General features: G+C 33.3%; 161 protein-coding genes, 7 pseudogenes and 1 other annotated feature (1 of these 169 cut by a window edge). Of the genes and pseudogenes, 124 read left to right on the top strand and 44 right to left on the bottom strand.

What is annotated here, in order from left to right; genetic code table 11:
- Positions 1-323 precede the first annotated feature (323 nt).
- Positions 324-475 (top strand) — a sequence feature (ribosomal protein L10 leader region).
- A gap of 38 nt (positions 476-513) precedes the next feature.
- The 10 genes from rplJ to tuf all read left to right on the top strand — a co-directional run bounded on the left by rplJ (position 514) and on the right by tuf (position 14,848).
- Positions 514-1,014, top strand: a complete 501-nt coding sequence (gene rplJ, locus SBL15_RS03290) for a 50S ribosomal protein L10 (RefSeq protein ID WP_011276721.1) — start codon at positions 514-516, stop codon at positions 1,012-1,014.
- Positions 1,015-1,054: 40 nt separating this feature from the next.
- Positions 1,055-1,423 (top strand): 50S ribosomal protein L7/L12, encoded by a 369-nt coding sequence (gene rplL, locus SBL15_RS03285; protein ID WP_011276720.1) that lies wholly within the window; start codon positions 1,055-1,057, stop codon positions 1,421-1,423.
- Between the two features lie 172 nt (positions 1,424-1,595).
- Positions 1,596-2,204: a class I SAM-dependent methyltransferase gene (locus SBL15_RS03280; RefSeq protein ID WP_107612224.1), complete on the top strand. Its 609-nt coding sequence runs from the start codon at positions 1,596-1,598 to the stop codon at positions 2,202-2,204.
- Positions 2,205-2,410: 206 nt separating this feature from the next.
- On the top strand, positions 2,411-5,962 hold the full coding sequence (gene rpoB / locus SBL15_RS03275) for a DNA-directed RNA polymerase subunit beta (RefSeq protein ID WP_037552082.1): 3,552 nt from the start codon (positions 2,411-2,413) through the stop codon (positions 5,960-5,962).
- A 198-nt stretch (positions 5,963-6,160) separates the two neighbouring features.
- Positions 6,161-9,754, top strand: coding sequence for a DNA-directed RNA polymerase subunit beta' (gene rpoC, locus SBL15_RS03270; RefSeq protein WP_160380553.1), 3,594 nt, complete (start codon positions 6,161-6,163; stop codon positions 9,752-9,754).
- A 197-nt stretch (positions 9,755-9,951) separates the two neighbouring features.
- Positions 9,952-10,212: a ribosomal L7Ae/L30e/S12e/Gadd45 family protein gene (locus SBL15_RS03265; protein WP_011276716.1), complete on the top strand. Its 261-nt coding sequence runs from the start codon at positions 9,952-9,954 to the stop codon at positions 10,210-10,212.
- 89 nt (positions 10,213-10,301) lie between these two features.
- The gene (gene rpsL / locus SBL15_RS03260; RefSeq protein ID WP_016931318.1) at positions 10,302-10,715 is read left to right on the top strand and encodes a 30S ribosomal protein S12; all 414 of its coding nucleotides are present in this window, start codon (positions 10,302-10,304) and stop codon (positions 10,713-10,715) included.
- A gap of 70 nt (positions 10,716-10,785) precedes the next feature.
- Entirely contained in the window at positions 10,786-11,256 is a 471-nt protein-coding gene (rpsG, locus tag SBL15_RS03255) for a 30S ribosomal protein S7 (RefSeq protein WP_001137495.1), read from the top strand.
- Positions 11,257-11,377: 121 nt separating this feature from the next.
- Positions 11,378-13,459 (top strand): elongation factor G, encoded by a 2,082-nt coding sequence (gene fusA, locus SBL15_RS03250; RefSeq protein WP_053017877.1) that lies wholly within the window; start codon positions 11,378-11,380, stop codon positions 13,457-13,459.
- 204 nt (positions 13,460-13,663) lie between these two features.
- Positions 13,664-14,848, top strand: coding sequence for an elongation factor Tu (gene tuf / locus SBL15_RS03245; protein WP_011276713.1), 1,185 nt, complete (start codon positions 13,664-13,666; stop codon positions 14,846-14,848).
- Positions 14,849-15,053: 205 nt separating this feature from the next.
- On the opposite strand, the gene SBL15_RS03240 is transcribed toward tuf, so the two are convergent.
- Positions 15,054-16,220, bottom strand: a complete 1,167-nt coding sequence (locus SBL15_RS03240; protein WP_107612221.1) for a M20 family metallopeptidase — start codon at positions 16,218-16,220, stop codon at positions 15,054-15,056.
- Positions 16,221-16,455: 235 nt separating this feature from the next.
- On the opposite strand from SBL15_RS03240, the gene SBL15_RS03235 reads away from it, so the two are divergent.
- The 4 genes from SBL15_RS03235 (at position 16,456) to SBL15_RS03220 (ending at position 20,100) form a co-directional block, all read left to right on the top strand.
- Positions 16,456-17,646 (top strand): glycine C-acetyltransferase, encoded by a 1,191-nt coding sequence (locus SBL15_RS03235; protein ID WP_107612220.1) that lies wholly within the window; start codon positions 16,456-16,458, stop codon positions 17,644-17,646.
- A 212-nt stretch (positions 17,647-17,858) separates the two neighbouring features.
- Positions 17,859-18,365 carry a GNAT family N-acetyltransferase gene (locus SBL15_RS03230; RefSeq protein ID WP_107612219.1) on the top strand — a complete coding sequence of 169 codons (507 nt, stop codon included), beginning with the start codon at positions 17,859-17,861 and terminating at the stop codon, positions 18,363-18,365.
- A gap of 11 nt (positions 18,366-18,376) precedes the next feature.
- The gene (locus SBL15_RS03225) at positions 18,377-18,796 is read left to right on the top strand and encodes an NUDIX hydrolase (RefSeq protein ID WP_053017867.1); all 420 of its coding nucleotides are present in this window, start codon (positions 18,377-18,379) and stop codon (positions 18,794-18,796) included.
- Positions 18,797-19,140: 344 nt separating this feature from the next.
- On the top strand, positions 19,141-20,100 hold the full coding sequence (locus SBL15_RS03220; RefSeq protein ID WP_033079550.1) for an ornithine cyclodeaminase family protein: 960 nt from the start codon (positions 19,141-19,143) through the stop codon (positions 20,098-20,100).
- A gap of 198 nt (positions 20,101-20,298) precedes the next feature.
- Here SBL15_RS03220 and SBL15_RS03215 read toward each other — a convergent pair whose 3' ends face one another.
- Positions 20,299-23,202 carry a 5'-nucleotidase C-terminal domain-containing protein gene (locus tag SBL15_RS03215; protein WP_119472296.1) on the bottom strand — a complete coding sequence of 968 codons (2,904 nt, stop codon included), beginning with the start codon at positions 23,200-23,202 and terminating at the stop codon, positions 20,299-20,301.
- A gap of 288 nt (positions 23,203-23,490) precedes the next feature.
- Between SBL15_RS03215 and SBL15_RS03210 the strand changes: the two genes are divergently transcribed.
- The 6 genes from SBL15_RS03210 (at position 23,491) to SBL15_RS03185 (ending at position 29,859) form a co-directional block, all read left to right on the top strand.
- Complete coding sequence (locus SBL15_RS03210; RefSeq protein ID WP_317955103.1) at positions 23,491-24,447, top strand: L-threonine 3-dehydrogenase; 957 nt, start codon at positions 23,491-23,493, stop codon at positions 24,445-24,447.
- Positions 24,448-24,690: 243 nt separating this feature from the next.
- Positions 24,691-25,767: a branched-chain amino acid aminotransferase gene (locus SBL15_RS03205; protein ID WP_107612217.1), complete on the top strand. Its 1,077-nt coding sequence runs from the start codon at positions 24,691-24,693 to the stop codon at positions 25,765-25,767.
- A 165-nt stretch (positions 25,768-25,932) separates the two neighbouring features.
- Positions 25,933-26,382, top strand: coding sequence for a GNAT family N-acetyltransferase (locus SBL15_RS03200; protein WP_059747568.1), 450 nt, complete (start codon positions 25,933-25,935; stop codon positions 26,380-26,382).
- A 610-nt stretch (positions 26,383-26,992) separates the two neighbouring features.
- Positions 26,993-28,216: a Fic family protein gene (locus SBL15_RS03195; protein WP_233641682.1), complete on the top strand. Its 1,224-nt coding sequence runs from the start codon at positions 26,993-26,995 to the stop codon at positions 28,214-28,216.
- A gap of 421 nt (positions 28,217-28,637) precedes the next feature.
- Positions 28,638-29,030 (top strand): GNAT family N-acetyltransferase, encoded by a 393-nt coding sequence (locus SBL15_RS03190; protein WP_317955101.1) that lies wholly within the window; start codon positions 28,638-28,640, stop codon positions 29,028-29,030.
- Positions 29,031-29,157: 127 nt separating this feature from the next.
- Positions 29,158-29,859 carry an HAD family hydrolase gene (locus SBL15_RS03185; RefSeq protein ID WP_107612214.1) on the top strand — a complete coding sequence of 234 codons (702 nt, stop codon included), beginning with the start codon at positions 29,158-29,160 and terminating at the stop codon, positions 29,857-29,859.
- Positions 29,860-29,916: 57 nt separating this feature from the next.
- On the opposite strand, the gene SBL15_RS03180 is transcribed toward SBL15_RS03185, so the two are convergent.
- Positions 29,917-30,579, bottom strand: coding sequence for a deoxynucleoside kinase (locus SBL15_RS03180; protein WP_011276690.1), 663 nt, complete (start codon positions 30,577-30,579; stop codon positions 29,917-29,919).
- On the bottom strand, positions 30,572-31,189 hold the full coding sequence (locus SBL15_RS03175; protein WP_053017854.1) for a deoxynucleoside kinase: 618 nt from the start codon (positions 31,187-31,189) through the stop codon (positions 30,572-30,574). The genes SBL15_RS03180 and SBL15_RS03175 overlap by 8 nt, the downstream gene beginning before the upstream one ends.
- Before the next feature lie 63 nt (positions 31,190-31,252).
- Between SBL15_RS03175 and tadA the strand changes: the two genes are divergently transcribed.
- From tadA to SBL15_RS03125, 10 genes and pseudogenes are all read left to right on the top strand, one after another.
- A complete protein-coding gene (gene tadA, locus SBL15_RS03170) occupies positions 31,253-31,726 on the top strand; it encodes a tRNA adenosine(34) deaminase TadA (protein ID WP_107612213.1) in 474 nt (157 codons plus the stop codon).
- Positions 31,727-31,862: 136 nt separating this feature from the next.
- Entirely contained in the window at positions 31,863-32,732 is an 870-nt protein-coding gene (locus tag SBL15_RS03165) for a Cof-type HAD-IIB family hydrolase (RefSeq protein ID WP_053018533.1), read from the top strand.
- Between the two features lie 22 nt (positions 32,733-32,754).
- Entirely contained in the window at positions 32,755-33,321 is a 567-nt protein-coding gene (locus tag SBL15_RS03160) for an NADPH-dependent FMN reductase (protein ID WP_053017847.1), read from the top strand.
- 361 nt (positions 33,322-33,682) lie between these two features.
- Positions 33,683-36,787 carry a fibrinogen-binding adhesin SdrG C-terminal domain-containing protein gene (locus tag SBL15_RS03155; RefSeq protein ID WP_317955099.1) on the top strand — a complete coding sequence of 1,035 codons (3,105 nt, stop codon included), beginning with the start codon at positions 33,683-33,685 and terminating at the stop codon, positions 36,785-36,787.
- 294 nt (positions 36,788-37,081) lie between these two features.
- A complete protein-coding gene (locus tag SBL15_RS03150) occupies positions 37,082-40,663 on the top strand; it encodes a Rib/alpha-like domain-containing protein (RefSeq protein ID WP_411861517.1) in 3,582 nt (1,193 codons plus the stop codon).
- Positions 40,620-44,297, top strand: coding sequence for a Rib/alpha-like domain-containing protein (locus tag SBL15_RS03145; RefSeq protein ID WP_317955117.1), 3,678 nt, complete (start codon positions 40,620-40,622; stop codon positions 44,295-44,297). Before SBL15_RS03150 ends, SBL15_RS03145 begins: the two co-directional genes overlap by 44 nt.
- 123 nt (positions 44,298-44,420) lie before the next feature.
- A complete protein-coding gene (locus SBL15_RS03140; protein WP_107634674.1) occupies positions 44,421-46,037 on the top strand; it encodes a poly(glycerol-phosphate) alpha-glucosyltransferase in 1,617 nt (538 codons plus the stop codon).
- A gap of 9 nt (positions 46,038-46,046) precedes the next feature.
- On the top strand, positions 46,047-47,432 hold the full coding sequence (locus SBL15_RS03135) for a UDP-N-acetylmuramoyl-tripeptide--D-alanyl-D-alanine ligase (RefSeq protein WP_317955095.1): 1,386 nt from the start codon (positions 46,047-46,049) through the stop codon (positions 47,430-47,432).
- A gap of 183 nt (positions 47,433-47,615) precedes the next feature.
- On the top strand, positions 47,616-48,107 hold the full coding sequence (locus SBL15_RS03130) for a hypothetical protein (protein WP_199186642.1): 492 nt from the start codon (positions 47,616-47,618) through the stop codon (positions 48,105-48,107).
- A gap of 180 nt (positions 48,108-48,287) precedes the next feature.
- Positions 48,288-49,589: pseudogene (locus tag SBL15_RS03125) on the top strand (MFS transporter).
- 81 nt (positions 49,590-49,670) lie between these two features.
- Here SBL15_RS03125 and folE2 read toward each other — a convergent pair.
- The 3 genes from folE2 to SBL15_RS03110 are packed head-to-tail and all read right to left on the bottom strand — an operon-like array spanning position 49,671 to position 51,604.
- Positions 49,671-50,549 carry a GTP cyclohydrolase FolE2 gene (gene folE2, locus SBL15_RS03120; RefSeq protein WP_053017977.1) on the bottom strand — a complete coding sequence of 293 codons (879 nt, stop codon included), beginning with the start codon at positions 50,547-50,549 and terminating at the stop codon, positions 49,671-49,673.
- 13 nt (positions 50,550-50,562) lie between these two features.
- Positions 50,563-51,228 carry a bacillithiol biosynthesis deacetylase BshB2 gene (bshB2, locus tag SBL15_RS03115; protein WP_053017978.1) on the bottom strand — a complete coding sequence of 222 codons (666 nt, stop codon included), beginning with the start codon at positions 51,226-51,228 and terminating at the stop codon, positions 50,563-50,565.
- Between the two features lie 13 nt (positions 51,229-51,241).
- Complete coding sequence (locus SBL15_RS03110) at positions 51,242-51,604, bottom strand: YojF family protein (RefSeq protein ID WP_161772886.1); 363 nt, start codon at positions 51,602-51,604, stop codon at positions 51,242-51,244.
- 269 nt (positions 51,605-51,873) lie between these two features.
- Here SBL15_RS03110 and hxlA point away from each other — a divergent pair, with 269 nt between their 5' ends.
- The 9 genes and pseudogenes from hxlA to SBL15_RS03065 all read left to right on the top strand — a co-directional run bounded on the left by hxlA (position 51,874) and on the right by SBL15_RS03065 (position 57,967).
- On the top strand, positions 51,874-52,506 hold the full coding sequence (hxlA, locus tag SBL15_RS03105) for a 3-hexulose-6-phosphate synthase (protein ID WP_107611804.1): 633 nt from the start codon (positions 51,874-51,876) through the stop codon (positions 52,504-52,506).
- A 2-nt stretch (positions 52,507-52,508) separates the two neighbouring features.
- Positions 52,509-53,057, top strand: coding sequence for a 6-phospho-3-hexuloisomerase (gene hxlB / locus SBL15_RS03100; RefSeq protein ID WP_053017979.1), 549 nt, complete (start codon positions 52,509-52,511; stop codon positions 53,055-53,057).
- 183 nt (positions 53,058-53,240) lie between these two features.
- Positions 53,241-53,492 carry a hypothetical protein gene (locus tag SBL15_RS03095; protein ID WP_233641642.1) on the top strand — a complete coding sequence of 84 codons (252 nt, stop codon included), beginning with the start codon at positions 53,241-53,243 and terminating at the stop codon, positions 53,490-53,492.
- A 12-nt stretch (positions 53,493-53,504) separates the two neighbouring features.
- Positions 53,505-54,203 (top strand): annotated as a pseudogene (locus SBL15_RS03090) (AMP-binding protein); the annotation flags it as partial.
- Positions 54,198-54,626 (top strand): AMP-binding enzyme, encoded by a 429-nt coding sequence (locus SBL15_RS12970; protein ID WP_326008447.1) that lies wholly within the window; start codon positions 54,198-54,200, stop codon positions 54,624-54,626. The pseudogene SBL15_RS03090 and the gene SBL15_RS12970, both read left to right, overlap by 6 nt.
- On the top strand, positions 54,623-55,768 hold the full coding sequence (locus tag SBL15_RS03080; RefSeq protein ID WP_107611803.1) for an acetyl-CoA C-acyltransferase: 1,146 nt from the start codon (positions 54,623-54,625) through the stop codon (positions 55,766-55,768). The genes SBL15_RS12970 and SBL15_RS03080 overlap by 4 nt, the downstream gene beginning before the upstream one ends.
- Positions 55,737-56,117 (top strand): protein VraC, encoded by a 381-nt coding sequence (locus SBL15_RS03075; protein WP_317955091.1) that lies wholly within the window; start codon positions 55,737-55,739, stop codon positions 56,115-56,117. Before SBL15_RS03080 ends, SBL15_RS03075 begins: the two co-directional genes overlap by 32 nt.
- Positions 56,107-56,367, top strand: coding sequence for a hypothetical protein (locus SBL15_RS03070; RefSeq protein ID WP_107611802.1), 261 nt, complete (start codon positions 56,107-56,109; stop codon positions 56,365-56,367). The genes SBL15_RS03075 and SBL15_RS03070 overlap by 11 nt, the downstream gene beginning before the upstream one ends.
- A gap of 193 nt (positions 56,368-56,560) precedes the next feature.
- Positions 56,561-57,967 carry an MFS transporter gene (locus SBL15_RS03065; RefSeq protein WP_053017124.1) on the top strand — a complete coding sequence of 469 codons (1,407 nt, stop codon included), beginning with the start codon at positions 56,561-56,563 and terminating at the stop codon, positions 57,965-57,967.
- 339 nt (positions 57,968-58,306) lie between these two features.
- Here SBL15_RS03065 and vraX read toward each other — a convergent pair whose 3' ends face one another.
- A complete protein-coding gene (gene vraX / locus SBL15_RS03060; protein ID WP_011276668.1) occupies positions 58,307-58,477 on the bottom strand; it encodes a C1q-binding complement inhibitor VraX in 171 nt (56 codons plus the stop codon).
- A 250-nt stretch (positions 58,478-58,727) separates the two neighbouring features.
- The gene (thiD, locus tag SBL15_RS03055) at positions 58,728-59,558 is read right to left on the bottom strand and encodes a bifunctional hydroxymethylpyrimidine kinase/phosphomethylpyrimidine kinase (protein WP_037537375.1); all 831 of its coding nucleotides are present in this window, start codon (positions 59,556-59,558) and stop codon (positions 58,728-58,730) included.
- A gap of 139 nt (positions 59,559-59,697) precedes the next feature.
- Here thiD and SBL15_RS03050 point away from each other — a divergent pair, with 139 nt between their 5' ends.
- From SBL15_RS03050 to SBL15_RS03035, 4 genes are all read left to right on the top strand, one after another.
- Positions 59,698-60,357, top strand: a complete 660-nt coding sequence (locus SBL15_RS03050) for a uracil-DNA glycosylase (protein WP_070839491.1) — start codon at positions 59,698-59,700, stop codon at positions 60,355-60,357.
- The gene (locus SBL15_RS03045; protein WP_107611801.1) at positions 60,358-60,741 is read left to right on the top strand and encodes a DUF5327 family protein; all 384 of its coding nucleotides are present in this window, start codon (positions 60,358-60,360) and stop codon (positions 60,739-60,741) included.
- A gap of 27 nt (positions 60,742-60,768) precedes the next feature.
- A complete protein-coding gene (locus tag SBL15_RS03040; RefSeq protein ID WP_160380486.1) occupies positions 60,769-61,137 on the top strand; it encodes a DUF423 domain-containing protein in 369 nt (122 codons plus the stop codon).
- 126 nt (positions 61,138-61,263) lie between these two features.
- Positions 61,264-62,742, top strand: coding sequence for an APC family permease (locus SBL15_RS03035; protein WP_053018559.1), 1,479 nt, complete (start codon positions 61,264-61,266; stop codon positions 62,740-62,742).
- A 70-nt stretch (positions 62,743-62,812) separates the two neighbouring features.
- On the opposite strand, the gene SBL15_RS03030 is transcribed toward SBL15_RS03035, so the two are convergent.
- From SBL15_RS03030 to hemQ, 3 genes are all read right to left on the bottom strand, one after another.
- Positions 62,813-63,265 (bottom strand): threonine/serine exporter family protein, encoded by a 453-nt coding sequence (locus SBL15_RS03030; protein ID WP_011276662.1) that lies wholly within the window; start codon positions 63,263-63,265, stop codon positions 62,813-62,815.
- Positions 63,266-63,277: 12 nt separating this feature from the next.
- On the bottom strand, positions 63,278-64,045 hold the full coding sequence (locus SBL15_RS03025; protein WP_053017129.1) for a threonine/serine exporter family protein: 768 nt from the start codon (positions 64,043-64,045) through the stop codon (positions 63,278-63,280).
- Between the two features lie 739 nt (positions 64,046-64,784).
- Positions 64,785-65,534 carry a hydrogen peroxide-dependent heme synthase gene (gene hemQ / locus SBL15_RS03020; protein WP_011276660.1) on the bottom strand — a complete coding sequence of 250 codons (750 nt, stop codon included), beginning with the start codon at positions 65,532-65,534 and terminating at the stop codon, positions 64,785-64,787.
- A 173-nt stretch (positions 65,535-65,707) separates the two neighbouring features.
- Between hemQ and pta the strand changes: the two genes are divergently transcribed.
- From pta to SBL15_RS02990, 6 genes are all read left to right on the top strand, one after another.
- Positions 65,708-66,697, top strand: coding sequence for a phosphate acetyltransferase (gene pta / locus SBL15_RS03015; RefSeq protein ID WP_048668186.1), 990 nt, complete (start codon positions 65,708-65,710; stop codon positions 66,695-66,697).
- On the top strand, positions 66,697-67,539 hold the full coding sequence (locus tag SBL15_RS03010) for a biotin/lipoate A/B protein ligase family protein (protein ID WP_016930863.1): 843 nt from the start codon (positions 66,697-66,699) through the stop codon (positions 67,537-67,539). The genes pta and SBL15_RS03010 overlap by 1 nt, the downstream gene beginning before the upstream one ends.
- Positions 67,540-68,408: 869 nt before the next feature.
- Positions 68,409-69,332, top strand: coding sequence for a mevalonate kinase (mvk, locus tag SBL15_RS03005; RefSeq protein ID WP_037537381.1), 924 nt, complete (start codon positions 68,409-68,411; stop codon positions 69,330-69,332).
- A gap of 4 nt (positions 69,333-69,336) precedes the next feature.
- The gene (mvaD, locus tag SBL15_RS03000) at positions 69,337-70,320 is read left to right on the top strand and encodes a diphosphomevalonate decarboxylase (RefSeq protein ID WP_317955087.1); all 984 of its coding nucleotides are present in this window, start codon (positions 69,337-69,339) and stop codon (positions 70,318-70,320) included.
- 12 nt (positions 70,321-70,332) lie between these two features.
- Positions 70,333-71,409 (top strand): phosphomevalonate kinase, encoded by a 1,077-nt coding sequence (locus tag SBL15_RS02995; RefSeq protein ID WP_053017131.1) that lies wholly within the window; start codon positions 70,333-70,335, stop codon positions 71,407-71,409.
- 207 nt (positions 71,410-71,616) lie between these two features.
- Complete coding sequence (locus SBL15_RS02990) at positions 71,617-71,958, top strand: DUF1450 domain-containing protein (RefSeq protein ID WP_317955085.1); 342 nt, start codon at positions 71,617-71,619, stop codon at positions 71,956-71,958.
- 130 nt (positions 71,959-72,088) lie between these two features.
- Here the strand turns inward: SBL15_RS02990 and SBL15_RS02985 are convergent, their stop codons facing one another.
- The 3 genes from SBL15_RS02985 to hypR all read right to left on the bottom strand — a co-directional run bounded on the left by SBL15_RS02985 (position 72,089) and on the right by hypR (position 74,274).
- Positions 72,089-72,292: a cold-shock protein gene (locus SBL15_RS02985; protein ID WP_049426256.1), complete on the bottom strand. Its 204-nt coding sequence runs from the start codon at positions 72,290-72,292 to the stop codon at positions 72,089-72,091.
- A gap of 232 nt (positions 72,293-72,524) precedes the next feature.
- The gene (gene merA, locus SBL15_RS02980; protein ID WP_107611798.1) at positions 72,525-73,847 is read right to left on the bottom strand and encodes a hypothiocyanous acid reductase MerA; all 1,323 of its coding nucleotides are present in this window, start codon (positions 73,845-73,847) and stop codon (positions 72,525-72,527) included.
- A complete protein-coding gene (gene hypR, locus SBL15_RS02975; protein WP_107611797.1) occupies positions 73,834-74,274 on the bottom strand; it encodes a redox-sensitive transcriptional regulator HypR in 441 nt (146 codons plus the stop codon). Before hypR ends, merA begins: the two co-directional genes overlap by 14 nt.
- 129 nt (positions 74,275-74,403) lie before the next feature.
- Here hypR and SBL15_RS02970 point away from each other — a divergent pair, with 129 nt between their 5' ends.
- The 5 genes from SBL15_RS02970 to SBL15_RS02950 all read left to right on the top strand — a co-directional run bounded on the left by SBL15_RS02970 (position 74,404) and on the right by SBL15_RS02950 (position 78,625).
- Entirely contained in the window at positions 74,404-75,339 is a 936-nt protein-coding gene (locus SBL15_RS02970) for an aldo/keto reductase (protein ID WP_107611796.1), read from the top strand.
- Between the two features lie 244 nt (positions 75,340-75,583).
- Positions 75,584-76,120, top strand: a complete 537-nt coding sequence (locus tag SBL15_RS02965; RefSeq protein ID WP_053017135.1) for a flavodoxin family protein — start codon at positions 75,584-75,586, stop codon at positions 76,118-76,120.
- 115 nt (positions 76,121-76,235) lie between these two features.
- Positions 76,236-76,712, top strand: coding sequence for a GNAT family N-acetyltransferase (locus SBL15_RS02960; RefSeq protein ID WP_053017136.1), 477 nt, complete (start codon positions 76,236-76,238; stop codon positions 76,710-76,712).
- A gap of 19 nt (positions 76,713-76,731) precedes the next feature.
- Positions 76,732-78,048 (top strand): HD domain-containing protein, encoded by a 1,317-nt coding sequence (locus tag SBL15_RS02955; RefSeq protein WP_317955083.1) that lies wholly within the window; start codon positions 76,732-76,734, stop codon positions 78,046-78,048.
- 40 nt (positions 78,049-78,088) lie between these two features.
- On the top strand, positions 78,089-78,625 hold the full coding sequence (locus SBL15_RS02950; RefSeq protein WP_162838998.1) for a YwhD family protein: 537 nt from the start codon (positions 78,089-78,091) through the stop codon (positions 78,623-78,625).
- Positions 78,626-78,754: 129 nt separating this feature from the next.
- Here SBL15_RS02950 and larC read toward each other — a convergent pair whose 3' ends face one another.
- The 4 genes from larC to larA are packed head-to-tail and all read right to left on the bottom strand — an operon-like array spanning position 78,755 to position 82,845.
- Positions 78,755-79,945, bottom strand: a complete 1,191-nt coding sequence (larC, locus tag SBL15_RS02945; RefSeq protein ID WP_107611795.1) for a nickel pincer cofactor biosynthesis protein LarC — start codon at positions 79,943-79,945, stop codon at positions 78,755-78,757.
- Positions 79,946-79,960: 15 nt separating this feature from the next.
- Positions 79,961-80,719: a nickel pincer cofactor biosynthesis protein LarB gene (gene larB / locus SBL15_RS02940; protein WP_053017138.1), complete on the bottom strand. Its 759-nt coding sequence runs from the start codon at positions 80,717-80,719 to the stop codon at positions 79,961-79,963.
- A 12-nt stretch (positions 80,720-80,731) separates the two neighbouring features.
- Entirely contained in the window at positions 80,732-81,559 is an 828-nt protein-coding gene (gene larE, locus SBL15_RS02935; protein WP_053017238.1) for an ATP-dependent sacrificial sulfur transferase LarE, read from the bottom strand.
- Positions 81,560-81,576: 17 nt separating this feature from the next.
- Entirely contained in the window at positions 81,577-82,845 is a 1,269-nt protein-coding gene (gene larA / locus SBL15_RS02930; RefSeq protein ID WP_317955080.1) for a nickel-dependent lactate racemase, read from the bottom strand.
- A gap of 296 nt (positions 82,846-83,141) precedes the next feature.
- On the opposite strand from larA, the gene adhP reads away from it, so the two are divergent.
- The 3 genes from adhP (at position 83,142) to isaB (ending at position 85,578) form a co-directional block, all read left to right on the top strand.
- Entirely contained in the window at positions 83,142-84,152 is a 1,011-nt protein-coding gene (adhP, locus tag SBL15_RS02925; protein ID WP_107611793.1) for an alcohol dehydrogenase AdhP, read from the top strand.
- A 104-nt stretch (positions 84,153-84,256) separates the two neighbouring features.
- Complete coding sequence (locus SBL15_RS02920) at positions 84,257-84,778, top strand: VOC family protein (RefSeq protein ID WP_053041195.1); 522 nt, start codon at positions 84,257-84,259, stop codon at positions 84,776-84,778.
- 257 nt (positions 84,779-85,035) lie between these two features.
- Complete coding sequence (isaB, locus tag SBL15_RS02915; protein WP_107611792.1) at positions 85,036-85,578, top strand: immunodominant staphylococcal antigen IsaB family protein; 543 nt, start codon at positions 85,036-85,038, stop codon at positions 85,576-85,578.
- Between the two features lie 205 nt (positions 85,579-85,783).
- Here the strand turns inward: isaB and SBL15_RS02910 are convergent, their stop codons facing one another.
- Entirely contained in the window at positions 85,784-86,455 is a 672-nt protein-coding gene (locus SBL15_RS02910) for a type 1 glutamine amidotransferase (RefSeq protein WP_107611791.1), read from the bottom strand.
- Positions 86,456-86,622: 167 nt separating this feature from the next.
- On the opposite strand from SBL15_RS02910, the pseudogene SBL15_RS02905 reads away from it, so the two are divergent.
- Positions 86,623-87,289 (top strand): annotated as a pseudogene (locus SBL15_RS02905) (DUF5079 family protein).
- A gap of 608 nt (positions 87,290-87,897) precedes the next feature.
- Here the strand turns inward: SBL15_RS02905 and SBL15_RS02900 are convergent.
- Positions 87,898-87,999: a type I toxin-antitoxin system Fst family toxin gene (locus tag SBL15_RS02900; protein ID WP_107611789.1), complete on the bottom strand. Its 102-nt coding sequence runs from the start codon at positions 87,997-87,999 to the stop codon at positions 87,898-87,900.
- A gap of 361 nt (positions 88,000-88,360) precedes the next feature.
- Between SBL15_RS02900 and SBL15_RS02895 the strand changes: the two genes are divergently transcribed.
- The 12 genes and pseudogenes from SBL15_RS02895 to SBL15_RS02840 all read left to right on the top strand — a co-directional run bounded on the left by SBL15_RS02895 (position 88,361) and on the right by SBL15_RS02840 (position 99,172).
- Positions 88,361-88,777 (top strand): DUF1934 domain-containing protein, encoded by a 417-nt coding sequence (locus tag SBL15_RS02895; protein ID WP_016930880.1) that lies wholly within the window; start codon positions 88,361-88,363, stop codon positions 88,775-88,777.
- Positions 88,774-90,435: an arginine--tRNA ligase gene (gene argS / locus SBL15_RS02890; protein WP_317955077.1), complete on the top strand. Its 1,662-nt coding sequence runs from the start codon at positions 88,774-88,776 to the stop codon at positions 90,433-90,435. Before SBL15_RS02895 ends, argS begins: the two co-directional genes overlap by 4 nt.
- Positions 90,436-90,528: 93 nt before the next feature.
- Positions 90,529-91,176 (top strand): endonuclease III domain-containing protein, encoded by a 648-nt coding sequence (locus SBL15_RS02885; RefSeq protein ID WP_107611787.1) that lies wholly within the window; start codon positions 90,529-90,531, stop codon positions 91,174-91,176.
- 88 nt (positions 91,177-91,264) lie between these two features.
- Positions 91,265-92,012 (top strand): annotated as a pseudogene (locus SBL15_RS02880) (MerR family transcriptional regulator).
- A 65-nt stretch (positions 92,013-92,077) separates the two neighbouring features.
- Entirely contained in the window at positions 92,078-92,575 is a 498-nt protein-coding gene (locus SBL15_RS02875; protein WP_317955075.1) for a DUF805 domain-containing protein, read from the top strand.
- 228 nt (positions 92,576-92,803) lie between these two features.
- Positions 92,804-93,670 carry an ABC transporter substrate-binding protein gene (locus tag SBL15_RS02870; RefSeq protein ID WP_182477439.1) on the top strand — a complete coding sequence of 289 codons (867 nt, stop codon included), beginning with the start codon at positions 92,804-92,806 and terminating at the stop codon, positions 93,668-93,670.
- 303 nt (positions 93,671-93,973) lie between these two features.
- Entirely contained in the window at positions 93,974-94,927 is a 954-nt protein-coding gene (locus SBL15_RS02865) for a FecCD family ABC transporter permease (protein WP_107611783.1), read from the top strand.
- 98 nt (positions 94,928-95,025) lie between these two features.
- Positions 95,026-95,730 (top strand): HAD family hydrolase, encoded by a 705-nt coding sequence (locus SBL15_RS02860; RefSeq protein WP_053017166.1) that lies wholly within the window; start codon positions 95,026-95,028, stop codon positions 95,728-95,730.
- Position 95,731: 1 nt separating this feature from the next.
- Complete coding sequence (locus SBL15_RS02855; RefSeq protein ID WP_317955073.1) at positions 95,732-96,526, top strand: alpha/beta hydrolase; 795 nt, start codon at positions 95,732-95,734, stop codon at positions 96,524-96,526.
- Between the two features lie 153 nt (positions 96,527-96,679).
- Positions 96,680-97,186 (top strand): SA0570 family protein, encoded by a 507-nt coding sequence (locus tag SBL15_RS02850; RefSeq protein WP_107611782.1) that lies wholly within the window; start codon positions 96,680-96,682, stop codon positions 97,184-97,186.
- Between the two features lie 183 nt (positions 97,187-97,369).
- Complete coding sequence (locus SBL15_RS02845) at positions 97,370-98,086, top strand: hypothetical protein (protein WP_053017168.1); 717 nt, start codon at positions 97,370-97,372, stop codon at positions 98,084-98,086.
- 276 nt (positions 98,087-98,362) lie between these two features.
- Positions 98,363-99,172: an alpha/beta fold hydrolase gene (locus tag SBL15_RS02840; protein WP_053018601.1), complete on the top strand. Its 810-nt coding sequence runs from the start codon at positions 98,363-98,365 to the stop codon at positions 99,170-99,172.
- Between the two features lie 244 nt (positions 99,173-99,416).
- Here the strand turns inward: SBL15_RS02840 and sarA are convergent, their stop codons facing one another.
- From sarA to SBL15_RS02815, 5 genes are all read right to left on the bottom strand, one after another.
- On the bottom strand, positions 99,417-99,791 hold the full coding sequence (sarA, locus tag SBL15_RS02835) for a global transcriptional regulator SarA (RefSeq protein WP_053017170.1): 375 nt from the start codon (positions 99,789-99,791) through the stop codon (positions 99,417-99,419).
- A gap of 323 nt (positions 99,792-100,114) precedes the next feature.
- A complete protein-coding gene (locus SBL15_RS02830) occupies positions 100,115-101,050 on the bottom strand; it encodes an efflux RND transporter periplasmic adaptor subunit (RefSeq protein ID WP_241958627.1) in 936 nt (311 codons plus the stop codon).
- 140 nt (positions 101,051-101,190) lie between these two features.
- The gene (locus SBL15_RS02825; protein ID WP_107611933.1) at positions 101,191-102,117 is read right to left on the bottom strand and encodes a DMT family transporter; all 927 of its coding nucleotides are present in this window, start codon (positions 102,115-102,117) and stop codon (positions 101,191-101,193) included.
- Between the two features lie 311 nt (positions 102,118-102,428).
- Complete coding sequence (locus SBL15_RS02820; RefSeq protein WP_011276537.1) at positions 102,429-102,650, bottom strand: DUF2922 domain-containing protein; 222 nt, start codon at positions 102,648-102,650, stop codon at positions 102,429-102,431.
- 34 nt (positions 102,651-102,684) lie between these two features.
- On the bottom strand, positions 102,685-102,891 hold the full coding sequence (locus SBL15_RS02815; RefSeq protein ID WP_011276536.1) for a hypothetical protein: 207 nt from the start codon (positions 102,889-102,891) through the stop codon (positions 102,685-102,687).
- Positions 102,892-103,033: 142 nt separating this feature from the next.
- Between SBL15_RS02815 and SBL15_RS02810 the strand changes: the two genes are divergently transcribed.
- From SBL15_RS02810 to SBL15_RS02775, 8 genes are read left to right on the top strand one after another with little or no spacing between them, the layout of a single operon-like run.
- Entirely contained in the window at positions 103,034-103,591 is a 558-nt protein-coding gene (locus SBL15_RS02810; protein ID WP_317955071.1) for a tyrosine-type recombinase/integrase, read from the top strand.
- Positions 103,592-103,619: 28 nt separating this feature from the next.
- Complete coding sequence (locus tag SBL15_RS02805) at positions 103,620-106,022, top strand: DUF4040 family protein (RefSeq protein ID WP_107613336.1); 2,403 nt, start codon at positions 103,620-103,622, stop codon at positions 106,020-106,022.
- Entirely contained in the window at positions 106,009-106,434 is a 426-nt protein-coding gene (mnhB2, locus tag SBL15_RS02800; RefSeq protein WP_011276533.1) for a Na+/H+ antiporter Mnh2 subunit B, read from the top strand. The genes SBL15_RS02805 and mnhB2 overlap by 14 nt, the downstream gene beginning before the upstream one ends.
- Complete coding sequence (mnhC2, locus tag SBL15_RS02795; RefSeq protein WP_011276532.1) at positions 106,431-106,781, top strand: Na+/H+ antiporter Mnh2 subunit C; 351 nt, start codon at positions 106,431-106,433, stop codon at positions 106,779-106,781. Before mnhB2 ends, mnhC2 begins: the two co-directional genes overlap by 4 nt.
- On the top strand, positions 106,771-108,270 hold the full coding sequence (gene mnhD2 / locus SBL15_RS02790) for a Na+/H+ antiporter Mnh2 subunit D (RefSeq protein ID WP_107611936.1): 1,500 nt from the start codon (positions 106,771-106,773) through the stop codon (positions 108,268-108,270). Before mnhC2 ends, mnhD2 begins: the two co-directional genes overlap by 11 nt.
- Positions 108,267-108,749: a Na+/H+ antiporter Mnh2 subunit E gene (gene mnhE2 / locus SBL15_RS02785; protein ID WP_011276530.1), complete on the top strand. Its 483-nt coding sequence runs from the start codon at positions 108,267-108,269 to the stop codon at positions 108,747-108,749. Before mnhD2 ends, mnhE2 begins: the two co-directional genes overlap by 4 nt.
- Positions 108,746-109,048: a Na+/H+ antiporter Mnh2 subunit F gene (gene mnhF2, locus SBL15_RS02780; protein WP_011276529.1), complete on the top strand. Its 303-nt coding sequence runs from the start codon at positions 108,746-108,748 to the stop codon at positions 109,046-109,048. The genes mnhE2 and mnhF2 overlap by 4 nt, the downstream gene beginning before the upstream one ends.
- Positions 109,023-109,544 (top strand): Na+/H+ antiporter subunit G, encoded by a 522-nt coding sequence (locus tag SBL15_RS02775; protein WP_053017178.1) that lies wholly within the window; start codon positions 109,023-109,025, stop codon positions 109,542-109,544. Before mnhF2 ends, SBL15_RS02775 begins: the two co-directional genes overlap by 26 nt.
- A gap of 492 nt (positions 109,545-110,036) precedes the next feature.
- Here SBL15_RS02775 and SBL15_RS02770 read toward each other — a convergent pair whose 3' ends face one another.
- The 4 genes from SBL15_RS02770 to SBL15_RS02755 form a co-directional block, all read right to left on the bottom strand.
- Positions 110,037-110,642 carry an FMN-binding negative transcriptional regulator gene (locus tag SBL15_RS02770; RefSeq protein ID WP_107611938.1) on the bottom strand — a complete coding sequence of 202 codons (606 nt, stop codon included), beginning with the start codon at positions 110,640-110,642 and terminating at the stop codon, positions 110,037-110,039.
- A gap of 274 nt (positions 110,643-110,916) precedes the next feature.
- The gene (locus tag SBL15_RS02765) at positions 110,917-111,156 is read right to left on the bottom strand and encodes a DUF3923 family protein (RefSeq protein ID WP_053017181.1); all 240 of its coding nucleotides are present in this window, start codon (positions 111,154-111,156) and stop codon (positions 110,917-110,919) included.
- A gap of 98 nt (positions 111,157-111,254) precedes the next feature.
- Positions 111,255-112,496: an ArgE/DapE family deacylase gene (locus SBL15_RS02760; protein WP_107611939.1), complete on the bottom strand. Its 1,242-nt coding sequence runs from the start codon at positions 112,494-112,496 to the stop codon at positions 111,255-111,257.
- Between the two features lie 134 nt (positions 112,497-112,630).
- Positions 112,631-113,536, bottom strand: a complete 906-nt coding sequence (locus tag SBL15_RS02755; RefSeq protein WP_107611940.1) for a phosphatase PAP2 family protein — start codon at positions 113,534-113,536, stop codon at positions 112,631-112,633.
- Positions 113,537-113,951: 415 nt separating this feature from the next.
- On the opposite strand from SBL15_RS02755, the gene SBL15_RS02750 reads away from it, so the two are divergent.
- Positions 113,952-115,994 (top strand): cation:proton antiporter, encoded by a 2,043-nt coding sequence (locus tag SBL15_RS02750; protein ID WP_053018616.1) that lies wholly within the window; start codon positions 113,952-113,954, stop codon positions 115,992-115,994.
- 172 nt (positions 115,995-116,166) lie between these two features.
- Positions 116,167-116,814, top strand: a complete 648-nt coding sequence (locus SBL15_RS02745; protein ID WP_107613339.1) for a metal-dependent transcriptional regulator — start codon at positions 116,167-116,169, stop codon at positions 116,812-116,814.
- A gap of 77 nt (positions 116,815-116,891) precedes the next feature.
- On the opposite strand, the gene SBL15_RS02740 is transcribed toward SBL15_RS02745, so the two are convergent.
- Positions 116,892-117,635 (bottom strand): M50 family metallopeptidase, encoded by a 744-nt coding sequence (locus SBL15_RS02740; protein WP_107611942.1) that lies wholly within the window; start codon positions 117,633-117,635, stop codon positions 116,892-116,894.
- Between the two features lie 219 nt (positions 117,636-117,854).
- Between SBL15_RS02740 and tarA the strand changes: the two genes are divergently transcribed.
- Positions 117,855-118,616 (top strand): N-acetylglucosaminyldiphosphoundecaprenol N-acetyl-beta-D-mannosaminyltransferase TarA, encoded by a 762-nt coding sequence (gene tarA, locus SBL15_RS02735; RefSeq protein ID WP_107611943.1) that lies wholly within the window; start codon positions 117,855-117,857, stop codon positions 118,614-118,616.
- A gap of 442 nt (positions 118,617-119,058) precedes the next feature.
- Here the strand turns inward: tarA and SBL15_RS02730 are convergent, their stop codons facing one another.
- The 3 genes from SBL15_RS02730 to tagH all read right to left on the bottom strand — a co-directional run bounded on the left by SBL15_RS02730 (position 119,059) and on the right by tagH (position 121,906).
- Positions 119,059-120,084, bottom strand: a complete 1,026-nt coding sequence (locus SBL15_RS02730; RefSeq protein ID WP_107613331.1) for an NAD-dependent formate dehydrogenase — start codon at positions 120,082-120,084, stop codon at positions 119,059-119,061.
- Positions 120,085-120,338: 254 nt separating this feature from the next.
- Positions 120,339-120,701: a DUF2294 domain-containing protein gene (locus SBL15_RS02725; protein WP_233641300.1), complete on the bottom strand. Its 363-nt coding sequence runs from the start codon at positions 120,699-120,701 to the stop codon at positions 120,339-120,341.
- A 410-nt stretch (positions 120,702-121,111) separates the two neighbouring features.
- Entirely contained in the window at positions 121,112-121,906 is a 795-nt protein-coding gene (tagH, locus tag SBL15_RS02720) for a teichoic acids export ABC transporter ATP-binding subunit TagH (protein ID WP_053041177.1), read from the bottom strand.
- A gap of 326 nt (positions 121,907-122,232) precedes the next feature.
- Here tagH and SBL15_RS02715 point away from each other — a divergent pair, with 326 nt between their 5' ends.
- The 4 genes from SBL15_RS02715 to tagD all read left to right on the top strand — a co-directional run bounded on the left by SBL15_RS02715 (position 122,233) and on the right by tagD (position 125,801).
- On the top strand, positions 122,233-123,045 hold the full coding sequence (locus SBL15_RS02715) for an ABC transporter permease (protein WP_037548273.1): 813 nt from the start codon (positions 122,233-122,235) through the stop codon (positions 123,043-123,045).
- 109 nt (positions 123,046-123,154) lie between these two features.
- Positions 123,155-124,243: a teichoic acid glycerol-phosphate primase TarB gene (gene tarB, locus SBL15_RS02710; RefSeq protein ID WP_107613329.1), complete on the top strand. Its 1,089-nt coding sequence runs from the start codon at positions 123,155-123,157 to the stop codon at positions 124,241-124,243.
- Positions 124,240-125,304 carry a glycosyltransferase family 2 protein gene (locus SBL15_RS02705; protein ID WP_107611945.1) on the top strand — a complete coding sequence of 355 codons (1,065 nt, stop codon included), beginning with the start codon at positions 124,240-124,242 and terminating at the stop codon, positions 125,302-125,304. Before tarB ends, SBL15_RS02705 begins: the two co-directional genes overlap by 4 nt.
- A gap of 98 nt (positions 125,305-125,402) precedes the next feature.
- Positions 125,403-125,801 (top strand): glycerol-3-phosphate cytidylyltransferase, encoded by a 399-nt coding sequence (gene tagD, locus SBL15_RS02700; RefSeq protein ID WP_011276515.1) that lies wholly within the window; start codon positions 125,403-125,405, stop codon positions 125,799-125,801.
- Positions 125,802-125,988: 187 nt separating this feature from the next.
- On the opposite strand, the pseudogene pbp4 reads toward tagD, so the two are convergent.
- Positions 125,989-127,281, bottom strand: a pseudogene (gene pbp4, locus SBL15_RS02695) (penicillin-binding protein PBP4).
- 140 nt (positions 127,282-127,421) lie between these two features.
- On the opposite strand from pbp4, the gene SBL15_RS02690 reads away from it, so the two are divergent.
- The 14 genes from SBL15_RS02690 to SBL15_RS02625 all read left to right on the top strand — a co-directional run bounded on the left by SBL15_RS02690 (position 127,422) and on the right by SBL15_RS02625 (position 144,551).
- Positions 127,422-129,149 (top strand): ABC transporter ATP-binding protein, encoded by a 1,728-nt coding sequence (locus SBL15_RS02690; RefSeq protein WP_107613328.1) that lies wholly within the window; start codon positions 127,422-127,424, stop codon positions 129,147-129,149.
- A gap of 168 nt (positions 129,150-129,317) precedes the next feature.
- Entirely contained in the window at positions 129,318-130,817 is a 1,500-nt protein-coding gene (locus SBL15_RS02685) for a glycosyltransferase (protein ID WP_107614338.1), read from the top strand.
- Between the two features lie 19 nt (positions 130,818-130,836).
- On the top strand, positions 130,837-133,005 hold the full coding sequence (locus SBL15_RS02680) for a bifunctional glycosyltransferase family 2 protein/CDP-glycerol:glycerophosphate glycerophosphotransferase (RefSeq protein WP_317955068.1): 2,169 nt from the start codon (positions 130,837-130,839) through the stop codon (positions 133,003-133,005).
- A 220-nt stretch (positions 133,006-133,225) separates the two neighbouring features.
- The gene (locus SBL15_RS02675) at positions 133,226-134,458 is read left to right on the top strand and encodes a NupC/NupG family nucleoside CNT transporter (protein WP_011276509.1); all 1,233 of its coding nucleotides are present in this window, start codon (positions 133,226-133,228) and stop codon (positions 134,456-134,458) included.
- Positions 134,459-134,949: 491 nt separating this feature from the next.
- Positions 134,950-135,783 carry a YitT family protein gene (locus SBL15_RS02670; protein ID WP_053018750.1) on the top strand — a complete coding sequence of 278 codons (834 nt, stop codon included), beginning with the start codon at positions 134,950-134,952 and terminating at the stop codon, positions 135,781-135,783.
- A 207-nt stretch (positions 135,784-135,990) separates the two neighbouring features.
- Positions 135,991-136,788, top strand: coding sequence for an ABC transporter ATP-binding protein (locus SBL15_RS02665; RefSeq protein ID WP_053017195.1), 798 nt, complete (start codon positions 135,991-135,993; stop codon positions 136,786-136,788).
- 34 nt (positions 136,789-136,822) lie between these two features.
- A complete protein-coding gene (locus SBL15_RS02660) occupies positions 136,823-137,827 on the top strand; it encodes a FecCD family ABC transporter permease (protein ID WP_053041172.1) in 1,005 nt (334 codons plus the stop codon).
- Complete coding sequence (locus SBL15_RS02655) at positions 137,824-138,840, top strand: FecCD family ABC transporter permease (RefSeq protein ID WP_107611950.1); 1,017 nt, start codon at positions 137,824-137,826, stop codon at positions 138,838-138,840. Before SBL15_RS02660 ends, SBL15_RS02655 begins: the two co-directional genes overlap by 4 nt.
- A 275-nt stretch (positions 138,841-139,115) precedes the next feature.
- Complete coding sequence (gene dhaK, locus SBL15_RS02650) at positions 139,116-140,078, top strand: dihydroxyacetone kinase subunit DhaK (RefSeq protein WP_107611951.1); 963 nt, start codon at positions 139,116-139,118, stop codon at positions 140,076-140,078.
- A 33-nt stretch (positions 140,079-140,111) separates the two neighbouring features.
- Positions 140,112-140,693 (top strand): dihydroxyacetone kinase subunit DhaL, encoded by a 582-nt coding sequence (gene dhaL / locus SBL15_RS02645; protein ID WP_107611952.1) that lies wholly within the window; start codon positions 140,112-140,114, stop codon positions 140,691-140,693.
- On the top strand, positions 140,690-141,070 hold the full coding sequence (dhaM, locus tag SBL15_RS02640) for a dihydroxyacetone kinase phosphoryl donor subunit DhaM (protein ID WP_053018745.1): 381 nt from the start codon (positions 140,690-140,692) through the stop codon (positions 141,068-141,070). The genes dhaL and dhaM overlap by 4 nt, the downstream gene beginning before the upstream one ends.
- Before the next feature lie 144 nt (positions 141,071-141,214).
- Positions 141,215-141,715 (top strand): hypothetical protein, encoded by a 501-nt coding sequence (locus tag SBL15_RS02635; protein ID WP_053017201.1) that lies wholly within the window; start codon positions 141,215-141,217, stop codon positions 141,713-141,715.
- Between the two features lie 587 nt (positions 141,716-142,302).
- Positions 142,303-143,370: a hypothetical protein gene (locus SBL15_RS02630; RefSeq protein ID WP_107611953.1), complete on the top strand. Its 1,068-nt coding sequence runs from the start codon at positions 142,303-142,305 to the stop codon at positions 143,368-143,370.
- 134 nt (positions 143,371-143,504) lie between these two features.
- The gene (locus SBL15_RS02625) at positions 143,505-144,551 is read left to right on the top strand and encodes an alpha/beta hydrolase (RefSeq protein WP_107611954.1); all 1,047 of its coding nucleotides are present in this window, start codon (positions 143,505-143,507) and stop codon (positions 144,549-144,551) included.
- Between the two features lie 235 nt (positions 144,552-144,786).
- Here SBL15_RS02625 and SBL15_RS02620 read toward each other — a convergent pair whose 3' ends face one another.
- Entirely contained in the window at positions 144,787-145,293 is a 507-nt protein-coding gene (locus SBL15_RS02620; protein WP_011276497.1) for a GNAT family N-acetyltransferase, read from the bottom strand.
- Positions 145,294-145,403: 110 nt separating this feature from the next.
- Here SBL15_RS02620 and SBL15_RS02615 point away from each other — a divergent pair, with 110 nt between their 5' ends.
- The 7 genes and pseudogenes from SBL15_RS02615 (at position 145,404) to SBL15_RS02585 (ending at position 152,732) form a co-directional block, all read left to right on the top strand.
- A complete protein-coding gene (locus SBL15_RS02615) occupies positions 145,404-146,327 on the top strand; it encodes an NAD(P)H-binding protein (RefSeq protein ID WP_107613322.1) in 924 nt (307 codons plus the stop codon).
- Positions 146,328-146,341: 14 nt separating this feature from the next.
- Positions 146,342-147,016 (top strand): response regulator transcription factor GraR/ApsR, encoded by a 675-nt coding sequence (graR, locus tag SBL15_RS02610; protein WP_317955063.1) that lies wholly within the window; start codon positions 146,342-146,344, stop codon positions 147,014-147,016.
- Positions 147,009-148,043: a HAMP domain-containing histidine kinase gene (locus SBL15_RS02605; RefSeq protein WP_317955061.1), complete on the top strand. Its 1,035-nt coding sequence runs from the start codon at positions 147,009-147,011 to the stop codon at positions 148,041-148,043. The genes graR and SBL15_RS02605 overlap by 8 nt, the downstream gene beginning before the upstream one ends.
- A 137-nt stretch (positions 148,044-148,180) precedes the next feature.
- A pseudogene (locus SBL15_RS02600) lies at positions 148,181-148,941 on the top strand (ABC transporter ATP-binding protein).
- Positions 148,931-150,820, top strand: a complete 1,890-nt coding sequence (locus SBL15_RS02595; RefSeq protein WP_107611957.1) for an ABC transporter permease — start codon at positions 148,931-148,933, stop codon at positions 150,818-150,820. Before SBL15_RS02600 ends, SBL15_RS02595 begins: the two are co-directional and overlap by 11 nt.
- Before the next feature lie 275 nt (positions 150,821-151,095).
- Positions 151,096-151,713, top strand: coding sequence for a DUF47 domain-containing protein (locus SBL15_RS02590; protein WP_011276491.1), 618 nt, complete (start codon positions 151,096-151,098; stop codon positions 151,711-151,713).
- 14 nt (positions 151,714-151,727) lie between these two features.
- Positions 151,728-152,732: an inorganic phosphate transporter gene (locus tag SBL15_RS02585; RefSeq protein ID WP_053017208.1), complete on the top strand. Its 1,005-nt coding sequence runs from the start codon at positions 151,728-151,730 to the stop codon at positions 152,730-152,732.
- Between the two features lie 201 nt (positions 152,733-152,933).
- Here the strand turns inward: SBL15_RS02585 and SBL15_RS02580 are convergent, their stop codons facing one another.
- Positions 152,934-153,752, bottom strand: coding sequence for a LysM peptidoglycan-binding domain-containing protein (locus SBL15_RS02580; RefSeq protein WP_053041164.1), 819 nt, complete (start codon positions 153,750-153,752; stop codon positions 152,934-152,936).
- A gap of 529 nt (positions 153,753-154,281) precedes the next feature.
- Here SBL15_RS02580 and SBL15_RS02575 point away from each other — a divergent pair.
- The 5 genes from SBL15_RS02575 (at position 154,282) to SBL15_RS02555 (ending at position 159,247) form a co-directional block, all read left to right on the top strand.
- Positions 154,282-154,911 carry a Bax inhibitor-1 family protein gene (locus tag SBL15_RS02575; protein ID WP_411840601.1) on the top strand — a complete coding sequence of 210 codons (630 nt, stop codon included), beginning with the start codon at positions 154,282-154,284 and terminating at the stop codon, positions 154,909-154,911.
- 321 nt (positions 154,912-155,232) lie between these two features.
- The gene (locus tag SBL15_RS02570; RefSeq protein WP_107612015.1) at positions 155,233-157,380 is read left to right on the top strand and encodes a helix-turn-helix transcriptional regulator; all 2,148 of its coding nucleotides are present in this window, start codon (positions 155,233-155,235) and stop codon (positions 157,378-157,380) included.
- Between the two features lie 148 nt (positions 157,381-157,528).
- Complete coding sequence (locus SBL15_RS02565) at positions 157,529-157,888, top strand: transcriptional regulator, SarA/Rot family (RefSeq protein WP_053017212.1); 360 nt, start codon at positions 157,529-157,531, stop codon at positions 157,886-157,888.
- Positions 157,889-158,042: 154 nt separating this feature from the next.
- Positions 158,043-158,759, top strand: a complete 717-nt coding sequence (locus SBL15_RS02560; protein ID WP_011276485.1) for a YebC/PmpR family DNA-binding transcriptional regulator — start codon at positions 158,043-158,045, stop codon at positions 158,757-158,759.
- Positions 158,759-159,247 carry a cupin domain-containing protein gene (locus tag SBL15_RS02555; protein ID WP_107612016.1) on the top strand — a complete coding sequence of 163 codons (489 nt, stop codon included), beginning with the start codon at positions 158,759-158,761 and terminating at the stop codon, positions 159,245-159,247. Before SBL15_RS02560 ends, SBL15_RS02555 begins: the two co-directional genes overlap by 1 nt.
- 59 nt (positions 159,248-159,306) lie before the next feature.
- Here SBL15_RS02555 and SBL15_RS02550 read toward each other — a convergent pair whose 3' ends face one another.
- Positions 159,307-160,410, bottom strand: a complete 1,104-nt coding sequence (locus SBL15_RS02550; RefSeq protein ID WP_107612017.1) for a 5-methyltetrahydropteroyltriglutamate--homocysteine S-methyltransferase — start codon at positions 160,408-160,410, stop codon at positions 159,307-159,309.
- 221 nt (positions 160,411-160,631) lie between these two features.
- Here SBL15_RS02550 and SBL15_RS02545 point away from each other — a divergent pair, with 221 nt between their 5' ends.
- The 4 genes from SBL15_RS02545 (at position 160,632) to SBL15_RS02530 (ending at position 163,992) form a co-directional block, all read left to right on the top strand.
- Positions 160,632-161,243 (top strand): DUF402 domain-containing protein, encoded by a 612-nt coding sequence (locus SBL15_RS02545; RefSeq protein WP_016930913.1) that lies wholly within the window; start codon positions 160,632-160,634, stop codon positions 161,241-161,243.
- A 142-nt stretch (positions 161,244-161,385) separates the two neighbouring features.
- On the top strand, positions 161,386-162,240 hold the full coding sequence (locus SBL15_RS02540) for a LysR family transcriptional regulator (RefSeq protein ID WP_037536488.1): 855 nt from the start codon (positions 161,386-161,388) through the stop codon (positions 162,238-162,240).
- Positions 162,241-162,283: 43 nt separating this feature from the next.
- Positions 162,284-163,504, top strand: coding sequence for an MFS transporter (locus tag SBL15_RS02535; protein WP_053017216.1), 1,221 nt, complete (start codon positions 162,284-162,286; stop codon positions 163,502-163,504).
- Positions 163,504-163,992 carry a DUF456 domain-containing protein gene (locus SBL15_RS02530; protein WP_107612018.1) on the top strand — a complete coding sequence of 163 codons (489 nt, stop codon included), beginning with the start codon at positions 163,504-163,506 and terminating at the stop codon, positions 163,990-163,992. Before SBL15_RS02535 ends, SBL15_RS02530 begins: the two co-directional genes overlap by 1 nt.
- A 153-nt stretch (positions 163,993-164,145) precedes the next feature.
- Here the strand turns inward: SBL15_RS02530 and SBL15_RS02525 are convergent, their stop codons facing one another.
- Positions 164,146-164,835 (bottom strand): DUF1129 family protein, encoded by a 690-nt coding sequence (locus tag SBL15_RS02525; RefSeq protein WP_011276478.1) that lies wholly within the window; start codon positions 164,833-164,835, stop codon positions 164,146-164,148.
- A gap of 125 nt (positions 164,836-164,960) precedes the next feature.
- Between SBL15_RS02525 and SBL15_RS02520 the strand changes: the two genes are divergently transcribed.
- From SBL15_RS02520 to SBL15_RS02505, 4 genes are all read left to right on the top strand, one after another.
- Positions 164,961-165,410: a GNAT family N-acetyltransferase gene (locus SBL15_RS02520; protein WP_107613857.1), complete on the top strand. Its 450-nt coding sequence runs from the start codon at positions 164,961-164,963 to the stop codon at positions 165,408-165,410.
- Positions 165,411-165,475: 65 nt separating this feature from the next.
- Complete coding sequence (locus tag SBL15_RS02515; RefSeq protein WP_107612020.1) at positions 165,476-165,964, top strand: SA0632 family lipoprotein; 489 nt, start codon at positions 165,476-165,478, stop codon at positions 165,962-165,964.
- Positions 165,965-166,144: 180 nt separating this feature from the next.
- Positions 166,145-166,441, top strand: a complete 297-nt coding sequence (locus SBL15_RS02510) for a hypothetical protein (RefSeq protein ID WP_037536478.1) — start codon at positions 166,145-166,147, stop codon at positions 166,439-166,441.
- A gap of 101 nt (positions 166,442-166,542) precedes the next feature.
- On the top strand, positions 166,543-167,088 hold the full coding sequence (locus SBL15_RS02505; protein WP_317955057.1) for a GNAT family N-acetyltransferase: 546 nt from the start codon (positions 166,543-166,545) through the stop codon (positions 167,086-167,088).
- Positions 167,089-167,178: 90 nt separating this feature from the next.
- Here SBL15_RS02505 and SBL15_RS02500 read toward each other — a convergent pair whose 3' ends face one another.
- The 4 genes from SBL15_RS02500 to SBL15_RS02485 all read right to left on the bottom strand — a co-directional run bounded on the left by SBL15_RS02500 (position 167,179) and on the right by SBL15_RS02485 (position 169,973).
- A complete protein-coding gene (locus SBL15_RS02500) occupies positions 167,179-167,745 on the bottom strand; it encodes a TIGR00730 family Rossman fold protein (RefSeq protein ID WP_011276473.1) in 567 nt (188 codons plus the stop codon).
- 11 nt (positions 167,746-167,756) lie between these two features.
- On the bottom strand, positions 167,757-168,203 hold the full coding sequence (locus SBL15_RS02495; RefSeq protein WP_317955055.1) for a YaiI/YqxD family protein: 447 nt from the start codon (positions 168,201-168,203) through the stop codon (positions 167,757-167,759).
- 6 nt (positions 168,204-168,209) lie between these two features.
- Positions 168,210-168,884 (bottom strand): hypothetical protein, encoded by a 675-nt coding sequence (locus SBL15_RS02490; RefSeq protein ID WP_107612022.1) that lies wholly within the window; start codon positions 168,882-168,884, stop codon positions 168,210-168,212.
- 213 nt (positions 168,885-169,097) lie between these two features.
- Entirely contained in the window at positions 169,098-169,973 is an 876-nt protein-coding gene (locus SBL15_RS02485) for an undecaprenyl-diphosphate phosphatase (protein WP_037536471.1), read from the bottom strand.
- Between the two features lie 303 nt (positions 169,974-170,276).
- Between SBL15_RS02485 and SBL15_RS02480 the strand changes: the two are divergent.
- Positions 170,277-171,907: pseudogene (locus tag SBL15_RS02480) on the top strand (ABC transporter ATP-binding protein/permease).
- Positions 171,904-173,565, top strand: a complete 1,662-nt coding sequence (locus SBL15_RS02475; RefSeq protein ID WP_107612024.1) for an amino acid ABC transporter ATP-binding/permease protein — start codon at positions 171,904-171,906, stop codon at positions 173,563-173,565. The pseudogene SBL15_RS02480 and the gene SBL15_RS02475 overlap by 4 nt, the downstream one beginning before the upstream one ends.
- A gap of 148 nt (positions 173,566-173,713) precedes the next feature.
- On the opposite strand, the gene SBL15_RS02470 is transcribed toward SBL15_RS02475, so the two are convergent.
- Positions 173,714-174,151 carry a MarR family winged helix-turn-helix transcriptional regulator gene (locus SBL15_RS02470; protein WP_037536464.1) on the bottom strand — a complete coding sequence of 146 codons (438 nt, stop codon included), beginning with the start codon at positions 174,149-174,151 and terminating at the stop codon, positions 173,714-173,716.
- 223 nt (positions 174,152-174,374) lie between these two features.
- Between SBL15_RS02470 and SBL15_RS02465 the strand changes: the two genes are divergently transcribed.
- The 3 genes from SBL15_RS02465 to SBL15_RS02455 all read left to right on the top strand — a co-directional run.
- Complete coding sequence (locus SBL15_RS02465; RefSeq protein WP_107612025.1) at positions 174,375-175,304, top strand: CobW family GTP-binding protein; 930 nt, start codon at positions 174,375-174,377, stop codon at positions 175,302-175,304.
- 73 nt (positions 175,305-175,377) lie between these two features.
- Positions 175,378-175,674, top strand: a complete 297-nt coding sequence (locus tag SBL15_RS02460) for a hypothetical protein (RefSeq protein ID WP_037536459.1) — start codon at positions 175,378-175,380, stop codon at positions 175,672-175,674.
- Positions 175,675-175,848: 174 nt separating this feature from the next.
- Positions 175,849-177,185, top strand: partial view of a DASS family sodium-coupled anion symporter gene (locus tag SBL15_RS02455; protein WP_317955052.1) — the 5' portion only. 229 nt of this gene lie beyond the right edge of the window; only the first 1,337 of its 1,566 coding nucleotides appear in the window; its start codon is at positions 175,849-175,851; the stop codon falls past the right edge of the window.

Genomic DNA, 177,185 nt, shown 5'->3' with positions numbered 1-177,185 from the left:
ACAAAAAAAGAGATTAAACAACCTAAGGTTGCTTAATCTCAATATTTGGACTCATCAGTCCGATTTGACGTAGAGCCTTAATTATAGAACCTGTGACTTTTCGAATGTCACAGGTTATTTTTATGTATATACAGAAATAAATTTTGTGTGAACATGATGCAATCTATAAATGGAATTTATTTATTCCGAGCATATTGAAGTCTATGTCTTCATATATGATGGCGAAGAAACGAGTAGTCGATAGAGAAGTAATAACTTTATTTCATTTTATAGTAAAAAAATTGAAAAAGTGATTGACTTATTACAATAATGAGGTTATATTATTTATTGTGATTATTTTACCTAAGACAGTAGGAGTTATAGTATAACTTAAAAATTATCCTGCCGAGGCTAAAATTGACTTGAACGTGTGATCATAAAAATGATCTTTCAAGCGCTTTTTGCCGTGGGTAGAAAGTGCTTTTTTTATTGAGAAATTTAAAAAGCACCAAAAATAAAAATGGAGGTGTCTGAATGTCTGCTATTATCGAAGCTAAAAAACAACAAGTTGATGTTATTGCTGAACAACTTAAAAATTCAGTTTCAACTGTTATCGTTGACTACCGTGGCTTAACAGTTGCAGAAGTAACAGAACTACGTTCACAATTACGTGAAGCTGGTGTTGAGTATAAAGTTTACAAAAACACTATGGTTCGTCGTGCAGCTGAACAAGCAGGTATCGAAGGCTTAGATGAATTCTTAACAGGTCCTACAGCTGTTGCAACTTCAACTGAAGATGTAGTAGCACCAGCGAAAGTTATCGCAGGATTTGCTAAAGAACACGAAGCTTTAGAAATCAAAACAGGCGTTATGGAAGGTAGCGTTATTTCAGCAGAAGAAGTTAAAACTGTTGGTTCATTACCTTCACACGATGGTCTTGTTTCTATGCTTTTATCAGTATTACAAGCTCCAGTACGCAACTTCGCTTATGCGGTTAAAGCTGTTGGAGAACAAAAAGAAGAAAGCGCTGAATAATTGCGCATAAAAAAATTAAAATAATTGGAGGAAATATAAAATGGCTAATCAAGAACAAATCATTGAAGCAATTAAAGAAATGTCAGTATTAGAATTAAACGATTTAGTAAAAGCAATTGAAGAAGAATTTGGTGTAACAGCAGCAGCTCCTGTAGCAGCAGCTGGTGCAGCTGGTGGCGGAGACGCAGCAGCAGAAAAAACTGAATTTGACGTTGAGTTAACTTCAGCTGGATCTTCAAAAATCAAAGTTGTTAAAGCAGTTAAAGAAGCAACTGGCTTAGGCTTAAAAGATGCTAAAGAATTAGTAGATAACGCTCCTAAAGTAATCAAAGAAGGCGTTGCTAAAGAAGAAGCTGAAAAACTTAAAGAACAATTAGAAGAAGTTGGAGCTACTGTAGAATTAAAATAATTCTAGTATCTTAACTTAATATCGAAGGTTATGTGTTTTTAATGTATTAATAATACATTATCAGAACTAACCCGAATTCTTTGAGAAATTAAAACCCCGTTATCACGATAACGGGGTTTTTACTTCATTTTCTAGTAAAATAAAGATGAACAATGAAAAAAGAGGTGACGTTATGGGACACTATTATGATGAAAATCCAGATGTACAAAGTGATGAAAGAGTCATTCAATATCATTATCATTCCCATCAATTAAATTTAACTACAGATGCAGGTGTGTTCTCAAAAGCACAAGTAGATTTTGGATCAGACACGTTAGTACAAACATTTTTAAACGAGCATCCTCCTGGACCAAGTAAGACGATTGCTGATGTCGGATGCGGGTATGGTCCGATAGGATTAATGATTGCAAAAGTTTCGCCACATCATCAAATTACTATGGTTGATGTGAATCATCGTGCGTTAAATCTTGCTGAAAAGAATAAAAAAGCAAATCAAATTGATAACGTCATTATTAAAGAAAGTGATGGTTTATCACAACTAAAGGATAGTCATTTTGATTTTGTACTAACCAATCCTCCCATTAGAGCTGGCAAAGAAGTTGTTCATCGTATTTTTGAAGAAGCATATCAACAGTTAAATTCACAAGGTGAGTTGTACGTTGTGATTCAAAAGAAACAAGGTATGCCTTCTGCTAAAAAGAAAATGGAAGAAATTTTCAATAATGTCGAAGTTGTTAACAAGAATAAAGGATACTATATATTGAAAAGCCGAAAAGGTTGATTTAAAAGTTGTATTCTGATATAGTTATAAAATGTAAAAATTTATGTTCAATAAGTGTGTACTTTTACGCGAAAAGAGTACGATAAACAAGAATAAATGTAGAATCGAAAATGGTGTCATCAACTGTGTTGCCGTTTTCTTTTTGTCTTGTTATACGATTTTTACGCGTATTGGTTCATCACACAATATTTGAGGGGTGAATCTGTTTGGCAGGTCAAGTTGTCCAATATGGAAGACATCGTAAACGTAGAAATTATGCGAGAATTTCAGAAGTATTAGAATTACCAAACTTAATAGAAATTCAAACTAAATCTTACGACTGGTTCCTAAAAGAAGGTTTATTAGAAATGTTCCGTGATATTTCTCCAATTGAAGATTTCACAGGTAACCTTTCTTTAGAGTTTGTAGATTATCGATTAGGTGAACCAAAATATGATTTAGAAGAATCAAAAAACCGTGACGCTACTTATGCTGCACCTCTTCGTGTTAAAGTACGTCTAATAATCAAAGAAACTGGCGAAGTTAAAGAACAAGAAGTATTTATGGGTGACTTCCCATTAATGACAGATACAGGTACATTCGTAATCAATGGTGCAGAACGTGTAATCGTGTCTCAATTAGTACGTTCACCATCCGTTTATTTCAATGAAAAAATTGACAAAAACGGTCGTGAAAACTATGATGCGACAATTATCCCTAACCGTGGTGCATGGTTAGAATATGAAACAGATGCTAAAGATGTAGTTTATGTACGTATTGATAGAACACGTAAATTACCATTAACAGTATTATTACGTGCTTTAGGCTTCTCAAATGATCAAGAAATTATTGATTTATTAGGAGACAGTGAATATTTACGTAATACGCTTGAAAAAGATGGCACTGAAAATACTGAGCAAGCATTATTAGAAATATACGAACGTTTACGTCCTGGTGAGCCACCAACAGTTGAAAATGCGAAAAGTTTACTTTATTCACGCTTTTTCGACCCTAAACGTTATGATTTAGCAAGTGTTGGTCGTTACAAAGCTAATAAAAAATTACACTTAAAACACCGCTTATTTAACCAAAAATTAGCAGAACCAATCGTTAATAGTGAAACTGGTGAAATTGTTGCCGAAGAAGGTACAGTTTTAGACCGTCGTAAATTAGACGAAATTATGGAAGTTTTAGAAACAAATGCTAATAGTGAAGTGTTTGAATTAGAAGGTACAGTTATTGATGAACCTGTTGAGATTCAATCAATCAAAGTTTACGTACCAAATGATGAAGAAGGTCGTACGACTACTGTAATCGGTAATGCGTTACCAGATTCAGAAGTTAAATGTATTACACCAGCAGATATCATTGCTTCAATGAGTTATTTCTTTAACTTGTTAAATGGCATTGGTTACACAGACGATATTGACCACTTAGGAAACCGTCGTTTACGTTCAGTTGGTGAATTATTACAAAACCAATTCCGTATCGGTTTATCAAGAATGGAACGTGTTGTACGTGAAAGAATGTCAATTCAAGATACAGACTCTATCACACCACAACAATTAATTAATATCCGTCCAGTTATTGCGTCAATTAAAGAGTTCTTCGGTAGCTCTCAATTATCACAATTCATGGACCAAGCTAACCCATTAGCTGAGTTAACACATAAACGTCGTCTTTCTGCATTAGGACCTGGTGGTTTAACACGTGAACGTGCTCAAATGGAAGTACGTGACGTTCACTACTCTCACTATGGTCGTATGTGTCCAATCGAGACTCCAGAGGGACCAAACATTGGTTTGATTAACTCATTATCAAGTTATGCACGTGTGAATGAATTTGGTTTCATTGAAACACCATATCGTAAAGTAGACTTAGACACTAACTCTATTACAGATCAAATCGACTACTTAACAGCTGATGAAGAAGATAGCTATGTAGTTGCTCAAGCGAACTCTCGCTTAGATGAAAATGGTCGTTTCTTAGATGATGAAGTCGTATGTCGTTTCCGTGGTAATAACACAGTTATGGCTAAAGAGAAAATGGACTACATGGACGTATCTCCTAAACAAGTAGTTTCAGCTGCGACAGCATGTATTCCTTTCCTTGAAAATGATGACTCTAACCGTGCATTAATGGGTGCAAACATGCAACGTCAAGCAGTACCATTGATGAACACAGAAGCACCATTTGTTGGTACAGGTATGGAACATGTTGCTGCACGTGACTCAGGTGCTGCAATTACAGCTAAATATAGAGGTCGCGTTGAACATGTTGAATCTAAAGAAATCTTAGTTCGTCGTTTAGTAGAAGAAAACGGTACTGAACATGAAGGTGAATTAGATCGTTATCCATTAGCTAAATTCAAACGTTCAAACACTGGTACTTGTTACAACCAACGTCCAATTGTTTCAGTTGGCGATGTCGTTGAATATAATGAAATTTTAGCTGACGGACCATCAATGGAATTAGGTGAAATGGCATTAGGTCGTAACGTTGTCGTTGGTTTCATGACTTGGGACGGTTACAACTATGAGGATGCTGTTATTATGAGTGAACGTCTAGTTAAAGATGACGTTTATACTTCAATTCATATTGAAGAGTATGAATCAGAAGCTCGTGATACTAAACTAGGACCTGAAGAAATCACTCGTGATATTCCAAATGTTTCAGAAAATGCACTTAAAAACTTAGATGATCGTGGTATTGTCTACGTTGGTGCTGAAGTTAAAGACGGTGACATCTTAGTAGGTAAAGTAACGCCTAAAGGTGTGACTGAATTAACAGCTGAAGAAAGATTATTACACGCTATCTTCGGTGAAAAAGCACGTGAAGTACGTGATACATCATTACGTGTACCTCACGGAGCTGGTGGTATCGTTCTAGATGTTAAAGTATTTAACCGTGAAGAAGGCGATGATACTTTATCTCCAGGCGTTAACCAATTAGTACGTGTATACATCGTACAAAAACGTAAAATCCATGTTGGGGACAAAATGTGTGGTCGTCATGGTAACAAAGGGGTTATCTCTAAGATTGTACCTGAAGAAGATATGCCTTACTTACCAGATGGACGTCCAATTGACATCATGTTAAACCCACTTGGTGTACCATCTCGTATGAACATCGGACAAGTATTAGAATTACACTTAGGTATGGCTGCTAAAAACTTAGGCATCCATGTTGCATCTCCAGTATTCGATGGTGCGAACGATGATGATGTATGGTCAACAATCGAAGAAGCAGGTATGGCTCGTGACGGTAAAACAGTCTTATACGATGGTAGAACTGGTGAACCATTCGATAATCGTATTTCTGTTGGTGTTATGTACATGCTTAAACTTGCACACATGGTTGACGATAAATTACACGCTCGTTCAACTGGTCCATACTCACTAGTTACACAACAACCGCTTGGTGGTAAAGCACAATTCGGTGGACAACGTTTCGGTGAGATGGAGGTATGGGCACTAGAAGCATATGGTGCTGCTTACACATTACAAGAAATCTTAACTTATAAATCTGACGATACAGTAGGACGTGTTAAAACATACGAAGCTATCGTTAAAGGTGAAAACATCTCTAGACCAAGTGTTCCAGAATCATTCCGCGTATTGATGAAAGAATTACAAAGTTTAGGTTTAGATGTCAAAGTTATGGATGAACAAGATAATGAAATCGAAATGGCTGATGTTGATGATGAAGATGCAACTGAGCGCAAAGTAGATTTACAACAAAAAGATGTTCCTGAAACTCAAAAAGAAACTACTGACTAATTAGAATTTGAAGTTATAAAAAAGTAAGGGATTAGAAACTCAGTTCGATTTAAATTAAAAATAAGCTAATCGTGCTGATTTCTTCCCTATAATCATATGACTTGTTTTAGTTTCAATAGATGTAAATCAATCAAATAGCACAGCTAATCTAAATTGAAGGAGGTAGGCTCCTTGATTGATGTAAATAATTTCCATTATATGAAAATCGGTTTAGCCTCACCTGAAAAAATCCGTTCATGGTCATACGGTGAAGTAAAAAAACCAGAAACAATCAACTATCGTACATTGAAACCAGAAAAAGATGGTCTTTTCTGTGAAAGAATTTTTGGACCTACAAAAGACTGGGAATGTAGTTGTGGTAAGTACAAACGTGTACGCTACAAAGGCATGGTTTGTGACAGATGTGGTGTAGAAGTAACTAAATCTAAAGTACGTCGTGAAAGAATGGGACACATTGAATTAGCAGCTCCAGTTTCACATATTTGGTATTTTAAAGGTATTCCAAGTCGTATGGGTCTTTTATTAGACATGTCTCCTAGAGCATTAGAAGAAGTTATTTATTTCGCTTCATATGTTGTAGTAGATCCAGGTCCAACAGGCTTAGAGAAAAAATCATTATTATCTGAAGCTGAATTCAGAGAATATTACGATAAATACCCAGGTCAATTTGTAGCTAAAATGGGTGCTGAAGGTATTAAAGACCTATTAGAAGAAATTAACTTAGACGAAGAATTAAAATCATTGCGTGACGAATTAGAATCTGCAACTGGTCAAAGATTGACACGTGCGATTAAACGTTTAGAAGTTGTTGAATCATTCAGAAACTCTGGTAATAATCCAGCGTGGATGATTTTAGACGTACTTCCAATTATTCCACCTGAAATCCGTCCAATGGTTCAGTTAGATGGTGGACGTTTCGCAACAAGTGATTTAAATGATTTATACCGTCGTGTGATTAACCGTAATAATCGTTTAAAACGTTTATTAGACTTAGGTGCTCCTGGCATCATCGTTCAAAACGAAAAACGTATGTTGCAAGAAGCAGTTGATGCTTTAATCGATAACGGTCGTCGTGGTCGTCCAGTTACTGGTCCAGGTAACAGACCATTGAAATCACTTTCACATATGTTGAAAGGTAAACAAGGTCGTTTCCGTCAAAACTTACTTGGTAAACGTGTTGACTATTCAGGTCGTTCAGTTATCGCTGTTGGTCCAAGCTTAAAAATGTATCAATGTGGATTACCTAAAGAAATGGCGCTTGAATTGTTCAAGCCATTCGTAATGAAGGAATTAGTTCAACGTGAAATTGCTACTAACATCAAAAATGCTAAAAGTAAGATTGAGCGTATGGACGATGAAGTATGGGACGTATTGGAAGATGTAATCAGAGAACACCCTGTATTACTTAACCGTGCACCTACTCTTCACAGATTAGGTATCCAAGCATTCGAACCTACATTAGTTGAAGGTCGTGCTATCCGTCTACACCCACTTGTAACAACAGCTTACAACGCGGACTTTGACGGTGACCAAATGGCCGTTCACGTTCCTTTATCTAAAGAAGCACAAGCTGAAGCACGTATGTTAATGTTAGCTGCTCAAAACATCTTGAACCCTAAAGACGGTAAACCTGTCGTAACACCATCACAAGATATGGTATTAGGTAACTATTACCTAACATTAGAACGTAAAGATGCAGTGAACACTGGTACTATCTTTAATGATACAAACGAAGTGCTTAAAGCTTATGCAAATGGCTATGTTCATTTACACACTCGTATTGGTGTACATGCGAAATCATTTAACAACCCTACATTCACAGAAGCTCAAAACAACAAAATTTTAGCTACTTCAGTAGGTAAAGTGATTTTCAATGAAATCATTCCTGATTCATTCGCATTCATCAATGAACCTAGTCAAACAAATCTTGAAGGTAAAACACCTGACAAATACTTTATTGATTCAACTCAATTGGGTGAAGGTGGACTTAAAGCATACTTTGAAGAACAAGAACTTATTGAACCATTCAATAAAAAATTCTTAGGTAATATTATTGCCGAAGTCTTCAATAGATTCAGTATCACTGATACATCTATGATGCTTGACCGTATGAAAGATTTAGGTTTCAAATTCTCATCTAAAGCTGGTATCACTGTTGGTGTAGCAGATATTGTTGTACTTCCAGATAAACAAGACATTTTAGATGAGCACGAAAAATTAGTAGAACGTGTATCTAAACAATTTAATCGTGGTTTAATTACTGAAGATGAACGTTATAATGCCGTTGTTGAAATTTGGACAGATGCCAAAGATCAAATTCAAGGCGAATTAATGCAATCTCTTGAGAAAACAAACCCAATCTTCATGATGAGTGATTCTGGTGCACGTGGTAACGCATCTAACTTTACACAATTAGCTGGTATGCGTGGTTTAATGGCCGCACCATCAGGTAAAATTATTGAGTTACCAATCACATCTTCATTCCGTGAAGGTTTAACAGTGTTAGAATACTTCATCTCTACACACGGTGCGCGTAAAGGTCTTGCCGATACAGCCCTTAAAACAGCTGACTCTGGTTACCTTACTCGTCGTCTTGTTGACGTTGCTCAAGACGTTATTGTTCGTGAAGAAGACTGTGGCACAGACCGCGGCTTACTAGTTTCTGATATCAAAGAAGGTACAGAAATGATCGAACCATTCATCGAACGTATTGAAGGACGTTATTCTAAAGAAACAATTCGTCATCCTGAAACTGATGAAATCATCATCCGTCCAGACGAATTAATCACTGCTGAAATCGCTAAGAAAATCACTGATGCCGGTATTGAACAAATGTACATCCGCTCAGCATTTACATGTAACACACGTCACGGTGTTTGTGAAAAATGTTACGGTAAAAACCTTGCTACTGGTGAAAAAGTTGAAGTGGGTGAAGCAGTTGGTACAATCGCTGCTCAATCAATCGGTGAACCTGGTACCCAACTTACAATGCGTACATTCCATACAGGTGGTGTAGCAGGAAGCGATATCACTCAAGGTCTTCCACGTATCCAAGAGATCTTTGAAGCACGTAATCCAAAAGGTCAAGCTGTGATTACTGAAATCGAAGGTGTCGTTGAAGATATTAAATTAGCAAAAGATCGCCAACAAGAAATTGTTGTTAAAGGTGCTAATGAAACAAGATCTTACTTAGCTTCAGGTACTTCTAGATTAAAAGTAGAAGTCGGTCAATCAGTTGAACGTGGTGAAGTATTAACTGAAGGTTCAATCGAACCTAAGAACTTCCTAGCTGTTGCTGGTTTAAATGCGACTGAAAGCTACTTACTTAAAGAAGTTCAAAAAGTTTATCGTATGCAAGGTGTAGAAATTGACGATAAACACGTTGAAGTAATGGTAAGACAAATGTTACGTAAAGTTAGAATCATCGAAGCTGGTGATACTAAGTTATTACCTGGTTCATTGGTTGACATTCATAGCTTTACAGATGCAAACAGAGAAGCGTTTAAAGAACGTAAACGTCCAGCAACTGCTAAACCAGTATTGCTTGGTATTACAAAAGCTTCTCTTGAAACTGAAAGCTTCTTATCAGCAGCATCATTCCAAGAAACAACTCGTGTACTTACAGATGCAGCAATCAAAGGTAAACGCGACGACTTACTTGGACTTAAAGAAAACGTTATTATTGGTAAGTTAATTCCAGCTGGTACTGGTATGAGACGCTATAGTGACGTTAAATATGATAAAGCTGAAACACCAGTTACTGAAACTGAAGAAGCAGAAATCATTGAGTAATTAATGAAATAAAACTAAATTCATATTTATTTCAATATTGACGAGACGGGACTTATCAATCTTTTGAGACGATAGTCTCGTTCTCGTTCTTTATTTTTTATAATTAGTAAAAAGTCTGCAAAATATGTTGACTTAATGCTGATTTAAGTGTTATTATTGTAAAGGTTGATGCAAGCAGAACTTTGGAGGATATTTTAATGTCTAATGAAAAAGTTGCACGCTTTAACAAACAACACTATGTAGTTGGTCTTAAAGAAACGCTTAAAGCGTTAAATAGAGATCAAGTTGCATCTTTGATTATTGCTCAAGACGTTGAGGTACATTTGTTAGCTCGCGTATTTAGTTTAATCAATCATAAAAATATACCTATTACTTATTTTCAAAGCAAGCATGCTTTAGGTAGTTATGTAGGTATTAACGTTAATGCGACTATTGTTGCGTTATTGAATGAGAATTAGTAAGTATATTGCTTACTAAATTTTATTTAACCTAAAAATGAACCACCTGGATGTGTGGAATTAAAAAGTGAAGAGAGGAGGACATTTCAATGCCAACTATTAACCAATTAGTACGTAAACCTAGACAAAGCAAATCTAAAAAATCAGATTCACCAGCTTTAAACAGAGGTTTTAATAGTAAAAAGAAACAATTTACTAACTTAAATTCACCTCAAAAACGTGGTGTTTGTACTCGTGTAGGTACTATGACACCTAAAAAACCTAACTCAGCGTTACGTAAATATGCACGTGTGCGTTTATCAAATAATATTGAAATCAACGCATACATCCCTGGTATCGGCCATAACTTACAAGAACACAGTGTAGTACTTGTACGTGGTGGACGTGTAAAAGACTTACCTGGTGTGCGTTACCACATCGTACGTGGTGCACTTGATACTTCAGGTGTTGATGGACGTAGACAAGGCCGTTCATTATACGGAACTAAAAAACCTAAAAATTAAGTTTAAGATTGTGTAAATTTTAATTTCAATTTTTAATAATATACTATAATAGGAAGGGAGGATTTTAATTATGCCTCGTAAAGGATCAGTACCTAAAAGAGACGTATTACCAGATCCAATTCATAACTCTAAATTAGTTACAAAATTGATCAACAAAATCATGTTAGATGGTAAACGCGGAACAGCACAAAGAATTCTTTATTCAGCATTTGACCTTGTAGAACAACGCAGTGGTCGTGATGCTTTAGAAGTATTTGAAGAAGCAATTAACAACATTATGCCAGTATTAGAAGTAAAAGCTCGTCGTGTGGGTGGTTCAAACTACCAAGTACCAGTTGAGGTTCGCCCAGAACGTCGTACTACTCTAGGATTACGTTGGTTAGTTAACTACGCTCGTCTTCGTGGTGAAAAAACTATGGAAGATCGTTTAGCTAACGAAATCTTAGATGCTGCTAATAATACAGGTGGTGCCGTTAAGAAACGTGAGGACACTCACAAAATGGCTGAAGCGAACAAAGCATTCGCTCACTACCGCTGGTAAGATTAAAGCTTTAACCCTGAGTGTGTTCCGTCACATTGGTTTACCAAATAAGATGGCTCATGCTTAGGGCATCGCCATATTCAATAGTACTTATTCAGTAATTACTGGAAGGAGAAAAACAATGGCTAGAGACTTTTCTTTGAAAAACACTCGTAACATCGGTATCATGGCTCACATTGATGCTGGTAAAACAACTACGACTGAACGTATTCTTTACTATACAGGTCGTATCCACAAAATTGGTGAAACACACGAAGGTGCTTCACAAATGGACTGGATGGAACAAGAACAAGACCGTGGTATTACAATCACATCAGCTGCTACAACAGCTCAATGGGATGGCCACCGTGTAAACATTATCGATACTCCAGGACACGTAGACTTCACTGTTGAGGTTGAACGTTCTTTACGTGTACTTGATGGTGCGGTTACTGTACTTGATGCTCAATCAGGTGTAGAACCTCAAACTGAAACAGTTTGGCGTCAAGCTACAACTTATGGTGTACCTCGTATCGTATTCGTAAACAAAATGGATAAATTAGGCGCTAACTTCGACTATTCTGTAAGTACATTACATGATCGTTTAGATGCTAACGCTGCACCTATCCAATTACCAATTGGTGCCGAAGACGAATTTGAAGCTATCATCGACTTAGTAGAAATGAAATGCTTCAAATATACTAATGACTTAGGCACTGAAATTGACGAAATTGAAATTCCTGAAGATCACAAAGAAAGAGCAGAAGAAGCTCGTTCTAATTTAATCGAAGCAGTTGCAGAAACTAACGATGAATTAATGGAAAAATATCTTGGTGATGAAGAAATTTCAGTAGCAGAATTGAAAGATGCAATTCGTCAAGCAACTACTGACGTAGAATTCTACCCAGTACTTTGCGGTACAGCATTCAAAAACAAAGGTGTTCAATTAATGCTTAACGCAGTAATTGACTACTTACCATCACCTTTAGATGTTAAACCAATCGTAGGCCATCGTGCTGAAAATCCTGAAGAAGAAGTAATTGCTAAACCAGACGACTCAGCTGAATTCGCTGCATTAGCATTCAAAGTTATGACTGACCCTTATGTTGGTAAATTAACTTTCTTCCGTGTATATTCAGGTACTTTAACATCAGGTTCTTACATTAAGAACTCAACTAAAGACAAACGTGAACGTGTAGGTCGTTTATTACAAATGCACGCTAATTCACGTCAAGAAATCGACACTGTTTACTCAGGCGATATCGCTGCTGCAGTTGGTCTTAAAGATACAGGTACTGGTGACACATTATGTGGTGAAAAGAATGACATTATCTTAGAATCAATGGAATTCCCTGAACCAGTTATCCACTTATCAGTAGAACCAAAATCTAAAGCTGACCAAGATAAAATGACTCAAGCTTTAGTTAAATTACAAGAAGAAGACCCTACTTTCCATGCACACACTGATGAAGAAACTGGACAAGTTATCATTGGTGGTATGGGTGAGTTACACTTAGACATCTTAGTTGACCGTATGAAGAAAGAATTCAACGTTGAATGTAATGTAGGTGCGCCAATGGTTTCATATCGTGAAACATTCAAGCAATCTGCACAAGTTCAAGGTAAATTCTCTCGTCAATCTGGTGGTCGTGGTCAATACGGTGATGTTCACATTGAATTCACACCAAACGAAACTGGCGCAGGTTTCGAATTCGAAAACGCTATCGTTGGTGGTGTAGTTCCTCGTGAATACATTCCATCAGTTGAAGCTGGACTTAAAGATGCTATGGAAAACGGTGTATTAGCTGGTTATCCATTAATCGATGTTAAAGCAAAATTATTTGATGGTTCATACCATGATGTCGATTCATCTGAAATGGCCTTCAAAATTGCTGCATCATTAGCACTTAAAGAAGCTGCTAAAAAATGTGATCCAGTTATCTTAGAACCAATGATGAAAGTAACAATCGAAATGCCTGAAGAATACATGGGTGATATCATGGGTGACGTAACAGCTCGTCGTGGACGTGTTGATGGTATGGAACCTCGTGGTAATGCACAAGTTGTTAACGCTTATGTACCACTTTCAGAAATGTTCGGTTACGCAACTTCATTACGTTCTAACACTCAAGGTCGCGGTACTTACACTATGTACTTCGATCACTATGCAGAAGTTCCAAAATCAATTGCTGATGATATCATCAAAAAAAATAAAGGTGAATAATTAAACTTGTTTTAGCTAGAATTTCTAGGTAAAATACAGCGTAAGCTTATTAATTAAGCGAACATCTTTATGAATTGATTTTTTACTGAAAATGCATTATAAATGAATTATGAATTCTAACAATCATTATGTCTCATGATGGTGAGAAACTATCATGAGAGATAATATTGAAATAACTTTTACTAGAATAGGAGAGATTTAATAATGGCAAAAGAAAAATTTGATCGCTCAAAAGAACATGCCAATATTGGTACTATCGGTCACGTTGACCATGGTAAAACTACTTTAACAGCTGCTATCGCAACTGTATTAGCTAAAAATGGTGACACTGTAGCACAATCATATGACATGATTGACAACGCTCCAGAAGAAAAAGAACGTGGTATCACAATCAATACTGCACACATCGAGTATCAAACTGACAAACGTCACTATGCTCACGTTGACTGCCCAGGACACGCTGACTATGTTAAAAACATGATCACTGGTGCTGCTCAAATGGACGGCGGTATCTTAGTAGTATCTGCTGCTGACGGTCCAATGCCACAAACTCGTGAACACATTCTTTTATCACGTAACGTTGGTGTACCAGCATTAGTAGTATTCTTAAACAAAGTTGACATGGTTGACGATGAAGAATTATTAGAATTAGTTGAAATGGAAGTACGTGACTTATTATCTGAATACGACTTCCCAGGTGACGATGTACCTGTAATCGCTGGTTCAGCATTAAAAGCTTTAGAAGGCGATGCTCAATACGAAGAAAAAATCTTAGAATTAATGCAAGCAGTTGATGATTACATTCCAACTCCAGAACGTGATTCTGACAAACCATTCATGATGCCAGTTGAGGACGTATTCTCAATCACTGGTCGTGGTACTGTTGCTACAGGCCGTGTTGAACGTGGTCAAATCAAAGTTGGTGAAGAAGTTGAAATCATTGGTATCCATGACACTTCTAAAACAACTGTTACTGGTGTAGAAATGTTCCGTAAATTATTAGACTACGCTGAAGCTGGTGACAACATCGGTGCATTATTACGTGGTGTTGCTCGTGAAGACGTACAACGTGGTCAAGTATTAGCTGCTCCAGGTTCAATCACACCTCACACAAAATTTAAAGCAGACGTATACGTTTTATCTAAAGACGAAGGTGGACGTCACACTCCATTCTTCACAAACTATCGTCCACAATTCTATTTCCGTACTACTGACGTAACTGGTGTTGTTAACTTACCAGAAGGTACAGAAATGGTTATGCCTGGCGACAACGTTGAAATGACAGTAGAATTAATCGCTCCTATCGCGATTGAAGACGGTACTCGTTTCTCAATCCGTGAAGGTGGACGTACTGTAGGATCAGGCGTTGTAACTGAAATCATCGAATAATTTTAATTATTCCATATTTCTAAATGAGACTCCCTATTGGGAGTCTTTTTTATTTTTGTAAATGTCATATTTACATTTTAATCTCATTTCTAGTTTTCAGATTATGCTTTTTCAATCTCATCTTAATAATAATAGAAAATGCCTATGATCAACTCAATGTAAGAGTAATCATAGGCATACAGAATCTAAATAAATTTATTCAATTTTAAAATACTTGTTCAATTTCTAAAATTTTTAAAAACTCACTAGCCGCATACTTAAATGCAGACTCATCGATGTCAAAGTGAGGGTTATGATGTGGCGCTGTTATGCCTTTGTCTGGATTGCCACACCCAGTTAAGAAAAACGCACCTGGACGTACTTTTAAATAGTGAGAGAAATCCTCACCAATCATCATTAATTCAGATTCATTAAAACGCAAATGTAAGTCATTCGCCGCTTGTTTAACAACTTCATATGCATTTACATGGTTATGTACAGGTAAATAACCACGAATGTATTCCAAGTCATAAGTTATGTCGTTTGCTAACGCAAGTCCTTGTAATAACTTATCCATTTTATTGTGTATATGAGTTTGAAGTTCTGTGTCGAATGTTCGCACAGTTCCTTTACAAAAAGCACTATCAGGAATAACACTATCCGATGATCCCGCTTGAACCATACCGAAAGTGAGTACGGCTTCTTTTACAGGATCAATTGTTCTAGAGATGATCTTTTGTGCACTCAGGATAAACTCTGCCATAATGACAATAGGATCAATGGTTTCATGTGGCTTAGCACCATGTCCACCTTTGCCTTTAATTGTAACTGAGAATTCATCTGGTGACGCCATAATAGCACCAGGTCTTGAAAATATTGTACCAGTACGATAACCACTCCATAAATGTGTACCATAAATTTTGTCTACACCATTTAAGCAACCATCATCAATCATTTCTTGAGAACCACCAGGCATAATTTCCTCACCATATTGGAAGATAAAGACCACATTTCCTTTTAGTAAATGACGGTGTTCATGCACAATTTCAGCGACACCCAATAAGATTGCTGTATGTCCGTCATGACCACATGCATGCATTAAGCCATCATTTTTAGATTTATAGGGTACATCGTTAAGTTCTTGTACCGGCAAAGCATCAAAGTCAGCGCGAAAGGCCACAGTAGGGCCATTTTCTTTGCCTTTAAACGTTGCTTTAATACCATTACGCCCAATAGGTGATTCGATCTCGCAATCAAGATGACTAAGCTGATTTAGAATATAATTATGCGTCCAAGTTTCCTCGAAAGAAGGTTCAGGATATTGATGCATATATCGGCGCATCTGTATCATTCTATTTTCCTTATTACTGGCTAATTGAAACCAATCTAACACATTAACCACTTCTTCCTAATTATTATGAATTTTAGTATATCAAATTCTAATACAACTCAATAGTTTAATTATTTATTTTTTGAAAAATGAAGTAAAAATTACATGTTGTATGAACAGTTGTACATGAGGTGAAGAATATGCAATATATTGAATTTACTGGAATGATAGTGCTTTCATGTTGAAGGAAAATCAGTTATGATTATGTTGATATAAAAAATACAAAGGGGATATGAATATGGTTCAATCACTACACAATTTTTTAGAAGAAAATATTCAATATTTAAAAGATAATGGATTATATAACGAAATCGATTCTATCGAAGGTGCTAATGGTCCAGAAATCACAATCAATGGGAAACAATATATTAACTTATCATCAAACAACTACTTAGGACTAGCGACAAATGAAGATTTAAAATCTGCAGCTAAACATGCTATCGATTCACACGGTGTTGGTGCTGGTGCTGTACGTTCAATCAACGGTACATTAGATCTACACGATGAATTAGAAGAGACTTTAGCTAAATTCAAAGGTACTGAAGCAGCTATCGCTTATCAATCAGGTTTCAACTGTAACATGGCAGCTATTTCAGCAGTAATGAACAAAAACGATGCGATTCTTTCAGATGAATTAAACCATGCTTCAATTATTGATGGTTGTCGTCTATCTAAAGCTAAAATCATCCGTGTTAACCACTCTGATATGGATGACTTAAGAGCTAAAGCAAAAGAAGCTGTAGAATCTGGTCAATATAATAAAGTAATGTACATTACTGATGGTGTATTCAGTATGGATGGAGACGTTGCTAAATTACCAGAAATCGTTGAAATTGCTGAAGAATTCGGTTTAATTACTTATGTTGATGATGCACATGGTTCAGGCGTTATGGGTAAAGGTGCAGGTACGGTTAAACATTTTGGCCTACAAGATAAAATTGATTTCCAAATCGGTACACTTTCTAAAGCTATCGGTGTAGTTGGCGGTTATGTAGCAGGAACTAAAGAATTAATTGATTGGTTAAAAGCTCAATCACGTCCATTCTTATTCTCAACTTCTTTAGCACCTGGAGATACCAAAGCAATTACAGAAGCTGTGAAAAAATTAATGGCTTCTACTGAAATACACGATCAATTATGGGATAACGCCAAATATTTAAAAGATGGCTTAGAAAAACTTGGATTCAATACTGGTGAATCAGAAACACCAATTACACCAGTTATTATTGGTGATGAAAAAGAAACTCAAGAATTTAGTAAACGTCTTAAAGATGAAGGCGTATATGTAAAATCTATCGTATTCCCAACAGTACCTCGTGGTACAGGTCGTGTAAGAAACATGCCTACAGCAGCACATACAAAAGAAATGTTAGATAAAGCAATTGCTGCTTATGAAAAAGTCGGTAAAGAATTAGGTACTATTAAATAATTTAAAATAGAAGATAGAATTTTTAGACTGGGATGATATTCATTGTCCTAGTCTTTTTATTGTGACAAAAAGTTGATTTTGAAATTTATGCTTTGTTTTTATGTGAGGAACAGATTAGTATTTTGGTAAAATTGATTTATAACGAATAATTTTAAAATATGAAGTGACAAACTAAAACAATATTAGCTTATAGTGCAGAAGGAGGGATACTCGTGTTACGTTTAAGACAATTGAGTTATGCAGATAAAGATGCTTTAAAGAAGTACCTCCAAGAATGGTATGCGAATGATGAATCAATAGTGCCTTCAAACACTGACATGTCAAGGTATGAATCATTTGAGAGTATGGTAGACCATCTAAACAGTACTGAAGTTGATGATGACTGGGTACCGACAACAACATTATTTTGCTTCGAGGATGAGATGATTGTTGGTGCAGTCGATATCCGTCATTACTTGAATCAACGCTTAGTAAACATAGGTGGTCATGTAGGTTACGGAGTGTGTAAGTCACGTAGAGGACAAGGTATTGCTTCGTTGATGCTACAAGAGGCTAAAGCTTTTCTAAAAGAAATAGGCGTAGATAAAGTGTTAATGACTACAAATCCTAAAAACGTTGCCTCTCAAAAAGTGATCAAACATAGTGGTGGTTATGAAATTGAATCTTACGTTAAAAAGAATGGAAATTTGGTCAGTCGATTTGAAATTCCTAATGATTGAAGGTTAGATGAATGAAGGATTTAAAAGTAGTATATGCATTGATACAAAATGAAGAGGGGAACGTGTTATTAGTTCATAATACGGATGATGGCGGATGGTCATTACCAGGTGGCAAAGTTGAATACGGTGAAACTTTAGTTGAAGCGCTAAAGCGTGAAGTTAGAGAAGAAACAGGATTATTAGTTGAAGTTAATGACATAGTAAGTGTTAATGAGGGTAAATCGACACAGATGAATGTTCATACACTTTTTTTCATGTTCAAAGCACAGGTTCAGGATTATACAACAGACATACAAATGAAAGATGAAATTTCGACATTAGGTTGGTTCTCGATTCCAGAAGCTGATGAAAAGTTAATCTATTATCATCATAGTTTGAATGCGTTTTTAAATAATAAGGCTACTTATTATGATGAGGGTTTGGTGGATTGAAATGTGAAAAAAAGATGAGAAAAATTTAAAAGATTAATGAATAAAGCAAATTAGAGTGGCACAACGATTTCGTCGTGCCACTCTAGGCGTCAAAAGTTTATAAATAGTTTCATAATAAGCATGAAATCTCAAGGCTACACTTCTGTGCAAGCCTTTTATTTATAGTGATAAGATAGCACCAATAACATATAAGCACAATACTAAATTAATACTTTAATCAAATTAACTTAACATATACATATTTTTGAAATAATTGTATTGATAATGCCATTTAACAATGACAATTTGGTGTTTTGACGGGTAAAAGATAAATAGATATTAAATATAAAGTGGAGGTATCAGACATGTTAGTTTTGAATGAACAAGACCAGCAATCATTATTAGACATGAAAGAAGTCATTGATGAAGTTGCGAATTCATTAAAGGCATTTTCAGAAGGGAAGACAGACACACCGTTAAGGTATGTCTTACCGTTTAATGAAGGTAATAGATATTTAGTTATGCCAGCATTATCTGATGATCTTAAAGTGGTTGGTATTAAAACAGTTACATTTGCGCCAGATAATCCTAAAAAAGGCAAAAAGACAATTACAGGATCAGTGTTATTAAGTGATTATGAAACTGGGGAAACATTAGCTGTATTAGATGGCAGTTATTTAACTAAGATTCGTACAGGTGCTATCTCTGGAGTAGCAACTAAATACTTAGCACGTGAAGATGCTAAAACACTATGTGTTATTGGTTCTGGTGATCAAGCACAAGGGCTAATTGCTGCAGTAATGGCAGTTAGACATATCGATACAATTCACTTTTCAAGTCGTACTAAGGAAAATGCAGAACGTTTAGCTCAAGAAGTAGCTAATAATTATAATGTATCGACAAAAGTCTTTGAAGAAGCGGATGATGCGATGGAAGAGGCTGACGTTGTTGTAACTGCGACAAATTCTAATCATCCGGTATATTCACATTCATTACATCCCGGCGTTCATTTAAACGCAGTAGGCTCATTCAAACCAGATATGCAGGAATTACCGTCAGAGTCTATGTTAGTAGCTAATAAAATTGTTGTTGAGTCAGTAGAAGCTGCGATGGAAGAAACTGGCGATTTAAAGGTACCTCAAGAAGAAGGAATTATAACGAAAGATTCATTACATGGTGAACTAGGGGACATCGTAGCCGGTAAAGTTTCAGGGCGTGAAGATGATAAGGAGGTAACGCTATTTAAATCAGTAGGGTTAGCAATTGTAGATATCGTTGTTGCTAATTATTTCTATAAAAAAGCAGTAGCAAATAAAGAAGTATAATGCTGAAGTAGTTTTAATATTGTAAGGAAATTGCAAGTGTAAGTATGTAATTTTAAATTAATAGACTGCCGGGCCACTAAAAATTAAAGTATTCACATTAAATAACTTACTGTGAGTACCTACACTTTTTGAAAATTATGAAGAAACCGTGTAAATGACATATTGTTAATTGTCATCTACACGGTTTTAAATTTGTAATTATGCTGATTTTTTACGAGTTCGAATGTAAATTAATCCTGTTCCTGTTACTACTAATATAATAGCGATGCCATGTTCTAAACTATTATCTTTCATACCTGCATTTGGTAATGATGTGATTGCGTCATGTTGTTGTGTAAACATAAGATTTGAATTTTTAGAAGTATTACTATTAATAGTTATTAGTGTCTCATTATAAAAATTATCTTTAGGATTTACTTGAACTGGGAATTTAATGCCATCTTTACAATGTTGTGAATGACTTGCATTACCAGTCAATTGGTCTCGTGTTCCTTTGTTGTTATTAGAAATAATCACTAAGTTTGAAGTAGGGTGATATTTGATTGCATTTCCTTTTATGTTGTTAGTATGCATCTTGTCGGTAGTGCTTGGAATGACAAGATTATCATCAGTGCTATTATGAGTTTGATTATTGTTAGCTGGGATTTCAATTACGTTGTTATTATCTTTTTGATGGTCTTTATTAGGGAATTCAATGACATTATCTTTATTAGAAGAATCAGCTTGTTTATCCTCTATAGTATTGTCATCATTATCATTAATATGACCAGTATTGTCTTTGTTATCATTGTTTGAATCTGGTGTTTGTTGTTGGCCATCTTGTCCATTAGTTGAATGATTATTATCATTATCTTCTTTACCAGTATTTGGTTGTTCATTACTTTCCGGTAGACCATTAATGATACGTACAGGTTCTTCGGTATTGTATTGATTTAAATCTGTATTCTTAATATATTGAGCGACAACTGCATCTAAAGAAATGCCTTCCTCACGTTGTCCACCAAACATATCATAGCCATCTCCTTGATTAGCTGTGAAGTCATTGGTAGTTACATAGTAAGTACGGTTAGGATCTAAATCTTCATATTCTCCATTCTCTTTATTCAGTACCTTGATGGCATTAATGCGTTGGCCAGATGCTTTATTGATATCATAATACACTCTGAGTGAGTCAGATACTTGTAAGAATCCTCCATTTGCACCTAAGACTTTCTTACCGTCTTGAGTTTCAGTATCAGCACTTAAACTGTGTTCAAATGCCTTTTCAACATCTGAACCCTTCACTTGAATTTGAGAAATTAAATTACCGAATGGTAACACTGTTATGATGTCGTTTTCAGTAACCTCACCTTTTTCAATTGAAGCTCGAATACCACCACCGTTAGTGATTGCGAAATCAGGTTGATGTGAGAAGTTCTTAGAGGCATATGCTTCCATAGCATCTGTAATAAGGTTACCTAAGTTTGTTTCTTGTGTGCGCGCTTGAGCACGTTCACCATTTAACGTCACTGTATTATTAGGTATAACAACTGTTGACGTTTCTTTTAAGAAGTCGTCATTTGCCTTTTTAGTTTGTGCATCAATTTGTGAGTCAGGTGTGATATCTTTAGCGTCCGCTACATTGATTAATGATGCTTTGATATCAGACGCTTTTTGATTTTGAAAAGTAAAATCCACATGTCCTACATTTGCTAGTGCAGTACCAGTTTGAGCGAGTAGATTATTAGTCCCATAATGTTCACCGTTATCAATCACGGTATGTGAGTGACCATCTAATACGAAGATAGGTTTTTTAAATGAACCGTCTTTCGTAAGTTGATCAATTAAATAATCACCACGCCAAGTTTTTTGGGTCGATTTATCTACACCTAAGTGCGATAAGATAACGAATACATCGACATTGTTTTTAATTTCATTCATGGCTTGTTTGACACTAGTTAATGGATCTTTAAATTCAACACCTTCAACAGCAGTAGGCGACGTTTTAGTTTTTGTTTCAGGTGTCGTGACACCTACAATACCATAGCGGACATTGTTTTTAGTTACTGTAGTTGAAGGATCAAATACGCGTTTACCATTTTTGTAGATATTAGAAGAAACAATAGGGAAGTTTAATTGTTTCTGCAATTTAAGTAATTGGTCATAACCAAAGTCAAATTCATGGTTTCCGACAGTCATTGCATTATAGCCAACACTATTCATAGCTTTAGCCATTTCTTCTCCCTTTGAATTGTTAGAAACAGGTAAACCTTGAAAAGCATCTCCTGAATCCACCATTAAATCCGGATTATATTTGTCTTTAAGACCTTTTACTTTAGCCATACCGATGACTCTTCCATCATCCTCTACAAATCGGCCATGTATATCATTTGTATGTAAAATTGTATGTTTATTTGTGTTGTCAGAAGTTGTTGCCATTCTTTTGTTGACAGTCACATGTTGAGATTTCGATGCTGCTTGTTCTGATGTAGTATTGCTATTTTTAAACACTTGCTTTGAAGCAGGTGTAGATTGTTGTGATTCAGGAACATTACGCTTTTGCTGTTGTTGAGTTGATTCTTGAGGTGTTTGTTTAACTTTAGTGGAAGTAGATTCTTTTGTAGTTTCTACTTGCGTAGACTTGCTTTGATCCGACGTCGAAGGAGAAGGTTTCATCTCCGTATCATGGGATTGCGATGTATTATTTTCATTCGAAGTTGATTCAGACGATGCTTTTTCTTGTGAAGATGTATTATTTTCGTTTGTAGTAGGTTCAGGTTTAGCTTTTTCTTGTGAAAATGCAGAACCTTGAGATGAATTATTATGCTTCTCTGAAGTAGTGTTTTGTGTTGTAGACGTTTCAACATTAAGATGTGAAGTTGTTTCAGACGAAGGTGTGGCTTGGTCATTATGTGAAACGTTGTTTGACTCAAGGGATAAAGGTTTATTAGTAGATTCAATGTTAGCTGATGATGCTTCTTTTGAAGCCGATTGTGGTACTTCTGCGGTAGCTGTTGTGTTAGTAGCTTGTGTTGCCTGAGATTCAGCAGCATAAGAGGTACCAGTGGTGATACCAAATACGATAAAACATAAAACTAAAAGTGGAATAAGATATTGCTTCATATTTGCCTCCTTTATTAGATGAAATTTACATTCTCATATTAGCATAAGTCGCAAAGCCTTAAGCTTACTCATTAAATTATTTACAATAATTTTAAAAACAATTAATAAATATAACGTTATGAAGAGTATGTATCTCTGACTTTTCAAAAATAAAGTGAATTTAAAAGAGTGTACTTTGTGAGTATACAAGAAAGCGCTTTTATATTATAATAAGCATGTAAATAGGGAGTATGTACACCCTAAAAGGACAATCATTCGTGGTAAACACACAAAGGGAGTTTTTTATTTATGGAAAGAATCGTTATTACAGGAGCACTTGGTCAAATTGGTACTGAGTTGGTATTAAAATGTAGAGAAATTTACGGAAATGACAATGTATTAGCTACGGATATTAGAGAGCCGGAAGAAGATTCACCAGTTAACAATGGTCCGTTTGAAGTATTAGATGTTACAAATCGTGAAGCTATGATGGCAATCGTTGAGAACTTCAAAGCAGATACGTTAATGCATATGGCAGCATTATTATCAGCGACTGCTGAGAAAAATCCTTTATTAGCATGGGATTTAAATATGGGCGGTCTAATGAACGCATTAGAAACAGCTAGAACGTATGAATTACATTTCTTCACACCAAGTTCAATTGGTGCATTTGGTGATTCAACGCCTAAGAAAGATACACCACAAAATACAATTCAACAACCTACTACAATGTATGGTGTGAACAAAGTTGCTGGTGAGTTATTATGCCAATACTATTTCACAAAATTTGGTGTCGATACGCGTAGTGTGAGATTCCCAGGACTTATCTCTCATGTTAAAGAACCAGGTGGCGGTACTACTGATTATGCTGTTGAAATTTATTTTGAAGCGGTTAGAAAAGGTCCTTACACAAGCTACATTGCTAAAGACACATACATGGATATGATGTATATGGATGATGCAATTGATGCAATTATTAAATTAATGGAAGCAGATAGCGACAAACTTGTAACACGTAATGGCTATAACCTAAGTGCTATGAGTTTTGAACCTGAACAAATTAAAGCTGAAATCCAAAAACATTATCCTGACTTCGCATTGGATTATGAAGTAGATCCAGTACGTCAAGCAATTGCTGATAGCTGGCCAGATAATATTGATACAAGCTATTCTCGTAAAGAGTGGGGCTTTAACCCTAAATACGATTTAGCTGGTATGACTGAATTAATGTTAAAAGCGATTGAAGAAAAAGAACAAAATAAATAAAGTGTGACTGTCATACAAGTCATATAACACAGAACCTCAGACTAAATGTTTGAGGTTTTCTTTTTTATCTGAAATTAGTTAGTAATGGCCATTAAAAATTTACTAAAGTATGTTATTTTTAAAGAAAGGGTTTACAATTAGTATTTAGTTTGAATTTTTAGAAAATTCATTGAATCAACATTACGAGATTGCTATAATTTAATATACTATTACTAACTAAGAATTATTTAGGAGGCTTTCATCATGTCAGAAAAAGTTAAATTTGAACAACGCGACTCACTTAAAGAAAAACCAGAAGGTAATTTAGGATTCGGTCAATACTTTACAGATTATATGTTAAGTTTTGATTATGATGTAGATAAAGGTTGGCATGATTTAAAAATTGTTCCTTACGCACCATTTGAAGTTTCACCAGCTGCACAAGGTCTTCACTATGGACAAGCGGTATTTGAAGGTTTAAAAGCATACAAACATAAAGGTGAAGTTGTATTATTTAGACCAGACCAAAACTTCAAACGTATTAATGATTCATTAGCACGATTAGAAATGCCTAAAGTAGATGAAGAATTATTACTAGAAGGTTTAAAACAATTAGTAGACGTTGAACGTGATTGGGTACCTGAGGGAGAAGGACAATCATTATATATCCGTCCATTTGTATTTGCGACTGAAGGCATTTTAGGAGTAAGAGCATCTCATCAATACAAATTATTAATCATTTTATCTCCATCAGGCGCATATTATGGCGGAGACACATTAAAAACAACTAAAATTTACGTTGAAGATGAATATGTTCGTGCCGTACGTGGTGGTGTAGGATTCGCTAAAGTAGCAGGTAACTATGCAGCAAGTTTATTAGCACAAACAAATGCTAATAATTTAGGCTATGATCAAGTATTATGGTTAGACGGTGTAGAACAAAAATATGTTGAAGAAGTTGGTAGTATGAACATCTTCTTCGTTGAAAATGGTAAATTAGTTACACCTGCTTTAAATGGTAGTATCTTACCAGGTATTACACGTAAATCAATCATTGAATTAGCTAAAGAGTTAGGCTATGAGGTTGAAGAACGTAAAGTGTCAATCGAGGAATTATTCGAAGCTTACGATAAAGGTGAATTGACTGAAGTATTCGGTTCAGGTACAGCAGCAGTTATTTCTCCAGTCGGTACATTAAAGTATGAAGATAGAGAAATCGTTATTAACAATAACAAACCTGGCGAAATTACTAAAAAATTATATGACACATACAATGGCATCCAAAGTGGTAAATTAGAAGATACGCATGGTTGGAGAGTCGTAGTTCCAGAATATAAATAAGGTAAGTTTTAAGAACTGGAAATCTTGAGAAATCGAGGTTTCTAGTTTTTTATGTCTATGTCTGGATCTAGTTATATAAAATTGAAATTTTATTAGGATTAATAATTGACCTATTGAGATATAGTAATTAGAAATATATTCTATCTTAAAAAAGTGGGGATAATTATGTTTGAAAAATTGGACTCTATTGAAGATGCACCATTTGATTTACTGTTGTTGGCTGATCCTTCTATGAAATTAGTTTTAAAATACCTACAGAGTGGAAAGTGCTTTATTTATAAAGATGATTCAAAAATATTAGGTTGTTATGTATTGATAGAGATAAGTGTAGACAGGGTTGAACTAGTCAACATAGCTGTTCGTGAGAATAAACAAGGACTAGGAATTGGTAAAAAATTATTATTACATTTGTTTGATTATGCAAAACAAAAAGGATACAAAGAGATCATTGTGGGGACAGGCAATTCTAGTATTGATCAAATTGCTTTTTATCAAAAAGCAGGTTTCAGAATGATTGGAGTAGAAATTGGGTTCTTCGAAAGAAATTATAAGGATAAAATATATGAAAATGGAATTTTATGTAGAGATAAGATTTGGTTTTTGAAAAAAGTGTGAGCAAGTAGTATATGGATGTTATATAAAAATAATAAAGATTAAAAATAAGCATTGATATGCAAAGTTTTTTATTAACCAACTTAAATTGTATAGCACTTTTTACACTAAAAATTATTTATAAAACCATTTACAGTTTCATACTAAAAATTGATGTTATTAAGAAAAGAGCTTATTGTAAATATATGAGAATAATTGCGATTATATTAGTGATATGTCTATGGACTAGCTTATTTATTAATTTTGGTATGATTAATGTCTTTTTAAATATAGCCACTACATTTGTGGTACTTAAGTTACTTAATGATAGAAAGAAATAATTTATTTGGATTTATTTTAGTTTACACACCTGTTACTATGACAGGTGATTTTATATTAAAATGTGCACCCATTGGAAATATAGAAGGAATATTCAATGATGATTAGTATACTTATAAAAATGACTATTTAACATAATTAATTTTTAACTATGTTTCATCTTGAGTATAGTGATTTTTAAAGTTAAGAATATTGCTTTTAAAAGAAGAACGTATTATATATAATATAGTCATTCATAAATATCATATTTAAATATATGATAAGTAAGAAGGTGTATCTTGTGGAGTACAAATCATTGAAAAAGCTTTTTCATATGTATGGATGGGATAACATTGAAACAGAATATAATATGCGCTTAAATAGTTATTCAAGTTATGTTACCGATTTTATTATTCATCCAATTCAGGATGAAAAACAACAAAGAGACGTTGAGTATCCTTTATTTTTTATTCTTAACAGAACGTTGGGTATTAATCTTGAAAAAGTCTTAAAAAACTCAGATAAAATTAAGCAACTTTCTTCAGCATTGCCTGATATCGCAAATGAAGCATATATTAAACATTTATTAATTAATGAACTTCAAAGTACTAATGAAACAGAAAATATAAAAAGTACGAAAAAAGAAATAGCTGCGTCTTTAAACAAAACTAAAGGTGAGAATAAGCGTTTTGATGGTTTAGTAAACCAATATATTATGATTGAAAATGATGATGTTGAAATTAACTCAATTACAGATATACGTAATATCTTTGATTTAATTGTTGCTTCTGAAATTCTAGAAAAAGATTTACCAGATGGAAATTTGTTTAGAAAAAATTCTATTGGTGTATATGACAATGCTAAAAGTAAATGGATTCATAGAAATGAATTTAATGAACCAGAAATTTTTGAATATCTAACTATCTTTTTAAGTTTTATTAAACATTACAAAGCACCAGATATTTATAAAATTCTAGCTAGTCATTACATGTTTGAATATATTCATCCGTTTTATGATGGAAATGGAAGAGTAGGAAGATATATTTTAGCTAAATTACTTAATGATAACTTGGATTCATTTACAGCACTCACTTTTTCATACGTCGTAAATCATAATAAAAATAAATACTATAAGGCATTTCAAGAAGCATCTGATTACTTTAATAAAGGTGAAATAACAAATTTCATTGATGATATGATGCAATTACTTATTGAAGGACAAAATAATATAATAGAAACGTTTGAAAATAATACAGAAATCATTAAAAGACTTGCACAGGCACTTGATCAACAAGGATTGAATAAATATGATTCAGATGTTCTCTTTATATTACTTCAAGATAAAATTTTTGGAAGTAAATATTCTAGAATTACTATTAAAGGAGTTAAAGATATCGCAGGATATTCAAGAAATAAAGTTAATGAAGTAATAAAAAAATATGAAAGCAAATTAATTAAGTTAAAAAGTAATCCTGTTGTTTACGAGGTGAAGGATAGTTACGTACAAGAATTGCTTTCTATGCAAAACAATACAAATTGAAATATTTAAACATACAAATACGCAACATTAATGAGCAATTACGCAATAAACGCCAAATTTATCCTCAGGCGCTTACAATAAAAATGTAATTCAAATATTAATGAAGGAGTGGAATCAAATGACAGACGTATTCGGTTTCATAAAAAAAGCGATTGACTTTATTAGTAGTATTTTAGTACACGGTGAACCTAAATAATTAAATTTATAATGAAAAATCACCCCGGTGTTAGATTAAAAATCTAATTTTCGGGGTGAATTATTTATATCGGTTTTTAAATTACACAATCATAAATTTAGCTTAATTGAATCAACGTAGGCAAATGATAAAGAAATCGGTATTGAGACGCATTTATTTATAAGACTTAAAACCTATAAAAAAAGTGTATATTATATAGAAAAAGACCATTTAGGGGGGGATTAAATGGAATTTAAGCTAATTACTTATTTCGATGAAAGCTATATTAATTCAATTTATGAAGTATATCAATCAGTTGGGTGGTTAAAACATGACAAAGAGACTATATGTGAGATTTTCCGTAATAGTACACATGTAGTCTTTGCAATTTATGATAATAAAGTCATTGGTTTTGCTAGAGCATTATCAGATGGTGTATTCAATGCAGCTATTTATGACTTAGTTGTTAATAAAGATTTTCAAAATAATCAAATTGGTATGCATATGCTTAAACACATTCTTAAAGAAATAGGGTCACTTTCATGTATCCATTTAATCTCAACTATCGATAATTTAGAATTTTATCAAAAAGCAGGGTTTAAAAAAATTGAAAACTGGTATGGTTATATATCAAGATAAACGCCTAACAGATACATATACTGAATAATTGGTAGATGGAATATTAAATCATTCTATTGAGTCTAAAATAAAAATTTGTATTACAATAGAAGAGTTAATAATCATAATTCACAGGAGTGTTATGAAAATGGAATGGATATTATTTGATAAAGACGGGACTTTAATAGAATTTGATAAGAGTTGGGAGAAAATTGGTATAAGATTAGTGGATAGTCTTTTAGATGAATACCCAGTAGCTAATAAAGAAGTTGCACATCGACAATTAGGTGTTCTTGATAATGCAATCGTACCTGATTCTGTAATGGGTTCAGGGTCACTAGATGAAATGATTAAAGCTTTTAATAACGTTGTTGGTAAAGATGTCTCAACTTGGACACGTAATACGAGCCAGGAACTTGTTGATACACGTGTGCCAGAGAACAACTGGATTGATGGTGTGTATGATATGATTCAATCTTTAAAAAAAGAAGGCTATAAAATTGGAATTGTTACAAGTGATTCACGAAAAGGGGTATTGCAATTTCTTGAAGATACCAACTCTAAAGACGCTTTCGACTTAGTTATCTCTACAGAATCACATGCAGCGGAAAAGCCAAATCCAGCAGTATTAAATCCACTGTTTGATTCTTATGATGTCAAACCTGAAGATGTAGTTATAGTAGGAGATACTAATAACGACATGAAAACAAAGGTTAATGCTGAATTAGGTCTAGCAATTGGTGTGCTTACTGGTATAGCTAAAAAAGAAGAGTTAGTAGATGCTGATGTGATAATAGAGACAGCTGTGAGTGTGCCCGAAGTCTTAAAACAATATATTGAAAACAAATAAGATAAAAAATGTAGAAACGCTACACAAAGAGTTTGAAATGTGTAGCGTTTGTTTATGTTAACGATTATCTACCTTGCGATAAGTATTAATTACATGTGCAATTTTATCAATAATAGGGTCTAAAGAGTCAGGATTTTCGTGAATATCATATTCATTGATATTTACACGTACTACTGGACAAGCATTAAAGTTATTTATCCAGTCTTCATAACGTTTGAATAACTTTTGCCAATACTCAGGATCCGTATTAATTTCCATATCACGACCACGTGCTTTGATACGCTCAATTACTTCATTGTAGTCGCACTCAAGATAAATTAATACATCAGGTTTAGGGAAGTAAGGTGTCATTACCATTGCATTGAACAACTCAGAATATGTTTTAAAATCATCTTCATTCATAGTACCTTGTTCTTCGTGCATTTTCGCGAAAATATCAACATCTTCATAAATAGAGCGATCTTGAATGAATCCACCACCATATTCAAACATACGCTTTTGTTCTTTAAAACGTTCTGCTAAAAAGTAGATTTGTAAGTGGAAACTCCAACGTTCAAAGTCATCATAAAATTTATCTAGATAAGGATTATGATCTACATTTTCAAAAGAGGTTTTAAAATTTAATTTGTCAGCTAAAGCCTGTGTCAATGTTGATTTCCCAACACCAACGGTACCAGCAATGGTGATTATTGCGTTTTGAGGTACTTTATAATTATTCATGTTCAATTGCTCCTATCATAGGTCTTATTTTTTCTAAAATTGATTGATAATCTGAGTCATTTTTAACAAAATCAATTTCACTTGTATTAATTAAGACGACATTCGCGCCTTCACTTTTCATGGCATTATAAAATGTTAAATAATCTTCTTTGAGATTCAATAAATAGTCATCCTCAATATGATGTTCAAAACTACGATTACGTTGCGCTATTCTTTGTTTCAGAACATCCAAATCAGCATCTAAGAAAATAATCATGTTAGGCATTTCAAGATCTTCAGTTAAAATATCGAAAATGCGGTCAAATTTATCAAATTCATTATTACTCAACGTGTTACGAGCGAAAATTTTATTTTTATAAATATGATAATCGCTAACAACACCTTGAGTCATTTTAGCGATATCTTTTGCCTGTTTATATCGATTACAGAGGAAAAACATTTCTGTTTGAAAACTCCATTTAGAAATATCATCGTAGAAGTCAGATAAAAATGGATTTTCATCAATTATTTCTTTTTCTTCATAGTAATTTAATGTCTGGCTAAGCTTATGAGTTAGGGAAGATTTACCTACACCAATTGGGCCCTCAATTGCGATAAATGGTTTGTTCATAATCACATCTCCAAATGTTAAAATAGACAATGAGTATTGTATCATAAGTGAGGTATAACACACATGGCAAATGATGAATATTACATGAAATTAGCGATTGAAGAAGCTAAAAAAGCTCAAAAACTTGGAGAAGTTCCTATAGGCGCAATCATAGTTAAAAACAATGAAGTCATAGCAAGCGCACATAACTTAAGAGAAACTGCGCAGCTACCTACGGCTCACGCAGAACATATCGCTATTGAACGTGCTTCAAAAGTAGTTGGAAGTTGGCGTTTAGAAGAATGCAAATTATATGTGACACTTGAACCGTGCGTCATGTGTGCCGGTGCCATTGTGATGAGTAGAATTCCTAAAGTGGTATACGGCGCCACTGATCTTAAAGGTGGATGTAGTGGTAGCTTGATGAATCTATTAGAAGAATCTCGATTTAATCATAGAGCTGAAGTTGTTAAAGGCGTACTTGAGCAAGAATGTGGTGATTTATTACGAAACTTCTTCCGTGAGCTACGGTTAAAGAAGTCTAAAGCGAACATGTAAGCGTACAAATTGAGCTATATTTGTTAAAATAATACACGTGAATTAAGTGTTCAAGTTGAGATTTTAAATTTTAACTTTAAGATGGTTTTTTCAAGATAAATAGTAATTAATTAAGAGAATGAAACGAGGTAACTGTATGATTAAATTAATAGCAACAGATATGGATGGCACATTGTTAAATGCTGCACATGAAATTTCTCAAGAAAATGTTGATGCAATAAAATATGCACAATCACAAGGGATAACAGTTGCCATTGCGACAGGTCGTGCATTTTATGAAGCGAATACACCTGTAGCTGAGACAGATTTAAGCGTACCATATATTTGTTTAAATGGTGCAGAAGTACGTGATGAATCGTTTAATATTATGAATACGTCTAATTTGAATCATGAATTAGTGGAACGCATTAAATCAATACTAGATAAAGATGACGTATATTATCAAATTTATACTAATAGAGGGATTTATACAGAAGATCCAACCAAAGATTTAGATATCTACTTAGATATTGCTAAACAAGCAGGACAAGAAGCGGATGTTGAAAAGATCAAACAAGGCATTCAAAAGCGTATAGATAATGGCACATTAAAAGTTGTAAATAGTTATGAAGAAATTGAAGATATCCCGGGAGAATTAATCATGAAAGTCTTAGCTTTTAATCCGGATTTAGAGAAAATTAACGCCATTGGAGCAGAACTTTCAGCTATTCCAAGTTTAGCCATTTCATCATCTTCACGCGGAAATCTTGAAATTACACATTCTGACGCGCAAAAAGGAATCGCGTTAGAGTCTATTGCTAACCAATTAAACATTGATTTAAAAGATGTTATGGCATTAGGTGATAACTTGAATGACGTATCAATGCTAGAGCGTGTAGGTTATCCTGTTGCAGTAGAAAACGCTATGCCTGAAGTTAAAGCAGTTGCTAAATATGTAACGGACACAAATGAAAATAGTGGTGTTGGAAAAGCCATAATGAAGTTATTGAAAGAAGAAAATAATTAATATTAAGAGGTGTATAGTAGAAATGAAAGGACTTATAGTTGTTGGTAGTGCCAAAGTTGGCTCACATACAAATGCGTTAGCTAAATACTTAGTGGGACAGTTTGATACACATGATTTAGATGTTGATATTTATGATTTAGCAGAACGCCCATTAAATCAATTAGACTTTTCTGGGACAACGCCGTCTATCGATGAAATTAAAACCAATATTAAAGATTTTCAAGAAAAAGTAATGGCAGCAGACTTCTTAGTACTTGGAACTCCTAATTATCATGGTTCATATTCTGGCATCTTAAAAAATGCATTAGATCATATCAATATGGATTATGTCAAAATGAAACCAGTAGGATTAATCGGTAATAGCGGAGGCATCGTAAGTTCAGAACCATTATCACATTTACGTGTTATTGTTCGCAGTTTATTAGGTATCGCTGTTCCAACACAAATTGCTACACATGACTCAGACTACAGTAAACTTGACGATGGTACATTATATCTTGATGATGACCAATTTCAGTTGCGTGCAAAATTATTTGTAGACCAAATTGTATCATTTGTGAATAATAGTCCTTATGAACATTTAAAATAAATTTTAATTACCTAAAAAAACACATATATAATAGTAGAAACTAGTTTTTTAAGAACGATAATTATCGTTCTTTTTTTATTGTTTAAAAAAAGAATATTTTAGCAAACCATTTACAAAAAATATAGAAGTGTAGCATAACTACCTTATTATTCATGATTTAAGAATAAAAAATAATTAATCTTTAAATTAAATTATATTTACTTGTTTTTTTTAATGTAAAAATGTGGTATAGTTTTTCTGTATTTAATTGTTTTCAATAATTTGGAGATTAATCTTTTCGACATTTTATAATTTTTAAACAATTAAATTAAAATTTTAATGAATTTAGGTCGATTTATAATTCGTTTAAGGAGTGTTCTGTTTGAAAAATAAACAAAATAAGAGGTTAGATTTTCTACCGAATAAACAAAATAAATATTCGATTAGAAAATTTACAGTAGGGACAGCATCTATATTGGTTGGCGCAGCATTGATTTTTGGCAGTGCAAATGATGAAGCAAAAGCAGCTGAAAAAGATCAAGTTTCTACAACAACTAATAGTAATGAAGAACAAGATGTAAAAGCTAAAGGTAATGTACAAACATCAGAGAGCACTACACTATCACAGGTTAATCCAGAACAAGTTGATGTAACAAAACAAAATGTTGAAACAGATGTAGATAATAATGCATCTGAAAATGCATTTAACAACGAAATTTCAAATGAAACTAGTAAACAAGAAACTACAGAAAACTCATCAAATCAAGATGTAAGTTCTCAAGAAGGTACAAATGAAAATAATAGCATTGAAACTAGTAAAAATTCAAATTCTACAGAGACATTAAGTTCAGAAGAACCATCACAAAATAATTCTGCAGAAAAATCAATTAGTGAAAAAACAACAGAAAAAGCATCTACAGAGGAAAGTCAAAGTACCCTAAATGCTAAAAATGATGCAACTAATGCAGCTAAATCAGAACAACCAAGTACAAAAGAAACAACTAAGCAAGAACCAAAAACTTCAGAAGACTCAACTCATAACGAACTACAATCGAGCACAGAAAGCGATACTAAAGAAGCAAATAAAGACGTTAGTATAGAATCTAATCCTGAACAAAAAGACGCTAAAACACCAGAAGTTAATTCAAAAGAACAGACATCTGTTGAAAATAATAAGTCAAGTGATGTAACTAGCAATTCAAATAATTCAGTTAATACATCAAATTTAGATACATCATTTAAAAATGCTGAGACTCAATTAGATAACGCTAATGATAACACAGCTAAAGAAGAAGCATTAACTAACTTTGTAGCTGAAAATACTGGTAGCTCAGTAGAAGAAGCAAATGAAAGTGTTAAAAATCTTAATATTGACTATAACAATGTAAATAATAAAGCATTACTAAGTGCGTTAATTAATGCAGATTCAAACAAAAAAGATTCTGAAACAACTTATGCAACAACGAGTGATATAAATACAACGCGTTCAATACAACCCAAAAGTAGATTAGCTGTGAATAAATTAGCAGCTGCAAGTCAAGGTCAAAACGTAAATGACTTAATAACAGTTTCAAATCAATATATTGAAGAAGGTCAAAATAATGATGGTGTAATTCACGCACATGACGGTGAGCCAATTACATATCATTCAGATATTGCTGTCGATGACGCTGTAAATAGTGGGGATACAATGACGATTGATTATGATCCACATACAATCCCATCTGACCTAACTGATCAATATTTTGTGCCAGATATTGCAGATAGTAATGGAGATATAATAGCAACAGGTACGTATGATGATGCTACTAAACGTGCAACATACACATTTACAGATTTCGTTGATACGCATTCAAATGTTACTGGAACTTTATCATTATCATCATTTATTGATAAATCAAAAGTACCAGCAAGAGACACAAATATCGATATGACATTTAAAACTGCTAATACTGCTTATGATCAGAATTTCACTGTTGATTATCAGTATCCTAAAGTTGAAGGTGATTCTAATATTCAAAGTATATTTACTCATCTTGATTTAGATAATCAAACAGTCGAACAAACTGTGTATGTTAATCCATTAAGATATACAGCTAACAATACAGAAGTTACAATCAACGGTACTGGACCAAACGGTAGCACAATTATTGATGATAGTACTGACATTAAAATTTATAAAGTTGCAGATGATCAATATCTACCTGACAGCAATAGAATTTATGATTATTCTCAATATGAGGATGTTACTAATGATTATCCAATTACTGTTAATGGTGATAATACTGCCTCCATTAATTTTGGAGATATAAATACACCTTACATTATCAAAGTAGTTAGTAAATATCAGCCTGATTCAGAAGGTAACGTAAATATCCAACAATGGGCATCTATGGTTACAACTAATAAATATTATGGTACTGATGACACGGCTGAATATGGTAACAACATAACATTTGCTACTAGTAACGGTAACGGAAATGGTGACGATACTGACAGTGATGCAGACGCAGATAGCGACGCAGATGCCGACGCAGATGCCGATGCCGACAGCGATGCGGATAGTGACGCCGACGCAGATAGTGACGCGGATGCCGATGCCGACGCAGATAGCGACGCCGATGCGGACAGTGATGCAGATGCTGACAGTGATGCGGATGCGGATAGTGACGCGGATGCCGATGCCGACGCAGATAGCGACGCCGATGCGGACAGTGATGCAGATGCTGACAGTGATGCGGATGCGGATAGTGACGCGGATGCCGATAGCGACGCCGATGCTGACAGTGATGCGGATGCGGATAGCGACGCCGACGCAGATAGTGACGCGGATGCAGATAGTGACGCGGATGCAGATAGTGACGCCGACGCAGATAGTGACGCAGATGCCGACAGTGACGCAGATGCCGATAGCGATGCCGATGCTGACAGTGACGCAGATGCCGACAGCGATGCGGATGCCGACAGTGATGCAGATGCGGATAGCGATGCAGATGCCGACAGTGACGCAGATGCCGATAGTGACGCAGACGCAGATAGTGATGCGGATGCGGATAGTGACGCGGATGCCGATAGCGACGCAGACGCAGATAGTGACGCGGATGCCGATAGTGACGCAGACGCAGATAGTGATGCGGATGCCGACAGTGATGCCGATGCGGATAGTGACGCAGACGCAGATAGTGACGCAGATGCCGACAGCGATGCGGATGCAGATAGTGACGCGGATGCAGATAGTGACGCAGATGCCGACAGTGACGCGGATGCCGACAGCGATGCCGACGCAGATAGTGATGCGGATAGCGATGCGGATGCAGATAGTGACGCAGATGCCGACAGTGATGCAGATAGTGGAAAAGAAAATAATGAATTACCAGATACTGGTAGTGATGAACAAAAAAATGGAGTGATTTTTGGATCATTATTTGCTGCAATTGGAGCATTACTATTAGGTAAGAATCGTAGAAAAAATAATAATAAAAAATAATTAATTTTTAAGTAAAAAATGTGTCCGTAGCATACTTAATTTGAGTGTGCTACGGACATTTTATTTAAATAGAATTAGGGAACAATTTTTATTATGTTTAGTAAATTAGAATAACGAAAATTAAATATCATTGAATAAAACAAAATTATTATAAAATTATAAAAATAATTTAGCATGACTAAATTAATGTTTTTTTTAAAAACCGAAAATTTATATTGTAACTACATATAAAACATGATAAGTTTTTCATGAGTGTTGTGCTCAATTAATTTGAAAAATAGGGATGTGAGTTATTTGAAGAAAAAATCAAATAAAAGATTAGATTTCTTATCGAATAGATTAAATAAATACTCGATAAGAAAATTTACAGTGGGGACGGCATCGATTTTAGTCGGTGCAACATTAATTTTTGGTGCTGGTCACGATGTAGCTAAAGCTGCTGAAACTAATCAAACTGAAAGTGGAAAAAATCAAACTGATTCAGATGCACCTGAAGAAGATACGAGTAATCAAACAAACACATCTCAGAACGAAATTTCACAGGAAAATTCAACTCAAGAAACTAGTGTTAGTGCAGAAAAATCAACAGTAGATGAAAATTCTACTGAAAATGTAAGTGAAGAACAACCATCAACAGATGAGAAAGTAACTGAAGAAAGTACAACAGAACAACCATCAACAGAAGAGAAGGTAACTGAAGAAAGTACAACAGAACAACCATCAACAGAAGAGAAGGCAAGTAAGGAAAGCACAACAGAACAACCATCAACAGAAGAGAAGGCAAGTAAGGAAAGCACAACAGAACAACCATCAACAGAAGAGAAAGCAAGTAAGGAAAGCACAACAGAACAACCATCAACAGAAGAGAAAGCAAGTAAGGAAAGCACAACAGAACAATCTTCAACAGAAGAGAAAGCAAGTAAGGAAAGCACAACAGAACAATCTTCAACAGAAGAGAAAACAAGTGAAGAAAGTGCAACAGAGCGATCCACGGTAATAGATAAAGATTCAAGCCAATCTGTTCAAAATATTTCTCAAAATCTTGGTGTTTCAAATGAAGAAACAATAAGTGCACTTAACGATGCTGGAGTAAATACAAGCAATGCTAGTGAGGTTGACGCTATTGCAGCACTTATCCAAAAAGATTATCAAAATAATAAAAATGAAAATCCAGTAGCAACTTTTTCAAACACTTCAAGCCAAGCGACTACTACTAATAATACTAGAACTAGAACTTTAGCTCATAAAATTAGAATTGCGGCAGCTGCGGTAGCTGAAAATAATAGTAGAATTATAGATGCTGATGCGATTGCTAATGGTTACATTAAAGGTCAAACTGATGCTACTAATGCAGCTAATACTTTATCAGGACGTGCTTGGGTAGTTGATCAAGGTACACCTTCAACTATGTCAAATGGTTTAACTCCTGTTCCTGACGGTACAGCTGTTTACATGCAATGGATTGATACTGATGGTGTAGTATCTCCAATCTATAGAGCGCATACTAACAATTCTTTATCAACGTCAGATGGTTCACAAGTAGGACCTGGTGCTTATGCGTTTGACTTAAGACAAGCCTATACTGATGCAAACGGTAAAGAACATAAATATTCAGCGACTAGCGGTCAGTATTATAAATTATGGATTGAGGATTATCAAACTAAGAATGGTAATACTGTAACGATGTTACGTCAAGCAGGTGGATTCTTCCCTGGTTCTTATGTAAATTCAGTAACAAGTAATAATATTGGTCAATTTCCATTAATCGGTACAAACATGCAACGTACTGGTATTTACATGGTCGTTAAACCTACATCTGATTACATGACTACAAGTAAAGATCAATGGATTCATGATACTCAAGGACCGATTAGTAACGCAGCTGTAAACACAAAAGCCAAAAATACAGTTTCTGGACAAGTTTGGTTAGAAACTGGTACTGGTGTTGATTTAGCAAACTCTGCAACTGGTCCAAACTTATCTGGGAATGATAAAGTTGCTCCAGGCTATACAGTAGTTATGTCATCACTTACTAGCGAAGGTGTTCAAGCATATAAAGCTGCTGTAGATAGTTTACCTGAATCTGAAAGAGCTGATGCAGCTAGAGTTCTATTAAGTGACCATCCTGAATATATTTCTGCAACAGTATATGGTGAAACTGACTCAAATGGTAGATATACGTTGCGTTTTCCAGATGGAACTCTAAATGATGAATATATGTATGGTTATGTGGTTAATCCAAATGGAGAAGTTCAAAACGCATACTCTTCATTCACATCACCACAATTTAGATCTCCAATGGCTAACTCATCATTTGTTCCTCAATCTAGACCAGGACAAAACTTGATAGTTGACCCTATGTGGTACAATTTAAACTTTGCATTAGTGCCTCAAAATGATGTTAAAATTGACATAACTAATTACAACAATACTACTAAACCGGCTAAACCAGGTGATGTAGCTCAAATTGATTTAAGTGGTACTCAATTATCACCACTTCCTACTCATATCGAGTGGAGAGATAAAAACGGAAATGTTGTTTCTAAAACAGATGATATTACTTCATTTACTGATGGAGAGCAAAAGGGTCAATTTACTGTTCCAGCCTCAGCGCAAAGTGGCGATGTATACACTGTAGTTTTAGTTACAGGTGGTAAAGACGTTGGATCAGATTCATTTGTAGTTGCTACAGATAAAGCTGCTTATGTACCAACAGCTACAACTATAAACAAAGATTACGGACAATCAACTACTACAGATGAAATTACTAATGCTATTAAAATTACTGATAATAATGGTGACCAAGTATATCCATCTGATAAAACTTATCCATCATTTACAGTAACTGGAGATATTCCAGATGGAAAAACACCTGGTACATTTAACGTTCCAGTAACAGTGACATATCCAGATGGTACAACTGACACTGTTGATGTACCTGTAGTTGTAGGAGAACCAACTGACGCTACAACTTATGAGCCGACAACAGACGAAGTAACAAAAGATTATGGTACACCAACAACTGAGGGAGACGTAACGGGAGCAGTAACGATTCCAAATTATCCATCAGAAAAAGGAACACCAACAATCACAGTCGATGATCCAAGTACATTACCGGACGGTAATACGCCAGGCACAGTGAATGTTCCAGTAACAGTAACATATCCAGATGGCACACAAGATCATGTGACAGTACCAGTAACAACAAACGAACAAGCGGATAACAAAGCTTATGAACCAACAACAGACGAAGTAACAAAAGATTACGGTACACCAACAACTGAGGGAGACGTAACAGGAGCAGTAACGATTCCAAATTATCCATCAGAAAAAGGAACACCAACAATCACAGTCGATGATCCAAGTACATTACCAGACGGTAATACGCCAGGCACAGTAAATGTTCCAGTAACAGTAACATATCCAGATGGCACACAAGATCATGTGACAGTACCAGTAACAACAAACGAACAAGCGGATAACGAAGCTTATGAACCAACAACAGACGAAGTAACAAAAGATTACGGTACACCAACAACTGAGGGAGACGTAACAGGAGCAGTAACGATTCCAAATTATCCATCAGAAAAAGGAACACCAACAATCACAGTCGATGATCCAAGTACATTACTGGATGGTAATACCCCAGGAACAGTGAATGTCCCAGTAACAGTGACATATCCAGATGGCACACAAGATCATGTGACAGTATCAGTAACAACAAACGAACAAGCGGATAACGAAGCTTATGAACCAACAACAGACGAAGTAACAAAAGATTATGGTACACCAACAACTGAGGGAGACGTAACAGGAGCAGTAACGATTCCAAATTATCCATCAGAAAAAGGAACACCAACAATCACCAACAACTGAGGGAGACGTAACAGGAGCAGTAACGATTCCAAATTATCCATCAGAAAAAGGAACACCAACAATCACAGTTGATGATCCAAGTACATTACCGGACGGTAATACGCCAGGCACAGTGAATGTTCCAGTAACAGTGACATATCCAGATGGTACACAAGATCATGTGACAGTAACTGTTGTTACTAAAGACGATGAAACACCTGACGAAGTAATTTACGAACCAGTAAGTGAAGGTGTAAATCATGATTATGGAACACCAACAACATCAGATGAAGTGATTGGTTCAGTAACAATTCCTGGATATCCAACAACAGGAGAACAACCAGTTGTAACAGTTGATAATCCAAATAGCTTACCAAATGGAACTACACCAGGAACAGTAAATGTCCCAGTAACAATAACTTATCCAGATGGAAGTGTGGATCATATCACAGTACCTGTTACGACAGGAGAAAAACCAACACAAGATAAAGTGATTTATGAACCAACAAGTAATGGTGTAAACCACGATTATGGAACACCAACAACATCAGACGATGTAATTGGTTCAGTAACAATTCCTGGATACCCAACAACAGGGGAACAACCAGTAATCACAGTTAATAACCCAGGTAATTTACCAAATGGAACTACACCAGGAACAGTAAATGTTCCAGTAACAGTGACATATCCAGATGGAAGTGTAGATCATATTGATGTACCTGTGACAACAGGAGAAAAACCTGCTAATAACAATGTCACTTATGAACCAGTAACAACTGGAGTGAAACATGATTATGGAACACCAACAACATCAGATGATGTAATTGGTTCAGTAACAATTCCTAATTATCCAACAACAGGGGAACAACCGGTAATCACAGTTAATAATCCTGATAATTTACCAAATGGAACTACACCAGGAACAGTAAATGTTCCAGTAACAGTGACATATCCAGATGGCACAGTAGATCATATTGATGTACCTGTAACAACTGGTAAAAAACCAGCAGCTACTGCTACTAAATATGAACCAACAAGTGATGTTGTTCGTAAGCCATATGGAGTACCAACAACTGAAGGTGATGTAACTGGAGCGGTAACTGTTCCTAACTATCCAACGACAGGAGAACAGCCAGTAGTTACAGTGGATGATCCAGAAAGTTTACCAAATGGTGAAAATCCTGGCACATATTATGTTCCAGTAACAGTAACTTACCCAGATGGTTCACAAGATCATATCACAGTAGAAGTTGTCATTGACGAAGAACCAATTGATAGTGACGCAGACGCAGATAGCGATGCAGACGCAGATAGCGATGCAGACGCAGATAGCGATGCAGATGCCGATAGCGATGCAGACGCAGATAGCGATGCAGATGCAGATAGTGACGCAGATGCAGATAGTGATGCAGACGCGGATAGCGATGCCGATGCAGACAGTGATGCCGACGCAGATAGTGACGCAGACGCAGATAGCGATGCAGACGCAGATAGCGATGCAGACGCAGATAGCGATGCAGATGCAGATAGCGATGCAGACGCAGATAGCGATGCAGATGCAGATAGTGACGCAGATGCAGATAGTGATGCAGACGCGGATAGCGATGCCGATGCAGACAGTGATGCCGACGCAGATAGTGACGCGGATGCGGATAGTGACGCAGATGCAGATAGTGACGCAGATGCAGATAGTGACGCAGATGCGGATAGTGATGCAGACGCAGATAGTGACGCAGATGCGGATAGTGACGCCGACGCAGATAGTGACGCCGACGCAGATAGTGACGCCGACGCAGATAGTGACGCCGACGCAGATAGTGACGCGGATGCGGATAGTGACGCAGATGCAGACAGCGATGCAGACTCAGATAGTGATGCGGATGCCGATAGTGACGCCGACGCAGATAGTGATGCAGACGCTGACAGTGACGCAGATGCGGATAGCGATGCCGATGCGGACAGTGACGCGGATGCCGATAGTGATGCGGATGCAGATAGTGACGCAGACGCAGATAGTGACGCGGATGCAGATAGTGACGCCGACGCAGATAGTGACGCGGATGCAGATAGTGACGCCGACGCAGATAGCGATGCCGACGCAGATAGCGATGCAGATGCCGATAGCGATGCGGATGCCGATAGTGACGCAGATGCCGATAGTGATGCAGACAGTGATGCCGACGCAGATAGTGATGCGGATGCCGACAGTGACGCAGATGCCGATAGTGATGCAGACGCAGATAGTGACGCAGATGCCGATAGTGATGCAGACGCTGACAGTGACGCAGATGCGGATAGCGATGCCGATGCGGACAGTGACGCGGATGCCGATAGTGATGCGGATGCAGATAGTGACGCAGATGCAGACAGCGATGCCGACGCAGACAGTGATGCGGATGCCGATAGTGATGCGGATGCAGATAGTGACGCAGATGCAGACAGCGATGCCGACGCAGACAGTGATGCGGATGCCGATAGTGACGCAGATGCCGATAGTGACGCAGATGCCGATAGTGACGCAGATGCAGACAGCGATGCAGATGCAGATAGCGATGCGGATGCCGATAGCGATGCCGACGCAGATAGTGACGCAGATGCAAATAGCGATGCAGATGCCGATAGCGATGCCGACGCAGATAGTGACGCCGACGCAGATAGTGATGCAGACGCTGACAGTGACGCAGATGCAGACAGTGACGCAGATGCCGATAGCGATGCAGATGCCGACAGTGACGCAGATGCAGACAGCGATGCGGATGCCGACAGTGATGCAGATGCCGACAGTGATGCCGACGCAGACAGTGACGCGGATGCGGATAGCGACGCAGATGCCGACGCTGATGCAGATGCCGACAGTGACGCAGATGCAGATGCCGATAGTGACGCGGATGCAGATAGTGACGCAGATGCCGACAGTGACGCAGATGCCGATAGCGATGCAGATGCCGACAGTGACGCAGATGCCGACAGCGATGCGGATGCCGACAGTGATGCAGATGCCGACAGCGATGCGGATGCGGACAGTGACGCGGATGCGGATAGCGATGCGGATGCCGATAGTGACGCGGATGCGGATAGTGACGCGGATGCGGATAGTGACGCCGACGCAGATAGTGATGCGGATGCCGATAGTGATGCGGATGCTGATAGCGATGCGGATGCCGATAGCGATGCAGATGCGGATAGTGATGCCGACGCCGATAGTGACGCGGATGCCGACAGCGATGCAGATGCGGACAGTGACGCAGATGCAGATAGTGACGCGGATGCAGATAGTGACGCAGATGCGGATAGTGATGCAGATGCGGATAGCGATGCCGATGCGGATAGTGACGCGGATGCAGATAGTGACGCGGATGCCGATAGTGACGCAGATGCCGACAGCAATGCGGATGCCGATAGTGACGCAAATGCTGACAGTGACGCCGATGCAGATGCAGACAGTGATGCCGACGCTGACGCAGATGCGGATAGCGATTCAGACGGCGATAGAGATCATAATGACAAAACAGATAAACCAAATAATAAAGAGTTACCAGATACTGGTAATGATGCTCAAAATAATGGCACATTATTTGGTTCACTATTCGCTGCGCTTGGAGGATTATTCTTAGTTGGCAAACGTCGTAAAAACAAAAATAATGAAAAAAAATAATATTTAAACTTCATAATTTTGGGTAAAACTTAAAACCAGGCCTTACATGGCCTGGTTTTATTTTAAATACTATGATATAAATTAATGGAAATAGAATAAATATTTAAAAATAAGGAGGAAACAATGGAATTTGAACATAAATTAGAGAAATTAATATCCGAAGTAAATAATAAGACTGAAATTAATAATTATGTTTTTTTAAGTTTAGGTAAGTCAAGTGTTAAAGCACAGGTTAAGCTATTGAAAAAAACTAATTATCTTAAACAAGATATTTCAAAATTGGCACTTAAATTTAAAAAGAAATCAGGAGAATTTCCTGAGTGGATTAAATTAGATATTGTAACGTCGACTGAAAAAATATTATTTAAAGAATTAAAAAAAACACTGATCAATACAAGAAGAAATTATGTAGATTTTGGTATAGCATTTGATAGTCAATGGAATTTTGCAGTATTACCTGAAGAAATTAACGCGAATGCCTTTGTTCGACCAGATAATACTACTAAAGAGTTATTTCTTTCGGAAAAAAACATCAATAATTATTTACGCAAATATACTACAAATAAAAAGGCATTTTCTAGTGAATTCTATAATGAAAAAGAAGTTATTAAATTCTATACTCAAGGTTTCTTTATAGGTGATGAAGAAGTACATGAACTTTATAGCGAAGGCTATAAAAAAGGTTTAAGAAAAGTAAATGATTTAAATAATGAAATTGATCAATTAATTGAAAGTAGTACTAATTTCTTACAAAATATGTTGTTAGATAATGGTAAATATATTTATGGATATTTTCCTCATTTTGATAATGAAATTGGATTCTACAATATATTAAGACACTCTTCTTCTACATATGCCTTAATAGAGGGTCTGTCCTATTTAGGTAAAAGCTTACAACCTGTTGAAAAAGCAATTGATTATGTCATTTCAAATCAACTGTTTGAGGTTGGCGATAAAGCTTATATCTTTGATGATACAGAGGAAGCAAATGAAATTAAATTAGGACAAAATGCATCATTTATATTCGCAGTTTGTGAATATTTAAAGCATGAAGATAATCCTAAATTTCTTGAGTCAGCTCAGAAAGTAGCTAAAGGTATTCTTTCAATGATAGATGAAGATACATATGAGACAACTCACTTATTGAATTATCCTGATTTAAGCGTAAAAGAGAAGTTCAGAATTATTTATTACGATGGTGAAGCAGCGCTTGCTTTATTGAGATTGTATCAAAAGGATGAAAATGAACTATGGCTAAAAACTGTAGAAAATTTGATGGACCGTTTTATTGAGAAGAAATATTGGCAATATCATGATCATTGGTTAGGATATTGTACGAATGAATTAGTTCAAGTTAATCCACAAGACAAATATTTTGAATTTGGAATTAAAAATGTGAATAGTTACTTAGATTATATTAAAAATCGTGAAACAACATTTCCAACATTCTTAGAAATGTTAATGGCCACATATCGATTAGTTCAAAAAGCGAAAGATACTGGTCGGAAGGAATTAGTAAACAATTTGATAGACGAGCAATATTTGATAGATGTAATTAATATTAGAGCAGATTACCAAAGAGTTGGCTTCTTTTATCCTGAAACTGCTATGTATTTTAAAAACCCATCAAGAATACTAGGTAGTTTCTTTATTAAACATCACGGTTATCGTGTTCGAATTGACGATATCGAACATTATTTATCTGGATATGTACAATATCAAAAGGCATTTAAAGGTTAGGTAATTATTATGCTAACAATTAAAAAGATATTTAATATTATAGGTGGAGAATTAAAGGACGCACACAATAAGGAAGCAAATGAGATAAATGATTTTGAAACAATTTATAAATTTGTAAATAGTAAAAAAACTGCTTATTTTTCTCCTAACAAAGAAACATGGTCAAGAGAATTAGGAAGAAATAAAAATGCTTTAGACGGTAATGATTTGGTTAATAAAGAAAATGGAGAAATTGGACTAATTATAACTGAAAATTACATTTCTGATTTAAAATTTGAAATCCCTCAAATAATTGTAGAAGATTCTGTTCAGGCATTTAAACAATTAGCTATATATATAAGAAATCAATACAAAAACCCAGTTATTGCTATAACTGGATCAATGGGTAAAAGTTCAACTAGAATGTTAATTACAAGCTTGTTGGGTGATTATAATGTACTTGAAAATAGAGGGAATAATAATGTTAGAGCAGCTATTTACAATAATATGCTGAAATTAATAAAAAATCCTGACTTTGCTGTTATTGAAACATCCATGAATGCGATTAATTATCTTGAAAATACCTCTACTTTTTTAAAACCAGACATAGCAATTATTACAGGTATTGGTGAAGCGCATTTTTCTACATTTAAGTCAGTTAAAGATATAGCTAAGATCAAAACTAGAATTTTTGACGGTCTTTCTTCAACCACTGGAGTGGCAATTATTAATAAAGACACGTTATATGCAGATTATTTAATTGATAAAGCACATGAAAATGCAAGTAATGTGTTAACTTATAGTATTAATAAAGACGCAAAGGCGGATTTAACTGTTGATAACATTAAGTACAACAAAGGAAGTATTGAATTATCAATTACTAACCAAGATAATAAAAGTGAAATTTATCGACTCAATACTATTAGTGAAGGAATGGTTTCTAACACATTAGCAAGTATCTTAACGCTTAAAAGTTTAAATTTACCAATAAAACAAGAATTACTAAATGATTTCAAACCGTTTTCAAAAATATTAGCCTTAAAAGAAATACATGCGAAAACTCATAAATTAACATTACTTGATGATACACATAATGCTTCATTACCGGCGATGATTAATGCTATTAGAGCATTTAATAGTCAAACTAAGTTTTATTCAGGTCATAAAATAATAGCAATAGGAAAAATTAGTGATTTAGGTCGTAAGTCTAATGAAACTCATTTAAGATTAGTTGAAGAATTAGAAAATAGTAATGCTGATTATATTTTATGTAAGGATAATGAATTGAGACAAGTTGTAAATAAGGTGCGAAACAAGAATATAACTTGGTATCCCAACAAGGAATTGTTAATAAATGATTTAAAATATTTATGTAATGAAGATTCACTTACATTGTTAAAATCTTCTGTAACTTGAACAGATTTTCCAGAAATAGCTAAAAACTTACCTAATATTTTAAGGGATAATAACATAGAGTTTGATTTTGATGATCTATTTGAAAAATTAAGTGAAGTAGGAAAAAGCTATATTAAAATAAATAATAAAACTGGTGAAATAGTTGAAGAATATAATAGTGGGCTTTCTCAAACGATAGAAGGAATGGGACCATTAATTTATTATTTAAAATCTATCGATGAAAAATTAGAAAATAGAATTATTAATTTGAAAAGTTGGCCGACTAATAATGCCAAAAAAGGATATTTTGAAGGTTTAGAAATTAATACTTATACATTGCTTGAAAATATGACTGAATCGCCTTATCCATCTGAAATCTATGAGTTAGCTAATGAGTTATTTAAAAATCATGCAGATAGAAAACAATATATAAATAATTTAATAAAAGAGCTGAAATTATCCACTTCAATAGCTACAAACCTAACTGGTCGTTTTAGAAGTAAAGACAGACAAAGTTATACTGTAAAAGATTTGTTTGAAATATATAAACATTATAAATATGATTTATTTAAATTCAGTAATTCTTTTGTATTAGGTCTTAAATACAAAAGTGGCTTTATAAGAGGGAAAGAGGAAACAATAATATTCACTTCCTATAATGATTTAGAGTATTTAAAATCTACAATCGATTTTTAATAGTTTTTTAGCTTTAAATATATGACAAGACAATTTCTGATTTATTCTTATCAGAAATTGTTTTTTACTAAGAAGTTATTCAGTTTTACTATATTTATTCAAATCTCTATGATAACGTTTTCAAAAGTGTGATAAAATGTCATAGTAAAGTAAATTTTCTGACAAAGGGTGGGGGCTATGATGAAGAAATATAGATACTTTATTATCACGATGATCATTATAATGACGATGATTAACTACATAGACCGTGGCGCTATCTCATATGCACAAAAAGACATTATCAGTGAATATGGGTTTGATACGATCGCTTGGGGTAAAATTCTAGGCTACTTTGGATACGGATACATGCTAGGATCACTGGTTGGTGGTTTAACAGCTGATAAGAAGGGGCCAAAGTTTGTCTGGATAATTGCTGGAACTTCATGGTCTATCGCTGAAATGGCAATGGCATATGCTGGAGAGTTAGGTATGGCCATTTTTGGAGGTTCTGCGTTAGTAGGATTTGGATTACTTAGAGTATTATTTGGAGTTGCAGAGGGTCCTGTATTCTCAATTATTAGTAAGACTAATGCCAATTGGGCTGCACCTAAGGAACGTGGATTATTATCAGCACTTGGACTTATAGGTGTACCACTTGGTGCATTAATTACAGCTCCAATCGTATCTGGTTTCTTAACAATTGCAAGCTGGAGATTATTATTCATGATATTAGGTGCTCTCGGTTTAGTTTGGGTAATCATTTGGGCATTCGTGTTTACAGATTATCCAGAAGATAACAAGCGTGTTTCTAAAGATGAATTAAAAGAAATTCGTTCAACGGAAGGTAGTTTAAATGTTGAGAAAACGATTGAAACTGAAGATGTAAAAGATGAAAAATGGTACCATTTCTTTAAAAGTCCAACGTTAGTTGGTAACATGTTTGGGTATTTTGGTTTCCAATATGTTAATTTCTTAATATTAACTTGGACACCAAAGTATCTACAAGACGAGTATCATTTTGAAATTCACTCACTATGGTATTTAGGTATGGTTCCGTGAATTGGTGCATGTTTCACAATTTACTTTGGTGGACATATCTCTGACTGGCTACGTCATAAAACTGGGAATTTACGTATTGCACGTTCATACTTTGCAATTGCCGGAATGATTTGTGCGGCAATTTGTTTCTTAATTATTCCATTTACGCATAGTATCGTTGCAATCATGATTTTAATGATGATAGGGAATGCCTTCATATTCCTACCTAATGGTGTATATTGGTCAGTAATTATTGATACTGCACCTAATAAGACTGGTACATATGGTGGTATTACACACTTTTTCGTTAACTCAGCTACTGTTATTGCACCAACATTAACAGGGTACTTAGTAGCAAGTTATGGCTACTCTTCAATGTTTGTGTCAGCCGTGATCGCATCACTAATTAGTGTTGTAGCTATGTGTTTCGTTAAACCTGGTGAAAAGAAAATGGCTAAACATTAACACTAATATTTATAAATATTAAACAAGGCAGTTATCACATTTGAAACGTGTGACAACTGCCTTATTATTTATACGCAACGATTATTTTCTATATTTTAATTTCGCAAATGCATCATGTTGGTGAATAGATTCTTCGTTACGACATTCAATGTCAAAACCATCTATCCAATCAAATTCTACTAAGTCAGCAGCGATAAGACGAATTAAATCTTCGACGAATCGTGGATTTTCATAAGCGCGTTCTGTAACACGTTTTTCATCTGGACGTTTCAAAATTGGGTATAAGATTGAACTTGCGTTTGCTTCCATAGCATCTAGAATTTTATCTTTATAATCATCAACAACCTGGTTGTTTTTATCTAAATAAACTTTAACTGTAACTACACCACGTTGGTTGTGGGCTGAATATTCACTGATTTCTTTAGAACATGGGCATAGTGTTGTTACAGTTGCTTCAATTGTAATTTCTTTACGTGTAATTTGATCATGTTCGATGGCTAATCCGTAAGTGACATCGGCATTGCCTACTGCTTTAATGTTCGTTACTGGACTAAAGCGATCAAAGAACCATTTACCCGAAACATCAACACCTGCTGAGTTCTGTTTCATATTTGTCTGTAATGTACGTAATACTTGATATAGTGTATCGAAATTCAACTCTAAACCATTGCTGTAATGTTTTTCTACGCTTTCTAGAATACGGCTCATGTTAATGCCTTTTTCATCTTTATTTAAGCTCGTTGAAAAGCTAAATTGTCCCGCCGTTTGGAAACGATCAATATTAACGGGGTAAATTAAATTTTTAATACCGACTTCTTCGATTTCAAATAAGAAATTTTTATGTGTACTTTGTAAGTCAGTCATTTCATTTTTAGTTGTTGGTTTTGTACCTTCGATTGGGTCAACTGAGCCAAAGTGTTTCCAACGACCCTCACGTGTGGATAAATCAAATTCAGTCATTGTTTACCTCCCCTTAAGATTCAAAATGATATGTCCAATACGGTTCAACGTCTAAGAAACTTTGTGTTTCGCCACCGACTTCTGGACTCGCTAATTGTTTTAAAAATGGACCAGTTTGAGATGCATGTGCTTCGAAAGCTTTCAATTTAAGATCTCGATATGCACGAATGTCATTTAATATATCTGGTTCGCCTAGTATTTCTGGTGCATCATTACTAAACGCTACAAGTTGTAAACGTGGTCGTGCTTCTTCAGGCATACGTCCTACGGTTCTTACTACGGCTTCAGCTGTTGCTTCATGGTCGGGATGGACAGCAAATTTAGGATAGAATGAAATAATCACTGATGGATTTGTTTCTTCAATCAACTTTTTAACCATGTCATCCATTTGTTCATGAGGCTCAAATTCAACCGTTTTATCACGTAATCCCATTTTACGTAAATCGGTGATGCCAATAATCTTCATCGCTTCTTCTAATTCACGTTCACGTATATCAGGTAGTGATTCTCGAGTTGCAAAAGGAGGATTACCTAAATTACGTCCCATTTGTCCTAATGTTAGGCATGCATAAGTGACAGGAATGCCGTTATCAATATAACTTGCAATCGTTCCAGCTGATGAGAAGGTTTCATCATCAGGGTGTGGGAATATCATTAACACGTGTCTTTCATCTTTCATGAATAAACCTCCTCTATACTGTAAATGGCTTTTCACTAATCTCGATTGTGGCAGCCAATTGTCCTTCGTAGTTAAATCCTGCGATTAAAAATTCGTTGTTGTTATTGATTTCGTAATGCGTTAGTCCTTGAACATAGACCCAACCTCCGTCACGAAGTTTTAAACCAACTCTATAGGGGTCTTTCTCTCCACCTTTAAGTTGTGCATGTTCATATGTGACTTGTATATTTCTTAAAAATGTACCCGCATTAAAGACACGTTGATCGAAATGATTTGCATATGCACCATTAGTCGTTTCAACGTGTAGGTATACAGGTTTATTTTCGAATGATGTTAATAATTGTTGTACTTCTTCAGCGTTAATGAGTTCCAACACTTTCACTCCTTGCAACCATACAATATGTTTATCTATTTATTTTACTAAAAAGAAGAGACTAATTGTACATCTCTGCTCAATTTATTCAGAAAAAGTGGTAATTATACCTTTAAAGAGTTGATTTACTGTAAGTATTGTATGTGATAAGTGAGTAAATTGTTAGGTTTAGGAGTATCGTTTAAAAATTTATAAGACGGGTAGACTAATGAATGTGAAAGATAAAATAAGAACTGAAGATATATCACTTTAGTAATGAAAGGATGTTTGCATTGGAATTACAATTAGCAATCGATTTATTAAACAAAGAGGAAGCAGCAGAATTAGCTAAAAAAGTTGAGGAATATGTAGATATCGTAGAAATTGGTACGCCAATCGTAATCAACGAAGGTTTACCAGCAGTTCAACATTTAGATGAAAATATTAGCAACGCTAAAGTATTAGCTGACCTTAAAATTATGGACGCAGCAGATTATGAAGTAAGCCAAGCAATTAAATTTGGTTCAGATGTTGTAACAATCTTAGGTGTGGCTGAAGACGCTTCAATTAAAGCGGCAGTTGAAGAAGCGCACAAACATGATAAACAATTATTAGTTGATATGATTGCGGTACAAGATTTAGAAAAACGTGCAAAAGAATTAGATGAAATGGGTGCTGACTATATTGCAGTACACACTGGTTATGACTTACAAGCAGAAGGTCAATCTCCATTAGACAGTTTACGTACTGTTAAATCTGTCATTAAGAATTCTAAAGTTGCTGTAGCTGGTGGTATTAAACCAGATACAATTAAAGATATTGTTGCAGAACAACCTGACTTAGTTATAGTTGGTGGCGGTATTGCTAACGCTGATGATCCAGTCGAAGCTGCTAAACAATGTCGTGACGCGATTGAAGGTAAGTAATTATGTCTCAATTTACTAATTACAAATTAATTCTTGAAGAATTAGATCGAACGTTATCACATGTTGAAGATGAACAATATGACCGTTTTGCAAATGATGTGAATGGTGCGCAAAGAATCTTCACTGCAGGTAAAGGCCGTTCAGGATTTATGGCAAATAGTTTCGCAATGCGACTTAATCAACTTGGTAAAGAAGCATTTGTAGTAGGTGAATCAACGACACCTTCTATTAAAGAACATGATTTATTTGTTATTTTATCTGGTTCGGGTTCAACAGAACATTTACGCTTATTAGCTGAAAAAGCACAATCAATAGGTGCTAAAGTTGTATTATTAACAACAAGCCCTGATTCTCCAATTGGTGAGTTAGCTGAAACAGTAATTGAGTTACCAGCTGGCACAAAACACAATGTTGAAGGGTCTGAACAACCATTAGGAAGCTTATTTGAACAATCATCATTATTGTTCTTAGATAGCGTGGTTCTGGGCTTAATGGAAACATTTGATATAAGTGAAGAAGAAATGCAAAATAATCATGCAAATTTAGAATAAATAGCGTTTATTTAATCCAATCGATTCCCAAAAAAAGGCATCGGTTGGATTTTTTTATAGATTAATAAATGACATATCGCTTTTATGGAAATTTCTTAATGTAATAGTATGTGAGTTATATTAAAAATAATGTTAACATAATATAAATTGAAGTTAACATTTAAGAACGGAAGAGGTCATACAATGCTAGAAATCATAAAGCGACTTGAACATTACGCTAAGGTTCAGCCTCAATCCATAGCACTGCAAATCGATGATGAAATTGTAAATTATGAGAATTTATACCAAAAAATTTGTGATTGCACTTTGAATTTACCAAAATTTAAGCTTGGAAGTAGAGTGGCACTATTAAGTGACTCTCCAATAGTAAATATCACAAATTATTTTGTTGTTTTAATGATGGATGGAGTTCCATGCTTTTTAGATAACAAATAGTCACGTGACACTATAGATAAACTTATAGAGAATTATCATATTGAATATGTAACGACTGCTATCGGAAAGTTTAAACGTACAACATCATTTGGTACATACGAAAAATATATAATTGAGCAATTAAAAGTGGATGACTTGTTACATATTGGATTTACATCTGGCACTACTGGCTTACCTAAAGCTTATTACCGTAATGAACCTTCATGGATTGCATCTTATGTTGAAAATGAAAAACTTATATATAACTATGAAAAAGCTCTCGCTGCACCAGGTCCACTCGCACATTCGTTATCGTTATATACATGTATTTACGCATTATATTCAGGTAGAACTTTCATTGGACAACGACAATTTGATGCAAAATAATTCATTTCCATATTAAATGAACAACATTCTAATATCGCACTTTTTCTTGTACCAACCATGTTGCATCAATTACTGAATGTAGATACGACTATCACACACATTAAATCTATATTTTCTAGTGGTGCGAAACTGTCAGAATCATTGTTTAAAACTGTGTCCGAACAATTTAATAACGCAAATATAATTGAATTTTTTGGAACATCTGAAGCAAGTTTTATTACGTATAACTTCAATCAGACATCACCAACTAACTCTGTTGGTCAAGTATTTCCTAATGTTTCAATTAAACTTGAAGCGCAAGATAATCGGAAAATAGGTTTATTGAAGGTTCAAAGTAATATGATTTATTCAGGGTATGTCGATGTTGAAGTGGTGCAACCTCATAGCTGGATTGAAACCGGAGATTATGCATACATACAAAATAATCAACTTTATTTAGTAAGTCGTAAAAGTGATCGACTTATTATTGGGGGTAAAAATATATATCCAAATGTAATAGAACAGCAAGTGAAATCATTAGAGGGAATTGAAGAAGCGGTTGTCGTTGGTGAGCCACATAGACGTTTTGGAGAAATTGCAGTATTAATTTATGTAGGAAATCAAGAACTTGATTATACGACATTGAGACGATATTTACGACAAACGTTATCAAGATATGAAATTCCTTCAAAGCTCATAAGGGTAAAAGAATTGCCATTTACCAATAGTGGCAAAGTAGCACGTAACGCTGTTCAAACATTATATTTAGAGGGAGCGTTTAAAGTATGAAAGAAGCAGTTGTAATATGGGCTAAAAGAACACCGTTTGGTAAATATGGTGGTGCGTTAAGACATTTAGAACCTGAAGCGCTGTTGTTACCACTTTTTCAAAATTTGAAGCAAACATTTCCTGAAGTAATGGATCAAGTGGATGATGTTGTATTAGGTAATGTTGTAGGGAATGGTGGTAATGTTGCGAGAAAGTCGTTACTAGAAGCCGGTTTAAATCATCGAATTCCTGGCATAACATTAGACCGTCAATGTGGCTCGGGTTTAGAAAGTATCATTTATGCGTGTCGAATGGTGCAATGTGAGGCTGGGAAGGTGTTCATTGCTGGTGGCGTAGAGAGTACAAGTCGTGCACCATGGAAGATTAAGCGTCCTCAATCTGTCTATGAAATGCAATTACCACAATTTTTTGAGCGTGCATCATTTGCACCTGAAGGTCAAGATCCAAGCATGATAGAAGCAGCTGAGAATGTCGCGCAACATTATAATATATCTCGTAATGATCAAGACTTATTTGCAGCACGTAGTCATCGGTTAGTGGCAACGCATTTTAATAATGGTGATATTAACCGTGAGATTGTTCCTCTTACAATTAAAGGAGCGTTATTTGATAGGGATGAAAGTTTAAAACCAAATCTGACTGAGGCGCGTTTACATAGATTACGTCCAATATTACCAAATGGTACAGTTACAGTTGGTAATAGTTGCATGAAGAATGATGGCGCCGGAATAGCTTTAATTATGGAAAAGGAAATGGCTGTGGCAATGGGGATTAAATGGGGAATGTTATATAGAGATGCTGTTACAACAGGTGTGGATCCAACCTTATTAGGGATAGGTCCAGTACCCGCAGTTTCTCAATTATTGAAAAGGCAGAAATTAAATATTGAAGATATATCAGCCCTTGAACTGAACGAAGCATTTAGTTCTCAAGTGCTGGCATCTATAAATGAGTTGCATTTAGGTTTGGACAAGGTAAATCAATGGGGAGGTGCGATTGCTACTGGACATCCATATAGTGCTAGTGGCGCGGCATTAGTTGCTAGATTATTAAACTTACCTAATTGGCAATATGGAATTGCTACGATGGGTATAGGAGGAGGTATGGGAAATGCGGTACTCTTTGAAAAGTGGCGCCAATGAAACAAGAGAGTTTAAATTCCATTCCGAGGACGTCCGAATTTATTGTAGTGTAATAGGGAAGGAATATGACGGCACAGTACCACCGCTAATGTGTGCAAAGTTGTGGCCTAAATTTAAAATGTTTCAAATCTTTAAAGGTGAAGCAATACGATTAGTACGTACTAATGTTGAATTGTTTGAAAATTTAGAAAGCGACATACAATATTGTGCATATTTAACGCATAAAAAATCTGAAAAAGTAAAGCAATTTGACCGTATTATTTTTAAATTGGAAATTAATAAAAATAATAAAACATGTATGATTATCGAACAAACGTTTATTTCAGAGGATGGAATATATGGTTTTTAATAGGGAAATAGTAGAACAGTATTTAGCAATTGTAGATGACGAAAATCCGATTCATGAGTATATCGTTCCAGGACAATTAATCGTTGAAAAGGTATTTTCTATGATGGATGATCAATGGGCTAGCTATAAAATTAAGTATGTTCAAACCACTAATATCAATGAAACAATAGATTTTGAGGTGGTTGAAAACGAACGGATTATTGTTTCGAATGAAGCTAATGGGGTAAAACTAGTTATAATTAGAAATTGATAAAATTATTAATTTTTAATTATAGCCTTTTTTGTTTTTATTAAAATTATGTAAGCGCGTACAAAAGAAGGTTGTTAAATTCTGTAAAATGAATAATATTGTATTTTTGAAATTTATATAATTTTTAGTGATTTGACAACATTCATTAGGTCTGTATAATTATGTAACATAAATAGAAGGAGTGTTACAGGTCATGGATTTTAAAAAAGATAGAATTAACATGGTCGATGGGCAAACAGCGAAGAAAACTGTATTTGCCACGGGTATTGGTAACGCCATGGAATGGTTCGACTTTGGTGTCTATGCGTACACTACGGCATATATCGGAGCGAATTTCTTTTCGCCAGTACAAAACCCACAGATTCAACAAATATTTACATTTGCAGCATTAGCAATTGCCTTCCTATTACGACCAATAGGTGGGATAGTGTTTGGAATCATTGGTGATAAGTACGGTCGTAAGGTTGTATTGACGACGACTATTATTTTAATGGCTCTATCAACATTAACGATAGGTGTTTTACCAAACTACGATATGATAGGATTATGGGCACCAGCGCTCTTACTGCTCGCTAGAATATTACAAGGATTTTCTACTGGTGGTGAATATGCTGGAGCAATGACATATATTGCTGAAATTTCACCAGATAAGAAGCGTAATAGTTTAGGTAGTGGTCTTGAAATTGGAACTTTATCGGGTTATATCGCAGCTTCAATTATGATCGCATTATTAAGTTTCTTCTTAAGTGATGCACAAATGGAAGCGTGGGGTTGGAGAATTCCATTTATCTTAGGTTTATTCCTTGGTTTATTTGGACTTTATTTACGTCGTAAACTTGAAGAATCTCCAATCTATGAAAATGATGTAGAAACACCAGCACGTGATAACATAGGATTCTTCACAATTATCCGTTATTACTTTAAAGATATCTTAGTATGTTTCGTAGCAGTTGTATTTTTCAATGTAACAAACTATACAGTTACTGCTTATTTACCAACATACTTAGGACAAATTGTTAAAATTGATGAAACAACTACAAGTGTGTTAATTACATGTGTTATGGCAGTAATGATTCCGTTAGCATTATTCTTCGGTAAATTAGCTGATAAAATTGGTGAGAAGAAAGTATTCTTGATTGGTACTGGTGGTCTTACACTATTAAGTATTGTGGCATTTAGTTTACTCAATACAAAATCATTACCATTCATTATACTTGGTGTGTTTATTTTAGGTTTCTTCTTATCAACATACGAAGCAACAATGCCTGGTTCATTACCAACAATGTTCTTTACACATATTAGATATCGTACATTAGCAGTTACATTTAATATTTCAGTTTCACTATTTGGTGGTACCACACCGTTAGTTAACTCATGGTTAGTTGAATCAACTGGTAACATTTACGCACCAGCGTATTATTTAACTGCAATTAGTATTATCGGCTTTATTGTGATTGCGGTACTGCATGTAAGTACAGCAGGTAAATCACTTAAAGGTTCTTATCCTAATGTTGACAATAAAAAGGATTTAGAATTTTATGAATCAAATCCTAAAAAAGCATTATGGTGGATTAAAGTTAAGAAAAATAAAAACGCATAATAATTATCAATTAAACGCATTGATGCACGTTCGCTTCAATGCGTTTTTTTAATTCATTTAACTTTAAATAGAAGTACTATAAATAATTAGCGACGTAAAAATATAGCGTCAATGTTAGCAAAGCTTAAAGTTACTCTCTAAGCATACGAGGGGGGGACAATCCTCGTCTAACATCGACGCTATTTAAATAAGGTGAGTTTAGGAATGATTAATGACTTATAAAGTTACTTATAGTATTAGGGGGCATAAGAACTTTAAAATCAATTTTGGGAATAATTCATCTGTTTGAATTCTCAATTTGGAAAACACTTTTACTGTGCTTCTTGATGTCTAAATGACTTAATAACCTAGTTTCATGTTATCAAGGTCATTTTCTAGTAGAGAGAGCAATTTATAGATTTCATTCTTGTTAAACGTTTCATCAAATTTTACCGTAATTGTCTTGAAGGTTTTCGTAATGATTTCGTACATTGGGATACCATTCTCTATATTTTGCTTGTAGATAATCATGATGTGTAATTCCTCCTTTGTCTCTCTACACTTAATATAGTAAAGCAATTTTAAAATAAAAACATGAGCCCAAGGTACCAACTTTGGATACAACGTATAGCCTATCACTTTCTACGACTTAATACCTAGAATTTATAATAAGCCTAAATTAATGTGAATGAGTTAAATAAAATACCTCCTCAATGAATGGTCTTAATAAAGACTTTATTGAGGAGGTTAGTTTGAGTTTATAAAAATTAAGTGTTTACTATTAAACTTCTGTTACGTCTACATCGATGTGTTCAACACGATTATAGGCACCATGATCTACTGGACCTACGAAGTCGTTCATTTTCCAGCCATTTTTAATTGCTGAAGCAACAAATGCTTTGGCACTAATAACAGCTTCTTTAGGTGATTTACCATTAGCTAAGTATGCTGTTGTAGCGGCTGCGAATGTACAACCGGCACCGTGGTTGTAGCTTTGTTGGAACATATCTGTTGTTAATTGGTAGAACGTATTACCGTCATAGTATAAGTCGTAAGATTTATCTTGATCTAACGCTTTACCACCTTTAATAATGACGTGTTGAGCGCCTTGATTAAAGATGATGTCTGCTGCTTTCTTCATGTCTTCGATTGAAGTTAATTTACCTAAACCAGAAAGTTGGCCTGCTTCAAATAAGTTAGGTGTCACAACAGTTGCTTTTGGTAATAAATATTCAATCATTGCATCAGTATTTCCTGGGTTAAGTACTTCATCTTCGCCTTTACATACCATAACAGGATCTACTACGAAATATTGTGCGCCTGATTCTTCAAATGCTTCTCCAGCACGTTTAATGATTTCTTGAGTACCTAGCATGCCAGTTTTAACAGCATCTGGACCAATTGAAATAGCTGTTTCAAGTTGCTTTTCAAATAAATCCATAGGAAGTGGTGTCACATCATGAGACCAAGTTTCCTTATCCATTGTTACAACAGCTGTTAAAGCGACCATGCCGTATGTGTCTAATTCTTGGAATGTTTTAAGGTCAGCTTGCATACCAGCTCCCGCACTTGTATCTGAACCTGCAATTGTTAATACTTTTTTTAAAGCCATGTAAATTCACTCCCGACAATTTCTAATCTATGTCTTATAATATCACGTTTATCAGACTACGTGCTAGCTTGAAGTAATGGATAAAATCAATAACTGATTAGGTTAGCATTATGTTAAAATATGGCTTGAGGTGAAAACGATGGAATGGTCAGAAATATTTCATGATATTACGGAACGACACGATTTCAAAGAGATGCACGATTTTTTAGAAAAAGAATATACAACACAAACCATCTATCCAGATAGAGACAATATTTATCAAGCTTTTGATTTAACACCTTTTGAAGATGTGAAAGTGGTTATATTAGGTCAAGATCCTTATCATGGACCGAATCAAGCCCATGGTTTAGCGTTTTCTGTGCAACCTAATGCTAAATTTCCGCCTTCTTTGAGAAATATGTATCAGGAATTGGAAGATGATATTGGGTGTCATCGGACATCACCACATTTACAAGATTGGGCTCGTGAAGGTGTCTTGTTATTAAATACTGTTCTGACGGTTCGACAAGGACAAGCACACTCGCATAAGGATATTGGATGGGAAACATTTACAGATGAAGTGATCCAAGCTATTTCGAAACATCGTGATGATGTTGTATTCATATTATGGGGTAAGCCTGCACAACAGAAAATTAAATTAATTGATACGTCAAAACACTATATTATTAAATCGCCACATCCAAGCCCGTTATCGGCTTATCGTGGGTTCTTTGGTTCTAAACCATATTCTAAAACTAATGATTATTTAGTATCTAAAGGTAAATCACCTATCAATTGGTGCGAGAATGGGGAGGCTTAAATGAATAGAGCGCAAGTGATTCAACTAATTGAACATGAGTTAGTGCAAGCTGATGAGGCTACTAACGAGCAACAATTCGAGAAACATATGTATGCGATTCATACATTAACGTCAATATATGCTAACAACGAAAGTAAGCCAGCGTCATCAAAATCACAAGGTCAGGATTTTACAAAAACTGTGACTACGTCATTTTCAAAAGTAAATCAAAGTTCAAACACATCATCGTCACAAGGTAAATCCAAAGTGACTGCTGCAGAAATTGAGGCGATGGGTGGAAAAGTTCCAGATTCAATGAAATCGTCACAGAATAATAGCTTGCCATCTAATACAATGGTAACGGATGATGAAATTGGTAATGGAGAATCAATATTTGATTTTTAAACTGAATGAGGAGAATGAATGTATATGATGAAATTATTTATAATACTAGGTGCGCTATGTACAATGATGTCAGTTGGTACTGGGGCATTTGGTGCACATGGTCTTGAAGGTAAATTATCGGACAAATATATGTCAGTGTGGGAAAAAGCAGTGAATTATCAAATGTACCATGGATTAGGATTAATCATTATTGGTGTTATTAGTGGTACAACATCTATTAATGTGAATTGGGCAGGTTGGCTTCTCTTCCTTGGTGTGGTGTTCTTTAGTGGTTCGTTATATATATTAGCTTTAACACAAATCCGTATCTTAGGAGCGATTACACCAATTGGTGGTTTATTGTTTATCGCCGGTTGGTTAATGCTTATTATCTCTACATTTAAATTTGTAGGATAAAATTTAACATAATTTATCAAATTTATTAGTTTTATATAAAACTGCAAAGCACTTATATTGTGTCAATAGTATAGATTAAACAACTCACCTTTTGGGTATATAGCATACTTGAGGTGAGTTTATTTTATGAGTAAAAATAATCAAAATCAGGATATAGATAGAGGCGATTTGAAACAGAACCTCTCTGAAAAGTTTGTCTGGGCTATTGCTTATGGCTCATGTATAGGTTGGGGTGCTTTTATTTTACCTGGAGATTGGATTAAGCAATCTGGTCCAATTGCTGCATCTATAGGTATCGTAATTGGTGCATTATTAATGATACTCATTGCAGTAAGTTATGGGGCCTTGGTAGAAAAATTTCCAGTTTCAGGTGGCGCCTTTGCATTTAGTTACTTAAGTTTTGGTAGATACGTTAGTTTCTTCTCATCATGGTTTTTAACATTTGGGTATGTATGTGTTGTTGCACTTAATGCAACGGCATTTAGTTTATTAGTAAAATTCCTACTTCCTGATTTGTTGAATAATGGGAAGTTATACACGATTGCAGGATGGGACGTTTACATAACTGAAATCATTATTGCCACTGTGTTATTACTTGTCTTTATGCTAGTAGCAATCCGTGGTGCAAGTGTATCAGGTTCATTGCAATATTACTTTTGCGTAGCTATGGTTATTGTTGTGTTGCTTATGTTTTTCGGTTCATTCTTTGGAAATAATTTTGCATTTGAGAATTTACAACCATTAGCTAATCCTAAATCAGGTTGGTTCACATCTATAATTATGATTGTGGCAGTAGCGCCTTGGGCGTATGTTGGCTTTGACAACATTCCTCAAACTGCAGAAGAATTTAACTTTTCACCTAATAAGACATTTAAATTGATAGTTTATAGTTTGTTGGCAGCGTCACTGACATATGTCGTAATGATTTTATACACAGGTTGGTTAAGTACTAATAATGCAAGTTTAAATGGTAACTTATGGGTAACAGGTGCTGAAACACAGTCAGCATTTGGTTATATTGGTTTAGGTGTATTAGCCATAGCAATTATTATGGGTATATTTACAGGTTTAAATGGATTTTTAATGAGTGCAAGTCGATTGTTATTCTCGATGGGGCGTTCAGGCATCATGCCAACTGCTTTTAGTAAATTGCACTCTAAATATAAGACACCATATGTAGCGATTATCTTTTTAGTAGCTGTTACATTAATTGCACCTTGGTTAGGTCGTACTGCATTAACATGGATTGTTGATATGTCGTCAACTGGCGTATCAATTGCTTATTTTATTACATGTTTATCTGCAGCTAAGTTGTTCAGTTTTAATAAAGAAAGTAATACGTACGGACCTGTTTATAAGACATTTGCCATTTTTGGTTCGATTGTATCATTTATTTTCCTTCTCTTATTGTTAGTGCCTGGATCACCAGCATCGCTCTCAATGCCGTCATATATTGCTTTAGGTGGATGGTTAGTAATTGGACTGATTTTCTTCGTTATCCGTTATCCTAAATTGAAGCGAATGGATAATGATGAATTAAGTCGATTAATTTTAAATCGTTCTGAAAAAGAAGTTGAAGATATGGTAGATGATACTTATAAATAGTTCAACTTTAAAAAGCGCGGGCTCTAGGGAGCCACGCGCTTTTCTAATATCAACAATAGTATAAATGATGTTATATTCTTTTTCTTGTTCTTGCAAAACCAGATAATATAATTTTAGAAATTTGGTCTGCAAATAATAAGCCGAGCGCAATGGCGCCAGCAATGAGTGTTACTTCAAGCATTGTATTAATCGCTTTACTGAAGTCTAATAGTACTAAATTCTTAGTAGCATCAAACGCTAGACCACCAGGTACAAGAGGAATAATTCCAGGTACCATGAAGATAATTGCCGGTTCTCTCTTTGTACGAGCCATATAGTGACTAATTAAACCTAACGCTAAACTTCCGAAGAAACTTGAGTAGATCGTATGTGTGTTCAAACCTTGATAAAAAAGAATGTAAACCATCCAACCACATGCTCCTACAAATCCACAAGAGAGATAAAGTTTCCTAGGCGCATCGAAGATCACACAGAAAAAAAGTGAAGCGGTATAACTAAAAATTAAGTTTAATATCCAAAACATTCATTCCCACTCCTAAACTAAGATTAAAACTGAACCAACGCCAGCGCCAATACCAAAAGCAGTGACGAGTGCTTCTAAGGACTTCGTTGTAAACATAAGCATGTGTCCACCAAATAGATCTTGAATGGCATTTGTTATAAGTACTCCGGGAACAATAGGCATTACAGAGGCAATAATAATTGTTGCAAGATCACCTGTGGGTAATAAATAATGACCAAGTACTGAAATAATTCCTATAACGAGTGACCCTAAAAATTCTGGAATAAATTGCGCATGTAAACGTCTATCTAGTATTTCAACTACAAGATAACCTAAGCCGCCCGCTAACAATGCGGTGATAACATCGACAAGTTTACCATCCTGTAAATATAGGAAACTAATAGCAATAATGGCAGCAGCAATTCCCTTGAAAAGTAAACTACTATCACGTTTAGCAACATATATATTCTCAAGTTTTAATTTAGCTTCTTCTAGTGTAATTGCACCTTTTGTGATTAAGCGTGAGATTTCATTTGTTTGAGAAATTTTAATGAGATTCGTATCACGTGAATTAATTCTAAAAATTCGAGGATAAGATTCATTATGTAATGTAAATTGAATAACAGTATTGGTAACAAAGCTATTACTCTCAGAATAGCCTAATTTACGTGCAATACGTGTCATTGTATCTTCAACACGTGTACCTTCAGCACCGGACTCCAATAATATGCGTCCAGCCATCATGACAACGTCTTTAATTAATTTTTCATCTGCATTTTCGTGTATTTGTGTATTATCCATTTCATCACCATTCGTTAAGATGTACTCATAATTATAGTCAATGAGTCTAAGATATAAAAGTCTTTTAGGTTTATGATACAAAATTAAAGTAGCTAATTGAAGTAAGCACGCTTATATTAAAAGTTTCTAAGCTCTGATTCGCTCTTATAAAAAAGAGTCTCACATTGTGTATAACAAATGCCTAGAAAATCCGCGCTCCAAAATGAAGAAAATAAGACAATTAAATGTTAAAAAATTAAAAAGAGTGTACATTAATCATTATAGTATAATGTTGCAATACATTTAAAATAAAAAATATATACAAACTCATTCTATAATGTTTCAAAATATTACAATTTGGTTAAATAATAATTAGTTAGCAATTTATGAATAATATTGGGTAGCGACAATATTTTCATAGTTGTTAATGTTCAGAGTAGTAATTAAGTTCTCCCAAATCACATACTACACTATAATAGCCTGAGGCATAGTAAGTGCCTCAGGTTATCGTTGTTTTAAAACCTATTTAAATGTGGCGATTAATAGCTATTCCCTAAATATTCGTTTATTAAACTATTATCAAAATAAGATATTGTGGGCATTTATAAAGTTTGGCACGTCATCTTTGTTAGAGATACATTAGAGTTCCATTATCGATTTATTTTCTATAAATAAAAAGTTCCCTTCAAAGCCATGTTCAAGCAAGCTTAGAAGGGAACAAGTTATGAATTTTTCAAAATAGATTTATCTAATAACAAGTTTAGATAGCAAAAAAGTGTTCGAAATCATCTGTTTTTAAGATGTGACCAATATAGAAACCACCAAATTCTCCATATCTAGCAGTTGTCTCATCAAAACGCATTTCGTATACAATTTTTTTGAATTGTAATACATCATCAGAGAATAAAGTTACGCCCCATTCAAAGTCATCAAAACCAACTGACCCTGTGATGAATTGTTTGATCTTACCTGCATATTGTCGACCAATCATACCATGGTTATACATTAATTTCTTACGTTCTTCCATTGGTAACATATACCAGTTATAAGTCTCATTACGACGTTTATCCATTGGATAGAAACAAATATACTCTGTTCTAGGTAATTCAGGATATAATCTCGCTCTAACATGTGGATTTTGATATGGATCTTCATCAGACTTACCTGCTAAGTAATTACCTAATTCAATCACTGACACGTATGAGTATGTTTGAATAAAGAAATCAGCAATACGAAGTTTATTGAGTTCATTTTCAATTTCATTAAGTTCTTTCATTTCTGGACGTAAGTACCATAATAGAATGTCAGCTTTTTGACCTGTAATATTATATAGCGCATAGTCGCCAGCTTGTTGTTCTCTAGCACTAGCTTTATCGTTAATGAATGTCTTGAATTCATTGATCATAGCTTCACGTTCATCCTCAGGCACTAGTCTAAATGTTGCCCAATCTACAGCATAAAATAAATGAAGACTGTACCAACCATCTAAAGTTTCAGCTGCTTCACTCATGTGTATCGCTCCTTCAAAATTGATTATTATTATTTAATACAGACTAAATTTTATCATAAAGAGAATTAGTAAACATACTTAAATGATTACAAATTAGTGAAATGGAAATATCACTATAAATACAGTATAATTAGAGTGCAAAATATTATTATGAAATTATTTAGGAGGGCATTATGTCTAGTTTATTAGATGTATTACAAGAAAAACTTTCAGGAAAAAATGTCAAAATCGTATTACCTGAGGGTGAAGATGAGCGTGTGTTAACAGCTGCTACACAATTACAAGCAACTGACTATGTAACACCTGTAGTTTTAGGTGACTATGACAAAATCAACTTATTAGCTAAAGATAAAGGATTAGATGTTTCAGACATCGAAGTCATTAACCCATCTACAAGCGAATTAAAACCAGAATTAGTTAAATCATTCGTTGAACGCCGTAAAGGTAAAGCAACTGAAGAACAAGCTGATGAATTATTAAATAACGTTAACTATTTCGGTACAATGTTAGTTTACGCTGGTCATGCTGACGGGTTAGTAAGTGGTGCAGCACATTCAACTGGAGATACTGTTCGCCCTGCATTACAAATCATTAAAACGAAACCAGGCGTATCTAAAACTTCTGGTATCTTCTTTATGATTAAAGATGATCAACAATATGTATTCGGTGATTGTGCAATTAACCCAACATTAGAATCATCTGATTTAGCAGAAATCGCAGTTGAAAGTGCGAAATCAGCTAAAAGCTTCGGCATGGACCCACGTGTTGCTATGTTAAGCTTCTCAACTAAAGGTTCAGCTAAATCTGACGATGTTGATAAAGTAGCAAATGCAGTTAAATTAGCTCAAGAAAAAGTAGAATCTGAAGGCTTAACAGACGTTGTAATTGATGGTGAATTCCAATTTGATGCTGCTATTGTACCTTCAGTAGCTGAGAAAAAAGCGCCAGGCGCTAAAATTCAAGGTAATGCAAATGTCTTTGTATTCCCAAGTTTAGAAGCAGGTAATATTGGATACAAAATTGCTCAACGTTTAGGCGGTTTTGACGCAGTTGGTCCTGTATTACAAGGTTTAAACTCACCTGTTAACGACTTATCACGCGGTTGCTCAACTGAAGACGTTTATAAATTATCAATCATTACAGCTGCTCAAACATTACAATAATGGACTTAGCGAGTAAATACTTTAATGATATCGATTGGCGCTATGTAGACCATTCGTCTGGTTTAGCACCAATGCAATCATTTGCTTTTGACGATACGTTTTCAGAAAGCGTAGGAAAAGATTTATCATGCAATGTGGTCAGAACATGGATTCACCAACATACCGTTATTCTCGGTATTCATGATTCGCGTTTACCATTTCTTAAAGATGGTATTCGATATTTAACTGATGAAATAGGTTATAACGCAATTGTGAGGAATTCGGGTGGTCTTGGTGTCGTGTTAGATCAAGGAGTATTAAATATCTCACTTATTTTCAAAGGTCAAACGGAAACGACAATTGATGAAGCATTTACAGTAATGTATTTATTGATTTGCAAAATGTTTGAAAATGAAGATGTAGAGATTGATACACGAGAGATTGAGCACTCATATTGCCCAGGAAAATTTGATTTAAGCATTGATGGTAAAAAGTTTGCCGGCATTTCACAACGTCGTGTACGTGGTGGTATTGCAGTGCAAATATATCTTTGTGTTGAAGGATCAGGTTCAGAACGCGCGGAAATGATGCGTGTCTTCTATGAACATGCACTTAAAGGCGAAGTGACTAAATTTAAATATCCGGATATACAACCTGAATGTATGGCATCACTGGAAACGTTGTTTGGGCGAGAGATTAAAGTCCAAGATGTGATGTTCCAATTATTACACGCTATTAAAGATTTAGGTGGTAATCTGAATATGGATCCAATCACTGAAGATGAATGGACACGTTATGAAGGTTACTTCGACAAGATGATAGATCGTAATGAGAAGATGAATCGTTCAATAGAAGCTGATTAAGCGTGAAACAACTTTTAAAATTGAAAATTTGATACAGTTAAATAGGCTGGGACAAAATAAAATGTCTCAGCCTACTTTATCATGTTGTCAGTAGCTGACTGATTTGAAAATGCGCTTGCGTCAAGCGTTTTTTCAAACCTAGTCATCCTTGCCTCGTAATCGGTGCCCCCAACAAAGAGAATTTCCTAAAGAAATTCTACAAGCAAAGCAAGCTGGGGTTCGGGGCCCCAACAAAGAGAATTTCTCAAAGAAATTCTACAAGCAAAGCAAGTTGGGGTTCGGGGCCCCAACAAAGAGAATTTCCTAAAGAAATTCTACAAGCTAAGCAAGCTGGGGTTACAACGAAATAAATCCTGAGAAAATATTATTTCTGTTCTACTCCCTTTTCATTTGGAATAATGTAATTTTAGGTGGAATTATATATCAAATTTATTATAAATTGCTATATTCCTATTACTTTTTATAGTAATATAGTTTAGGTAGATTAATATAAAAACGATGTAGATTGTGTATCATTTTAATATATTGATGGTGGAGATTAATCAAGAACGAAGGCCATCTTAATTAAAAGACTAACATGACAGTATGTTAGAGATTTTAAATTTAGGGTATAAATATTTTTAAGTTTTAAAGTTAAATTAACTGAGTCTATCTTTTATTCAAGTCGAAAAAGGATACAAAAATGTGGATAGACTATGACATGCAATTATAAAGTTAATTTGCGTACACACTACGATAAAAGGTCAGTAATTTAAATACAAATTGACATAGGCATTTATAGAGTTGAAAGATTTAGGATATATGCATGATAAGTATGTCCACTGACCTCGAAAATAATTTTTCAGAAAGAATATTAAAGGTGAGATATCATGGTACAACGTGGCTATGGGGAGTCTAACGGCAAAATAATATTAATCGGGGAGCATGCGGTAACATTTGGTGAACCTGCAATTGCGATTCCGTTTACTTCAGGAAAAGTAAAAGTCTTAATCGAAAGTTTGGAAAAAGGTAATTACTCAGCGATACAAAGTGATGTCTATGATGGACCACTTTATGATGCGCCAGAACATTTGAAATCTTTAATTGGCCATTTCGTAGAGAATAAAAAGGTAGAAGAGCCATTATTAATAAAAATTCAAGCAAATTTACCACCATCTAGAGGTTTAGGATCAAGTGCAGCCGTTGCTGTCGCTTTCATAAGAGCAAGCTATGATTATTTAGGTTTACCACTAACTGATAAAGAATTATTAGAGAATGCAGACTGGGCAGAACGTATAGCTCACGGTAAACCAAGTGGTATAGATACTAAGACTATCGTTACGAATCAACCTGTTTGGTATCAAAAGGGCGAAGTTGAAATATTAAAGACCTTAGATTTAGATGGTTATATGGTAGTTATCGATACAGGTGTTAAAGGTTCTACTAAACAAGCAGTCGAAGATGTGCATCAATTATGTGATAATGATAAGAATTATATGCAAGTTGTTGAACATATTGGTTCTTTAGTTTATTCAGCAAGTGAAGCGATTGAGCATCATAGTTTTGATCAATTAGCTACAATCTTTAATCAATGTCAAGATGACTTGAGAACATTGACGGTGAGTCATGACAAAATAGAAATGTTTCTTCGCTTAGGAGAAGAGAATGGTTCAGTTGCTGGCAAACTAACAGGTGGCGGCCGTGGTGGTAGTATGCTTATCTTAGCTAAAGAATTGCAAACAGCTAAGAATATTGTCGCTGCAGTTGAAAAAGCTGGGGCACAACATACATGGATTGAGAAGTTAGGAGGATAAACCATTGAAAAAGAGTGGTAAAGCACGCGCACATACGAATATTGCACTGATTAAATATTGGGGTAAAGCCGATGAGGCATTAATCATACCAATGAATAATAGTTTGTCAGTTACACTTGACCGTTTTTACACTGAAACGCGTGTAACATTTGATGAAACATTAACAGAAGATCTGTTAATTCTTAACGGGGAAGCTGTAAACGCTAAGGAAAGCGCTAAGATTCAACGTTATATGGAAATGATTCGTAAAGAAGCTGGGATTTCAGAACATGCACTTATTGAAAGTGAGAATTTTGTTCCAACAGCTGCAGGATTAGCTTCGTCAGCAAGTGCATATGCTGCATTAGCCGGTGCGTGTAATGAAGCTCTACAATTAGGTTTATCTGATAAAGATCTTTCACGTTTAGCGCGTCGTGGGTCTGGTTCAGCATCTCGTAGTATTTATGGTGGGTTTGCTGAATGGGAAAAGGGACATGACGATGAATCTTCGTTTGCACACCGTGTTGAAGCGGATGGCTGGGAAAATGAACTGGCTATGGTTTTTGTTGTTATTAATAACAAATCTAAAAAGGTATCCAGTCGTTCAGGTATGTCACTTACACGTGATACGTCACGTTTTTATCAATATTGGTTAGATAACGTTGAACCAGATTTGAAAGATACTAAAGAAGCCATTGCTCAAAAAGATTTTAAGCGTATGGGTGAAGTTATTGAAGCTAATGGTTTACGCATGCATGCAACTAATTTGGGAGCACAACCTCCATTTACATATTTAGTACCAGAAAGTTATGATGCTATGCGCATCGTTCATGAATGTAGAGAAGCGGGTTTACCTTGCTACTTTACAATGGACGCGGGTCCTAACGTTAAAGTATTGATTGAAAAGAAAAATCAACAAGCTATCGTAGATAAATTCTTACAAGAATTTGATCAATCACAAATCATCACAAGTGACATTACCCAATCAGGAGTCGAAATAATTAAGTAAGGAAGAGATATAATGATTCAGGTGAAAGCACCAGGAAAGCTTTATGTAGCAGGTGAATATGCAGTGACTGAGCCAGGATATAAGTCTGTCTTAATTGCGGTCGATCGATTTGTTACAGCTTCAATTGAAGCTTCTAATGCAGTAACAGGTACGATTCATTCCAAGACATTACATTATGAACCTGTAACGTTTAATCGCAATGAAGATAAAATTGATATCTCCGATGCTAATGCTGCTAGTCAATTAAAGTATGTTGTAACTGCAATTGAAGTTTTCGAACAATATGCGAGAAGTTGCAACGTCAAATTGAAGCATTTTCATTTAGAAATCGATAGTAATTTAGATGATGCTTCAGGTAATAAATATGGGCTTGGTTCTAGTGCGGCAGTTTTAGTGTCAGTCGTCAAAGCATTAAATGAGTTTTACGATATGCAATTATCTAACCTATATATTTATAAACTTGCAGTCATTTCTAATATGCGATTACAAAGTTTAAGCTCATGTGGTGATATAGCTGTAAGTGTATACAGTGGCTGGCTAGCTTATAGTACTTTCGATCACGATTGGGTCAAACAACAGATGGAAGAAACATCAGTTAATGAAGTATTAGAAAAAAATTGGCCGGGTCTTCATATTGAACCTTTACAGGCCCCAGAGAATATGGAAGTCTTAATCGGTTGGACAGGTTCGCCTGCTTCATCACCTCATTTAGTCAGTGAAGTGAAACGCTTAAAATCAGATCCTTCTTTTTATGGAAGATTCCTTGATCAATCTCATACATGTGTTGAAAATCTTATCTATGCGTTTAAAACAAATAATATTAAAGGTGTTCAGAAAATGATTCGACAAAATCGTATGATTATTCAACAAATGGATAATGAAGCGACAGTCGACATTGAAACTGAAAATTTAAAAATGTTATGTGATATTGGAGAACGTTATGGTGCTGCTGCCAAGACATCAGGTGCTGGCGGTGGCGATTGCGGTATCGCCATTATTGATAATCGCATTGATAAAAATCGTATTTATAATGAATGGGCATCACACGGTATTAAACCGTTGAAATTTAAAATTTATCATGGACAATAATAATATAAACTAATAAGTGAGTAGGACTGAATTCAAATGTTGAATCAGCGTCTTGCTCTTTTTTATTATGGCTGAGAATGACTTTTAATGATAGGCTTGAATTTTCTTGTAAAAGGAGTAAAATAATTAGAGTTAAATTCATTGATTCGTATTAATATGCTTCAAAATTTAGGATAGAAACGACAATATAGAAAGGTAGGTGGCAAGGTGAAAAATAAATTTTTAATATGTGATGAATGTCAGGCGGTAAATATCAAAACTTTGAAAAGAAAATTAGAAAAATTAGATCCAGAAGCAGAAATTGAAATCGGCTGTCAATCTTATTGTGGCCCTGGACGTCGAAAAACGTTTGCCTTCGTCAATAATCGACCACTTACTGCGCTTACTGAAGACGAATTGTTAGAAAAAGTCACAGCTCAGCTAAAAAAACCAAGAGATCCGGAAGAAGAAGAACGATTAAGAAAGCGTAATGAGGAACGTAAACGCCGTAAAGAAGAACAAGACCGAAAGCTAAAAGAGAAATTAGCTAAACGTAAGGCGATAAAATAGAGGAATGAAGTTATATTATAAACTTAAGCTATGAGTGTATTCTAACCTGAATATTGTCGTAGCTTTTTTATTACAATAAAAAAAGCACTTAGAAGATATTTATCTTCTAAGCGCTTAATTAGGTCTAATCCTATGACATTACAACAACGTTAGTTGCTTGTTCGCCACGTTGACCTTCAGTAATATCGAAGTCAACTTTTTGACCTTCTTCTAAAGTTTTGTAACCTTCACCAGCGATACCGCTGAAGTGTACGAATACGTCACTTCCGTCTTCTCTTTCGATGAAACCAAAGCCTTTTTCTGCGTTAAACCATTTTACTGTACCGTTATTCATATAGAATACCTCCATGTGCTTTTGCACGAATATTTGTAACAAATTCATTTATAAAAAAGAGAGTATTCTAAACAAACACACTACATTTAAATTCACGAGCTTTTATTACGTTAGATTAACTATAACTGTTATTTATTAATAAGTAAAGCTTTTTATTTTTAAAAATATTGATAAGTTGAATTTATATCTCTTGAAGTACTAGTATGACAGTATTTTAATAAATTAAAAATTTTTAAATATTAAACAAATCATTAAAGGATTCTACTATAGTTGGGTGAGTATAAATAGTATCTCTTAGAACTTGGTAAGGTATATGTTGATCAATTGCTAACTTAATTAAATTAATAATTTCTTCTGATTCTTTGCCATAAAGTGTAGCACCTAAAATCAAATCAGTATCTTTATCGATAACAACTTTGAAAATGCCGCGAGCGTCATTATTAATCTTATGTCTCGGAATTTGAGCGACAAGTAATGTATTTTCAATATAATTATAGCCTTGAGATTGAGCTTCTTTAGCTGTTAAACCTACTCGAGAAAATGGTGGATCAATAAAGACAGTGTAAGGAATTGTACCGCGGTTAAGTGTAGTACGCGATTGGTCACCATATAGTGTAGATTTTAGAATTCTAAAGTCGTCCAGAGAGATATACGTGAATTGTAGTCCGCCTTTGACATCTCCAACAGCATAAATATGTTCGACTGAAGTTTGAAGATGCTCATTCACTTTGATTTCACCACGTTCACCAAGTTCAACATCAGTTTCTTCAAGCGCTAAATCAGTATTAGGTATACGACCTGTAGCTATCAATACAGCGTCAGCTGAGAAATTGCCTTTAGAAGTTACAATTGTCGTTTGGTTGTTGTTATTTTTAAATTCTAGCGTTTCTGCATTTGTGACAAAGGTAATCCCTTTGTCCTCTAAATCTTTAATTGCATGTGCAACCACGTCTTGATCTTCACGTGGCATGATATGTTCGCCGTGTTCTATAACTGTGACTTTTGAGCCAAAATTAGCAAACATTGAAGCAAATTCTAGGGCGATATAGCCACCACCGATGATGACTAAATGCTTAGGTTGATATGCAATATTCAATAAACCTTGTGAATCAAATAAATGTTTAGCACTTTCGATACCCGGGATAGATGGAATATTCGATTTTGCGCCTGTATTAATAACAATTCTATCCGCAGTTAAAGTATGTACAATAGCACCATCCTCGTCTAGTAGATTAACTTCAGTATTAGATTTGAATTGCGCTTTGTAATTGAATACTTCAATGTTTGTATCATTTGCTAAGTTATCATAGTTTTTCTTATTTAGTGCGCTGACTACGTCTTTTTTTCTTGAAAAGGCAGTACCAAAGTCTGTACCATCAATCCCATCATGTACGAGTACTTTAGACGGGATACAACCGTGGTTAATGCACGTGCCGCCATAGTTATCTGATGATTGTTCTACTAAAGCTACGTGTTGACCTTGTGATGCCGCGTACTTGGCAAGTGTTTTTCCTGCTTTACCGAAACCAATAACTAATAAATTAAAATGTGTCATTTGATGTGTCCTCCTGAAGTGTATCTTTAATTACGTCGTTAATTGTCAAGTTACGATAAAAATTGAGCGCTAGTGCAGTTTCTTGCTCTTTGTATTTATTCATAGTGGTTGCGATATTTCTAGAGATTATACAATGGCTTTCTTCGCTACCAGTAAAAATACGTTGTGTTGGTAATTTATCTAACACGAAAAGTTGATATAGTGTATCTAAGGTGATGGTTGGAGTGTGCGCATTAGCTCGATAGCCACCACCTTTTCCAAGAATTGAATCTATATATTGTTGATTATTAAGTGTAGTGGTAACGCGCCTTAGTTGCACAGGATTAAGACAGGTAAGTTCTGCTAAATCCTGGCTATTGAATTGTTCTTCGGAATGCTTAGTAAGAAAGCTTAGCACGTGTACTGCAATGTTGAATTCTAAATTCATAGTATACCGCCTTTAATGTAATTTGATTAGTTACATTAAAATACATTGCTCATCAAAAGTCAATATGAATGTCATAATAAGAAATGGGTAAACTATAAGTAGTTATATAGAATAAAGGAGCGATTATAGATGGCAGATTTAGTACAATTAGGTAAATCAGATGTTCACGTATTTCCAATTGCATTAGGTACAAACGCAGTAGGTGGTCACAATTTATACCCAAATTTAGATGAAGAACAGGGTAAAGATGTTGTACGTAAAGCAATTGACAACGGTATTACGTTACTAGATACAGCTTATATTTATGGACCTGAACGTTCTGAAGAATTAGTTGGCCAAGTAGTTCAAGAGTATCCTCGTGAACAAGTTCAAATTGCAACGAAAGGTTCACATGTTATTAAAGAAAATGATGAAATCGTACAAAATAATGATCCAGATTATTTAAAACAGCAAGTTGAGAATAGCTTGAAACGCCTTCAAGTAGATTATATTGATTTATACTACATTCATTTTCCAGATGAAAATACACCGAAAGATAAAGCAGTTGCTGCATTAAAAGAACTTAAAGATGAAGGCAAGATTAAAGCGATAGGCGTGTCTAACTTCTCATTAGAACAACTTAAGGAAGCGAATAAAGATGGTTATGTCGATGTAGTGCAATTAGAATACAACTTATTACATCGTGAAAATGAAGAAGTCATGAAATATGCAGCTGAAAATAATATTACATTTATACCATACTTCCCATTAGCATCAGGCATCTTAGCTGGTAAGTATGAGGAAAATCAAACGTTTGATGATCATCGTGCACCTCGCCGTGATTTCCAACCGGAAGTATTTAATGATAATGTTCGACGAGTGAAACAATTACAAGGCATTGCGGAAGCTCATAACACATCTATTGCTAATGTGGTTCTAGCATTCTACTTAACGCGTCCAGCGTTAGATGTGGTGATTCCTGGTGCGAAACGTGCTGAACAAGTTGTGCAAAATATTGAAGCGGCAAATATTCAATTAACAGATGATGAACTGAACAAAATTGATGAATTATTTCCGATTGAATAAAATAAATTAAGGTAAAATTAAATAAAGTAATTGATACTCTTACACCGTTTATATGTGTGTAAGAGTTTTTTATAACTGAAATAAATAGTAATGATTCTTTTTTATTTTTAAAAATACACATATATTACGTGAAATAAGGGTACTAGGCAAATATGTAAAATATTAAGTAAGTATGAAGTGTTTATGTTGTTAACAATGAATAAGGGAATAGTTTTTTAATATAAATAAAGAGAGAGTGATAAAAATGATAACAGTTTTATTTGGAGGAAGTCGTCCAGAGGGGAATACAGCACAACTTACTAAGTCAGCAGTTGAGGGATTAGATTATAAATGGATTGACTTAACCGATTATCAATTCAATCCCGTAAGAGACTTTCGTCACGAGAATAGAGATATTACAAGCTATAACGATGATTATAAACAGGTCATTGATCAAGTTTTAGAAAGTGATACGGTCATATTTGCATCACCGGTGTATTGGTATAGTGTTTCTGCATCTTTAAAGGCATTTATCGATCATTGGTCTGAAACTTTGATAGACGATAACTACAAGGACTTTAAAGAAAAAATGGCAAAGAAAGATTTTCGACTTATTTTAGTTGGTGGAGACTGCCCTAAAGTGAAAGCTAAGCCATGTATTACTCAAATGAAATATACATTAGATTTTATTGGTGCTGAACTTAATGGATATATAATTGGTACCGCTGAACGTCCAGGTGATATTTCGAAAGATACGTTTGCACTAGAAAGAGCTAAAGAATGGAATGGAACACTAGCGTAAGCCTAATTTAAAAGTATATTAAACTACGCTGATAAATATTCTATATTAAGCGATTGGATAAGTACTGTGATATAATTTCATTATTAATTCCATAGTAAAGTCAGGAGAATCAAGTATGTTTAAAGTCAGAGAAGCTACACCAAATGACGTTGTAGCGATTAGAGATGTTGCTACTAAGGCATGGTATAACACATATTTAAATATTTATGCAGCATCAACAATAAATGAGTTATTAGCTGCTTCTTATAATGAGCAACATTTAAAGAAACGTTTAGAAGAACAACTATTTTTAGTAGCCGAAGATAATGATGAAATTATTGGCTTTGCTAATTTCATTTATGGTAAAGAATTGTATTTGTCTGCGCATTATGTACATCCAGAATCTCAACATAAAGGTTATGGTTCTAGTCTACTTAAGAAAGGATTAGAACAATTTGACGGTAAATATGATGCAGTATTTTTAGAAGTTGATAATAAAAATAAAGATGCAATTCAATATTATCAAAATAATGATTTTGAAATCGTACGTTCTTATCAACCAGAAATGTATGGAGAACAAATGGATTTAGCTTTAATGAAGAGAAGTCTATAAACGCTATGACTATACTGTAATGAGAGGAAGGATTTATTTGACGCAAACACCCTATGTTGAACAGAAATTAGCTGAAGAGAAGGTATTCAAAGACCCTATTCATAAATATATTCACGTCAAAGATCAACTTATTTGGGATCTTATTAAGACAAAAGAGTTTCAACGTTTACGTCGTATTAAGCAACTAGGCACATTATATCTTTCTTTTCATACTGCAGAGCATAGTCGTTTTGGCCATTCTTTAGGTGTATATGAAATCGTGCGACGCATGATTGACGAATCATTTGTGGGACGAGACGCTTGGAACAATGAAGATAGACCATTGGCATTATGTGCAGCATTATTACATGATTTAGGTCATGGTCCATTTTCACATAGTTTTGAAAAGATATTCAATACAGACCATGAAGCCTTTACGCAAGCAATTATTACTGGACCTACTGAAGTTAATGAAGTTTTAAGTCGCGTATCGAGTACTTTTCCTAAAGAAGTTGCAGAAGTAATTAACAAAACGCATCAAAATAAACTTGTAATTTCTATGATTTCATCGCAAATTGATGCTGATCGAATGGACTATTTACAAAGAGATGCTTATTTTACGGGCGTCTCTTATGGCACATTTGATATGGAACGTATTTTACGTTTAATGAGACCATCTAAAGATGAAGTTCTTATTAAAGAGAGTGGAATGCATGCCGTTGAGAACTTTATAATGAGTCGCTATCAAATGTATTGGCAGATATACTTTCATCCGGTTAGTAGAGGCGGAGAAGTATTGTTAAATAATTGTTTGAAACGTGTTAAACAATTGTACAATGAGGGGTACCATTTTAAGATGTACCCAGAAGATTTTGTTCCTTTTTTTGAAGAGAAGGTTACAATTGAGCAATACGTTGATTTAGATGAAGTCGTAGTACTTTATTATTTGAAGAAATGGATACAAGAAGATGATGCAATTCTCAGTGATTTAGCACGTCGTTTTATAAATAGAGACTTATTTAAATATATCCCATTTGATGGTTCAATTATTACTATTACTGAACTACAAGAGTTGTACATAGAAGGTAATATTGATCCGAACTATTATTTTGTTAGTGAGGCTTTCTCTGATTTACCATATGATTATGATCGACCTGGTTCTAATAGACAACCAATACATTTATTAAGACGTAATGGTAGTATTAGAGAAATTAGTAGTCAATCACTCGTTATTTCAAGTATTACAGGTATTAATCGTGAAGATTATAAATTATACTATCCTAAAGAAATGATTCTTAATATTGAGAATCCACAAACTAAGGGTTCTATTATTAATCTGCTTAATGAATTGAATTAAGTCATTGAAACTTTATTATATAACGCATAATATAGAGATTATGAATTCAAGTTTTTCGGAGGTGTCATGTGTGTCTGAGAACAAAGGTTTTAAATTTAATATTATCAAGAATGACCCGCTTGACGGGCATAAAGGGACGAATATAGGCTCAATTAGTTTAGATAATATTGCACCAGTATTTATAGATGTTGCGAATAAAGAGGCGTTTATAGATATAGGTGGTATGCATGCACGTGCTCAAGTTGAAAAAGGTGTTAAATGGATAAATGACAAATCGGAAGTTGAAGGCGAAGAAGCTAAAGAATATTGGCTTTGCTGGGTGACTACTGAACGTAGTGAGAGTGGTCCATATTATGCTGGTGTTACTGCATGTTATTTATTAGTTAACAAAAGTATACGACGTGGTTATAAAAGTATGCCTGAACATGTTAATATGATGGATAAATCTATGAAACATAAAATTATCATTGACCACATTGGTGAGGAAAATAAAAAAGTTTTAGCAGACTTTTTAAAATCTCATAATGAAGAGATGTGGAATAATTCTAGTGAGGAATTATTCAAAGCTTTTGAATAATATAAACAGTATTAGGAGTAGGACACTACGCTTAAAATAGCCAGTAAGTGCATTTGTATAAATGTACTTACTGGCTGTTTAAATTAAGATCTTTTGTTTCAATTAAATCTGGTTATGAATACTCAGTAATTATTTTAAAGGTTCACCAATGTGATATTCACTATCTATCGTGCTCATTACGGTGTTATACACTTGTTGTAATGGTATGTTTTTGTGTTCACTGATTGATTTAATATCTTCAAACTCGGGTTTCATTTTTAAGATTTGCCCATTTTTTAATGCGAATTTGACTTTAATTTGACCATATGGTGTATCTACATCACGAAAGGCTCTTGTTAAAATATGTCTATTCACCGTGTAACTTCGAATGCCTAGGGATGATGTATGTGTTAATACTAAGTTCTCCATGGTTTCTTTATCGTTAACTTTACATAGAACTGTCAATTGAATCGCAGGGCGGTTCTTTTTCATTGTAATGGGTGTATAGTAAACATCCAATGCACCATGATTGAGAGACTTATCCATAAAGTGACCTAACATTTCAGGAGTCATATCATCAATTTGGCACTCCATTACCTGTACTTTGTCGTGAGAAGATTGTTGATTATCTTGAAATTGGATGAAACGTAAAACATTTGGGAAATCAAAGTCTTTATTACCAGCTCCATATCCAATTTCCTGCATAGTTGCAGATGGAAAAGGACCAAATTGTGTGACTAAACTTTTAGCAAATGCAGCTCCTGTAGGTGTAGTTAATTCGCTTTGTACATCAAATTCTGCTAACGGAATATTTTTTAAAATTTCAGCAGTAGCAGGTGCTGGTATTGGATAAATACCATGTGCAATATTAATTTTCCCATTACCTGTAGGGATTGGTGAACAATAAAGTGTATCGATACCAAGTTGTTCAAGTGCGATACAACCACCTATAATATCTATAATTGAATCCATTGCACCGACCTCGTGAAAATGAACATCTTCTATTGTCATACCATGGATTTTAGCTTCTGCATGAGCGATAGTATTAAAAATAGCTTTACTACGTTGTTTAACACGTTCGGATAATCGACTATCATCTATTAACTTAAAGATATCAGAAGCTTTACGATGATGGTGATGTTCATGAAAATCAATGTTCAATGTCATAGCGTTAATACCCTGTTTAACTTTCTTTTGAAAGTGAAGGGCAAAGTCATCAATAGGTAGTTGTTTTAATTCACTCTCGATTATTTTAGGATCGGCACCTAAGTCAACCAGTGCAGAAAGTAGCATGTCACCAGCAATGCCGGCATGACAATCTAAATATAAAGCATTACTCATAATTGTAGCTCCGTTCTATTGATTTTCTAGCATCTTAATAATCATTGCAGCGTTATAACCTGCGCCAAAACCATTATCTATATTAAGTACACTTGTTCCTGGTGCACATGAATTAATCATTGATAGTAGCGTTGTTATACCATTAAGATTGGCACCGTATCCAACACTAGTAGGTACAGCATAAACAGGGTGATCAACTAAACCACCGACCACACTAGCAAGTGCGCCTTCCATACCAGCAATTACAATCGATACTTTACCATTGCGAATATCCTGGATTTGTTCAAATAGACGATGGATACCAGAAACACCTACATCATAATGACGTTTAACTTGAATACCCATTACTTCAGCTGTGATTGCAGCTTCTTCAGCGATAGGTAAGTCGGATGTGCCGGCACAAAGTATTGAAATATAGTGATGTGATTTTTCAATTGATTCAAGAGAAGTGCAGACTATATTTGCTTCGGTATAGTAGTCTAGGTTTGGATGATGTTGTAATACATAAGATGCTTTTTCTGGATTAATACGTGTGACCAAAATCCTATTGTGATGATTAGACAAACTTGTAATAATTTGATTGATTTGTTCTTTTGTTTTACCTTGCCCAAATATTACTTCAGGAAATCCTTGGCGCTTTGCTCTATGTAAATCAATTTTAGCAAAGCCCAATTCGTCATAATGACTGAGTTGGGCTTTAGCTTCATCAATTGATATTTGATTTGATTTTACACCTTCGAGCAAGTCTTCAATAAAGTTAGAATCTTTACTCATGGGTATACGTCCTTACACTAATTTTGTCGCTTTTGTATCAATGACTTCGTTCATACTACCAGTTCTGTATCCTTCTAAATCAACAGTTACATAGTCGAAACCAAGTTCTTTTAAGCGTAATGTAATATTGTCTTTATTTTTAATTACAGTTGTTAAGTCATCTTCTGATACTTCAATACGTGCAATATTTTGATGGTAACGTACACGCACATTATTAACGCCTAAACTTAAAATATGTTTTTCAGCTTCATTTACTTTATTCACTTTTGTGAAACTTAATTCTTCACCGTAAGGAATACGTGAAGCCAGGCTACATAAAGCAGGTTTATTCCACACTGGTAAATCGTGTTGTTTACTCAATTCTCTAATTTCTGATTTATATAGTTGTGCTTCTTGTAGCACACTACGTACATCATATTCATCTCTTGCTTTTAAACCTGGGCGGAAATCTTCTAAATCATCCATAATCATTCCGTCTAAGACATAATTGAAACCTAAATCTTCTTTGATTTGAGTTAATTTGCTATACATTAAACGTTTGCTATAGTACCAACTTTCAGGTGTGTTTTTAACGATATTGGCATCTTCTAATTCCGCCATTTCAGTTTCCATTACTTCTATACCTAATTCATGACCTAAAGAAATAGCTTGATCAAATTCTTCGTTTCTGAAAAGTTCAGACTTAACAACCACAGGTTTAACATGATCTATGCCTAAAACGTCAATAGCTTTTTTAAGTACTAAACTACTATCTACACCACCTGAAAAAGCGATTACTACACTACCCATATCTTCTAATAATTGATTTAATTTGAGTTCTTTATTTTGTAATTCAGTCATATTTATCAATCCTTTCATTATGCTTCATCTTCTACGTAAGGAATAGTTAATGGACCTTGAGGCATAACACCAATACTTAATTTTCTGCCATATTGTTTTTCTAAATCAGCAATTGTTTGTTCGATGTCTGATGTTGGATTCAGCATAGAATCTTTAAGTTGTTGGTCTGTTAGCTCTGAATACACATATACATTTGCGAATGTTTGAATGCTTGCTTGTTTTTGAACTTGCCATTGATCTACTTCTGAAAAGTTAGGATCATGAATCAAGTCTAAAATGCCTTGTGGTGTGTCAGCCATTTTGAATATCTCGGCGAATTTACCGTGATCAGGGAAACCATCCGCGCACTCAGATACCATAATGATATTGCCGCCTTCTTTCACAACTTTACTAGCAGCACTCATACCTTTAACGGTTTGATATAAGTTTTGATCAAGAGGGTAGCCGGAATTTGAAGCTATAACGACATCGAAGCGGTCATCACATTTGAACATTGCGTGTTCTTTAACGTAAGCACAGCCTTCTTTATGCGCTTCAAATACATCACCACCAAATGCAGCTGTAATGTGTTTATCTTTATTTAATGCCACATTTAACATGAAGTCTGGTTTGCACATCGTATTGACTTCACGGGCCATATCTTGAACAGGATTATCTTCTAAATTGCCCCATGTTGATCGTGGATCGCCAATCATTTTGACATTGTGGAAGGTCTTAATGGTTTCAAGACCTGCTATACCAGGCATGATTCCTTTAGGTCCTCCAGAGAATCCGGCAAAGAAATGAGGTTCGATAAAGCCAGTCACAATTTTGAAATCAGATTCGACATAATCTTTATTTAAATAGGCATCACAACCATACTTACTATGTCCAACTTTGACTAAACTTTCTTTTTCATCGCAGTGGTTATGAACAATTTTTACGCTATCAACAATATCTTCACCTAACATTTGAATAAGCTCGTCACGTGTTTGATCACGATGCGTACCCGTACCGTTAATAATTACAAAATTCTCACGTGGAACATGGCTTAATTCTTCAATTAGTAATGGTACTAGAATATGATTAGGTGTTGGTCGAGTGATATCACTAATGACAATTGAAACAATATCATCTCTTTTAACCATTTCTTTGAGTGGTTTAGAGCCAGTTGGTTGTCGCAAAACATTTTGAATTGCTGAAGTATAATCATCTAATGCTTCGATTTTTTGAGGTTCTATTACTGTACTATCATCAGGAACATTGACTTCTACTTCAGACTTCCCGTATAGGACATGTGTTTTCACTGAAAATCCCTCCATAAGTCTTGATGCAATCGTTAATATAAAGTAATTATATAATTGTTATATGTAAAATTATAGCATATCTATATAGAGATTCTAAATGCAATACGTGGAGTTATAATGTGTTGAAAGTAAGTGATATCAGCAATTTGATAAATTTAAGGAATTGAAACTTAAAGATTTAAAAAATTAAAAAAATTATAGGATAAAGTATTTCCATTTTTGAAAGCGATTGCATATAATAAGTGTAGATTTACAGATTCATCATTAAATGTTAATTGAACAAGGAGTGATTTACCATGAAGGCAGCAGTAGTAACACATGATCACAAAGTGAGTGTAGAAGATAAAGAAGTACGTGACTTGAAACCCGGTGAAGCTTTAGTTCAAACGGAATATTGTGGTGTATGTCATACAGATTTACACGTTAAAAATGCAGACTTTGGTGATGTTACAGGTGTAACATTAGGCCATGAAGGTATTGGACGTGTCATTAAAGTTGGTGAGGGCGTTGAATCTCTTAAAGAAGGGGATCGCGTTTCGATTGCTTGGATGTTCGAAAGTTGTGGACATTGTGAATACTGTACGACAGGTCGTGAAACATTATGCCGTGATGTTAAGAACGCAGGGTATACAGTAGATGGTGCTATGGCTGAACAAGTTATTGTTACAGCTGATTATGCAGTAAAAGTGCCTGAGAACTTAGATCCTGCAGCAGCATCTTCAATTACATGTGCTGGTGTAACGACTTATAAAGCTGTAAAAGTAAGTAATATTAAACCAGGTCAATGGATTGGTGTATTTGGTATTGGCGGCTTAGGTAACTTAGCTTTGCAATACGCTAAAAATGTATTTAACGCTAAAGTTGTGGCATTCGACATTAGTGATGAAAAATTAGATTTCGCTAAAGAATTAGGTGCTGATGCCGTTGTTAATACTAAGAACCAAGATGCCATTGAAGAAGTAAATAAATTAACTGATGATAAAGGATTAGACGCAACAGTTATTACAGCTGTAGCAAAAACACCATTTAACCAAGCGGTTGATGTTGTGAAAGCAGGCGCACGAGTAGTAGCAGTAGGTTTACCTGTTGAAAAAATGGACTTAGAAATCCCTCGTTTAGTGTTAGATGGTATTGAGGTTGTAGGTTCATTAGTAGGTACGCGTCAAGACTTAAAAGAAGCGTTCCAATTTGCGGCTGAAGGAAAAGTAATTCCTAAAGTGCAAACACGTGAATTAGAAGAAATTAATGATATCTTTGAAGAAATGGAACAAGGTACAATTACTGGACGTATGGTAATTAAATTTTAATAAATACTATAAATAGTCGAGAGAGTGAGTTCAATTTGAATTCACTCTCATTTTATTTCCATTAATTTAGGGTAAATAAATATTGAAAAGAAAGGAAGATGTTTATGAGTCATATTAAAGGAATCAATCATATCGGTTTAACAGTACTAGATATTGAAGAAGCAACAACATTTTTAAAAGAAGCATTCGGCGCAAAAATTGCATACGATGCATTAACTTACGAAGATGAACCGAGAGAGGGCGCAGAAGTTGAACGTATGTTAGGTTTATCGAAAGGTGCTAGAATTGTACGTCAAAGAATGATTGTCATTGGAAATGGTCCAAATATTGAAATGTTCGAAGTAGAAAGTAATAATCAAAAAGATCCACTTAAGTTAGAGGATTTAGGATTTAATCATATCTCATTAATGGTGGATGGCATTGAAGATGTACTAGAAGATGCTAGACGTGCAGGTGCTGAACCTTTATCTGAAACACATGATAATTCAACTTATGAAGATTCAGAAGGTAGTAAAAGTGTTTACGTTAAAGCACCATTTAATGCCTTAATTGAACTACAAGCTATACCAAATGGTTATTATTATCCTGAAGATAGTGAAGCTAAAGTGTTTATACCAGGGGAGTAATATTGCCATTAGCAACTACTTAACTATTTGAAATTTTAAAAGCTACTCTATAAATACTATGGAATAGCTTTATTTTGTGTATGAAGATATTTAGTTTATTAGCGTTTACCCTAGATTGCAATAATAGTTATTAACAAACTGAAAAAATTTATAATTAATGTAAAATTGCATTTTAAGTAATATTGTTGTAATATTGTAATCGAATCGTAACATGTTAAATGTAAGGCGATTCGATTAAAGATGAGAGGAAGATTCATATGAATAGAACTGCCAAAGCAATTGTTAGTGCAACTTTAGCCATGGGAACAGTATTCGGAGTCGGAGCCTCAGTAGAACAACCACATCATAATCAAGCACATGCAGCTACTACACCATATTATACTTATAGTGGCTACGTTAATAACGATGGGTCATTTTTATTAAACAAGACATTTAAAAATGCTGTTAAGTATGGAAATGTTACTTTTAATGGAACGAAAATTGTGCCGCAATCAGGTACTAGCAGTAAATTGAATAATTTCAATAAGTACGATCAATCATTCTTCTCAGTGAAGTCCGGGAAAAAGACTGCAACATCTGTCCAAATTAAAGTGAATAACGTAACTATTAAACAAATAAAATCTGTATATGGTAAAGATTTAGTAGAGCAAGCAGATGTTCACGGTCATAAAAATCCTAATACTGATGTATACAAATTAGTTGGCGGTCAAAATGGTAATTATCATACGCCAGTAACATTTGTACAAAAGAACGGTAAAGTTCAATCAGTTAATATTGGATTTGAAGGCTCAGGGGCTTAGAATGTGTGTAAAATATAATGTCCATAAATAGTTGAAGTAACTACATTTTTCTATAATTTAGTTAACATGGAAACTAGCATAGATGCAGAAATTCCCTCACTATTGGTGTAGTGAGGGGATTTGTTAGTGTAGCTAAAGTCGCATATTTTTAATTATTAATATTTTATTTTTTGAAGTGATTGTGTGAAAAATACTTAAAATTAGTCTATCTACCAGTTATATGATCAAGTAATTTAAACATAACTTCTTTATTCTCTTTAGGAACTTCGCGTTCAATAATTTCTTGTGGAGTTTGGTTTAATACAGAATCAACCGCATAAGAAAAATCATTAGTTACAATTTCTTTAACTTCAAAAGGCCCTGGTTCGAAATGAAATTGCAAACCAATAACATTGTTATTTAACAAAAACCCTTGATTAGTTAAATATTCACTAGAGAAAAGTAATTCTGCATTTTTAGGTATTTGGAACATTTCTTCATGCCAATGCAATGCCATTAATTCTTTTGGTAAGTCTGGTATTGTATTTGTTTCAAGATATACTTTATCCCAACCTACTTCTTTTACTGGTGCCTTACTTACTGTATACCCAATTGCTTTCGTTATTTGTTGAGCACCAAAACAAGCGCCAAATATTGGCTTTTTCTCTTTTAACAATACTCTTATCAATTCTCTTTCTTTAAGAATCCAATCATCTAAATCATTCGGACTCATAGGACCGCCTAAAATGATAAGTAAATCTGTTTCTTCTGCTTTCGGTAGAACACCATTATAAAAATAAGGGTGATAAATATATAAATCATGCCCATTCTCTTTAGCCCAATCTCCAATAGCGCCTACACCTTCATTAGGTGTGTGTTGTAAAACGTTGATTCTCATTTCCTTAACTCCTTAAAATAATAACTAATTATACAGTAGGATATCTTTTATTACTATGGTTTAATTATTTATTGATGATGAGTATCGAAATAACAATTGAGCAAAATGGCAATGATACTTATTATAAGTATAGATATTTTGAAATTGATAAATGAAAGGTGAATATTATGGAGAAAAATCTACAAAAAAACCAATAGAATCAATTCAACATTCACATTTAATAGGATTGTCATTAGTGAATTTCATTATTTTCGCATTTTACTATTTTATATATACAGGTCCAGGTATAAAAGGGCACATGCCTCTATATATGAAAATATATTTAATAGGGCCATTATTATTATGGTTGCTTCTTTATTTACAAGAACGCGAGTATATTTTTAAAAATTATAATCGAAAAAATTATAAGTTTAGAGTTGCAATATATATGACTATCAATCTACTTTCAGGATACAATATTCCATTTTTAATTAGTTCTGCTTATGCTTTTTATTTTGCAGATTCTAGAGACGATACTTTTACATATTGGTTGTTAATTTGTGGGATCATAACGGTCTCTGCTATAGGACTCTTCTTCTTTTGTTTAGGCGAATTTCAGATGTTTGGTATCCAAAAGGGTAGTTTTATTAGAATGATTGGAATTTTAATTGTTTTATTATCATTTGGACTGTTGTTGTATGTATCATTAATTGTTCCTGTTGATTCTGAAGAAAATAGAACGATTTGGATGGGAATGATAATGTTATTTTGTAGCCATATGCTTATTGTACGAACATATTTTATTTAGGTCTTTTAGATTATGACATTAGAGAAGATGGGGTGAAATTACAATAGAATTAAGTATGCTCATATTATCCAATAGCGTCAAAATAACATTTGAAATTGATAAAGAAGAAAATGGGTTAGAAAGTTTAAATATGATAAGTGGATTTTTTAATTGTTAAATATAAATACCTAATTGGATCTATAGCATTTTCAAGAGTGCTAGTATGGAAAAATGAGTATCAGTATACAGTATTTATTTCTTTAAATGATTAATTGCAACATATCCCTGAATTAAACATAGAATATATTGATATGTTAGAAGTTGGATCTACTCTATTAAAAATATTTTAATATTTGAAATATTAATTTTGCTATAACACAATTAGAATTAGAAGAAAGAATGGATTTGGATGTTTTTGCATCAGTAAAATTAAGAAAAGAAATACACAATATTAAAATACGCAATCTTATCTAGTATCGAATATATCGCACATCTCAATTTCTACCGTTGTTTAATATGTTTCTTCTCATTAGTTGAGTCATTGTGTGAAATCATTTTGCATTTCTCCACTCACCAGTGTTATAATTTAGCTAACAAGAGCTTCGTGCATTATATGCACCAATCCCCTCACTATTGCGAGTAGTGAGGGGATTTTTTAGGTGGTGGCTAATATCGCCTATTTATTCTTATTGTTACGTGTACGTAGCCAATGCGTAAATAACGCAACAATACAACCACTGATGACTGTGGTCGTGATGTGAACAAGAGCTTCGACCATCTGATATGCACCTCCTCTCTGCGCCTAAATTGACGCCTGAGAGATAGGCGACCTATATATTATAGCATCTCCGAATATACGATGATCGCTAACTTCTGATAAGTCATTTTATGTGAATATTTATCAAAATAAAACCTATCTGTAATTTCTTTAATCCGTGTTTATTAAAATAGATGAAGATCGTTGAATATATCCTTGATTAATTACTACTAAGTCATAATTCATACTCAATTTATATTTTGCTTAAGGGGTATAATAATGTTTTCAAAAATGCTCTAAAACTGAGAAGTATCACCTACATGCACTATCTAATTTATGCTATAATGTGGTGTATTATTTAGAAGCTAAGGTGAGGCAAACGTTGAATAAGAATATAGACGTTCAAACGAAACAAGTTCTAAAACAAAATGGCGAAAAACAAAAATTTGAATTTACTGCTCAAGGTTCATGGCAAAAGAAAAACGCAGATTATATTCGATACCAAGAACAAATTGAAGATGCAGTCGTTAATGTAACAATTAAAATTGAGGAACGCGGTGTTAAATTAATACGCAAAGGCGACATTAATATGAATCTTCACTTTGTGGAAGGTCATGATACGACTACACTTTACGATATACCAGCTGGTCGTATTCCTTTAACTGTTAAAACACGTAGCATCCTGCATTTTGTGAATGAAAATGGTGGAAAATTAAAAATTCAATACGAGTTACATCAGAACGATGAAAAGATGGGCTCATATCAATATGAAATTAATTATAAGGAGATAAGCGAATGAATATTATTGAAAAAGTAAAATCAACTTTAATAGAAGAAATTAAAGCAAGTATTGAAAAAGCTAATCTGGCTGAAGATATTCCCGAAATTAAAGTAGAGATACCAAAAGATACTAAAAACGGGGATTATTCAACGAATATTGCAATGGTATTAACTAAAATTGCAAAACGTAACCCACGTGAAATTGCTCAAGCTATCGTTGATAACTTAGACACAAGTAAAGCGAACGTGAAGCAAGTAGATATCGCTGGCCCTGGTTTCATCAATTTCTACTTAGATAATCAGTATTTAACTGCAGTTATCCCTGAAGCTATCAATAAAGGTAACAAATTCGGTTATGCCGAAGAATCTAAAAATACGAATATTTTATTAGAATATGTATCAGCGAACCCAACTGGTGATTTGCACATTGGTCATGCTAGAAATGCTGCTGTAGGTGATTCATTAGCTAATATTTTAATTGCTGCAGGTTATAATGTAACACGTGAATATTATATTAATGACGCGGGTAATCAAATTACTAACTTAGCACGTTCTATTGAAACACGTTTCTTTGAAGCACTTGGTGATACAAGCCATGAAATGCCAGCAGATGGTTATAACGGTAAAGATATTATCGAAATTGGTAAAGATTTAGCTGATAAACACCCTGAAATGAAAGACTACTCTGATGAAGAACGTCTTAAAACATTCAGACAATTAGGTGTCGATTATGAAATGGATAAATTAAAAAAAGATTTAGCTGATTTCAACGTCCACTTTGATAACTGGTTCAGTGAAACATCATTATATGAAAATGGTGCCATTGATAACACATTAGCTAAAATGAATGAACTCGGCTATACGTATGAAGCGGATGGCGCGACATGGTTACGTACATCTGATTTTAAAGACGACAAGGACCGTGTATTAATTAAAAAAGATGGTAATTACACTTATTTCACACCAGACACTGCATACCACTACAATAAAATTAATCGTGGAAATGATATTTTAATCGATTTAATGGGTGCCGATCACCATGGTTACATTAACCGTTTGAAAGCTAGTCTTGAAACATTTGGTGTAGATAGCGATCGCCTTGAAATTCAAATTATGCAAATGGTGCGTTTAATGCAAGATGGCGTTGAAGTGAAAATGAGTAAACGTACAGGTAATGCGATTACTTTACGTGAAATTATGGATGAAGTAGGTATTGACGCTGCACGTTATTTCTTAACAATGCGTAGTCCTGACTCTCACTTTGACTTTGATTTAGAACTTGCGAAAGAAAAGTCACAAGACAATCCAATTTACTATGCTCAATACGCACATGCACGTATTTGCTCAATCTTAAAACAAGCGAAAGAACAAGGTGTTGAAGTTACTGCTGAAGCTGACTTTTCAACAATTACGAATGAAAAAGCAATCGACTTATTGAAGAAGGTTGCTGAATTTGAACCAACTATTGAAAGTGCAGCAGAAAGTCGCGCACCACATCGTTTAACAAACTATATTCAAGATTTAGCTTCTGCATTCCATAAATTCTATAATGCTGAAAAAGTATTAACAGATGATGCAGAAAAAACAAAAGCACATGTTGCTTTAGTAGATGCAGTTAGAATTACGTTACACAATGCTTTATCATTAGTAGGTGTATCAGCACCTGAAACAATGTAAATAATTATGAAATAACATAGATATCAATTATCATATTACCCTCATAAATTTCAATTTGTGAGGGTATTATTATGTAAAGATTGGAGTGAGAGTATGCCAACGCTTACGACAGAAGCACTTTACGAAACTTTATTAGAGCATATGGGACCGCAACATTGGTGGCCCGCTGAAAGTCCGGAAGAAATGATGCTCGGTGCTATATTAGTCCAAAATACGAATTGGAAAAATGCAGACATGGCTTTACTTCGGTTAAAAGAAGAAACAAACTTTGATCCTCAAAAAATTTTATCGTTACCATTAGCTGAACTACAGGAAATCATCCGTTCAAGTGGTTTTTATAAGAATAAGGGAAAGGCGATTCATGCATTATTTCAGTGGTTAAATCAATTTAATTTTGATTATGAAAATATTGCTCAACATTATGGAGATAATTTAAGAAGAGAATTACTAAAAATTCGAGGCATTGGTAGCGAAACAGCTGATGTTTTACTCGTCTATATCTTTGAAGGTATCGAGTTTATTCCTGATAGTTATACGAGACGTTTGTATAGTAAGTTAGGTTACGCCCATACAGAAAGTTACGATAAATTTAAAAAACAAATTTCATTGCCTCCTCATTTTACGAATCAAGATGCTAACGAGTTTCATGCCTTATTAGATAATTTTGGGAAAAACTATTTTAATGGAAAAGGGACTCAAAAATACACATTTTTAGAAGATTATTTTAATAGGAATGATTGACTTTAACGTTACGTCATAGCCCATACTCCTAAATAGATGAATGAGGTATTAATGATATTAAAAATAAAGTAAAGTGGAGAATAAAATAATGTTAAATCATGAATATTTTACACCTAATGAAGTGAGCAAAGTGACGTCGGTTAGTACAAGAACTCTACGTTATTATCATGAGATTGATTTACTTGTGCCTAGTTATATTGATGCTAACGGGTATCGCTATTACCATTCTCAAGATATAACAAAATTACAAACAATTTTATTTCTTAGACAACTCAATTTATCGCTTGAGAACATTCAAGACTATTTTCAGCAAAGTATTACTGATAAAAACGCAATATTAGAAGAAAATTATGCTCAAATTATTCATCAACGAAATCACCTGAATCAAATCATTGATTACCTCAATCATCATCTAATTAATCATAGAAATGAGGAGATTAATATGGACAAATTTAATCAATTTGATGTGAATGAACAATATGATAAAGAAGCGGCGCTAAAATATGGTGATACAGATTACTATCAGTCATATAAAGATAATAGAACTCAATTCAATGATTCAGAGAAGCAGGATAATGATGACCATACTAATCAACAATTTAATGAACCAATTCTTGGAAGAAGGCTATTCTGCCAATGAGGCACATGTGAATCAGCATATTGCAGACTTGAAAAATATACTTCGAACACAAGTGCCTAATGCGGATAATCAATTTTTAGAATATATGGCGCTTACTTATGAAAATGATGAACGTTTTGCTAAAAATATCAATAAAAATCGTAATGATCATTTAAATCAGTATATTGCAAGAGCGATTCGAGCTTATATTAAATAAAGTATTTTCTTCAATCTTTTATTGTGTAATGATTATAGTGAATCATATTTAAAGGACACGCTATAATGATTGAGTCGTATCAGCTATTCTGGAAAAATTATTTCAATGTACAAGGTCGAACTCGTAGACGACATTATTGGTATGCAACATTAGCTAATATCATCGTACTAGTATTATTAAGTTTACTTGCCGACTTACTTAAATGGGTGTTTGGCGGTGGAGATACGTTTTTTAACATTGTGTACGAAACGATTGATGTCATCATTGTAATAGGGACATTTACTATGTCAGTACGTCGATTTCATGATGTTGGGCGCACAATGTTAATTCCGTTAATTATGTTAATATCGATGCTGTTACGAGGATTAATTGTATTATTAGAAACAATATCTAACATGTATTTGAGTGATTTTTATTCTGACGTATCGTTAATGATTGCAACGGTAGTTGTGTTAGTTATTTCGATCGTATTATTAATTGTATCAATTTTCGCATTGATTTATTGTGTTACAGATAGTGAAAAAGGTACAAATGAATATGGACCTAATCCCAAAGCACAGTAAGTGTTAAGCAAAGCATTGAGTATTTCTAATTATAGAGATATTCAATGCTTTTTAATATTTAAAATTTTCCATGAAACAAATAATAATATAAAATTACACAATTAAATATAAAAAACTTAAATTAATATTTAATATTATTTGTTATGATATATGCATACATATACATAATATAGAAAGGAATGTGTGAACGTGTTAAATAAAAAGTTATGGATACTACTTAGTTTAGTCATGTTGATTCTTGTCGCTTGTGGACAAAACGACCAAGATAGACAAGAAGATAAACAAAGTAATCAATCTGATTCCAATTCGAAAGAGCATTCATACAAACGTATCGTGTCGCTTATGCCAAGTAATACGGAAATTCTTTATGAATTGGGTCTCGGAAAAGATGTTGTAGGTGTTTCTACAGTGGACGATTACCCTAAAGATGTTAAAAAAGGGAAAGAACAATTTGATACAATGAATTTAAATAAAGAAGCCTTATTAAAAGTCAAACCCGATTTAATTTTAGCGCATGAATCTCAAAAAGGAACGTCAAAGAAAGTGTTAGATAGTCTTGAAAAAAATGGCGTAAAAGTAGTTTATGTGAAAGATGCACAATCATTGGATCAAACGTATGAAACTTTTAAACAAATAGGTAAAGTAACAGGACGTGAACATGAAGCTAACGAACTTGTTGATGAGACGAAGCACAATGTTGAAAAAGTAATAAAGTCGGTGCCAAGACATCATAGGTCACAATCTGTTTTTATGGAAGTATCCTCTAAACCTGAAATATATACAGCGGGCAAACATACATTTTTTGATGACATGTTAGTACAATTAGATGCTAAAAATAGCTTTTCAAATATAGAAGGTTGGAAACCAGTGGATAAAGAAAGTATCATTAAAAAGAATCCAGATATCCTCATTTCTACAGAAGGTCTATCTAAATCAGATTACTATAAAGTGATTAAAAAACGTGATGGTTTCCGTCAAATTAAAGCTGTGAAAAATGGACGTATTGAAACAGTGGACGGTGACGAAATTTCACGTCCAGGCCCTCGTATTGATGAAGGTTTAAAACAATTAAGAGACGCTATTTATAAAAGATAATTCATATGAATTAAATAGTTATTGTAAAAGTGAGATTAGTACAATTTTATATTGAAAGGTTACATTACAAATCCCCTGTAGCTGACTGAACTGAGAAGGGCTTTAAATCAAGTTTTTCTCAGTTCTAATTATTTTTGTGACTATGCAACTACGGGACCTAGCAAAAAGAATCTTATATAGAAATGCTATAACTAATGCAAGCTGAGTCTACGAATTTAAAAGAATGCTGGCCCCAGTCCCATTCTTTTATATCATCAGTTATAATAGAAGAAATAATAGAAAGATTATTGATGAGTTGATAAAATGACAAGAAATATATATTTAACATTTCTAAGTTGGTGCATATGTTTAATCGGTGCTATAGGACTTTATTTACTATGGCACATGGGGAGTTTAACGGATTCATTTAATCAAATGATATTGCTCAAAGTTCGGTTGCCAAGAATTATTGAGGCCTTATTAACAGGAGCAATATTAACACTAGCAGGTCAGATGTTTCAGACTGTTTTAAATAATCCTCTGGCCGATAGTTTTACATTAGGACTGGCAAGTGGTGCTACATTCGGTTCTGGATTGGCGATATTTCTAGGATTATCTTTTGTTTGGGTGCCCATCTTTTCAATTAGCGCTAGTTTAATCGCATTATTGATCGTCTTAATGATTGCTGCAAAAATCTCACGTGGTTATCCACTTAAAATTCTTATTATTACTGGTTTGATGATAGGTGCACTCTTTAATGCATTATTGTATATTCTAGTTTTAATTAAACCTAATAAGATGAACCAAATAGCTAACTACTTTTTCGGAGGATTTGCAGCGGCGGAAACGCGAGAGGTCATATACATCGGTCTAATAGCTATACCTATTATATTGATTTTATTTAGCATGGTGCCAGCGATTAAGTTATTACAATTAGGTGAATTGAAGAGCCAGTCATTAGGTTTAAACGTCCAACAAGTCATGTTTTTGATACTAACACTAGCATCTATAATAACAGCAGTCGCGATAGCATATACAGGTATTATTGGTTTCATCGGCATGATAGTGCCTCAACTGATAAGACGCTATTATTGGAGATTTACGCTAGGCATTCAAATGATATTAAATATTTTAATCGGTGCTACAATGATGTTGATTGCAGATTGGATTGGTAGTGTGTTAATTCATCCTGTGCAAATACCAGCTAGTATTATTTTGGCTTTAATAGGTATTCCAACATTATTTTACATTTTGCTTAAGCAATCTAAAGATGTTTAAACATACATTTAACTGTATCACATGGATGTTACGCTATTATTTTATGGAAAACTTTTTGATAAAATGAGAATAATTATAGAGTTAAGAGGGAATTGACAATGGACTTAAGTCATATAAAAGCAATCGTGTTTGATTTAGAAGGTACATTATTAGATAGAACAAAATCTCGAGATAAATTCATTGAGGAACAATATGAACGATTTCATGATTACTTCGTACATGTTCAATTAGCAGATTTCAAACAAAAATTTATAGAATTAGATGACGATGAGGATAATGATAAACCTGATTTATATAAAGCAATTATTAAGCAGTTCCATATTGATCGTTTAACATGGAAAGATTTATTTAATGATTTTGAAATGCATTTCTATCGTTACGTATTCCCTTATTATGACACGCTATATACTTTGGAGAAATTATCGCAAAATGATTATGTTTTAGGTGTTATCGCAAATGGTAAATCTAAAATTAAACAATTTCGTTTACATTCATTAGGATTAGGGCATGTAATCAATTATTTATCAACTTCTGAAACTGTAGGATTCCGTAAGCCTCATCCTAAAATATTTGAAGATATGATTAATCAATTAAATGTTCAACCAGAAGAGATAATGTATGTGGGCGATGACGCTTTAAATGATGTAGCACCAGCTCGCGCAATGGGCATGGTAAGTGTGTGGTTTAAACATGATGACGCTGAATTAGAACCTTTAGAAGAAGAGGTTGACTTTATTATTACTACAAGTGAAGAGTTATTATCAATATTACCGATTCATATAAAACAAGGAGGAGATTCATAAGATGGATTTATTTACTAGAAAAGGTGGTTTTTCCTTACATTACAATACGATGGGTGAGGGATATCCTGTTGTCTTAGTACATACAGCATATGAAAATGCTTCTATATTTCAAAATTTAGCAAAAGAATTGGCAAAATCTTTTCAAGTAGTTTTACTAGATTTGAGAGGACATGGCTATTCAGATAAACCGAGACAAATTGATTTCAAAGAATTTGCCGATGATATCATACAATTACTAGATTATTTGTATATTGATGAATCAGCATTAATAGGTCATGAAATGGGCGCAGCCATAATTGCGGATTTGGCAGAACGTTATCCTAATTATGTGTCATCCCTTATAATGGTAACACCAACATCTATTGAGGGTGAATTACCTGAAGAACGTTTATTCAGAAAATATTCACATAAAATTAGAAACTGGGATGACGAAAAACAAAATAAGTTTTTAGAAAAGCATCGTTATCATAAGCCGAGAAAAGTTAATAAGTTTTTAAAACATGTTGAGGATACGAATGCAATTTCTACAAAAGAGGAGACACAAGCGATTGAAGATGTGTTCAAAGAAACTGCGATTTCAAGCGTATTTGAACATGTAACGAAACCGACGTTAATTATTGCGGGAGAACATGGTGAGCGTATTACAACACTTGAATCTAAAGAAGTAGCCGATTTAGTTAAAGAGTCACAATTTGATGTGTATGCTCAATCAAGTTTATATCCTTTTGAGGAAGAGAAAGATAAGTTTATTGAGGATGTAACACCATTTATTAAGAAATATATGCCTGAACACTAATTGTTGATAGGACAAATTCAGTCGCCACTCTAATTTGTTACATAAAACAACTTAATTTGTAATATTTTTGTAATAATAATGTTATTTTAGTAATAAACGGGGTATACTATGAATAAGCACAAGCCGAGAAACGAGATAAAGGAGAGAGTGCTTATGAAAAAATTAGTAGCGGCATTTTTAGTCTCTGGACTAGTAATGACAGGAGTAGGCGTTAATCATGCTGAAGCAGCTAGCGGTAACACAATTCAAACAGTTCAACAATTAACTCAAGGTGATAAATCACTAGAAAATATTACACTTGGCGAATCAATCAAAAATGTTTCAAACAAATATGGTACACCGATTTATTCTAAAAATCCAAGCAACAATGAAAGTTATTATGAGTATCGCACAAATAAAGGTCTATTAGTTGTAACCGCAGTAGGTAAAAAGAACCAAGGTTATGTTACTAGAGTTTCTATGACTTATAATGAAGCTAATGGCCCAACTTATAATCAAGTTAAGAAAAGTTTAGGCCAAAATACAGTGGCACGAGTTCAATATAATAAAGTAAGCGGCAATTTTGGATATATTCAAAAAGGTAAAACAAGCTATCAATTTGGCTCAAATTCACCTCAAGATAAAAACTTAAAATTATATCGTATTGATCTTGCTAAATAATAAAAATAACAAATTTTATGATTCCATCACTAGGAGCATGACGTTAAATTCTAACTTTTGAATAACGTCATGCTTTTATTTTTCGTCATTAAACAGAAAATAATGTCAATGTATGATAAAATTTTAAATTGAACAATTAACAAATCGTATAGATGTTATTAAACCATAGCAAAGGAGTAACTCATGAGAACCAACGATAAAGTGTTACTTGAAAATATTAACGATTACTTTAGCCACAAAGGGATGGCACCTAATTTAATCGATGATATAAAAGAAAATTTGCGCAATGATTTGAAAAAGTCTGAATCAAAAGATGAAGATTATTTAGATTATCGTGGCAAATCTCCAGCACAAATCATTTTGATTATTCAACGAAATTTATTCGGTTTACAAACGAATCCTGTTATTTTCTTTATTATGAATTTTATCTTAATATCATATCTTTATGATAAGCAATATGTGCCATTTCAAGCGGCTACAGCAATTTCTATATTCTATTGTATAATCATTTTTCCATTAACGATTTTTATTAATATTCGTATTGATAAGAAGAAATTTCTATATAGCAATCGTTTTGAAATGATACTAGGGTATATCGTTGCGATAATTGCACTAATTTTAATCATTATGCGTGCTTTTAATCTAAATTGGGGAATCATTCCCATCACTATTTATAGTCATCAAGTCGTCTTTTTTATAGGTATTATACTAAGCTTAATTGGTGTCTTTTTTAAAAAAATAGAGTACACAGCAATTGGTTTATTATTCTGTCAAAAGACGATAGATGCAGTAGTGACAAAACCTGAAATTGCACAAATCATTTCTCTTATTATATGGATCATGATAGTGGCATTGATCGTTTTTTATACAATTAAATTATCGTCAAGAACGAGGGTGTAACGTTTAATTAACATAAGCTTGAAATAAATATTATTTGAGTTTACATTTCCAGTTCAAAATAGATAAGTAAATTAACTTGAGAGTAGAGCCTGGGACATCAGCAATGTCTCAGGCGTTATTATATTGGCAGTCATTGACTGAGTTAAAAAGCACTTGTTACAAGTGCTTTTTTAATTTAAAAAATATTTATATAATAATAATTTTAATAAAGTTAAGAACATTCATAGCGTAACTTTTAATGAAGTGGGTATAGTAACAATTAAGGGAGGTGCCAATATGAAAAAAATCGAAACGTTAAACCAAACAAAATTAGCTTATCAAGATGAAGGACATGGCAGCCCCGTTATCTTAATTCATGGCTTAGATGGTAATTCGGCAGCGTTTGATTTATTAAACAAACAACTCCAACAAAACTATAGAGTGATTGCGTATGATGTTCGAGGACATGGTAAATCGTCACGTCCTGATTCATACAACTTAGAAGATCATGTGAAAGATTTATATGTACTTATCGATAAATTAAACTTAAAGAAAGTGCATCTATTAGGTCATGATATGGGAGGGATAATTGCTAGAGAATTTACCGAAAAACATGAAGACCATGTATTATCTTTAACAATTATCTCTTCAAAAGCTGAGGATATCGTTCACGGTTTTACGAAATTAATGATTGAGCACCAAGACGAAATTGCAGGGTTTAATAAATCGGAAGCATTACTTTTACTATTCCCGTATATCTATAAAGAACAAGAATCAGCAATGAAATGGATTCAACGGCAACGCTTATACAGTAAACAAAATTCCGAGGATAGTGCTATAGCAAGCAGAGCACTTTTAGATACGGCTTATGCGAATAAAGGGTACACGCATTATGTTAAAGTTCCTACATTAATTATAAACGGACGCTATGATCCAATTATAAATGATAAGAATCATTATAAAATAGAAGAGCGATATCAAAATGTTGAGAAGGTTTTATTTGAAGAATCTGGACATGCACCCTATGTTGAAGAAGAAGATAAGTTTCTAGTCTTATATTTAAGTTTTTTAGAAAATGTTGAACAGATAACAGAAGTGAATCATTAAATGATATCAGTAATTTTTATAAGTGGATGTCTGTTTGATGAATCATGAAATAAAGCTTCTACATTAATATATTAGATAAAAACATTTTAATTTAAAATACATTTGTAATACGTCATATGATATACAAAAAAGCCAGTAAGTGAAATTTACGAATTTCACTTACTGGCTTTTTTATTTAAAAATAATATCTCAGGGTTATAAATTCATATCGAAAACGAATAAAATTAGAAAAGCCACAAAGAAATTATAATTCAGTTTCTTTGTTAGCTTCTTCAATACGTGTATTTACTTTATTTAATAATGAATCGATTTTTTTACGTTGTGTACTATTTACGAGAATTAATACAGTTCTTTCATCGTGTTCATTACGTTTTTTATCAAAATAATCTTCTTGAGATAAATTTTTCACTGCTTTAACTACTTGTGGTTGTTTGTAGTTTAAGTGATTAATGATATCTTTTAAATAATATTCCTCTTCTTTACTTTGACTAATATATGTTAAAACTGCGAATTCTTCAAAGCTAATTGAAAATTCTTTTTTGATGATGTTTTTTAATTTATCTGCATATGTGATCATTGCTAATAATTCGAAACAATCATTGATTTTTGAAATTGCCATTTTGAAACCTCCCCAACTAATTGTGCGCTTTTTCTATTTTGCCCGTTAAATTATATATAACGTCTTATAATAGTTAAAAATACTTAAATAATTTAGATTAAAAGAATTTTATTAAATTAATTTAATGCTATATTATTTAGTTAATTATAACTAAATGAAATTAAGAAGTAAACAAAAAAGTACTTAATAAAACAATATTTTGATTATTATATTCTTTGTTTGAATTTCAAAGCAATTTATAAAAATCAATTAATTAAGAACAATTATTATTTCGCTCTATATAATAAATTTTATTATGAATATACAATTGCAAAAATTCACTGCTATTTTTGTAGTAGTGATGATGAAGGATGCACAATCACTTTATCTCCAATATTTAATCCATTGGATACCATAATATACCCATTTTTTTGACTTTTAGTATATTCTATTCTTCTTTTAATAATTTTGTTATTTTGTGTAATTAAAACATAATAATTTTCATAAATTGAACTTATAGGTAGTTCTATTTTAGAAGTTCCAACATCGATATCAAAGTGGCGTCCAAGAGGATATTGATCTTGAGTCGAAATATCTACTTGATAAATTGATTCACCTTTTTCTACTTTATAAGGGATTTGAATGATAGAAAGAATTTTACCAGTAAATAATTTGGAGTGATTTCTTGTAACGTTTACATCTTGATTCGCTTTAATATGTTCCAATTGAGATTCAGTTATATTAGCACGAATAATATGTTTTTCGCTATTAATTTGCATTATTTTTGTATTTAATTTAGAAGGATGTGCTTCTAGGATAGTTACTTTTCCAGAAATAGGGGAATTAATGCGTGTTTGAAGTCTACTTTGGAGTTCTAATATTTGGCTGTTTAGCGTTAACTGTTGACTAATTGATTGTTTCGGTGAATGGTTGATAAGTGAGGATAGGGCCTTCTTTTTAGCTACAATAAGCTTTTCAAGGGGCGGATTGTAATACTCTAATAAAGGTGTATCAGATTGGATGATTTCATCATTTTTGACAAGTAAGGACGAAACATTTCCTAAAGATGGATTGAAATATAAAGTGAAACTTTCTTGAGGTTGTTGTTCGCCAATGAATGAGAGAGAGTATTGAGGTTTTGCTGTAATGGTTTCTATTTTAGATGTGTCAGGTTCTGTTGGAATTTTTGCATAAATATAACATACAAAGGATATGACGAGGAGGGTAAGCGTGGTAATTAAAATTCTTAACGGGGTAAAAAATGTCTTCAATAAGATCACCTCTATAAAATTTTTATACAACTATTATACAATGGCGATATAACGAATATGTGTAATATCGTATAAATAAAAAAATGTCTTCTCAATTACTAAGAAAAGAAGACATTTTAAATAAAGATATTAATATAGTGTTGTAAAAACTAAAAGAGGCGTAACAGAATAATCCCTATAGCAATGGCAATTAGCCCACTAAACTTGCGAAGTGTTATTGGATTCTTGCGAACGCCTAAACCAAAATGATCAATGATAACGCCCATTAACATTTGACCTAACATTGCGACGATAGTTGTCAGTGCTGCACCTAAAAACGGCATCAGAATTATATTTGATGTGACAAATACAACGCCTAGAACACCACCAATAAAATGTATTGGCTTGATTTTACCGATATCAGGGTGTGTGATTTTAATTTTAAGACTTCTGTTAAATATTAACGTTAAAATAAATAATGCTAATGTACCAACAGTGAAAGATACGAGTGCGGCAAATAGCGAATTATGCATTTGCTGAGCTAGACCACTGTTAATTGTTGTTTGTAATGGTGGCGCAAACCCAAATATAAAGCCGATGATAAGCCAAACATAAAACATATGATTTGTTTTTTCTTGGAGTTTATTTTTAGGTATATAGTTCATTAATAAGATACCGAAGAATAGGATTATGATGCCTACTGCTTTTAGGAAAGTAAACGAATGATTGCTTGCGCCAAGTAGTCCGAAAGTATCTATGAAGACCCCCATGATGATTTGACCAGCTACTGTCATGACAACAGTTAACGCTGCGCCTAAACGAGGCAGTAATAATAAGTTTCCTGTTAAGAAACAAACACCTAGTAGACCACCAACCCACCAATGATAGTCAATTGTATGTCCACTATAAAATGAACCATCAAATAATTTAGGATTAAAAATCATATTTAAAATAAATAAAAATAGTGTACCTACGAAAAATGAAATGGTAGATGCATAAAAAGATGATTCAGTATATCGTCCAAGGCGAGAATTGATTGAGGTTTGGATTGGGACCATCATACCAGCCACAATACCGATTATAAATAAAAATGCCACGATAGACCCCCTATATTTTCTTTCATAACTAAAACATCATTATTATACGCATTTTAGTTTCCGATTTCAAAATACGAATATCAACGCGCTTTACTAATAGTGGGCTCAGAATATAAATTATTGAAGTATTAGTTATAAAAAAGAAGCTAGGACAGAATTCTTTTCGAATTCTTCATCCTAGCTTCGCAAGGTTGACTAGAAGTGAGAGAAGCTTGATTTAAACGTCTTATCAGTTTAGTCATCTATTACGAATATATGCAGTAGTCATGAAACATTTTTTTGTCTCACACTTAATGAAACATCAGAATGTGTTATTTAGTTTCAAATAGAGTAGTACTCGTAACGTCTATTAATTTAGCAGAAGTGGCTTTAATAGGTGTGCCAGCTGTAGGTTGTAGAATATTAAGTTTAATAATATTATCCATCGCAGCTTTAGCATCAGCCTCAGATACAGCAACGTTAACTTGTGGGAATTGCAATTTAGCAGTTTTATTTAAATTTGTTTTAAAAGCAAGTTCTAAAGTCTTTGACATGTGGAATACCTCCTTTCTTAATTTTTAAGTTAAATTAGGCTAAAACTTGTGTTTTAACCACCTCAACTTTATCGAATGTTTCATTAATCAGATGTGCAATGATATTGACGAATGATCTGATTTCTGAATCTGTAGCTTTAGTGTTTAAGTTAGTAAAACGACGTTTTGTTTCTTTCGCTTTACCACTTGCGTCGTGAGTGATATGCGTACAAACAACAGATAATTGTGAAATTTCATTCATATGTTTGTCACCTCCTTTCACTCTATATATCGAAATCCATTCAAAAAAGGGACACATTTATTTAAAGAAATTTGAGCAAAAACATTTAATGTTACTAAAATATGGTTTATCATTAAATAAGAAACTTTTATGAGGTGGATAGATGAATCAAGTTGAACCGATCAGAAATAAAGATGATATAAAAAAGATGTATGATGTATTAAAAAAGAAATCTGATAGAGATTATCTTTTATTTAAATTAGCTATACATACGGGTATACGTTTAACAGATTTATTAAATCTAAAAGTGAAAGACGTCAAAATGATTGATCAAGATGAAATAAAATCATCTTGGATTGAGTCATGTGCGCCTGCAATCAAAATCTTGTTACCAAACGATTTACGTGAAGAGGTTAGAAGATTTATTGAATATAATAAGCTTATGGAAGATCATTTATTATTCCAATCGATAAGAGCACATAAAGAGTTATCTAGACAACAAGCTTACCGAATCATTCATCATGCCGCTGAAGAGTTAGGTTTGTGTCATATTGGATTGACCACTTTGCGAAAAACATTTGCTTATCATGCTTATCAATCGGGTATTTCTATTGCAATCATACAAAAATATTTAGGTCATCAGACAACTCAAGAAACGGTGAAATTTATCGGGTTGTCTGCCGATGATGAACTTCATACAATTATCGCTTTAAATTTATAATTGATTTTTACTGAAAAGGAGGCTTTTGATGAGCTTAGTATATTTATTAGGTGGACTAATAGTTATTATGCTAATCGTCTTAATGACGCTGTTTATTAAGTCATTGAGACGGTTCGCTGGATATATTGCTTTGTTAGCACCTATTTTAGCTTCGGGATATTTCTTAGCCCAAATTCCTAATGTTCTACATGGAAAATTTGTAGAATTTAAAATTCCATGGATGCCCGCTATTGATGTTAATCTGGATTTTCGATTAGATGGTCTAGGATTAATGTTTGGATTAATTATCTCCATTATAGGGGTGGCAGTATTCTTCTATGCTACTCAGTATTTATCTGTTAATAGAGATAACTTACCGCGTTTCTTCTTATATTTATTGTTATTCATGTTTAGTATGTTGGGTATTGTAGTCTCAAATAACACTATCTTAATGTATGTTTTCTGGGAATTAACAAGTGTATCGTCATTCTTATTAATTTCATACTGGTATAGCAATGCCGAAAGTCAATTAGGCGCCATTCAGTCATTTATTATCACTGTTTTAGGTGGTTTAGCCTTATTAACAGGATTCATTATGTTGTATATCATTACTGGTACAAATACGATTTCAGAATTACTTACTCAAAGTCATAGCATTAGTGAACATGCTCTATTTATACCAATGATGATAATGTTGTTAATAGGTGCATTTACGAAATCAGCTCAATTTCCATTCCATATTTGGCTACCTAAAGCCATGGCTGCACCAACCCCTGTAAGTGCCTATTTACACTCAGCTACTATGGTTAAAGCTGGTATCTTTTTACTATTTAAATTCACGCCTATCTTAGGTTTAAGTGATAGTTATATTTATATTGTTACTTTTGTAGGTTTGATTACAATGATATTTGGCTCTGTAACGGCCTTAAGACAATATGATTTAAAAGGTATATTAGCGTATTCAACAATTAGCCAATTAGGAATGATAATGTCGATGGTTGGTCTAGGTGGAGGTATTGCGCAACATTCATCAGGTCCAATGGCAGAGACGTATACATTAATTTTATTCGCCGGTTTATTCCATTTAATGAATCACGCAATATTTAAATGTGCTTTATTTATGGGTGTCGGAATCATTGATCATGAAGCTGGTACGAGAGATATTCGCCGATTAAGTGGAATGCGTAAATTCTTCCCGAAAATGAATTTAGTTATGACACTTGCTGCGTTATCAATGGCAGGTGTGCCGTTGTTAAATGGTTTCTTAAGTAAAGAGATGTTCTTCGATTCTTTAGTTAGCGCAATCGAACTTCAACAATTTGGTTTAACGTTAACGATTATTGTTGTAGCTATTGGTGTTATAGCAAGTATCTTTACTTTTGTGTATGCAGTTTACATGCTTAAAGAAACTTATTGGGGAGAATTTGACGAAAAGAAAGTGCCAAAGAAACATATTCATGAACCTTGGTTGTTCAGTTTACCTGCAATAATCTTAATGGTTATGATACCAATCATTTTCTTTATTCCCAACATTTTCACTGAGCATTTAGTATTGCCGGCACTACGAAATGTTACCAATTTGGGTAGTAGCGTAGATGCAATAGCACCGCATGTTTCTCAATGGCATGGTGTTAATTTGCCACTCATTTTTAGTGTGATTGTTATTATAGTTGGTCTCATTTTAGCGTTAAAAGTAAACTGGAAAGCTATTACGCATCAAGTCATTAAATATGCTTCTATTACAAATTCTTATCGCAATGTGTATCGAGGATTTGAACGTTATTCAGGTCAAATGATTCGAGGTTTAATGAATAATAGATTAAACCATTATAATATTATAACGGTTCTTATTTTCTCTATATTAATTGCATATGGCATATTCCAAGTAGGTTTGCCAAAGTTACATCAAATAGAAGTTTCAGAATTTGGTCCATTGGAAGTTATTTTAGGCATTATGATTAGTGTTGTCGGTATAGCGTTAGTGTTTATTCGACAACGTTTAACAATGGTCATTTTAAATGGCATTATTGGTTACAGTGTTGCATTATTCTTCTTATTAATGAGAGCACCAGATTTAGCGTTAACTCAATTAGTAGTAGAAACAATTACGACCATTCTCTTTATTGTAAGTTTCTCTAGATTGCCAAATATCGCTCGTACAACAGCGAACATGAAAAAAGAAACAATCAAAATTATCGTATCATTTATTATGGCTGGAGCCGTAGTAACGCTCATATTTATTGCGCAACAAGGTGATGGTCTAGAGTCAATTTCTAAATATTATACGAATGCCTATGAATTGACTGGTGGTAAAAATATTGTAAATGCTATTTTAGGAGATTTCAGAGCCTTAGATACAATGTTTGAAGGTATCGTCTTAATTATTGCCGGTTTAGGTATTTATACATTATTACATTACAAAGATAGGAGGGGCCAAGATGAAAGAAAATGATGTTGTGTTAAGAACCGTTACTAAAATCGTCGTATTTATTTTATTAACATTCGGCTTTTATGTCTTCTTTGCGGGACATAATAATCCTGGTGGCGGTTTTATAGGTGGTCTTATCTTTAGTTCGGCCTTTATCCTAATGTTCCTAGCTTTTGATGTACATGAAGTATTAGAAAGTTTACCTATTGATTTTAAAAAGTTAATGATTGTTGGTGCCATAATCTCAGCACTTACTGCAATCGTTCCAGTTTTCTTTGGTAAATCGTTCCTATACCAAAGTGAAGCATACATTCATTTTCCATTATTAGGTGAATTACATGTAACGACAATTACATTGTTTGAATTAGGTATACTGTTAACAGTTGTCGGCGTCATCGTAACAATTATGTTGGCCTTGAGTGGTGGTAAATCATGAATTTAATATTATTACTTGTGATAGGATTTTTAGTATTTATAGGAACGTACATGATACTATCACTCAACTTAATTCGAATTGTTATAGGTATTTCGATTTATACGCATGCGGGAAATTTAATTATTATGAGTATGGGTCATTATAGTAATAAAATGACGGAACCTTTAATCCACGGCTCTAATACTAATTATGTGGATCCATTATTGCAGGCTATTGTTTTAACTGCGATCGTTATCGGTTTTGCAATGACTGCCTTCTTACTAGTATTAGTTTATCGAACATACCGTGTTACTAAAGAAGCAAATATTGATGTATTAAGAGGAGAGGAGGATGAAAATGAACAGTAATTTATTAGTCCTTCCAATCCTATTACCATTGTTATGTGCATTAGTCCTTGTTTTTACTAAAGAAAAGAACAGGCTATCTAAAATTTTGTACATAGGAACAATGTCTGTTAATACAATTATTTCATTATGTTTATTGATATACGTCTTACAACATAAACCTATCACGCTTGATTTTGGTGGTTGGGCAGCACCTTATGGTATCCAATTCTTAGGTGATTCACTGAGTTTAGTTATGGTTACAGTGGCGTCATTTGTTGTGACACTCATTATGTCATACGGATTTGGTCGTGGGGAAGATGGTGTTAATCGATACTACTTGCCTACTTTCATCTTATTCTTAACAACAGGCGTTATTGGCTCTTTCTTAACATCTGATTTATTTAACCTGTATGTTATGTTTGAAATCATGTTACTAGCTTCATTTGTATTAGTAACGTTAGGACAATCTGTCGAACAATTAAGAGCAGCCATTATTTATGTCGTACTGAATATCGTAGGATCATGGTTATTCTTGCTAGGTATTGGTTTATTATACAAGACGGTTGGAACATTAAACTTCTCACAAGTTGCTTTACGCTTAGATCAAATCCATGATAATAAAGCGATTATTATTATTTCAATTGTATTTATAGTGGCCTTTGGTTCGAAAGCTGCCTTAGTACTATTTATGTGGTTGCCTAAAGCTTATGCAGTGCTTAACACTGAACTTGCCGCTTTATTTGCAGCGTTAATGACGAAGGTAGGTGCATATGCACTCATTCGTTTCTTTACACTTCTATTTGATCAACATACGGGTGTGACACATCCATTGTTAGTATTTATGTCATGTATCACAATGCTTATAGGCGCTTTCGGTGTTATTGCATATCGTGATATTAAGAAAGTGGCTTCATATCAAGTTATATTATCGATAGGTTTTGTCATTTTAGGTCTAGGTTCCAATACCTTTGCAGGTGTACATGGTGCAATCTTCTATCTAGCGAATGACATTATTGTGAAGACAATGTTGTTCTTTATTATAGGTAGTTTAGTTTATATGTCTGGTTACCGCGAATATAAATATTTATGTGGATTAGCTAAGAAAGAACCATTCTTTGGTGTTGCATTTGTTGTTATGATATTTGCGATTGGAGGCGTACCGCCATTTAGTGGTTTCCCAGGAAAAGTACTCATCTTCCAAGGTGCGATTGAAAATGGTAACTACATTGGCTTAGCATTAATGATTATCACAAGTCTATTAGCAATGTATAGTCTGTTTAGAATTTTATTTATTATGTACTTTGGAGACAATGATGGTGAACAGGTTGATTTTAATCCGCTACCTAAGCACCGTAAAACGATTCTGGGTATTTTAGTTGCAGTCGTACTTGCAATGGGTATTGCAGCGCCAGTTGTGATGAATGCTACTGAAAATGCAACAAAATTGAATATGGATGATAATTATTTCCATAGCATTGTCAATTCACATTTGAAGGAGGGGAATAAATGAGACAAGTTGTATTGAACATATTAATCGCATTTTTATGGGTACTGTTTCAAGATGAAGACTCATTTCAATTCTCTACCTTCGTATCTGGCTTCATCATTGGTTTGATAGTAATTTATATATTACATCGTTTCTTTGGGCAAGCTTTTTATCCTAAGAAGATATGGATTGCTATTAAGTTCTTAGGCGTGTATTTATACCAATTAATTACTTCTAGTATTAGTATTATTAATTACATTCTATTTAAAACGAGACATATGAACCCAGGGTTATTAACATATGAAACGAATTTAAAAAATGATTGGGCAATTACGTTTTTAACTATTCTAATCATTATTACGCCTGGTTCAACAGTTATTCGTATTTCGAAGACTACCAATAAATTCTTTATACACAGTATAGATGTTTCAGAAAAAGAAAAAGAAAGTCTGCTTAAAAGCATAAAACAATATGAAAACTTGATTACGGAGGTGTCACAATGATTGAAACGCTCACGAATTTTTTTATTACAAGTGCATTAGTATTATTTGGCATAGCGTTCATAATTGGATTATTCCGTTTAATCAAAGGACCTACTACAGCTGATAGGGTTGTGGCATTCGATGCTTCCAGTGCTGTCATCATGTGCATTATAGGTATAGTTAGTGTTATTTATAATACTGTTTCATTCCTTGATTCCATAATGCTTGTTGCAATTATTTCATTTGTAAGTTCTGTATCTATTTCTAGATTTATAGGGGGAGGTCGAGTATTCAATGGCACAAATAAACGAAATCATTGATTTGATTGCCGCTTTCCTCATATTTCTAGGCAGTATTATTGCCGTCATTAGTGCAATTGGAATTGTAAAATTTCAAGATGTCTTTTTACGAAGTCATGCATCTACCAAGAGTTCTACGCTATCTGTCTTACTAACATTAGTGGGTGTATTAATTTACTTTACGAATGAACAAAGCTTCTTTAGTGTTAGATTATTATTATCAATTGTTTTTATTAATTTAACATCACCGGTAGGTATGCATTTAGTTGCCAGAGCAGCCTATCGTACAGGTGCATACATGTATCGTAAAGATGATGCACCAAGTCGATCTTCCATTTTATTAAGTTCTAAAGAATACAATTCTACAGAAGAACTTAAAAATCGAGCTCGAATTCGAGAAGAGCGTCGTGAAAAAATTTATTACGATGTTCAGAAGCAGCGACAGAAAGAAAAAGAAAAACAGCAAGAAGAAAATATCGAAAGTTTATCAGAAGCTAGAAGAGAAACTAAAGATTGATTAAATCAATGAGATTGAACATGAATGAGTAATAGTTAAGACTACTACTTTGAAATGCTCAATCTCATTTTTTTAAATTTATATAAGAAACTAGTGTCATTAACACGGTCAATATACTTAAATAAATGTAAAGAAGTAGGAAAGGTATGGGTGACGTCGCGATTATAAAATAAATAACCAATAAAAAGATTGGCGTTACTAAACTAAGTAATAAAAATAACAAGTCCATATAAGACCAGTGTTTAGTTGTAAAAAGATAAAAGATTTCTAAAAGCCATATAATCGGAAATAAAACTGGGTACGCAATTATAGATGGGACAAACACAACCATTTGTGCCAATGCATTCTCGCCTTCAAGTTCAGACAATGGTGGCAGAAATAATGTCCAAAAGAACAAGGTTGCAATCATTAGTAAAAAAGAGCATATAAGAAGAACTAATTTAAATTTATTCATAATAAATGACCTCTATATAATATGACATGGATTTGATTCTAATTCGTATCTATTTCTTTAGATAAACTTTTATGCATCGTGTTACTACTATCTGAAAGGTGTCTTGTAATATTCTCCCTGTCTTTTTGGGGGCGATTTTGACTCAATTTGTATGAAGCTTCAATTTTGTTAACCTTAACTTTAAAACCAACAATGCCGTGAATTTGTTGCTTAGTTTGGGCAGAAATATTATTCCATGTTGCGCCATTATCACGATGTTGTTCATATTTATACAGCAACTTGGATAAATCAGTGATAAGCGTTTCTTCATCTAATAACTCACCACAGCCATAAGCATGTACACTTTGATAATCCCATGTTGGTACATCCTCTGTTTCATACCAAGTAGATGAAATATAGGCGTGCGGACCGTGAAATATCATAAGTATATCTTCATTATTTTTAATCGATATCCATTGCTTATTTTTCTTAGAAAAGTGCCCAGACACATATAAATGATTATCGTGTTCCTCGACGATAACAGGTAAATGCGTGGCTATAGGTACAGAATTGTCAGTAGTGATAATGGTAATGAAATTATGTTCTATCATAAAGTGCTTAATTTGTTTGAAGTCCTTCATTTCATAATATTTAGGAACATACATTCTTTACACCCCTTATTTAAGATAATAAGTATATTAAAAGTAGACAGTTGTATTTTTATATTATTTGTTGAATCATACCCTATTTCTAATGATTTAAGTAAATTCATGAGAAAAAATTAGTGAAACAATTAAAGAGATAGAAGGGGAAATGTAAAAAGAAGAGGGTTCAGAACAAGGTTGATTAAATAAAAAGAGGAGGGAGTTGGACAGAATGTTTAGATTCATTGCCTTACTCCCTCACATCTACTTAATTTGCGTTAACTTAATAAATAAACTAAATTGTTGCTTGTTTACGTTTTGAATAAATGAGATTAACAATTAGCCATACGATTTGTATCAAGAATGGAATTAGATATGCTAATCCCAATACAGCAATATTAATCCATTTGACTTCGGTAGTTTGTATGACACCTGCTGCATCTACAGATCGTTGCCAAAGTAAAAATGCAAATCCAAAAAAACTTAAAACTTCAAACACACTTATTATCCACCAAAAAATCCATGAAATTTTCATGATATCCTCCTATGAATGTAAGACTCAACTAAAGGATAACATACACGTTTAAACATAAAGTTTTCTCAGTATAAATATTAGTTTAAAATGATCGCTAGTTACTTATATTCCTTTAAATAAGTTATAAGCAATTCCTTATAGTAATCGATAAAACGAAGATATTTCTCTTTTTCGACATATTCATTTATTTGATGAGGTACTGTTCCTGGTCCAAACATTAGGAAAGAAAAGTGTTCATCTTTATCGCGCAATAAATTGGAAGCATCTGTTACACCAACGGTTGGTGATGCGACAATATCCTCTCCAAATATTTGTTTAGCTACGCGTTGCCCAATCTTAATTAATGGATTATCTCCAGTTGTTAATACTGGATCTAAATCTAAGTATAAATCTTCTTCTAACTGTCCGCCTTGCTTATTAACTTCTTCCAAATACGTTTTGAATAGTGATTTAACTTTTTCGTTATCATATTCTGGAATCGTTCTAATATTAAATTCAGCAGTTGCAGTATCAGGAACTGAATTGACTTGGTTCCCACCATGTAAAATAGTATTGCTAATGACAAGTCCAGAAATCACACGTTCAACTTCTTCTTCATCTAGATTGTTTTCTTGTTGTAACTGTGATTGAATGCGTTTGATAAGATGTGAGAAATCTAGCTTTTCGCTTTTTAATTCTTTCGAAATACGTTCATATTCTGTATCGATATCTTGTATAAATTGAATTAATGGTTTAATTGCATTAAATCCTACGACAGGTACAGAGCTGTGTGCGGCTTTTCCTTTAGAAGTGATTTTATAATCCATTGATCCTTTATGAGCATAAACAATATTTGTTTCAGATGGTTCGGCAATTATCAAAGCATCAACATTATTCATATAACCTTTCTTATACAATTGTGCGGAACCAAGTTGTTCCTTTTCTTCGCCGGCAGTTGCCATAAATTTTATCGTACCATGAGGTAGTGCATCGTTCTCTTTCAACTCAATCATCGTAATAGCTAAAGCCATAAGTCCAGATTTCATGTCTGAGGTACCACGACCGAATAATCGATTATCTTTTTCAGTCATTTGAAATGGTGGATAGTCCCAATCGTTTTGATCACCTTCCGATACAACATCCATGTGACCTGAAATTGCTACAACTGGACTACCACTGCCGATTGTAGCAATTAAGTTAGCACGTTTACCTTCAATAACATCAATTTCTGCGTTAATATGATGCGCTTCAAATAAGTTCTTCAAATAAGTTGCAACTTCAATTTCATTATCATTCACCGAATTAATTTCTACGATATCTGACAATAATTTGAGTTTTTCCTTTTCTGAAAATGTATTCATAACTTTAACTCCTTAAAATAGAATTATTATACAGTTAAAATTTTAGTAAAGATTAAAAATACGTCAACTGTAGTTATTTCTAATTTAGAACGTAGCAATTAAATCGATGATGATACGTCCGTCATCATGCCACATTATTGCTGATTAGTATTTGAAGTCATCTTGTGTATAAGAAAGTCTGACATCACCATAAGACCAAACATAATGATTAAACTCATGGTTACATCGCTAGTAAAATGCGCACCGATTCGAATTCGGCTTAATGCCATTAATACACTATAAAATAGACCAATTGCGAACATAATTTTTCGTGAGCGAAGCTTATGGAAATAGAAAGCTAAAAACATGAGAAAGGCACCATTACCCGTATGTCCTGATGGGAATGAACTATGCCCTGTATTGCCATTAATGGTAAGCCAATTGGTAAAATGTGCCCCTTTGTCGCTAAGTTCATATGGTCTAACACGTCCCCATAATTCTTTCATATTGTCAACAAGTTCTAAGCCGATAAATAGTACGATAAAGCTGATAAGTGACACTTTAAATAATCTAGTTAATTCAGCAGTATTTGTGTTTTTTAACCAAAAATAATAACAAACAAATGCGATTATTAATAAAAAGATTAGTGATATAAACATACTCCAACCTAAGGGTAAAGCGGTACCTGCATTTCCTTCATTATTTGCCATACCCATAGGCTTATGGTGCTTTATATTATTTGATGTTGATAATATGTATTGAACAGTTTCTGATACTAGTGCGTTCGTTTTAATTAATGTGAATACAGCGGTCATAACTAAGATGATTATCTTAGCAAATCGATGATTAAACGTTGTGAATACATAATAATTTAATATAATAACAGAAATAATGAGTACTAACGTAGGCGGGAATAACCCATAATTTTGAAAGAGTGTGCCAAATAAATCATTTTGATTCATCAATGCATTTGATATCGCTTGATCTGAGACTGTTGCAATCAACATAATTAAGAGTAAAATGCCTAATACTGTCACAGTAAGTCTTTTTGAAATAATCATGTATAATCCTCCTAAAATGTTTTCAATTAAAGCACCCGATTGTTTAAAACGGAATGATTTCATTTTGAACATTTCTAACTAAAGCATAGTAATGAATGTTTAATTCAATGTTAGGGGATAGTAAAAATTTTATTAAAATCTAAATGGAAGTCTTATTTGCTATAAAGGTGATTGTTATAAGTGATCAAACAAATGAATGGTTAGAAGTAGATTGGAATGCTATCAATTTAATAAAAATGGATTAGAAATGAATGCAAGTTAGTTAATTCATTGTAACTTTAATGGTAAAATTATAATTAACCGATTGTGAGTTTAAGATGTATTTATCAGGATATAAATAGACATAAAACTTATTTTTATATTAGGCAAGTCTTATTTCTCCAATTAAATATGAAGTATAAAATGGGGTGGAAGTTTGGAAATATTTGAAACGATTCTCATATTTCTAGCCGTAGTTATTGTAAGCTCCTTTGTTCATACTTTTTTACCCAAAGTGCCTCTGGCATTCATTCAAATTGCTTTAGGAATGCTCCTCTTTTTAACGCCAGTACCTGTAGAATTTAACTTCGATTCAGAACTCTTTATGGTAGCAACGATTGCACCGTTACTTTTTGTGGAAGGTGTTAACGTTTCGAGAGCTCATTTACGTCGTTATATTAAACCAGTGATGTTAATGGCTTTAGGACTCGTTATTACAACTGTTATTGGTGTGGGTCTATTTATTCATTGGATTTGGCCGACACTTCCTATTGGTGCAGCTTTTGCCGTAGCCGCAATATTATGTCCAACTGATGCTGTGGCAGTGCAAGCTATTACAAAAGGTAAGGTTTTACCTAAAGGTGCTATGACTATCCTTGAAGGTGAATCGTTACTTAATGATGCAGCAGGTATCATCTCATTCAAAATAGCGGTAGGTGTTTTAATTACTGGTTCATTCTCATTATTTGAAGCGGTGCAACAATTTCTAATCGCGTCAATCGGTGGTGCGATTATTGGTTTACTTATTGGTATTGCGCTTGTTAGATTCCGTTTAACACTTACAAGACGTGGCATAGAAAACATTAATATGTTTACCTTTTTACAACTATTAACGCCATTTGTTACTTATCTTGTTGCTGAAATGTTTCATGCGTCAGGTATTATTGCTGCCGTTGTAGCAGGTTTAGTACATGGTTTTGAACGTGATCGTATCGCCCAAACTCGTACTCGACTTCAAATGAGTTACAATCACACTTGGAACATTCTAGGATATGCATTGAATGGTTTTGTTTTTTCAATATTAGGATTTTTAGTTCCAGAAGTAATTGGAAATATTGTAAAAACTGAACCACACAATTTATTGTTCTTAGTTGTGATAACAGCACTCGTTGCGTTAGCGGTATACTTATTTAGATTTATATGGGTGTATGTGCTCTATCCTCTATTCTATTTATCTGTCAGTCCTTTCCAAAAATTAATGAATGAAGAAGGAGAAGACAAGAAGAAAGAGAAACCACCTAAACGAAGCATGTATGCGCTTATCATGACACTATGTGGCGTGCACGGAACTATTTCGTTAGCAATCGCATTAACATTACCATACTTTTTAGCAGATCATCATGCGTTTACATATCGTAATGATTTACTATTTATTTCATCAGGTATGGTTATTATAAGTCTTGTGATTGCACAAATTGTATTGCCGTTTGTAACATCTAGTGCACCTAAGGCTAAGATTGGAAGTATGAATTTTAAAGAAGCTAGAATATATATTCTTGAACATGTCATAGATTACTTGAATCATCATTCATCATTTGAAACAAGTTATCGTTATGGTAATGTCATTAAAGAATATCACGATAAATTAACGTTCTTGAAATCTGTTGAAAAGGATGATGAGAACTCAAAAGAACTCGAAAGATTACAGAGTTTAGCTTTTAAGGTTGAAACGAAAACACTAGAACGACTTGCCGATGATGGTGAAATAACTGCGAGTGTATTAGAAAACTACATGCGTTATGCAGAACGTACACAAGTGTATCGTCAAGCGTCATTGATACGTCGTATGATTGTTGGTGCGAGAGCTGTACTATTAAAACGTCGTATACGTACACGTACCAATGCGGCATCATCATTAAGTGTTACTGATAACTTAATGGAACTTTCTAAAATCAATAAGATTGTTCATTATAATGTTGTGAGTCGTCTTGTAGATGAAGCGAATGAAGATAACAAATTAGAAGTTGGTATGATTTGTGACGGTTATCTTATGAGAATAGATAACTTATCGCCATCTAATTTCTTTAATACGCGTGCCGAAGATTCAATTACGAAGATAAAATTAAATGCTTTAAGAGAACAACGTCGTGTTTTATCTAGTTTAACTGACGATGGAGAGATTACTGAAAGTACGGCATTGAAATTAAGAGAAGCGATAAACTATGATGAAATGGTTATCGTTGATAGCTTAACTGACTAACTTAATAAATATGATTGAAGATATAATAGAGTGTGGTCGGGATAATGAATTCAAATAGAATTCTATCCTAGCCTCACTTTTTTTATTAAGGTACAGTTTGTTTAAATAAGGTGAATAACATTCGTTATCAATTCATGATACAATAAAGTGAATGTATGGGTGAGGTGAAATGATGTTAACTGAAGAAAAAGAGGATTATCTAAAAGCAATATTAGCCAATGATGGAGATACATCCTTTGTCTCAAATAAAAAGTTATCTCAGTACTTAAATATAAAACCTCCTTCAGTTAGTGAAATGGTTGGACGCTTGGAAAAAGCTGGTTATGTTGAAACGAAACACTATAAAGGTGTGAAACTCTCAGATGAGGGCTTGAAACATACGTTGGATATCATTAAGCGTCACCGCCTGTTGGAGTTATTTTTAATAGAAGTTTTACAATATAATTGGGAAGAAGTCCATCAAGAAGCAGAAATCTTAGAACATCGCATTTCAGATTTATTTGTAGAACGCTTGGATAAGATACTTGATTATCCTGAAACATGTCCACACGGAGGTATTATCCCCAGAAATCAGCATTTTGAAGAAAAATTCACGGTATCTTTATTAGAATTTGAACCTGGTGATAAAGTGACGATTAAGCGAGTACGTGATAAGACAGAATTACTTGTTTATCTCTCAAGCAAAGACATATCGATTGGGAATGCAGTTGAAATAATGACGAAGGATGATACTAATAAAGTCATTATCGTTAAACGTAACGATGTTATTACGATTTTAAGTTATGATAACGCGATGAATATCTTCGCGGAACGTGCATAAATAGAAATAAAAAATCTCCAATAAGGACAATGTGATGTTAAATCCTTATTGGAAATTATTTTATGGAAAGTCATCGATTAAAGTATGAATTGAAACATGAGATAAATCGCGAATAGATTAATCGCAATCCAAATTGTGCTATATATGATAGTTGGAATGTGTGTGATTTCTGATAAAGTACTTCCATCCCAACTAGGTCTTGGTCTTTGAAAAGTAAGCTTGAATATCGTCCAACTTGATTGGAGTACTTCGCCAAGTAATACGCCTAAGATAAGATGGTAAAGTAAAACAACTAAGTAATAGAACATCATTTGATTATCATGTTGTACTAAAAAATATAACAATGCAATAAGTATGATAAGCACCACAATAGGTGACAGTTTACGCGAAGTAAGTACTAAATAATAGATAAAAATAAAAATATAGGACACGAGAAAGAGACTTGGATGACCATAATGTGCAACACTGATACCAATTAGTAGCATGATAGGTGGCATAACATAACCACCTAAAGTAGTAATGAATTGCCCAATCAGACCTTTAGATTGAGTGATAGCATAACCTTGTTGCATCGTTTGAAGTCGTTCCGAAGGCCGTGTGACGATGACTAAATCTTTTGCGCGACCACCACTAAGTTTATTAAACAATACATGACCGAATTCATGTGTGAGAACTGGGATATAATTGAGATAGACATCTAAATATTGATTTATTTGACGATGTCTATTTTGGTGAATCATAATATAAATAATCGCAATAATAATGATTAAGTATATATTTAACGTAATGATTGTTGTAAAGAAATTTTCTAAATAGACCATAGTTGACCTCGCCTGGATAAGGATTATAGTATCTATTATAAGTCAAAAGAGGTGCGTTGGCGTTTGGACTTTAGCCTTATTTTCTAGAAACTTGAAATGTAACGTAAAGATGAGTTAGCTTTTTCTAAAATTTGTAAAAAGAAATTAGTATGTATTTTTGTTATATTTTCATATAATAGATGCATATGAAATTGTATGGACAGTAAGGAGAATGCTTAAATGCATAATCAAAAAGAAACAACAAACAAAGTAGATATTTTAGGTGTTCAATTTGACAATGTAACTATGATTGAGATGATTGAGTACGTTAAGTCATTTTTCGCTCAAGATGCTAAAGACAATTTATTTATCGTGACTGCTAATCCTGAAATTGTTGATTATGCAACGGAACACGTGAGTTATAAACAGCTGATTAATAGTGCGGATTATGTCGTTCCAGATGGTACAGGTGTCATTAAAGCTTCTAATCGTTTGAAAACACCATTAAAGAGACGTGTGCCTGGAATTGAATTGATGGATCATTGTTTGAAAATCGCACATACGAATTACCAAAAGGTTTATTTACTTGGAGCAAAAAGTGAAGTTATAGAACTGGCATGTGATAATTTACGTCATAAATATCCTCAAGCTGAATTTGATTATCACCATGGCTATATTAACTTAAATGATGAAACAGTTATCAAACGTATCCAGCGTTTTAATCCTGATTATATTTTTGTGGGAATGGGTTTTCCTAAACAAGAAGAATGGATTCAAAAGTATCGTCACATATTCAATCAAACAGTATTGATGGGCGTTGGAGGATCATTTGAAATATTTAGTGGTACTAAAAAGCGTGCACCAAAATTATTTATCAAACTCAATATCGAATGGGTTTATCGTTTGTTAATAGATTGGAAGCGTATTGGACGTTTAAGTAGTATACCTAAATTTATGTTTAAAGTATTTAAAGTAGAAAGAAAAATGAAAAAGAAAAAATAGGAGAAGATGGTCAGGGGTTACCATCTTCTCCTATTTTGTTTAAGGGGGAGAACAATTCATCATCACATTTGAACAGGGATAATATGTGATGATGACTATTTTTGTGATTGCAAATCATGTTATGATTTTTGATCTTTACCGAGCTTCGATTTGAACAGGGATAAATCGAAGTATATATTTTTTCATTTAAGATATGCGTGTTTTCAAACTTATTAAGTCTATTCTGACACCTAACAAGCTATAACACTTAGATAAATTTTATATTTAAATTTTTAGGGTTGTTTTCTACTATAAATGAGATTAAGCAAATATAGGCATACATGAATTCAGGGATAGTCTTGTAATACTATATAACTTGCTCTAATAAGAAATCTTTACGAATAATCAAGGTCTATTTTAAGCGTTGTGCTTATGATTAAACTTTTAACGTGTATAAATGCTATTATTTAGCAGTGTAACTTGAACTAGAGATTTTACCACTAGAAACAATAACATCTTTATCTTGGAAAGGTTCGTTATTAAAGAAGCGGTTTAAAATATCTTTTGTACCATCTTCAATACGTTTTTGAGATTCTAAAGTCATACCAGAATAATGAATGGTCATAGCGTTTCTTGGCATAGTTCTCCAAGGGTGATTTTCTGGGGCAGGTTGTGGGTACCATACATCACCAGCGTATCCCTGGATGTGACCACTGTTAACAGCTTGTACTAAAGCTTCAGTGTTAACAATTTTACCACGTGCTGTATTTACTAAATAGCTTCCTTCTTTCATTTTACTTAAAACGTCTTCATCAAATAAGTTATCTGTTGAAGGTGTAAGTGGTGCATGAATTGTAATGGCATCACTAGTTTTAATTAATGTGTCGAAGTCAACAAATTTAGAATTTTCATTGTCTTTTTGATTGATTGGATCATAATGTTGAATTGTAACGTTAAATGGTTTTAAGCGTTCGGCTACTAATTGACCGATACGACCAAAGCCGAAAATACCAATTGTTTTATTTTGTAATTCACGTGCTTGGTTACCTACTTTAGATAAGTCCCATTCGCCTTCGACAGATTGACGATGACCTTCCATGAAGTTACGTAACACAATTAATAGATCCATAACTGCATGTTCAGCAACACTTACTGTATTACTACCTGTTACTTCAACAACACCAACATCATGTTGACTTGCTGCTTCAAGATCTACGTGGTCAGAACCAACACCAGCAGTAATCGCTAATTTTAAGTTTGGTGCTTTTTCAATACGTTCTTTACTCATATAAGCAGGATAGAACGGTGCACTTATAATAATATCCATATCACTTAAGTGTTTGTCTAAATCTTCTTCACCATCTTTTAAAATAACTAATTCATGTTCAGTGTCTTTTAAGAATTCTCTTAAACCAATTGCTTTTTCAGTGTTAAGTAATTGATTATCTAAACCTTTATCTGTTTCTGGGAATAATGCTACTATTTTCATAAATATACACTCCTAAATTTAGAATTTTTCTAGTTTTTCTAGTAATTCTGTGTTGAGAGCACTTATAACGTTAAAAAAACTCGATACTTGATTTGCGTAACCACCTCCTTTAAGTGAATAAAAATTCAATAGAGAGGGTTAGCAAACAGCACCGAGTACCTTACACCAATCCCATAAAATAATGATGTGTAATGTTGCATCATCTTTTAATGTTCAATGTTATTAAATTATGTATCATATATAAAATTGAAGTATTAATCTTCAATTGATTGATCAAAAACAAAAATTGAAATTACTTCATCGTTTTCTAAGTCAAGGTCAGTAAATAATTTCACAAATTTAGCGCCAACAAGCTCTTCCATTTCTGTGGGAGGTTGACGTTTATATAAATCTTTTATTTCTTCTGTACGTCCTTGTTTAAGCATACTCTCGAAATTTTTGTTTTGCAAATAAAAATTCTCAACTTTGCTTAAACTACCGGTCATATGACATATAGCCCAATTATCCTTAAAGAAAACTTTAATATTTTCTGGACCTTTACCAATATATGATTTTCTATAAGCACGCACCAAATTCGCAAATTGTTGTGTCTTATTATTTGAGGCTATAATCGTCACCTTCTTTAACTATAGCAATAAAATTTACTGTCTATATTTATAGTATAACGGATAGTTTTATTTTTAAAGTATTTAACTCACAAGATTAATGATATTTTTTAAAAAATTGAGTATTTATTCATTCTTATGTGATTTGAAAATTGATTAGATTAAATTTAACGAGTTACATAAATCAAATTGATTATAAATTGGTAGAAAGCGATTGGAACAAAATTCTTCTGAATGCGTTGTCCCCAGTTTATTTAACTTGAAGAATTTCTTAGTGAAATACTGCTCCGCCCAAAAAGAAGACTAGAACTGAGAAAAGCTTGATTTAAAGCATATTCTCAGTTCTAGTCAGCGACTGTGCATTTGCAATGTAGCCTTTTAATATAAAGTTTTTCCAAATGCTTTGTGTATCATCTTATATTTTATTTCACAATAAAACGTTTTTCGTCTAATTGTTTTCTAAAAGCTTTTTGATCAGCTTTTGATTTTTTCTTGAAGTCCTTTAAGAATTGCTCATATTTAGGAAGAACCTCTTCTAAATCTCCGTATTCTTTGAGCTTTCCGCCTTCAATCCAAGCAATCTTAGTACAAAATTCACGGACTTGGCGAATATTATGACTTACGAAGAAAATCGTTTTATTCGCTTCTTTGAATTCATAAATTTTATCTAAACATTTTTGAGTGAACGTTTGGTCACCAACTGATAAAGCTTCATCGATAACTAGAATATCAGGATTAATTGTAACGTTAATCGAGAATCCTAATTTAGCACGCATACCACTTGAATAATTTTTAACAGGTTGATGGATAAATTCGCCGAGTTCACTAAATTCTATAACTTGAGGCATAAGTTGCTTGATTTCTTTTCTTTTGAATCCCATGCATAACATTTTAAATTCGATATTTTCTACACCAGTTAAACGACCATTCAGACCTGCATTGATTGCGATGACACTGACTTCACCATTACGTTCAATATTTCCAGAAGTAGGGGAAATAGAACCGCCAATCATATTACTTAATGTAGATTTACCTGAGCCGTTAATGCCGACTAAACCTATGACATCACCTTCGTGAGCTGTTATAGAGACATCATCTAAAGCGAAAAATGTATTATTTTTATTTTTAGGGATTAAGGCATCTTTAATGCGTTCTTTATTATTACGATAAATGCGATATTCTTTTGTCACATTATTTATATTTACAGATACGCTCATGATATTTCCTTCCTTATAAATACTTATATAGATTATAATACATCATACAATAGTTGTTAAATTTATTAACCTAGTGTAAAGTGTATAAGAGATTTTGAATAACTTTTTGTAAACAATAAGTAGATTTTACTTTTTTTGGAAAATTAAGTCCATAGTTATGGTTCTTATTTTCTAGTAATCTTCTCTACAATATAAAATAATACTATATGTACGTAATAATTATATTAAACTTTTCAGAAATTGTTATATATAATGTAGTTATCCTAATTTTAAATAAAAAATGTAAACACATTGTGGATATTTAATTGAAAGCGTGGTTAATTTCAATGTCGGCAGTAGGATCTGTTTTTAAAGAACATATCAAGAATTTTTACTTAGTACAAAGACTTGCACAATTCCAAATTAAAATAACGAATACGAATAACTATCTTGGTGTAGCTTGGGAGTTACTGAATCCAGCATTACAAATCATGGTTTACTGGTTTGTATTTGGTATGGGGATTAGAAGTAACCAACCTATTCATGGCATACCTTTTATTTATTGGCTACTTGTAGGGATTAGTATGTGGTTCTTCGTAAACCAAGGTATTCTTGAAGGTACTAAATCAGTATCTATGAAGTTTAATCAAGTGGCGAAGATGAATTTCCCACTTTCTATCATACCTACTTACACTGTAACCAGTCGTTTTTATGGTCATATAGGTTTATTGTTAATTATTATAGGAATTTGTATCGTTAATGGTATTTTCCCTTCAATTCATATTGTACAATTATTAATTTATGTACCAATGACATTTTTCTTTACAGCATCTGTTGCATTATTTACGTCGACACTCGGCATTATTGTGCGGGATACACAAATGATCATGCAGGCTTTGCTAAGAATTTTATTCTATATGTCTCCAATTCTATGGGTACCTAAAGATTCAGGTATTGGTGGAACAATTGGTGAAATTATTAAATTTAATCCAGTTTATTTCTTGGCTGAATCATATCGTGCAGCAATTTTATTCCACGAATGGTACTTTATAGAACATTGGAAATTATTAATTTATAACGTGATAGTTATTTTAATTTTCTTTGTGCTAGGTTCAATTTTACATCGAAGATATCGCGATCATTTCGCAGATTTCTTATAATTTAAAGTCCTTGATAAATGTTGATGCGTTTATCAAGGATTTTGTGTATACAGCATAATGACAATTTTTGATTTATAATTTTTATAATGAAAATATGAGGGGTAAATGTATGCGACTAATTATTAAAAAAGTATATATGTTGATGATTACATTATTGAATTTTATTTACAAAGGGAGACAAGTTGATAAAAAGCAAATTACGGTACTCATGACATTTCCTGAAGATGTCATTCCGATTATTAACGAATTAGACAATAAAGGTTACAAAATAACTGTAATTGCAAAATTTGAAGAACAATATAGGCTGAAACATCTTAACAACATTACTTTCATACCAGCAGGAAACAAATATATCGTCAAACATATAAAAGCATTAAGTAGTTCGAAAGTCATTTTAATCGATACGTATTATTTAATGCTAGGTGGTTATACTAAGAAGAAGGCACAAACGATTATTCAAACGTGGCATGCATCTGGCGCACTGAAAAATTTTGGGCTGACTGATCATCAAGTTGATTTGACTAATGTAACTATGGTTAGACAATATCAACGCGTGTATCAAGCGACTGATTATTATCTTATTGGTGGTAAAGAGATGGGAACATGTTTTAAAGAGTCATTTGAAGCTACTGAAGAACAATTATTGCCACTCGGTTTACCACGTATATCACAATATTTAAAATTCAATCTTAAGGCCGAGCAAGAACGTTTGAAAAAGCATTATAATATTCATAAAAAATTGGTGGTCTATGTTCCTACTTATCGTGAAGGTTCTGAAAACAATAGACAATTAGATGTTGCTCGCTTTGAAGAAGCGCTACCTGAGTACACATTGATTAATCAATTACATCCATCTATTTCAAAAAGTCAATCTATAGCCACTACACAAGAATTGATGATTATGGCGGATGTGATTATTAGTGACTATAGTTCACTACCTATTGAGGCGAGTTTATTAGACAAACCAACATTATTTTATGTGTACGACGAGCATAAATATGATAAAATTCGTGGCTTAAACCAATTTTATAAAGCAATTCCACAACAATATAAAGTAACAACAGAAGAAGAATTAATTTTAAAAATAAGAAATGATATTGCCTTGTTCAAACCTTTATTTAAAAATTGGCATAAGTATAATCGTGAAGATAGTGTTCGACGCGTTACAGAATTTATTGAAAAGATGGTGAAAAGATGAAAATAGCTATCATAATACCTGTATATAATGCAGAAAAGACAATACGTAGAGCAATCAAATCTATCGATACAACACATGAGGTTGAAATCATTTGTGTAAATGATGGTTCTACAGACCATTCGAGACATGAGCTCACTCAATTACAAAAAGAAGTTAAAAATATCATGATTTACAATCAAGATAATCAAGGTGCAGCTGCAAGTAGAAATTTTGGATTAGCTGCAATGTCTGATGATGTTGAAGCATTTATGTTTTTAGATGCAGATGATCAATTTTTACCGGGTAGACTAGATAAGATGATAGGTTACTATGAACGTAATCAAGAGGTTGATATCGTCATTGGTCAAATTGGTAGAGGTGTCCAAGGAGATTGGAAAATTGTACCTACACATGAGGAAATGAATCGTGAATCACTAGTATCTTTAGCTCAAGCGCCTGAAATTTTGCAATCTATTGGGCCTGGTGGAAAATTATTTAATTCTAAATTTAGTGCATTACGTTTTGATGAAGACGTTGTATTTTGTGAAGAGCATACCTTTGTCACACGAGCTTATTTAACCGCGCGTGATATCCAATTACTACCACTCATTATATATGGCTATAATGACCAAGAAGGTTCAATCACAGATAAACGAGCTGATACATTTATATCTTATATTGAAGATGCTCGACGAGTACGTCAGCGCGTCATGGAGATGCTACTTTTAACAAATGAGAAAGCATACTATAGTTATCGAATGGATGATTTAATTGTTAGTTATCTTATTCAAGCTTACTTATTAAAATGTAGTAAAGTTACACCCGAATTTATTGATAAGGTCACGCATTACATTAAAGATATGCAACATACGAATTACTCAGGCGATGCGCTGTTTAGAATCATTCAAGCAGTTGAGCAAGGTGCAACAAATTGGACACGTGATACTTACGAGAAGTGGCGTCAAACACTTATCGATGTTGGTATTGGAAGACCAGGATATTTTCGTTTTCAAGCACAAGTTATGCCCAAAAAATTTGCATTTAGCAGTAAACAGTTAGTTAAGCGTACTTTAAAGAGATAGTGTAGTATAACTTATAAAATTAATGGTATGTAAATTTTATTTATGCTAAATTAAGATTATGAAAAAATGTTAAAAACTATGTTAAGGAGATAGCGTTTATGAGAAGAGTTATTACTTATGGTACTTATGACTTATTACACTATGGTCATATTGAATTACTAAGAAGAGCGCGTGAAATGGGCGATTATTTAATTGTTGCTTTATCTTCAGATGAATTCAATCAAATTAAGAATAAAAAGTCATATTATGATTATGAACAACGTAAAATGATGTTAGAATCAATTCGTTATGTTGATTTAGTTATTCCTGAGAATGATTGGGGTCAAAAAGAAATCGACGTGGATCGCTTTGAAGTAGATGTCTTTGTAATGGGACATGACTGGGAAGGTGAATTCGACTTCTTAAAAGATAAATGTGAAGTCGTATACTTAAAACGTACTGAAGGTATTTCAACAACTAAGATTAAACAGGAATTATACGGCAAAGATGCTAAATAATTAAAATATAAGGTTTTAATCCTATTAAAAGAGCCAGCAAATGAATTTTTATGAGTTCATTTGCTGGCTTCTTTGTATAACTTAAGTTGCTTCGCGTTCCTGGGATGACATCTCTATAGCAGTTCTTTAAAGTAATTCTAAAAGTAAAAGATATTGTTACTATATAGTCAAAGAGTTATCTATCACTTTATTTACGTTTAAATAATAAATGAATAATTGAACGTACAATAAGTATAAATGCAATTGCTAATAATGCTAATGCGACAAAGGTAACCACTGGATGCTCTTTCCACGTCGTTTGAGCAATGGTATTTGCTTTGTGCAATAGAGGTTTCGTTACTTCAACTTTTGGAGGTCCATCATCTTTTGTAAGAAATTGGCGATTGTAGTCAAGATGAATTGAACCATCTTTAACGATAAATTTATAATCTTTTTTATTCATACCTTAAGGTACTACATCATATAAGTTATCTTTGATATAGTATTTTTTGCCATTGATTTTATGTGTGCCTTTTGAAAGTACCTTTTTATAACTGTATTGATCGAAAGAACGATTCATCATGGCATTTCCCATCATATTACGTTGCTTTTCTCCACCTAAATTCACGTAATCTCCTGCTCCCATAATAACTTGGTTAATGCGGAAGTTGTTACGTTTAGTTGTAATCGTGTGATTATAATCTGCAACATCACTTGAGCCAGTCTTTAAACCATCTGTACCTGGCAAACTCATTTTGGCTCCTTCTAATGAATGATTGAATGTATAATATGTGACACCGTGTTGTGTAGGAGCAAGTTGTTTAGTGAAATGTAATATCTTAGGAGTCTCTTTGATAACATGGTGATCTAGAATTGCAAAGTCTTTCGCAGTGGAAGTAGTATTGTCTTGGTTTTTATATTTTGATGGCGCAAATTCTTTTAATTGCTTGTTTTCAGCACCTGTTGGGTTTACGAAATGTGTGTTTGACATGCCTAATGCTTTAGCTTTCTTATTCATTAAATCAGTAAAATCATTCACATTTCCCGAAACCTCATCAGCTAAAATTAAAGCTGCAGCGTTACTTGAGTTAGAAACTGTAATTTGGAGTAGCTCGCTAATTGTATATGTTTCACCAGCATATAATTTCGTATTACTTAATTCTGGTAAAGTTGACATGCGATAATGCTTGTCCGTAATATGTACTTTGTCATTTAAAGAAAGCTCACCTTTATTCACGGCTTCAAGTGTAAGATACATTGTCATTAGCTTCGTCATTGAAGCGGGGTACCATTTTTGGTTAGATTGATAGTCGTACAAAATTTGCCCGGTTTGACTTACATTTATGCTACCTTCAGGTTGATAGGCATCTGTTACATTCGGGTAACCATATTGTCTAGCAATTTCAGTAGGTGTTGGTTCATATTCGGAAGCGTAGGAGTTAGGTGCTATAATAACAATGGTTAAAAGTAGAGCAAAGGTAATTATTAAGCTTCGTTTCATTCTTATCTTTCCTTTTTCAAAATTTCAACTAAAATATTTTATCATATAAATTTGATAATATGAATTTATTTGTTAAAGCTTTATACTTGGAAAATAAGATAATTAAATTTTTAAAATGAATATAAAAAGAGGGCTAATTTATGAAAGGACAAAATCCGTTATTTTTCTTATTTAAACGATTGTCGTGGCCATATGGACTGATTATTGCGGCAATCATTATTTCTTCGCTAGGGAGTATTAGTGGTCTGTTAATTCCGCTATTTACCGGACGATTAGTTGATAAATTCTCAACAAGTAGTATCAACTGGAATATCGTTCTTTTATTTGCAGGAATATTTATAGCTAATGCACTACTAAGTGGTATTGGTATTTATCTACTAAGTAAAATTGGTGAAAAAATGATTTACGATATTCGATCAATACTTTGGGAACATATCATTAAATTAAAAATGCCTTTTTTCGATAAGAATGAAAGTGGGCAGTTAATGAGTCGTTTGACAGACGATACTAAGGTTATAAATGAATTTATTTCACAGAAATTGCCACAATTACTTCCCGCAGTAATTACACTCATTGGATCCATAGTTATGTTGTTTATTATGGACTGGCAAATGACATTATTAACATTTTTTGCAATTCCGATATTTATGGCAATAATGATTCCATTAGGTCGCAAAATGCAAAAGATATCAATGAACACACAAACTGAAATTGCTAACTTTAGTGGTTTGCTAGGTCGTGTGTTAACTGAGATGCGTTTAGTAAAAGTATCGAATACAGAAAGACAAGAATTAAATAACGCGCATAGTAATTTACGTGAGATTTATAATTTAGGTCTGCGACAAGCAAAAATTACAGCTGTCATTCAACCTATTTCAAGTGTGATTATGTTATTAATGATTGCAGTTATATTAGGTTTCGGTGCGATAAGAATAGCTACAGGTGCGATAACAGCTGGTGCGTTAATTGCGATGATTTTTTATGTGATGCAGTTATCGATGCCATTAATGAATCTTTCAACCTTAGTTACAGATTATAAAAAGGCAGTTGGTGCAAGTAGTAGAATCTTTGAAATCATGCAAGAACCTATTGAACCAATGGAAGATTTACAACCTATAGAAGATATCTCAATTAACGATGGCGAATTGTCATTTGAAAATGTTGATTTTAAATATGATATTAAAACGATTCTTAGCAACGTATCTTTCCGTATACCTCAAGGAGAGGTGAGCGCATTTGTTGGTCCGTCGGGTTCAGGAAAAAGTACAATTTTTAATTTGATTGAACGTATGTATGACATTGAATCTGGAGATATTAAATATGGAACGCAAAGTATTTATGATGTTCCAATTACAAATTGGCGAAACAAGATTGGTTATGTAATGCAATCGAATTCTATGATGAGTGGTACGATACGTGACAATATTTTATATGGTATAAACCGTGAAGTGTCGGATGAAGAATTGGTTAAGTATGCTAAGTTAGCGAATTGTCACGACTTTATTATGCAGTTTGATGATGGCTATGACACGTTAGTAGGTGAACGTGGTCTGAAGTTATCTGGCGGTCAAAGACAACGTATCGATATTGCACGCAGTTTTGTGAAAAATCCTGATATTTTATTATTAGATGAAGCTACCGCAAATTTAGATAGTGAGAGCGAACAAAAAATTCAAGAGGCATTAGAAATTCTTATGGAAGGAAGAACAACTATTGTTATTGCACATCGTCTCTCAACTATAAAAAAAGCAGGCAAAATCATATTCCTAGATCAAGGTAAGGTAACAGGTGAAGGAACACATGCTGAATTAATGCAAAATCACGAAAAATACCATCAGTTTGTTACTACTCAAAATTTAACCGAGTAATGAATATTAGGTAGTTGGGACTTATGTTAGTTCCAACTACTTTTTTAATAAGAAAAATGAAGGATATGTTTTGTCTTATGTAGTTAACTGTGAAATAATCATCAATAATTAAATGACGTATGTGAGTATACAGTCTCACACTTTAAAACTTAAGATTGGAGCATAATTATGTTATATACAATAACTTCCACTTTACCTCCTACACATGGTGGAAGAACTAAATCATTGTTACATAGAGTAAAGTTTTTAGAAACTCAATTGGGAGAAACTTCTACAATTATAACGACGAACTATAACGCTAATTATAAAAATGTATATCGAATTTTTAGAAATAAAGAATTAATAACCGAGAATACAAAATTAGACAACATATACGATTGGCTTGCGAATTATAATTTATTAGAGGAACCAGTTGAACCCAGATTATTTAGAAAGTTACCAATTCAAACTAAAGTTAAAATACGTGGGTTAGAGGCCATTCAAGAAGACGATAACGTAAAATACTATAAAGATAATGTTTATGTGTTATTTCGCAAATACTATGCGAATAGACAGGTTATGAAGTTTGAAGATACAATCAATCCTAATTCACAAAAGGTATCTAAACGTAAGGCATTCACGCTAAATGGCAGATTACATAAAATTGATTACTTTGATGATGTAACGGCAATCAAAACAATGGAAGAATATTATGATAAAAAGGGTAACGTGTACTTAAAGAAACATTTTACGAACGATGAAGAGAACAAATTGATTGATATTCAACATCTATCAATGCACGGTGAGCCGCGCACCTTTAATAATGAAAAAGCTTTATTTACTTATTACTATAATCATGTTTTACCTAATGGAAGTGTTGTATTTAATGATGCACGCTTACTCGACAGACCATTGATTGATTGTGAAAATGACATTAAGCGCATATTAATGTTTCATAGCAATCATTTACAAGGGAATAGAGTTCGTCATTCATATAAATTAGCACTAGATAAACAAGAAATAATCGATAAATATATAGTTTTAACAGAATACCAAAAACATGATATTCAATCACAATTTGGTATAGATGATAATAAAATAGATGTCATACCTCATTTTGTTAGTATAGCGCAATCGTATAGTCGAGATGATGTAGAAGATCAATTTTGCTATATTGGTAGATTGGCTCAAGAAAAACAAATTGATCATATTATCAAAGCGTTTGATATTTATTTGAAAAAAGGTTATTCATCTAAGTTGCTTGTATATGGAAAAGATAAAGAGGGTAATTTAAACAAATTGAAGCAATTGGTTAAAACACTTCAACTTGAAGATAAAGTAATATTCAAAGGACACACTAATCATCCTAAAGAAGTCTTTTCAAAAGTGATAGCTTCACTATTGACAAGTCGGTATGAAGGCTTTGGGTTATCAATTATGGAAAGTATTAATTATGGTTGCCCTGTTATCTCATATAACGTACGTTATGGACCGAGTGAGTTAATTACTAATCATGAAAATGGTATACTTGTGAAAAAAGATGACATCGAAGGGTTTGCGGTTGCAATGGAAATGGCTAGAAATATTCATTTCAAAGATGTAAAATTAAGTGAAAAATTTAGTGTAGAACAAGCGTCAAACAATTATCAATCACTCATCGATGACGTAACACATGCGGAGAATAAATAGAAAATTGGAGAGAAATATATTGAATAAATTATCGATTATTATTACGTATTTTAATAATGAAGATTATATTAGTGAGTGTATTCACAGTTTGAAAAGCCAGAGAAATCAAGATTTTGACATTATTGTTGTCGATGATGGATCAACTGATCGCTCAACAGAAATCTTACAAGAAGCATTAAAATCATATGATAAAGACGTTCACTTCATTCAATTGCAAGAGAATACTGGACACGCACATGCACGAAATGTAGCTTTGGAACAAGCACATGGTCAATACGTACTATTCCTAGATGCCGATGATCAATTGGCCTCATATGCTGTTGATTACTATCTTCAACATGTGAATGGTTTAGATACACTGATTGCACCAATTCATAAATTTAGAAGTCAACGACCACAGTATGTAGATAAAGATAAAGTGCGTTTGCAATATGCTTCTCATCAAAAAAGTCCAAATGCAATCTTGAGAAAAGAATCAGCATGTAATATTTTATTTAAAAATGCCATTATTAAAGCACATCAGATTCAATTTAATGAATCATTAGATATTTATGCTGATACGTCATTTGTGCTTGAGTATTTAAAATATGCGGAGCGTTTTGTTAGAATTACCAACTTCCCATTCTATTATCGTGGTGAGGTATATGATCCATTTTATGGTAATACATTAAGTGATCAAGATTTTACAAATAAATTTGAAGATCATGTTAATAGTTTCTTTGATGCTATGCAAAGAACGAATGATAAGCGAATTAAAAATTTCCTAATTCAACGAATGAAAAATGAAATTAAAAGTGGATTCGATCCTGCACTTAGAGATATAAAATCTCGATATGTGTCACTTGAAGATGCGCTTATTAAAATTGTTAAAGCTTTAAAATGGAACATCCTAAAAGATGGGAAAGTATTATACAATTTAGAAATATTATTCTTATCAATGGATGATGTTGAAAATGCCAAATATGTTAATGACTTACGAAATAAAACGCGTTTAGTTAAAAATATTGTGTTAAATAGCAAGATGAAAGAACGCTCAAAATATCAACTGATTGATAATGAAGACTTAGTTGACCCGAACACAATTGTATTTGAAGCGTTTGGTGGTAAAAATTATAGCGATAGTCCTAAATATATTTATGAATACATGCAAAAACATTATCCTCATTTAAATTATATTTGGGTCTTTTCAAAACCAGAAAATAACAATATTCCAGGTAATGCTACTAAAGTGAAAAAAGGATCTCAAGCTTATTATGATGCCTATGCTAAAGCGAAATATTGGGTTACAAACGCTAGATTACCTTTATATTTAAATAAAAAAGAGAATCAAATGTATATCCAAACTTGGCACGGAACACCATTAAAACGTTTAGCTAATGATATGAAAGTGGTTAGAATGCCTGGCACGACAACTGCAAACTATAAGAAGAACTTCTATGCTGAAGCATCACGTTGGGATCGTTTAGTATCACCAAATAGATACTCTTCTGATATTTTTAAATCAGCATTTTGGATGGATGAAAACCGTATTTGGGAGATTGGTTATCCGAGAAATGATGTATTAGTTAACCGTCAAAATGACACTGAATATATTGAACAAATTAAGCGTGACTTGAATTTACCTGCAGATAAGAAAGTTATCATGTATGCTCCAACTTGGAGAGACGATGAGTTTGTGAAAAAGGGACAATACTTATTTGATTTGAAAATTAATTTAGCCAATCTTCAAAAAGAAATAGGAGATGAGTATGTCATCTTATTAAGAATGCATTATCTAATTGCGAATGCTTTAGATTTACATGGATATGATGACTTTGCAATTGATGTATCAAATTATAATGACATTTCGGAATTATACTTAATTTCTGATGCATTAATTACTGATTATTCTTCTGTTATGTTTGACTTTGGTATCTTGAAGCGTCCACAATTTTTCTTTGCATACGATATAGAAAAATATGATAAAGGACTTCGTGGTTTCTACATGGATTACATGAACGACCTACCAGGTGAAATTATTACAGACGAGTTTAAATTAGCTGAAGAGTTAAAACAAATTGATCAACATAAAGTGAAATATCAAGATAAGATAGAAGCATTTTATAATGATTTTTGTTCTATAGAAAATGGAAAAGCATCTCAATATATTGGTGATTATATTTATAAAGATATTGAGAAAAAATCATAATTAAAATGAAAGTAGAAAGCACTAGAGTAGTAAGTTTAACTCTAGTGCTTTCTATTGTACTATTAGAAAAATCTTTATTTTCTCGAACATTACCTCATGGTATAATTAAAAATATATTATTAACGGAACTTTTGGGGTTAATTAGTGAATAAAGTACGGTTCTGTTGTATAGACATGCTATGACATTAATGTCATAAAAAATTAATCAGGTAGGTGCCTTATGTTTTTATTGGTTAACATCATTGGATTACTTGCGTTTTTGGGAATTGCAGTTTTATTTTCAAGAGATCGCAAAAACATCCAATGGAAATCTATTTTAATTCTTGTTGTATTAAACTTGTTTTTAGCATGGTTCTTCGTCTATTTCCAAATTGGGAGAACGATTGTAGAAGGATTAGCTTCAGCAATCGCATGGGTAATTCAATCAGCACATACTGGAACAGGATTTGCATTCAGCAGTTTCACTAGCGGTAAACAGATGGATATGGCGATTAGCGCACTCTTCCCAATTCTACTTGTAGTACCATTATTTGACGTATTAATGTATTTCAATATTTTACCTAAAATTATAGGTGGTATTGGTTGGGTGCTAGCGAAAATTACGCGTCAGCCTAAATTTGAATCATTCTTTGGCATCGAAATGATGTTCTTAGGTAATACTGAAGCTTTAGCTGTATCAAACGAACAATTGAAACGTATGAATGAAATGCGTGTATTAACAGTGGCTATGATGTCAATGAGTTCAATCTCTGGAGCTATTGTTGGTGCATACGTTCAAATGATACCGGGTGATCTCGTATTAACAGCGATACCGCTAAATATTATTAATGCGATAATTGTATCTTCAATTTTGAATCCGGTAAGTGTTGAAGAACAAGAAGACATCATTTATAGCATCAAAAATAATGAAACGGTAGAACGTCAACCTTTCTTCTCATTTTTAGGTGATTCTGTACTTAATGCAGGTAAATTAGTATTAATCATTATTGCATTTGTAATTAGTTTTGTTGCTTTAGCAGACTTAATTGATCGCTTTATAAACTTAATTACAGGTCTAGTTGGTGGATGGATAGGCGTAAAAGGTAGTTTCGGTTTAAATCAAATTTTAGGTTTATTCATGTATCCATTTGCACTTTTACTTGGTTTGCCATGGGGAGAAGCATGGATTGTTGCTCAACAAATGGCTAAGAAGATTGTTACTAATGAATTTGTAGTTATGGGTGAAATTAGTAAAGTCGTTGATTCATATAGCCCTCACAGAAGAGCAGTTATTTCAACATTCCTAGTTTCATTTGCTAACTTCTCTACAATCGGAATGATTGTCGGAACATTAAAAGGGATTGTTGATCAAAAAACATCAGATTTTGTATCTAAATACGTACCAATGATGTTATTAGCAGGCATATTAGTATCATTACTTACTGCAGCATTTGTCGGATTATTCGCTTGGTAAGAAGATACATAACATGTTTAACAATTAAAAAGGATCGTGGAACATCATTCAATTTGAATTTTGTTCCACGATTTTTTTGAATTATTTCAGTAGATTTTAGTTAACATGATAAAAACCAAGTATGTAGGGTGAGGAGACACTCTATATACTTGGTTTTTATGGGAAATGAATATTAATGTACTTGTAACGGTAAGGACTAGGTACTGTCACAGTACTTCGAGCAAAATTTGTTTTGTTACTATAAACAACACAAAGGAGATAACTTCTCTTATTAAGAAGTTATACACATTATAGCAAATGTAATTGACAAAGTAAACAAAAAATTCAGAAAATTTATATTTGTTTTTAAATTAGTTCACTTAAACATGGTGAAATAGAAATATACCTTGAAAATAATATAGATATAGACTATTTCTAAAATGCATATTGTAGCTTCACTAGTGATTGTGATAACCTTTTTAATGATATTACATTAAAAGGGGTTGGTGTATTTGAATAAAAATATTAAAGATTTACTTTTAGTTATACTAGGCTCTTTCATATTTTCAGCTGGAGTTAATGCATTCATTATCTCAGGTAATTTAGGAGAAGGTGGCGTAACAGGTATAGCCATTGTATTATATTATGCGTTTCACATTTCTCCAGCCATCACGAACTTTGTAGCAAATGCACTACTGATCATTGTAGGGTATAAATTTTTAAGTAAAAAAAGTATGTTATTAACTATTGTGGCGACTGTACTTATCTCAGTGTTTTTAAGTTTAACTGAGTCTTGGCACGTCGAAACTGGAAATGTCATCATTAACGCTATATTTGGTGGCTCTTGTGTTGGGTTGGGCATTGGTATTATTGTTTTAGCTGGTGGTACAACTGCAGGGACAACGATACTAGCACAAATTGCTAATAAATATTTAGATGTAAGTACTGCATATGCGTTATTGTTTTTTGATTTGATTGTTGTACTCATATCATTAACTGTATTACCATTGCAGATGGCCTTAGTAACAGTTATCTCATTATATATAGGTACCAAAGTTATGGAATATGTTATAGAAGGTTTAAATACTAAAAAAGCAATGACAATTATTTCAAGTAAGCCTGACCAAGTAGCGAAAGCGATAGATGAACAAGTTGGACGAGGTCTCACAATATTAGATGGTCGAGGCTATTATAGTCGTGAAGAAAAAGACGTATTATATGTTGTTGTTGCAAAAACACAAGTGTCTCGAGCTAAGAAAATTATACGTAAGATTGATAATCAAGCCTTTTTAGTTGTGCATGATGTGAGAGATGTGTATGGTAATGGCTTTTTAGCAGATGAATAATGAGAATGAATAAGGTTAGGTGTTTCAATATATTGGTGAAGGTGATATGACGACATCAATTAATGAAATACCTAACCTTTGCTTTGTCGATTACAAATAGTCAGTTATTTACAAAGATGTTATAATACATCTATTGACTATGATAATTATTATCAATTGACAAAATCAATCGTACATAAAGTTATTTATTATGAAAGTAGGGAAAGCATGAATCGTTTAAAAGCGCAACAAGTGGAAATTGGATATGGGGATCATACGATTATTAACAATTTAGATGTAGAAATACCAGATGGCAAGGTTACGTCTATCATTGGGCCTAATGGTTGTGGGAAATCTACATTATTAAAAGCATTGTCACGCTTATTAACAATCAAAAATGGCGAAATTCAATTAGATGGTGAAAATATTCATACGCAATCAACTAAAGAAATTGCTAAAAAAATTGCTATATTACCACAAACACCAGAAGTAGCAGATGGTCTTACAGTTGGAGAATTAGTATCTTATGGTCGTTTTCCACATCAAAAAGGGTTCGGCCGTCTATCTGCTGAAGATAAAAAAGAGATTGATTGGGCTTTAAATGTTACTGGCACATCTGAATTTAGACATCGTTCTATTAATGATTTAAGTGGTGGTCAGCGTCAACGAGTTTGGATTGCGATGGCATTGGCTCAAAAAACAGACATTATTTTCCTAGATGAACCCACAACATATTTAGATATCTCACATCAATTAGAAATTTTAGAATTAGTTCAACAATTAAATAAAGAACAAGGTTGTACAATCATTATGGTCTTACACGACATTAACCAGGCGATTCGTTTTTCTGATCATCTTATCGCAATGAAGAAAGGTGAAATCATTGCTTGTGGCGCTACTGAAGACGTGTTGACTAAAGATATTCTAGAAAAAGTGTTTAATATTGATGTCGTACTTAGTACGGACCCTCGTACAGGTAAACCATTATTAGTGACATATGACTTATTCGAACGTAATTATTCATAATATATAGATAAACTAAGAAAAGGGAATTTTTATCATGATGGAGAAAGATAAAAAAGTAAACATAGGTTTTATTGGCTATATTATTTTAGTCTTTGTGTTGTTAATAGGCGCATTGCTTGTATCTATCTTGATAGGTGAAGCGAAAATTAGTTTTTCAACTATTATGGATGCTATTTTTCATTATAATCCTAAAAATCAACAACATAATATTATTAGTGAGATACGTATACCGCGTGATTTAGGTGCGGTATTAGTTGGAATGGCATTATCAGTTGCTGGTGCTGTTATTCAAGGCGTAACTAAAAACGGACTTGCGGATCCAAGTTTAATAGGTTTAAACTCTGGGGCTTCATTTGCATTGGCGTTAACATTTGCTTTTTATCCGGCAGCACCATTCTTAATGCTCATGTGTGCAGGGTTTTTAGGTGCGATGTTGGGTGGCTTTATTGTCTTAACAATAGGTCGATCTAGACGCGATGGCTTCAATCCTATGAGAATCATTTTAGCAGGTGCTGCTGTAAGTGCACTTTTAACGGCTTTGAGTCAAGGTATTGCTTTAACATTTAAGCTGAATCAAACACTTACTTTCTGGACTGCTGGTGGTGTTTCAGGTACGACTTGGAAACAACTTATGTGGAGCGGACCTGTTATTATCATTGCTATTGTTATCATCATAGCAATGAGTAAACAATTAACGATTTTAAATTTAGGAGAGACACTTGCTAAAGGCTTGGGACAAAATATCACGTTGATTCGTGGAGTAAGTTTGTTCTTAACAATGATATTAGCGGGGGTAGCCGTTTCAATGGTAGGACAAATTGCCTTTGTTGGCTTGATGGTACCTCACATTGTCAGATTCTTAGTAGGTACAGACTACGCAAAGGTATTACCATTAACAGCTTTAACAGGCGGTTTACTTATGATTTTAGCTGATACTGTAGCACGAATGTTAGGTGAAGCGCCAGTGGGAGCGATTATTTCATTTATCGGTGTGCCTTACTTCTTATACTTAGTTAAAAGAGGGGGGCGCACAATATGATTCATCCTAAACTAAGACGGAAACAAATCGTTACTTTAGTAATTTTTTCAATATTATTATTAGCCGCATGTACATGGAGTGTGTCTTCAGGAGAATTTAAAATTCCAGTTGATCATTTTTTAAAGACGCTCATAGGTCAAGGTGAATATTATGATCAATTAATCTTAATGGAATTTCGTTTTCCACGAATGTTAATTACTATTTTAGCAGGTGCTGCGTTAAGTTTAAGTGGCGCTATTATTCAAAGTGTCACTAAGAATCCAATTGCGGAGCCAGGTATTTTAGGTATTAATGCTGGTGGTGGATTCGCAATAGCATTATTTATTTCAATAGGACAAATTAACCCTGATAATTTTGTGTATGTGTTACCAGCGATTAGTGTCATTGGCGGTGTAGCTACTGCAATTGTTATCTTTTTATTTAGTGTGAACAAGCGAGATGGCATTACACCTTCAAGTATGGTGCTAATTGGTGTAGGCATGCAGACAGCCTTATATGGTGGTTCTATTACGCTTATGTCTAAATTTAATGAAGATCAGTCAGAATTTATAGCTACTTGGTTTGCTGGTAATATCTGGGGCGATGACTGGACATTTGTAATCGCAACTATTCCATGGCTTATCATTATTATTCCATTTCTTTTATATAAATCTAATGTGCTGAACTTAATTAATACACATGAGCATATTGCAAAAGGACTTGGTGTTAAGATTGAACGAGAACGTGTAGTTTTATTCTTTATTGCTGTTGTTTTATCATCAATTGCCGTGGCTGTTGCAGGTGCTATTGCATTTATTGGTTTAATGGGGCCACACATTGCAAAATCAATTATTGGACCGCGTCATCAACTATTTTTACCAATTTCAATTATTGTAGGTGCCTTCTTACTTGTTTTATCAGATACCATTGGTAAGGTTATTCTTGAACCGACAGGGGTACCTGCTGGTATTGTAGTTGCTATTATAGGCGCACCTTATTTCATTTATTTAATGTATAAATCTAAAAGTATTTAAAAATTGGTGAAATAAATAGTAATACTTAAAGATAAAATATATGTAAGACATCGTTTCTAATTAGTTAAATATTAAACTTTTTACGATTGTAGTAATCTTCGTGGGAGTGGACAGACCTTAGTAGTGAATTTTACGATGAAATTCTCTGTGTTTGAGTAAGGATAAATTCTGTTCCATTTCCACTTTTTTATTAAAGTCGATTTAAATGTAAATGATAGCGCATACATTGTGCTTGATTTATAATTAAATTGATAGGCCAAAGGAGGAAGTTGCATATGAAAAAGCTAATAAAACAAAAAGAAGACTTTTTAAAAGATATGTTAGACGGTTTAAAAATAGCAAATAATGATATCGAAATCATTGCAGAAACTGTTGTCGTGCGACGTAAAAAGAAATCTAAAGGCGTAGCGATTGTTTCAGGTGGCGGTAGTGGACATGAACCGGCTCATGCAGGTTATGTTGCGCAAGGGATGCTTGATGCGGCGGTTTGCGGAGAAGTATTTACTTCACCAACACCCGATAAAGTGTTAGAAGCAATTAAGGCTGTCGATACTGGTGATGGTGTTTTATTAATTGTTAAAAATTATGCTGGCGATGTAATGAACTTTGAAATGGCGCAAGAAATGGCGGAAATGGAAGATATTCAAGTAGAGATGGTTGTCGTTAAAGATGACATATCAGTGTCTGAAGAAACGCAAAGACGTGGTGTTGTAGGCACAGTATGCGTTCATAAATATGTAGGTTATTTAGCTGAACAAGGTTTAGCTCTACAGGATATTAAAGAAAAAGCGGAAACAATAGCTTCACAAATTAAAAGTATTGGTATGGCACTGACACCACCAATGGTTCCGACAACAGGCCAATATGGATTTGATATTAATGATGGGGATATAGAAATTGGGATAGGTATTCATGGCGAAAAAGGAATTGAACGAATACACTATGAAGAAATCGATAGTATCGTTGAACGGTTATTAAGTCGATTACTTAAAGAAAATCAAGAGCAATCATTAATCGTTATGGTTAATGGAATGGGTGGTACACCACTATCAGAGTTAAATATTGTGACTAAGTATTGTTCACTTTATTTAGAAAAGCAAAATAGAGATGTAGCGCAATGGTTTGTTGGTGACTATATGACTTCATTAGATATGCAAGGTTTTTCAATCACACTACTTCCTAATAATGAAGAACTACTCAAAGCTTTACAAGCACCTACTACGTCTCGCTACTTTTAAAAAGAAAACTACATTCAAATGAGGTGATTAAAAATGGATGTTAAAGATATGAAACAACGATTATTAAATTTAGAGGCAGTGTTTTCAGAGAAAGAAACATTATTAACGGATTTAGATAGAGCAATTGGTGATGGCGATCATGGTGTCAATATGTTGCGTGGATTTAAAAGTTTGAAAGACAAGATAGATGATAGTAGTATGTCATCGCTATTTAAATCTACTGGTATGGCATTAATGTCAAATATTGGTGGTGCATCTGGTCCATTATATGGATTTAGCTTTGTTAAAATGGCTAATGTTGTTAATGAAGAAATGGACAAAGAAAATTTAAAAGCTGTTGTTACTGAATTTGCTAATGCGATTGCGCAGAGAGGTAAAGTACAACGAGATGAGAAGACGATGTTTGATGTCGTAGATCGAGCGCGTGAAGCTTTAGAAAATGATGAAACAATCACGTTAGAGATACTACAACAATTTGCTACTGATACGAAAGAGATAGAAGCTACAAAAGGACGTGCAGCATACTTTAAAAAGGATTCAATAGGTTATATCGATCCTGGTTCCCAAAGTATGGTTTACGTATTAAGTGCACTGATTGGAGATGACATTGAATGACAACAATTATAATTATTAGCCATAGTGAAGACATTGCGAATGGTACTAAAGCTTTGCTTAATCAGATGGCGCAAGATGTTAACGTTGTAGCTCACGGCGGTGTCGATGGAGGCATAGGTACATCATTTGATGATATCCAAAATATTATCAATAACTTAGATGATGACGCATTGTGCTTTTATGATCTAGGTTCTTCCGAAATGAATTTAGATTTAGCAATTGAGATGTATGAAGGACCACATCATATTAAGAAGATAGATGCACCAATAGTAGAAGGTAGTTTTACTGCCGCAGTGAAACTCTCAGTTGGCGGAACAACTGATGAAGCGATACAAGAAGTCGCTCAAACTTCATTTAAAGAAAATACATTTGACTAATGTTTAAATAATGTGCGTAAATATAATAATCAAATAAATGCGCAAAATAAATTTTATAATTAAGTAATTTATAAAATGAAAATGACAAATGATTGTGATAAAATAGGTTATTATAGTAAAGCGAAAGAGTAGGTGGGCAAGGTCATGCAAAGCAGCATCAAGGAATACGTTTTAAGTGGAGAATTTGAACAAGTAAGACAACTAATGGCCAAAGCAGACTTTTTAGATTTTGAAGAAGCCTACATTTCATGTGCACATGAAAATGAAAGCATGATGTTTTATACTTGTATTTTGGATATGATTAAATTTGAAGAAACGTCTGAATTGCATGATTTAGCATTTCTATTGCTTGTCTATCCCCTAAGTGAGATAGAAGGCGCATTAGATTCTGCTTATTACCATGCGCAAGCGTCCATTCAGTTGACGAATGGTAAAGAAATTAAGAGTCTATTACAAATGTTATTATTACATGCCATTCCAGAACCTGTTATTACTGATTCTGAAGCTTTCAAAGTTGCTAAACAAATTTTGAAATTAGATCCAAGTAATCATGTTGCAAGAAATGCACTTAAAGAAACAGCTAAACGTATGGATAATGTTGTTGTTGATATTAATGAATTACAACAATATGGAAATTCTAATTAATAAGCGTGTGAATATTGTATCATTAAGCAAATAATTACTTTCTAGATTTTAGATATGGAAGTAGGACAGAAATAGTATTTTTCCAAATATCCCCAGGCAAGGATGACTAGGTACGAAAAAAGCTTGATTCAAGATCAATTTCAAATCAGTCAGCTATTGCCAAATTGGTAAAGTAGGCTGAGACATTTTATTTTGTCTCAGCTTTTTTATTTCACGTCATTTTTAAATTTAATTATTTATTTTTAATTTAAAAACTAATGACTAGTGCGATAATAGCCAATATTAAACCTGTAGTTACCCCTTAATTCATTTTTTACCTCTGCTATAATGATTGCTATTAACTGTTTTAAAATGTAGATATGATGTTCATCATTAATATAAAATTAAATATGATTTACTAGTTACTTATTTATGAAAAATAAGATAATTATAATAAATTTTAAAGAATTTTAAATCCTTAACAAGTGTATATAGCATAGTGTTTATAGCCGATAAACGCCGGTTCGTAACCTTTATGCACTGTTGCATATTATTTGAAGTGCGTTATAATGCACAATGTGTCAAATTTAAGGAGGTTATATTTTCGCATGGGATTAAATAAAGAAGCTGTAAAAATTGGTTTCGCCTATGTCGGCATTGTAGTAGGTGCCGGATTCTCAACTGGACAAGAAGTTATGCAATTCTTTACACCATATGGTTTATGGTCTTATATTGGTGTGCTTATTTCAGGTTTGATTCTTGGTTTTATAGGTAGACAAGTTGCTAAAATAGGTACAGCATTTGAAGCTACGAATCATGAGTCAACATTAAAATATTTATTCGGAGAAAAGTTTAGTAAAATCTTCGATTATATATTAGTATTCTTCTTATTTGGTATAGCAGTCACTATGATTGCAGGGTCTGGTTCAACATTCCAAGAGAGTTTTGGCATACCTACGTGGTTAGGTGCCTTAATTATGACTATTGTCATTTATTTAACATTATTATTAGACTTTAACAAAATCGTGAGCGCACTTGGTGTCGTCACACCATTCTTAATAATTATGGTAATACTTATTGCCGTTTACTACTTATTTGCAGGTAGCGTTCCTTTGAATGAAGTTAACAGTACTGTTGATAAAACAAGTGTATTTTGGGGTATAGTTAGAGGATTAATGTACGGTGGTCTAGCTTTTGCAGTGGGCTTTAGTACAGTTGTTGCAATTGGAGGCGACGCTTCTAAACGTAAAATTTCAGGTGGAGGTGCAATGTTTGGCGGTGTGATTTACACTATCTTACTTGCTCTAATTAACTTTGCATTACAATCTGAATATCCTAAAATTAAAGATGTTGAAATTCCAACATTAACATTAGCTAATGCTATTCATCCATGGATTGGTCTTGTTCTAACTGTCATCATGTTAGCAGTTATGTACAATACAATCTTAGGACTATGCTATTCATTCGCAGCACGTTTTACAGAACCATATAGTAAAAAGTATCACATCTTTATCATTATTATGATGATTGCTGCATTTATTTTAAGCTTTGTAGGTTTTGCAGACTTAATTAACTTCTTATATAATATTATGGGTGTTGTTGGTCTGTTTATCGTAGTTGCAGTATTAATTAAATACTATGTACGTAAGAGTGATAATAAAGATCATATAGCATAGATTTAAAATAGCAATACTTTACAATTGAAAGTGAATGTTTTAATCTTAAAAGCAATTCGTATGATTATACGGGTTGCTTTTTCTATTAAATGAACAAGCAAACTTTCTATAATCAATTGAAAGGAACGTAGGGAATGAATACTCAGAAAAAATGGACGATTATCACAGGTGTCATTATCGTGATTGTGAGTGTTGTAGTTGCTTGGGGGCTATACCACCATCAACAAGAGAGTGAGAAGAAAAAACAACAACGTGAAAAAGTTCAAATTAATAATCCTAACGTCAAATTATTTCAAAATATTACCTATAATAATCATCTTCCTGAAAGCCAACTTGATATTATGATGCCTGACGATGTAGATAAGGATACTAAATTGCCAGTTATCTTCTGGATGCATGGAGGGGGTTATGTTGCAGGTGATAAACAATATAAAAATCCATTGCTATCGCAAATTGTGGAACAAGGCTATGTAGTAGTCAATGTTAACTATGCTTTAGCACCTAATTATAAATATCCCACACCACTCATTCAATTTGGTGATGCAATTCAATTTATTAAGCATAATAAAGACCGCTTCCCAATTGATTTAGATCAAGTTGTTATAGGCGGTGACTCTGCCGGTGCACAACTTACAAGTCAATATGTTGCTATGCAAACAAATAGTTCACTACGAAGTGAAATGGGATTTGAACAGCGTTTTACACCATCACAAATAAAAGGCGCTATCTTTTTCGGTGGTTTTTATGATATGAATACAGTTAGAGAAACGGAATTCCCAAGAATTCAAATGTTTATGCATAGTTATACTGGTGCAACAAAATGGGAATCAGAATTCAAAAATATTTCTCAAATGTCAACAATCAATCAAGTGACTAAAGATTATCCTTCAACGTATCTATCAGTAGGTGATGCTGATCCTTTCTACAGTCAAAATATTGAATTTTACCGTAAGTTGAAGGAAGAAGGCATTCCTGTTAGTACATTGTTCTATGATGGTTCACATCATTTACATCATCAATATCAATTTCATTTAGAGAAGCCAGAATCTAAAGAGAATATGAAACGTGTACTCGCATTCTTAAGCAGAAATACTTCATCATCTGGTGTAGAACGAAATCAGCAATCTCCATTTGATGGTTCTACGAGTTCGGATAAAAGTTTCTCATTATCACCTTACTAACCACGATAAAATGATATTATTATCAAACTTTATTGGTTACAACACTATAGCTAAGAATAAAAAGCTTATTTCCTAAATGTTAAATCATTAAGGAAGTAAGCCTTTTTAATTTTTATTATTCTATGATAGTGGTATTTAAATACTATAGGTGTATTGTTATTTAATCTAACATTTTAGTAATGTTGTTTAATATTATTGAGACTAGAGTATAATATAATGATAGTAAATTTAAATATTAAATAAGCAGTTTGGCCATGACATATTTATTGAAGTATTGACCATTAATATATAGCTTATCCTTTAATTCGCCCTCAATATTAAATCCAGCAGCTTTAAAGAGTTCAACTGCGCGCGCGTTTTCAGGGACAACGGAAGCTTCGATACGTCTAATATCATGGTTGATTGACCAAGCTTCAGTCGCATTTACTAATGCCATACCTATGCCATGTTTCTGATATAGTTGTCTAACACCAATTGTGATAACTGCTTCGTGACGTTTGCGCTCAAAATCTTCAGTTGTAATGAATGCGTAACCAACCAGTTGATCATCTTGCTCTGCAACATAAACAGTATTTCTTGGAGAAGTGATAATGCGTTCTAAACGATCGCTAACACTTGAGATGCTGGGCGTATATTCACCCGGGTTATATAATGTATATTCAGATTCATCATAAATTTTGCTTAATAATTTAATAAAGTCTTCAACGTCTTTTATACTAATTTCACGAATAATATGAGCCATAAGGCTTCCTCCCAAATTAATAAACTATTGTGTCTTACATGGTATTATAGCAATAAATCTTAGATATACATAAAATAAAAAACTTTTAAACTAAAGGGGTAATCTTAAATATGAAACCGAATGTACTATTAGCAGGTGGTAGTGGTTATATTGGTAAGTATATAAGAAGTGTTATTGAAAAAGATGCAAACATATATGCCCTATCAAAGTATCCAAATACTAAAAAAGAAGATAATGATCGAATTATTTGGTTGAAAAGAGATATTTATAATTATAATGATGTTGTAAAAGCTATGGAAGGTATGGATATTGCTGTTTTTTATTTAGATCCTAATAAGAATTCAGCAAAATTAACCCAAGCAACGGCACGAGATTTAAATTTGATCGCCGCAGATAACTTTGCCAGAGCAGCAGCTCAACAAGGTGTGTCTAAAATAGTATATATAAGTGGTAGTCGATTTGATAGTGAGACAGTACAAAGGCTAGAGAATTACGGCGTTCCTGTGGAAAAGACAAACACACAAATTAAACGACCACATATAAATGCTGAATTACAGATGTCTAAATATGATGATATAAGAACAGCGATGCGAATGATATTACCTAGGAAATGGACATTATCCTATCTAGTAGACTACTTTATGAAATGGCTTAATGATACACGTGATACATTCATGCACACATATCAAGATAATGATAGATACATTGTTTATGCACGAAAAAAGTCTAAACCATTATTAATTATGGAAAAAGTTGAAGACGACTCGGGACTTATAACACTACACTTGATTTCAGGTTCAATGATAAAATCTAATCAAAAGAAACAAGGTAAATTAGAATTTAGGCAAATTAAAGGTACAAGATTAGTCATTGTTCATTTATATGATTATATTCCGAAATTACTATGGCCAATTTACTACTTCGTTCAAGCACCATTACAAGGTTTGATTATGCGAGGGTTTGAAATTGATTGCCGAATTAAACATTTTAACGGACGGGTTCAATCAGGGGAAAAAATGAAATATACAAAATAATAGGTGATAAAGTGATGCAAGTATTATTAGTAGAAGATGATCAAACACTCTTCCAAGAATTGAAAAAAGAATTAGAACATTGGGATTTCTTTGTGACAGGTATAGATGATTTTAGTGCAGTAATGGATATTTATGAAGAAACAAATCCTGAAATTGTTATTATGGATGTTCAATTACCTAAATACGATGGATTTTATTGGTGTAGAAAGATTAGACAAGTATCTAATGTCCCCATCTTATTCTTATCATCACGTGATAATCCAATGGACCAAGTCATGAGCATGGAATTGGGAGCCGATGATTATATGCAAAAACCATTCCATACAAACGTCTTAATAGCTAAATTGCAAGCCATTTATCGACGTGTTTATGAATTTGGAGCAGAAGAAAAGAGAACATTGAATTGGCAAGATGCACTTGTGGATCTATCAAAAGATAGTATTCAAAAAGGTGATTCAGTTATCTATTTATCGAAGACTGAAATGATTATTTTAGAAATGTTAACTCAAAAGCAAAATCAAATTGTTACTAGAGATACCTTAATTACTGCGCTATGGGATGATGAAGCGTTTGTAAGTGATAATACGTTAACTGTTAATGTTAACCGTTTGCGTAAAAAGTTGTCTGATATCGGTATGGATACACAGATCGAAACTAAAGTAGGTAAAGGTTACATGGCACATGAGTAACTTGAAATGGTTTTGGTTATTCCTCAAAACGCGAAGTAACTGGATTTTTTGGATTGTGTTTCTACATCTGATTTTATTAGGTATGGCTTACATTGATTATGATATTTCCATCGAGAGTATAGGATTTATAGTAACGTTAAATCTCGGTCTTACAGCGATGTTTTTAATTTTTACTTTTTTAAAAGAAGTAAAGCTATATCAACATTTATATAATAATAAAGAAATTGAAGAAATTAAGCATAAAGATTTAGCAGAAGATCCGTTTCAAAAGGAAGTTGTTAATTATCTTTATCACAAATTAACGAGTCAAAAGGAACGTGTTGTTGAACAACAATTACACATACAATCGACAGAACAATCTCTAACAGAATTTGTTCATGATATTAAAACACCTGTGACAGCGATGAAGTTGTTAATCGATCAAGAAGAAGAGGGAAAACGTAAAAAGTCATTATTGTATGAATGGGCACGTATTAATGAGTTGTTAGATAAGCAACTTTATTTAACGCGTTTAGAGTCTAAAAATAGAGACATGTATTTTGAAGAGACATCACTGAAGCGTCTTGTGATTGATGAGATCCAATTAACACGTCACATTAGCCAAGCCAAAGGTATAGGCTATGATTTGGATTTAGAAACAAACTTAGATGTATACACGGATGTGAAATGGTGTCGCATGATGATTCGCCAAATTTTATCTAACTCATTAAAATATTCTCAAGGACAAGATATTATTATTCGTTCTTATACAAATGATGGTCATGTAACATTGGAAATTAAAGATTTTGGTAGAGGTATCAGTCACAAAGATTTACCACGTATATTTGAGCGTGGTTTCACTTCGACTGCGAATCGTAATGAAACAACTTCTTCAGGAATAGGGCTATATCTGGTTAACAGTGTAAAAGATCAATTAGGTATTAATGTTCGAGTAGAATCTACAGTAGGACAAGGGACTACTTTTGTATTAACTTTTCCAAAACAGAATGAATTGATGGCCCGTATGACCCAAGTGACAACAATGTAACCTTAAAACTTAGATTTGTTACTCCATCTTCATTTCATCAAAAGCGATAACTTTTATAATTAAACTGATTAAAGTAGTGCGGTATTTCTAAAGTAAACGCACATGTAGATAAAATGAATGGCGAGGTGAACAAAACCGTGGCAATATTACAGGCAAAGCAAATTGCCAAAACTTATGGAAATAAACAAACTGAACAAGAAGTTTTAAAAGATATAGATCTGTCAATTGAAGCGGGAGAGTTTGTAGCTATCATGGGGCCATCGGGATCAGGCAAGACAACGTTATTAAACGTGTTAAGTTCAATTGACTATTTAACACATGGTTCTATTATTTTAGATGGTCAACAATTAGAGAAATTATCTAATAAAGCGTTGTCTGAAATTAGAAAAAAGATATTGGTTTTATTTTTCAAGAATATAATTTATTACATACGTTAACAGTTAAAGAAAACATCATGTTACCTTTATCAGTTCAAAAGTTAGATAAAAAAGAAATGAATGAACGCTATCAACGTATTACGCAGGCTTTAAATATTTTCGAAATTAGTGATAAATATCCATCAGACATTTCTGGTGGACAGCGACAAAGAACATCCGCAGCGCGTGCATTTATTACGTATCCTAAGATTATTTTCGCGGATGAGCCAACAGGGGCACTTGATACTAAAAATACTCGCGATTTATTACAACGTTTTCAAAATATCAATGAACTTTATAACGCAACGATAGTAATGGTAACGCATGATCCTTTGGCAGCAAGCTTCTCAGAGCGTGTGATTATGTTAAAAGACGGGCAGGTATTTACTGAAATTTATCAAGGTGAAGATGATAAAAATGTCTTTCACAAAGAGATCTTACGTGCGCAAAGTATATTAGGTGGCATGATGTATGAGTTTTAGTCAAATTATATGGAAGAACTTTCAACAGAATATAATTCATTACGCGATTTATATCTTTTCACTTGTATTAAGTATCGTGTTGTTTTTTAGTTTTATAACAATTAAGTATGTACACCATTTAAATGTGCATCAATCGTTGTCAATGATACAACAAGGAACACAAGTGGGAAGTTATTTTTTATTTATCATTATTGTTGTATTTATTATGTATACGAATATGTTGTTTATCAAACGACGTAGTTATGAATTCGGATTATTGCAAACGATTGGTTTAGGTAAAAAGAGTATTATTTATATGCTAATGCTTGAACAATTATTTATTTTTATTATAACCGCGTTATTAGGTATGATTATCGGTATTTTAGGATCAAAAATACTATTAATGATTGTTTTAAAATTATTAGGTATACATACTTCTGTATCAATCATTTTTAGTTTTCAAGCGATTGCGCAAACATTATTTATACTTGTCATTGCTTATATACTTATCATTATTCAAGCATCTATTTATTTAAGCAAATCTTCAATTAAAAGTTTAATGGCCTCTCAAGACAGTAAAGAAGATAGTCATATTACACTAACATTAGGTGAAGTTATATTAGGTGTTTTAGGTATTGTATTGATATTAACAGGTTATTATTTATCGACGCGTTTTGTCGAGATTGTAGATGATGTGATACTACCGTTTGTTATTCTAATTCTTACTGTTTTAGGAACTTACTTTTTCTTTCGAAGTACGATTTCTCTCATTTTAAAGACGATTAGATACCTTAAAGGTGGTAATGTTTCTGTAAATGATGTTATTTTTACATCATCACTCATGTTTCGAATTAGAAAAAATGCATTTTCATTAACTGTAATGGCAATCATTTCAGCAATAACTGTATCTGTACTGTGTTTCGCTGCGATTAGTAGGGGCTCTTTGACAAATGAAGTTCTATTAGAATCTCCTCATGAGGTTACACTTAAAGAAGAGAAAGTAGCTAATGAATTAGGTTTTGAATTAAATCGACATCATATTCCTTACCATTACGATTTTAAACAAGTTGTTTATTCTCAACTATACAAAGATCATTTATTTGATAAAAATCAGGTGCAACCATACGCGATTACTGTAACGAGTGAAAAATATTTCCCTAATGTTTCTATAGAGAAGGGTGAGGCTAATTTAATTATGCCTGAAGGGTTAATTCATGATTTATCGAAACATACACCGCATGGTACGGCTTCTATAGGAACTAAAAAGCATCATGTAAAGATTAAATTGAATAAAGTGATGGATAAAATTTATTTTAAACAGAGTATTGACTTAGGAGGTCCTACTTTAGTTTTAAATGATACAGATTATAACTATTTGAAAGCACATGCGAAAAATAAATATATCGTTTCACAATATGGTTTTGATTTAAAACACAATAGAGATATACCAAAACTTGAGAGTATAACAAAGGATCTTGATGGTAATGTTCAAACGCGTAGTGAAGTGGTGAGCGAAGTATCAAGTTTGACTGGAATATTGTTATTTGTAACATCATTTTTAGGAATTGCATTTTTAATCGCTACAGGGTGTATTATTTACATTAAACAAATTGATGAAACAGAAGATGAGTTAGAAAGTTATTCTGTATTACGTAAATTAGGTTTTATTCAAAAAGACATGGCAAAAGGGTTAAAACTCAAAGTGGCATTTAATTTTGGTATACCACTTATTATTGCCTTATTACATTCATACTTTGCGGCAGTGGTCTTTATGAAGGTTATAGGCTTTGATAATAAAGTTCCTATTTTCGTTGTAATGGCTATTTATACAATCATTTATAGTATTTTTGCAGTTATCGCCTATAATCACTCTAAAAGAACGATAAACCACTCAATTTAAGTCAATATTTATCTAATATTTCGTATTTGTAAATAATTTGTAAATGTAATTGTGGTTATGTAAATTTTGTGATATTTTCAAATAGGGACAAATTCAGTAATGGAGTATTAAGTGAATAACAGTAAAACATTATATTTACATAAAATTTACAAATAGTCAGAAAATAGACTCTTTGAATGTTCTTATTGTAAATGTATTCTTTATCTAAAGTTGTCTTACAATAATAAAAATTTACAAATGTGATTGGAAACGATCGCTATAATGGAGGCTTTATAATGTTTACTAAGAAAAAGGATAAGTTCATGGTTCAATTAGAGGAAATGGTATTTAATTTGGACCGTGCTGCAGTTGAATTCGGGAAAATGGATTTCAATACGCACTTAGATTTAAAAGCTTATTCTGACAATATCAAGACATATGAGTCACATGGTGACGAATTAATGCATCAAGTTATTACGGATTTAAATCAAACATTTATTACACCAATTGAACGTGAAGACATTCTATCTTTATGTAATGCAATTGATGACGTTCTTGACGCAATGGAAGAAACTTCAGCAATGTTTGAAATGTATTCAATTGAATATACAGATGAATACATGGCAGAATTCGTAGAAAATATCCAAAAAGCAGTAGCGGAAATGAAATTAGCTGTTGGTTTATTAGTTGAGAAGAAATTATCTCACATGCGCATTCATTCTATTAATATTAAAGAATTTGAAACAAATTGTGATGGCATTTTACGTCAATCTATTAAACACATTTTCAACAGTGAAACAGATCCAATCACACTAATTAAAATAAAAGATATTTATGAAAGCATGGAAGAAATCGCAGATAAATGTCAAGTTGTAGCAAATAATTTCGAAACGATTATTATGAAAAATAGCTAAGGGAGTTTTAATTTATGGAATATGTATTAATTATCACTATAGCTATCGTTATATTTTCTTTAATCTTTGACTTTATCAATGGATTCCATGATACAGCCAACGCGATTGCTACAGCAGTATCGACACGTGCCTTGACTCCTAGAACTGCAATATTTTTAGCGGCAATTATGAACTTTATCGGTGCTTTAACATTTACTGGTGTTGCCGGTACAATCACTAAAGACATTGTTGATCCATTTAAGTTACATAATGGGTTAGTAGTTGTATTAGCCGCTATTTTAGCAGCAATCATTTGGAATTTATTAACATGGTTTTATGGTATTCCAAGTTCATCATCTCACGCATTAATAGGTTCAATCGCTGGTGCAGCGATTGCAGCACAAGGATTTGGTGTACTTCACTATCAAGGTTTTACTAAGATTATTATTGTTTTAATCATTTCACCAATTATTGCATTTTGTGTCGGATTCATTATGTACACAATTGTTAAAATTGTCTTTAAAAATGCTAACCTTACTCGAGCGAATCGTAATTTCCGATTCTTCCAAGTATTTACAGCAGCATTACAATCATTCTCACATGGTACGAACGATGCACAAAAATCAATGGGTATCATTACATTAGCTTTAATCGTTGCTAATATTCAAGATCCTACAAACGTTGAGCCGGCATTATGGGTAAAAGTTGCCTGTGCAACTGCAATGGGTCTAGGTACTGCAATTGGTGGATGGAAAATTATTAAAACAGTAGGCGGAAACATTATGAAAATTCGCCCAGCAAATGGTGCTGCTGCTGACTTATCATCAGCATTAACAATATTTGTAGCTTCATCATTACACTTCCCATTATCTACTACACACGTTGTATCATCATCAATTCTTGGTGTAGGTGCTTCTAACAGAGCTAAAGGTGTTAAATGGAACACTGCACAACGTATGATAATTACATGGGTTATTACATTACCAATCTCTGCGATTTTAGCCGCATTGATATTCTATGTTATGAACATTTTCTTATAATATATTAAAGAAGGGCTAGCGATACATTGTCGCTAGCCCTTCTTTAATATATATGAAGTAAGACATAATAGAATTTAAATCATCTTTTGAATTCAAGTTGAAACAGTGGGATGATTTATTAAATTTTATTATTTTATTGCAGAAAAAAAGAGCAATCCAATTGAACTTAATTAGCTGCTCTTATACTCTATATTTAATTTCTTAGTGAATGAAGTTGTAGCTTGAAACTACAGATGCAGGAATTGTTCTAGTATTAGTGTTATATGGTCCGTTAGCATAATTCATTTCTGAAATTAAGATACTACCATCAGCATTAACACGTTCAACATAAGCTACGTGTCCATAGTAGCCAGTAGTTGTTTGCATGATTGAACCTACAGTTGCGTTATGATCTACTGTATAACCATCTGCTGCTGCATTACCTGCCCAATATTTTGCATCTGACCAATAAGTACTAATTGGTTTACCAGCTTGAGCACGTCGGTCGAATACGTACCATGTACATTGACCAGCAGTATATAGGTTTTGGTGACTAAATGTTGGACTAGAATAACCGCCACTTCCGCCTACATTATTGTTTGTACTAGGATTTGTTTTACTAGGTGTTGTAGTTGAACCATTAGGTATTTTTAATTTTTGATTTGGTGTAATTAAGTAACCTGATAAATTATTGGCTTTCATTAATGCATTGACAGTTACACCATTTTTACTAGCAATTGCATATAAAGAATCGCCAGCTTTTACAGTATATGTTGATGAAGAAGTTGTTGCATTTGAACTGGCATTGTTAGAGTTATTACTGCTGCCCCCAATAGTAATAACTTGACCAGGGAAAATCATATTGTTTGAAAGATTGTTGCTCTTCTTAATACTATCTACAGATGTATTATATTTACTAGCGATGCTCCAAAGCGACTCGCCGGATTTTACAGTATGTTGTGTTGATGCTTCAGCATTATGGTTTGATAATACTGCAACTGCTCCGGTTGCGACAGAAGCTGCGACTGCTAACTTTTTCAACTAAATATCCTCCTTGAGAAAATTGATTTTATTTATAATTAATAAATTCCTAAACTATTAATTTATCTTATATATTCATTTACATATATCACGTATTCATACTATCAAAAAAAAGACACAATTTGGGCGTTGTTATTATCTTGTAATATTGTTAATATTTGTCTCTTATTATGTAAAAGCGTCTAATCTATTGATATGATAGCATTCATTAAATGTTTGACTGCACATTTTAGTAAAAAAATTAAGCGATTTGTAATATTTCTATTAGAAATAAATATGAGTTGAGTGGAAAAATTTAAGCTCAAAATGGCTTAACAATAGGCTTTAAGGTTGTGTTAAATTTAATTGCAGTGCATATTTTGCGGTCTAGTATTAATAACTAATGTAAATGTAATTGTAGAAAACATATCATTCGTTAATGATTTATTTTTTGAAAAGTAGTTAGAATGCGATACAATCATGTTGAAAAAGTGATATCTGATAAGGAGAGATTTATTGTATGTCTCAGTCGTATAACAATACACACCACATGAAGACAAAACATCGAGATAAAGATAGAACGCGTGATTACGCCAAGGTATGGCTATTTTTTATGTATTATTGGATTATATTTGGAATTGGATGTTACTTCGGACAATACTTACCTTTGGAATGGAGACGTCCTTTATCTATAGCATTATTAGTACTTATTTTGGCAACATTATTTATTCAACGTGCGCGTAAGTATGGTTTGGTTATTTCGCATATTTACGCCATTATTGTAGGTCTTTTATCATACGCTACTTTTACAACCTATATGCAAAATTTAGGACCAGAGGTCTTCTATAAGAATGTCTTATTAGCAATTGGCGCATTTATAGTTTTCGGTATTTTAGGTTTTTTCATTATTAATGATGCTTCTAGTATTGGTAAATATTTATTTGTAACATTAATTGCGTTAATTATTGCCGGGTTGATTGGAATGTTCATTCATAATCCTATATATCATACTGCCATTACGGTTGTAGGTTTAATACTTTTTCTATTATATACATTGTATGATTTCAATCGTATGAAGCGGGGGAATTTTTCACCACGTGAAATGGGTTTTAATCTATTTATTAATTTATTGAATATTATAAAAGATGTATTAAGACTTGCAAATCGCTTTAAAAATTAAATAAGAAAGAATATAATGAGAAACTATATCTTTGAGATGTCTACGTGTTGCATTCAATGATTTTATTTTGTTTAGTAATTGTATGATTGATCGTATTACTATATACATGATTGAATTTGAAGCAATAACGGGACATTTTTTTATCAAATTCATAACTTAAATTAATAATAACAAGAAATTAATTTATAAAAAATTGTATTTTTGATTTGTTTATCATGTTGTGGTAAATTTACATTTAATCACCATGATAGTGCTAGGAAACAAAAAGGGAATTAGTACAACATTTAGAAAGACTATCATGAATTAGAAAGAGGTTAATCAATGTCTAATACCAATATTCATATATTGACTAAGAATGAATACAAAATGACACGTTGCCAAGACGGTATTATTCTGTTGTTTCCGATAGAAGGTCAACTTAAACTTCAGCACTTTACTAAAACTGTTAACGTCGAAAATGACATTTACGTTATTAATAATACAGATATTTTTTCAATTCTAAAAAATAAAAAAACCATCATGCTTTATATCGCTAGTGATTGGTTTAGAGATCGCCATTTTGATTTCTTCAATTATAAATACTCAACTAATCTAGTTAAGTCCATTAACTCCATTAAACGCATATTATTGCAACTTGCCCTAAACCATTTAAACGCAGACTCAGTTTCTGAAGATACTACATATATTACTTCTGTTGTTGATATTATTGGGAAAGAAGGCGCCATTGAGAAATCAATCGCAAATCATCAATATAATTTCTCTTTTTACGGTGAATTAAGCGAAATATTAGAATATATCAATCAAAATATTACTAAGAAATTAACGCTAACGGGTATAGCATCAAAATTATTTACTTCTAAATCTAATCTTTCGGCACAGTTTAATCAATTGCTAAATATGGGTTTCAAGACATATGTAGATACTTTAAAAATTGCAAATTCATTTGAATGGCTATTAACAACGGAATACACGATAAGTTTAATAAGCGAAAAAGTAGGATTTAGCAATGCTTCAAGTTATTCTAAAACATTTAAAAATTATGTTGGCATGACTCCCAACGAGTACCGATACTGTGATAGATATGAAAAATCTATTGATATGGATTATGAAATTATAAGCGAAGGAAATATTGACTACATTAATCAATTAATCAAGATTAAACAACAATATTATAACCAACACGATGATCATATAATCTACGCAGATTCAACAATTGGTTCTACTGTGAATCCGTATTATTTAGTGCTTCAAATTAATACTATAGAAGAAATAAGATTATTATTTTTTCAAGATTTTGCACGACCTTTGTATTACGAACACTCAACATTGAAGTTTTATTTAAATGTAGATATGCGTGATATTAAAGATCAAATGACAAAGTATGAGAGACAACGATTGTTTGAATACATCATTATTAATGAATTAAATGTAGTATTTAGACTGGAAGATTTAACGTTAACGGATTTTTTAGAGTCTAATTTTGAGGATGTAGCAAACTACTTCAGAGAACATCAACTTCCTACGAGTGGTAATCATAAATTAGGTCTTATATTTGATTTAGATGAAGTGAATTTGAAATCCATTTATCGAATTATTTTAAAAATACAGCATAAAACGCAACAATTTTCATTTGGGTTAGAAATAAGTAAGCTACTAAACGACCCTGTATTGTTTAAAACATTAGAATCACAAATCAAACGCATTAATTTTGAATTTTTATATATTGATAATGCACAACTAAAAATGCCTTACCTAATTGAACAGAATGAACATTTACTGGTGAAAAATATATTACGATACCAAAATATTAGACAAATATTAAAGCAATTTGATCTAGAAGATCAGAAAATAATATTTTTAAATTTTGAAAACCACAAATTTTTAAATAGTAAATATAATGATTTGAATAATAGTGCACCTTTATTAATTGAGACATTTGTGAGAACAGCGTCATATTTTAACGGAATTGGCTTTAACTTCAAGCATAGTGGTAATTTGTTTAATGCACTTCACATATTCGATGAAAACGGTTTTAAGTCGATATTAGGAGCGATTTTAGAGCAACTCATTGAAATTAGTATGAAACCCAAATTATTTAATGAAAATTACATCTTAATTGACAATGAAGACCAATATACTGTTCTAATTTACGATTGGCGTGTTTTAGAAAGTGAATCATTGCAAGTCAATTATGATCAAACAGATATATTTATTGATTTTACAGATGATGTATTAAAAGATACCTATTTAGTTCAAATTCAACTCATCGATGACTATAACGGTAATATTAATCATCTTATTTCTCAGCGTATTAGAAAAAAACATAAATGGTCAAAACGATTTTTAAGAAAACTAGATTATTTAATTCATCCAACATTTCAAATGATAGAACATAACTTTAATAATGCACCTCTTCAAATTAAACTTAATTACAATGCGTTGTATATCGTTAAAATTTTAAAAAAATAAAATCTACTCAATTGTGTTTTGCGCAACTATATTTAACATTGTTAGTAAATTCGACAAAAATTTCTAAACAAAGTTATAGGACATACCTAAAAATATAAAGGATAATAGTAATTAAGTTGTCTGCTTATATTTGGAGGTGCAAAAATCATTGAATAATGACAAATTAAATAGATTACTAGAATTCTATAAACAATATAAAGCATTGTCAGAGTACATAGATAAACAATATAAGTTGACATTAAATGATTTGGCTTTGCTCAAACTTGCTCATGAACATATTGCTAAAGATCAAATGTTAATGCAAAAATTTCTAAAAATAGCAATTAGTGAGTTAGAGTTAAGTAGAACTAAATTATTAGTCTCAATTCGACGACTTATAGAAAAAGAAAGACTAAGTAAGGTTCGATCAACTGAAGATGAGAGAAAAATTTTTATCTATATGGATGAGAAGAATGTTAAAAAATTCGATGCTTTATTCAATGATGTTGAAGAATTCTTAGATATTTAATTTAATATGTTGAACGAGAATACTGACAAAGACATTCTGTCAGTATTTTTTTATGCTTATTTTTACTTCGTACAATGCGTTTATTTCCTTTTTAGACAATGCTTTATTAATGCTATATAATAAGGAGTATTGAGTATGAAAGTGAGATGACATTATGGGACGTAAATGGAATAATATTAAAGAGAAAAAGGCCCAAAAAGATAAAAATACAAGTAGAATATATGCGAAATTTGGTAAAGAAATATATGTAGCAGCCAAATCTGGTGAACCAGATCCTGAATCTAACCAAGCATTAAGATTAGTACTTGAAAGAGCGAAGACGTATTCAGTACCTAATCATATTATTGATAGAGCAATTGACAAAGCTAAAGGTGCTGGTGATGAAAATTATGACCACCTACGTTACGAAGGCTTTGGACCAAGTGGTTCAATGCTTATCGTAGATGCATTAACTAATAATGTAAACCGTACGGCTTCAGATGTGAGAGCTGCTTTCGGTAAAAATGGCGGAAATATGGGTGTATCAGGTTCTGTAGCTTACATGTTTGATCACACGGCTACTTTCGGCATTGAAGGTAAATCAGCTGATGACATTTTAGAGGCATTAATGGAACAAGATGTTGATGTTAGAGATGTAATTGAAGATGGAGATCTTACAATCGTTTATGCCGAACCAGACCAATTTGCTCATGTACAAGATGCATTACGCCAAACAGGTGTAGAAGAATTTAAAGTTGCTGAGTTTGAAATGTTACCTCAAACTGATATTGAATTATCAGAGGATGACCAAGCAACATTTGAGAAATTAATTGATGCACTCGAAGACCTTGAAGATGTTCAAAATGTTTTCCATAATGTGGATTTAAAATAATGAAGAAAAATGCAGATTATTGGATTAAACAACTTGATCTAACACCTCATCCAGAAGGTGGCTATTATAAAGAAACAATTCGAGAAACAACAAATGAGGCACAACGTGCACCATTCAGTAGTATATACTTCTTGTTAAATACTGGTGATATTTCTCATTTTCATCGTATCGATGCGGATGAAGTATGGTATTATCATGCAGGTGAATCTTTGACCATTCATATGATTACACCTCAGGGGAGCTATCAATCAGTACAATTAGGTGCTTCAATTGAAAATGGCGACGTATTGCAGTATTTAGTGCCTAAAGGTACTATTTTTGCATCGAGTTTAACAGACAGAGAAGGCTATAGCTTGGTTGGATGTATGTGCCAACCAGCATTTGATTTTAATCATTTTGAATTATTCACACAAGATGAGTTGTACAGTATGTATCCTCAACACGAGGCAATTATTAAACAGTATGCCTTATTAAACAGAGACCAATAGACTTAAAAACACAAAGTTAGATTCATCTAACTTTGTGTTTTTTAGAATTCGATAAGGTACTAATTAGCGCTGCCTAATAACTCATTAGATAGCTCTACGACATATTTTAATTTAGTCCATTGTTGTTCTTCTGTGAGCTGATTACCTTCTTCAGTTGAAGCGAATCCACATTGAGGACTCAAACATATTTGATCTAGGGAGATGTATTGTTGTGCCTCTTTAATACGTTGTTTAATTAATTCTTTATCTTCAAGTTCGGGTGTCTTAGAAGTAATTAAACCTAGTACGGCATAAGCATCCTTATCAAAATAGCGTAAAGGCTCAAAGTCGCCAGAACGCTCATCATCATATTCTAAGAAAAATCCATGCAGGTGCTCTTTAAATAAATACGGAGCAATCGCTTCGTAACCACCTGAAATTGCCCATGTTGATTGATAATTACCACGACAAATGTGTGTAGTTAAAATTAAATCTTTTGGAAGACCTTCGACAGCATCATTTATTACCTTATATGCTAATTCACGAGCTTGAACTTTTTCTTCATCTGTACGTTGACGTCCTCGAACTTTATGTGTACCGTCAGTCAGACCAGCCCAATATACATCGTCTATTTGTATGTATCTTGCACCTAAATCATAAAAATGTTGCAATGATTGGCGATAAGCTTCAGAAATATCATGAGCAAAGTCTTCAATATTTGGATAAATATCTTCATTCAATATGTTAGGGTGGAATAATTGGTTTGGACTCGGAATTGATACTTTTGCGGTAGCGCGTCCATTAACTCTGTCATATAAGAACTTGAAATGGTCAAAATGGGGGTGATTAGGATTATATCTAACTTTATCAACTACTCTTACATTATGGGCACGCGTTTCTAGCCCTTCAAATTCTAGCCCGTGTTCAGGAGTGTAACCTTCGACACCATCTAGATTTTCTAAGAAATCAAAGTGCCACCAACTTCTTCGAAATTCACCATCAGTAATACTATGTAAACCTATTTCTAATTGCTTCTCTATAATACGGTCGATTTCCTCATCTTCTATTTGTTTTAACTCTGCACCACTGATTTCATTTTGATTATATTTAGCGCGAGCGTCCTTTAATCTTTGAGGTCGTAACAAACTTCCAACATGGTCTGCTTTAAAAGGTCTGTAAGTCAATAGCAGTTCCTCCTTTATCAATTTATTTAGAATTTTCAGATAATATAAACATAAATTATCAAATACGAGTATTTTTGTCAATTTTCCCTAAAAATTAATTAGTTGTAGTAAAATAAAATTGAAAATTTTTATATGTTTATGTGCGTAATTCAATTAAAAACGACCAAAGATGACATCAATTAGTTAGTTTAATATAATAATGACAAGGAGTTGGTGGCTTTATGAAAATTAAATATATAGATAAACGTCACTGGCGTCGCCTATTAGAACGTGATTACATAGAAGTTAAGGTAAATAATAATAGATTTAAGGGTATTATTGGCTTGGTCACGATGAAGAAGGTTCGTGAACCTTTAGAGGTGACGGTAGTAGGCCAGAATATAATTGTTGCTGATGACAATTATCAATGGTTGCAAATTTTGCCGGAAAAGAAACGATATAGTATTACTGCAATGTTTGATGATAAAGGAAATCCATTGGAGTATTACTTCGATATCAATATTAAGAATATTACTCAAAAGGGCAATGCTAGAACACTCGATTTATTCTTGGATGTGCTTGTGTTACCATCAACTGGAGAATATGAGCTCGTTGATGAAAATGATTTGAAATTAGCATTAAAAAATGAACAAATCACTAAAAAGCAATATCATGAAGCTTATATGATTGCGCATCAATTGATGATTGAAATCAATGAAAATTTTGATGATGTTAATAATCGAATTATGTATTGCTATAACAAGATGGTTGGTAAGTTGAAAAAGCCAAATTATAATAAGACGTATAAAAAACATATTCAACATCATAAGCCACATGTAAATAAAGGGAAATGATGGAACTCTAAGCCTTTAATATTAGGAGCGAAGCGGAACGATAAGTAAATGTGAAGCATTGTTTATATAGTTTTCGTTTCGGTCTTAAATTTTTTTGTTGCTCATAGCCATGTTCATGAATAAACATTAGTAGGGGGAAGCTATGAAAATAGAAGACTATCGATTATTAATTACATTAGATGAAACCAAGACGTTACGTAAAGCAGCAGAAATATTATATATTTCTCAACCAGCTGTAACACAACGACTTAAAGCAATAGAGCATTCATTTGGTGTAGACATATTTATTCGTACAAAGAAACAATTAATCACTACCACTGAGGGTGCTATGATTATTGAGCATGCTCGTGACATGTTAAAACGAGAGCGTGTATTTTTTGATAAAATGCAAGCACATATTGGAGAAGTGAATGGTACCATTTCAATCGGCTGTTCATCATTGATTGGTCAAACGTTATTACCAGAAGTATTAAGTTTATATAATTCACAATTTCCAAATGTTGAGATACAAGTTCAAGTAGGTTCTACAGAACAAATTAAAGCAAATCATAGAGACTATCATGTGATGATAACTCGAGGAAATAAAGTAATGAACTTGACTAATACACACCTCTTTGACGATGATCATTATTTTATCTACCCAAAAGAAAGAAAGAGCGAGGTTTCTAAATTACCTTTCATAGAGTTTCAAGCTGATCCTATCTATATTAATCAAATTAAAGAATGGTATAATGAGAATCTTGGACAAGACTATCACGCAACGATAACAGTGGATCAAGTTGCTACATGCAAAGAAATGTTAGTAAGTGGTGTAGGGGTTACGATTCTTCCGGAAATCATGATGAGAAATATAGATAAAAATATGTTTGAATTTGAAAAGGTAAACATCGACAATCAACCACTTATTCGCTCAACGTTTATGAGTTATGACAGTAGCATGTTACAACTCCCTCAAGTTGAGTCATTTGTTACTTTGATGCTTAACTTTATTCGCTAATCATTGAAACACGTGTAATTAAAAAAAGAATAGAGGTAGAAAAATGTTTGCAGCATTGTTGCATATAAAAAACTACAAATTATTCGTTGTGAATATGATGCTTTTAGGTATGGGGATTGCCATCACAGTACCTTACTTCGTCTTATTCGCGACTAAAGAGCTAGGGATGACAACTAACCAATTCGGTATTCTACTTGCCCTAGCAGCAGTGAGTCAATTTACAGTCAATTCTATTGTCGCTCGCTTTTCAGATACGCATAGCATTAATAGAAAAGTACTCATCATTAGTGCACTTATGATGGGGGCTATTAGTTTCTCGATTTATTTTTATATTCATAATATTTGGTTGTTTATTATTGTATACGCTATTTTTCAAGGGTTATTCGCTCCAGCAATGCCACAATTATATGCATCTGCACGTGAATCCATTAACGTTTCATCTTCAAGAAATAATGCTAAATTTGCCAATACTGTTTTACGTTCTATGTTTTCTTTTGGTTTCTTATTTGGTCCGTTAATCGGAGCGTATTTAATTCAATTTATGGGATATGCTGGACTTTTTGGTGGCACCGTCTTTATTTTATTATTCACACTTGTTTTACAAATCTTCTTCTATAAAGATTTAAATTTATCAGCAAAAGAGCAAGTTGGTGGTACAGCCAATATTGAGAAGACTGCGCCTAATATGATTAAAGATAAAACACTATTTATTCCATTTATAGCATTTATTTTATTACATATAGGTCAATGGATGTACACAATGAATATGCCGCTATTTGTCACAGATTATCTTAAGGAGCAAGAGGGATATGTAGGAACGCTAGCAAGTTTATGTGCCGGCTTAGAAGTTCCCTTCATGGTTATATTAGGTATGTTATCTGCTAAGTTAGCTACTCGAACGTTGTTAATCATAGGTGCTATTAGTGGTGGTGCCTTCTATTTTAGTATTGGTGTTTTTGAAAATATCTATGCTATGATGATCGGACAAATCTTCTTAGCACTATTTTTAGCTATCTTACTCGGATTAGGTATTAGCTATTTCCAAGATATTTTACCTGATTTCCCAGGTTATGCTTCAACATTATTTGCGAATGCAATGGTGATTGGACAGTTGTTAGGAAATTTATTAGGTGGTGCAATGAGCCATTGGGTTGGATTGGAGAATGTTTTCTTCGTTTCAGCAACATCTATTTTCATAGGAATGATATTGATATTCTTTACGAAAGATCAAAAATATACGGAAGCGGATGTGAAAGTTAAGTAATGGAAGTTGTTTTATGGATATTAATACTATTATCATTTGTTTTAGCATTTGTAGGTTTAATTAAACCTATTATTCCATCTGTACTTGTGTTATGGGTAGGATTCTTAATTTATCAATTTGGATTCTCTCAAGATGGGTTATCATGGATATTTTATGTAGCTATGATTTTGTTCACTGTATTTATTTTAGTATCTGACTTTTTAATGAATAAATACTTTGTAAATCGCTTTGGCGGTTCTAAATTGGGTGAGTATGTAGCGTTAATAGGTGTGATTGTTGGATGCTTCGTCTTTCCACCGTTCGGTATTATCATCGTACCTTTTATAGCAGTGCTCATTGTAGAATTAGTGCAAGATTTTGATTTTGGAAAAGCACTTAAAGCAAGCATTGGATCTGTAGTAGCATTTTTAGCGAGTTCGGTTGCACAAGCGTTAATTATGTTCATTATGGTCATTTGGTTCTTTATAGATGTGTTTTTAGTAGGATAATTAAAAAAAGGTTAAGTCATTTATATCAAAGTGGTTTTGAGTTTTCAATTCGTTTTTTGAGAACATCATTGCACACGTATGATACAGATGCTTAACCTTTTTTATTTTTTATAAAATGCTACTTTACAAGTCTTAGTTCATTGTGACAACGTATTATAAGATAGTATTTGAATCCTTGTTAACAAAATGATGTTGTATATAAAAAGCGATTGGCGTAATGATGGCTGAAATTATAATAAATGACCAATTACTAATAAGAATGTAAGGACCAAAAGCTAAAAATGATTGCGGAATAAAAAAGACATAAAATAGAGCGACTAACAGTAAAGCGATAATAGTGTAATTAAATAACCACACCCAATGTGAATTATTGAAACTTTGAAGTTGAACCGTCTTAAATATGACTAATATAAACATAAAGATAATAAATAAACCTGCTATGACACTAATCGGAAATGTATACAAGTAAACTTCATTATTATCTCCACCAATAAAAAAGCCAATAAAGCCTTTAAAGAAACAAAAAATACCAATTAAAAAAATAAAATTCCTAAAAATATACTTAAATATATTTTGAAACGTTTCATTAGGCAATGATTTAATTTCTTTTTTAGCATGTGCTTTTGGATTATGTTCGAAAAACTCTAATGCTAACGTACCTTCATTCTCAGCTTCTAATAATCTTTTTAATATACGACTTAGCATTACCTCACTGTCATGCGGATTGACGCGTAAATCAGCGCGGATGTATGTCATATAATTTTCAAAGATTTCTCTATCTGTATTATTTAGGCGCAATGATTTTACATTATTTTCACGTGCTAATTTCGCAGTGGATTTCATTGACTAAGCTCCTTAACGTCTAAACTTATTTTATTTTTAAAAATAATAGATTATTATATGTTAAATATGGATAATCATACCATAGATAAATATAGAATATAATGTATAACATAAAGGAAGTCATTATGCGAAAACTAACTGTTAAAGATATGGAATGGATTGAATCCATCGCGAAGATACAAGAACATTATATTGAAAAGCGAGAAATACATTACAATGCGACACATCTATCAATTGGATTACGTCAAGATATGATTATTCAACGATTAAAGCACAGTAATGATATAATTTTAATTGAATTGAGCGAAGACACACGACGCTTAATTTCGTTTATTTGGGGTCATTTTGAGGCAGTTCAAGAAAAAGTAATCACTGAGATGATATACACAGACCCTCATTTTCGAGGACTGGGTCATGCTAAGCGTCTAAAGATTGCTTTAGAAAATTGGGCGATTGAAATGGGTGCTAAATCAATTGAAGGTATGGTTGATGCTACAAATGATGCAATGATTGAGTTCAATAAAGCGAATGGTTATGCGATAAGTCATGTAAAAATGCGTAAAGACCTAAGGTAAACAAATGAATAGGTTCTTAATTCATGTTAAAATAATATTACTCATTCGTAATAAAGGAGAAAAGCATGAAAAAATGGTTGATACTTCTACTTTCTGCGACACTTATGTTGTCTGCTTGCGGTAAAAGTGATGAAAGAGCATCATTAGAGAAAGATGTTAAAGAACTACAAAAAGAAAATGATGATTTGAAAAATCAAAAGAAAGATTTAGAAAAGCAAAAAGAAAAACTTAACGACCAACGTGAAAAGCTTCAAAAAGAAGTGGATGATTCAGTTGCGACAGAATCTGCTAAAGATGATTCAGAAAGCGATGAAAGTGATAGTAGTGACTCAAATCAATCATCAGATAGTGATACATACAAACAGTCTAAGAGCCAAAGTACCACTGAAAATAGCACGTCAAGTAACGAAACGAATACTTCTAAGACAAATGGTGGTAGTGATTCACAGAAATCTAACCAATCTAGTAATACTCAAGAGGCTCAATCAAATAGCGGTGAAAATGCTACAAGTGAACAAAGTAGCTCAGACGATACATCATCAAGTAGCCGTTAATAAAATTACTTAAATAATGAAGGCAATTTAGCCGGCCTCATACGTCAAGTTTGACATGTACGGATGTAGGGTAAACTAAATTTAAATCATTTACAATTCACATTTTAATCATTTTATAAATTAAGCTTAGCTACATAATAAAACGTTTAATCATAAATTATAACATTGGAGAGATGACATATGCATGAACAAGATTTTCACATTTTAGAAGGGCGCGAAATCACATTACCTGAATTAGGACGTGAAATTGAAAATATTACTGGACGTACAATTGTTGATTCTACTGGTGAAATCAAACGTGTGGTTGCACACTTACCAAACTTTGAATCTGATACCGACACATTTGTAGCTACATTTAAACTTAACCATCGTAATGACTTTGTAGATGCGACTTTTGTTGCACCTAAAAATCAACGTGATCGTTTAAAAGAAATTCCAGTACACATTGAACTCGTTAGTTATATATCTAGAGGTTAATTAGTTACTCAATCAAATTTAAAGACGGATAAAGTGTGCTATGGTCTATATCCATATCGCACTTTTTTACTCATGTATTTCTTTAAAATGGGGTGTTGAAAATGGCTACATATATAGAAACAGAAAGACTTAAATTACGAGACTGGAAGCAAGAAGATTTATTGCCATTTCAAAAGATGAATGCTAATCCTCAAGTGCGACGCTATTTTCCAAGTTTATTAAGTTATCGACGTTCTGAATTAGATATGAAAAAAATGGATGACATTATTAAAGAAAGCGGTATAGGCTTATTTGCAGTTGAACTTAAAGAAACTGGCGAATGGCTTGGTTTTATTGGGGTTAATTATATACCTCAAGATAGCCAATACCCATTTGAGGAATTACCACTATATGAAATTGGATGGCGTCTTATTCCAGAAGTATGGGGTAACGGACTTGCCACTGAAGGTGCAACAGCTGTGTTAGCATTTGCCAAAGAAAAGGGGATTGAAGCTATTTATAGCTTTACTGCAGAAAATAATTTGCCTTCTAGAAAAGTAATGGAAAACATTGGCATGACATTATATGACCATTTTGAATTACCAGAGTTAAGCAAATATCATATGTTAAAAAGACAAGTACGTTATTATAAACAATTATCAATATAAAATTAAAAGCGACATGAGATTGGATGGTTATATTATGTGATAAATAATCACTTTTATAAATATAATAGTCCAAAACATGTCGCTTTATAATTAATCGTATGTACGTATACCTAGGGGTTTAAAATTAAGTAACCCATTAATTAAATCTTCTTTAGAATTATATAAAGGTGCTAAATGTTTATATTTTTCATCAATAAATCCTTCTTCAATCATACTATTTATAAGTTGTTGAAGTGGATTGAAGAATCCATTTAAATTGTAAACGGCAATTGGTTTTTCATGAATGCCAATTTGCGCCCAACTATAAGTCTCGAAAAATTCCTCAAGAGATCCAGCGCCACCAGGGGCCATTACAAAAGCATCTGCAAGTTCCGCCATTTTTTGTTTGCGTTCATGCATTGAATCTACAAGAATAAGTTCGCTCACTTTTTGACTAGTGATTTCTTTTTCATCTAACATCTTAGGCATTACACCAATAGCATGTCCACCGTGATCTAATACACCATCTTGAATTGCACCCATAATACCTACAGAACCTGCACCAAAAACTAATTCATAGCCTTGCTCAGCCATATATTTACCAAGTTCGTATGCTTCTTTAACATAAATGGGGTCTTTACCTTTACTAGCACCGCAATATACTGCAATTCGCTTCATTATTCTTCCTCCTATAGTTGTTTGATAACAGATTTAAATGCACGCTCAAATTGTTTTTTATCTTCTTTTGAAAAAGGGGGAGGCCCTTTATGACGACCGCCTTGCTTTCTTACCTGTGCATTATTATAACGTTGTTGTAATAACATATCTATATTACTTGAACGATACAAATGCCCTTTATGATGCATTACAATCTTAACTTTAGATAGTAATAAACTGGCAAGTCCATAATCTTGAGTTATTACAATGTCTTCTGGTTTAGCTAGCTTTACAATTTTATAGTCAACAGCATCAGGTCCATCATCAATATAAATTGTTTCAACGTGATTTGGGAGCACTTTATTTGAGTAATGGCTAAAGCTGCGTAAAATGGTAACAAAAATGCCTGTCCCAGTAGTTAATTCAATTACTGAATCAACTACTGGACAAGCATCTCCATCAATGATTACACGTGTCATAAAGCGTTACGCCTTATTGTTATCTTCATTTTTATTTTGTGTAACAACACTTTCAGCTTCATGATCTTTGAACTTTTTCATTTCTTTGATGCGTGCTTTTTCTTCTTGTTTTTGTAATTTCTCTTCTTCTTTATGACGTTTATCAATATTTTTTTGGAGCTTTTTATCTAGCTTATTAACGTCTTTTTTATTATCTTTCTCGAGTTTTTCGCCTTTTTTCTCTGTCTCATCATCAAGTTTACCAGGAGTTAAACCAACTTTTTCTTGATATTTTTGAGTTTTCTTCATGTCTTTAATGCGTTGTTTTTCGTTCTTTTCACGCTCTTTTTCTTCTTCTTTATGACGTTGTACGATATTTTTTTGAAGTTTTTTATTCATTTTGTCAGCTTCTTTATAGTTTTTCTTAGCTAACTTTTCGCCTTTTTTCTGAATGTATTCAGGATCGTTTTCTTTTGCAATTTTCTTTAATTCACGTTTGTTGTCGAATTCTTGTTTTTTATCTCCTAAATACTCTTTTGCACCTGTTGCTTTATTTGCAATCGCTTGTCCTGCATTTGACGTTGCATGAGTTGCTTTTTGTACCTCAGGATGAGATTTAATACGCTTACGTTCTACTACTAGTGGCACAATAATGATTGGTAAAACATTAATCGCCGTTTTAATGATTTTCTTTTTGTCCATACTCGTTGCCTCCATTAGATTTACTATTTATCTTCATTACCCTATGATACATCATACTAAACGAAGGAACTAGCTAGAACCCTTATATTAACTTGAGTAAAACTAGGTAGGTTAAGAGAGTGTCTTAGTCAGCTCATTGACTAAAAAAATCGCCAAAGATTAAATCTTTGACGATGTTATGTGGCATAAAGCCATTATTAGATTGATTTATAATTAACCTGAAATGCCTTGTCCAATTCCAAAGCCGAAGTATAGAATGGCTATAATTATTACCAATACGATTCGATAAATTGCAAATGGTACTAACTTCACTTTATTAATTAAGTGTAAGAATGTTTTGATTGCAATCAAGCCAACAATAAAGGCAGCCAAGAATCCAATTAAGTAAAATGGAATATGTGCAAGTTCAATATATTGATAGTTTTTAACTAATGATAGTGCACTTGCAGCTAGCATAATAGGTACAGCCATAATGAAGGTAAAGTCAGAAGCAGACTTATGATCTAACTTCATCAAGACACCTGTTGAAATCGTAGAGCCAGATCTACTGAAACCAGGCCACATTGCTACCGCTTGAGAGATACCAATTACGAATGCTTGAACATAATTGATTTGGTCAACTGACTTAGGATTTTGAACTTTTTTACTATATTTGTCTGCAATAATCATATAAATTGCACCTAAGAATAAACCAATCATTACAGTAGGAACACTAAATAAATGCGCTTCAATAAAATCGTCGAATAACACACCTAATATACCAGCTGGAATCATACCAACTAATACGTGTAGTAAATTTAATCGACGTGGTTTAGAACGAAATTCTTCATTTATTGAAGTGTTTCTATACTTGCCAATATGTAACATTTCGAAATAACGCTCACGGAATACCCATGCCGCAGCAAAAACAGAACCTAATTGAATTACAACTTTAAATGTAAAAGCTGAATGAGGACCTAGAAATTCAGTCGATTTTAACCACATATCATCCACTAGAATCATATGACCTGTAGATGAAACTGGAGCAAATTCAGTTAAACCTTCGACAATACCTAAGATAAGGCCCTTGATAAACTCGATAATAATCATAAGTAACCTCTTTCTTTTATTAAAAATTTAAAATATTGTTGTCTTTAAATATATTGTTGTCAAAATTCACTTTTCTATAATATCATAACGCATCAAATCAACGCTAATAATAATGAGATAACTAATAATTAATTTTATATACAATATATCGCAGTACCTTTACTAATTTACTGATATAACTAACTTACCGTAACGGACTTAAGGTTGAGATGTTATGTTCATTATATTGTCACTGTTTTTTAAAAGATATTAAATGATAAACAATTGAGAACCTTTTATAATAATAAATTAGGTGAAGATAAAGTGAAAAAACTAATGAATTTAGTATTTAAATATAAAGTATTTCCATTATCTATGGGAATTGTAAGTATGTTATTAGCAATAACAGTAGTGGTTCAGAATATAAGTATTGCGAGTTTTTTAGATCAAGTGCTTTACAATCATTTGAGTTCCTTAAATTCATTATTGATTATCATCTTAATCGTTTTAATTCTTAGAGCAACATTGAATATGATTAACTTAAGATTAGGTGATATGTTAGCTGGCAAAGTTAAACATCAATTGCGTCGAGAAGTTGTTTTGAAAGAATCAACTATTGCTACAGGAACGCAAATTAATATTTTAACAGAGACAATAGACGGACTATCCCCGTTTTTTAAAAATTATTTGCCACAGGTCTTTAAATCTATGATGATCCCTTTAATGATTATCATAGCAATGTGTTTTATTCATTTAAATACTGCATTAATAATGATAGTTACAGCACCGTTTATTCCACTTTTTTATATCATTTTTGGACTTAAAACACGTGATGAATCAAAAGACAAATGACGTATTTAAATCAGTTTAGCCAACGTTTTCTTAATGTGTCTAAGGGACTGATTACACTTAAACTTTTTAGACAGACAGCCCACACGAAAAAACAAGTATACGAAGATAGTACACAATTTCGAGATTTAACGATGCGCATATTAAAGAGTGCATTTTTATCAAGTTTGATGCTCGAATTCATAAGTATGCTTGGTATTGGATTGGTTGCTTTAGAAGCAGCACTAAGTCTTGTTGTTTTTCATAATATTGATTTTAAAACAGCAGCTATTGCAATTATATTAGCTCCTGAATTTTATAATGCTATTAAAGATTTAGGACAAGCTTTCCACACAGGTAAACAAAGTGAGGGTGCTAGCGATGTAGTTTTTGAATTTTTAGATTCTGAAAACACACCGCTTACTAATCAAGAAATAGTAAAAGAGCAACAAGAATCACTTATTAAGATGCGCAACGTCAATTATCAGTATCCTAATAGTCCTTCTTATGCCATTCGTGATATATCGCTCAAGATAGATAAGGGTGAAAATGTAGCGATTGTTGGACCAAGTGGTGCAGGTAAAACGACTTTAGCCAAATTACTTACTCAAATAGTACGTCCGACGAGTGGGCATGTGTCCTTTAACAAATGTGTTAATCAAATTGGAATGCTAAGTCAAAATCCTTATATTTTTTCAGCATCAATTAAAGACAACATAGCAATGTTTAAAAAAGTTGATGACGACCAAATTCTTCATGTGTTAGAGATGGTTGGACTAAAAGAAAAGGTAATGTCTCTAAAAAATGGTATTCATAGCAGAATAGGTGAAGGTGGAGAAATGTTATCAGGCGGACAAATGCGTCGTATTGAGTTATCAAGGGTGTTATTAATGAATCCTGATATTGTTGTTTTTGATGAACCTACCACTGGCCTGGATTTAGAGACTGAAACTGTTATTCAACAAGTAGTCGCACACCATTTTGAAGGGGTAACGATGATTATGATTGCCCATCGCGATTCAACGATTCGTCAAGCAACGCGACGATTATTTATAAAAGATGGTTACTTAGTTGAAGATGATCAAACGATTTCTGTAAGACTTGAAAAAGGTGGTGACTTAGTGTGAAACCACAAATTCGATTTCGACCTGACAAAGATTTAATATTAGCAATATTGACGGGTGTTATTGGGAGTGTCGTTGCATTAGCAATGTTCTTCTTAAGTGGGTACATGGTAACTCAAAGTGCTTTAGGCGCACCTTTATATGCATTAATGGTGTTAGTTGTATCGGTTAAGTTGTTCGGGTTTATGCGTGCGATTGCAAGATACGGGGAGCGTTTACTATCACACAAAACGACATTTACAATGTTACGAGATGTTCGGGTTCAATTTTTAGAAAAATTAATCCCTAGAGTACCTAATTTATATCGTCAATATTCATCCGCTGATTTATTGACTAAAATGATAAGCAAAGTAGAAGCTTTACAAAACATCTATTTAAGAGTCTATTATCCACCGGTTGTCATTGGTTTCACAGCAATTATTGCAGCAGTAACGTTGGTATATTTTAGTGTTATGCATGCTATAGTTATCATTATAAGTATGTTGTGTTCACTTTGGCTTGTACCGTGGTTGAGTGCTAAACGTGTAGGCAAATTAAAGCAACAAGTTGCACAACAGCAACAAACTACGATTACCCAATTTTACGATTACAAAGAAGGCTATGCTGAGTTAAATCGTTTTAACAATGTAGAAGCCTATCGTGAAGAGTTAATGAATGCATTAGAATCGTATGACAAAATGCAATCGAAAGAAACGCGATTTTTAACTTTATATGATTATATGCTAAATATAATCGCAATGATCGCTATATTTGCTACCTTAGCATTAGGATTTATTCAAGTTAAAGAAGGACAATTAAATGTTGTGTATTTAACGAGTATTGTTTTGATGATGTTAACTTTATTCGAACAAACAGTGCCTATGAGTAACTTTGCATATTACAAAGCAGATACTGATGAAGCGTTAAATAGTTTAAATGATGTTCTATCATATCCAGTAGATCAATCTAAGCAATCATTGGTAACAAAACAGAGTAACGTATACAATATTAGGAATGTATCATTTAGTTACGAACATCAAGAAATACCAACGTTATCCAATATTAATTTAACTGTTGGAAAAGGGGAAAAAGTAGCGATTGTTGGACCATCTGGTTCAGGAAAAAGTACATTATTACAAATTATGAGTGGTTTGTACGATATCGATAAAGGACAAGTTTCTCTCGATGGTCAGAACATATCACAACTAGATGAAGACATTCGCTTTGAAAAGCTAAATGTTCTTTTACAATCACAACAATTATTTGATGGTACATTACGTTACAATATGTTCTCCAGTAAAAATGATGATGTCATTCAACGTGTCCTAACGAACCTTAATTTAGGCTATCTAGATTTAGAAAAAACAATCACATTAGATGGAAACACATTATCAGGTGGTGAGATGCAACGTATTGCATTAGGGCGACTTTTTCTAAAAGGTTCCTCAATATGGTTATTAGATGAACCAACGACTGCATTAGATGAGGATAATACTAAACAAGTGATGCAATTGATTGATGAACAAGTTGAAACATTGGTTATTGCAACGCATGATTTAAAATTACTGCCATATTTCGACAAGATAGTTGTTCTTATTGATGGACAGATTAAAGAACAAGGGAGTTATGATGAACTAAGTCATGGTAACCATTATTTAAGTCGTTTATTAAAAATGAATTAGACAATGTTTAAATACACGCTTACGTTGTCTTAAAACGAAAAACCTGAGGTATCTGTTATAGATAACTCAGGCTTTTCGTTATTGATAAATATATAGTAATTTGATTCGAAACGAATAACTTTAATTGGCTTAGTATTAGCATGTCATTTTACTTTGACTCGGTAAAAGCATCGATGACTTTCCCTAATAGACGATTGAGTTCATGTACTTCATCATTACTTAAAGAAGAAGCATTCGCGACTTTTTGAGATGCATCGCTTAATTCAGGTTTGATTTTTTCGCTTTTCTCAGTAAGATGAATAAATACTTCACGTTGATCAACTTCAGAACGTTCGCGTTTGATGAGGTCAACTTGTTCCATTCTTTTTAATAAAGGTGATACAGTACCAGTATCTAAAGCTAGTTCTGTAACTACCTTTTTAACATTTACAGGAGATTCATCCCATAAAATACTTAGCACTAAAAATTGTGGGTACGTAAGATTGTACTTTTTAAAGACTTTATTTGAATAGTAGCGATTAACTTGTCTTTGTGCATTGTACAAACTAAAGCAGAGTTGCTCTTTCAAATTATGTTGTTCAGACATTAAAGTTCTCCTCCAGACATTCTATCCGTCTCTCTATGTTTCGGATTAAATTTCGTCTATGTTGTATAAAATATAACTTGCAACACACTTCGTCTCAATGCCATGCTAAAATTAAAGTATGTTTAAATTCTAGAAGATATTTCTATTTTAATCAAGTGTAATCTAAAATAAATACATATATTATCATATTCAAATTAATTTTAAAAAGAAAAGAGATTTTAAAATGATAAATAATAAAAATGAAAAAATATCAATTACAATCGTAAATGGCTTTTTAGGAAGTGGTAAAACTACATTTCTAAAACATTATATAGAGCAATTATTAAAAAAAGATGAGAAAATAACAATTATAATGAATGAATTTGGATCATTTGACGTTGATAGTTTATTACTTGGAAATGATGTTTCCATTCATTCATTAATTAATGGCTGCGTATGCTGTGATTTAAATAACGATTTAGTTAACCAATTGAAACAGTTGATTGATCAAACAGATACGAGTCATATTCTTATAGAAGCAACTGGTTTAGCGCATCCCCTTGAGATTTATTCGGCTTGCCAAGACCCTACAATAATAAAAAATGTTCATGAACCAACAATTATTGGTATTGTAGATGCACAAAGATTCACTAAAAAAGAAGTCTATAGTCCTTCAACAACTCAGTTATTAGAAGAACAATTACGTTATAGTGATACGATAATACTAAATAAAACTGATTTAATAGGTGAAGAAGCACTTAACGACGTTAAAGAAAATTTAAATAAACTCAATCCACAAGCGCCTATAATTATTACCACTTATAGTCAATTTAATGATGACCAAATCAACGGTAAAGTGATTCAACATAATGAAATTAAGCATAAACATACACATCATCATGGGATTCAGTCGATGCAGTATACATTTACAGCAGCAATAGACCGTCAGTTATTTTATCAATTTATTATGCGTTTGCCAGATAGTGTACTTCGCTTAAAAGGATTTGTGAAGTTTAGAGATCTACCAGAAGTAACATATGAATTTCAATATGCAATAGGCTTACCTGATTATGGCATTATCGATAAAGACGTACCGATGACTATCGTTATCATTGGAGAGTCATTGGATACAGATAGATTACGTAATCAACTTGATATGATTCAATTCACATAATATCGTTTTGTCACAGTTATGACATAGGCGTTTACTTTTTTATGTTTTATAATAAAAATAGGAGGGTTTGACCATGAATAACGAAGATAAACGTACGAAGCAAATTCGTTTTGAATTTAGATGTATTACGATTCCTTATACAGTTTTTGCTATTATCGTACTACTGTTTAATATATTTTATACCAACATTAAAGTGACAATGGCTTTATTCGGACTCTTTTTTGCATACAATTTAGGTATTTTATTCATAGCTTTTATTAATCGCTTCAAACGAACACTTATTTTATCTTTAATTTTGACTGTTTTGAGTGCGGCTACATTCTTTACGCTATTATATGTGTTTGGCTTGAATCGTGAAATTTTTGGTTAAATAATTTTGTTAAGAATGACATAGACTTTGTGATAGTCAGTAAGACGCTATCACAAAGTTTTTTATGCTTAAAATAATATGAAAAGTGAATATTTTGTGTATTTTCTCACATTAAATCATTGATGAAGCGCTTTCTTGATATACTGAAATTGACGAATTAAGGGAGTGGTATCTATGGAAAAAGTGCAGGCTACACAGGAGAATAATAACCTATTAAAAAATAAAAAGGAAAAAAAGAGTAAAAGTGGTTATAAGCCAATTTGGATTATTATAAGCTTTGCCATTTTATTAATTATCTTGTTATTACCAACACCGGCAGAGTTACCAATAATGGCAAAAGGAGCACTTGCCATCTTAGCGTTTGCCGTTATTATGTGGGTAACCGAAGCTGTGACGTATCCAGTATCAGCAACAATGATTTTAGGTTTAATCATTTTAATTTGTGGATTTAGTCCAGTCCAACAACTGTCAGAGAAACTAGGTAATCCAAAAGAGGGAGATAAAATATTATCTGGCGCAGATTGGTTAGGCACGGGAAATGCATTAACGCATGCCTTTAGTGGATTCTCTACATCTGCAGTTGCATTAGTAGCTGCGGCATTATTTTTGGCAGCAGCTATGCAAGAGACGCAATTACATAAACGTTTGGCTTTACTAGTGCTATCAATTGTAGGTAATAAAACACGTAATATTGTTATCGGTGCAATCTTAGTTTCAATTTTACTGGCTTTCTTCGTTCCTTCAGCAACTGCAAGAGCGGGTGCAGTTGTACCAATCTTATTAGGTATGATTGCCGCATTCAAAGTATCAAAAGAAAGTAAACTTGCATCACTTTTAATTATTACAGCAGTCCAGGCCGTTTCGATTTGGAACATTGGTATAAAAACAGCGGCTGCTCAAAATATTGTAGCTACTAATTTTATTAATCAGAACTTAGGACACGATGTGTCATGGGGAGAATGGTTCTTATATGCTGCACTATGGTCTATCCTTATGTCAATCGCATTATTCTTTATCATGATGAAAGTGATGCCACCTGAACATAAAGAAATTGAAGGCGGTAAAGAATTGATCAAAGAAGAATTAGATAAATTAGGACCAGTCTCTTTTAGAGAATGGCGTCTGATAATTATATCTGTATTATTACTTTTCTTCTGGTCTACTGAAAAGATTCTACATCCTATAGACTCTGCGTCAATTACTTTAATTGCTTTGGCAATTATGTTAACACCTAAAGTTGGTGTTATTACATGGAAAGTTGTAGAAAAAACAATACCTTGGGGAACAATTATAGTATTTGGAGTAGGGATTTCACTAGGGAATGTACTATTAAAAACAGGCGCTGCACAGTGGCTGAGTGACCAAACCTTCGGGCTTATGGGGTTACAACATATGCCACTCATAGCTACTATTGCTCTTATAACACTATTTAATATCTTGATTCATCTTGGGTTTGCGAGTGCAACAAGTTTATCTTCGGCGCTTATACCAGTATTTATATCACTTACAGC

The organism is Staphylococcus sp. NWU MKU2, assembly GCF_033283605.1.
In the GTDB taxonomy this organism is placed as follows: domain Bacteria; phylum Bacillota; class Bacilli; order Staphylococcales; family Staphylococcaceae; genus Staphylococcus; species Staphylococcus haemolyticus.
This window is presented reverse-complemented; position numbering and strand designations above follow the sequence as displayed.

Excerpts from the sequence above, each read along its gene's own strand:
- rplJ (WP_011276721.1), top strand. The coding sequence starts at position 514 with ATGTCTGCTATTATCGAAGCTAAAAAACAACAAGTTGATGTTATTGCT.
- rplL (WP_011276720.1), top strand. The coding sequence starts at position 1,055 with ATGGCTAATCAAGAACAAATCATTGAAGCAATTAAAGAAATGTCAGTA.
- SBL15_RS03280 (WP_107612224.1), top strand. The coding sequence starts at position 1,596 with ATGGGACACTATTATGATGAAAATCCAGATGTACAAAGTGATGAAAGA.
- rpoC (WP_160380553.1), top strand. The coding sequence starts at position 6,161 with ATGAAAATCGGTTTAGCCTCACCTGAAAAAATCCGTTCATGGTCATAC.
- SBL15_RS03265 (WP_011276716.1), top strand. The coding sequence starts at position 9,952 with ATGTCTAATGAAAAAGTTGCACGCTTTAACAAACAACACTATGTAGTT.
- rpsL (WP_016931318.1), top strand. The coding sequence starts at position 10,302 with ATGCCAACTATTAACCAATTAGTACGTAAACCTAGACAAAGCAAATCT.
- rpsG (WP_001137495.1), top strand. The coding sequence starts at position 10,786 with ATGCCTCGTAAAGGATCAGTACCTAAAAGAGACGTATTACCAGATCCA.
- fusA (WP_053017877.1), top strand. The coding sequence starts at position 11,378 with ATGGCTAGAGACTTTTCTTTGAAAAACACTCGTAACATCGGTATCATG.
- tuf (WP_011276713.1), top strand. The coding sequence starts at position 13,664 with ATGGCAAAAGAAAAATTTGATCGCTCAAAAGAACATGCCAATATTGGT.
- SBL15_RS03235 (WP_107612220.1), top strand. The coding sequence starts at position 16,456 with ATGGTTCAATCACTACACAATTTTTTAGAAGAAAATATTCAATATTTA.
- SBL15_RS03225 (WP_053017867.1), top strand. The coding sequence starts at position 18,377 with ATGAAGGATTTAAAAGTAGTATATGCATTGATACAAAATGAAGAGGGG.
- SBL15_RS03220 (WP_033079550.1), top strand. The coding sequence starts at position 19,141 with ATGTTAGTTTTGAATGAACAAGACCAGCAATCATTATTAGACATGAAA.
- SBL15_RS03215 (WP_119472296.1), bottom strand. The coding sequence starts at position 23,202 with ATGAAGCAATATCTTATTCCACTTTTAGTTTTATGTTTTATCGTATTT.
- SBL15_RS03210 (WP_317955103.1), top strand. The coding sequence starts at position 23,491 with ATGGAAAGAATCGTTATTACAGGAGCACTTGGTCAAATTGGTACTGAG.
- SBL15_RS03205 (WP_107612217.1), top strand. The coding sequence starts at position 24,691 with ATGTCAGAAAAAGTTAAATTTGAACAACGCGACTCACTTAAAGAAAAA.
- SBL15_RS03200 (WP_059747568.1), top strand. The coding sequence starts at position 25,933 with ATGTTTGAAAAATTGGACTCTATTGAAGATGCACCATTTGATTTACTG.
- SBL15_RS03190 (WP_317955101.1), top strand. The coding sequence starts at position 28,638 with ATGGAATTTAAGCTAATTACTTATTTCGATGAAAGCTATATTAATTCA.
- SBL15_RS03185 (WP_107612214.1), top strand. The coding sequence starts at position 29,158 with ATGGAATGGATATTATTTGATAAAGACGGGACTTTAATAGAATTTGAT.
- SBL15_RS03180 (WP_011276690.1), bottom strand. The coding sequence starts at position 30,579 with ATGAATAATTATAAAGTACCTCAAAACGCAATAATCACCATTGCTGGT.
- SBL15_RS03175 (WP_053017854.1), bottom strand. The coding sequence starts at position 31,189 with ATGAACAAACCATTTATCGCAATTGAGGGCCCAATTGGTGTAGGTAAA.
- tadA (WP_107612213.1), top strand. The coding sequence starts at position 31,253 with ATGGCAAATGATGAATATTACATGAAATTAGCGATTGAAGAAGCTAAA.
- SBL15_RS03165 (WP_053018533.1), top strand. The coding sequence starts at position 31,863 with ATGATTAAATTAATAGCAACAGATATGGATGGCACATTGTTAAATGCT.
- SBL15_RS03160 (WP_053017847.1), top strand. The coding sequence starts at position 32,755 with ATGAAAGGACTTATAGTTGTTGGTAGTGCCAAAGTTGGCTCACATACA.
- SBL15_RS03140 (WP_107634674.1), top strand. The coding sequence starts at position 44,421 with ATGGAATTTGAACATAAATTAGAGAAATTAATATCCGAAGTAAATAAT.
- SBL15_RS03135 (WP_317955095.1), top strand. The coding sequence starts at position 46,047 with ATGCTAACAATTAAAAAGATATTTAATATTATAGGTGGAGAATTAAAG.
- SBL15_RS03130 (WP_199186642.1), top strand. The coding sequence starts at position 47,616 with ATGGGACCATTAATTTATTATTTAAAATCTATCGATGAAAAATTAGAA.
- folE2 (WP_053017977.1), bottom strand. The coding sequence starts at position 50,549 with ATGACTGAATTTGATTTATCCACACGTGAGGGTCGTTGGAAACACTTT.
- bshB2 (WP_053017978.1), bottom strand. The coding sequence starts at position 51,228 with ATGAAAGATGAAAGACACGTGTTAATGATATTCCCACACCCTGATGAT.
- hxlB (WP_053017979.1), top strand. The coding sequence starts at position 52,509 with ATGTCTCAATTTACTAATTACAAATTAATTCTTGAAGAATTAGATCGA.
- SBL15_RS03095 (WP_233641642.1), top strand. The coding sequence starts at position 53,241 with ATGCTAGAAATCATAAAGCGACTTGAACATTACGCTAAGGTTCAGCCT.
- SBL15_RS12970 (WP_326008447.1), top strand. The coding sequence starts at position 54,198 with ATGATTTATTCAGGGTATGTCGATGTTGAAGTGGTGCAACCTCATAGC.
- SBL15_RS03080 (WP_107611803.1), top strand. The coding sequence starts at position 54,623 with ATGAAAGAAGCAGTTGTAATATGGGCTAAAAGAACACCGTTTGGTAAA.
- SBL15_RS03075 (WP_317955091.1), top strand. The coding sequence starts at position 55,737 with ATGCGGTACTCTTTGAAAAGTGGCGCCAATGAAACAAGAGAGTTTAAA.
- SBL15_RS03070 (WP_107611802.1), top strand. The coding sequence starts at position 56,107 with ATGGTTTTTAATAGGGAAATAGTAGAACAGTATTTAGCAATTGTAGAT.
- SBL15_RS03065 (WP_053017124.1), top strand. The coding sequence starts at position 56,561 with ATGGATTTTAAAAAAGATAGAATTAACATGGTCGATGGGCAAACAGCG.
- vraX (WP_011276668.1), bottom strand. The coding sequence starts at position 58,477 with ATGATTATCTACAAGCAAAATATAGAGAATGGTATCCCAATGTACGAA.
- thiD (WP_037537375.1), bottom strand. The coding sequence starts at position 59,558 with ATGGCTTTAAAAAAAGTATTAACAATTGCAGGTTCAGATACAAGTGCG.
- SBL15_RS03050 (WP_070839491.1), top strand. The coding sequence starts at position 59,698 with ATGGAATGGTCAGAAATATTTCATGATATTACGGAACGACACGATTTC.
- SBL15_RS03045 (WP_107611801.1), top strand. The coding sequence starts at position 60,358 with ATGAATAGAGCGCAAGTGATTCAACTAATTGAACATGAGTTAGTGCAA.
- SBL15_RS03040 (WP_160380486.1), top strand. The coding sequence starts at position 60,769 with ATGAAATTATTTATAATACTAGGTGCGCTATGTACAATGATGTCAGTT.
- SBL15_RS03035 (WP_053018559.1), top strand. The coding sequence starts at position 61,264 with ATGAGTAAAAATAATCAAAATCAGGATATAGATAGAGGCGATTTGAAA.
- SBL15_RS03030 (WP_011276662.1), bottom strand. The coding sequence starts at position 63,265 with ATGTTTTGGATATTAAACTTAATTTTTAGTTATACCGCTTCACTTTTT.
- SBL15_RS03025 (WP_053017129.1), bottom strand. The coding sequence starts at position 64,045 with ATGGATAATACACAAATACACGAAAATGCAGATGAAAAATTAATTAAA.
- hemQ (WP_011276660.1), bottom strand. The coding sequence starts at position 65,534 with ATGAGTGAAGCAGCTGAAACTTTAGATGGTTGGTACAGTCTTCATTTA.
- pta (WP_048668186.1), top strand. The coding sequence starts at position 65,708 with ATGTCTAGTTTATTAGATGTATTACAAGAAAAACTTTCAGGAAAAAAT.
- SBL15_RS03010 (WP_016930863.1), top strand. The coding sequence starts at position 66,697 with ATGGACTTAGCGAGTAAATACTTTAATGATATCGATTGGCGCTATGTA.
- mvk (WP_037537381.1), top strand. The coding sequence starts at position 68,409 with ATGGTACAACGTGGCTATGGGGAGTCTAACGGCAAAATAATATTAATC.
- SBL15_RS02995 (WP_053017131.1), top strand. The coding sequence starts at position 70,333 with ATGATTCAGGTGAAAGCACCAGGAAAGCTTTATGTAGCAGGTGAATAT.
- SBL15_RS02985 (WP_049426256.1), bottom strand. The coding sequence starts at position 72,292 with ATGAATAACGGTACAGTAAAATGGTTTAACGCAGAAAAAGGCTTTGGT.
- merA (WP_107611798.1), bottom strand. The coding sequence starts at position 73,847 with ATGACACATTTTAATTTATTAGTTATTGGTTTCGGTAAAGCAGGAAAA.
- hypR (WP_107611797.1), bottom strand. The coding sequence starts at position 74,274 with ATGAATTTAGAATTCAACATTGCAGTACACGTGCTAAGCTTTCTTACT.
- SBL15_RS02970 (WP_107611796.1), top strand. The coding sequence starts at position 74,404 with ATGGCAGATTTAGTACAATTAGGTAAATCAGATGTTCACGTATTTCCA.
- SBL15_RS02965 (WP_053017135.1), top strand. The coding sequence starts at position 75,584 with ATGATAACAGTTTTATTTGGAGGAAGTCGTCCAGAGGGGAATACAGCA.
- SBL15_RS02960 (WP_053017136.1), top strand. The coding sequence starts at position 76,236 with ATGTTTAAAGTCAGAGAAGCTACACCAAATGACGTTGTAGCGATTAGA.
- SBL15_RS02955 (WP_317955083.1), top strand. The coding sequence starts at position 76,732 with ATGAGAGGAAGGATTTATTTGACGCAAACACCCTATGTTGAACAGAAA.
- SBL15_RS02950 (WP_162838998.1), top strand. The coding sequence starts at position 78,089 with ATGAATTCAAGTTTTTCGGAGGTGTCATGTGTGTCTGAGAACAAAGGT.
- larC (WP_107611795.1), bottom strand. The coding sequence starts at position 79,945 with ATGAGTAATGCTTTATATTTAGATTGTCATGCCGGCATTGCTGGTGAC.
- larB (WP_053017138.1), bottom strand. The coding sequence starts at position 80,719 with ATGAGTAAAGATTCTAACTTTATTGAAGACTTGCTCGAAGGTGTAAAA.
- larE (WP_053017238.1), bottom strand. The coding sequence starts at position 81,559 with ATGACTGAATTACAAAATAAAGAACTCAAATTAAATCAATTATTAGAA.
- adhP (WP_107611793.1), top strand. The coding sequence starts at position 83,142 with ATGAAGGCAGCAGTAGTAACACATGATCACAAAGTGAGTGTAGAAGAT.
- SBL15_RS02920 (WP_053041195.1), top strand. The coding sequence starts at position 84,257 with ATGAGTCATATTAAAGGAATCAATCATATCGGTTTAACAGTACTAGAT.
- isaB (WP_107611792.1), top strand. The coding sequence starts at position 85,036 with ATGAATAGAACTGCCAAAGCAATTGTTAGTGCAACTTTAGCCATGGGA.
- SBL15_RS02910 (WP_107611791.1), bottom strand. The coding sequence starts at position 86,455 with ATGAGAATCAACGTTTTACAACACACACCTAATGAAGGTGTAGGCGCT.
- SBL15_RS02900 (WP_107611789.1), bottom strand. The coding sequence starts at position 87,999 with ATGGTCGAAGCTCTTGTTCACATCACGACCACAGTCATCAGTGGTTGT.
- argS (WP_317955077.1), top strand. The coding sequence starts at position 88,774 with ATGAATATTATTGAAAAAGTAAAATCAACTTTAATAGAAGAAATTAAA.
- SBL15_RS02885 (WP_107611787.1), top strand. The coding sequence starts at position 90,529 with ATGCCAACGCTTACGACAGAAGCACTTTACGAAACTTTATTAGAGCAT.
- SBL15_RS02875 (WP_317955075.1), top strand. The coding sequence starts at position 92,078 with ATGATTGAGTCGTATCAGCTATTCTGGAAAAATTATTTCAATGTACAA.
- SBL15_RS02870 (WP_182477439.1), top strand. The coding sequence starts at position 92,804 with ATGTTGATTCTTGTCGCTTGTGGACAAAACGACCAAGATAGACAAGAA.
- SBL15_RS02865 (WP_107611783.1), top strand. The coding sequence starts at position 93,974 with ATGACAAGAAATATATATTTAACATTTCTAAGTTGGTGCATATGTTTA.
- SBL15_RS02860 (WP_053017166.1), top strand. The coding sequence starts at position 95,026 with ATGGACTTAAGTCATATAAAAGCAATCGTGTTTGATTTAGAAGGTACA.
- SBL15_RS02855 (WP_317955073.1), top strand. The coding sequence starts at position 95,732 with ATGGATTTATTTACTAGAAAAGGTGGTTTTTCCTTACATTACAATACG.
- SBL15_RS02850 (WP_107611782.1), top strand. The coding sequence starts at position 96,680 with ATGAAAAAATTAGTAGCGGCATTTTTAGTCTCTGGACTAGTAATGACA.
- SBL15_RS02845 (WP_053017168.1), top strand. The coding sequence starts at position 97,370 with ATGAGAACCAACGATAAAGTGTTACTTGAAAATATTAACGATTACTTT.
- SBL15_RS02840 (WP_053018601.1), top strand. The coding sequence starts at position 98,363 with ATGAAAAAAATCGAAACGTTAAACCAAACAAAATTAGCTTATCAAGAT.
- sarA (WP_053017170.1), bottom strand. The coding sequence starts at position 99,791 with ATGGCAATTTCAAAAATCAATGATTGTTTCGAATTATTAGCAATGATC.
- SBL15_RS02820 (WP_011276537.1), bottom strand. The coding sequence starts at position 102,650 with ATGTCAAAGACTTTAGAACTTGCTTTTAAAACAAATTTAAATAAAACT.
- SBL15_RS02815 (WP_011276536.1), bottom strand. The coding sequence starts at position 102,891 with ATGAATGAAATTTCACAATTATCTGTTGTTTGTACGCATATCACTCAC.
- SBL15_RS02810 (WP_317955071.1), top strand. The coding sequence starts at position 103,034 with ATGAATCAAGTTGAACCGATCAGAAATAAAGATGATATAAAAAAGATG.
- SBL15_RS02805 (WP_107613336.1), top strand. The coding sequence starts at position 103,620 with ATGAGCTTAGTATATTTATTAGGTGGACTAATAGTTATTATGCTAATC.
- mnhB2 (WP_011276533.1), top strand. The coding sequence starts at position 106,009 with ATGAAAGAAAATGATGTTGTGTTAAGAACCGTTACTAAAATCGTCGTA.
- mnhC2 (WP_011276532.1), top strand. The coding sequence starts at position 106,431 with ATGAATTTAATATTATTACTTGTGATAGGATTTTTAGTATTTATAGGA.
- mnhD2 (WP_107611936.1), top strand. The coding sequence starts at position 106,771 with ATGAACAGTAATTTATTAGTCCTTCCAATCCTATTACCATTGTTATGT.
- mnhE2 (WP_011276530.1), top strand. The coding sequence starts at position 108,267 with ATGAGACAAGTTGTATTGAACATATTAATCGCATTTTTATGGGTACTG.
- mnhF2 (WP_011276529.1), top strand. The coding sequence starts at position 108,746 with ATGATTGAAACGCTCACGAATTTTTTTATTACAAGTGCATTAGTATTA.
- SBL15_RS02775 (WP_053017178.1), top strand. The coding sequence starts at position 109,023 with ATGGCACAAATAAACGAAATCATTGATTTGATTGCCGCTTTCCTCATA.
- SBL15_RS02770 (WP_107611938.1), bottom strand. The coding sequence starts at position 110,642 with ATGTATGTTCCTAAATATTATGAAATGAAGGACTTCAAACAAATTAAG.
- SBL15_RS02765 (WP_053017181.1), bottom strand. The coding sequence starts at position 111,156 with ATGAAAATTTCATGGATTTTTTGGTGGATAATAAGTGTGTTTGAAGTT.
- SBL15_RS02760 (WP_107611939.1), bottom strand. The coding sequence starts at position 112,496 with ATGAATACATTTTCAGAAAAGGAAAAACTCAAATTATTGTCAGATATC.
- SBL15_RS02755 (WP_107611940.1), bottom strand. The coding sequence starts at position 113,536 with ATGATTATTTCAAAAAGACTTACTGTGACAGTATTAGGCATTTTACTC.
- SBL15_RS02745 (WP_107613339.1), top strand. The coding sequence starts at position 116,167 with ATGTTAACTGAAGAAAAAGAGGATTATCTAAAAGCAATATTAGCCAAT.
- SBL15_RS02740 (WP_107611942.1), bottom strand. The coding sequence starts at position 117,635 with ATGGTCTATTTAGAAAATTTCTTTACAACAATCATTACGTTAAATATA.
- tarA (WP_107611943.1), top strand. The coding sequence starts at position 117,855 with ATGCATAATCAAAAAGAAACAACAAACAAAGTAGATATTTTAGGTGTT.
- SBL15_RS02730 (WP_107613331.1), bottom strand. The coding sequence starts at position 120,084 with ATGAAAATAGTAGCATTATTCCCAGAAACAGATAAAGGTTTAGATAAT.
- tagH (WP_053041177.1), bottom strand. The coding sequence starts at position 121,906 with ATGAGCGTATCTGTAAATATAAATAATGTGACAAAAGAATATCGCATT.
- SBL15_RS02715 (WP_037548273.1), top strand. The coding sequence starts at position 122,233 with ATGTCGGCAGTAGGATCTGTTTTTAAAGAACATATCAAGAATTTTTAC.
- tarB (WP_107613329.1), top strand. The coding sequence starts at position 123,155 with ATGCGACTAATTATTAAAAAAGTATATATGTTGATGATTACATTATTG.
- SBL15_RS02705 (WP_107611945.1), top strand. The coding sequence starts at position 124,240 with ATGAAAATAGCTATCATAATACCTGTATATAATGCAGAAAAGACAATA.
- tagD (WP_011276515.1), top strand. The coding sequence starts at position 125,403 with ATGAGAAGAGTTATTACTTATGGTACTTATGACTTATTACACTATGGT.
- SBL15_RS02690 (WP_107613328.1), top strand. The coding sequence starts at position 127,422 with ATGAAAGGACAAAATCCGTTATTTTTCTTATTTAAACGATTGTCGTGG.
- SBL15_RS02685 (WP_107614338.1), top strand. The coding sequence starts at position 129,318 with ATGTTATATACAATAACTTCCACTTTACCTCCTACACATGGTGGAAGA.
- SBL15_RS02675 (WP_011276509.1), top strand. The coding sequence starts at position 133,226 with ATGTTTTTATTGGTTAACATCATTGGATTACTTGCGTTTTTGGGAATT.
- SBL15_RS02665 (WP_053017195.1), top strand. The coding sequence starts at position 135,991 with ATGAATCGTTTAAAAGCGCAACAAGTGGAAATTGGATATGGGGATCAT.
- SBL15_RS02660 (WP_053041172.1), top strand. The coding sequence starts at position 136,823 with ATGATGGAGAAAGATAAAAAAGTAAACATAGGTTTTATTGGCTATATT.
- SBL15_RS02655 (WP_107611950.1), top strand. The coding sequence starts at position 137,824 with ATGATTCATCCTAAACTAAGACGGAAACAAATCGTTACTTTAGTAATT.
- dhaK (WP_107611951.1), top strand. The coding sequence starts at position 139,116 with ATGAAAAAGCTAATAAAACAAAAAGAAGACTTTTTAAAAGATATGTTA.
- dhaL (WP_107611952.1), top strand. The coding sequence starts at position 140,112 with ATGGATGTTAAAGATATGAAACAACGATTATTAAATTTAGAGGCAGTG.
- dhaM (WP_053018745.1), top strand. The coding sequence starts at position 140,690 with ATGACAACAATTATAATTATTAGCCATAGTGAAGACATTGCGAATGGT.
- SBL15_RS02635 (WP_053017201.1), top strand. The coding sequence starts at position 141,215 with ATGCAAAGCAGCATCAAGGAATACGTTTTAAGTGGAGAATTTGAACAA.
- SBL15_RS02630 (WP_107611953.1), top strand. The coding sequence starts at position 142,303 with ATGGGATTAAATAAAGAAGCTGTAAAAATTGGTTTCGCCTATGTCGGC.
- SBL15_RS02625 (WP_107611954.1), top strand. The coding sequence starts at position 143,505 with ATGAATACTCAGAAAAAATGGACGATTATCACAGGTGTCATTATCGTG.
- SBL15_RS02620 (WP_011276497.1), bottom strand. The coding sequence starts at position 145,293 with ATGGCTCATATTATTCGTGAAATTAGTATAAAAGACGTTGAAGACTTT.
- SBL15_RS02615 (WP_107613322.1), top strand. The coding sequence starts at position 145,404 with ATGAAACCGAATGTACTATTAGCAGGTGGTAGTGGTTATATTGGTAAG.
- graR (WP_317955063.1), top strand. The coding sequence starts at position 146,342 with ATGCAAGTATTATTAGTAGAAGATGATCAAACACTCTTCCAAGAATTG.
- SBL15_RS02605 (WP_317955061.1), top strand. The coding sequence starts at position 147,009 with ATGAGTAACTTGAAATGGTTTTGGTTATTCCTCAAAACGCGAAGTAAC.
- SBL15_RS02595 (WP_107611957.1), top strand. The coding sequence starts at position 148,931 with ATGAGTTTTAGTCAAATTATATGGAAGAACTTTCAACAGAATATAATT.
- SBL15_RS02590 (WP_011276491.1), top strand. The coding sequence starts at position 151,096 with ATGTTTACTAAGAAAAAGGATAAGTTCATGGTTCAATTAGAGGAAATG.
- SBL15_RS02585 (WP_053017208.1), top strand. The coding sequence starts at position 151,728 with ATGGAATATGTATTAATTATCACTATAGCTATCGTTATATTTTCTTTA.
- SBL15_RS02575 (WP_411840601.1), top strand. The coding sequence starts at position 154,282 with ATGAAGACAAAACATCGAGATAAAGATAGAACGCGTGATTACGCCAAG.
- SBL15_RS02570 (WP_107612015.1), top strand. The coding sequence starts at position 155,233 with ATGTCTAATACCAATATTCATATATTGACTAAGAATGAATACAAAATG.
- SBL15_RS02560 (WP_011276485.1), top strand. The coding sequence starts at position 158,043 with ATGGGACGTAAATGGAATAATATTAAAGAGAAAAAGGCCCAAAAAGAT.
- SBL15_RS02555 (WP_107612016.1), top strand. The coding sequence starts at position 158,759 with ATGAAGAAAAATGCAGATTATTGGATTAAACAACTTGATCTAACACCT.
- SBL15_RS02545 (WP_016930913.1), top strand. The coding sequence starts at position 160,632 with ATGAAAATTAAATATATAGATAAACGTCACTGGCGTCGCCTATTAGAA.
- SBL15_RS02540 (WP_037536488.1), top strand. The coding sequence starts at position 161,386 with ATGAAAATAGAAGACTATCGATTATTAATTACATTAGATGAAACCAAG.
- SBL15_RS02535 (WP_053017216.1), top strand. The coding sequence starts at position 162,284 with ATGTTTGCAGCATTGTTGCATATAAAAAACTACAAATTATTCGTTGTG.
- SBL15_RS02530 (WP_107612018.1), top strand. The coding sequence starts at position 163,504 with ATGGAAGTTGTTTTATGGATATTAATACTATTATCATTTGTTTTAGCA.
- SBL15_RS02525 (WP_011276478.1), bottom strand. The coding sequence starts at position 164,835 with ATGAAATCCACTGCGAAATTAGCACGTGAAAATAATGTAAAATCATTG.
- SBL15_RS02520 (WP_107613857.1), top strand. The coding sequence starts at position 164,961 with ATGCGAAAACTAACTGTTAAAGATATGGAATGGATTGAATCCATCGCG.
- SBL15_RS02515 (WP_107612020.1), top strand. The coding sequence starts at position 165,476 with ATGAAAAAATGGTTGATACTTCTACTTTCTGCGACACTTATGTTGTCT.
- SBL15_RS02510 (WP_037536478.1), top strand. The coding sequence starts at position 166,145 with ATGCATGAACAAGATTTTCACATTTTAGAAGGGCGCGAAATCACATTA.
- SBL15_RS02505 (WP_317955057.1), top strand. The coding sequence starts at position 166,543 with ATGGCTACATATATAGAAACAGAAAGACTTAAATTACGAGACTGGAAG.
- SBL15_RS02500 (WP_011276473.1), bottom strand. The coding sequence starts at position 167,745 with ATGAAGCGAATTGCAGTATATTGCGGTGCTAGTAAAGGTAAAGACCCC.
- SBL15_RS02495 (WP_317955055.1), bottom strand. The coding sequence starts at position 168,203 with ATGACACGTGTAATCATTGATGGAGATGCTTGTCCAGTAGTTGATTCA.
- SBL15_RS02490 (WP_107612022.1), bottom strand. The coding sequence starts at position 168,884 with ATGGACAAAAAGAAAATCATTAAAACGGCGATTAATGTTTTACCAATC.
- SBL15_RS02485 (WP_037536471.1), bottom strand. The coding sequence starts at position 169,973 with ATGATTATTATCGAGTTTATCAAGGGCCTTATCTTAGGTATTGTCGAA.
- SBL15_RS02470 (WP_037536464.1), bottom strand. The coding sequence starts at position 174,151 with ATGTCTGAACAACATAATTTGAAAGAGCAACTCTGCTTTAGTTTGTAC.
- SBL15_RS02465 (WP_107612025.1), top strand. The coding sequence starts at position 174,375 with ATGATAAATAATAAAAATGAAAAAATATCAATTACAATCGTAAATGGC.
- SBL15_RS02460 (WP_037536459.1), top strand. The coding sequence starts at position 175,378 with ATGAATAACGAAGATAAACGTACGAAGCAAATTCGTTTTGAATTTAGA.